Origin of the sequence: Vibrio ponticus (assembly GCF_009938225.1) — a bacterium.
In the GTDB taxonomy this organism is placed as follows: domain Bacteria; phylum Pseudomonadota; class Gammaproteobacteria; order Enterobacterales; family Vibrionaceae; genus Vibrio; species Vibrio ponticus.
This window is the reverse complement of sequence record NZ_AP019657.1, coordinates 1,614,804-1,845,489: the sequence shown is the minus strand read 5'-3', so window position 1 is coordinate 1,845,489 and position 230,686 is coordinate 1,614,804. Positions and strand designations below refer to the sequence as shown.

Annotated in this window: 190 protein-coding genes, 1 other RNA gene, 1 pseudogene, 1 riboswitch and 1 other annotated feature (2 of these 194 only partly in view); of the genes and pseudogenes, 105 read left to right on the top strand and 87 right to left on the bottom strand. The window is 45.5% G+C overall.

Annotated features, from left to right (window positions below):
• The 3 genes from fadD to GZN30_RS07985 all read left to right on the top strand — a co-directional run.
• On the top strand, window positions 1-890 hold the 3' portion of the coding sequence (gene fadD / locus GZN30_RS07995) for a long-chain-fatty-acid--CoA ligase FadD (RefSeq protein WP_075648749.1). It extends 814 nt beyond the left edge of the window; 890 of the gene's 1,704 nt are visible here — the last part of the coding sequence; its start codon lies off the left edge, out of view; it ends in the stop codon at window positions 888-890.
• A 71-nt stretch (window positions 891-961) separates the two neighbouring features.
• Window positions 962-2,080, top strand: coding sequence for a ribonuclease D (gene rnd, locus GZN30_RS07990; protein ID WP_075648748.1), 1,119 nt, complete (start codon window positions 962-964; stop codon window positions 2,078-2,080).
• A 208-nt stretch (window positions 2,081-2,288) separates the two neighbouring features.
• Entirely contained in the window at window positions 2,289-3,845 is a 1,557-nt protein-coding gene (locus tag GZN30_RS07985) for a DEAD/DEAH box helicase (protein WP_075648747.1), read from the top strand.
• Window positions 3,846-3,982: 137 nt separating this feature from the next.
• Here GZN30_RS07985 and GZN30_RS07980 read toward each other — a convergent pair whose 3' ends face one another.
• Together GZN30_RS07980 and rne are read right to left on the bottom strand one after the other, a co-directional pair.
• Window positions 3,983-5,542: a SulP family inorganic anion transporter gene (locus tag GZN30_RS07980; RefSeq protein ID WP_075648746.1), complete on the bottom strand. Its 1,560-nt coding sequence runs from the start codon at window positions 5,540-5,542 to the stop codon at window positions 3,983-3,985.
• A 294-nt stretch (window positions 5,543-5,836) separates the two neighbouring features.
• On the bottom strand, window positions 5,837-8,944 hold the full coding sequence (gene rne, locus GZN30_RS07975) for a ribonuclease E (protein WP_075648745.1): 3,108 nt from the start codon (window positions 8,942-8,944) through the stop codon (window positions 5,837-5,839).
• Between the two features lie 554 nt (window positions 8,945-9,498).
• On the opposite strand from rne, the gene rluC reads away from it, so the two are divergent.
• Window positions 9,499-10,446 (top strand): 23S rRNA pseudouridine(955/2504/2580) synthase RluC, encoded by a 948-nt coding sequence (rluC, locus tag GZN30_RS07970; protein ID WP_075648744.1) that lies wholly within the window; start codon window positions 9,499-9,501, stop codon window positions 10,444-10,446.
• Between the two features lie 167 nt (window positions 10,447-10,613).
• Here the strand turns inward: rluC and GZN30_RS07965 are convergent, their stop codons facing one another.
• Complete coding sequence (locus GZN30_RS07965; RefSeq protein ID WP_075648743.1) at window positions 10,614-11,195, bottom strand: Maf family protein; 582 nt, start codon at window positions 11,193-11,195, stop codon at window positions 10,614-10,616.
• A gap of 148 nt (window positions 11,196-11,343) precedes the next feature.
• Here GZN30_RS07965 and yceD point away from each other — a divergent pair, with 148 nt between their 5' ends.
• The 15 genes from yceD to GZN30_RS07890 all read left to right on the top strand — a co-directional run bounded on the left by yceD (window position 11,344) and on the right by GZN30_RS07890 (window position 24,484).
• A complete protein-coding gene (gene yceD / locus GZN30_RS07960; RefSeq protein ID WP_075648742.1) occupies window positions 11,344-11,868 on the top strand; it encodes a 23S rRNA accumulation protein YceD in 525 nt (174 codons plus the stop codon).
• Between the two features lie 31 nt (window positions 11,869-11,899).
• The gene (gene rpmF / locus GZN30_RS07955; RefSeq protein ID WP_004414666.1) at window positions 11,900-12,070 is read left to right on the top strand and encodes a 50S ribosomal protein L32; all 171 of its coding nucleotides are present in this window, start codon (window positions 11,900-11,902) and stop codon (window positions 12,068-12,070) included.
• A 9-nt stretch (window positions 12,071-12,079) separates the two neighbouring features.
• Entirely contained in the window at window positions 12,080-13,105 is a 1,026-nt protein-coding gene (gene plsX / locus GZN30_RS07950; RefSeq protein WP_075648741.1) for a phosphate acyltransferase PlsX, read from the top strand.
• Window positions 13,106-13,110: 5 nt separating this feature from the next.
• Window positions 13,111-14,061 carry a beta-ketoacyl-ACP synthase III gene (locus GZN30_RS07945; RefSeq protein ID WP_075648740.1) on the top strand — a complete coding sequence of 317 codons (951 nt, stop codon included), beginning with the start codon at window positions 13,111-13,113 and terminating at the stop codon, window positions 14,059-14,061.
• Between the two features lie 70 nt (window positions 14,062-14,131).
• Complete coding sequence (fabD, locus tag GZN30_RS07940; RefSeq protein WP_075648739.1) at window positions 14,132-15,055, top strand: ACP S-malonyltransferase; 924 nt, start codon at window positions 14,132-14,134, stop codon at window positions 15,053-15,055.
• Window positions 15,056-15,089: 34 nt separating this feature from the next.
• On the top strand, window positions 15,090-15,824 hold the full coding sequence (gene fabG, locus GZN30_RS07935) for a 3-oxoacyl-ACP reductase FabG (protein ID WP_075648780.1): 735 nt from the start codon (window positions 15,090-15,092) through the stop codon (window positions 15,822-15,824).
• 236 nt (window positions 15,825-16,060) lie between these two features.
• Window positions 16,061-16,294: an acyl carrier protein gene (gene acpP, locus GZN30_RS07930; RefSeq protein ID WP_004406112.1), complete on the top strand. Its 234-nt coding sequence runs from the start codon at window positions 16,061-16,063 to the stop codon at window positions 16,292-16,294.
• Between the two features lie 93 nt (window positions 16,295-16,387).
• The gene (gene fabF, locus GZN30_RS07925) at window positions 16,388-17,629 is read left to right on the top strand and encodes a beta-ketoacyl-ACP synthase II (RefSeq protein ID WP_075648738.1); all 1,242 of its coding nucleotides are present in this window, start codon (window positions 16,388-16,390) and stop codon (window positions 17,627-17,629) included.
• A 122-nt stretch (window positions 17,630-17,751) separates the two neighbouring features.
• Window positions 17,752-18,555 (top strand): aminodeoxychorismate lyase, encoded by an 804-nt coding sequence (gene pabC / locus GZN30_RS07920; protein ID WP_075648737.1) that lies wholly within the window; start codon window positions 17,752-17,754, stop codon window positions 18,553-18,555.
• Window positions 18,552-19,568 carry an endolytic transglycosylase MltG gene (mltG, locus tag GZN30_RS07915; RefSeq protein ID WP_075648736.1) on the top strand — a complete coding sequence of 339 codons (1,017 nt, stop codon included), beginning with the start codon at window positions 18,552-18,554 and terminating at the stop codon, window positions 19,566-19,568. The genes pabC and mltG overlap by 4 nt, the downstream gene beginning before the upstream one ends.
• 4 nt (window positions 19,569-19,572) lie before the next feature.
• Entirely contained in the window at window positions 19,573-20,205 is a 633-nt protein-coding gene (gene tmk, locus GZN30_RS07910; protein ID WP_075648735.1) for a dTMP kinase, read from the top strand.
• Window positions 20,205-21,167, top strand: a complete 963-nt coding sequence (holB, locus tag GZN30_RS07905; RefSeq protein ID WP_075648734.1) for a DNA polymerase III subunit delta' — start codon at window positions 20,205-20,207, stop codon at window positions 21,165-21,167. Before tmk ends, holB begins: the two co-directional genes overlap by 1 nt.
• Entirely contained in the window at window positions 21,158-21,925 is a 768-nt protein-coding gene (locus GZN30_RS07900; protein ID WP_075648733.1) for a TatD family hydrolase, read from the top strand. The genes holB and GZN30_RS07900 overlap by 10 nt, the downstream gene beginning before the upstream one ends.
• Window positions 21,926-22,368: 443 nt before the next feature.
• Window positions 22,369-23,799 carry a PTS glucose transporter subunit IIBC gene (ptsG, locus tag GZN30_RS07895; RefSeq protein ID WP_075648732.1) on the top strand — a complete coding sequence of 477 codons (1,431 nt, stop codon included), beginning with the start codon at window positions 22,369-22,371 and terminating at the stop codon, window positions 23,797-23,799.
• A gap of 262 nt (window positions 23,800-24,061) precedes the next feature.
• Window positions 24,062-24,484, top strand: coding sequence for a hypothetical protein (locus tag GZN30_RS07890; RefSeq protein WP_075648731.1), 423 nt, complete (start codon window positions 24,062-24,064; stop codon window positions 24,482-24,484).
• A 74-nt stretch (window positions 24,485-24,558) separates the two neighbouring features.
• Here the strand turns inward: GZN30_RS07890 and GZN30_RS07885 are convergent, their stop codons facing one another.
• Together GZN30_RS07885 and GZN30_RS07880 are read right to left on the bottom strand one after the other, a co-directional pair.
• Window positions 24,559-24,654 (bottom strand): MetS family NSS transporter small subunit, encoded by a 96-nt coding sequence (locus GZN30_RS07885; RefSeq protein ID WP_123783893.1) that lies wholly within the window; start codon window positions 24,652-24,654, stop codon window positions 24,559-24,561.
• Window positions 24,651-26,126 carry a sodium-dependent transporter gene (locus GZN30_RS07880; protein WP_075648730.1) on the bottom strand — a complete coding sequence of 492 codons (1,476 nt, stop codon included), beginning with the start codon at window positions 26,124-26,126 and terminating at the stop codon, window positions 24,651-24,653. Before GZN30_RS07880 ends, GZN30_RS07885 begins: the two co-directional genes overlap by 4 nt.
• A gap of 699 nt (window positions 26,127-26,825) precedes the next feature.
• On the opposite strand from GZN30_RS07880, the gene cydH reads away from it, so the two are divergent.
• From cydH to GZN30_RS07860, 4 genes are all read left to right on the top strand, one after another.
• Window positions 26,826-26,918 (top strand): cytochrome bd-I oxidase subunit CydH, encoded by a 93-nt coding sequence (gene cydH, locus GZN30_RS07875; protein ID WP_139312220.1) that lies wholly within the window; start codon window positions 26,826-26,828, stop codon window positions 26,916-26,918.
• Window positions 26,919-26,930: 12 nt separating this feature from the next.
• Entirely contained in the window at window positions 26,931-28,085 is a 1,155-nt protein-coding gene (locus GZN30_RS07870) for a patatin-like phospholipase family protein (RefSeq protein WP_075648729.1), read from the top strand.
• A 256-nt stretch (window positions 28,086-28,341) separates the two neighbouring features.
• A complete protein-coding gene (gene mlc / locus GZN30_RS07865; RefSeq protein WP_075648728.1) occupies window positions 28,342-29,559 on the top strand; it encodes a sugar metabolism global transcriptional regulator Mlc in 1,218 nt (405 codons plus the stop codon).
• Between the two features lie 100 nt (window positions 29,560-29,659).
• Window positions 29,660-30,610 (top strand): chemotaxis protein CheV, encoded by a 951-nt coding sequence (locus tag GZN30_RS07860; protein ID WP_075648727.1) that lies wholly within the window; start codon window positions 29,660-29,662, stop codon window positions 30,608-30,610.
• A gap of 61 nt (window positions 30,611-30,671) precedes the next feature.
• On the opposite strand, the gene GZN30_RS07855 is transcribed toward GZN30_RS07860, so the two are convergent.
• The 4 genes from GZN30_RS07855 to GZN30_RS07840 all read right to left on the bottom strand — a co-directional run bounded on the left by GZN30_RS07855 (window position 30,672) and on the right by GZN30_RS07840 (window position 36,724).
• Window positions 30,672-33,746: an error-prone DNA polymerase gene (locus tag GZN30_RS07855; RefSeq protein WP_075648726.1), complete on the bottom strand. Its 3,075-nt coding sequence runs from the start codon at window positions 33,744-33,746 to the stop codon at window positions 30,672-30,674.
• 14 nt (window positions 33,747-33,760) lie between these two features.
• Window positions 33,761-35,179: a Y-family DNA polymerase gene (locus tag GZN30_RS07850; protein WP_075648725.1), complete on the bottom strand. Its 1,419-nt coding sequence runs from the start codon at window positions 35,177-35,179 to the stop codon at window positions 33,761-33,763.
• Window positions 35,180-35,182: 3 nt separating this feature from the next.
• Window positions 35,183-35,860, bottom strand: coding sequence for a translesion DNA synthesis-associated protein ImuA (imuA, locus tag GZN30_RS07845; RefSeq protein WP_075648724.1), 678 nt, complete (start codon window positions 35,858-35,860; stop codon window positions 35,183-35,185).
• A gap of 120 nt (window positions 35,861-35,980) precedes the next feature.
• Window positions 35,981-36,724, bottom strand: a complete 744-nt coding sequence (locus GZN30_RS07840; protein WP_075648723.1) for a YciK family oxidoreductase — start codon at window positions 36,722-36,724, stop codon at window positions 35,981-35,983.
• 80 nt (window positions 36,725-36,804) lie between these two features.
• On the opposite strand from GZN30_RS07840, the gene sohB reads away from it, so the two are divergent.
• Window positions 36,805-37,866: a protease SohB gene (sohB, locus tag GZN30_RS07835; RefSeq protein WP_075648722.1), complete on the top strand. Its 1,062-nt coding sequence runs from the start codon at window positions 36,805-36,807 to the stop codon at window positions 37,864-37,866.
• An 86-nt stretch (window positions 37,867-37,952) separates the two neighbouring features.
• Here the strand turns inward: sohB and GZN30_RS07830 are convergent, their stop codons facing one another.
• Window positions 37,953-38,258, bottom strand: coding sequence for a DUF6482 family protein (locus GZN30_RS07830; RefSeq protein WP_075648779.1), 306 nt, complete (start codon window positions 38,256-38,258; stop codon window positions 37,953-37,955).
• A 146-nt stretch (window positions 38,259-38,404) separates the two neighbouring features.
• Between GZN30_RS07830 and GZN30_RS07825 the strand changes: the two genes are divergently transcribed.
• Both GZN30_RS07825 and GZN30_RS07820 read left to right on the top strand, forming a co-directional pair.
• On the top strand, window positions 38,405-38,905 hold the full coding sequence (locus tag GZN30_RS07825) for a fasciclin domain-containing protein (protein ID WP_161987043.1): 501 nt from the start codon (window positions 38,405-38,407) through the stop codon (window positions 38,903-38,905).
• A 54-nt stretch (window positions 38,906-38,959) separates the two neighbouring features.
• Window positions 38,960-39,646, top strand: coding sequence for a flavin reductase family protein (locus tag GZN30_RS07820; RefSeq protein WP_075648778.1), 687 nt, complete (start codon window positions 38,960-38,962; stop codon window positions 39,644-39,646).
• A 25-nt stretch (window positions 39,647-39,671) separates the two neighbouring features.
• Here the strand turns inward: GZN30_RS07820 and rrtA are convergent, their stop codons facing one another.
• Window positions 39,672-40,223, bottom strand: coding sequence for a rhombosortase (rrtA, locus tag GZN30_RS07815; protein WP_075648720.1), 552 nt, complete (start codon window positions 40,221-40,223; stop codon window positions 39,672-39,674).
• Between the two features lie 3 nt (window positions 40,224-40,226).
• Between rrtA and GZN30_RS07810 the strand changes: the two genes are divergently transcribed.
• Together GZN30_RS07810 and GZN30_RS07805 are read left to right on the top strand one after the other, a co-directional pair.
• Window positions 40,227-40,832 (top strand): tRNA-uridine aminocarboxypropyltransferase, encoded by a 606-nt coding sequence (locus GZN30_RS07810; RefSeq protein WP_075648719.1) that lies wholly within the window; start codon window positions 40,227-40,229, stop codon window positions 40,830-40,832.
• A gap of 63 nt (window positions 40,833-40,895) precedes the next feature.
• Window positions 40,896-40,995: riboswitch (purine riboswitch) on the top strand.
• Between the two features lie 83 nt (window positions 40,996-41,078).
• Entirely contained in the window at window positions 41,079-42,098 is a 1,020-nt protein-coding gene (locus GZN30_RS07805) for an adenosine deaminase (protein WP_075648718.1), read from the top strand.
• Between the two features lie 54 nt (window positions 42,099-42,152).
• On the opposite strand, the gene GZN30_RS07800 is transcribed toward GZN30_RS07805, so the two are convergent.
• The 3 genes from GZN30_RS07800 to GZN30_RS07790 all read right to left on the bottom strand — a co-directional run bounded on the left by GZN30_RS07800 (window position 42,153) and on the right by GZN30_RS07790 (window position 45,438).
• Window positions 42,153-43,469 carry an anti-phage deoxyguanosine triphosphatase gene (locus GZN30_RS07800; protein WP_075648717.1) on the bottom strand — a complete coding sequence of 439 codons (1,317 nt, stop codon included), beginning with the start codon at window positions 43,467-43,469 and terminating at the stop codon, window positions 42,153-42,155.
• A gap of 73 nt (window positions 43,470-43,542) precedes the next feature.
• Window positions 43,543-44,127: a 5'-deoxynucleotidase gene (yfbR, locus tag GZN30_RS07795; protein ID WP_075648716.1), complete on the bottom strand. Its 585-nt coding sequence runs from the start codon at window positions 44,125-44,127 to the stop codon at window positions 43,543-43,545.
• 96 nt (window positions 44,128-44,223) lie between these two features.
• On the bottom strand, window positions 44,224-45,438 hold the full coding sequence (locus GZN30_RS07790) for a pyridoxal phosphate-dependent aminotransferase (protein ID WP_075648715.1): 1,215 nt from the start codon (window positions 45,436-45,438) through the stop codon (window positions 44,224-44,226).
• Window positions 45,439-45,783: 345 nt separating this feature from the next.
• Here GZN30_RS07790 and GZN30_RS07785 point away from each other — a divergent pair, with 345 nt between their 5' ends.
• From GZN30_RS07785 to GZN30_RS21285, 7 genes are all read left to right on the top strand, one after another.
• Window positions 45,784-47,094 carry an isochorismate synthase gene (locus GZN30_RS07785; protein ID WP_075648777.1) on the top strand — a complete coding sequence of 437 codons (1,311 nt, stop codon included), beginning with the start codon at window positions 45,784-45,786 and terminating at the stop codon, window positions 47,092-47,094.
• Complete coding sequence (menD, locus tag GZN30_RS07780) at window positions 47,094-48,785, top strand: 2-succinyl-5-enolpyruvyl-6-hydroxy-3-cyclohexene-1-carboxylic-acid synthase (protein WP_075648714.1); 1,692 nt, start codon at window positions 47,094-47,096, stop codon at window positions 48,783-48,785. Before GZN30_RS07785 ends, menD begins: the two co-directional genes overlap by 1 nt.
• The gene (menH, locus tag GZN30_RS07775; RefSeq protein WP_075648713.1) at window positions 48,772-49,566 is read left to right on the top strand and encodes a 2-succinyl-6-hydroxy-2,4-cyclohexadiene-1-carboxylate synthase; all 795 of its coding nucleotides are present in this window, start codon (window positions 48,772-48,774) and stop codon (window positions 49,564-49,566) included. Before menD ends, menH begins: the two co-directional genes overlap by 14 nt.
• Window positions 49,567-49,583: 17 nt before the next feature.
• Window positions 49,584-50,450 (top strand): 1,4-dihydroxy-2-naphthoyl-CoA synthase, encoded by an 867-nt coding sequence (gene menB, locus GZN30_RS07770; RefSeq protein WP_075648712.1) that lies wholly within the window; start codon window positions 49,584-49,586, stop codon window positions 50,448-50,450.
• A 180-nt stretch (window positions 50,451-50,630) separates the two neighbouring features.
• A complete protein-coding gene (menC, locus tag GZN30_RS07765) occupies window positions 50,631-51,617 on the top strand; it encodes an o-succinylbenzoate synthase (RefSeq protein WP_075648711.1) in 987 nt (328 codons plus the stop codon).
• A gap of 25 nt (window positions 51,618-51,642) precedes the next feature.
• Window positions 51,643-53,067, top strand: coding sequence for an o-succinylbenzoate--CoA ligase (gene menE / locus GZN30_RS07760; RefSeq protein ID WP_075648710.1), 1,425 nt, complete (start codon window positions 51,643-51,645; stop codon window positions 53,065-53,067).
• Between the two features lie 79 nt (window positions 53,068-53,146).
• Entirely contained in the window at window positions 53,147-53,320 is a 174-nt protein-coding gene (locus GZN30_RS21285) for a hypothetical protein (protein WP_167521309.1), read from the top strand.
• Between the two features lie 52 nt (window positions 53,321-53,372).
• Here the strand turns inward: GZN30_RS21285 and GZN30_RS07755 are convergent, their stop codons facing one another.
• The 3 genes from GZN30_RS07755 to GZN30_RS07745 all read right to left on the bottom strand — a co-directional run bounded on the left by GZN30_RS07755 (window position 53,373) and on the right by GZN30_RS07745 (window position 56,928).
• Window positions 53,373-54,296, bottom strand: coding sequence for a YeiH family protein (locus tag GZN30_RS07755; RefSeq protein ID WP_075648709.1), 924 nt, complete (start codon window positions 54,294-54,296; stop codon window positions 53,373-53,375).
• A gap of 150 nt (window positions 54,297-54,446) precedes the next feature.
• Window positions 54,447-56,321, bottom strand: coding sequence for an MFS transporter (locus GZN30_RS07750; RefSeq protein ID WP_075648708.1), 1,875 nt, complete (start codon window positions 56,319-56,321; stop codon window positions 54,447-54,449).
• 16 nt (window positions 56,322-56,337) lie between these two features.
• Window positions 56,338-56,928: a TetR/AcrR family transcriptional regulator gene (locus GZN30_RS07745; RefSeq protein ID WP_075648707.1), complete on the bottom strand. Its 591-nt coding sequence runs from the start codon at window positions 56,926-56,928 to the stop codon at window positions 56,338-56,340.
• 209 nt (window positions 56,929-57,137) lie between these two features.
• Between GZN30_RS07745 and GZN30_RS07740 the strand changes: the two genes are divergently transcribed.
• Complete coding sequence (locus tag GZN30_RS07740) at window positions 57,138-58,013, top strand: Tim44 domain-containing protein (RefSeq protein ID WP_075648706.1); 876 nt, start codon at window positions 57,138-57,140, stop codon at window positions 58,011-58,013.
• A 125-nt stretch (window positions 58,014-58,138) separates the two neighbouring features.
• Entirely contained in the window at window positions 58,139-58,456 is a 318-nt protein-coding gene (locus GZN30_RS07735) for a DUF1244 domain-containing protein (RefSeq protein ID WP_075648705.1), read from the top strand.
• Window positions 58,457-58,512: 56 nt separating this feature from the next.
• On the opposite strand, the gene GZN30_RS07730 is transcribed toward GZN30_RS07735, so the two are convergent.
• Both GZN30_RS07730 and tesB read right to left on the bottom strand, forming a co-directional pair.
• The gene (locus GZN30_RS07730) at window positions 58,513-59,577 is read right to left on the bottom strand and encodes a PLP-dependent cysteine synthase family protein (RefSeq protein ID WP_075648704.1); all 1,065 of its coding nucleotides are present in this window, start codon (window positions 59,575-59,577) and stop codon (window positions 58,513-58,515) included.
• A 209-nt stretch (window positions 59,578-59,786) separates the two neighbouring features.
• Entirely contained in the window at window positions 59,787-60,647 is an 861-nt protein-coding gene (tesB, locus tag GZN30_RS07725; protein WP_075648703.1) for an acyl-CoA thioesterase II, read from the bottom strand.
• Between the two features lie 212 nt (window positions 60,648-60,859).
• Here tesB and GZN30_RS07720 point away from each other — a divergent pair, with 212 nt between their 5' ends.
• The gene (locus GZN30_RS07720; RefSeq protein WP_075648702.1) at window positions 60,860-61,285 is read left to right on the top strand and encodes a YbaY family lipoprotein; all 426 of its coding nucleotides are present in this window, start codon (window positions 60,860-60,862) and stop codon (window positions 61,283-61,285) included.
• Window positions 61,286-61,347: 62 nt separating this feature from the next.
• Here GZN30_RS07720 and GZN30_RS07715 read toward each other — a convergent pair whose 3' ends face one another.
• Window positions 61,348-61,650, bottom strand: coding sequence for a DNA base-flipping protein (locus GZN30_RS07715; RefSeq protein ID WP_075648701.1), 303 nt, complete (start codon window positions 61,648-61,650; stop codon window positions 61,348-61,350).
• A gap of 167 nt (window positions 61,651-61,817) precedes the next feature.
• Here GZN30_RS07715 and GZN30_RS07710 point away from each other — a divergent pair, with 167 nt between their 5' ends.
• The 3 genes from GZN30_RS07710 to ffs all read left to right on the top strand — a co-directional run bounded on the left by GZN30_RS07710 (window position 61,818) and on the right by ffs (window position 64,994).
• Window positions 61,818-62,558 (top strand): VP0952 family biofilm-associated protein, encoded by a 741-nt coding sequence (locus tag GZN30_RS07710; RefSeq protein ID WP_075648700.1) that lies wholly within the window; start codon window positions 61,818-61,820, stop codon window positions 62,556-62,558.
• Window positions 62,559-62,798: 240 nt separating this feature from the next.
• Window positions 62,799-64,718, top strand: a complete 1,920-nt coding sequence (locus GZN30_RS07705; protein ID WP_083627144.1) for a GGDEF domain-containing protein — start codon at window positions 62,799-62,801, stop codon at window positions 64,716-64,718.
• A gap of 179 nt (window positions 64,719-64,897) precedes the next feature.
• Window positions 64,898-64,994: signal recognition particle sRNA small type (ffs, locus tag GZN30_RS07700), an RNA gene on the top strand.
• Window positions 64,995-65,120: 126 nt separating this feature from the next.
• Here the strand turns inward: ffs and GZN30_RS07695 are convergent.
• Window positions 65,121-65,597 carry an Lrp/AsnC family transcriptional regulator gene (locus GZN30_RS07695; RefSeq protein ID WP_075648698.1) on the bottom strand — a complete coding sequence of 159 codons (477 nt, stop codon included), beginning with the start codon at window positions 65,595-65,597 and terminating at the stop codon, window positions 65,121-65,123.
• Window positions 65,598-65,893: 296 nt separating this feature from the next.
• Between GZN30_RS07695 and GZN30_RS07690 the strand changes: the two genes are divergently transcribed.
• The 4 genes from GZN30_RS07690 (at window position 65,894) to GZN30_RS07675 (ending at window position 70,566) form a co-directional block, all read left to right on the top strand.
• The gene (locus tag GZN30_RS07690; RefSeq protein ID WP_075648697.1) at window positions 65,894-67,192 is read left to right on the top strand and encodes an L-cysteine desulfidase family protein; all 1,299 of its coding nucleotides are present in this window, start codon (window positions 65,894-65,896) and stop codon (window positions 67,190-67,192) included.
• 880 nt (window positions 67,193-68,072) lie between these two features.
• Window positions 68,073-69,332 (top strand): SLC5/6 family protein, encoded by a 1,260-nt coding sequence (locus GZN30_RS07685; RefSeq protein WP_139312222.1) that lies wholly within the window; start codon window positions 68,073-68,075, stop codon window positions 69,330-69,332.
• Window positions 69,333-69,475: 143 nt separating this feature from the next.
• Window positions 69,476-69,928: a GNAT family N-acetyltransferase gene (locus tag GZN30_RS07680; protein ID WP_075648695.1), complete on the top strand. Its 453-nt coding sequence runs from the start codon at window positions 69,476-69,478 to the stop codon at window positions 69,926-69,928.
• Window positions 69,929-69,930: 2 nt separating this feature from the next.
• Window positions 69,931-70,566: an HD domain-containing protein gene (locus GZN30_RS07675; RefSeq protein WP_075648694.1), complete on the top strand. Its 636-nt coding sequence runs from the start codon at window positions 69,931-69,933 to the stop codon at window positions 70,564-70,566.
• Window positions 70,567-70,682: 116 nt separating this feature from the next.
• Here GZN30_RS07675 and GZN30_RS07670 read toward each other — a convergent pair whose 3' ends face one another.
• The 5 genes from GZN30_RS07670 to GZN30_RS07650 form a co-directional block, all read right to left on the bottom strand.
• Window positions 70,683-75,080, bottom strand: a complete 4,398-nt coding sequence (locus tag GZN30_RS07670) for an SslE/AcfD family lipoprotein zinc metalloprotease (protein WP_075648693.1) — start codon at window positions 75,078-75,080, stop codon at window positions 70,683-70,685.
• Window positions 75,081-75,309: 229 nt separating this feature from the next.
• Window positions 75,310-76,935 (bottom strand): response regulator, encoded by a 1,626-nt coding sequence (locus GZN30_RS07665; RefSeq protein ID WP_075648692.1) that lies wholly within the window; start codon window positions 76,933-76,935, stop codon window positions 75,310-75,312.
• Window positions 76,935-78,674 (bottom strand): EAL domain-containing protein, encoded by a 1,740-nt coding sequence (locus GZN30_RS07660; protein ID WP_075648691.1) that lies wholly within the window; start codon window positions 78,672-78,674, stop codon window positions 76,935-76,937. Before GZN30_RS07660 ends, GZN30_RS07665 begins: the two co-directional genes overlap by 1 nt.
• A complete protein-coding gene (locus GZN30_RS07655; RefSeq protein ID WP_075648690.1) occupies window positions 78,671-82,123 on the bottom strand; it encodes an ATP-binding protein in 3,453 nt (1,150 codons plus the stop codon). Before GZN30_RS07655 ends, GZN30_RS07660 begins: the two co-directional genes overlap by 4 nt.
• A gap of 297 nt (window positions 82,124-82,420) precedes the next feature.
• Window positions 82,421-83,320, bottom strand: a complete 900-nt coding sequence (locus GZN30_RS07650; RefSeq protein ID WP_075648689.1) for a LysR family transcriptional regulator — start codon at window positions 83,318-83,320, stop codon at window positions 82,421-82,423.
• A gap of 158 nt (window positions 83,321-83,478) precedes the next feature.
• Between GZN30_RS07650 and GZN30_RS07645 the strand changes: the two genes are divergently transcribed.
• The 14 genes from GZN30_RS07645 (at window position 83,479) to GZN30_RS07580 (ending at window position 102,857) form a co-directional block, all read left to right on the top strand.
• Window positions 83,479-84,198, top strand: a complete 720-nt coding sequence (locus tag GZN30_RS07645; RefSeq protein ID WP_075648688.1) for an SDR family oxidoreductase — start codon at window positions 83,479-83,481, stop codon at window positions 84,196-84,198.
• Window positions 84,199-84,731: 533 nt separating this feature from the next.
• Window positions 84,732-86,354, top strand: coding sequence for an ABC transporter substrate-binding protein (locus GZN30_RS07640; RefSeq protein ID WP_075648687.1), 1,623 nt, complete (start codon window positions 84,732-84,734; stop codon window positions 86,352-86,354).
• Window positions 86,355-86,456: 102 nt separating this feature from the next.
• A complete protein-coding gene (gene oppB / locus GZN30_RS07635) occupies window positions 86,457-87,377 on the top strand; it encodes an oligopeptide ABC transporter permease OppB (protein ID WP_075648686.1) in 921 nt (306 codons plus the stop codon).
• A gap of 15 nt (window positions 87,378-87,392) precedes the next feature.
• Window positions 87,393-88,295, top strand: a complete 903-nt coding sequence (oppC, locus tag GZN30_RS07630) for an oligopeptide ABC transporter permease OppC (RefSeq protein ID WP_075648685.1) — start codon at window positions 87,393-87,395, stop codon at window positions 88,293-88,295.
• A gap of 24 nt (window positions 88,296-88,319) precedes the next feature.
• Window positions 88,320-89,291: an ABC transporter ATP-binding protein gene (gene oppD, locus GZN30_RS07625; protein ID WP_075648684.1), complete on the top strand. Its 972-nt coding sequence runs from the start codon at window positions 88,320-88,322 to the stop codon at window positions 89,289-89,291.
• Window positions 89,288-90,280, top strand: coding sequence for a murein tripeptide/oligopeptide ABC transporter ATP binding protein OppF (gene oppF, locus GZN30_RS07620; protein WP_075648683.1), 993 nt, complete (start codon window positions 89,288-89,290; stop codon window positions 90,278-90,280). The genes oppD and oppF overlap by 4 nt, the downstream gene beginning before the upstream one ends.
• 205 nt (window positions 90,281-90,485) lie before the next feature.
• Window positions 90,486-91,514, top strand: a complete 1,029-nt coding sequence (locus tag GZN30_RS07615; RefSeq protein WP_075648682.1) for an ABC transporter substrate-binding protein — start codon at window positions 90,486-90,488, stop codon at window positions 91,512-91,514.
• Complete coding sequence (locus tag GZN30_RS07610; protein WP_075648681.1) at window positions 91,514-92,548, top strand: histone deacetylase family protein; 1,035 nt, start codon at window positions 91,514-91,516, stop codon at window positions 92,546-92,548. The genes GZN30_RS07615 and GZN30_RS07610 overlap by 1 nt, the downstream gene beginning before the upstream one ends.
• A gap of 130 nt (window positions 92,549-92,678) precedes the next feature.
• On the top strand, window positions 92,679-93,623 hold the full coding sequence (locus GZN30_RS07605; protein ID WP_075648680.1) for a glutathione S-transferase family protein: 945 nt from the start codon (window positions 92,679-92,681) through the stop codon (window positions 93,621-93,623).
• Window positions 93,624-93,854: 231 nt separating this feature from the next.
• On the top strand, window positions 93,855-94,355 hold the full coding sequence (locus GZN30_RS07600) for a pilus assembly FimT family protein (RefSeq protein ID WP_075648679.1): 501 nt from the start codon (window positions 93,855-93,857) through the stop codon (window positions 94,353-94,355).
• Window positions 94,342-94,872, top strand: coding sequence for a type IV pilus modification PilV family protein (locus GZN30_RS07595; protein ID WP_232060470.1), 531 nt, complete (start codon window positions 94,342-94,344; stop codon window positions 94,870-94,872). The genes GZN30_RS07600 and GZN30_RS07595 overlap by 14 nt, the downstream gene beginning before the upstream one ends.
• Window positions 94,872-95,666 (top strand): prepilin-type N-terminal cleavage/methylation domain-containing protein, encoded by a 795-nt coding sequence (locus GZN30_RS07590; RefSeq protein ID WP_075648677.1) that lies wholly within the window; start codon window positions 94,872-94,874, stop codon window positions 95,664-95,666. Before GZN30_RS07595 ends, GZN30_RS07590 begins: the two co-directional genes overlap by 1 nt.
• The gene (locus tag GZN30_RS07585) at window positions 95,641-96,030 is read left to right on the top strand and encodes an MSHA biogenesis protein MshP (RefSeq protein WP_075648676.1); all 390 of its coding nucleotides are present in this window, start codon (window positions 95,641-95,643) and stop codon (window positions 96,028-96,030) included. Before GZN30_RS07590 ends, GZN30_RS07585 begins: the two co-directional genes overlap by 26 nt.
• The gene (locus GZN30_RS07580) at window positions 96,027-102,857 is read left to right on the top strand and encodes a DUF6701 domain-containing protein (RefSeq protein WP_075648675.1); all 6,831 of its coding nucleotides are present in this window, start codon (window positions 96,027-96,029) and stop codon (window positions 102,855-102,857) included. The genes GZN30_RS07585 and GZN30_RS07580 overlap by 4 nt, the downstream gene beginning before the upstream one ends.
• A 75-nt stretch (window positions 102,858-102,932) precedes the next feature.
• Here the strand turns inward: GZN30_RS07580 and GZN30_RS07575 are convergent, their stop codons facing one another.
• Complete coding sequence (locus GZN30_RS07575) at window positions 102,933-103,532, bottom strand: TetR/AcrR family transcriptional regulator (protein WP_075648674.1); 600 nt, start codon at window positions 103,530-103,532, stop codon at window positions 102,933-102,935.
• A gap of 174 nt (window positions 103,533-103,706) precedes the next feature.
• On the opposite strand from GZN30_RS07575, the gene GZN30_RS07570 reads away from it, so the two are divergent.
• Window positions 103,707-104,816 carry an efflux RND transporter periplasmic adaptor subunit gene (locus GZN30_RS07570; protein ID WP_075648673.1) on the top strand — a complete coding sequence of 370 codons (1,110 nt, stop codon included), beginning with the start codon at window positions 103,707-103,709 and terminating at the stop codon, window positions 104,814-104,816.
• A complete protein-coding gene (locus tag GZN30_RS07565) occupies window positions 104,816-107,863 on the top strand; it encodes an efflux RND transporter permease subunit (protein WP_075648672.1) in 3,048 nt (1,015 codons plus the stop codon). Before GZN30_RS07570 ends, GZN30_RS07565 begins: the two co-directional genes overlap by 1 nt.
• A 105-nt stretch (window positions 107,864-107,968) precedes the next feature.
• On the opposite strand, the gene GZN30_RS07560 is transcribed toward GZN30_RS07565, so the two are convergent.
• Window positions 107,969-108,505 carry a 4Fe-4S dicluster domain-containing protein gene (locus GZN30_RS07560; RefSeq protein ID WP_075648671.1) on the bottom strand — a complete coding sequence of 179 codons (537 nt, stop codon included), beginning with the start codon at window positions 108,503-108,505 and terminating at the stop codon, window positions 107,969-107,971.
• Window positions 108,505-109,089 (bottom strand): TorD/DmsD family molecular chaperone, encoded by a 585-nt coding sequence (locus GZN30_RS07555; protein WP_075648670.1) that lies wholly within the window; start codon window positions 109,087-109,089, stop codon window positions 108,505-108,507. Before GZN30_RS07555 ends, GZN30_RS07560 begins: the two co-directional genes overlap by 1 nt.
• Before the next feature lie 308 nt (window positions 109,090-109,397).
• Here GZN30_RS07555 and GZN30_RS07550 point away from each other — a divergent pair, with 308 nt between their 5' ends.
• Genes GZN30_RS07550 through GZN30_RS07540 form a run of 3 tightly spaced genes read left to right on the top strand, consistent with a single transcriptional unit; the run spans window position 109,398 to window position 113,316 of the window.
• Window positions 109,398-111,845: a DmsA/YnfE/YnfF family dimethyl sulfoxide reductase gene (locus GZN30_RS07550; RefSeq protein WP_075648669.1), complete on the top strand. Its 2,448-nt coding sequence runs from the start codon at window positions 109,398-109,400 to the stop codon at window positions 111,843-111,845.
• 9 nt (window positions 111,846-111,854) lie between these two features.
• Window positions 111,855-112,469, top strand: a complete 615-nt coding sequence (locus tag GZN30_RS07545; protein ID WP_075648668.1) for a DMSO/selenate family reductase complex B subunit — start codon at window positions 111,855-111,857, stop codon at window positions 112,467-112,469.
• A gap of 1 nt (window position 112,470) precedes the next feature.
• A complete protein-coding gene (locus tag GZN30_RS07540; protein ID WP_075648667.1) occupies window positions 112,471-113,316 on the top strand; it encodes a DmsC/YnfH family molybdoenzyme membrane anchor subunit in 846 nt (281 codons plus the stop codon).
• Between the two features lie 91 nt (window positions 113,317-113,407).
• Here GZN30_RS07540 and GZN30_RS07535 read toward each other — a convergent pair whose 3' ends face one another.
• Window positions 113,408-113,659: a DUF3081 domain-containing protein gene (locus GZN30_RS07535; RefSeq protein WP_075648666.1), complete on the bottom strand. Its 252-nt coding sequence runs from the start codon at window positions 113,657-113,659 to the stop codon at window positions 113,408-113,410.
• A 201-nt stretch (window positions 113,660-113,860) separates the two neighbouring features.
• On the opposite strand from GZN30_RS07535, the gene GZN30_RS07530 reads away from it, so the two are divergent.
• Window positions 113,861-115,135, top strand: coding sequence for an MgtC/SapB family protein (locus GZN30_RS07530; RefSeq protein ID WP_075648665.1), 1,275 nt, complete (start codon window positions 113,861-113,863; stop codon window positions 115,133-115,135).
• 230 nt (window positions 115,136-115,365) lie between these two features.
• On the opposite strand, the gene pta is transcribed toward GZN30_RS07530, so the two are convergent.
• Together pta and GZN30_RS07520 are read right to left on the bottom strand one after the other, a co-directional pair.
• Entirely contained in the window at window positions 115,366-117,531 is a 2,166-nt protein-coding gene (pta, locus tag GZN30_RS07525; RefSeq protein WP_075648664.1) for a phosphate acetyltransferase, read from the bottom strand.
• Between the two features lie 136 nt (window positions 117,532-117,667).
• On the bottom strand, window positions 117,668-118,864 hold the full coding sequence (locus tag GZN30_RS07520) for an acetate kinase (protein ID WP_075648663.1): 1,197 nt from the start codon (window positions 118,862-118,864) through the stop codon (window positions 117,668-117,670).
• A gap of 469 nt (window positions 118,865-119,333) precedes the next feature.
• Here GZN30_RS07520 and yfbV point away from each other — a divergent pair, with 469 nt between their 5' ends.
• Window positions 119,334-119,786: a terminus macrodomain insulation protein YfbV gene (gene yfbV / locus GZN30_RS07515; protein ID WP_075648662.1), complete on the top strand. Its 453-nt coding sequence runs from the start codon at window positions 119,334-119,336 to the stop codon at window positions 119,784-119,786.
• A gap of 499 nt (window positions 119,787-120,285) precedes the next feature.
• Here the strand turns inward: yfbV and ald are convergent, their stop codons facing one another.
• Complete coding sequence (gene ald, locus GZN30_RS07510; RefSeq protein ID WP_075648660.1) at window positions 120,286-121,410, bottom strand: alanine dehydrogenase; 1,125 nt, start codon at window positions 121,408-121,410, stop codon at window positions 120,286-120,288.
• A gap of 156 nt (window positions 121,411-121,566) precedes the next feature.
• On the opposite strand from ald, the gene lrp reads away from it, so the two are divergent.
• Window positions 121,567-122,061 (top strand): leucine-responsive transcriptional regulator Lrp, encoded by a 495-nt coding sequence (gene lrp / locus GZN30_RS07505; RefSeq protein ID WP_006710825.1) that lies wholly within the window; start codon window positions 121,567-121,569, stop codon window positions 122,059-122,061.
• 246 nt (window positions 122,062-122,307) lie between these two features.
• Window positions 122,308-125,400, top strand: coding sequence for a DNA translocase FtsK (locus GZN30_RS07500; RefSeq protein WP_075648659.1), 3,093 nt, complete (start codon window positions 122,308-122,310; stop codon window positions 125,398-125,400).
• 63 nt (window positions 125,401-125,463) lie between these two features.
• Here GZN30_RS07500 and GZN30_RS07495 read toward each other — a convergent pair whose 3' ends face one another.
• On the bottom strand, window positions 125,464-126,354 hold the full coding sequence (locus GZN30_RS07495; RefSeq protein WP_075648658.1) for a LysR family transcriptional regulator: 891 nt from the start codon (window positions 126,352-126,354) through the stop codon (window positions 125,464-125,466).
• 172 nt (window positions 126,355-126,526) lie between these two features.
• Here GZN30_RS07495 and GZN30_RS07490 point away from each other — a divergent pair, with 172 nt between their 5' ends.
• Both GZN30_RS07490 and GZN30_RS07485 read left to right on the top strand, forming a co-directional pair.
• Window positions 126,527-127,054 (top strand): phosphoribosyltransferase, encoded by a 528-nt coding sequence (locus GZN30_RS07490; protein WP_075648657.1) that lies wholly within the window; start codon window positions 126,527-126,529, stop codon window positions 127,052-127,054.
• A 30-nt stretch (window positions 127,055-127,084) separates the two neighbouring features.
• The gene (locus tag GZN30_RS07485; protein WP_161987042.1) at window positions 127,085-127,675 is read left to right on the top strand and encodes a DUF1349 domain-containing protein; all 591 of its coding nucleotides are present in this window, start codon (window positions 127,085-127,087) and stop codon (window positions 127,673-127,675) included.
• A gap of 137 nt (window positions 127,676-127,812) precedes the next feature.
• On the opposite strand, the gene dsbB is transcribed toward GZN30_RS07485, so the two are convergent.
• Together dsbB and nhaB are read right to left on the bottom strand one after the other, a co-directional pair.
• Window positions 127,813-128,331 carry a disulfide bond formation protein DsbB gene (gene dsbB, locus GZN30_RS07480; RefSeq protein ID WP_075648655.1) on the bottom strand — a complete coding sequence of 173 codons (519 nt, stop codon included), beginning with the start codon at window positions 128,329-128,331 and terminating at the stop codon, window positions 127,813-127,815.
• Between the two features lie 85 nt (window positions 128,332-128,416).
• Window positions 128,417-130,003, bottom strand: coding sequence for a Na(+)/H(+) antiporter NhaB (gene nhaB, locus GZN30_RS07475; protein WP_075648654.1), 1,587 nt, complete (start codon window positions 130,001-130,003; stop codon window positions 128,417-128,419).
• 636 nt (window positions 130,004-130,639) lie between these two features.
• Between nhaB and fadR the strand changes: the two genes are divergently transcribed.
• A complete protein-coding gene (gene fadR / locus GZN30_RS07470; protein ID WP_075648653.1) occupies window positions 130,640-131,479 on the top strand; it encodes a fatty acid metabolism transcriptional regulator FadR in 840 nt (279 codons plus the stop codon).
• A gap of 64 nt (window positions 131,480-131,543) precedes the next feature.
• Here the strand turns inward: fadR and GZN30_RS07465 are convergent, their stop codons facing one another.
• The 5 genes from GZN30_RS07465 to GZN30_RS07445 all read right to left on the bottom strand — a co-directional run bounded on the left by GZN30_RS07465 (window position 131,544) and on the right by GZN30_RS07445 (window position 139,596).
• Window positions 131,544-132,626, bottom strand: a complete 1,083-nt coding sequence (locus tag GZN30_RS07465) for a hybrid-cluster NAD(P)-dependent oxidoreductase (RefSeq protein WP_075648652.1) — start codon at window positions 132,624-132,626, stop codon at window positions 131,544-131,546.
• Window positions 132,627-132,711: 85 nt separating this feature from the next.
• Window positions 132,712-134,370, bottom strand: coding sequence for a hydroxylamine reductase (hcp, locus tag GZN30_RS07460; protein WP_075648651.1), 1,659 nt, complete (start codon window positions 134,368-134,370; stop codon window positions 132,712-132,714).
• Window positions 134,371-134,604: 234 nt separating this feature from the next.
• Window positions 134,605-136,131 carry a nitric oxide reductase transcriptional regulator NorR gene (norR, locus tag GZN30_RS07455; protein ID WP_075648650.1) on the bottom strand — a complete coding sequence of 509 codons (1,527 nt, stop codon included), beginning with the start codon at window positions 136,129-136,131 and terminating at the stop codon, window positions 134,605-134,607.
• A 154-nt stretch (window positions 136,132-136,285) separates the two neighbouring features.
• Window positions 136,286-137,455 (bottom strand): DUF1887 family protein, encoded by a 1,170-nt coding sequence (locus tag GZN30_RS07450; RefSeq protein ID WP_075648649.1) that lies wholly within the window; start codon window positions 137,453-137,455, stop codon window positions 136,286-136,288.
• Window positions 137,456-137,604: 149 nt separating this feature from the next.
• A complete protein-coding gene (locus tag GZN30_RS07445) occupies window positions 137,605-139,596 on the bottom strand; it encodes a methyl-accepting chemotaxis protein (protein WP_075648648.1) in 1,992 nt (663 codons plus the stop codon).
• Window positions 139,597-139,876: 280 nt separating this feature from the next.
• On the opposite strand from GZN30_RS07445, the gene hinT reads away from it, so the two are divergent.
• The 7 genes from hinT (at window position 139,877) to GZN30_RS07410 (ending at window position 146,052) form a co-directional block, all read left to right on the top strand.
• Entirely contained in the window at window positions 139,877-140,227 is a 351-nt protein-coding gene (hinT, locus tag GZN30_RS07440) for a purine nucleoside phosphoramidase (protein ID WP_075648647.1), read from the top strand.
• 92 nt (window positions 140,228-140,319) lie between these two features.
• Complete coding sequence (locus GZN30_RS07435; protein ID WP_075648646.1) at window positions 140,320-141,711, top strand: COG3014 family protein; 1,392 nt, start codon at window positions 140,320-140,322, stop codon at window positions 141,709-141,711.
• On the top strand, window positions 141,711-142,097 hold the full coding sequence (locus tag GZN30_RS07430; protein WP_075648645.1) for a YcfL family protein: 387 nt from the start codon (window positions 141,711-141,713) through the stop codon (window positions 142,095-142,097). Before GZN30_RS07435 ends, GZN30_RS07430 begins: the two co-directional genes overlap by 1 nt.
• A 58-nt stretch (window positions 142,098-142,155) precedes the next feature.
• Window positions 142,156-142,746, top strand: a complete 591-nt coding sequence (lpoB, locus tag GZN30_RS07425) for a penicillin-binding protein activator LpoB (RefSeq protein ID WP_075648644.1) — start codon at window positions 142,156-142,158, stop codon at window positions 142,744-142,746.
• Window positions 142,747-142,772: 26 nt separating this feature from the next.
• The gene (locus tag GZN30_RS07420; RefSeq protein ID WP_075648643.1) at window positions 142,773-143,627 is read left to right on the top strand and encodes a phosphotransferase; all 855 of its coding nucleotides are present in this window, start codon (window positions 142,773-142,775) and stop codon (window positions 143,625-143,627) included.
• Between the two features lie 152 nt (window positions 143,628-143,779).
• A complete protein-coding gene (gene ycfP, locus GZN30_RS07415; protein ID WP_075648642.1) occupies window positions 143,780-144,322 on the top strand; it encodes an alpha/beta hydrolase YcfP in 543 nt (180 codons plus the stop codon).
• A gap of 440 nt (window positions 144,323-144,762) precedes the next feature.
• Complete coding sequence (locus tag GZN30_RS07410) at window positions 144,763-146,052, top strand: NAD(P)/FAD-dependent oxidoreductase (RefSeq protein WP_075648641.1); 1,290 nt, start codon at window positions 144,763-144,765, stop codon at window positions 146,050-146,052.
• 71 nt (window positions 146,053-146,123) lie between these two features.
• Here the strand turns inward: GZN30_RS07410 and GZN30_RS07405 are convergent, their stop codons facing one another.
• The 4 genes from GZN30_RS07405 to GZN30_RS07390 all read right to left on the bottom strand — a co-directional run bounded on the left by GZN30_RS07405 (window position 146,124) and on the right by GZN30_RS07390 (window position 151,626).
• Complete coding sequence (locus tag GZN30_RS07405) at window positions 146,124-146,663, bottom strand: GNAT family N-acetyltransferase (RefSeq protein ID WP_075648640.1); 540 nt, start codon at window positions 146,661-146,663, stop codon at window positions 146,124-146,126.
• Between the two features lie 108 nt (window positions 146,664-146,771).
• Window positions 146,772-147,554: a peptidoglycan binding protein CsiV gene (locus tag GZN30_RS07400; RefSeq protein ID WP_075648639.1), complete on the bottom strand. Its 783-nt coding sequence runs from the start codon at window positions 147,552-147,554 to the stop codon at window positions 146,772-146,774.
• Window positions 147,555-147,590: 36 nt separating this feature from the next.
• Complete coding sequence (gene mfd / locus GZN30_RS07395) at window positions 147,591-151,055, bottom strand: transcription-repair coupling factor (protein ID WP_075648638.1); 3,465 nt, start codon at window positions 151,053-151,055, stop codon at window positions 147,591-147,593.
• A gap of 4 nt (window positions 151,056-151,059) precedes the next feature.
• The gene (locus tag GZN30_RS07390) at window positions 151,060-151,626 is read right to left on the bottom strand and encodes a PilZ domain-containing protein (RefSeq protein ID WP_075648637.1); all 567 of its coding nucleotides are present in this window, start codon (window positions 151,624-151,626) and stop codon (window positions 151,060-151,062) included.
• 164 nt (window positions 151,627-151,790) lie between these two features.
• Here GZN30_RS07390 and lolC point away from each other — a divergent pair, with 164 nt between their 5' ends.
• From lolC to lolE, 3 genes are read left to right on the top strand one after another with little or no spacing between them, the layout of a single operon-like run.
• Window positions 151,791-152,999 carry a lipoprotein-releasing ABC transporter permease subunit LolC gene (gene lolC, locus GZN30_RS07385; protein WP_075648636.1) on the top strand — a complete coding sequence of 403 codons (1,209 nt, stop codon included), beginning with the start codon at window positions 151,791-151,793 and terminating at the stop codon, window positions 152,997-152,999.
• A complete protein-coding gene (gene lolD, locus GZN30_RS07380) occupies window positions 152,992-153,678 on the top strand; it encodes a lipoprotein-releasing ABC transporter ATP-binding protein LolD (RefSeq protein WP_075648635.1) in 687 nt (228 codons plus the stop codon). The genes lolC and lolD overlap by 8 nt, the downstream gene beginning before the upstream one ends.
• Window positions 153,678-154,922: a lipoprotein-releasing ABC transporter permease subunit LolE gene (gene lolE / locus GZN30_RS07375; protein ID WP_075648634.1), complete on the top strand. Its 1,245-nt coding sequence runs from the start codon at window positions 153,678-153,680 to the stop codon at window positions 154,920-154,922. Before lolD ends, lolE begins: the two co-directional genes overlap by 1 nt.
• Window positions 154,923-155,076: 154 nt before the next feature.
• Here the strand turns inward: lolE and GZN30_RS07370 are convergent, their stop codons facing one another.
• Complete coding sequence (locus GZN30_RS07370) at window positions 155,077-155,595, bottom strand: DUF2062 domain-containing protein (RefSeq protein ID WP_075648633.1); 519 nt, start codon at window positions 155,593-155,595, stop codon at window positions 155,077-155,079.
• Here GZN30_RS07370 and GZN30_RS07365 point away from each other — a divergent pair.
• From GZN30_RS07365 to kdsB, 5 genes are read left to right on the top strand one after another with little or no spacing between them, the layout of a single operon-like run.
• Window positions 155,579-157,876, top strand: a complete 2,298-nt coding sequence (locus GZN30_RS07365) for a DNA internalization-related competence protein ComEC/Rec2 (RefSeq protein ID WP_083627143.1) — start codon at window positions 155,579-155,581, stop codon at window positions 157,874-157,876. The two genes, GZN30_RS07370 and GZN30_RS07365, sit on opposite strands and share 17 nt — an antisense overlap.
• Window positions 157,877-157,909: 33 nt before the next feature.
• Window positions 157,910-159,661, top strand: a complete 1,752-nt coding sequence (msbA, locus tag GZN30_RS07360; RefSeq protein ID WP_075648632.1) for a lipid A ABC transporter ATP-binding protein/permease MsbA — start codon at window positions 157,910-157,912, stop codon at window positions 159,659-159,661.
• Between the two features lie 3 nt (window positions 159,662-159,664).
• Window positions 159,665-160,672 carry a tetraacyldisaccharide 4'-kinase gene (gene lpxK / locus GZN30_RS07355; protein ID WP_075648631.1) on the top strand — a complete coding sequence of 336 codons (1,008 nt, stop codon included), beginning with the start codon at window positions 159,665-159,667 and terminating at the stop codon, window positions 160,670-160,672.
• Window positions 160,653-160,832 carry a Trm112 family protein gene (locus GZN30_RS07350; RefSeq protein WP_075648630.1) on the top strand — a complete coding sequence of 60 codons (180 nt, stop codon included), beginning with the start codon at window positions 160,653-160,655 and terminating at the stop codon, window positions 160,830-160,832. The genes lpxK and GZN30_RS07350 overlap by 20 nt, the downstream gene beginning before the upstream one ends.
• The gene (gene kdsB / locus GZN30_RS07345; protein ID WP_075648629.1) at window positions 160,832-161,578 is read left to right on the top strand and encodes a 3-deoxy-manno-octulosonate cytidylyltransferase; all 747 of its coding nucleotides are present in this window, start codon (window positions 160,832-160,834) and stop codon (window positions 161,576-161,578) included. The genes GZN30_RS07350 and kdsB overlap by 1 nt, the downstream gene beginning before the upstream one ends.
• A 111-nt stretch (window positions 161,579-161,689) precedes the next feature.
• On the opposite strand, the gene GZN30_RS07340 is transcribed toward kdsB, so the two are convergent.
• The 6 genes from GZN30_RS07340 to napF form a co-directional block, all read right to left on the bottom strand.
• Window positions 161,690-161,827 (bottom strand): TIGR02808 family protein, encoded by a 138-nt coding sequence (locus tag GZN30_RS07340; protein WP_075648628.1) that lies wholly within the window; start codon window positions 161,825-161,827, stop codon window positions 161,690-161,692.
• 14 nt (window positions 161,828-161,841) lie between these two features.
• Window positions 161,842-162,420, bottom strand: coding sequence for a NapC/NirT family cytochrome c (locus GZN30_RS07335; RefSeq protein WP_075648627.1), 579 nt, complete (start codon window positions 162,418-162,420; stop codon window positions 161,842-161,844).
• Window positions 162,421-162,449: 29 nt separating this feature from the next.
• Window positions 162,450-162,905: a nitrate reductase cytochrome c-type subunit gene (locus tag GZN30_RS07330; protein WP_075648626.1), complete on the bottom strand. Its 456-nt coding sequence runs from the start codon at window positions 162,903-162,905 to the stop codon at window positions 162,450-162,452.
• A gap of 65 nt (window positions 162,906-162,970) precedes the next feature.
• Complete coding sequence (napA, locus tag GZN30_RS07325; RefSeq protein WP_075648625.1) at window positions 162,971-165,460, bottom strand: periplasmic nitrate reductase subunit alpha; 2,490 nt, start codon at window positions 165,458-165,460, stop codon at window positions 162,971-162,973.
• Window positions 165,457-165,762 carry a chaperone NapD gene (locus GZN30_RS07320; RefSeq protein ID WP_075648624.1) on the bottom strand — a complete coding sequence of 102 codons (306 nt, stop codon included), beginning with the start codon at window positions 165,760-165,762 and terminating at the stop codon, window positions 165,457-165,459. The genes napA and GZN30_RS07320 overlap by 4 nt, the downstream gene beginning before the upstream one ends.
• Before the next feature lie 24 nt (window positions 165,763-165,786).
• Entirely contained in the window at window positions 165,787-166,272 is a 486-nt protein-coding gene (gene napF, locus GZN30_RS07315) for a ferredoxin-type protein NapF (RefSeq protein ID WP_075648623.1), read from the bottom strand.
• Between the two features lie 240 nt (window positions 166,273-166,512).
• Between napF and narQ the strand changes: the two genes are divergently transcribed.
• Both narQ and GZN30_RS07305 read left to right on the top strand, forming a co-directional pair.
• The gene (narQ, locus tag GZN30_RS07310; RefSeq protein WP_075648622.1) at window positions 166,513-168,237 is read left to right on the top strand and encodes a nitrate/nitrite two-component system sensor histidine kinase NarQ; all 1,725 of its coding nucleotides are present in this window, start codon (window positions 166,513-166,515) and stop codon (window positions 168,235-168,237) included.
• Window positions 168,224-168,856, top strand: coding sequence for a response regulator (locus tag GZN30_RS07305; protein ID WP_075648621.1), 633 nt, complete (start codon window positions 168,224-168,226; stop codon window positions 168,854-168,856). Before narQ ends, GZN30_RS07305 begins: the two co-directional genes overlap by 14 nt.
• A gap of 105 nt (window positions 168,857-168,961) precedes the next feature.
• Here GZN30_RS07305 and GZN30_RS07300 read toward each other — a convergent pair whose 3' ends face one another.
• From GZN30_RS07300 to GZN30_RS07290, 3 genes are all read right to left on the bottom strand, one after another.
• Window positions 168,962-170,500, bottom strand: coding sequence for a SpoVR family protein (locus GZN30_RS07300; protein ID WP_075648620.1), 1,539 nt, complete (start codon window positions 170,498-170,500; stop codon window positions 168,962-168,964).
• Between the two features lie 9 nt (window positions 170,501-170,509).
• Window positions 170,510-171,781, bottom strand: a complete 1,272-nt coding sequence (locus GZN30_RS07295; RefSeq protein ID WP_075648619.1) for a YeaH/YhbH family protein — start codon at window positions 171,779-171,781, stop codon at window positions 170,510-170,512.
• 131 nt (window positions 171,782-171,912) lie between these two features.
• Window positions 171,913-173,847 (bottom strand): PrkA family serine protein kinase, encoded by a 1,935-nt coding sequence (locus GZN30_RS07290; protein ID WP_075648618.1) that lies wholly within the window; start codon window positions 173,845-173,847, stop codon window positions 171,913-171,915.
• Between the two features lie 359 nt (window positions 173,848-174,206).
• Here GZN30_RS07290 and GZN30_RS07285 point away from each other — a divergent pair, with 359 nt between their 5' ends.
• On the top strand, window positions 174,207-174,929 hold the full coding sequence (locus GZN30_RS07285) for a MipA/OmpV family protein (RefSeq protein ID WP_232060493.1): 723 nt from the start codon (window positions 174,207-174,209) through the stop codon (window positions 174,927-174,929).
• 63 nt (window positions 174,930-174,992) lie between these two features.
• Here GZN30_RS07285 and GZN30_RS07280 read toward each other — a convergent pair whose 3' ends face one another.
• Window positions 174,993-175,493 carry a YfbU family protein gene (locus tag GZN30_RS07280; protein WP_075648617.1) on the bottom strand — a complete coding sequence of 167 codons (501 nt, stop codon included), beginning with the start codon at window positions 175,491-175,493 and terminating at the stop codon, window positions 174,993-174,995.
• A 113-nt stretch (window positions 175,494-175,606) separates the two neighbouring features.
• Window positions 175,607-176,272 carry an energy-coupling factor ABC transporter permease gene (locus tag GZN30_RS07275; RefSeq protein ID WP_075648616.1) on the bottom strand — a complete coding sequence of 222 codons (666 nt, stop codon included), beginning with the start codon at window positions 176,270-176,272 and terminating at the stop codon, window positions 175,607-175,609.
• Window positions 176,273-176,419: 147 nt separating this feature from the next.
• Here GZN30_RS07275 and GZN30_RS07270 point away from each other — a divergent pair, with 147 nt between their 5' ends.
• The gene (locus tag GZN30_RS07270) at window positions 176,420-177,505 is read left to right on the top strand and encodes a linear amide C-N hydrolase (RefSeq protein ID WP_075648615.1); all 1,086 of its coding nucleotides are present in this window, start codon (window positions 176,420-176,422) and stop codon (window positions 177,503-177,505) included.
• Window positions 177,506-177,578: 73 nt separating this feature from the next.
• On the opposite strand, the gene pflA is transcribed toward GZN30_RS07270, so the two are convergent.
• The 4 genes from pflA to GZN30_RS07250 form a co-directional block, all read right to left on the bottom strand.
• Window positions 177,579-178,319, bottom strand: a complete 741-nt coding sequence (gene pflA, locus GZN30_RS07265; RefSeq protein WP_075648614.1) for a pyruvate formate lyase 1-activating protein — start codon at window positions 178,317-178,319, stop codon at window positions 177,579-177,581.
• 148 nt (window positions 178,320-178,467) lie between these two features.
• Window positions 178,468-179,439 carry a lipid A deacylase LpxR family protein gene (locus GZN30_RS07260; RefSeq protein ID WP_075648613.1) on the bottom strand — a complete coding sequence of 324 codons (972 nt, stop codon included), beginning with the start codon at window positions 179,437-179,439 and terminating at the stop codon, window positions 178,468-178,470.
• 176 nt (window positions 179,440-179,615) lie between these two features.
• Window positions 179,616-181,892, bottom strand: coding sequence for a formate C-acetyltransferase (gene pflB, locus GZN30_RS07255; protein WP_075648612.1), 2,277 nt, complete (start codon window positions 181,890-181,892; stop codon window positions 179,616-179,618).
• A 304-nt stretch (window positions 181,893-182,196) separates the two neighbouring features.
• Window positions 182,197-183,744: a DUF3360 family protein gene (locus GZN30_RS07250; protein WP_075648611.1), complete on the bottom strand. Its 1,548-nt coding sequence runs from the start codon at window positions 183,742-183,744 to the stop codon at window positions 182,197-182,199.
• Window positions 183,745-184,522: 778 nt separating this feature from the next.
• On the opposite strand from GZN30_RS07250, the gene GZN30_RS07245 reads away from it, so the two are divergent.
• The 4 genes from GZN30_RS07245 to GZN30_RS07230 all read left to right on the top strand — a co-directional run bounded on the left by GZN30_RS07245 (window position 184,523) and on the right by GZN30_RS07230 (window position 187,691).
• Complete coding sequence (locus tag GZN30_RS07245; RefSeq protein WP_075648610.1) at window positions 184,523-185,293, top strand: ABC transporter ATP-binding protein; 771 nt, start codon at window positions 184,523-184,525, stop codon at window positions 185,291-185,293.
• 92 nt (window positions 185,294-185,385) lie between these two features.
• On the top strand, window positions 185,386-186,153 hold the full coding sequence (locus GZN30_RS07240; RefSeq protein ID WP_075648609.1) for an ABC transporter substrate-binding protein: 768 nt from the start codon (window positions 185,386-185,388) through the stop codon (window positions 186,151-186,153).
• 116 nt (window positions 186,154-186,269) lie between these two features.
• The gene (locus tag GZN30_RS07235) at window positions 186,270-187,010 is read left to right on the top strand and encodes an ABC transporter permease (RefSeq protein WP_075648608.1); all 741 of its coding nucleotides are present in this window, start codon (window positions 186,270-186,272) and stop codon (window positions 187,008-187,010) included.
• A 3-nt stretch (window positions 187,011-187,013) separates the two neighbouring features.
• Window positions 187,014-187,691 carry an ABC transporter permease gene (locus GZN30_RS07230; RefSeq protein ID WP_075648607.1) on the top strand — a complete coding sequence of 226 codons (678 nt, stop codon included), beginning with the start codon at window positions 187,014-187,016 and terminating at the stop codon, window positions 187,689-187,691.
• A 35-nt stretch (window positions 187,692-187,726) separates the two neighbouring features.
• Here the strand turns inward: GZN30_RS07230 and GZN30_RS07225 are convergent, their stop codons facing one another.
• From GZN30_RS07225 to GZN30_RS07195, 7 genes are read right to left on the bottom strand one after another with little or no spacing between them, the layout of a single operon-like run.
• Window positions 187,727-188,494: a LytR/AlgR family response regulator transcription factor gene (locus GZN30_RS07225; RefSeq protein ID WP_075648606.1), complete on the bottom strand. Its 768-nt coding sequence runs from the start codon at window positions 188,492-188,494 to the stop codon at window positions 187,727-187,729.
• 19 nt (window positions 188,495-188,513) lie between these two features.
• Window positions 188,514-189,560 (bottom strand): sensor histidine kinase, encoded by a 1,047-nt coding sequence (locus GZN30_RS07220; protein ID WP_075648605.1) that lies wholly within the window; start codon window positions 189,558-189,560, stop codon window positions 188,514-188,516.
• Window positions 189,560-190,837 carry a hypothetical protein gene (locus GZN30_RS07215; protein WP_075648604.1) on the bottom strand — a complete coding sequence of 426 codons (1,278 nt, stop codon included), beginning with the start codon at window positions 190,835-190,837 and terminating at the stop codon, window positions 189,560-189,562. The genes GZN30_RS07220 and GZN30_RS07215 overlap by 1 nt, the downstream gene beginning before the upstream one ends.
• Before the next feature lie 2 nt (window positions 190,838-190,839).
• Entirely contained in the window at window positions 190,840-191,631 is a 792-nt protein-coding gene (locus GZN30_RS07210; RefSeq protein ID WP_075648603.1) for an outer membrane lipoprotein-sorting protein, read from the bottom strand.
• Window positions 191,624-192,889: an ABC transporter permease gene (locus GZN30_RS07205; RefSeq protein ID WP_075648602.1), complete on the bottom strand. Its 1,266-nt coding sequence runs from the start codon at window positions 192,887-192,889 to the stop codon at window positions 191,624-191,626. The genes GZN30_RS07210 and GZN30_RS07205 overlap by 8 nt, the downstream gene beginning before the upstream one ends.
• Window positions 192,877-193,575 (bottom strand): ABC transporter ATP-binding protein, encoded by a 699-nt coding sequence (locus GZN30_RS07200; protein WP_075648601.1) that lies wholly within the window; start codon window positions 193,573-193,575, stop codon window positions 192,877-192,879. Before GZN30_RS07200 ends, GZN30_RS07205 begins: the two co-directional genes overlap by 13 nt.
• A 9-nt stretch (window positions 193,576-193,584) precedes the next feature.
• Window positions 193,585-194,232 (bottom strand): hypothetical protein, encoded by a 648-nt coding sequence (locus GZN30_RS07195; RefSeq protein ID WP_075648600.1) that lies wholly within the window; start codon window positions 194,230-194,232, stop codon window positions 193,585-193,587.
• Window positions 194,233-194,598: 366 nt separating this feature from the next.
• Between GZN30_RS07195 and GZN30_RS07190 the strand changes: the two genes are divergently transcribed.
• The 5 genes and pseudogenes from GZN30_RS07190 to GZN30_RS07170 all read left to right on the top strand — a co-directional run bounded on the left by GZN30_RS07190 (window position 194,599) and on the right by GZN30_RS07170 (window position 199,520).
• The gene (locus tag GZN30_RS07190; protein WP_075648599.1) at window positions 194,599-195,693 is read left to right on the top strand and encodes a PfkB family carbohydrate kinase; all 1,095 of its coding nucleotides are present in this window, start codon (window positions 194,599-194,601) and stop codon (window positions 195,691-195,693) included.
• Window positions 195,687-196,601 (top strand): pseudouridine-5'-phosphate glycosidase, encoded by a 915-nt coding sequence (locus tag GZN30_RS07185; protein ID WP_075648598.1) that lies wholly within the window; start codon window positions 195,687-195,689, stop codon window positions 196,599-196,601. Before GZN30_RS07190 ends, GZN30_RS07185 begins: the two co-directional genes overlap by 7 nt.
• 159 nt (window positions 196,602-196,760) lie before the next feature.
• Entirely contained in the window at window positions 196,761-197,111 is a 351-nt protein-coding gene (locus GZN30_RS07180; protein ID WP_075648597.1) for a YajD family HNH nuclease, read from the top strand.
• Between the two features lie 312 nt (window positions 197,112-197,423).
• Window positions 197,424-198,386 (top strand): annotated as a pseudogene (locus GZN30_RS07175) (transposase).
• 648 nt (window positions 198,387-199,034) lie between these two features.
• Window positions 199,035-199,520, top strand: coding sequence for a VOC family protein (locus GZN30_RS07170; protein ID WP_075648596.1), 486 nt, complete (start codon window positions 199,035-199,037; stop codon window positions 199,518-199,520).
• A gap of 49 nt (window positions 199,521-199,569) precedes the next feature.
• Here GZN30_RS07170 and GZN30_RS07165 read toward each other — a convergent pair whose 3' ends face one another.
• From GZN30_RS07165 to GZN30_RS07135, 7 genes are all read right to left on the bottom strand, one after another.
• Complete coding sequence (locus GZN30_RS07165) at window positions 199,570-200,760, bottom strand: alpha/beta hydrolase (protein ID WP_075648595.1); 1,191 nt, start codon at window positions 200,758-200,760, stop codon at window positions 199,570-199,572.
• A gap of 125 nt (window positions 200,761-200,885) precedes the next feature.
• Window positions 200,886-201,572, bottom strand: coding sequence for a DNA-3-methyladenine glycosylase I (locus tag GZN30_RS07160; protein WP_075648594.1), 687 nt, complete (start codon window positions 201,570-201,572; stop codon window positions 200,886-200,888).
• Window positions 201,573-201,633: 61 nt separating this feature from the next.
• Window positions 201,634-202,233, bottom strand: a complete 600-nt coding sequence (locus GZN30_RS07155; protein WP_075648593.1) for a thiol:disulfide interchange protein DsbA/DsbL — start codon at window positions 202,231-202,233, stop codon at window positions 201,634-201,636.
• A 41-nt stretch (window positions 202,234-202,274) separates the two neighbouring features.
• The gene (locus GZN30_RS07150) at window positions 202,275-202,670 is read right to left on the bottom strand and encodes a hypothetical protein (RefSeq protein WP_075648592.1); all 396 of its coding nucleotides are present in this window, start codon (window positions 202,668-202,670) and stop codon (window positions 202,275-202,277) included.
• A 99-nt stretch (window positions 202,671-202,769) separates the two neighbouring features.
• On the bottom strand, window positions 202,770-205,583 hold the full coding sequence (locus GZN30_RS07145) for an Hsp70 family protein (RefSeq protein WP_075648591.1): 2,814 nt from the start codon (window positions 205,581-205,583) through the stop codon (window positions 202,770-202,772).
• Between the two features lie 57 nt (window positions 205,584-205,640).
• Window positions 205,641-207,587 carry an Hsp70 family protein gene (locus GZN30_RS07140; RefSeq protein WP_075648590.1) on the bottom strand — a complete coding sequence of 649 codons (1,947 nt, stop codon included), beginning with the start codon at window positions 207,585-207,587 and terminating at the stop codon, window positions 205,641-205,643.
• Complete coding sequence (locus GZN30_RS07135) at window positions 207,587-208,219, bottom strand: DUF2760 domain-containing protein (RefSeq protein WP_075648589.1); 633 nt, start codon at window positions 208,217-208,219, stop codon at window positions 207,587-207,589. Before GZN30_RS07135 ends, GZN30_RS07140 begins: the two co-directional genes overlap by 1 nt.
• A gap of 318 nt (window positions 208,220-208,537) precedes the next feature.
• Here GZN30_RS07135 and GZN30_RS07130 point away from each other — a divergent pair, with 318 nt between their 5' ends.
• Both GZN30_RS07130 and GZN30_RS07125 read left to right on the top strand, forming a co-directional pair.
• Window positions 208,538-210,073 (top strand): sensor domain-containing diguanylate cyclase, encoded by a 1,536-nt coding sequence (locus tag GZN30_RS07130; RefSeq protein ID WP_232060467.1) that lies wholly within the window; start codon window positions 208,538-208,540, stop codon window positions 210,071-210,073.
• Between the two features lie 79 nt (window positions 210,074-210,152).
• Window positions 210,153-210,683 carry a 3'-5' exonuclease gene (locus GZN30_RS07125; protein ID WP_075648587.1) on the top strand — a complete coding sequence of 177 codons (531 nt, stop codon included), beginning with the start codon at window positions 210,153-210,155 and terminating at the stop codon, window positions 210,681-210,683.
• Between the two features lie 72 nt (window positions 210,684-210,755).
• Here GZN30_RS07125 and GZN30_RS07120 read toward each other — a convergent pair whose 3' ends face one another.
• Genes GZN30_RS07120 through GZN30_RS07110 form a run of 3 tightly spaced genes read right to left on the bottom strand, consistent with a single transcriptional unit; the run spans window position 210,756 to window position 213,607 of the window.
• Window positions 210,756-211,214, bottom strand: coding sequence for a tellurite resistance TerB family protein (locus tag GZN30_RS07120; protein ID WP_075648774.1), 459 nt, complete (start codon window positions 211,212-211,214; stop codon window positions 210,756-210,758).
• Between the two features lie 58 nt (window positions 211,215-211,272).
• On the bottom strand, window positions 211,273-213,198 hold the full coding sequence (locus tag GZN30_RS07115; RefSeq protein WP_075648586.1) for an alkaline phosphatase D family protein: 1,926 nt from the start codon (window positions 213,196-213,198) through the stop codon (window positions 211,273-211,275).
• A gap of 25 nt (window positions 213,199-213,223) precedes the next feature.
• On the bottom strand, window positions 213,224-213,607 hold the full coding sequence (locus tag GZN30_RS07110; protein ID WP_075648585.1) for a VC1380 family protein: 384 nt from the start codon (window positions 213,605-213,607) through the stop codon (window positions 213,224-213,226).
• A gap of 98 nt (window positions 213,608-213,705) precedes the next feature.
• Here GZN30_RS07110 and GZN30_RS07105 point away from each other — a divergent pair, with 98 nt between their 5' ends.
• From GZN30_RS07105 to GZN30_RS07095, 3 genes are all read left to right on the top strand, one after another.
• On the top strand, window positions 213,706-215,025 hold the full coding sequence (locus GZN30_RS07105) for a MipA/OmpV family protein (RefSeq protein ID WP_075651250.1): 1,320 nt from the start codon (window positions 213,706-213,708) through the stop codon (window positions 215,023-215,025).
• Between the two features lie 107 nt (window positions 215,026-215,132).
• Window positions 215,133-219,062, top strand: coding sequence for an ATP-dependent RNA helicase HrpA (hrpA, locus tag GZN30_RS07100; RefSeq protein ID WP_075651216.1), 3,930 nt, complete (start codon window positions 215,133-215,135; stop codon window positions 219,060-219,062).
• A 167-nt stretch (window positions 219,063-219,229) separates the two neighbouring features.
• Window positions 219,230-219,709 (top strand): outer membrane beta-barrel protein, encoded by a 480-nt coding sequence (locus tag GZN30_RS07095; protein ID WP_075651218.1) that lies wholly within the window; start codon window positions 219,230-219,232, stop codon window positions 219,707-219,709.
• 95 nt (window positions 219,710-219,804) lie between these two features.
• On the opposite strand, the gene GZN30_RS07090 is transcribed toward GZN30_RS07095, so the two are convergent.
• The 9 genes from GZN30_RS07090 to GZN30_RS07050 all read right to left on the bottom strand — a co-directional run bounded on the left by GZN30_RS07090 (window position 219,805) and on the right by GZN30_RS07050 (window position 230,595).
• Window positions 219,805-221,820, bottom strand: coding sequence for a hybrid sensor histidine kinase/response regulator (locus tag GZN30_RS07090; protein ID WP_075651220.1), 2,016 nt, complete (start codon window positions 221,818-221,820; stop codon window positions 219,805-219,807).
• Between the two features lie 232 nt (window positions 221,821-222,052).
• The gene (locus tag GZN30_RS07085; protein WP_075651222.1) at window positions 222,053-223,312 is read right to left on the bottom strand and encodes a dicarboxylate/amino acid:cation symporter; all 1,260 of its coding nucleotides are present in this window, start codon (window positions 223,310-223,312) and stop codon (window positions 222,053-222,055) included.
• Between the two features lie 325 nt (window positions 223,313-223,637).
• On the bottom strand, window positions 223,638-224,444 hold the full coding sequence (gene trpA / locus GZN30_RS07080; RefSeq protein ID WP_075651224.1) for a tryptophan synthase subunit alpha: 807 nt from the start codon (window positions 224,442-224,444) through the stop codon (window positions 223,638-223,640).
• Complete coding sequence (gene trpB, locus GZN30_RS07075) at window positions 224,444-225,634, bottom strand: tryptophan synthase subunit beta (RefSeq protein ID WP_075651226.1); 1,191 nt, start codon at window positions 225,632-225,634, stop codon at window positions 224,444-224,446. Before trpB ends, trpA begins: the two co-directional genes overlap by 1 nt.
• A 12-nt stretch (window positions 225,635-225,646) precedes the next feature.
• Window positions 225,647-227,074, bottom strand: coding sequence for a bifunctional indole-3-glycerol-phosphate synthase TrpC/phosphoribosylanthranilate isomerase TrpF (gene trpCF, locus GZN30_RS07070; protein ID WP_075651228.1), 1,428 nt, complete (start codon window positions 227,072-227,074; stop codon window positions 225,647-225,649).
• 9 nt (window positions 227,075-227,083) lie between these two features.
• Complete coding sequence (gene trpD / locus GZN30_RS07065) at window positions 227,084-228,082, bottom strand: anthranilate phosphoribosyltransferase (protein ID WP_075651230.1); 999 nt, start codon at window positions 228,080-228,082, stop codon at window positions 227,084-227,086.
• A gap of 10 nt (window positions 228,083-228,092) precedes the next feature.
• Entirely contained in the window at window positions 228,093-228,683 is a 591-nt protein-coding gene (locus GZN30_RS07060; protein WP_075651232.1) for an aminodeoxychorismate/anthranilate synthase component II, read from the bottom strand.
• A gap of 9 nt (window positions 228,684-228,692) precedes the next feature.
• Entirely contained in the window at window positions 228,693-230,279 is a 1,587-nt protein-coding gene (locus GZN30_RS07055; protein WP_075651234.1) for an anthranilate synthase component 1, read from the bottom strand.
• A 129-nt stretch (window positions 230,280-230,408) separates the two neighbouring features.
• Window positions 230,409-230,523: a sequence feature (Trp leader region), on the bottom strand.
• Window positions 230,470-230,595, bottom strand: coding sequence for a Trp operon leader peptide (locus GZN30_RS07050; RefSeq protein ID WP_075651236.1), 126 nt, complete (start codon window positions 230,593-230,595; stop codon window positions 230,470-230,472). It overlaps the preceding feature by 54 nt.
• An 80-nt stretch (window positions 230,596-230,675) precedes the next feature.
• On the opposite strand from GZN30_RS07050, the gene rnm reads away from it, so the two are divergent.
• On the top strand, window positions 230,676-230,686 hold the beginning of the coding sequence (gene rnm / locus GZN30_RS07045; RefSeq protein WP_075651238.1) for an RNase RNM. The gene runs 853 nt beyond the window's last position; 11 of the gene's 864 nt are visible here — the first part of the coding sequence; the start codon lies at window positions 230,676-230,678; the stop codon falls past the right edge of the window.

Genomic DNA, 230,686 nt, shown 5'->3' with positions numbered 1-230,686 from the left:
TCATTGAGATTGGTGGTCGTAACCTGCTGATCACAAACCCACGTGATATCCCAGGCTTTATTAAAGAGCTACAAAAATACCCATTCACTGCCATGACAGGGGTTAATACTCTGTTTAATGCGCTGGTGAACAACGAAGACTTCCACGAGCTAGATTTTAGCAAGATGAAGCTTTCAGTGGGTGGTGGTATGGCTGTGCAGCGTGGTGTGGCTGAACGCTGGAAGAAGATCACCGGTGTGCATCTACTTGAAGGCTACGGTCTGACAGAGTGTGCGCCACTGGTGACTGGTAACCCATACGATTTGACGGATTACACTGGTGCGATTGGTTTGCCAGTACCATCAACAGAAGTACGTATTGTTGATGAAGAAGGTAACCCATTGCCAAATACTGAAGTGGGTGAGCTTCAAGTTCGTGGTCCTCAAGTAATGCAGGGCTACTGGCAGCGCACTGAAGCGACCAAAGAAGTCTTGACTGAAGATGGTTGGCTATCAACTGGTGACATCGTTAAGTTTGACGATGAAGGTTTGCTGTACATTGTTGACCGTAAGAAAGACATGATTCTTGTGTCAGGTTTTAACGTTTACCCGAATGAAATCGAAGATGTGGTTTCACTGCATGGTAAAGTGTTAGAAGTTGCCGCGATTGGTCAATCTCATGAAGTATCAGGTGAGATCGTTAAGCTTTACGTTGTGAAACGTGACCCAAGCCTAACCAAAGAAGAAGTGATTGCGCACTGTCGTCAGCATTTGACTGGCTACAAGATCCCTAAATTGGTTGAGTTTAAAGATGATCTACCAAAAACTAACGTTGGTAAGATCCTGCGCCGCGTTCTTCGTGAAGAGAATGATGCAATTTTAGCGCAGAAGGCAGAAGCGAACGCTGAGTAAGCCAAGCAGCCTTGAATAAATAATGATAGAATGCCGGCAGACCATGCCGGCATTTTTAATGCGAGAATTAAGTGAACTATCAGATTATTACTCAAAGTGCAGAGCTAGAAGCTGTGTGCAAAAAAGCGCGAACTGTTGAAGCGGTGATGCTCGATACCGAGTTTGTTCGTACCCGTACTTACTACCCACAACTTGGCTTAATCCAGTTGTTTGATGGTGAAACACTCTCTTTGATTGACCCACTCGAAATCGAAGACATGACCGCATTTGTTGAGCTACTGAAAGATACTTCAGTAATGAAGGTTTTACATGCTTGTGGTGAAGACCTCGAGGTATTCTTCAATAGCTTTAAGTGTTTGCCTCAGCCAATGGTTGATACACAAATCATGGCGGCATTTCTTGGCAATGGTCTATCAACAGGCTTTGCTGCACTAGTGGAAGCAAACCTTGGTGTGGCATTGGATAAGAGCGAGTCTCGTACGGACTGGATGGCTCGTCCTCTGTCGCAGAAGCAACTTGATTACGCGGCGGCAGACGTTTATTACCTAAAACCGCTTTATGAGAAGTTACTTGCTGAAGTTGAGCAAGCTGGCTGGTGGCAAGCGGCTAAACAAGAGTGTGAACTGATCGCGGCTAAACGTATTAAGACGGTTGACGCTGAAAACGCTTACCTCGATATCAAAGGTGCGTGGCAGCTTAAACCGCGCGAACTTGCGATCCTCAAGCCTTTGGCGACATGGCGCTACAAAGAGGCGTTACGTCGTGACTTAGCACTGAATTTTGTGTTTAAAGAGAACGACCTGCTGACAATTGCACGTTTGGGTTTAACTAACCGTTACCAAATGGAACAAGAGGGTATGGATCCTCGTTCAGTGCATCGTCATAGCGCTCGTATCATCTCGTTAGTCAAAGCGGCGAAAACGACTCCAGCGGAACAATACCCAGAGAAGATTGTTCGCTTAATGGATAAGCCGGGCTACAAGCAGCTATTTAAAGTGCTGAAAGATGAAGTTAAGAAAGCCTCGGATAGCAGCGGTTTAGCTAGCGAATTTTTGGCATCGAAAAAGCAGCTCAACAGTGTGATTAGCTGGGTTTGGAAACGTAACCGTGACGAGAACAAACTGCCAGATGTGATGCAAGGTTGGCGTTTAGAACTACTTGGTCAAAAGCTCGATAAACTGATCAAATAGAGAACCAATCTCGGTTAATTAAACTCTGCACATGGAAAGGCTGGGCAAACTCCCAGCCTTTTATTTTTTATGTTGTTGATTCGTATTGGCGAGTCAAAACAATAGTTGCGGCAAGCAGGCAAAAGCCTCAGAATGTCGCACTTTTCAATCCGGGCTAGATTTCACCAATTGGCTTGGTATGAACCACTTTATATTGAGAAACTAATTTATGGGTTTTACCTCACTCGCTCTTTCTACTGCAATTCTTAAAGCCATCAAAGAACAAGGCTACGATACTCCTTCGCCAATTCAAGCTAAGGCGATTCCAGCTATTCTTGAAGGCAACGACGTCATGGCAGCAGCTCAGACCGGGACAGGCAAAACCGCAGGCTTTACGCTACCAATTCTAGAGCGCCTGAATAATGGTCCACGTGTTAAAAACAATCACATTCGTGCGCTGATCTTAACCCCAACCCGTGAACTTGCGGCACAGGTGCACGAGAACGTGCATAACTACAGCCGTTACCTTGATCTTAATTCTGCAGTGGTATTTGGCGGGGTTAAAATCAACCCACAGATGTTAAAACTGACTCGTGGTGTGGATGTGCTGGTGGCAACGCCGGGTCGTCTAATGGACCTTTACAACCAAAAGGCGGTTAAATTTGACCAGCTAGAAGTGTTGGTATTGGATGAAGCTGACCGTATGCTTGATATGGGCTTTATCCGCGATATTCGTAAAATTCTCGATTTATTACCAAAAGATCGCCAAAATTTGCTATTTTCGGCGACGTTCTCAAACGAAATTCGTGAGCTGGCGAAAGGCTTAGTCAACAATCCGGTTGAGATCTCGGTCAACCCAGCTAACTCAACAGCAAAAACGATCGAGCAATTTATCTACCCAGCTGACAAGCGTAAAAAAGCGCCAATGTTGGTGAAGCTGATTAAAGATGGTGATTGGCGCCAAACTCTGGTGTTCTGCCGCACTAAACATGGGGCAAACCGACTAGCGTTCTATCTTAATGGTGAAGGTATTACCGCAGCACCAATTCATGGTAACAAGAGCCAAGGTGCGCGTACTCGAGCGTTGGCTGATTTTAAATCAGGCGAAGTGCGAGTGTTAGTCGCAACAGACATCGCTGCACGTGGTATCGATATTCCTCAGTTGCCACAAGTGGTGAACTTTGAGTTGCCAAATGTCTCTGAAGACTACGTACACCGCATTGGTCGTACGGGTCGTGCTGGTGAAGTGGGTAAGGCAATTTCGTTGGTGTGTAATGAAGAAGTCGCTGAGCTATTTGGCATTGAACGTTTGATTCAGCAAGTGTTGCCTCGTCTTGAATTAGAAGGCTACAAGGCGGTGAATGAGCTACCTGAATCAGTGCTCGATACGCGTCCAATCAAAGCGAAAAAACCGAAGAAGCCAAAGAAACCAAAGACTGATCATGCTGATGGTCAACGCTCTGGTGACAATGCTCGCGGTCATAAACCAGCCGGTAAGAATAAGCGCCATTTTGGTGATAAACCTAGCGAAGGTAAAAAGCCAAATGCGAATAGTGGCAAGCCTAAAGCAAAAGGACAAGGCAAACCTGCCAACAAGCCTGCTAACAAAACTGGTCAAGGTAATGCGCAAGGTAAAGGCAATAATAACGGGCAGGCTAACCGAGCGAAATCGTCTGATAACAATGGCGGTAACCGCTCACGCAATGGCGGCAAACCAAATGGTCAAGCAGCGCGTAAGCCAGCACAAAACCGTAAGCCGCGCCCAGCAAGCGCAAATCGCGGCTAACTATTAGCGACAAACCTTAATTGAGAAAGCCCTGTGATATCACAGGGCTTTTTGTTTTTATTTCGCTAGAGTGCATATGCAAAAAAGGCTTCCCGAGGGAAGCCTTTTAAATTTGAGCGAAGCCGTTAGCCTGCTAGTTAACCAGCTAGAACATCGGTTGCGACTTTGTAGCTTGGATCTTCTTTAACGTTGATTTCCACTAGGCTACCTGCTTTATGTAGCAGGGCACGACAATCTTGGCTCAGATGGCGCAAGTGCAGCGTTTTACCTACCGCAGCATAGCGTTCAGCTAGCGTTTCAATTGCTTCGATTGCAGAGTGGTCGGTGACGCGTGAATTAGCGAAGTCGACAATCACATCACTTGGGTCATTTTTCGCGTCAAACAGTTCAAGGAAGTTCGCCGCACTACCAAAGAAGATAGGACCATGAACTTTGTACTCTTTTGAACCGTCTTCGTTGATTTTACTTGATGCGTAAATGTGTTTTGCGTGTTCCCAAGCGAACATCAGTGCCGAAGCAATCACACCCACCGCCACTGCTACAGCAAGGTCAGTCAGTACAGTCACTACCGTTACTAGTACGATAACAAAGAAGTCTTGTTTTGGTACGCGACGCGCAAGCTTGAAGGTTGCCCATTCAAAGGTACCGATGACCACCATAAACATTACGCCAACAAGCGCTGCTAGTGGGATCATTTCAATCAGTGATGATGCAAACAGAATAAATACCAGTAGCATTACCGCAGCAACAATACCTGACAGACGACCACGACCACCCGAGTTTACGTTGATCATCGATTGACCGATCATTGCACAACCACCCATCGCACCGAATACCGAACAGGTGATGTTCGCAAGACCTTGACCCATACATTCGCGGTTCGATTGACCACGTGTATTGGTCATCTCATCTAATACGGTCAGTGTAAGCAGTGATTCAATCAAGCCAATCGCTGCCAGAATGATCGCGTATGGCAAGATAATTTGTAGCGTTTCAAGCGTTAGCGGTACTTCTGGGATAGAGAAGGTTGGTAGTGTGCCAGCCAGCGTCGCTGCCTCATCACCAGACATAGTGCGTAGGAAGTCGACCACGGTGCGTGTTTCAAGATCTAAGCCAACTACGAGCGCGGTAACAGTCACGATCGCAACCAGCGATGACGGTACAGCAGTAGTCAGTTTTGGCAAGAAGTGGATGATTGCCATGGTGAGCGCAACCAGACCCAGCATAAGCGCCATTTGGTCGCCCGGTAGCCAGGTAAGTGCGCCACTGAGATCGGGTGCTTTAAACTGACCAAGCTGAGCTAAGAAGATAACAATCGCCAAGCCGTTTACGAAACCGATCATTACTGGATGCGGCACCATACGGATAAATTTACCCAGCTTAAACAGACCAGCTGTGATTTGTAGAATACCCGCTAGTAGGATCGCGGCAAAAAGGTATTGCACACCGTGCGTTGCCACTAGGCTAACCATTACAACAGCCATCGCGCCTGTTGCACCAGAAATCATACCTGGGCGACCACCAAAGATAGAGGTAACTAAACCTACGATAAATGCCGCGTAAAGACCAACCATTGGGTCAACGCCAGCAACAAAGGCAAAGGCTACTGCTTCAGGAACTAAAGCGAGTGCAACCGTTAAGCCTGACAACACGTCGTTTTTTACAGAGTGTTTTGAAAATTGTGGAAATTCAAACATATTTGCTCAGTTAGGCTAAGTGTTAATTTATAGCTAAGTATTTCGATGCTACTTGGCTATGAGGTGAATCTATTCTTGATAAGTCACTGAAGCAAAGATGGAATATAAAAGAGCAGAGTGACTAAATCATAATTCAGTTCGAGTCGGCGCATGCTACCGAAAACTGTGATTAAGTTCAAGAATAAACCAGATGTAAACCGATAAAAATGCTAAATATTTGTTATCGATAAAGAGAATTTTTAAGTAAAAGAAAAGGCTGCTATTGCTAGCAGCCTTTCAGAGTGGGCTGTGAGATTAGAAACCTGCTGGTTTCGTCATTCCCGCACCTGCTTGTGCTTTGGCTACTTGGCTACCTGCGCCTTTTGGCTGGTAACGTTCAGTGCGCAAAGGCGCTGCATTGATAGTGATTTCTTTAAGCTCTTGTGTACCTGGCGCTTTTGCCATTGGCGCACTTGCGTGAGCTTTCACTGTTTGTGCTAGCGGCGCTTTTGCTGCTGCTTCAGCGACTGCTGGAGTTTCAACAACTTCTTCAACCACTGCTTGCGGCGCGACAGTTTCTGCCACTGGCTCAACGACTGCTTCAGTAGTCACAACTTCTTCTGCTGCTGGAGCTACTTCTGCTACTGTTTCGACAACTGGCGCTTCAACCACTGGTGCTGTTTCAACAACTTCAGCAACGATTGGCTCAACGACGGTTTCAACAACAGCTTCAACTGGCGCTTCCACAACAGGCTGCTCACGACGGATAATGACTTTACCCATTGCCATTTCAGGACACGCGAAGCCACCTAGTGTCGCTACGTTCGCAACTGCCGCTACTTCAGTTGTTGCCACTTCAGCGGCTACAACAGGCTGCTCTTTATGTTGTTGAGAGCGTGGTGCTGGTTTCGCAAGATCGTAACGTGGCATCACTTTACCCATCGCCATCTCAGGGGAGGCTACACCACCTTTACGTAGGCGGAATGGGTTAGGGCGACGATCACGACCACGACGGCGGCGCTGACCACTTGCACGTAGGTGACGTGGAGAACGACGGTTACGACGTTGTTTGCCTTCTTGTGCTTCATTGTCGTTGTCGTTTGCTTCAACAACTGGCTCAGTTTTCACTGGCGCTTGAGTTGCTTCGAAAGTAGCCGTGTCAACCACTTGCTCAACTGGCGTTTCTTCCACTTGTTCAGCCGCGGCTTGTTGGTCTTTAACGCGTACTTGCTTGTTTAGCTTACGGCGTTGGCGACGCTCTTTTACTTTCGCAGCTTTCTCTTCAACGCGAGCTTCTGGCTTATCTACTTGCGCTTCAGCTGCAAGTTTTAGACCTTCTTCAGCAACTTTGCTTGGCTTGGCATCTTCACGCTTGTTACGGCGTTCTTGCTTAGGCTTACGATTTTGCTGTTTGCGTTCAGTTTGTTTCTGCTCAGTGTTCGCTTCATCGCGTGCTGGCTTACGCTTGTTATCGCGTTTGTCTTCACGGTTGTCGCGGTTGCTGTCACGGTTAGAGTCGCGATTGCCGTCACGGTTACCATCACGGTTACCATCACGGTTGTTGCGACGACGCTGGTCACCACGATCGTTGCGGTTGTTGCGACGATTGCGGTTATTGCGATTTGGTTTTTCTTTCTCAGTGGTTTCTTCTTTCTTCGGCTCTTCTGTTTTATCAGAACCAAAAATGAAGTTACCTAGAGCTTTAAAGAAACGACCGAATAGACCTGGTTGCTCATCTTTTGCTTCTTCAGCTTTTACCGGTGCTTTTGCTGCTGGAGCTTTAGCCACTGGCGCAGGTGTCGGAGCAGATTGTGCAGGAGCAGCGAAGCCCTTAAGTGCAGGTTCTTCAATCTTCTTCGGTTTGTATTCTGTATCTGGCGTTTCTTTACCTTCCGCTTCCTTCATCGCTTCAAGCTTTTTAGGAAGTAGGTAAGAAAGTAGATCAACTTCTTCGCCTTCACGAACACGAATCACTTCAAAGTGCGGTGTTTCCATATCAGAGTTAGGAACAACCGTGATTTTCACTTCTTGGTTACGCTCGATATGGTTTACAGAGCGACGTTTTTCGTTCAGTAGGTAAGAAGCGATTGGCACAGGTACAACCGCCAAAACTTGTGACGTGTTGTCTTTTAGTGCTTCTTCTTCAATCAGACGAAGAACAGACAGTGCTAGAGATTCGTTGTCACGGATAACGCCAGTACCTGTACAGCGAGGACAGATATGGTGGCTTGCTTCTGCTAGAGAAGGGCTTAGACGTTGACGAGACATCTCAAGTAGACCAAAGCGAGAAATACGACCGATCTGTACGCGTGCACGGTCCATACGAACTGCGTCACGTAGACGGTTTTCAACTTCACGTTGGTGGCGAACTGGCGTCATATCGATAAAGTCGATAACCACTAGACCACCAAGGTCACGTAGACGTAGCTGACGAGCAATTTCATCGGCTGCTTCTAGGTTGGTGTTCAGCGCTGTCTCTTCGATATCGCCGCCTTTCGTTGCGCGAGCAGAGTTGATATCGATTGAAGTTAGTGCTTCAGTTGGGTCGATTACGATAGAACCACCAGAAGGCAGACGAACTTCGCGTTGGAACGCAGATTCGATCTGGCTTTCAATTTGGTAGTGGCTAAATAGCGGCACTTCACCATCGTATTTCTTAACACGGCTTACGAAATCTGGACGAACTAGACGAATATGGTCAAGCGCACGCTCGAACATAGTGTTGCTGTCGATTAGGATTTCACCGATGTCACGACGCAAGTAATCGCGGATCGCGCGAACGATAACGTTACTTTCTTGGTGAATTAGGAAAGGAGCTGGGTTCGAATCAGACGCTTGTTTAATCGCGCCCCAGTGGTTTAGAAGAACATTTAAGTCCCACTCTAACTCTTCTGCACTCTTGCCAACGCCAGCTGTACGAACAATAAGACCCATGCCTTGAGGCAGTTCTAGAGTGCTTAGTGCCGCTTTTAGTTGCGTGCGCTCATCACCTTCGATACGGCGAGAGATACCGCCAGCACGAGGGTTATTTGGCATTAATACAAGGTAACTACCCGCTAGAGAGATAAACGTAGTAAGTGCAGCGCCTTTGCTGCCACGTTCTTCTTTCTCTACCTGTACGATTACTTCTTGACCTTCGGTAAGCACTTCTTTAATGCTTGGACGGCCTTGGTAGGTGTAACCTTCAGGGAAGTATTCGCGAGCAATTTCTTTAAGAGGGAGGAAACCATGTCTTTCTGCGCCGTAGTCTACGAAAGCAGCTTCAAGACTAGGTTCGATTCGAGTGATACGTCCTTTGTAGATGTTTGCTTTTTTGGATTCATGACCAGGGCTTTCGATATCAAGATCGAATAGGCGTTGACCATCCACTAAAGCAACGCGCAACTCTTCTTTTTGAGTTGCGTTGATTAGCATTCTTTTCATTTAAAAATCTCGTTGTCATTTTTTATGTGCTTGTTGCTTAGCTTTCTCTTTTCACGGTGCCAGATCCCATGGTTTGAACGGTGCAGCCTCCCGGCTGGAGGGATGCTCTGGGGCACTCCAGTTCTCACAAAACTTTGCTTGTGAGCCGCGATATCGGCGGAATTTACTCAACATGAAAGGTGACGAGTAGAGCAACAAGTAAGCTAATGTTCGAAAGGTCTTACGCCGTGTGCTGCACTTTCTATTTATCAGCAATCTACTCTTTTTATCGCTTTGCTGTTTCGGATAGTACAAAAGTCAACCAAATCAAGCATTGCAGGTGTGAACTATAGCAGTACCCACCTAACACAGCAATCTGCTTTATAATAAATCGCTAAAGAATCGGGTTTTATTTTTCCTAACTGGCTGTATTTTAGTGCTTTTGGTTGGGATAACATCGGTTTTATAAATGGGTGATGGAAAAACAGTTCGTAGTTCGATTGAAAACAAGTAAACTGACGGTTTGTTGCCAAGAAAATGTGATTTTGCGCAGCGTTGAGTGATAGAATAGCCGCATGAGTGAAATAAGAACCCAAGTCCAGTTTGTCGATATTGATTCTGACATGGCAGGACAGCGTATTGATAATTTTCTACGCAATCATCTAAAAAGTATCCCTAAAAGCATGGTTTACCGTATCCTTCGCAAAGGAGAGGTTCGTGTAAACAAAAAACGTGTCAAAGCTGAATACAAACTGCAAGCGGGCGATCTTGTGCGAATCCCGCCAGTGACTGTGGAAGAAAAAGCCGAGGAAGTCGCACCGAGTACCAAACTGAATAAGGTGGCAGAACTTGAACATATGATTATCTATGAAGATGAACATATGTTGATTCTGAACAAGCCTTCAGGCACCGCAGTACATGGTGGCAGTGGTCTAAAATTTGGTGCGATTGAAGCACTGCGTGCGCTGCGTCCACAAGCTCGTTTCTTAGAGTTGGTGCACCGTATTGACCGCGACACCTCTGGTATCTTGTTGGTAGCGAAAAAGCGCTCGGCGTTACGTCATCTTCAAGCGCAGTTCCGTGAAAAGACCGTACAGAAATACTACTTTGCACTAGTAATGGGCGAGTGGAAGCCAAGCTGTAAAGTGGTCAATGCGCCGCTGCTTAAAAATGAAGTCAACAGCATTGTGCGTGTTAACCCAAATGGCAAGCCGTCGGAAACTCGCTTTAGAGTGTTAGAAAAGTTTGCAGATGCAACTCTAATCCAAGCGAGCCCAATTACCGGTCGTACACACCAAATTCGTGTGCATACACAATATACCGGCCACCCAATTGCATGGGATGATCGTTATGGTGATCGCCGTTTTGATGCCTACACTGGTAAAGTGGGTCTAAATCGCTTGTTCTTGCACGCAGCAAACATCAAGTTTGTTCACCCAGGCACTGAAGAGCAGATGGAAATCAATGCGCCAATGGGCGATAAGCTCGAGAAAGTGTTGGTTGGGCTGAGAAAGCTTGCTTGATTAGCGAACGCTCAGCGCATTTGCGCTGACTTACGGAACGTCAGCAATAATGCTGACTCACGGACAACGGAATTGATAGTCTCTTACCCGTAACGAAGTGTTCCGTAGTGAAGCGTTCCGTTTTACCGCATCCAAAAAGAAAGGTCGCATCAAGCGACCTTTCTTTTTTACAAAACCCTAAAACCTTCCGCCTCAAGCATATCAATCAAATCAATTAGTGGTAGCCCGACTAGCGTGTTGGGGTCTTTACCTTCTAAGCGCTCGAATAGGGCAATGCCTAAGCCTTCACTCTTGAAGCTGCCTGCGCAGTAAAAAGGCTCTTCTTTGTCGACATAGTTTTCGATTTGTTGTTGGCTTAGTTGGCGAAAATGGACCGTGAACGTATCCAGCTTGGAGGTGACACTCTTTGTCTTAGAGTTGTACAAAGCTAAACCGGTATAAAAAGTGATGCTTTTGCCACTTTGGCGAGTTAATTGCTCGATCGCTTTGTCTCGAGTGTGGGGTTTCCCAATAATTTCACCATCGATAACACACACTTGGTCACTGCCTATAACTAGGCTATCTTGCTCAGTGTGGCATGATTGGGCTTTACCTTCGGCAAGGCGTAGCACTAGCTCGCTTGGTTGCTCGTTAACCAGCGGTGTTTCATCACAATTTGGCGTTGCGGTGATAAAAGAGACTGCTAGTTTATTGAGCAGTTGCTGTCTAAATGGCGAAGTGGAGGCTAAAACTAGTTGGTAATTTGTCATTTTAATTTACAATTGTGGCTTGCTTGGAAAACAGCTTAATCGAAGTTATGACTGTTAGCCTAGCCTTGGTAATAGAAAGGAAAAAAAGTACAACTTTTTGCCCTTTTTCTTTGACTCTAAACGATTTGGAAGATAGAATTCGCGCCCTATGCAAAAGGTAAAAATACCGCGAACGGTTGATCCGGCTCGAGCGGCTCAGAAACGATTGGACTATGAAGGTATTATTCAGGTCAGTCTTTTTAAACGCTTGATGGAATCGGTCGAAGGCGTTCAACGCGACGCTCAAGTGTCATTGTCATTTGGGTTAGATGAGCAGCGACTCGTTGTTATCTCTGGTAAAGCTAACATCGAAGTTGATTTAGAGTGTCAACGCTGTAATGAGGTTTTCGCACATGAGTGCGAAGTTCAATTCACTTATACTCCTTACTATAACGAGAAAAGTGAAGAGGACGCACCGGAAGAGTACGATTTGGTAGATCTGAACGAGTACGGTGAAATCGACCTAATACAGTTAGTTGAGGACGAGTTCATTCTAAACTTACCCCAAGTAGCGATGCATGATGATGCGGACTGTAGCGTTGATTCAGATAACATGGTGTTTGGCGAACTTCCGGAAGAAGTTGTGGAAGATAAACCGAATCCATTCGATGTTTTGAAAAGCTTAAAGAAGTAATTCTTTAGGAACTTACATAGGAGTAGGGTCAATGGCCGTACAAAAGAGCAAGAAATCACGTTCAATGCGTGGCATGCGTCGTTCACACGATGCGCTAACTACAGCTGCACTATCTGTAGACGCAACTTCAGGTGAAACTCACCTACGTCACAACGTGACTGCCGAAGGTTACTACCGCGGCAAGAAGGTTATCAACAAGTAAGGTTGACCTTTGCAAAGTATTACCGTTGCACTTGATGCAATGGGCGGGGATTTCGGTCCTCGCGTAACAGTGCCTGCCGCCGTGCAGGCACTGTCGCATTTCCCAGAGCTAAAAGTGATCTTATTAGGTGATCGGACTTCGATCACAACTCAATTATCCTCTCTTGGTTATCAGCCAGATGCTCGCTTGAGTATTAAACACTGTGACCGGGTGATCTCCAATTCGGAAAAACCATCCCTCGCACTTCGTAACGGACAAAACAGCTCGATGGGCAAAGCGATTGATCTCGTTTCTGTCGGTCAAGCCGATGCTTGTGTTAGCGCAGGTAATACTGGCGCGTTAATGGCATTGTCACGTTTTCGTCTTAAACTGTTACCGGGTATTGAACGTCCAGCACTGATTTCAGCATTGCCAACCATTTCTGGCAATCGTACTTGGATGTTAGATTTGGGCGCGAATGTATCGAGTGATGCAGACTCGTTATTCCAGTTTGCCGTGATGGGAAGCGCGTTAGCCGAGCAGTATTTAGGTCGACCACCAAAAGTGGCTATCTTAAATATTGGAGCGGAAGAAATTAAAGGCAATGATCTTGTCAAACGCTGTGCAGAAATGTTATCACAGACTGAGTCGGTGAATTTCATTGGCTATATCGAAGGTAATCAGTTGTTTAATGATTATGCCGACGTGGTGGTGTGTGATGGCTTTGTTGGCAATATCTGCCTCAAGACCAGTGAAGGCACTGCCCAGCTTTTTATAGATAAGTTGAAAAACTACATGATGGCCTCATCTATAAAGGGTTGGATAGCAAGAAAATTGTTTTCTGGGTTAATTAATGAACTAAAAACATTGAACCCCGACCAGTATAACGGTGCAAGTTTGCTAGGATTGCGCGGCATTGTAATAAAAAGCCACGGAAGTGCAGATGTAGAGGCGGTCGTGAATGCCATCGGCGAAGCCCTACACGAGGTCAAACGACAGGTACCAAGCCGTATAAGCGATCGTTTGGAAGCGGTTTTACTCGAGAGGCATTATTAGTCTTCATGTTTAGCAAAATTTTAGGTACTGGCAGCTACTTGCCATCTCAAGTGCGTACTAACGCAGACTTAGAGAAAATGGTAGATACAACCGACGAGTGGATCGTTGCACGTACGGGCATTAAAGAGCGCCGCATCGCTGCTGAAAACGAGACCGTTGCCGACATGGGTTATCATGCTGCTGTGAACGCGATTGATATGGCGGGCATTGATAAGAACGATATCGATTTGATCATCGTTGCGACAACGAGTAGTAGCCACACTTTCCCTTCAGCGGCATGCCAGGTTCAAGCGAAGCTGGACATTAAAGGCTGCCCTGCATTTGATTTAGCAGCAGCGTGTTCAGGTTTTGTTTACGCGCTGTCAGTGGCTGATCAGCACATTAAAACCGGTATGTGTAAAAATGTACTCGTGATTGGTGCTGATGCTCTGTCAAAAACTTGTGATCCAACTGACCGTTCAACCATTATCTTGTTTGGTGATGCAGCGGGTGCAGTTGTGCTAGGTGCAAGTGAAGAACCAGGTATCATCTCTACGCATATCTATGCGGATGGTGCCTTTGGTGATCTGCTAAGCCTTCCTGTTCCTGAGCGTGGCAAAGACGCGGACAAGTGGCTGCATATGGCAGGCAACGAAGTGTTTAAAGTGGCAGTGACTCAGCTTTCTAAACTAGTGAAAGACACGCTTGAAGCAAATAACATGCACAAGTCTGAGCTAGATTGGTTGGTGCCACACCAAGCGAACTATCGCATTATTTCTGCGACAGCGAAGAAGCTTTCTATGTCGCTTGATCAAGTGGTGTTAACCCTTGATAAACACGGCAACACTTCTGCGGCGACCGTGCCTACGGCATTGGATGAAGCAGTGCGTGATGGTCGTATTAAACGTGGTCAAACTCTTCTACTAGAAGCGTTTGGTGGCGGTTTCACTTGGGGCTCAGCACTGGTTAAGTTCTAAGTACAGGATTCCAATTTAAGATGCACTTAGGTGCATCTTTCTTTCTTCTCTTTGTTTTAAGGAAAACAACATGAGCAAGTTTGCTATCGTATTTCCAGGTCAAGGTTCTCAAGCAGTAGGTATGCTTGCTGAGCTTGGCGAACAATATGACGTAGTTAAACAAACTTTTGCCGAGGCTTCTGATGCTCTAGGTTACGACCTATGGGCGCTGGTTCAAAATGGTCCAGCAGAAGATCTAAACCAAACTCACCGTACTCAACCAGCTCTACTAGCGTCTTCTGTTGCTATCTGGCGTGTATGGCAAGAGCTTGGTCTTGAGCAGCCTGTAAACCTAGCGGGTCACAGCCTAGGTGAATACTCAGCGCTAGTATGTGCGGGTGTTATCGATTTTAAACAAGCGATCAAATTGGTTGAGCTACGTGGTCAACTAATGCAAGAAGCAGTACCTGCGGGTACGGGCGCAATGTACGCAATCATCGGTTTAGATGATGAGTCAATTGCGAAAGCTTGTGAAGAAGCGGCTCAAGGTGATGTTGTTTCACCAGTAAACTTCAACTCTCCTGGTCAAGTTGTTATTGCAGGTAGCAAAGAAGCAGTAGAGCGCGCTGGTGCACTATGTAAAGAAGCGGGCGCTAAACGTGCACTACCACTTCCTGTTTCTGTTCCGTCTCACTGTGCACTAATGAAACCAGCAGCAGACAAGCTTGCGGTTGCACTAGAAGAGATCGAATTTAACACGCCTCAGCTACCAGTTATCAATAACGTTGACGTAGCAGCAGAAACTGATCCGGCTAAGATCAAACATGCACTCGTTCGTCAGCTATACAGCCCAGTTCGTTGGACTGAGAGCGTACAGCTAATGAGCGAGCAAGGCGTAGAAAAATTACTAGAAGTCGGCCCAGGTAAAGTACTGACCGGTTTAACTAAACGTATCGTTAAAACGCTAGATGCAGCGGCTGTAAACGATGTGGCTTCTCTAGAAGCGGCAAAATAATCAGCTGACGTAAGCATAAGGAACGCAAACAATGATGAATCTAGAAGGCAAGATTGCCCTAGTAACTGGTGCGAGTCGTGGTATTGGTCGTGCAATCGCTGAACTTTTGGTTGAGCGTGGCGCAACAGTAATCGGTACTGCAACGTCTGAAAGTGGCGCAGCTGCAATCAGCGAGTACCTTGGTGAGAACGGTAAAGGTCTTGCACTAAACGTAACTGACGTTGAGTCTATTGAAGCGACACTAAAAACCATCAATGATGAGTTTGGTGTGATCGATATTCTAGTGAACAACGCTGGTATCACGCGTGATAACCTACTGATGCGCATGAAAGATGATGAGTGGAATGACATTATCGATACTAACCTAACGCCAATCTTCCGTATGTCTAAAGCGGTTCTACGTGGCATGATGAAAAAACGCGCTGGTCGCATCATCAACGTAGGTTCAGTAGTGGGTACTATGGGTAACGCTGGCCAAACTAACTACGCTGCAGCAAAAGCGGGTGTGATTGGCTTTACTAAATCTATGGCACGTGAAGTGGCTTCACGTGGCGTAACTGTTAACACAGTAGCTCCTGGTTTTATTGAAACTGATATGACTAAGGCGCTAAATGATGACCAACGTGCAGCAACGTTAGCGAACGTGCCTGCAGGTCGTCTAGGTGATCCTCGTGAGATTGCATCGGCTGTTGCATTTTTAGCATCGCCAGAAGCGGCATACATCACAGGTGAAACTTTGCATGTTAACGGCGGCATGTATATGGTTTAATAGCACTGTTTCTAGATGGATGCGCGAGGAACTTGCTTGCTTCTTGCGATAAATCTGTAAAACTTGCTATTAGCTTGCACAAGATTTGTGCATGATATAAGTCAAAAATGTATTGAATTTCGGTTAAAATCGCTAAAATTGTGGTTTGACCAGCAAGGTCCCTCTTGCAACTTTCAATAGTTCTAATAAACTACGGAATCATCGCATTGAGCGAAATCTGTAAAGGAAAAGAAAAAATGAGCAACATCGAAGAACGCGTAAAGAAAATCATTGTTGAACAGCTAGGTGTAGACGAAGCAGAAGTTAAAAACGAAGCTTCATTTGTTGACGATCTAGGTGCTGATTCTCTAGACACTGTTGAACTAGTAATGGCTCTAGAAGAAGAATTCGACACTGAGATTCCAGACGAAGAAGCTGAGAAGATCACTACTGTTCAAGCTGCAATCGACTACGTGAACAGCGCTCAGTAATCTCTCCCCCCAGGCGGCCTTCTGGCCGCCTGAGTTTTTTTCTAACTCTTCTATATCTCTCATAGAATCATTTCATTTCCGGAGAATAAAATCGTGTCCAAGCGTCGTGTTGTTGTCACTGGCATGGGTATGTTGTCACCGGTAGGCAACACTGTAGAATCATCATGGAAGGCCCTGCTAGAAGGTCAAAGTGGTATCGTTAATATCGAACACTTTGATGCTACTAATTTCTCTACTCGCTTTGCAGGTCTTGTTAAAGATTTCAACTGCGAAGAGTACATGTCTAAGAAAGATGCTCGTAAAATGGATCTATTTATCCAGTACGGCATCGCAGCTGGTATCCAAGCTCTAGACGATTCAGGCTTACAAGTTAACGAAGAAAACGCAGCGCGCATCGGCGTCGCTATCGGTTCTGGCATCGGCGGTCTAGACCTAATCGAAACTGGTCACACTGCTCTAGTGAGCAAAGGTCCACGTAAAGTTAGCCCATTCTTCGTACCATCAACCATCGTAAACATGGTTGCAGGTAACCTATCTATCATGCGTGGTCTTCGTGGTCCTAACATCGCTATCTCAACAGCGTGTACAACAGGTCTACACAATATCGGTCATGCTGCGCGTATGATCGCTTACGGTGATGCTGATGCAATGGTAGCGGGTGGCTCTGAGAAAGCTTCTACGCCACTAGGTATGGCGGGTTTTGGTGCGGCTAAAGCACTGTCTACTCGCAACGATGAGCCACAAAAGGCTTCTCGTCCGTGGGATAAAGATCGTGACGGTTTCGTTCTAGGTGACGGTGCTGGCATGATGGTACTTGAAGAGTACGAACACGCGAAAGCGCGTGGCGCTAAGATTTACGCAGAGCTAGTTGGCTTTGGTATGTCTGGTGACGCTTACCACATGACTTCACCAAGTGAAGACGGTTCAGGTGGTGCGCTAGCGATGGAAGCGGCAATGCGTGACGCGGGTATCACAGGTACTCAAGTTGGTTACGTAAACGCTCACGGTACTTCGACTCCAGCAGGCGATGTAGCGGAAATCAAAGGCGTTAAACGTGCTCTTGGTGAAGAGGGTGCTAAACAGGTTAAAGTATCTTCAACTAAGTCGATGACTGGTCACCTACTAGGTGCTGCGGGTTCTGTTGAAGCGATCATTACTGTTCTGTCTCTTGTTGACCAAATCGTTCCACCAACGATCAACCTAGATAACCCAGAAGAAGGCCTAGATATCGACCTTGTTCCACATGTGGCGCAAAAAGTTGATATGGAATACGCTATCTGTAACTCTTTTGGTTTCGGTGGCACTAACGGTTCTCTTGTATTTAAGAAGATTTAAGCAAGAAACTGATCCGAATCTGTGATAAAACGGCCTGATACTTTGTTATCAGGCCTTTTTTTTGCCAATTGGGACAAGTCAGTAAAACGCATTCTATTTGGCAAGCTACTTAGGGAAAAATTGTGTATTGGCTCAACGGACAACCGACCGATTCTATCTCTCTACTCGATCGCTCTTTTCAATATGGTGATGGTTGTTTCACTACTATGCTCACTCGAGATGGTGCAGTCGAATGTTGGTCTTATCATTTACAGCGTATGCAAGCTTGTTTAGATACGTTGGCGATACCTCATCCCGATTGGCAATTAGTCGAATTGTGGCTTAAACAAGCGGCAAATCACGACTCACTCGCAGGGCTTAAACTTCATATTAGTCGCGGGGAAGGGGGGAGAGGCTATAGCGCTACTCAAGTGAGTGCTCCTAATGTTACTATTAGCGACTTTGCTTTTCCTGCTCACTATTATCAGTGGCAACAAGAAGGGATTGAGCTTGGGGTATGTCAGACGCGTTTAGGGTTGAATCCTTTGCTCGCTGGGCACAAACACAATAACCGCTTGGAGCAAGTGCTGGTGAAAGCGGAGCTTGACCAACGCCAACTGAGTGATGGTGTGGTGCTCAATTTATCGGAACATATCGTTGAAACCAGTATGGCGAATCTGTTTTGGTGGAAAGGGCAAGAACTGTATACCCCAGACTTGACTATGTCAGGTGTTGCCGGTGTCGCAAGACGAAGAGTCTTGGACATTGCGCAGCAGCAAAATATTAATCTGCATGTTGGTGAGTTTGCGTTGACGGACTTACTGGATGCGGATGAAGTTTTTATCACTAATTCGATTTTAGGTGTAGCCCCAATTAAGGGGATTGAAGGTCAGTCTTTCCAGATTGGAGAGCAGACAAGAAGTATTCAGGAGATGTTGTCCCCGTGATTAAGAAGATCACTTTGTTGTTGCTTTTGGTAGCTGCGTTAGCTGCCGGCGCTTTTTTCTATTTGACTAAGCAAGTTGAGCAGTTTGTTACTCAGCCTTTGCAGTTGACTCAAGAACAAATTTTTACTGTCAAACCGGGTACCAGCTTTCAGCGCGTTTTGGCTCAACTTAGTGAGCAGAAACTGATCACCACTAGTGAGGTGGTGAAAGTGATTCGTCATTTCCACCCTGAACTGACTCAGCTGCGAGCAGGTACTTACCTAATTACGCCGGAAATGAATTTAACCGAGGCGCTAGAGTTATTTAAAACAGGCAAAGAGCATCAGTTCTCGATTACTTTTGTTGAAGGGTCTCGTTTCAGCGAGTGGCGCACTATTTTAGAAAATGCCCCTTATCTTGAGCATAAAACCAGCGAGATGAGTGAGGCTGACATTGCTAAAGCGCTTGGTATTGAGCAGACAAAGTTGGAAGGCTTATTCCTTGCTGAGACGTTTAACTACACCTATGGGACGTCTGATTTAGATATTCTCCAACGTTCTGCGGATAAGCTGCAATCGGTATTGGATGAAGCTTGGCAGAATCGTCAAGATAAACTGCCGCTTAAGACCCCTTATGATGCTTTGATTCTCGCCTCCATTATTGAGAAAGAGACGGCGGTAGAATCTGAACGCGAACGCGTGGCATCGGTGTTTGTGAATCGTTTGAATAAGCGTATGCGCCTGCAAACTGACCCAACCGTTATCTACGGTATGGGTGATAAGTATGATGGCAATATTCGCAAGAAAGATTTGCGTACGCCAACACCATACAACACTTATGTGATTTTTGGTCTGCCGCCAACCCCAATTGCAATGGCAGGCGAAGCATCGATCAAAGCAGCACTGAACCCAGAAGACAGTGATTACTACTATTTTGTCGCCAGCGGCAAAGGCGGTCACGTATTTTCAAAGAACTTAGCCGATCATAACCGTGCGGTTCGTGCTTATTTACGTCATTTAAGAAGTAACAAATAATTTTATGAAACAAGCTAAATTTATCGTAGTAGAAGGTCTTGAAGGCGCGGGTAAAAGTACTGCCATCAACGCAGTGTTAGAAGTACTAAAGCGCTCAGGAATTGAGTCTATCAAGCATACTCGTGAGCCGGGCGGTACTGCACTTGCAGAAAAATTGCGTGAGCTAGTCAAACAAGAGCATGAAGGCGAAGTTCTGCAAGATATGACAGAACTGCTACTTATGTACGCTTCACGTGTCCAGTTGGTTGAAAACGTGATTAAACCTGCGCTAGCGAGTGGTACGTGGGTGGTGGGCGACCGTCACGACATGTCTTCACAAGCCTACCAAGGTGGTGGTCGACAAATCCCACGCCAAACCATGCAAGCACTACGTGAGACAACGCTAGGGGAGTTTAAGCCTGACTTTACCCTTTATCTTGACCTTGACCCACGAGTGGGTCTTGAACGTGCGCGTGGACGCGGTGAGCTCGACCGCATTGAGAAAATGGACATGAGTTTCTTCGACCGTACTCGTGCACGTTACCTTGAGATTGCTAATAGTGACGAGCGTATCGTGGTGATCAACGCAGAGCAGGAGATGGATAAGGTTGCTGCCGATATCCAAGCGGCGCTGCAACAATGGTTGGAAACACTGTAATGGCTCAGCTTTACCCTTGGCTAACACCTTTATGGCAACAATGGCAGGCGCATTTAGAAGCGGATCGCTTTCCCAATGCTGCCTTGTTGATCGCTAAGCCAGGTTTTGGTGAAGAGCAGCTCATTACGCAATTTAGCCGCGCAGTGATGTGCAGTAACTTTGCGTCAGAACCTTGTGGATTTTGCCACAGTTGTCAATTGATGGAGTCGAGTAGTCACCCTGATTTTCACTGGATTAAGCCAGAAAAAGAGGGCAAGGCGATTACTGTCGATCAAATTCGTCAATGTAACCGAATCGCTCAAGAGTCTTCTCAATTGGCGGGGTATCGCGTGATTGTGATTCAGCCAGCGGATGCGATGAACGAATCGGCGGCGAACGCATTGCTGAAAACTTTGGAATCGCCATCGCCAAGCTGTCTGTTTTTGCTGGTGAGTGGCTCGGCTAGTCAACTGTTGCCGACCATTACTAGCCGTTGTCAGCAGTGGCACATTACAGCGCCTGAAGCTGAACAATTGGCAGGCTGGCTCGCAACACAAACACAACAAGCGGTGCCGAGTTTTGCAGCACATATAAATGGTAATTCGCCGCTAAATACGCTTAAGTTTATTGATGGTGACGGACACAAACGTTACCTCGCAATAGAGCAGCAGTTACTCGATGTCGTTGCACAGCGTGGTGATGCGATAAAATTAGCGAAAGAACTGAGTGGCGATATCGAAACCTCATTGCTTTGGCTTTGGTATTTACTTACCGATACGCAGAAAGTGCACTTTGGATTGTCGCTTCCACAGGCGGTGCCTGGTGCAAAAGTAATGGCTGAACGTATTACGTATAACTTGCTTTACCAACAGACGCAGGCGTTGCAAGCGTTGATTGAGCAACTGACACAGCACACGGGTCTTAACCGTGAGCTATTGATTTTAGACTGGTTATTTAAATTTAATGGGGAAGCATGTTTGTAGATTCTCACTGCCATCTTGATAAGTTGGACTATCAAGATCTTCATCAAGGGATCGCAGACGTGGTTGCTAAAGCAAAAGCAGCTAACGTAAATGAACTATTGTCGGTCGGCGTCACTCTTGATGCGTTTCCGAATATGATCGAAATGATTGAGCCATTTGATAACGTATACGCGTCATGTGGTGTCCATCCGTTAGATGTAGAAAGCGATTTTAGTTTTGATTTAATGCGCCAATACGCCCTGCACCCAAAAGTGGTTGCGATCGGTGAAACTGGCTTAGATTACCACTACCAGCCGGAGACCAAGCCGCTGCAACAACAGCGCTTTGAACAGCAAGTTGCTCTAGCGGTAGAGTTGAACAAGCCTTTGATCATTCATACTCGTAATGCACGTCAAGATACGCTTGATATTCTACGTAATGGTGGAGCAGAGAAGTGTGGCGGCGTGATTCACTGCTTTACTGAAGATCTCGCTTTTGCGCAAGCGGCAATGGAACTTGGCTTTTATATTTCCATTTCCGGTATTGTCACCTTTAGACAGGCAACTGAACTGAAAGAAGTGGTAAAGGCATTACCACTGGAGCGTTTGTTGGTTGAAACGGATTCTCCTTACCTAGCGCCAGTGCCTCATCGCGGTAAACAAAACCAACCAGCATACGTGGTTGAGGTTGCGGCATATATTGCGCAGCTCAAAGGTGCAGCACTGTCAGAGGTTGGGCAAAAAACCAGCGAAAACTTCAAAAATCTTTTTTTGAGATAAAAAAGCATTCAAGTGTAAAAAAGAGGCAAAAGTCTCTTTTTTTTTGTTCAAAACATGATGTAAACGATTTTATGTTACTCGTTAAGCATTGTTGTTAACTTATCTGTTTATCAAATAAGCACTTGTAATTTTGTGACAAAAAATAACATTGACGCTTATTTTATTCGATGGCTAAAATTAATGCTTCTATAGTTTATTTCTATATATATCAATGCCTTATTATGTCTTTTTCTTTATAAAATAGAGTTTTTGCGTGTGATCTATCTATTAGTTTGCAATTAAAGTGTCTCGCGCACTAGCAAATGCGAGTGGGCTCAAGATATATTTAGAGGCAGAAAATATAACGTTACAAGTGGTTACATTTTCAATGGGTGCTAACATTTAGGCTACGGGGGTGTGCCGTTAGAGCCCAGATAACTCTAATATCTTTCAGGAGCATAAACATGTTTAAGAACCTTTTTGCAAACCTGCAGAAAGTCGGTAAAGCTCTGATGCTTCCAGTATCGGTGCTACCGGTAGCAGGTATCCTACTAGGTGTAGGTGCAGCTCACCTTAGCTTCATCCCAGAAATCGTTTCTAACCTAATGGAACAAGCGGGCGGCTCAGTATTCGGTCAAATGGCTCTGCTATTTGCTGTGGGTGTTGCGCTTGGTTTTACAAATAACGACGGTGTAGCAGGTCTAGCTGCAATCGTTGGTTACGGCATCATGGTTGCTACGCTAAGCGTTATGGCTGGCATCATGGGCGTTGAGAAGATCGACACAGGTGTACTAGGTGGTATCCTTGTGGGTGGTGTTGCTGCTTGGGCATTCAACCGTTTCTTCAAGATCCAACTTCCAGAATACCTAGGCTTCTTCGCTGGTAAGCGTGCAGTGCCAATCATCACTGGTTTTGCTGCAATCATCCTAGGTGTTGTTCTATCTATCGTATGGCCACCAATCGGCGGTGCAATCTCTGCATTCTCTGACTGGGCTGCACACCAAAACCCACAACTAGCGTTCGGTATCTACGGCGTAGTTGAGCGTTCTCTAATCCCATTCGGTCTACACCACGTGTGGAACGTACCATTCTTCTTCGAAGCTGGTACTTGTGTGAACGCAGCAGGCGAAACTCAAAACGGCGTACTAACTTGTTACCTTGTAGCAGACGAAGCTTCTCGCGCAGCGGGCAACGGTTTCGGTCAGCTAGCTGGTGGTTACATGTTCAAGATGTTTGGTCTACCAGCTGCAGCAATCGCTATTGCTCACTGTGCTAAACCAGAAAACCGCGCTAAAGTAATGGGTATCATGGCGTCAGCAGCTCTGACTTCATTCCTAACAGGTATTACTGAGCCAATCGAATTCTCATTCCTATTCGTTGCTCCAATCCTATACGGTATCCACGCTCTACTAGCTGGTTCTGCATACGTTGTTGCTAACACTCTAGGTTTTGTACACGGTACTTCATTCTCACACGGTCTAATCGACTTCCTAGTTCTATCTGGTCACTCTCAGAAGATGGGTCTAATGGTAGCGGTTGGTCTAGTGTACGCAGTGATCTACTACGTAGTATTCCGCACTGTTATCACAGCTCTTGATCTTAAGACTCCTGGTCGTGAAGACGAGTCTGATGACGCAGCAGTAGCTACTTCTGGCTCAGACATGGCTGGTGACCTAGTGGCAGCATTCGGTGGTAAAGAAAACATCACTGGTCTAGACGCATGTATCACTCGTCTACGTGTAGCAGTTGCTGATACAGCAGCGGTTGACCAAGACCAACTTAAGAAGCTAGGCGCTGCAGGTGTTGTAGTCGTAGCTGGTGGTGTTCAGGCTATCTTCGGAACTAAGTCTGACAACCTAAAAACTGATATGGATGAGTGGATTCGTAACCACTAATACATAAAAAATTATACCTTCCCCTATAGGTATACAAAGGAGGCTTCGGCCTCCTTTTTCACATTTTGCCTCCGTGTATTATGTGCTTGTATTGTCTGCGTGTAGGCCTTTCGCGTCTTGCGTCATGTTAATTGCATATCACTATTTCAAATTTTTTTATCTCCTGTCGCTATCTTAGCCCTCACTTTACTTTGCTCTGACCTACACGGTTTTTAAACCAACAAAATAGATAGCAAAGAAATGTTTGTTCACCGGAGGGGAAATGAAAACAGTAGCGAACAAGCTCGCCATTGGCAGTGTGTTACTTGCGGCAGCTTTTGCGGCGCATGCGAGTAATAATGACAAGCCAACCGATCTCGCAGTGGGGCTTGCTGTGGACCAGCAATTGAGTGTGGTGGTTGAACTTAATGAGCAGTATCGCTTTATTATTGGTAATCAAGGTGCAGCTTTTGATTACATCGCTAAAACTGGTCAGTTCAACACTGAAGAGCCAATCGAATGGTATGTTGGATTAGGCGGTTGGGGCGAGTGGGATGACGGCTTTGGTGTACGCGTACCTTTAGGCGTTAACTACCAAGTGAGTCAAGGCTGGCAGATCTATGGTCAAGTACAACCAGAACTGGATATGCACAAAGGCTGGGAACTAGGCATTGGTGCTGCGGCAGGCGCAAAGTATCACTTTTAGTTTTATACATGTTGGCGCTAAAAAGCAGTAATAAAAATGCCAGCGATTTGCTGGCATTTGTCTAACAGGACATTTTACTGTTTGTTCATTGCGCGCTTGATGCAGATTGCCGCGCCGCCCCAGGTGATCCCTAGTCCAATCACCATCATAATAATTGCACCCGTTGTCATGATTTTACCTCCTGTGGCTTGCTTGATGTGCTGTTGATAATGAAACCGAAAACGAATAGGGCGCCAATTACCACCCAACCGAGTGTTAAGTCATAGCCACCATAGCCTTCGGTAAACAGCGTTTGTAGTTTTGTCGCTAGAATGACGGCTAACATTACCGGTGTGACAAAGCGAATACATACATCAAACCATTGACCAATCGTAAAGTCTGATTTGGCATTAACGTATTCACGTACGCTTGGTACTTTATTTAATAGCCAAGCCATCAGTACCACTTCAACCAATGCACCAACCATGATACCTACGTTGTTAGCAAAGTGGTCAACAAGATCGAGAAGCAATAGACCGCCATTGGTCGCAAATGCCATTGAGACGATAACGCCAGTACCCACTACGATATTCGCCGCTTTTCTGCGGCTCCACTTTAGCTTGTCGATGATAGCGGATGTTACTGCTTCCATGATTGAGATATGTGAGCTTAGACCTGCCACAACAAGTGCAAAGAAAAACAGCGGACCCAGCACGTAAGGAGCAGGCAATAGGTTAATTGCTGCCGGCAAGGTAACAAACGCAAGACCAACACCCGCTGATACAACTTCGGTGAGTGGTTTACCTTGTTCTTGCGCCATATACCCCAGTACTGAGAAAATCATGATCCCGGCAAGAATTGAGAAGCCACAGTTGATCAATACTGTCATAAAGGCGTTGTTCGTAATGTCTGACTTTTCAGGTAAGTAGCTTGAATAAGCCAGCATGATGGCAAAGCCAATACTGAGTGTGAAGAAAATTTGACCATATGCTGCAGCCCAAACTTTCACATCCCAGATCTTGCTAAAGTCAGGCTCGAACATATAGTTCACGCCATCTAGAGCGCCTGGAAGGAAAATCATACGTCCAATGAGTAACAGTACCATTATAAATAGTATTGGCATCATGATCTTCGAAGCGCGTTCAATACCGGCTTTTACGCCACCGACGATAGCAGCATAAGTGATAGCCCATGCAATCAGCATCGCAATAGCGATTTTCCATTGAATACTACCTAGCGCCGTTGGTGAGTTGTCACCGCCTAACTGTAGGTACTCACTGAAGAAGAAAGCATTGGTGTCGCTGCCCCAACTTTGGGTAAATGACATGCCAAAGTATGAAATTGCCCAGCCGATCACGGCTACATAGTAAACCGCAATGACTGCCGCTACGCCAACTTGGAACCAGCCTAGCCACTCAAATTTTGAGTGAATCTTAGCTAGTGTTTTTGGTGCGCTGCCGCGGTATTTTTGCCCCATACTGAATTCCAAAATCATAAATGGAATACCTGCAGTGAGCATGGCAAATAGATAAGGAATGAAGAAGGCGCCACCGCCGTTCTCGTAGGCCATATATGGGAAACGCCAAATGTTACCCAACCCGATAGCAGATCCGACAGCCGCTAGAATAAATCCAGCGCGGGATCCCCATTGTTCTCGCTTCATAGTTGACTCCTGTATACAACTCCCTGAGGTATGAAGCTTTTCTTAGGCTATCTCGCCTAATTCTGGATGGGTAAGATAATGTGCTGGATATCTCACATTTTTTCTTGCGCCTTCATCCGTGAATTGGCAAAAAATTAAATTAAAATGTTGTGAGCCTGAAGAAAACTCAGAATATTGTTCTTGTATTTACGATGTGTGTTTGCGAAAACTGAAATTATCAGCTACGCGCGCAGTCACAATAGCGAGAATATTCGGTTATGGCAATAGATTATAAATGTTATCAATATGTTTTTGTTGGGTGGGTAATGTGTTGTTTTTCGAGTTTTACGGTTTGATGTGCGAAGTTTGTGCGCCAAAAGCCTGGGTAATGCGCTAATGTTTGCTTGTTTATCGAGATAATAAACTTTTTTAATCTGTAGGCGTTATGACTATATATTGAGCAAATCGATCGTTTTTATTGTCATGTGCGCTATTGTCTATCATTCTCACTTCTCACTTCTCACTTCTCACTTCTCACTTCTCACTTCTCACTTCTCACTTCTCACTTCTCACTTTTAGCGAGCAAAACATACGCATATCCTTTCATTTGAGCTAATCTAAATGTGATACTGGCGTCATATTTGGATACAAAAAAAGCGCATAAATTGAATGGTTTCTGTTCGAGTGTTATTTTTTTGTTAAGCGTATATGGAGGTGCTTATGGAACTAAATCTAAAGTATGCTTTGATTATTACCGCAACGATTTTTGCAGTACTAATCGGCTTTGGTGTCATTGCTGTCGCAACGGCTTAGGCGGTTACAGTAATGAGTAACAGCGGTGTCATCACTAACACTGCTAGTTCGGTCGACATAGATCGACTCTCTAAGTACACCAGTGGGGTTAACGCTCTGGTCGCCCAAGGAGGCGGGCAACGGGGTATCTTCACCGCTGGTGTTTTGGATGCCTTCCTTCTCTCTGATTTTGACCCTTTCCATCGTTTTTATGGCACCTCCGCTGGGGCGCTAAATCTCTCTGCATTCCTTTGTCGTCAAAAAGGCATAGGGCGCTCTTTCATACTTGATTTGACTACTTCAGCCGAGTTTTTTCACTTATTTAGCTATATTCGCCGCAAGCAATACCTTGGGCTTGATTGGGCACTAGATAAGATTTGTGACTACCCATATCGATTAGATGTGGATATGGGACGCCGCGTGCTAGGTTCACGCCAAGCATTTGCTGCAGTGACAGATTCCTCGCGTCTGATCGACCGTTATTTGCCAATGCTTGGCGAGGAATGGAAAAAAGTCTTGATCGCAACCTGTGCGATTCCCCGTCTATATGAACATGAAGTGGCATTTAGCCACGGCAATTACATCGATGGTGGTGTCTCCGCTTCGATTCCAGTGCAAGAGGCATGGCGGCAGGGTTCACGCTGCATAGTAGTGATTCGTACTGAAGAAGATGATACCCCTGTACCCGAACAACTTGTCAGTCAAGAAAGTGAAGTGGAGTGGTATCGCGACTCGCTCAATCTAGTTCAAGAGCATTGGCAGCATAAACTGGGGCAGTGGAAGCACGATTGGAATTCATTTTTTAGTGAACGAGTACAACGTTCTAAGCAAGTAAAAAAAGAGCACTTTATTGCTTCGCTAAATGGCGGGCGATGGCTGTTTGGTGCCGATGATATTTATCGTTTAAGCCATCTTTTGGGCGATAACTTTGATTCCAGCTTGATGGATATGTTGATGGTGCATTACCAAACGTATTCATTGACACGGGATTTTCTCATCTCTCCTCCCGACGATTGCTATATAGTGCAGATTGCTCCTTCTCAGCCACTATTATCCAGCTCATTGATGAGTAGCCGTGAAGAATTATTGCACGATTACCAGTTAGGTTTAGACGCCGGTCTACGTTGTGTAGAAACGTTTGATCAATGCAATCTCACCTCTCAACCTCTCTCATTTCATTGTAAATAGCGACGAGTTCTAAGCTCAATTGTTGTGATATTTGTTAGTTATATGGTAATAAAAGTGTGACCTCCATCTAATTGCTAATTTTTTTCACAACGAAAAATAATGCTATCTGCTAGCAAATTATCGCTAAATGATATGACAGGGGACACAAACAATTAGTCTTATACGTGACGTTTGTCACGGCGATCTACCAAGGCGCTTCACAATTACTTCGCAAAGTAAAAAAATTAATTAGTTGTTGATTCTCGGAGTTTCTCTTATGTACATGGCTCACCCAGGCCATATTGATCATATCAAGCAGGTCAATGCTGGCCGTGTATATAAACTCATTGATCAAAAAGGCCCGATCTCTCGCATCGACTTATCGAAAGAGAGCGAACTTGCGCCTGCAAGTATTACTAAAATTACCCGAGAGTTGATCGATGCTCACCTAGTGCATGAAACCACTGTTCAGGAAGCCACCAGTCGTGGTCGCCCTGCGGTGGGTTTGCAAGTGAACAACGAAGGCTGGCAATTCCTTTCTATGCGCCTTGGTCGTGGTTATTTGACGATTGCTCTGCATGAACTTGGCGGCGATGTGTTAATCGATAATAAAATCGATATTCATGAAATCGACCAAGAAGATGTTCTTGCACGCCTGCTGCATGAAATCGAAGAGTTCTTTCAAACTTATGCCGATCAGCTAGATCGTGTTACCAGCATCGCCATCACACTGCCGGGTTTAGTCAATTCAGAGCAGGGAATTGTATTGCAAATGCCGCATTACAATGTTGAGAATTTGGCGCTGGGTCCTGAGATCTACAAAGCGACTGGCTTACCTGTTTTTATTGCTAACGACACCCGTGCTTGGGCATTAGCTGAAAAACTGTTTGGTCATTCACAAGAGAATGAAAACTCAGTCTTGATTTCGATTCACCATGGCTTAGGCGCAGGGATCATTCTTGATGGTCGCGTACTGCAAGGGCGTCATGGCAATATTGGTGAACTGGGGCATATTCAAATTGATCCGCAAGGTAAGCTTTGCCATTGCGGCAACCGTGGTTGCCTTGAGACGGTTGCCAGCTCACAAGCGATTCGTAGTGAAGTGCAAGAGCGCATTGCACGCGGTGAGCATTCGGTGTTGGCTGAGTTTGAAGATGTATCTGTTGAGCAGATTTGTGAAGCAGCCGTTGATGGCGATCCTCTCGCAATTGACGTGATTGAGAAGCTTGGAGGGTATCTAGGCTCTGCGGCGGCGTTGGTGATCAACTTGTTCAACCCAGAAAAGATTTTGATTGGTGGTGCGATTAACCAAGCTAAAGAGATCTTATATCCAGCGGTGCAAAAGTGCATTAAAGAACAAAGCTTGCCCGTTTATCATCAAGATCTTGAATTAGTTGAGTCACGTTTCTACAAACAAGCAACAATGACTGGTGCTGCACTCGTAAAACAGGCACTATATGATGGCTTATTGCTTATGAAAGTGATAGAAGGGTAATTAATTTATCTCGTTGATCAGTCTGGATATCTAGTTTCTTGATTGGCGAGATATTAAGCCAAGCATCGCACTATCGAGACAACTGCTGTAGAGATTTGATATGACCGGAGTATTAAACACTGTAGACCAACGTACCAAACTGGTTGGTGAAAACCGTTTGGAGCTATTGCTTTTTAGCCTAAATAGCCGTCAACTGTTTGCGATTAACGTGTTTAAAGTACGTGAAGTCATCAAAGTCCCACCATTGACTAAATTGCCAGGCGCACACTACAACATCACTGGTGTTGCTTCTTTACGTGGAGTGTCTGTGCCGATTATTGATTTGCGTTCAGCAATTGGCTTTCCACCATCTCGACTAGAGAACCAAGAAGAAAACTTAATCATCACGGAATACAACCGCACGGTGCAAGGTTTCTTAGTGGGTCAAGTGCGTAATATCGTTAATACCACTTGGAGCGATATTCAGCCGCCGCCAAAAACTGCCGGTCGTTCTAACTACCTAACGGCGATCACTCGCGTTAAAGATGGTGATGATGAACAGATCATTGAGATTATCGATGTAGAGAAAGTACTTGCTGAAATTATCGATTACGATGTATCGATCTCAGAAGGTGTATTGGATGAACAACTTGCGGGTGAAATGATTGGTCGCAATGTACTGATCGTTGACGATTCATCTACCGCTCGAGCTCAAGTGAAAGGCACGTTATCTCAGTTAGGTTTGAATATCATCGAATGTCGTGACGGGCTACAAGCTCTGCGCTTACTGCAATCGTGGAGCGACGAAGGCAAGAATGTTGCTGAAGAATTATTGTTGATGATCACCGATGCAGAAATGCCGGAAATGGATGGCTATAAGCTGACCCATGAAGTGCGTTTAGATCCGCGTATGAAAGACCTGCATGTGGTACTTAATACATCATTGAGTGGCAGCTTTAACGATGCGATGGTGAAGAAAGTCGGCTGTGACCGCTTTATTTCAAAATTCCAGCCAGATCTGCTAGTGCAAGTGACACAAGACCGTTTGAAAACCGTTTTAGGTTTGGATTAACGTAACCAAGTGTTAGAAGGGAGCTGAGGCTCCCTTTTTTGATCGCCTGTTTTGTGATGAGTTAATGGAAATCGCGCGATTTGGTTTGCAAGCCATGCAGCGTATCGGTGAGATCTTCTAATCTGCCCGCGATTACATGGGTAACATCGCCTTCACGCTCTAGTATGCCTTTCACGCGTAGAACCTTAGCGGTCAAATAGGCTTTTTGCTGCGCCCGAGCAGTGGCGCGCCAAACCACGACATTAATGTTGCCAGTATCATCTTCGAGAGTAAAAAAGGTCACGCCAGCAGCGGTTCCTGGTGATTGTCTGCCAGTCACGACACCAACGACGGTCACCAGTGATTGATGTGGTTTGTCGATTAACTGCGTCATTCGAGTAAAGCGCCCTAGTACCCCGGCTTTATCTAACAGAGTAATGGGATGCTGGTTCAGTGACACTCCAGTTGCCGCATAATCTTCCAGCATGGTTTGCATATCGCTCGGCGTACTAATCGGCGCGCAATTTTGCTCGTCATTGATGTGCTGAAATAGCGGCAGATCCGAGAGCGAGTCCATCATTGCCCAGCGTGCTTGATAGCGGTTATTGGCAATGGTCTGCATTGCGTTCGCGGAGGCAAGCAGCTCGATGTCTCTGCGATTCAAACCAATGTGTTTTAGTTGGTTAGGGTGAGTAAAACCTTGCGCGCTGCGTGCACTTAGCAAACGTTCAACACTTTCGGCGCTGAGTCCTTTAATTTGTCTTAACCCCAAGCGAATCGCGAACCCATTGGTTGTGCTCACCACTTGATGATCATACTGTGAATGATTAACGCATACGGGCAGGATAGTCAGCCCATGTCGCTTAGCATCTTGAATCAACTGTGAAGCGCTGTAGAAGCCCATAGGCAGGCTATTAAGCAGTGAGGTATAGAATGCCTCAGGATAATAGAACTTAAGCCATGCAGAGCAGTAGGCGAGCACCGCAAATGAAGCCGAGTGACTTTCAGGGAAACCATATTCACCAAAGCCAAGGATTTGATCAAAGATGCGTTCAGCAAATTCAGCTTGATAGCCGCGGCTGAGCATGCCTTCAATCAACTTAGTGCGGAATTTAACTAAGTCGCCATTCTTTTTCCACGCCGCCATTGCGCGGCGCAGTTGGTCTGCTTCACCGCCGCTAAAGCCGGCTGCCACCATCGCCAGTTTGATCACTTGCTCTTGGAAGATTGGCACGCCCATGGTGCGTTCTAGCACTTGCTTGACTTCTTCTGAAGGGTAACTGATTGCCTCTTCACCGCTACGGCGCTTAAGAAAAGGGTGCACCATATCGCCCTGAATGGGACCGGGGCGAACGATAGCGATTTGAATCACCAGATCGTAATAACAAGCCGGTCTTAATCTTGGCAGCATGCTCATTTGCGCGCGAGATTCAATTTGAAACACGCCGACCGTATCGGCGCGTTGAATCATGCTGTAAACGTTCGCATCATCTTGACGGCGCGTGATCTCAGCAATCGACAGTTTCTCATCATGAAAACGCTCAACCAGCGCAAAGCATTTACGTATGGCGCTGAGCATACCCAGCGCTAGAACGTCGACCTTAAGCAGAGCGAGGCTTTCAAGATCGTCTTTGTCCCATTGGATTACGGTGCGGTCGGTCATGGAAGCATTCTCGACCGGTACCAGTTCATAAAGAGGACCAGAGGAGATAACAAAGCCGCCAACGTGCTGGGATAAATGGCGCGGAAAGCCCATGATTTCATTCACCAATTGGATAAACTGCTCGCCTTTGAGTGAGCTAGGTTCAATGCCGAGTTGGACGATTTGTGCTTGCCAGCCCTGCGCACGGTCACGACGATTAACGTTCTTAATAAAGTAATCGAGTTGGCTCTCTTCAATGCCAAGCGCTTTGCCCACATCACGCACTGCGCTCTTAAAGCGATATGAGATCACAGTCGCAGCGAGGGCGGCTCGCTCACGACCGTACTTTTGGTAAATGTATTGAATCACTTCTTCACGGCGCTGATGTTCAAAATCGACATCAATATCAGGCGGCTCATCGCGCTCTTTACTGATAAAGCGTTCAAACAATACCGAGATTTGCCTTGGATCAACCGAGGTGATTTCCAAGCAATAACAGACCACCGAGTTCGCTGCTGAGCCGCGTCCTTGGTAGAGAATGTCACTGCGTTTGGCAAACATCACGATGTCGTGAATAGTGAGAAAGTAAAACGGATAGTTGAGCTCTTCGATTAGCCCTAGCTCTTTCTCAATGGTCTGTTCAATGTCTTCGGGTACGCCATGAGGAAAACGCAATTGCTTACCGTAAGCGACCAGTTTACGCAGGTAGCTCATCGGCGTTTCACCATCAGGGATCAGTTCGCTTGGGTACTCATACTTAAGCTCACTGAGGCTGAAGGTGCAGCGTTTCGCTATCTGCACACTTTGTTGTAACCACTCTGGCTTAAACAGCTTATTGAGCTTATCGATACTGCGTAGTGAGCGCTCAGTATTAACCAGTAAGTGCCCGCATAGGTTACTCACACTGCCACCGTGCTTGATGGCAGTAAGAGTGTGTTGCAGTGGTAAGCGAGTAGCGGTGTGCATTAATACACCACCACAAGCAGTAACAGGCAGTTGTAGCTCTGCAGCGAGCTGCTGGCAATGACTGAGGTAAACATGGTCGTCACTGCTTAAGTGACGTTGTACTCCTAGCCATAAACGGCGTGAGTGATGCTGAGCGAGCCACCATCCCCATTTACGATCCGGCTCTTGATGGGTAGGGAGCCAAATCACTAAGCAGTGGCGAATCGACATCAAATCCCATTCGGAGAGTTGATATTCTCCTTTTTCACTGCGGCGGCGAGCATTGGTGATAATACGGCACAACTCCGCATAGGCTTGGCGGTTGGGGCAGAGTAATACCACTTGGCACTCGCCGTTGAGCCAAAACATACTGCCAATGATTAGCCTTACGCCAAGCTGGTGGTTTTTAATCGCGGTGTGGGCGCGTACCACGCCAGCGACGGAGCATTCATCGGTGATCGCCAGTGAGTGATAGCGTAGAAAGTCGGCTTGCAAGATCAGCTCTTCTGCATGAGATGCCCCAGTGAGAAAAGAGAAATTGGTTTGGCAAAATAACTCGGCATAAGACATGAGGTGACTCCGTGTTAACTAAATTGTCCGTGGAGAAACCACTGTTTATCTTGATTGCGAAACACCCATAACCAGCGACCGGTATTGCTACGGGCAATAAAGTAATCCCGCGTGATGTCATCACCATCCCACCAACCAGTCACAAAGCGCTCAGGACCTTGCACGATTGAGACTTTTTCTTGCAGTGGCTCAGGGGTAGGCAGCAGAAAACTTGGTCGACAGCGAGCCAGGTGTGGTTTGCTTGGGATAGGCAGCGTTGGGTCACACAGTTGAGTCGCTTTCTCTGGTCGTGGGTCATGACTAAGCGCGACTTTGCGCACATTTTCTTTGCCCAGTTTGGCTTGCAATAAGCCGATCAACTCCAGTGGGGTTTGCTGCCCTTGCGGACCATTAAACATATCGCGACTGGTTGCCTCTAACGCCCCGCCACGTAAGATCGCTAAGGTTAGACCTTGCACCGGGGCTTTGAGCTTGAGTGATTCTAAAGTCAGCTGGCACAACTTGAGCCAGTGCTTTGCCATATAATCACCACAGGCGGAGGTAAAGCGGATAGTGTCACTCTGTTTATCACGCTGATGCAGCGTCAGTTGCAACTCATAAGCGACATGATTGCGCAGGGTAAGAAATAGTTCTAAACGCTCTAACAGTTTTTTTAGTGGGCGCTCAAGCCACTGAATATTCTCAATTTCATACAAAAGCTCCAGATAGCTGTGAAACTTCTCTGGTGGATGATAAAAATCGAGCGGGTGCTTAAATTGCCCGAGTAGGCGCCCTACGTAGTTGACCAAATCGATATCAAAACGACGTGCTAATTCCGCCATCGGTAGACTCAGCAGCTCGGCTAAGTTGTTAACCCCTACGCGTTGTAGCGCAGCCACTTGCTTGCTTGCCAGTTCAGTGGCACTCAGCGGGTAAGTTTTAATGCATTCCAATAGTTGATTTTTGTCGCTAGAAATAAGCATCTTCGCTGATTTTGCGAGTAAAATCGCCGAATAGGGAGAAAATCCGGTGGAATAGCTATAACGGTAACCCAGTTGATTAAGGTGCTGAGACAAGCTTTGCCAATAGCGTTCAATGCCGCCATACAAGCAGAGCATGTCACTGACTTTGAGTAGTATGCCTTGCGGTGGCACGAGGACGATATCGGAGGTGACGAGATAGAGCCACTGGGCAATATCAACCAAGGTTTGCTGCTCTTGCTCTACTTGGTAAGGGTGGACTTGCAACTGATGGCAAAGCGCGCTGGCACTTCCCAGTCCCATGCCAATTCTAATTCCATGTTCGAGCGCCATTGGATTCGCCTGAACGATTTGAAAACGCTGCCCATCGACGATCACCATGGCTTGATCATCGACGTTCGTTGGATCGTTTTGTTCGGCAAACAGGGCATCCAGCTGCAAAGCTGGAAAATGAAGGTAAAGCCACAACTGCATGGTTTAACCTTGTTTGCGTAGCGGGAAAGGGATCACCACAGGTTCTGGTTGTGTGATTGCGAGTTGGGACCAACGCGTGCGCATATCCAGCACAAAACTGCCGTGTGACCAGTCACCTTTACGTTTCGTAATGGTGACGGTTAAGCCATGATTGTGAGGCTCTAAGCGCATACTTAAACTGACAGGTAGAGAGAAAATATCTTGCTGAGCTTGCTTAAACAGAAAGTGAAGGCAATGACCGGTTTCACTTGCTACTTGTAAACGGCGTGCTTGGTGAACTTCCAGCTCCGATTGCCACAATAGAACGTTGCTACAAGTGCCACTTTTTAAACATTGCTCGGCTGCCCACAAGGCGTGTTGCGGGGTCTCTGGGTAGATAAGTAAAATTTGGTTGAGGTCAAAGCCTTGTTCCACTAACATCTCGGCGCACAAGTAGCCGGGAGGCTGAATAAATACACTCATGCGCTCTTCGCTACTTGCCAGTAGGTGAGGCAGCAATAAGCGTAATTCACCGATACCAGAGTCGCTTTGTAGCTCAATCACACCATGCTTAGGAAAGCCGCCTTCCAGCTTGCTATCGAGCAACGCAAAACCTGTTGAATAGGTTTCTGTTGGCTGATTTTGGGCATTACCTTGCCATAACCAGTGCTTCTGTTTTAGATGTTCAATCAGTTCGGACATAGGCAGTTGTTGAATAAATGTACCTGTATATTTGTACAGTATAATTTATCTAGCAATCACTGCAATAGGGCGGAAATAAAAAACGCCTTGCTGAGTTGCAAGGCGTTGATTTTAAGTAAACTATTTCTTGGGTTGGGCGTCGATACATTGCCCATGTACTTGTTTGCCTTCTGGCGCCATCAAGTAAAGATAGAGCGGCATAATATCCGCTGGTGTCTTGAGCAAATCGGTGTCTTCGGCAGGGAACGCTTTGGCGCGCATGCCAGTACGTGTACCACCTGGGTTAATCGCGTTAACGCGGATATTAGTATCGCTTAACTCATCTGCCAGTACTTGCATCATGCCTTCGGTTGCGAATTTAGACATCGCATATGTACCCCAGAAAGCTCGACCGATATGACCAACGGTTGATGAGGTAAAGACCATGCGTGCGTCGTCTGATTTGCGCAGTAGAGGCAATAAGGCTTGTGACAGTAGGAATTGTGCTTTGACGTTTACCTGCATCACATCGTCAAAGCTGTCTTCGCCGATTTGATCAAACGGGCTGATCACGCCGAGAATACTGGCGTTGTGCAGTACACCATCTAAACGACCAAACTGACTTTCAATGGTGTCGACCATATCCAGATAGTTCTGTTTTGTCGCCCCTTTCATATCGAGTGGAATGATTGCCGGTTGAGGGTAGCCAGCACTCTCAATCTCATCATAAGTTTGCTCAAGCTTCTTTACAGTACGACCGAGTAAGATCACGGTTGCACCATGCTCGGCAAAGCTGATTGCAGCTTGTTTACCGATGCCAGCTCCAGCACCAGTAATTAGAATGACTTTATCCTTGAGAGCGTTATCAGCAACTGAATAATCCACGCTATGCTTCCTTATTGTTATGAACTGCTTTTCGTCTTCGGTTACAATACACTAATTCGCACATTGAGAGGATATTCAGCTTGGAATTTTTGTTGGACTACGGGCTATTTTTAGCCAAGATTGTGACAGTAGTAGTCGCATTAGTAGCGATTTTAATTATTGCTAAAAGTGCTGGTGGCAGAAGCGGTGCTGCAAAAGGTGAATTGGAAATCACCAACCTAACTGAGCAACACAAACACACGGTTGAGCAGTTAGAACATCATCTGCATGACTATGCTTTCCTTAAAGCTCGTGATAAGGCAGAGAAAAAGAGCGAAAAAGAGAAGAGCAAAGCGCGCGACAAAGAGATCAAAAAAGCCGCGAAAGAGGGTGAGCTTGAGAGCAAGCGTGAGCCGCACCTGTTCGTGCTGGATTTCAAAGGCAGCATTGATGCCAAAGAAGTCGCTTCTCTGCGTGAAGAAGTAACAGCGATTCTGGCTGTGGCGCGCGAAGATGACGAAGTGTTGCTACGTCTGGAGTCTGGCGGTGGTATGGTGCATGGCTACGGTTTGGCCTCATCACAACTGGATCGCCTTAAAGCTGCGGGTCTGCCTTTAACTATTTCGGTAGATAAAGTGGCAGCAAGCGGCGGTTATATGATGGCGTGTATCGCAGACAAAATTGTCTCTGCGCCGTTTGCTATTGTGGGTTCAATTGGTGTTATTGCTCAGCTGCCTAACTTTAATAAAGTACTGAAAAAGTATGATATTGAGTATGAACAGCTAACCGCAGGTGAGTACAAGCGCACTCTAACCATGTTTGGCGAAAACACCGATAAAGCGCGTGAGAAGTTCAAGCAAGAGCTTGAAGAAACCCATGTGCTATTTAAAGATTTTATCCGTGAACGTCGCCCAGATTTAGACCTTGAAAAAGTGGCGACGGGTGAGCACTGGTTTGGTTCACAAGCTCTGACACTCGGTTTAGTGGATGAGATTAAAACTTCTGACGATATCGTCGTTGCAGCATGTAAAGATAAGACAGTGCTAGCGATTCACTATGTTGAGAAGAAAAAGATCACTTCAAAGCTTGCGGCTCTAATGGGCGAAGCGGCTGACAATGTGTTGATGAAATTGATCGACCGTGGTCAACGACCAATCGTTTAATGGTTGTTTGAACTAACGCTATGTTAAACCGCACCTTAAGTGCGGTTTTTTATTACTACTAAGTCACGTATTTTGAATAAGCGTGGTCAGTAAAGTTTATTATTTCCAAGCGGTACCTCCAGCGTATTGTCTCGCTGACGAATCGGCGCGCCAACCATTTCGTCGTAGGCGCTCTGTTGCCTTAATACCCATTTGCCTGCTTTAAGATTGGCACACTGTTTTTGCAGTTCAACAATTGAGAATGCTCGCAGCATTTTACCCTGATCATCGGTAATAAAATGCACCTCTCCATCGACCTCAACCGAGACTTGATAAAGCGACATATCTAAAGAATGAACAACCAGTTTGTCGAGACAGAAGAACTGTTCGAGTATACGTAGCGACATTGCCATTTTTTGCTCCTTAGTATGCAAACTGATAACAGATACCTCAACTTTAGCTGAAACGATCAATTGATCGCTTAAAAGCTGGCTGCCGTAGAACACCTTCGATTGGATGGAAACAGCCGTTTCCAATTTCATTACAGAGGAAAGTATCTATGTTAAAACGCATCTTAGTTTCTATGACCACCTTGTTTGCTATGCTTGTTATGCTGTCGTCAGCCCAAGCTCATGATCATGGAATGAAGAAAGCAGACATTGTTGATGTTGCGGTTGAAAATGGCTCATTCACGACGTTGGTGGCAGCGGTAAAAGCGGCAGGCTTAGTTGAAACGCTGAAAGGTGACGGTCCGTTTACGGTATTTGCGCCGACTGATGACGCGTTTGCAAAATTACCGGAAGGCACAGTTGAAATGTTGCTTAAGCCAGAAAACAAAGACAAATTGGTAGCAATTTTGACTTACCATGTTGTACCAGGAAAAGTGATGGCAGCCGATGTAGTCAAGCTAGATAAAGCCACCACAGTGCAAGGGCAAGATGTGATGATCAGTGTTAATGGCGACAAAGTGATGGTTGATAATGCCAATGTGGTCGCCACTGATGTTAAAGCGAGTAATGGCGTCATTCACGTAATTGATACTGTGATCATGCCAAAATAACCAGTTAAGGATGATTCGCGACTCTTCAACGCAGAGGAGTCGCGCATATTAATGATGACACTAGCTAAACTTAATCAGCAAGATCTAAAAGGGATGGATCAAAGGGGGCGCGTTAAACTGATCAATTCAGTGGTGGGTTATAAAAGCGCTAACTTGATTGGTACGGTTGATTCAAAGGGACAGGAAAACCTCTCAATTGTCAGTTCGGTGATCCATTTAGGCTCGTCACCCGCTTTAATTGGTTTTATTTCCCGTCCTCACTCCGTGGAGCGACATACTCTAGAAAACATTATTACTGGTGGTTATTACACCATTAATGCCGTCTCTGCTGATATTGCCCAACAAGCGCACCAGACCTCGGCTCGTTATGATAAGAGGCAGTCGGAGTTTGATATGGTCGGGTTAACCGCCGAGTATGACGATGATTTCCCTGCGCCATTTGTACTGCAAAGTCCGCTAAAAATGGGGATGAAACTGGTCGAACGTATCACCATTGCCACCAATCAAACCGAGCTCGTGATTGGCGAAATTGACCGTATTTGGCTGGCGAAAAAGGCGGTCATGCCTGATGGTTATGTTGACGTTGAATCGCTGCAACTCGTCACTATTTCGGGGCTCGACAGTTACCACACTACAGAACGGCTACATCGCTTAAGTTATGCCAAACCTGACACCTTAGTCTATCCGTTGACCCTAGAAGGCGATCCATCTTCTTGGCTGGCGTTTGAGAAACAAAAATAGAAAAAAGGGAGCCTTGAGTTAATGCTCAGGGTTTCACTTTTAAAACATGGAGATGTTGCACTATAGCCAGCAAACATCCACTCACTAAGCCGATTAAATGCGCTTCAATCGCAACCCTAGCGTTAATCATTTCAGCTGTCGAAGCAGGTGAGCCGATGGTTAACTCCCAGAGTACCTTTATCACCACGCCAGCAACCAGCAACCAGCTGTTTTTTCGACCCTGTAATGCTTCTGTTAGTGCGTAAAATGCAAACAGCCCATGTAATGTGCCGGATAGCCCTACATAGCCTTGTATTGGGGTGAGTAGGATACCGAGCCCAACGGCTAAGCTAATCATGATTAACAAAATCGAGTAGCTCACAGCACTCGGTCGAAAGATGAAGGCTATCACCCATAGGGCGGAGATGTTCATCGCCAGATGAGTAAAGTTGGTATGTGTGAAGTTTCCTGATAGGATGCGCCACCACTCTCCCTGCTCGATATAATCGATGCGCCATTCAGCTAATGCGGACAGGTGCGGGATTTGTAGGGTTAAACAGATTAAACTCACCACTACTAACAGTAAGATTAACGGCACATAATGTCTCGATATTGTTCTCAATGCGGAAAGTCACTCAAAGCGTGTATTTGTCAATGGATACAAAGCCTAACATCGAATGTTGAGTTAATCATCCTACAACATCCGTCAGAAGCGAAACGTCCAATGGGTACGGCGCGCATTTTGACGCTTTCATTGCCTAACAGCCACCTCTTTGTCGGTGAAGACTTTTCTCAGCACGATCAGCTTAATCAGCTATTATCGCAGCAAGATGTCGCACATTTTGTCTTATATCCCGGCGAAACCTCACAAGAGGCGCAAGCGGATCTATTGCGTCAGCAACCAAAAATGCGAGTGATCTTACTCGATGGTACTTGGAAAAAAGCCTACAAAATGTGGCAGCTTTCGAGCAATTTGAAGCCATTGCCATTGCTACGTTTACCGACCGAACTGAAAGGCAATTATCGCATTCGCAAAGCTCCAAGTGATAATGCGTTATCAACGGTGGAAGCCGGCTTTCATATACTGACATTGTTAGAGCCTGAGCGTGACTTTACCCCGCTACTCAGTGCGTTTGATAACATGATTCAATTTCAAATTGAACAGATGCCACAAGGGGTGTTTGAGAAGAATTATCCTAGTAAGTAACTTGTCAGTTACGTCAACGCTATCTATAATTCATCGAAACCGTTTATAAATTGCCTAATTAACAGTCAATTGCGAGCGGTGCTTCGTATAATCCCGCTGATAGGGTGCGGGAGTCTCTACCTGAAGCCGAAAACTTCAGATTACGAAGAGTTAAGTGCATGGCGCTTTTCTCTTTGTATTGTCTAAAATTCTTGCGAGAAAAGTGCTTGTTAAACACCAATCTATTTTTTGAATGGGGAGACAAGCGTGAATCAAACTCAATTTATCCAGCAACTGCCAAAAGTTGAACTTCACTTACACATTGAAGGCTCACTAGAGCCGGAAATGATGTTTTCGCTCGCGCAGCGCAATAATATCCAACTGCCGTTTGCTACGCCTGAAGAAGTCAAAACCGCTTACGAGTTTACCAATCTGCAATCTTTCCTCGATATCTACTATCAAGGTGCTAACGTCCTGGTCAATGAGCAAGATTTTTACGATCTGACTTGGGCATACATGCTTCATTGCCAGCAAGACAATGTGATTCATACTGAGATCTTTTTTGATCCGCAAACTCATACTGCACGTGGCATTGAGTTCGCGACCGTGGTGAATGGCATTGATCGCGCATTGCAAGATGCCGAGCAACAGCTTGGTATCACCAGCCGTTTGATTATGTGCTTTTTGCGTCATCTTGATGAAGAGAGTGCGTTTACCACTCTTGCACAGGCACTGCCTTACAAAGACAAAATTATCGGTATTGGTTTAGATTCATCTGAACTGGGTCATCCGCCGGAGAAGTTTCTGCGTGTGTTTGCTAAAGCGCGTGAAGAAGGTTTCTTGACCGTAGCACACGCGGGTGAAGAGGGACCGGTGAGCAATATTTACGACAGCTTAGAGCTGCTCAATGTTTCACGCGTTGACCATGGGGTGCGCTGTTCTGACGATGCGGTATTGGTCTCTGAACTGGCTGAAATCTCAATGCCATTAACCGTGTGTCCGCTATCCAATACAAAGCTCAAAGTGTTCGAAAAAATGGAACAACACAACATTGTTGAGTTATTGCGCCAAGGGGTAAAAGTAACGATTAACTCAGACGATCCAGCCTACTTTGGTGGTTATATGACAGACAACTTCTTAGCGGTGGCGAATAGTCACGCGTTAACTGAAGCGGAGCTGGCACAGTTTACTCAAAATGCCATCGAAGCAAGCTTTATCTCGCAACAAGAGAAGCAGGTGCTTTCGGCGAAGTTGGCGGCATTTATGCAGCAAAAAGCAACAAGTTAAGTGGGTTAGAACAACCATAGCCAGCCGTAACGCTGGCTATGGGACGTTGAGTGATTAGTGAGATGAGAACAACTGCTGATGTAGGCGTTTAGCATGACCATCGGTCATTGATGAGATGTAGTCGGCGATAATACGCATACCTTGGCTTTCACATTCTAATGCTTGCCAGCTATGGCGAATTTCGAGTGGCAGTAAACGCTCAGGGTCTGCACTGAGTGCTTCAAAGATATCCATGATGATTTGCTGCCCTTTGTATTCCATCACTTGGACATGGGGCGCTTGAATGACGTACTGGCTGACAAACCGTTTAAGAATTTCCAGCGCGTTTGCCATATTAGGCTCAAGCACCGCATTAAAAGCTAGCAGATGAGTATGGAACGGTGCATCAATGGGCTTGATTGAGATACTGGTCAGCAGAGCGTTGACGATGCCGCCAATCGCATCTTTGCGCTTATGATGAACCTCAGAGAACAGCATTTCACTGAGCGATTTTATATGCTCTTCAAACCAAGGTGCGCCACATTCAGCCAGTTGACTGGCTGCCGCCTCATGCCATTGATGGCGAGTTACCATACCGAGCACTATCGCATCTTCTAAATCGTGTACCCCGTAGGCGATATCATCTGCCAGTTCCATGATAGAGCAGTCGAGTGATTTGAAACGCGTCTTTTGGTGCTGGTGGCTGTCGCGGTTTTCCGAGCGCATTTGAGAAAAGAGCGGTTTTTCTTCCTCGCCCAGTGGCTCCAGTACCCAGTTAAACAAATCACGGTCACAATCGTAAATCCCTTTTGCTGGCGACCAATCTTTGGCGCGCAATTTACGTTGATGAGAAACTGGCTCTGGGCGCTGTGCTGATTGAGTGGCACTAATTAGTGCCGGGTATTTCATTAGACCGAGCAAGGTTCGTCTCACCAAGTTCATGCCAAAGTGTTCGGTATAAGGTTCAAGTTGGGTCACGATACGAAATGTCTGCGCATTACCTTCAAAACCACCGTGGTCTCGCATCATATAGTTGAGCGCTACCTCACCACCATGCCCATAGGGTGGGTGACCGATATCGTGGGCAAGACAGAGTGAATCAATCAGACTATCGGAAGGCAGTAAGTCGCGAAACTCAGGTTGTTTCTTTTTGAGTTGGGCGACAATGCCGGTGCCAATCTGCGCCGCTTCGAGCGAGTGGGTAAGGCGAGTGCGGTGAAAGTCATCGGCACTGGTGCCATGAATTTGCGTCTTGGCTTGCAGGCGACGAAATGCCGCGGAGTGGAGAATACGCGCCCGGTCGCGTTGAAAAGGGCTACGGTGGTCATCGCGACGAATCTTATGTTCGTCGTCATGACGTTGTTGCCATAAGGGACTGATTTCAAACGTCATAGTCACATCTCCGATGTTTTTTCTAACCGTACACCCATCCTTAGGTCAGTGCAAATAATAATCTTTGTATGAGTTAGCTGATTTCATCGAGTGAGAGTTCAAAGCTTGGCGCAAAGGTATTAAGGAAATATTCCATCTCTGGGCTGTGGCGTTCTTTAAGCGTCACGTCTAAGCGCTTTTTCGCCAACGCATATTCATGATTACCTGCGCTTAGCTCCTCTAAACATTTCAAATAGGCGCAAATGGTGTCAGCTTGTTTGACGATGTCGGCATCTTCTTGATGGGCGGAGTGGCTGAGAAGGTAGGGGGCAAAATCTTGCTGAAACTCCTCGGGTAACATCGACAGCAAACGCTGCTCCGCCGCCGCTTCAATCTTTTTGTATTCCTTGGCAATTTCTGGATTGTAGTATTTGACGGGGGTGGGCAAATCCCCAGTTAAAACCTCACTGGTATCGTGATACATACCGAGTATGGCGATTCGTTCTGGATTAAGTTTACCGCCAAATTTTTTGTTTTTTATCAGCGCGAGCGCATGAGCGACAAAGGCAACTTGTAGGCTGTGTTCGGAGATGTTTTCACTTGAAACCGAACGCATCAGCGGCCAGCGTTGGATCAACTTCATACGGGCGAGGTGGGCGAAAAAATGGCTCTCTTGCATAGTACTTCCCTTACTACTTGAAGGCGTGAGATAGAAAAAAGGCACTCAATGAGTGCCTTTAAGAATAAGTAACTTAGCGCGGTTTGGCTACTGCCGTTATTGGCTGTAGGTAGACAAGAATCGCTCAAAGCGGCCAATCGCCGTTTCCAGATCTTCTACGTGTGGCAGTGTTACGATACGGAAGTGGTCAGGTTTAGGCCAGTTAAAGCCAGTACCTTGCACTAGCAGTACCTTTTCTTGAATCAGGAAGTCCAGCACCATTTTTTGGTCATCATGGATTTTGTACTTCTTAGTATCAATTTTCGGGAATAGGTACATGGCACCTTTTGGTTTCACACAAGATACGCCAGGTACTTGGTTGATCAGTTCCCATGCACGGTCACGCTGCTCAAGCAGACGACCACCAGGCAGGATCAGCTCATTGATACTTTGGTAGCCACCAAGCGCAGTTTGAATCGCATGTTGCATCGGTACGTTGGCACATAGACGCATAGAAGAGAGCATCTCAAGACCAGCAATGTAGCCTTGCGCGTATTGCTTAGGACCGGTTAGGAACATCCAGCCGCCACGGAAACCACATACGCGGTACGCTTTTGACAGACCGTTGAAGGTAACCACAAGTACATCTTCAGTCAGTGTGGCAACTGAGGTGTGTGTCGCGCCATCGTAAAGGACTTTATCGTAGATTTCGTCAGCAAAAATGATCAGCTTATGTTGGCGAGCGATTTCAATCACTTCCAATAGGAAATCACGGCTGTACACCGCACCTGTTGGGTTGTTCGGGTTGATTAGTACGATACCGCGCGTTTTTGGCGTGATTTTGCTTTTGATATCGTCAAGATCTGGATACCAATCTGCTTCTTCATCACACATGTAATGCACCGCTTTACCACCAGAAAGCGCCACCGACGCTGTCCATAGTGGGTAATCCGGTGACGGTACCAGCATTTCATCGCCATTGTTCAGTAGCGCTTGCATCGACATTACGATCAGCTCAGATGCGCCGTTACCGATGTAAACATCTTCTACGTCTAGTGAGCGGATACCTTTCTTCTGGTAATGCTGAACCACAGCTTTACGTGCAGAGTAGATACCTTTTGAATCACAGTAACCTTGTGAAGTTGGCAAGTTTCGGATTACATCAACTAGAATTTCATCAGGGGCGTCGAAACCAAATGGGGCCGGGTTACCAATATTTAGCTTTAGTATTTTATGCCCTTCTTCCTCCATGCGCTTAGCATGTTTGAGTACTGGTCCTCTAATGTCGTAGCAGACATTATCAAGTTTTGACGACATCCCGATATTTTGCATTGTGTAAAACCTAAAAATAATTAAAATCCTTTACTAAATTACACCAAAATAACCTTTGGTAGAATTAAAATCTGTAAAAGTCGCTTTTTTTCATTGCGCTAGGCATGTGTGTTATCACAGGATTCTGTAAAAGATTGAGTACATCCTTGATTTGGGGTCGCGGTAGAAATACATTACTCAATTAATTTGTTAGACCCAGATAGCATTACGTTGTCATTGATGGCTGTCGATAAGGTTTTTGTGCATAGGTAGACGTCTATGCAGATCTTTTCGAGAGGCGGCCAAGCACGCTACAGCTTAACGGTATCGGGTATTGATCCGAAATCTCCAGTGAACGAGGTTTATTTGTCATATTTTCAGCAAGCCATTACCGAACTGATTGAACGAGTAAAGGATGCAAAAGACGAGGTGACTCGTCTGGTTCAAGTTCTGGAGTACAAGCCTGATTTTGCTTTCATTGATTGGTTGCAAGCTCAGCCTCTTTTCCCTAAGTTTTATTGGCAATCACGCGATACGCGTGAAGAAGCCGTCGCATTAGGGCAACTGCGCACTTTTGATGATCCAGCGCCTGCTTATGCTTTCCTATCTGGCGAGCAAAAGATTTGGGGTGGACGCTCATTTGACGGTCAAAGTGCGAAAAACCCTGATTGCCCCGCATCGTTTTTCTTTTTGCCACAAATCGAGTTAGTTCGTGAAGATCAAACTTGGTCGCTAGTGGTCAACCTTGTCGAAGGTGCGAAACCGCGTGTACTTAAAAGCTTACAGCAACTGCGTTGTGAGGTGCCTAAGCTTTTGCCGCTATCGGCGCATATTAACCATATCGAACACACACCGACTGAGCCAGAATGGCATGTGTTGGTGGAAAAAGTGTTGGCGGGTATTGAAGCTGATGAGTTCAAAAAGGTGGTGTTGGCACGTCGCACAACATTAGAGCTACACACGCCGATCTGCGCTTCGCAACTGCTTAAATCCAGCTCTGAGCATAACCAACACAGTTTTCACTTTATGCTGGCACAAAACGAACGCCATAGCTTTATTGGCTCAACGCCTGAGCGTTTGTATTTCCGTCAGGGTAAAGACCTTTATACCGAAGCACTCGCTGGCACGATTGGCCGTGGTGACAACGCTAGCCATGATATGGCGCTGGCGAACTGGTTGACGCAAGACAGTAAGAACCTCAATGAGAATCAGTATGTGGTTGACGATATTATTGATCGCCTCAAACCTTACTCTGATTTGGTTGAAGTTGAGCCGGAAGCGCGCTTGGTACGCTTGCGTAAAGTGCAGCATTTAAAACGCAGTATTCACGCGCACCTCAACGAGGGCGTAAATGGGGTGCAATTGCTTGGTGCTTTGCAGCCAACTGCGGCTGTTGCGGGTCTGCCACGCCGAGAATCGATGCAATTTATTCAGCAATATGAACCTTTTGAGCGCAGCTGGTATGCAGGCTCTATGGGCTTTATTAGCCTTGAACGTGCGGAGTTCTGCGTGGCAATTCGCAGCGCTCAAGTGGTTGATGATGAGATCTCTCTTTACGCCGGTGCAGGTATTGTCCCGGGGTCAATTGCAGAGCATGAATGGCAAGAGCTGGATAAGAAGATGGCGACGCTACTATCACTGATTTCTGATCATCCGCCACTTGGAGTGGCTTCGTAATGCATAACCAAGCTGTACTTAATCGAATTTGGTGCCAAACCTTACTCGAAGAATTAACTCGCTTTGGCGTTGAACATATTTGTGTTGCGCCGGGCTCTCGTTCTACGCCACTCACTTTAGAAGCCGATGCCAATGATAAGTTGACGCTGCACACCCATTTTGATGAGCGTGGATTAGGCTTTTTGGCGCTTGGTATGGCAAAAGCCAGCCAAAAACCTGTTGCAGTGGTGGTCACATCAGGCACCGCGGTGGCGAATCTTTTACCTGCGATTGCTGAAGCGAAGTTAACCGGTGAAAAGCTGGTGGTGCTCACTGCCGATCGACCGGTTGAGCTGGTTGGTTGTGGTGCCAACCAAGCGATAGTGCAACAGGGTATCTATTCGAGCCATGTGTGTGCTGAACTTGCTTTACCAAGCCCTTCAGAGCAGGTTTCCCTGCGTTGGTTATTAACGTCCATCGATGAAGTGATGCACAAGCAAGCTCGTGAAGGCAGTGCCGTGCACATTAATTGTGCCTTCCCAGAGCCGCTTTATTCCGATCAGCCTAAATCAATCTATCAAGATTACCTAGACTCAGTGGCAAAGTGGCAATGCAGTGGCAAGCGCTATAGCCAGCAGAGTTTTGCAATGACAAGCCCAGCCTTTGAACTGTCCGAGTGGCAAGGGCGCAAAGGTTTGATCATGGTTGGTAGCGTATCCAAGTCACAAGCTGAACTGGCGAAACAGCTAGCTGAGAAGCTGGCGTGGCCGGTTTTATGCGACCCGCAGTCGGGGGCGAGCAGTGATTGGGCGTACTATGATGCTTGGCTGCAAACAGAAGCGGGCAAAGCGTTGATCAATCAAGCGGACTTAGTTGTGCAAATTGGCTCGAGAATTGTCTCTAAGCGCTTTAATCAGTGGTTAGCGCAGTCGGAAGTGGAATATCACTACGTGAGTGACAGCCTCGCGCGCAATAACCAAGACCATTTGATGCAAGTGCATCATGCTTGCAACATTACCGATTGGCTTGAACAAGCGTTATTAACGCCAATTCACTCAATAGATAATTGGGCTGCGGCAGGCAAAACATTTACTGAGTGTGTGTTGCAATCGGTCGCTAAGCAAACAGGACAAACGACGCAATTAACTGAGCTAGCGCTTGCGACTTCGCTGACGAATTTGCCTAATGATACTCACGTATTCCTTGGTAATAGTTTGTTTGTGCGCATGGTCGACATGTTTGGTCAGCTAGACAGCGAAGTCTACTCTAATCGCGGAGCTTCAGGTATTGATGGTTTGGTGGCGACTGCGGCAGGCACCGTGCGCATTAAAGATAAGCCAAGTGTGCTCTATATTGGTGACACTTCACTGCTGTATGATCTTAACTCATTGGCGTTGTTTACCCATCAAACGAGCCCTTGTGTGATTGTCGTCACCAATAATGATGGCGGCGCCATTTTTGATTTGTTGCCTGTACCGCAAGCACAAAAACAGAGCCTGTATCAAATGCCGCATGGCTACCAATTTGTTGCGGCTGCTCAACAGTTTAAACTGGAGTATTGCTTAGCCAATACACTTGTCGAGTACCAAACAGTCGTCGAGCAGCATTTGACTCAGGGTAGAGGCTGTCTACTGGTGGAGGTCCAAACGCCTCCAGAGCAAGCATCACAACATATTAAAGCGGTTATCCAAGACCTTCATGCTAGCCTATAGTTACCACCGCCCAATAAATCAGAGTGCAGAGACACCAGTCTTGGTGTTTTTGCATGGTTTGCTGGGCAGTGGTGATGATTGGCAAGCTTGCATTCAGCATCTTAATCAATTCCCAATTCTCACGCTCGATCTTCCCGGACATGGTGAAAGTCAATCCAAATCATGTGATGGTTTTGACCAGGTTTGTCAGCAAGTTAGTCAGACAATAAAAGCCATCGTGCCAGCCGGGCATCCAATTATATTAATTGGCTACTCACTGGGTGGTCGAATTGCTATGTACGGCATTGCCAAAAACCATTTCCATGAACTAAACCTAATCAAGGCGATTATTGAAGGTGGAAACTTCGGTTTGCGTACGCTTGATGAGCAAATCGCTCGTCAAAAAAATGATCAAGCTTGGGCGGAGCGCTTTGACGAGCAACCAATTGAGCGGGTTTTAGCCGATTGGTATCAACAGACCGTGTTTAGTTCATTAAATCATGAGCAAAGACAAACCTTGATCGCTAAGCGCAGTGCTAATCTAGGTCCTGCGATTGGTCGAATGCTGATGGCGACATCGCTTGCCAAGCAGCCGTGGCTCTTGCCGGAACTGAGCACAAGCGGAATCGACATACACTATATTTGCGGTGAGAAAGACAGCAAGTTTAGCCAGCTAGCTAAACTCAGTGGCTTATCTTTCAGCCAGATAGCAGAGGCGGGGCATAACGTTCATCATGAACATCCTCAAGCATTTGCTGTCGAAATAATAAATCAATTCAAACTCGCGAAGGCGAGTGATTAACAACAACAGGAATCACCATGGCTAAAACAGTAGGTATTTCAGAAGAAGAACTATACGCACCAGTAAACTGGAATGACTGCAGCGGTGAATATGAAGATATTCAATACCACAAATCAGAAGATGGTATCGCGAAGATCACGATTGCACGTCCACAAGTTCGCAATGCGTTCCGTCCACAAACAGTAAAAGAGATGATCAATGCTCTTGCTGATGCACGTTACGACGAGCAGGTGGGTGTGATTATTCTAACTGGTCTTGGCGAAGATGCATTCTGTTCTGGTGGTGACCAGAAGATTCGTGGCGATTACGGCGGTTACCGTGATGAAGGCGGTACTCACCACTTAAACGTATTGGATTTCCAACGCCAAATTCGTACTTGTCCAAAGCCAGTGATCGCATCGGTAGCAGGTTGGGCAGTCGGTGGCGGTCATGTACTTCACATGATGTGCGATCTGACTATTGCGGCTGAAAACGCACAGTTCGGTCAAACGGGTCCTAAAGTGGGTTCATTTGATGGTGGTTGGGGTGCTTCTTACATGGCTCGTATCGTCGGTCAGAAGAAAGCGCGTGAAATTTGGTTCCTATGCCGTTTCTACAATGCGCAAGAAGCATTGGATATGGGTCTAGTAAACACAGTAGTGCCACTGGAAGATCTTGAGAAAGAGACGGTTCGCTGGTGCCGTGAAACGCTACAACACAGCCCAATGGCGCTACGTTGCTTGAAAGCAGCGCTAAACGCGGATTGTGATGGTCAAGCAGGTCTACAAGAGCTAGCGGGTAATGCGACCATGATGTTCTACATGACGGAAGAAGGTCAGGAAGGTCGTAACGCATTCAATGAGAAGCGTCGTCCGGACTTTAATAAGTTTCCTCGCAACCCATAATTCAAAACAGGCTTGATCGCCATTATTGCGATAGCTGTGTCACAGGTGCTCATTTGCGTTTGCAAACTGCGCGCCTGTTCCTTGCTCTCACTGCAATGGCGTACAAGTCAGTCTCGAATTTGACGCGACAAACGCGTTAACGAATAAAACAATAATAAAGAACACAAGGGAAAGATTGGTATGAGATCTGCCAAACTGTATCGCTACGCATTACCAATGGACAGTGGCGTGATCCTGCGCGACAACCGCTTAAAAGAACGTGAAGGGTTTGTCATCGAACTGCAAGACAATGGTCGAGTAGGGCGAGGGGAAATTGCACCATTACCGGGTTTCAGCACTGAAACCATGGACGAGGCTTACACGCAAATCGTCGAACAACTTACGAGTTGGAAACAAGGCAACCAGCCTGATTATGAATTACTGGCACCTTCGGTGGCATTTGGTCTCTCGATGGCGTTACTCGAGCTAGAAGATGGGCTACCACTAGAAGGAATTTATCGCTCTGCACCATTATGTAGCGGCGACCCAGATGAACTATTGCCAAAACTGATGGCGATGGAAGGCAAAAAAGTCGCCAAAATCAAAGTTGGCTTATACGAGCCAATTCGTGACGGCATGGTCGCGAACTTGTTCCTTGAATCGATTCCAGACTTGAATCTGCGCCTTGATGCCAACCGTGCATGGACCAAAGAAAAAGCACTGAAATTTGCCAGTTACATTACGCCATCTTTCCGTCAACGTATCGAATTTATTGAAGAACCATGCGAAGTGCCGGGCGATAGTTTCTCTTTTGCTATCAGTACTGGTATTGCCATCGCGTGGGATGAAACATTGCAACATGCGGTGCGTAAGCCGGACTTCAAACTTGATGACTTCAATGGTGTTAAAACCATCATTATCAAACCGACCTTGATAGGCTCTGTACAGCTTTGTCTTGACTTAATTGCGCGCGCCAAAGCGTTGGGCATCAAAGCTGTGATCAGTTCTAGTATTGAGTCGAGCTTAGGTTTGACGCAACTCGCTCGTTTAGCGAAATGGCAATTACCTGATGAAGTACCAGGGCTTGATACGATCGGTTTGTTCGCAGAGCAACTTGAAACGCCTTGGCCTGAGTCTCCGCTGCCACTGCGTAAGCTTTCTGATCAAGCATTGATTTGGCAAGCTTAGCTGGATAAACGTAATTCCTTCGATAATGAAAGTAGCAACAAACACCATTTCTCCACTTCAACACTGGGCTCGCAAGAGCCCAGACTGTTTAGCGCTCACCACAACCGAGCGTGACTATTCTTGGCAAGCACTTGAACAAACGGTGCAAAGCTATGTTCACCTATTACAGCAACATGGTTTGGCTAAAGGTGACGTGCTTACTTGCGTAGCTAAGAATAGCCCTGAGTTGGTTTTGCTTTATCTCGCTTGTATGGAGTTAGGCGCGGTGTGTGCGATCACTATGCCGCAGCCAAGCGCTAGCCTACGGGGTAAGCTGCACACCTTATACTCTGCGCAACAATTACCACGAGTGTGGTTAGCCGATGCGCCGCCATCGCTTGAGTTGGAGGCAATCAAAACCGTCGACTTGAACCAATTCAAGCAACATCCAAACCAACATCAATCAGAGCTAGGTGATGGTGGTTACCAAGATTCGGCTTTGGCTTCGATTATCTTTACCTCTGGTTCAACAGGTACTCCAAAAGCGGTGGCGCATTGCCATCAACAACACTTCGCCTCAGCCAGTGGATTGCTCGATGTGTTTAAGTTTAACGCGCAGGATAGTTGGCTGTTGAGTTTACCTATGTACCACGTTTCCGGGCTGGCGATCATTTATCGTTGGCTTCACTCTGGTGCGTGCTTAAAGGTGGGCAGTGGCGATCTACTCAGTGATATGGATGGAGTGACCCATGCCTCTTTGGTCGCTACTCAACTTAGCCGTTTACTTGAATCCGGTCAGCCACTTTCATTAACCCACGTGTTACTCGGTGGCAGTCATGTCCCTCTTTCATTAAGTCAACAAGCGGCGCAACAAGGCATCGAAACTTGGCTGGGTTATGGTATGACGGAAGCCGCTTCTACGGTGACAGCAAAGCAGATTGATGCCGACTACAGTGCGGGCAAAACCTTAAAAGGGCGTAAAGTTGAGTTACGTGAAGGGCGAATTTTTATTGGTGGGGATACATTAGCCAGCGGTTACTACCAGCAGGGTTCACTTACGCCAATCAAAGATGAACTAGGCTGGTTTGACAGTAAAGATCTTGGTATCTGGAGTGTCAAACACGAGTTGGTCATTAAAGGACGAGCTGATAATCAATTTATCTCTGGCGGCGAGAATATTCACTGTGAGGAGATAGAGCAGGCGTTAAATGCGCATCCGGATATACAACAGGCACTGATTGTGCCGATTGAAGATGCTGAATTTGGCGCACGCCCAATTGCGTTTGTGCAATCGACACTGCCTATCGAACAGATCGACTTTAGCCAATGGTTAGCATCGCGGCTGGTGAAATTTAAGCATCCTAAGCATTATCTTACCTTACCTAACTGCTTATTCAGCGGCGGTATTAAGGTCTCTCGTAAGGATCTTAAAGATTGGGTGACAGCAAATACTGACTTTACAGTTATTTGATAGAGCAAAACTGAATTTCTCAACCTTATAACGATAATTCATAATCATCTTTGGATTATTGTTATATGGATATATAGAGATGAAGTTAGCCTTGATTGCTTTTGCATTATTGCAAATTGCCATTGCGACTCAAACTGAAGGATTGTATCGCGCACTTGCTGAGTTAGCCGGATTCATTGCCGTGATAGCACTGGTCGTGCTGTATCGCAAAGAGAAGAAAAGCAAATTAGTCATAGAACCTGAAGAGCTTTGAACGTCAGGTTCTTTGCGCTTCAGGTCTATCGCGTATCACTCCAATGAGTTGATTACGCTAGCGTCAGCCAAGCCAGAGAGCTGGTGGAAATCAATACCCACAACGTCACACCAAACAGCAATGGTTTCAGTCCAGCTGCTCTTAATTTCGTTACTGAAATCCCACAACCAATCAAGAATAAGCAGATCACCAACGCTCGTTTGGAAATATCAAAAATCACGTTATACACCGCTTCAAACTGTGGCAGTAAATCGCTGAAAGCAATGGCGGCACAGTAGAAGAAGATGAAGTAAGGAATCGTGATTTTTTTTGAGTCACTACGGAAGATAAATGCGCTGACAAACGCAACAGGAATGATCCACAACGCGCGAGCAAGTTTGAGCGTCGTTGCCGTAGTTAGTGCTTCCTCACCGTACGCAGAGGCTGCGCCGACCACTGATGATGTGTCGTGAATAGCAATCGCAGCCCAAGTACCAAAGGTTTGTTGATCGAGCCCGAGCGCGTGACCAATCACTGGGAAGATAAACAGCGCCAGTGAGTTGAGCACAAATACAGTCGCCAGTGCTAAACCAATATCTTCATCTTTTGCTTTGATTGCTGGCGATACTGCCGCAATAGCGCTACCCCCACAAATCGCAGTACCTGCCGAAATCAAGTACCCCAATTTTTGTTCAAGTCCGAGTAATTTGGTTAGCCACCAACCGATGACGAGTGTGCCTACAATCGTGGTGATAATGATGCCGATACCATTTGAAGTCACTGCGAGTGCTTGTTCGAATTGGATACCAAAACCGAGACCGACGATGGAATAGGCAAGGAGCTTTTTGGTAATTTTAGTTAGGTCGAATTGCTCGGGAACTAAACTTAATGAAGCAAGTAGAAAGCCAATTACAAGCGCGGTTGGTGAGGTAACCCAAGGAGTTAGACACACGGCAAGCGCAGCAAAAAACGGTACAGAACGTTTATTGATAGTCATTATTTTATATATTCAAAATGTGGGCGCATGCGAGACTATAGGGGCTCGCATGCATAAAGAATGGCATTCTATCTGACTAATTGCGGTCAGTAAGTTTGAATGTTTTGAACATTAGTTCAATTAAATTGAACAAGTGCCCAATAAGACCGTCTAACGCCAGTCTCCGCGTAGCTTTGCAACTTTCTTGTGCATCAGTTGGGTGTTGGCATCTTGTGGATTTACCGGTTCACCAGCTTCAATTTCAATCCTAGACCAGAAGCGTGATGGTCGACCTTGGCAAGCACTGCCTTTGTAACGGCTGAAATAGCTGCCCCATAAACCTTTGATCGCCATCGGGATCACAGGTACTGGACTGCGGCGCAATACGATATCCATACCGCGCATAAATTCGTTCATCTCGCCATCGGCGGTCAATCTACCTTCTGGGAATATACATACGATATGACCTTCACTTAGCGCTTGTTCCACTTCGTTAAAGGCTCGGCGAATGGTATTGCGACGTTCAGCAGAGATAGGGATCACTCCGGCACGTTTTAAAAAGCGGCGCAGCGGTGGCAGATTGGCGTAATCTTCTTCCATCACGAAACGGATTAAACGCGGGCAAACTGCGCTAAGCAACAAGGCATCCATATAGCTGACGTGGTTGCAGACGATAAGGGCGCCCCCTTTTTCTGGCAAGTGATGCAAGTTTTTGTGTTTAACACGATACATAGTATGGGTGATCATCCACACCAAGAAACGGACAACAAAAATTGGCACCTGAATAAATAGATAACAGGCGACAAGCAAATTGAGAGCGGCGAGCAACAAAAACAGCTGTGGAATGGATAACTCTAAAACTGAGAGGCAGACGATGCCCAATACAGCACTACCCACCATAAATAACGAGTTGTAAATATTCAACGCAGCCACCACTTGGGCGCGTTGAGAGGCTTTGGCTCGTTGTTGCATGAGCGCGTAAAGTGGCACAATAAACACCCCGCCAGAGGCGCCTAGTAGCAGTAGATAAGCAAATACGGACCACAATTCTTGATGGCTGATGAACTGAGTGAAGTTTTCAAATTGCGGCAAAGTGCTAGGAATGGAACTTGCCATTAACCAGCCAAAAATCGTAATACCAAAACTACCAATCGGTACGATACCGACTTCGATACGATGATTAGACAGCTTGTCACAGGCAAGAGAACCGACGGCGATACCAACAGAAAACAGTGCTAACAAAAATGAAACAGCACTTTCGTTGCCGTTTAGATAGATTTTAGTGAAGTTAGGAAATTGGGTTAAGTAAGCCGCGCCTAAAAACCAGAACCAACTGATTGCCATTAAAGATTGAAAGACCACACGATCCGCTTTGGCTATCGCAAGCGTTTGTTTGGTGTGTTTAATTGGTTGCCAGCGGAACTTAATTTCCGGTGCAGAGGCTGGTGCTTGCGGAATATGACGGCTTGAGGCATAGCCAAACAGCGCAAATAACACCACACAAACAGCGGCAACGTAGTTGGCATTCTCTGCTGAGGCAATGACGCCTGCGCCAAGAGTACCAATCAGAATGGCGAGAAAAGTCCCCGTTTCGACCAGAGCATTGCCTGGAACAAGCTCATTAGGTTTAAGTTGTTGTGGCAGTAGAGCGTATTTGACCGGACCGAAGAACGCCGATTGCGTGCCCATTAAAAACAACAAGAACAGCAAAATTAGGTAGCTTTGGGTGATAAAGCCAATCGCGCCTAACGTCATGATGGCGATTTCAGCCAATTTTACCTTGCGGATAAACCACGACTTTTCATATTTATCAGCCAAAATGCCAGCAGACGCTGAGAAAAGGAAAAAGGGCAGAATAAATAGACCAGCAGCTAAGTTAATAAATAAGTTACTAGAAACGGGCAGAGCGTTTGCGCCGGCGAAGGCGACAAACAACAGCAGTACGTTTTTAAAGATGTTGTCATTAAATGCCCCAAAAAATTGGGTAATAAAATAGGGCAGAAAACGTCGCTGTTTTAGCAGAGACGTTTGGCTTTGGTGGGGCATTACATTTCCTTATGTGTTACCAATTTTTCAGATAGTTAGATAACAGATTTTCGATGAGTTCTTTGCCATCAATAGGCTCAGCAGCAAAGAATTTGTCATCAACACTTAACAAGGTAATACCATGGACACCCGCCCAAAGTACACGACTGGCTTGTAATACTTCGTTTTCAGAGCGAGTAGGTGCTTGCTGTCTTAGCAATGCTTCCAGCATACCGGTCATATGATTGATGCGAGCATCTTGCCATTCAGGAAGTGGCTCACCATTCATATTGTGTTCAAAGATCAGTTGCCAACGATAAGGATGCTGCTGCGCAAAGTCATGGTAGCAGTAAGCTAACTCATAAAGTGCTTGAGATGGATCTGAGCATTTTGATACGACGGCTTTTGCCTCAGCAGCCAATTCGTCCAAAGTCTGCGCGACAACGTGCAGTAGTAGCAGGTTGTAGTTACCGAATACGTTAACCAAGGTGCTTGGTACATAGCCAATCATTTGGGCAATTTTGCGCAAGCTTAGTTCGTGGTGAGAGTTCTCATTGAGAAATTGTTTCACTGCGTTTAGCGTTAATGCGACCAATTGCTCTCGTGTATGGTCGTTTCTTCTAGCCATAATAAAAGTGGGATAATGAACGTTGTTCAATATTCTATGGAGGTGTTTTTTGAGCGTCAACTAGACAACCGACAAATTTGCAATATTCTGATACATGATTCCAGTTGCGGAATCTATCTTTCTTGTATCTATACAGCTAAGATTAAGATCCTAACTCAAAACTAATGCGAGTGGGTAAAATACTCAGTCCAGTACCCTAAAGGAAACACATGAAACGACTTTTTTCTCTAGTGGCGTTGTTGATGGTCTCTGTCGCCATCACGCCTGTAGCGGAAGCTAAAAAGTTCGGTGGTGGTAAGTCTTTTGGTAAAAGCTTCAAGACGGCGCCAGCGCCAAAGCAGCAGCAACAGAACACCAATACCATCGGTAAAGAGCAAGGCGCGAAGCCGGCATCAAGCAAAAAAGGCTTGATGGGTGGCATTTTAGGCGGTTTGCTTGCTGGTGGTCTATTAGCGGCATTCTTCGGTGGCGCGTTTGAAGGTATCCAGTTTATGGATATCTTGATCATGGGCTTGATTGCCTTTGTTATCTTCAAGCTAATGCGTGGATTACTTGCGTCTAAGCAGGGTAGCATCAACCATCAGCGTCAGCAGCATGCTTATGGTGGTTCTGCGCCTAAGTTTGAGCAACCAAACGTGCACAACTTTGAGCAACCACAAAACGTAAACCAAGGTGGCTTTGGCGGTTTTGGTGCGCAAAGCGATGTGCCACACAACTACCCACCAGGTTTTGACCAAGCGGCTTTCGTTAATGGCTCTCGTGAGCACTACCGTACAATTCAAGGCGCGTGGAACCATAACCAACTAGACACGATTGAAGAGTACGTGTCACCAAGCTTGTTTGCCGATCTAAAAGAAGAGCGTGCTAAGCTAGACGGTGATCAGCACACTGACGTAATGTACGTTGATGCAGAAATCGTACGTGCAGACTACGATGCAAGCAAAGCTCAACTAAGCTTGCAATTTAGTGGTCGCTACCGTGATGCAGTGGAAGGTATCGAAGAAGACATTACTGATATCTGGCACTTAGAGCGTGATTTAACTACGCCAAATGCACCATGGCTAATTGTTGGTATTCAAGGTTAATTGTTGACCTAGCTGGTCATCACCTTAAGTAAGATTGAACGCGCCTAAGCTGTTTGCTTGGGCGTTTTTTTATCTGTTAGTTAGCGTATACTAAGTGAAGTAAAATCAATAATAAGGAAAGTAAAGTGGCTGAATTCAAATATAAGAATCTATCTCAAGAGCAACAGGACAAACTCGATGCAGCGGTATTTCGCAAACTGTTGTCACACCTTGACGAAAACAAAGATGTTCAGAACATTGATTTAATGATTTTGGCAGGCTTTTGCCGTAACTGTTTCAGTAAGTGGTATAGAGCGGAAGCAGAAAATCAAGGTTTAGAGCTTGATATTGATGATGCACGCGAGCGCGTATATGGCATGACTTATGATGAATGGAAGCAGAATCATCAGCCAGCAGCGACACCTGAGCAGTTGGCTGCATTTGAAGCGCGCCAGAAGAAGTAATCTAGATTAGATAAAAGAAATGGGTATCAGCTGATACCCATTTTTAATTCATCGACTTACAAACGAGCTTGCGATTCAAACTCTGCCAATTTGAGGCGATATGGCTCAAGATCACCGATGTTTTCCGCCACCCAAGCTGGGTTGTAGTACGTATCTAAGTATCGTTCGCCGCTATCACACAATAGGGTCACAATAGAGCCAGTTTCTCCCTTTCGCTTCATTTCGCATGCTAATTGCAGAGCGCCAAAGACGTTCGTACCGGTAGATGCACCTACTTTACGACCGAGTTTAGTCTCTAGCCATTGTGCAGTTGCGACAGACGCCGCATCAGGTACTTTACGCATTTCATCAACCACGCCTGCAATAAAGCTGGGTTCAACGCGGGGGCGACCAATGCCTTCTATTTTACTGCCTTTGTCGGATGTAAGAGACGTATCACCCGATTGGTAGTAATCGAAGAACACTGAGTTGTCTGGATCAACAACACACAGCTTAGTGTCGTATTGCTGAAAACGGATAAAGCGACCGATGGTCGCGGATGTACCGCCAGTTCCTGGGCTCATGACGATCCACTGAGGGATAGGATGGTCTTCAAGTTTCATTTGGTTAAAGATAGAGTCAGCAATATTGTTGTTACCACGCCAGTCTGTCGCTCGCTCTGCATAGGTAAATTGGTCCATATAGTGACCATCAAGCTCTTTGGCTAATCGGCGTGATTCGTCGTAAATTTGATCCGAACGTTCAACAAAATGCGCCTTACCGCCATAGAACTCAATTTGTTCAATTTTTTTGCGGGCGGTATGTTTTGGTACTACAGCGATAAAAGGTAAGCCGAGTAAGCGCGCAAAATAGGCTTCAGAAACAGCCGTACTACCAGAAGAAGATTCAATGATGGTGGTTTTGGGACCGACCCAACCATTACTCAAAGCATAAAGAAATAGCGAGCGAGCTAAACGATGTTTAAGCGATCCCGTCGGGTGGGTACTTTCATCTTTTAGATAAATATCAATGCCATTCACGCATGGTAAGTCGAGCTTGATCAAATGGGTGTCCGCTGAGCGCTGATAATCGGCTTCGATTTTTCGTACGGCGTTATTTGTCCATTCTCTTTGGTTTAACATGAGCTTTCTCCTCGAATCTTTTTACAATAATTTAACTCTAAATGAGGAGAATGTGTTTTCCTTGTTTACTTTATTTTGCGCTCTTTGTGGAAATAATTTCTCTTCATGCGCTTCATTGTAGTGTGTTTGTTATTTTAAATGCATTTGGAGTAGAAAATGGCGTAGTTTTGACTCAATTTCCTACGCCATATTAAGGTTGAAGAGATGCGTTAATCGGTAAAACGCATCACACCTTCTTGTACTGCCGTTGCCACTAGATCACCCTGACGATTGTAGATTTCGCCGCGTACAAGACCACGAGTGTTGCTTGCGGTTGGGCTATCAATCACGTAGAGCAACCATTCATCCATCTTAAATGGGCGGTGGAACCAGATTGAGTGGTCAATTGTGGCGACTTGCAGTTTTGGTGTGAGTAGAGAAACACCGTGTGGGTGCAGTGCTGTCACTAGGAAGCCCCAATCAGATGCGTAACCCAGTAGGTATTGATGAATGAGCTGATTATCAGGCAGTTCGCCATTGGCTTTCATCCATAGGTATTGCTTAGGTTCGGTTTTTTCTGGTTTGAGTGGGTTAACCACGGTGACCGGACGCATTTCGATTGGCTTCTCACCGCAGAAGGTTTTTTGCAGCTTTTCTGGTAAGAAGTGTGCAATTTTCTCTGCTAGTTGAGACTCAGAGGCAAAATTTTCCGGACCAGGGATGTTGGGCATGGTGTTTTGATGCCCAAACCCAGGCGCTTCACCATGATAAGAGGCGGTAAGATAGAAAATCGGACGCCCATTTTGAATCGCTTTCACACGTCGAGTGCTAAAGCTGCGCCCATCACGTAAGTTTTCTACATCATAAATAATTGGCTTTTCAGGATCGCCAGGGTAGAGGAAGTAGCTGTGAAAAGAGTGAACCGTGCGATCAGAAGCCACAGTGTAACGGGCTGCAGATAACGCTTGTCCAATCACCTGACCACCGTAGACTTGAGGTAACCCGAGGTTTTCACTTTGTCCACGGAACAATCCCTCTTCTAATTTTTCCAACTGCAGCAAGCTTAGTAGCTCGTTTAGTGGTTTACTCATGATGTTGTTATCCAATCAATTTTACTAAGTATTACTCTTAACATTAGCCTATAGCGAAAGTGACGTTAGCATCAAGTTGTTTGGTCAATCGCTAGAGAAAACTGACACAGTCAAGAATTGGTTAAGAGTGTGCAAATCCTCATGACACTATGCACAATCACGACTATAATTTTCCCGTATTCCATATCAATTAAATCTCATAGTGAGGCATTATGAAAAAAGCACTGATGTTGATGTCGTCGGTTCTGTTCGGAGCAGTTTTAATGGGTTGTCAAAGTGAACCAACATCACAAGTTCAAATGCAGCAATCGGTAACAGGTACAGTGGCTTACCGTGAACGCATTATGTTGCCTGAAAATGCGGTTGTCACAGTGCGCCTACAAGATATTTCATTAGCGGATGCGCCAGCCAAACTGGTTGCTGAGCAGGTAATGGAAACCGAAGGTAAGCAAATTCCTTTCGCGTTTACGCTAAACTATGACGCAGACACGATCCAACCGGGTCATACTTACGCGGTAAGTGCACGTATTGAGGTGAATGGTAAATTGCGCTTCACTACTGACACGGTTTACCCAGTTATCACTGATGAAGCAAAGACTCAGCATCGTGATTTGATGCTAGTTGGTGTAGGTCGCTAATTTCGTCAATTATCTGAGTTGATGAGACTAAGCACCTTCTCGCTGGTGCAATCAATGGCAGCCTAGGGCTGCCATTTGTATTTTCTCAAGTTAACTTTTCCCACTTCACTGCACTCGATACCCTCAGCAAGTAACTTTGCTCGTTGCCGGTCAAGATCATGACCTTTAAGTGAAATTTTTCCTTGGCTATTTAACACCCGATGCCAAGGTAGCTTCGAGCCCTCAGGAAGGTTGCTTAGTGCTTTTCCTACATGACGTGCATACCCCGGATAGCCAGCTAATTTGGCAATTTCACCGTAACTGATGACTTTTCCTTCGGGAATTTGGTGAATTACTGCAAAGATTTGCGCTAAAAACTGATCCATACTTAATCCTGTATCCAAGTTTTTCTGATTATTGAGGTAACTTGGTACTGCACCGTGGTTTAATTAGTCGAAATAGCAAAGGGATGCTTCGACACTATTTTTGCAATGAATGCATTTTAAACTAAATCACCGATTTCGATAATTCCAGGAAGGAATAAGGAGCGGGAATGTTGTTTTCTACCCTACAGTTTTTTATTGCTGCACTACTGGCTGTGGTGTGCGCACGAGTGCTCGGCGTTAGTGAAGGAGAGATCCCTTTAGTCGCGGTATTGGTGCCAGCGTTGTGGCTAATCCAAAAGCGCAGTTTCGCTTCGGCTGTGTTTTTTGTCTCGGTGCTAGCCTATGGTCTCACCTTACCCCATCAACCGATTACTTTATCGGTTAGTGTTTGGATTCTCTTCCCTTTGTTGATGGTCATCTTTTCTAAGCGCTCTAACATGATTGCCGTAGCGATATCGGCGCTGATTGTTGTTACGTTGCAAGTAGGGATCATGTCGACTCAAACGGCGGGAAAACTCGAAGGGTCAGCGGTTATGACGGGCTTTCAGACTCTCGCTGTGATTTTGATTTGGTGGTCTGTTAGTCATTGGAAGCCGGCGAAAGAACATCGTTGGTGGGTACTAGTATTGCTGTTACCGTTATGGGTTGCGCAGTTTACTTACGGGATTTTGTTTGCGCTTTCAGCAATTGGCATTATGTCGACGCTCGAAAATCTTCTTAAAGTCAAAAGCTTTAAATGGGGCAAGCTATTATGTTGGACTTTGCCCACGGTAGGCTTTGCTGCTTTGGTGATTAGCCCACAAGTAGACGTACCAAACCCAGTATTTGTCGTTTGGTTGTGTCTACTCGGAACGGCGTGGATCACGGACTATATATTACAAAGTGTCGAGTACAACGAAGAAATATGAATGGAGTTGCTATTAACGTTTGTTGTTGATAACAATTTTATGACACAATCGACGCTTAAATATACAAAAAGATGTGGCGAGTAAGCTTTTCAACCATTTGAATTAAGTGAACGTTTGCCAGTAGAACATCTTCAATCAGTCACAATGGTCAGGTAAAGTTTGCTTCGAGCTGTATTTCTATTGATAGCATTATTCATTTCACTGCCATCCGCTTATGCTGAAAAAAGCATCAAAGTAGGGATGGAGGCGGATGATATTGTTACCCGAACATTATTTGACTCGGTGGCATCCGAGTTTGACGTTACGATTGAATATATCTACTACCCAAGTTTCAACGATATCCTGACCGCAGTTGAGATTGGGGAGAGTGATTTTGCTGCGAATGTTACCTTTACCGATCAGCGCGAAGAGCGCTTTGACTTCTCTAGTCCTACCAATATCGAATATACCTATCTTTATAGCTTAGCTGGTGCAACACTCTCTTCGATACAGCGGGTCGGAGTGCCGAAGGGTACGATATATGGTGCGTTAATCGCGAAAAACTATCCCGATATTGAGCAAGTGGAATATCAAGGTCAACTTGAAGCCAAGCGCTTGCTTGAGCAGGGATTAGTTGACGGCATCGTTGACGCGATTAATCAGTTAAAACCGATGCTATCGGCGGGTTATGATGCTGAGCTGCTTAATCACCAGATCTCAATCAAACCGGTGTCGCTCATTGCGACAAAAGGTAAACATAAGCAGCAGCTTGAGCAGTTCCAACAATTTATCCATACCGCACAAGTGCAAAAAGCCTTGAGAGAGTCGGTCGAGGGCTATCAATTTCAACTTCGTCGTGAAGCTTTACGTAATATGGTCACTCGAGCGGGTATTGACAGAAATCAACCGCTGAAAGTGAAAATAGAGCATATTGGTCAGTATGCGACTTATCACGATAATGGCAAAGTGACGGGAGTGACGCCAGAGGTACTGTTTTCTGCTTGCCATATATTGCAGCTAAATTGCCAACTTGTCAGTCATGCTGAGGAGACATGGGAATCGATGTATGGTGACTTTTTAGCGGAAAAGATTGATATGTTGTCTCCGCTTGCCATATCTGAACCTCGCAAAGAGATCGCAAACTTTAGTAAGCCTTATTACACCTCGACAGGTATCGTACTTAAGCGAGAGGGTTATAAAGATAATGTTTACAGTAATATTTCAGAGCTGATCGTTGAAAGAATAGGCGTCGTCAAAGACGATATTTACCATGAAGTCTTAGCGAAAATGCTGCCGCAGAAGAAGCTCTATACCTATCCCAATAATGCGGCTCGAGTTGCCGCGTTATTAAACCGAGAAGTCGACTACTTGGTTATGTCCCGCTCGAGTTTTAATAAGGTATTACGAGAGTCGAAGACGTTACTGCCAATTACTGAGGATAAGTTAATTGGTGAGGTTTACTATACGGACATCGCAATTGGGTTTAACAATGATGAGAAAGGGGCGGTTTTAGCTTCACTGTTTTCTCAAGCGATCACCATGTTGGATTTAGAGCGAATTATTAATAAGCACTACATTCAGCCTGATTGGAAAGCAACCTTACAGAGTGAGCAAAAACTGGCGCGTTTAAGTCTGGTTGTTTTCTTTGTCGCGTTGGCCGCGTCTTTAATTGCGAGCTTCTATCTTAACCAGCAATCTAATACGGATAATCTGACTCGTCTTAAGAATCGCAGAGCGTTAAAACGTCGATTTAGTAAAGGTGTACCCGCAGAAGTGACGTTAGTCTATTTGGATGTGAACAAATTTAAACCGATTAATGACACCTATGGGCATGAAGTGGGCGATCAAGTCTTGCAAGAGTTGTCGAGAAACATTAATCGATATTGGAAAGGGCAGAGTTATCGTATTGGTGGCGATGAATTTATTTTGATTGGCACACCAAATGGCTATGATCTAAGCCACGCGCTCTTACATTTGCAGAAGATCCGTTTTACTTCTTTGAGTAATGATATTGCGCTCGAAGTTTCGGTCGCATTTGGTGTTTCTAAGCCGCGAGGAACAAGTATGACGCTTGAAGCGGTAATGCATGAAGCTGATTTATCGATGTATTCGAATAAGCGCAAAGCGAATGTGATTGAATCACGCCGCTTACGTAATGAATTGGCTTCATCGGCTAGGTAGCTAGATAGTTGTTTAACTTATTGCAATTGTTCAATTTTGTATCGATTTCTCGCGGGTTCGGTCAAAAGCTCACCATTCAATGCAAGATCTCCAAATTAATTGGCTTATAGGCTTGCAATGACCGCAGTGATACCAGATAATCCCCTCACTCTCTGGTTATACAGAGATGAACTATGGAGGCCTGGTCCTCCCGCAACAATAGCTCGTGAACTCGGTCAGGTCCGGAAGGAAGCAGCCGCAGCGGGTGACTTGTGTGCCGGGATGTGGCTGGGTCTCCACCCAATTTAGAAAAGCCGCTTCTTGTAAGCGGCTTTTTGCTATCTGGCGCTTATCAATTGGCTGAAATATTGAAGGGGCGCAGTTCCTTAGATTAGAAGCACCCCAACCATCGTTTGTCTCAGCTTATTTTAGAGGCAATACCGTGGTGAACTTAAGCGATTCCATCGCGAACGTAGACGTTACGTTAGTAAGCCCTTCTACTTGGTTTACCAACTGCTTGTAGAAGCGGTCAAAGGCTGCCATGTCTTCCACTTGCACTCGCATCATATAATCGTATTCACCAGCCATACGGTAGAAGTCCATCACTTCTGGCATATCGAACACGGCAAGCACGAACTTCTCATACCATGCATGAGAGTGGTCACAAGTTTTTACCTGAACAAAAGCGGTAAAGTTAACGCCAATTTTCTCAGGGTCTAGTAGGGCAACACGCTTGGTAATTACGCCTTCTTCTTCAAGACGCTTCAAACGCTTCCAACAAGGTGTCGTTGTTAAGTTAACGGTTTTCGCTAACTCATTAAGAGGCATTGTTGCATCTTCTTGTAGGGCTGCCAGTAATAGGCGATCGACCTTATCCAGTTTTACTCGTTCTGCCACCATTTCCTCACATTGTCTTCAAACTTCATAAAGTAAATATTACTCTTAATTTACAATAACGGAGAATTTGATGTGATCTGTCTCACATTTCTTATTTTCGCTGTTATCGCTTAGCTATAAAGAGTATTTGGGATCAAATTATCCCTATTTTACTCACTAATGAATAGAATAATTTTCTCTTTTTGGTTGGATATCGAGAATAATTGGCAAAAAATTTCTTCAAGTATTGGATTAGAATAGAACCAAATCGAGGTCCCTCTGACCCAAAGCTATAACTATTACTTGAAGCGAGCCAATACATGAAACAACACTTATGGCCATTATTTATTGATGTTATTCATCGTGAAGTCGTCCCTGCCCTTGGTTGTACTGAACCAGTCTCAGTTGCACTCGCAACTGCAATCGCAATTGACCGCCTAGGTATCAAACCTGAAGCTAGCTCAGTGAACATTGAAGCAATCGTTTCTGCCAACCTAATGAAAAATGGTATGGGCGTAGGTATTCCAGGGACCGGTTCTGTTGGTCTTAACATGGCAGCGGCTATCGGTGCTGTTGCAGGTGACCACACTGCAAACCTTGAAGTACTTAAAAACGTAACTGCGGATGACGTTGCCGTTGCGAAACAGATGTTGGAAAACAAGCAAGTGACCGTGGGTGTTGCTGATGTGGCGAACATTCTGTATGCCAAAGTAACGGTGTTTTATCAAGACCGCAGCGTAGCTGTGACTATCGCTGATGGTCACACCAATATTATTGCGATTGAAGAAGATGGCATCACCATCTTTAAAGCTGAGCCGCAAGAGAAAAGCGAGCAAGTCGTTAGCGCGAATCCTTTTGCAGAAGCAACCGCTAAAGATGTGTATGATTTTGCAATGAATGCTGATCTAAACGATATTCGATTTATTGAACAGGCCAAAGTGCTAAACACAGAACTTTCTGAAGAAGGTCTAGCAGGTAACTACGGCTTAGAAATCGGTGCCACATTCCGTAAAAATGAGCAGCGCGGCTTATTGTCAGGTGGCCTTCTAACAGAGGTGTTAGTTCGTACTTCTGCCGCATCTGATGCGCGTATGGACGGTGCAATGAAGCCAGCCATGAGTAACTCAGGTTCAGGTAACCAAGGTATTGCGGCAACTATGCCTGTCGTTGCCAGTGCCGAGTTCTTAAAAGCAACAGAAGAGCAGACTATTCGTGCGTTAATGCTTTCACACTTAATGGCGATTTACGTTAAGAGTTACCAGAACAAGCTATCAGCGCTTTGTGGTGCGACAACGGCATCTATGGGCTCTGCAGCGGCGATTACTTATCTACTTGGTGGCGACTATGAGAAAGTGAGTGCATCGATCTGTAGTATGATTGGTGACGTTGCTGGTGTTATTTGTGATGGCGCAAAAACGTCTTGTGCAATGAAAGTGTCTTCATCAGCCAGTTCAGCGGTTAAAGCAGCATTGATGGCGATCGATGGTATTCGAGTGACAGGTAATGAAGGTATTGTGGCGAATGATGTCGACCACTCTATTATCAATCTTTCTGCGTTGGCAAATGGCTCGATGACTCAAACGGATGTACAGATCCTTGATATCATGATGCAAAAGTAATCGATTCAACACTTCATTCAAACCAAGCTTTCTATCAACTAAGATAGAAGCTTGGTTTTTCTTTTTTAGCGCAGCGACCATGACCACGTTTTGCGCTTTTGCTGATGTACTTCAGCCTTTATCTCTAAGCTTTTTTTCCCTTTCGCTATTACAGCTTCGGCTCCGCTCTTCTGTGTAGATTCTTAATACAGTGACAGCCAACCAAAGCGCGATCCCCTAGTTTTGCTTTGAACTTTCTTCTCACTAATTCTCGCTATTATGACAACATTAGAATGTGGATATGGATGGAATTTGTACGTCTGGCTTTAAGTGTTGCTTAAAATGTGATTAATGAAAGCTATGGTTCCATATTTAAAGGGTTTGTTTAAATTACTTTTCTACTTATATGGAGCAAATGATCATAATATCATTCAAATAAATTGTAAAAATGCACACTTAATTTTAATTTGAATGTGTTGTGTTTGTTTTTCTATGTTTTCTGTTTTTCAGCTTGTCGGGAAATGATGAAAGTGTGAAGCGCATCTCGTATAGTTGATATCAAATCTAGCACATAAAAAACGTAGGAAGGTGAAGTCGATCAAGCTTTTCAAACCATTTAGTTATTCGCCAATTGATCTAAATCAGCACAAAAAAAAGACCTTTTTCAGATTGTGGTTTTAAAGAATTTTTTCCTATCTTAGCCCTGTTTCGTGATATTTTTAATAAACAATTTCTATAAAAGCTCGAGTATGCTCCTACCTAAATCGAGACGGACGCTGTGAAGCGTCTGCGGATACCAATAACAAAATTAATCTAATGGAACAATATTATGAGTGAAACTGTACAAGCTGTCCCTACCAGCAGCACCAAAGACACCAGACAACCATATGAACGCGCAAATATGACCAAACAAGAATGGCAAAAAGCGATTAAGTTCGACAACGTCGATATTGGTTGGGTGGTAATGAGTATCGGTATGGCGATTGGTGCTGGTATCGTATTTTTACCAGTTCAAGTTGGTGTAATGGGTCTATGGGTATTTCTCCTTTCTTCGGTTATTGGCTACCCGGCCATGTACCTATTTCAAAAACTTTTTATTAATACCTTAGCTGAATCGAAAAAATGTACTGACTACCCAGGCGTAATTGAAGGTTATTTGGGTAAAAACTGGGGTGTAGCACTGGGTGTGCTTTACTTCTTAATGTTGGTCATTTGGGTACTTGTGTATTCATTGGCGGTAACCAATGATAGTGCTTCATACCTACACTCATTTGGTGTGACTGAAGGTCATTTAAACGACAACGTATTCTATGGTTTAGCACTTATTTGTGTGCTGGCGTTTATCGGCTCAAAAGGTGAGAAGCTTCTGTTTAAATTGTCTGGTTTTATGGCAGTGACAGTACTATCTCTTGTTGCGGTAATGGGTATTCTACTGGTTGCTCGTTGGGATATGGCAAACATTCCTGCTATTGGTGACTTTGGTCCAATGCTTAAGAATGCAATCATTACTCTACCATTTACGCTCACCTCTATTCTGTTTATTCAGTCGCTTAGCCCAATGGTGATCTCTTATCGTTCACACGAGAAATCAATTGAAGTAGCGCGTTACAAAGCAGAACGTGCAATGAAAATCGCTTTCTCTATTCTGTTTGTCATCGTGTTCTTCTTCGCAGTGTCATTTACTTTTGCGATTAGCCAAGAGCAAGCTGCAGAAGCAATGAACAAGAACATTTCAGCTCTAGCAATCATTGCACACTACTTCCCAGGTAGCTGGGCGACGGTAGCGGGTATCGTGATTAACATCTTTGCGGTAGTGACCTCTTTCTTTGGTGTGTTCCTAGCGTTCCAAGAAGCTTGTCGTGGTCTAGCGATGAACATCTTGCTACGTAGCCGTGATGAGTCTCAAATCAACAAAGAGCTAGTAAACAAACTAGTAACCGTGTTCATCATCCTACTAGCTTGGTCAGCGATTGCACTGAATGCGCCGATTCTATCGTTTACTTCAATCTGTAGCCCAATCTTCGGTATGGTAGGCTGCTTGATTCCTGCTTACCTAGTACACAAAGTACCGCACCTACACAAATACAAAGGTGCAGCAACTAACCTAATTATCGTAACGGGTATCCTATTGTGTATCTCTCCGTTACTGGCGTTCATGTAATGACGTTACCTAATTAACAGTAGAAGTAAAGCGGCTCAAATGAGCCGCTTTTTTTGTCTCGTCAATCCCTGAATCCACTGATAGAGTAAGCGATATAACGCTAAATTGCGGATTAATCAGCCGCACTCACTCTAGGAATTAACGTGGAATTTTTACAATGCGACTCAAGTCAGGTACCGCTTGAGTTACTACTAGAGGCCGACCCTAGCGAGCAGAGTATCGCCTCATATTTACATGACAGCTGGTGTTTTATCGCCAAAGAGCCAAACGAAGTATTTGCTGCTTGTGTGATGAAAGTAATACGTGACGGGGTAGTAGAGATTTTTAATGTGTCCGTCTCTCCCTGTAAGCAGCAGCAAGGTATTGGCACTCAGTTACTGCGGCATGTGATAGCACAGATGGCAGACAAAGGCATCAATAGACTGGAGTTAGGGACAGGAACATTTGGCTATCAGTTAACCTACTACCAACGCTTGGGTTTTCGTGTTGATTGCGTGCTGAAAAATTATTTCTTGGATAACTACCCAGAAGCGATCTTTGAAAATGGTATTCAACACCAAGATATGTTGCGCCTTTATTTGAATCTTGAGGAGTAGTGATGGAGATTGATTTTGCTCGCCTAGAACAACAGCTTGTGCAGTTCGTTAAGGATGAGATGGTGCAAGATTCTGCCCATGATTTAGCGCATATTCAACGTGTAGTAAAAACGGCGAAACAGCTTTGCAGCCTTGAAGGGGCAAACTTGGCGATCGTACTGCCAGCGGCTTATTTGCATGACTGCGTTGCAGTGGCGAAAAATCATCCAGATCGCGCCAAGAGCTCATTATTTGCGGCTGATAAAGCAATCGAGTTGCTCCGCAGTATTCACTATCCTGAAGTATTGTTAAACGATATTCACCATGCGATCGTCGCGCACAGTTTTAGTGCTCAAGTTGAGCCTAAAACATTAGAAGCCAAGATTGTTCAAGATGCGGATCGACTGGATGCATTAGGTGCCATTGGTGTGATTCGCTGCATTCAGGTGAGCACGAGTTTAGATGTCGACTTGTATCAAGCAGAAGATCCGTTTTGCCATCATCGTCAGCCCGATGATCGACAGTACACCGTTGATCATTTTTACACCAAATTGTTCAAACTGAAAGAGACCATGCGCACTGAGTCTGCTCGAGTAGAAGCAGAAAAGCGCACGGAGTTTATGCAGGAGTTTTTGCAGCAATTCTCTTATGAAATTTAAGTCGGTGATGGAGCCACCGACTTAAGAGCATACTGGTTTAGATCTCAGTTGTCTTGTTTTAGGAGATAGTGAGTATTCTTGACGTAAAAAAGGTCGCCCGTGGGCGACCTAGAGGTTTACAAACTTGTGTAACTCAGTGGAGATTTAGGTGCTGTTGGCAAGTCTAGTTGGTTGAGCGTAGCTAAGCCATTTGATGTAATACCACCGCTATAGTCACTTTCACCATTTGGCATATCTGCTTTCACTTCGCCTGGGTTCCACTGCAAGAAGAAATCACGCAGGTCATAGCCTGATGCGTATGACGCACAGACCATCATGGTGTCGCTCGCATTTAAGCCTGTAGCTTGTTGATTACAGTAGTTGGCATCTTCAGCAAATGTTTCGCCACGAGCCATACGGTGCATTAACTTAAATAGATTCCAACCTTGTTTCTCTGTATCAAACACTGTAGGCAATACGTCAGCGCTGTACCATTTATTGATATCAAAGTGATCTTCGGCCCAAAGTTTTAACTGACCAAACATCACCAAACGAATACCAGCATCCGCTTCACTCCAAGCATGACCGCCATGCATTGACATCCAAGTGTCCATTTTTTGAATATCAAGCTTGATACGTGTCATCTCAGGCAGATCTTCGCGTAATTCCTGCATGTAAAGTGCGAGAATATTGTTGGTCACTTCGGTTGAACCCGCAACACTGAATGGAGCAGCGGCTAGGTTATGTCCAACTTCATGCCACAGCAGCCAATCATTTACCGGATTGGTTGGAATGGTTGTTGCGTTCACATTGAATGATGAGCTCTGAACTGGGTAACCTGAGTGAGCTGCACCAATTGAGATTTGACGATCATTTACGAAGTGATGACGGTGTTCAGGTAGTACACTAGGGCTAGTGAATCGGCGGTGATCACCAACCAGTTCGTTTTGATCGCGCCCATAGAAATCGCTAGCTGCATTCGCAAAGCGGTTTATATCTACTACGAAACTTCTAACCTTCTCTGCATTTTGAACGTTTTTAACTGGAGTGGTATAGATAAAGTGACCAGTGTCAATATCCGCTAGCGGTACGTCATCATTGTAGCCATGCAACCACGCGTCATTTTTCCAGTACGATCCTTTAACTACATTATCAAACTTGTATGTAACCGTCGCTTGCTCTTGGCTAGCGGCAGGAGAAATGTAAATTAAACCACCGTAAGGTACTTTGAACGTTAACGATGAACCATTGTAAGCAAAGCTTGTTTCCACTCGAGGCGGACGGTTAAGCGCAAGTTCATGGTTGTTTCGCCCTGTCAGGTCATCAACTAAAGCTACCGTAATAGTACCAGCGGTACCGCCGGTTACTGTTACGTTTTCCAGTTGTGGAGCCCATAGACCTGTCGCTTGGCGGTTATTGGCTGCAAACGTCACAGGGTTACGGTATGTCTGGATAGTCGCATCAGCTGATGTGCCTATTTGTTTAGGGCGACCAGGGTATACGGTAGTATCGACAACAATATCGTGATCCCAGTATGAACGACCCAGCATGATACGGGTTAGTGGCTTCTCCATGTAATTGAGCGGATAGCTTGGGTTTAGCTCGCCGTTCGCATGGATTAGATTGTTATCCACTAAAGACTGTCCGAGTTCATCAGGACATGCGACATTGGCACCTTGTTGATGGGCATTGCTGGTATAGCAGTTTAGGAATTGAACTAACGTTTGGAAACCTAGTTCATCTTGCACTGAACTATCGTATTGGTAATTTTCGTTGTTCCATAACCAAATTGATAGGTTGTCATAGACCGCGTTGAGTTCTGCGCTTGGTAAGCGTTCACCTTGCTGTGACTTGGTGCGGTAGTACAACTCATGGTTGTAAAGCGCCGTGATGTTGTCGCCAAGGTTAGCGGCTTTAACCATCGCAGCCACCACTTCTTGGTTCATAGGATAACGAGTGAAGTCTGGACGCAGGTAGTTACCGCGAGTTTGAATGCCATGCCCCTCACGGTACTCAATACAGTTAACTTCGTATTCGTATGGGTCTTTACATACAGGCGCTTGAGGGAACTCTTTTTTTATCTTTGCGATAGCCGCAAGTTTTTCTTCTTCACTGTTTACTGCAAAAAACGCGTATTCACCTTTAGCCTCGTTGTTTGCATCTTTAAAGCGAGGGATTTCCAATGTTGGCATATCGACAGGACCAGGCCATACCACAGTCCCTTTGCCTTCAGCGTTCTCTTCGATAGTGATCTTGGATGTATCCGCATAGCGCTCGTATACGACTAGTCCACCGGTTAATTGTGCATGAACGTTAGGCGCGATATCGCCATGACAGTAGTAACTAGAACCACAGTAAGCTTGGCGAGTGAAAACGGTATTACTTTCACCAACCGCCATACCTGCTGAGTCAAACAGGCGAGCGATAGGCTCTGGGTTACGAGGACCAATGGCTTCCATTACCAAAATGTTACCGCCATTGCTGACGTAGCGAATTAAGTCACTAATGTCTTCTGGAGTTAGAATCGGCTTATCAATATTCGCCAAAGTCGCTTTTGTTTCATAGCCACTGGTTAATTGCTCATAACCTTGCAAAATCAGAATTGGTGTAGTCTCAGGGATTAAATCACCAAATTGACCACTTGAGTAGTATTCGTAATTGCTGAAACCAAAACTCGGGCTAACGAAAAATGGATAAGTTTTATCTGCTTTCCATGTTTCAAATGCATAGCCAAGTTCGATATTCGAAGCAATGGTTTTATTTTTGTATTCTGTGTCGAACCAATTGAACATATTGGCGAAGAAAGTCGCCATCGAACCATCATCATTGCGGCTATCAGCGGTTTGTTCTTCGAATGTTCCTTTGTAATTACAGGCTTGTTCTTCGCCGTTAATGCTTAGCTCTGCGCCTGCCCAGTAGTTGTCTGGACAAGAGATGATGCTTGGGTACATAGAGTTACCCATATAGACGATTTTACCTGAACCAATTTCGCCACTCGCAACGAACGGTAGGTTAAAAGTAACATTGTCCTTTGCTAGCTTCATCGGGCGCTCAAGCTCGATAGTTGAATTGCTATCAAGGACGGTGGCATCAACAAAGTAAGCTTTTTGATCTTTACCTGAACCACGAGTCCAAGCCGCTTCCTCGCCAAACCCAAGCCAGTGACTGTTGTCGTTACGAGCCATCATGATAGGGAAAGCACGGTTAGATAGGTTGAGTGCGCGTTGACCACGAGCCGAACCGCTCGCGCCATACCAAGAGTAGGTGTCATGGAATACGTGGAATTGATCAACTTGCTTGTATAGGGCGGTCAGGGTATCGGTTACATAACCACCAGATTGCATTGAAACTGTTTTTGATTGATCAAACATGCGGCTAAACTGGTAGCTTGAAGCTTTGTTAAGTTCAGCATCAATCAGTGCTGCCAGACCTGTGTTAAATTGCGCGCTGAATTCGTCTGGTGTTTTGAACCCAGTTGGGTTGCCTTTATCATCAAGTAAGGCAGCACCATTCGGCAGGGATAGGTTAATCACTTCGTTGATAACGTTAGGATACAAAGCAAACACTTCGTGAACCTTCGGACCAAAAGTGATCGTTTCTGCTGAAGAATCTGTATCGTAGCGTTCAGCGAGTTGTTGGATATTTTGTTGAACAACTGTATTACCAGTCACATCGGTTAGTTTGTAACTGACTTGGTTACCTTTCACTTTACCAAAATTAAACGTGTCGATACCGAAAGTGATCTCTTCACCCCATACAAACTCGAATTGACCGTTTTCGTCTGTCGTGCCACGTTTGCTACGCGTATAGAATTGAACACCTGCGATCGGTTTTTGTCCACTGATGTCGGTCAGAGTAGCTAGTGTTGGTAATGCACTTTCGGAACTCGGCTTATAAGCTAGGTTTTCTTCAACATTCGCAGAAACAAACGCACCTTCTTGACCAAACTTGTCATCATTTGTTCCGGTTGATACTTCAGGTATTACAGTGTCATCAACGTGAGACGATGGCGCTTCACCGGTATTTTCTTCAGGTTGTGGGGTTAAGAATTCTTTTACCAAGGCTTCATCATCAAGGTTTTGATAAACCTCGGCAATATCAAAACTGTTGATTTCTTCTAAGCAGATGCGATTTTCACTTGGACAGGTGCTTACTTTACGTAGAACGGCATGAGCATTACGCGAGTGATCCCCGTCAATGACCATCGACTCTGATGGTATAGTCTTTAAGTTAGATTCTTGCTTGTAGACAAATGGTGGGAAGCTAGCTAATTCAACATTGCCAAAATAGCAACGAATGTCGTCACCATAAGCCAATGTAATTTTAGCCTCTTCACCAAGGACTTCACCGTTACAAGAAACGTCACCAGAAATAATTTGCCCACCCACGCTTAATTTAGAGCTGAAATGGGTAGGAATGACTACTTCAGGGACTTCAGGCCCGGTGGGGGTTTCAGATGTAACATTGATGCTGTCATCATTACAGCCCGCGATAAGCGCAGCTGAAATGGCGCTTACAATAAATTTGATCTTCATTCAGAAATTACTTTATCTTAACCTATTAAATTTATTGGGATTTTAAAGGTCTGGGATAGGGTTAACTAATTATTAATAATTGTTGTAACCATAGGTATAATTTATTGTGATAGTGCGATTTTGTCAGGGTTATCCTACAAATTTGAGCCAATTTGTAGGGGTGATTTAAATATTGGTTCAAAAGATATTTGTCAGGCGCAAATCATATAAAAAAAGTCCCCGCAGGGACTTAAGATTGAGTTAGATTTTCAAGGATAGTTTGATGTAATTGTTCGTAATTGGCTTTCTCAAGTTCTTCTGGATCCATCAATTGACGAAGTACCAAATCACATTGGGTGACGACATGTTTAAGCAAATTGATATCTGCCTCTCGGGGGAGTCGTTTGGCGAGAATTTTAATGATACTCATGCTAACGGTTTGCAAGAATGGGCAGCGCGTGTTGATCTCAATGTAAATCTTGATCAACTCGGTTAGTGTCATTTTATTCGCTTGAATGTACTTATGCTTGCTTTCAAGCCATTGCAGTTTTTCGGTATTGGCTTGTTGTAATTGTTTGAGCATCGTCATCTGGCTGGCATAGATGTGCTCGTTTTGATTACGTTGAATACTCTCGCTGCATTTAGGGATTAGCTTATTGAATTCGGTATCAAAACTCATCTGATTGAGTAGCCAAGCAAATTGATTGAATGGATAGAAGTGAGCCAAACCAAGTTGGCGATGAACTTGATTGAGCTTGCTAATCGCCAAACGATACTGCTGTTCCTCTAGAGCAATGTGCGCCAATATAAGATCGAGCTCTGCTTTGAGTTTCTCCGCTTCTTTCATACCCGCGATATGGGTATAAAGGCTCTTGGCTTCATTTAAACGTGAAACTTTTTCTTCTGGAGCGCAGTTGTGGCATGAATAGAGAATGACACGAATCAGGTTTAGTTTGGCATAAACCGTATTTCGGTAAGTCTCTTTGTTGATCTCCATGTAAATACGATAACGCTCTAGGGCGTTTTGGTAGTCGCCGACTGCAAGACATAAATTGCATATGACTAATTCGCGATCTGAGTTGCCGCGTACCATTTTACTCGCAAGTTCAAAATGACGAATTGCGGTTGGAATTTCATTGTTGATCAGGCTAAGGTTGGCTGCTGCTGTGCGCAGCACGGTACTGTTTGGCTTAGAGGCTAACATCTTATTGATCATGTTTTGCGCGGTTTTCTTCTCTCCTAAATGCATCAGAGAGTTAGCAAGACCAATGGTTGCCCAATCATATTCTTTGCGTGCGAGGATGCTTTCATAAAGCTGCTTTGACTCGTCATGGAGTTCAAGTCGGCTTAAAAACTCACCTTTAAAACGCGAAATAGTGAAGTGATATTCTGGATAAAATGGCAGCAGTTCATCACAGAGCGCCAGCCCTTCCTCAAACTGGTGCTTTGACTGCATTTTGTAGAGTTTATACAGCGTGTGTTTGCGATTGATAGCTGAGGTGACGCGTTCTTTCAACGACATGACGTTAAATGGTTTCAGCAGATAATCGTCAGGTTTAAGTTCTACTATTGAATGTACTACCGTAGCGGAACTTTCACCAGTGATAAGAACAAACACAGATTTGTCGTGCAGCAAACCGTGGTGTTTCATTTCTTCAAACACCTGTTTACCGTTCATTCCTCGACCGAGGTTATAATCGCATAAGATCAAGTCATACTGTTCTTGTCGTGCCAGCTGCATACTGGCACGAGCGCTTGAACAGTAGCTAATGAGACGGTCGTTAAAACCAATCTTGATTAGCATGCTTTTTAGGGTGACGACAACGATAGATGCGTCATCGACGATCAAGACTTTTAAATTAGAAAATGCCTTCATTACTTACTAAATTGTGCTAACTCTACTACGGACTGTATATCCAATTTTTTGAATATACGGTTTTTGTAAGTGCTGACGGTCTTTTCACTGATCTCAAGGGTTGCTGCGATTTTTTTGTTGTTAAATCCACTCAACAATAAATTCGCGACGTTGATTTCTTGGGTCGACAGCAATTGATAAATCTTTTGAATACTCGCTTTTTCTCTGTCCATTAAGGTAGCAGCAATTGTTTTTGTATAGCGAGGGTTTTTATTAGCAACAAAGCAGTAGTAACTGCTGTTGCTCAGTTCTTCTAAAATAGGGTTATTACCTTCAAGTAAGCAAACCGAACCGACAAAGTTGGTTGAGCTGAGTTGAGTGAGCAGTTCACCGGCTGAGTGCTCAACAAAGTCCATATCAATCACGAGTAAAGTGATGCTTTGAATATTGTCATAGCAATAGAGTTGTTCCAGTGACTTGATGGTATCAATCGTGGCGAATAAGCCATCTTTCGCCATGGTTTTGCTGATCGCGTTTGAAGAGGCTGCATTCGGGCTAAGTACGATGGCTCGATGTTGACTGTGTTCCAACTCAAGCGCGTCGTGGTCGACGGTTTGACCAATATACTCCCACAGAGCCGCGATTGGCAATGGTTTACAAGCGTGGAAACCTTGATAGCAATCAACGCCAAGCGTGACTAAATACTGCAGTGTCTCTTCATCTTCAATCCCTTCTACTACACAGTTCAAACCAAGAGCGTTAGCAAGCTGAATACACATTGCGGCTAATTGCTGATTACGGTAATCGGTTGTCACGTTTTTGATAAAACTGCGGTCGATTTTTAGTTCAGTGAACGGTAGCAGAGTTAATTGGCTTAGAGAGGCGTGTCCTGTACCAAAATCATCAATCGATAAGCAGATGCCATGCATACGCAGACGAGCTAAGTTTGCCAGCGAATTACGACTGTAAGAATATGCTTCATGCTCGGTTAATTCGAGAACTAGGCGTGAAGGGGCAAAGTTGTAGCTTTTACATAACTCAAGTAAGTCATCGCACATATCTTGTTCAAAATTTGATTGGCTCAAATTAATCGACAAGTTGATGTGTGAATTAAGTAGTGAAATCGCTGAAATGGCTTTTTCTGCCACATGCCAGAAGAGTCGGTCAGACATATCTAACTGGTGGATCGTGTTCAAAAAGCTTGCCGGTGTGAGAACACCGTATCTTGGATGGATACAGCGTATTAGCGCTTCTACGCCGACAACTTGTCTGGTTTTGGCATCAAACTGCGGTTGATAGTAATTGGCAAACCAACTTTGTTCAAACGCAGTTAATACTTCTTCTTCACTCAGTACAATGTGGCGCGCATCTTCGGTCGACAGTTCGATGCCATTATTGTATTGCTCAAAGACTTCTTTTAACGAATCAATGGTGTGAGGCTTTTGTATCGTTGCGACAAATTTGAAACCAGCAGCAATACACATATTGCTGGTGAGTTCGATGACATCTTCTTTGACTGCGCTGTGAATTGCTATCCCGACATTGGTCGAGATGGCAGATAAATTCGACAATGCTTGCACACCATCCATATCGGGTAGGTTGATGTCACAAATGACAAAGTTGATCGGTTCACCTTGGCAAATGGTTAACGCTGTTTGAGCATCTCTTGCAATGGTAATTTGATGATAGCCTAAGGCAACGAGAGACAACTTCAGCTTGGTTGCTTGAATAATATCGTCTTCAATGATTAGTATGTTCATGCTTGTTGCCTTTCTTTAAGCCAAAGATAGATGCTGTTTTTGGTTTTAATCAGCTCGGCGATCACGGCTTGTTTTATCAATGCTTGATCAGCGGATGTCGACGCGTTTTCATATTGGATTGTAAGCTTAGTCAGTGTTTCCATATCCAATAGAGCGGAAGAGCCTTTAATTCGGTGAATCACGGAATCAGCATCACTGTTTTCATCGTTGAGCAACAGGATTTCTTGAGTGAAAGACTCAATGACGACTGCACCCATTTCAGACTGTTCAGACTCACTATGATCATCTAGCCAACCAATATGCTCATCGACTAGCTCATGGTTGTGTCTGCTAGGTTGATATTTTTTCACCATTTGGCGGAGGTCTTCCAAAGTGTATGGTTTATACAGTACATCATTCATACCACATTTCTGAGCTTTTTCTGCGACAACACGAGAATCTTCTGCTGTGCATCCAATAACAGGCAACAAATTCAGCGGTAGTGGTTGATTTTTTATTGCTTCTGTTAGTTCAAAACCATCCATATCGGGCATATGACAGTCGGTAATAATCATCACGACATCATTGTCTTTCTGTTGCAAATATTCATACGCTGAGCGCCCATTATCGACGATGACAAACTCAACTCCAAGCAAGGTCAACTGCTTGCGCATGAGCATTTGGTTGATCAAATCATCATCGGCAACGAGTACTTTGCCTATAGGGTTACTCATTGCAAGTGAAACCGGTGCGGTCTCTTCATCTTGGTTGATCATAGCTTGTTGCAGTAAGCGGTCGGGATACAAGTTCTCATTTGAGCAAGCGAGATCATCGCGAACAATGACGGTTGACTCTCCTCGCCATAGCGCAAGCCATTGTCGAGCCATTGCGTTGTCTACATCATGGTAAGGATCGATATCGACCTTCACTTTATGACCGACAATAGGGACCGTAATAACCACAGTAGTGCCGATGGTCAACTCACTGCTAATGTCTATTTGTCCACCCATTAGCTCGATTAAATTCTTACTAATGCTCATGCCAAGACCAGTACCGCCGTAGCGGCGAGATACTCCTTTATTGGCTTGCACAAATGGTTTAAACACATTGCCAAGTTGAGTCGGAGTCATGCCACAACCCGAATCTCTTACGGAGATGGTAAGTTGTTGGTTGTCAATAATAATATCGACTTCGATTTTACCTTTTTCGGTAAATTTGAGGGCATTGGATAGCAAATTGCCAATGACCTGGTTAATACGGAGTGAGTCAAAGTTTGCTTCTACAATGGCGCTTGGCTGCCAGTAAAAGACAAAATCCAATCCTTTCAGTTGTGCAGACGTTTCATAGCTACGCAAAGTAGGGCACAGCTCATCGAAAAGGTTGTGGCGTCGAATATCGATCTGCAATTGGCTCGCTTCGATCTTTGAAAAATCAAGAATTTCATTCACTTGGCTCTTCAAACGATGTGCAGATTGAATCGCATTTTTTAGTAATTCGGTATCTTGTGGTTCGCGCAAGTTAAGTTGTAATAGTTCCATTAACCCCAGCATCGCAGCAATAGGGGTGCGGAGCTCGTGGCTAACCACTGCCAAAAATTCACTCTGTGCTTCAACGGCTTTCATTGCACGAAGGTTAGATTGTTGCAGCAGATCTTCTTTCTGTTTGTCTGCGCTCACATCATCTATCACCGTCATGTAGTGCGTAGAACCATGCTGAGGATGCGTGATGGTTTGGTGCCTAATTTGGAAGTGGCGATTAGACAAAGAGCAATGGCAATCTGGAAATTGAAATATTGAGGCACTGTGCTGATTCATTGCCGCAGTTGCGAAATAGCACTCGTTATTGTCGTTGGATTTTTGCGGACAAACGCAGTTTTCTAACTCGGTATTGTAAGCTTGGTTGGTAAACACCACTTTACCACTTTTATCTGTAATCAAAATCATGTTCGGCATGCTATCGAGTAAAGTTGATAGCCAACTGATCTCGCTTTGAGAGAGCTTATTGATGTTTCTACTGCGTTTGAGGTGACCGGCAAGCACGTAGAATAGAACCACAGTACCACCGAACAGTAATACTGAAATGGCAATGATGCCCGCAAGATATGAGTTCACCATGGCTTTGTCGTAACCATAGTGAATGATCACTTTGTTGTGGCGGTTTTTCAGCGTCTCAATTTCTGTTGGTGTCACGATAGATACCATACGCGATAGCATATTGTGTAACAGTTCAGAGTCATTACGTACCACCATAGTCAGCGGGGTACTAAAATCCATGTAACGTGGTTTTTCGACTAAATCAAAGAACTGCTCTCTAGCATGATTCATATAGTTATCTATGATGGTTTGGTCGACCAATGCGTGGGTAATATCACCATTATTGAGTGCCTCTAAAAGCTCCTTCGTATTGGTATACGCATGAATCGGTTCATAGATACGGATATTGTCGACGAAATCACATAAAACGCTGGTCGGATCAAGCACGGCGAGTTTGCGCTCACCATGCTCTTCGCGTGTTGCAATCAAGCCATATTCAGTAGACGTATAGGGAGTGGTCGCTAACACCAAGTTTTTATCTACATGATGCATATAGTGACCTGGCAAAAGGTCGACGGTACCATCTGCCAGCATTTGTTCTACGTTGCGACCATTTGCCGGTACGTATTCAAACGTGAATAGGGTTTTTTGTTCCAATAATTTCAACAAGTCATGCACATAGCCTTTGACAGTCTGAGTGTTTGGATCGAGATAAGAGAGAGGATATGCCTTTGCTGCTATGGTATAGCGAATGGTTTTTCTCTGTTGTTGATTCTGTAAAAGCTTCCATTGTGCTTGTTCATTAAGCAGATGAATGTTAGATAGTTTGGTGGCTTTTTTGTCGAGGTCGTTTTCATCAATAGCTTGATTGATGAGAGTTTTCAGCTGTGGGCGATCCTTGGCTAACATGATACCAATGTCCACTTTGCCAATATTGTTATCTAAAATCACTTTGCCATTGGAGAGAAGCGGGTCGTTAATGTACTGCTCGACTTCCATTATCGTCGTGAGTGTGGCGTCCGCTTCTCCCTGCTGAACGAGTTTAGCCAGCAGGTTGATATTATCGGAGGACGTGATTTTTTGCGCCCCTAAATGTTTGGCTACTTCGCAGTCAAGACCGCCGCTAACACACACCCATTCCCACTCTGATAAAGGTAAGCCAGAGAGGTGTTTGTCACGTAACCAGATGATTTTTTTGAGCGAAATTAGAGGGGTCGAGAAAGCGAATTTTTTCTTTCTCGATTTGGTTTTTACAAAGCCAAACGACGCGTCAATTTGATGTTGTTCCAACGCCGTATAGGTGTCATCAAACGAGTCGTATCCGCGATAGACGAGTTTCATCTCCAAACTGTCAGCAAGATTAGAGAGTAAGGAGTGATAAAGACCGGATGGGTTGTGGACACCACCCCAGTATGGCGCCCATTTTTCAGTTGGCATTCCGACAACGAGTTGTTGAGGATGTGGTTCGGATGCAAAACTGGTCGTCGAAAGGAAAATTGTATTAATGAAAATGAGTAGGGTTAATACAAATCTAGGCACTGGGGTTCTATTATCAATAAAAATTAAGGCGGCGATTTTATCAGCATTATGTCCCGTGTCAAAAAAAATATAAAGTAATTAAAATGATTAATAAATTCAATTGCTTGGGTTGTAAGAAAATTCCTACCAACTTGCTTTTTTCTAATGATTTTTAAATGCTAAATGTGATTATATAGCGAGTGTTTTTAAGCAAACCTAAGGCAAACTTTTAAACCATTCTGAAATAAAATCGACAAATACACGTATGCGCTTAGGTTGATAACGGTCTTTATGGAAAATAGTGGAAAAAGGCACGCTATTGATACGCCATTGTGGCATTACACAGACGAGCTCTCCGCGATTGATTTCATTTTCGCAGTACACTTTTGGAACTCGAATAAGTCCATTACCCAGTTGGCAGGCTTTGATTAGCGCACGTCCATTTTTGCAAGTTAGTTTTCCTTTTACATGTATGTCGTAATGTTTATTAGACTCAAGAGCACTGACAAAACTCCACTTGGTGACCGAGCCTGTTAGTGTACGGTGGTTGGTAAGCTCGCGCGGATGCTGAGGCTCTCCGTAGCGTTGCACATAGCTAGGGCTGGCTAAAGTAACCATCTCGATGTCCATTAAGCGCTTTGCAATAAATCCCGCGTCCTCAAGTTCCCCCATGCGGAATGCAACATCAAACTGATCTTCGATTAAATCGATGCGAGGGCTAGAAAAATCGAGATCGACGATCACTTGCGGATGAAGCTGCATAAACTCGGCGATGGCTTGCGCAACTAATTCTTCTCCTAAATAACCGCCAACACAATTGACGCGAATTAAGCCTTGTACCTTTTTGGTATCGTCAACAGCCGCAACGAGTGCTTGATCGATCTGCTGTAGGGCAGTTTCACATTGATGGAAGAATCGTTGTCCAGCTTGCGTAAGGCGTAGAGTGCGGGTGGTACGCGTGAGCAAGGTTACGCCCATCTGTTTTTCCAGCGCACTGATTTGGCGAGAGACATGGGATCGTGATACTTCCAGTGCATTTGCGGCTTTGGTGAAGTTGCCCAATTGAGCGATCAGAACGAAGGAGCGGATGTCTGCAAGGTTAATGTTGTTAAGCATAGCTAAGGCTCAGAAATTTTTAGAGAGTATGGCACATTGTTGTAGCTGTGCAACAGTGTTTGAACTTAAATGCTATATATCAACTATCGTTCGCTGAGTAAGATTCTCTCATCGCCGCAAGCAGAAGTCGGCATATCAAATAATGATTGGAGAAAACCATGAAAAAACTAGTTGTGATCACAGGTGCGAGTTCAGGTATTGGTGAGGCGATTGCACGTCGCCTAAATGCAGCAGGTCATCCTCTATTATTGATTGCTCGTCGCGTAGAGCGTTTAGAAGCGCTAAATCTAGAAAACACACTATGTGAAAAAGTTGACGTACTAGATAAGGCATCTTTTGAAGCGGCGATTGCGAAAGCTGAGCAGCAGTTTGGTCCAACAGATTGCATCGTGAATAATGCGGGGGTGATGTTGCTGAGTGAGCTAGATGTGCAAGATCCAGCTGAGTGGAAGCGTATGTTTGATGTCAACGTGATTGGTCTAATGAATGGTATGCAAACAGTGCTAGCACCGATGAAAGAGCGTCGCAGCGGCACGATCATTAATATTAGTTCGGTTGCTGGTCGTAAGACATTCCCTAACCATGCCGCTTATTGTGGAACTAAATTTGCTGTACACGCGATTTCTGAAAATGTGCGTGAAGAGGTTGCAAATTTTGATGTACGTGTGACCACAATTGCACCAGGAGCCGTTGAAACTGAATTGCTTTCTCATACGTCGTCAGATGACATTAAAGCCGGTTACAACGATTGGAAAGAGGAAATGGGCGGCGTATTGGCAGCTGATGATATCGCTCGTGCAGTGGAATATGCTTATGCTCAACCTCAAGGTGTTTGCGTACGAGAAATTGTGATTGCTCCAACGCGTCAACAACCTTAATTAGTTAAAATTAACATCGTCCCGTGAGATCTCATGGGGCGATTTTTTTTGTTTTTATCATCTGCTAGTTATACAGTTGTCAAAAAGAATAATTATCTAGTAACATTTCGCTTACCGTATTGTGAACTCTTTCACAATCATACTTCATTGATCACTATTAATGCTGTGATTATTGCTCTTAGTGGTGATAATGATTGGTGATACCGCTTGCATATTATATTAATGCCTAAATGAAGTTAACTTTGCAGTTAATGATACATTAATCTGCATTATGTTTTGTATTTAATTGAAAGTTTCAATTATGGATTTATATGTAGTTTTAACTTCTATTTTGCATACATCAATTTAGAATTATTGATTTTTTTAGTGCATTCTAATGGCAAGTTACTTCAATGATTGATAATGTGTGCGCAACCTCTGTATGTTTTTAGAGTAATGTGCTGTAAATGTGAGCAGTGTCACTCTAAATCACTACCGTTCAGTAATCATGCAGAGAAGTCATGGATGCAAATAAAAAACTCGGAGTTTTACGCATGTATAAGAATAAAATCACTCAAGCCCTTCTTCTTGGTGCAGGTCTAGCAATGGCCTCTACTGCAACTCTAGCTGCTGATGTTCCTACTGGCGTTAAATTAGCTGACAAACAAGAACTCGTTCGTGGTAACGGTACTGAAGTTGCAACAATTGACCCTCATAAATCTCAAGGTGTACCAGAGTCTCACGTTATTCGTGATTTGCTAGAAGGTTTGGTGAGCCAAGACGCAGATGGTAATACAATCCCTGGTGTTGCAGAGCGTTGGGAAACCTCTGACAACCAAACTTACACTTTCTATCTACGTAAAGATGCAAAATGGTCAAACGGTGATCCTGTAACTGCAGGCGATTTCGTTTACAGCTTCCAACGTGCTGTCGATCCAAACACAGCTTCTCCTTACTCTTGGTACATGGAATACACCAAGATGAAGAATGCTAAAGCGATCATTGCAGGTGAAGCAGATAAGTCGACGCTAGGTGTTAAAGCGCTAGACGATCATACACTAGTAGTAGAACTTGATTCACCAGTTCCTTACTTTGTTATGATGATGGGTCACACGACAACGAAACCAGTGCACCAAGCTACGGTTGAGAAGTACGGCGATCAGTGGACGAAGCCAGAGCACTACGTGGGTAACGGTGCATTTGTTGTAGACAGATGGGTTGTGAACGAGCGTTTAGTTCTGAAGCGTAACGAACAGTACTGGAACAATGATAAGACTGTACTAGACAAAGTTACTTTCCTACCAATTGAAAACCAAGTATCGGAAATGAACCGTTTCCTTGCTGGTGAAATTGACTTTACTAACGAATTGCCGCTAGAGCACTACAAGCGTCTAAGCAAAGAACATCCTGAATCTGTGTCAGTTGTAGGTAACCTATGTACTTACTACTACCTATTCAATACTAAAAAAGCACCATTTGATGATGTTCGCGTACGTCAAGCAATCTCTTACACGATTGATCGTAATATCGTAGCAAACGCAATCATGGGTCAAGGTCAGAAACCAGCTTACTTCTTAACGCCTGAAATTACAGCAGGCTTTGAGCCAGAAATGCCTATGTACGGCAAAATGACTCAGAAAGAACGTAACGCAGAAGCTCAACGTTTGCTTGAAGAAGCAGGTTACGGCAAAGATAACCCGCTAAACTTCTCTCTTCTGTACAACACATCAGAAAACCACAAGAAGGTAGCGGTTGCGCTAGGTTCTATGTGGAAGAAATCACTGGGTGTGAACGTAACACTAGAGAACCAAGAGTGGAAAACTTACCTATCAACTAAAGACTCTGGCGACTTCCAAGTGGCTCGTGCAGGTTGGTGTGGCGACTACAACGAAGCGTCTTCTTTCCTAACGCTAATGAAGAGTGGTAACACGACTGGTGGTATCCACTACGATAGCAAAGCGTATGATGATCTAATGGAAAAAGCGATCACTTCTAAGTCTGAAGCAGAGCGTAAAGCGCTGTACGCAGAAGCAGAGAAGTTGATGGCGAAAGATATGCCAATCGCGCCTATCTACCAGTACGTGAAATCGCGTCTACTTTCTCCAAAGGTTGGTGGCTTCCCAGCGAATAACCCAGAAGAGAAAATCTACTCTAAAGATCTATACATTATCGAGTAATCATTCGAAACCATAGAACTATAACAATAATGACGCTGCGCGTGAGAAATCACGCGTAGGGTCTTCTTATATTTAATTGTCACAGACTGAAAGAGTGAGTTTATGCTTAAATTCATCGCTAAAAGGATATTTGAGGCGATCCCAACTATGTTGGTTTTGATCACCGTATCTTTCTTTCTCATGCGTTTCGCTCCGGGTAACCCGTTTTCGAGCGAGCGTCCTTTGCCACCTGAAGTAATGGCGAATATCGAAGCCAAATATGGTCTAGATAAGCCGGTAGCAGAGCAATACTTCACCTACTTAACCAATGTTATCCAAGGTGACTTTGGTCCGTCATTTAAATACTTAGATTACTCAGTAAATGAGCTAATCTCGGTGGCGTTGCCAGTGTCAGCTAAAGTGGGTGCAATCGCATTTATCTTTACCGTTATCTTAGGGGTTACGGTCGGGACCATCGCTGCATTAAGGCAAAATACTTGGGTAGACTATGCCGTTATGTCGACTGCGATGCTTGGGGTAGTGTTGCCTTCATTCGTATTAGCACCGGCACTTATCTATATTTTCTCTTTGAACCTTAAATGGCTGCCTGCTGGTGGTTGGCTCGACGGTTCTTGGCAGTATCTCATTCTGCCAGTGATCGCCATGTCGCTACTGTATGTGGCAACGTTCGCTCGTATTACACGTGGTTCGATGATTGAGACACTAAACAGTAACTTTATTCGTACCGCTCGCGCTAAAGGTTTAAGTTACCGCTACATCATTATTAAACACGCACTAAAACCTGCTTTGCTTCCTGTAGTGTCATACATGGGACCTGCATTCGTTGGCATCATCACAGGTTCGGTTGTAGTCGAGACCATCTTCGGTCTGCCGGGCATTGGTAAGTTGTTTGTTAACGCTGCCTTTAACCGTGACTACTCGCTAGTAATGGGTGTAACCATTTTGATTGGTTTCCTATTCATTTTATTCAACGCTATCGTTGATATCTTGCTAGCTATGATCGATCCGAAGATTCGCTACTAACAGGGATGTATGGTTATGTTAACGAAAAAAGAAAACCTTGAAGCGATCGAGAAATTCTCAGAGAACCTAGAAATCGAAGGTCGTAGTTTGTGGCAAGACGCCCGTATTCGTTTTATGCGTAATAAAGCGGCGATGGTGAGCTTGTTTATTCTAACTCTTATGACATTGGCGGTCATTTTCCTGCCAATGGTTGCGCCGTATGCATTTGATGATACAGATTGGTATGCAATGCATGTGGGTCCAAATGCTGAACACTGGTTCGGTACTGATTCACTTGGTCGCGATTTGTACGTACGTACTCTTATTGGTGGACGTATCTCACTGATGGTAGGCGTAATGGGTGCGTTGGTTGCGGTATTGATTGGTACGCTTTACGGTGCGGCTTCTGGCTTCATCGGCGGTAAAGTTGATCGCATTATGATGCGTATTCTAGAGATCCTTTACGCAGTACCATTTATGTTCCTAGTTATCGTACTAGTCACATTCTTCGGTCGTAATATTGTTCTTATCTTCGTTGCAATCGGTGCGATTGCATGGCTAGACATGGCACGTATTGTTCGTGGTCAAACACTGAGCTTGCGCAGCAAAGAGTTTATCGAAGCGGCACACGTTTCTGGTGTGAGCCAGTGGAAGATTATTACACGTCATATCGTACCAAACGTACTGGGCATCGTTGCGGTTTATTCAACGCTGCTGATCCCAAGCATGATTTTGACTGAATCATTCCTTTCATTCCTTGGTCTTGGTGTTCAAGAACCTATGACTAGTTGGGGCGCACTGCTACAAGAAGGTGCACAGACAATGGAAGTAGCAATCTGGCAGTTGGCTTTCCCAGCACTGTTCATGGTTGTGACGCTATTCTGTTTCAACTACGTAGGTGACGGTCTGCGCGATGCGCTGGATCCAAAAGACAGATAATTTATAAAGATTAAGGAAGCGACTATGAGCTTATTAGATGTCAAAGATCTGCGTGTCGAATTCACCACTCAAGATGGTATCGTAACCGCAGTAAACGATTTGAACTTCTCTCTAAACCAAGGTGAAACCTTAGGTATCGTAGGTGAGTCAGGTTCAGGTAAATCACAAACCGTATTCTCTATCATGGGTCTGCTGGCTAAAAACGGTAAGATCTCTGGTAGCGCAAAGTTTGAAGGTAAAGAGATCCTCAACCTGCCGGAAAAAGAACTCAATAAAGTTCGTGCCGAGCAGATTGCGATGATCTTCCAAGACCCAATGACTTCGTTAAACCCATACATGAAAGTTAGCGATCAGCTAATGGAAGTGTTAATGCTGCACAAAGGCATGGGTAAAGCTGAAGCATTTGAAGAGTCAGTACGTATGCTGGAAGCGGTAAAAATTCCAGAAGCGCGTAAGCGTATCACAATGTATCCGCATGAGTTTTCAGGCGGTATGCGTCAGCGTGTAATGATCGCGATGGCACTACTATGTCGCCCGAAATTGCTGATTGCAGATGAACCAACTACCGCGTTGGACGTAACCGTTCAGGCGCAGATCATGGATTTGCTCAATGAGCTAAAACGTGAGTTCAACACTGCGATCATTATGATCACTCACGATTTGGGTGTGGTTGCTGGCTCATGTGACAAAGTACTAGTGATGTATGCGGGACGTACTATGGAGTACGGCACCGTTGATGAAATATTCTACAACCCAAGCCACCCATACGCGGAAGGTCTGCTCAAAGCGATTCCACGTTTGGATACTGAAGGTGAAATTCTGCCAACTATCCCTGGCAACCCACCAAACCTATTGCGTTTGCCACCGGGTTGTCCATACCAAGAGCGTTGTCATCGTGCTCTGGACCGTTGTAAGCGTGAAGCGCCAATCTTGTTGCCATTTGGCGACGGTCGCCAACGTGCTTGTTTTTCTGAATGGGAGGCTTGGAGCAAATGAGTGTAGATAAAAAGTTACTGTTAGATGTAAAAGAGCTGAAAGTTCACTTTAGCATTGCGGCTAAATCTGCGTGGCCGTGGAGCAAACCATCAAACCTTAAAGCGGTAGATGGCGTTAACGTGCGTCTTTATGAAGGCGAAACGCTGGGCGTAGTAGGTGAGTCTGGTTGTGGTAAGTCGACCTTTGCTCGCGCGATCATCGGTCTGGTTGAAGCGACGGACGGTGAAGTGGTTTGGCTTGGACAAGATCTGACCAAAATGAAAGAAGTGCAGCGCCGTGAAACTCGTAAAGAGATTCAGATGATCTTCCAAGATCCGTTAGCCTCACTTAACCCACGTATGACGGTGGGTGACATCATTGCCGAGCCATTAGAAACCTTCTACCCAGAGCTTTCTAAGCAAGAAGTAAAAGATAGCGTTAAAGAGATGATGGCGAAGGTCGGTCTACTGCCAAACGTGATTAACCGCTATCCACATGAGTTCTCGGGTGGTCAGTGTCAGCGTATTGGTATTGCACGTGCGTTGATCTTAAAACCTAAGATGATCATCTGTGACGAACCAGTTTCAGCACTGGATGTGTCGATTCAAGCTCAGGTAGTTAACTTGCTTAAAGAACTGCAAAAAGAGTTAGGCTTATCTTTAGTCTTTATTGCTCATGACTTGTCAGTGGTTAAGCACATTTCGGATCGTGTTTTGGTGATGTACTTGGGCAACGCTGTTGAGCTAGGTGAATCGGAAGCGTTATTTGCGGATCCTAAACACCCATATACTCGTGCGTTGATGTCTGCAGTACCAATTCCAGATCCGGCGATTGAGCGCAGTAAGACGATCCAAATGTTGGAAGGGGATCTGCCATCGCCGATTAACCCGCCATCTGGTTGTGTATTCCGTACCCGCTGTCCAGAGGCAACCCAAGCATGTGCGCAAACTAAGCCGACAATCCAAGGCTCAGATATTCATGCCGTATCTTGTTTGAATGTAACGGTTTAATCTTATTCAGCCTGTGACAGGCCAGAGCGCGGTTGATTCATAAGCCGCGCTTTTTTTATTTGCTAGCTTTATAGACGAATCGCAACAAAAGTTGATTAATATCAGACAGATTAACCATCGTTTTGTTGAATTAATCGTTTGCATGCTATCTAATGCCGCTCGGCGTAATCCTGCGTCAGGACACATTGATAGTATGTTAACGTAAATGAAAAAATCACTTGTTTCAGTAGCCGCTTTTGGCCTTATCGCTTCATCTCCGGTATTTGCATCAACCACACTGAATGTATACAACTGGTCAGAATACTTACCTCAATCGATTATCGAAGACTTTACCGAGCAAACAGGTATTAAAGTCAACTACGCAACGTTTGAAAGTAACGAAACCATGTACGCTAAGCTTAAACTGCTCAACGGTAAGGGCTTTGATGTCGTAGTCCCATCGACTTACTACGTGAGTAAGCTTGCGAATGATGGCTTATTGCACAAACTTGATAAATCAAAAATCAAGCAGTTTGCTAAGTTAGATTCGACTATCTTGAACCAAAGCTTTGACCCTAATAACAACTACTCACTGCCATACATGTGGGGCAGTACTGCAATTGCTTATAATGCGGATGTCATTGATGGTAGCCACTTAAAAAGCTGGGCAGACCTTTGGAACAGCGAGTACGCAGGTCAGTTGTTGTTAACTGATGATGTTCGCGATGTGATGGGTATGGCACTGATGATTGATGGTCACAGTGTGAACTCTCAAGATGCGACGGAACTGAAACAGGCTTTCGAACGTTTACAGAAAATTAAGCCTAATGTAACCGTATTCAACTCCGATGCGCCACATGTACCGCTTGTAACCGGTGAAGTGAATGTCGGCATGCAGTGGAATGGTACGGCATATCGTGCGCAAAACGAAAACCCTTCAATTCGTTTTGTTTATCCTTCTGAAGGTGCCATCTTCTGGATGGACAATATTGTTATTCCAAAGCACGCAGAGAACAAACAAGCGGCTTACCAGTTTATTAACTTTTTGCTTGAGCCTGAAAACCAAGCCACTATCGTAAAAGAGATTGGTTATGCAGTGCCAAACCTGCAGGCGCTAGAATTCTTGCCACCGCAAATTCGTGATAGCCAAATCATTTTCCCGCCGGCAGAAGTAAAGCAAAAAGGTCAATTTTTAGGTAGTGTTGGTGAGGCGGTAAGCCAATATGAGCGCTACTGGATGGAGCTAAAGAAATAGTGAAAGTCATTTATACCGAAAAACAACGCCTACATCGCGTTAAGTATGAGTTCCTGTCAGGTGAACCAACACCGTGTTTCGAAAAGCCAGAGCGTGCAGATATGGTACTGAATGCTTTGCAAGAGCATGGTGGCTTTACGGTGTGTGAACCGAAAAGTTATGGCACGCGCCCGATGCAATGGGTACATACTGAAGATTATGTTGAGTTTTTACAGTCGGCATGGTCTGAGTGGGAAGAGCGCTTTGGTAGTGAACATGATGCGTCTCCATACTGTTTTGTAAGCCCGCGTTACCTGCGCCATCGCATTCCAAAGGATATTGAAGGCAAGCTAGGTTATTATAGCTTTGATATGACCGCTGCGATCACCAAAACCAGCTGGCAAGCGATTGAAGCCGCTTCTGATTGCGCATTAACCGGTGCTGAGCTGCTAATTAACGGCGAGCACTCTGCTTTTGCGTTGTGTCGTCCACCGGGTCACCACGCGGCTCCTGACATGATGGGTGGTTACTGCTACATCAACAATGCAGCAATTGCGGCTGAGTCTTTACGTCGCAATGGTAAAGATAAAGTGGCGATTCTAGATTTGGATTACCACCACGGCAATGGTACACAAAGCATCTTTTATGATCGCGATGATGTGCTGTTTGTTTCGATTCACGGCGACCCAGATTACGACTATCCGCACTATTTAGGTTTTGCTGATGAAGTGGGCGAGGGTAAAGGTAAAGGCTACAACCTTAACTTACCATTACCACAAGGCAAAACAGACTGGTCGCTTTATGAGCCTGCTTTGCACACGGCATTGAACAAGATCAAAGCTTTTGGTGCTCAAGCATTAGTCATTTCTTTGGGGATGGATACTTACGAGCATGACCCAATTAGCTACTTCAAGCTAAAACGTGCGGATTACCAAGCCATTGGTACCCAATTGGGGCAATTAGGTATCCCAACGCTCTTTGTGTTTGAAGGCGGCTATGCTGTTGATGACCTTGGTTATAATACGGTTGCCGTGCTTGATGGCTTTATGAGCTAATATTGAAACGCCCACTTTGTTGGGCGTTTTTTGTTTCGTTAGAAAATTTTGAATGTGTTGTGCAACTTCTTCCGCTTAACTCTCGTAATCTAAACCTTATACTAATCAAAACACATAAGGGGAGACGGTTATGGGTAAGTTAGTTGACGGTGTATGGCATGATGTTTGGTACGACACCAAAACCAGTGGTGGCAAGTTTGTCCGTGAAGATGCGGGTTTTCGTGATTGGATTGAAAATAAACCGGATACCAAGTTTCAGCCTGAAAGTGGGCGCTATCACCTCTACGTTTCCTTAGCTTGCCCGTGGGCACATCGCACTCTGATTTTTCGCTCTCTTAAGGGGCTTGAAGCGCATATCGATGTCACGGTGGTCTGCCCGGATATGCTTTCTGAAGGCTGGCAAATGGGACTGCCTGAACCACTGTTTGGTCATAAACGCTTGCATCAAATTTATACACAAGCTAAAGCTGATTACACGGGTAGAGTCACGGTGCCGGTTTTGTGGGACAAAAAGCTTAACACGATTGTTAGCAATGAATCGTCTGAAATCATTCGCATGTTCAACAGTGAGTTCAATCAGCTGACGGATAATAATCTTGATTTCTACCCTGAGCACTTGCGTTCGCTAATCGATGAGTGGAACGACTTTATCTACCCTAACATTAACAATGGAGTTTACCGCTGCGGTTTCGCAACCTCTCAAGAAGCGTATGAGGAAGCCTATGAAAACTTGTTTTCTGCATTGGATAGAGTAGAGCGTCATCTTGAGACCCATCGCTTTCTGGTTGGCAGTGAGATCACTGAAGCAGACTGGCGTTTATTTACCACCTTAGTGCGTTTTGATGCTGTGTATGTTGGGCATTTCAAATGCAATAAAAAGCGTATTGCCGATTATCCTCACTTGCAAGGTTACTTAAAAGAGCTCTATCAGTTTGAAGGCGTTCGTCATACGACAGATTTTTATCATATTAAACGTCACTATTACTTTAGTCATACCGGTATCAATCCAACTCAAGTTGTGCCGCTTGGACCAGAGTTGGATTTAGACTCGCCTCATCACAGAAACCACTTATAATTGACTAGAAAGCCTCGCCATCGCGAGGCTTTTTCCTACAGAGTAAACATTGCCTGCGAATATGCTTAACAAGCTGAAAACATTACCCAAACCACATTTCTGTTTATTTACTGAATTAAATATCAATAAATTGTGAAGTTGTTCCAAAAACAACATGTAACTGTGTTTTAATGGAGTTACAATTGAGACGAAAAAACTAATTAAAATACCAAAAGACTCAATTGCTTGCTCATGCTGCCATATAAGCGTCATGCCACTGGTTTTACGCTGGTGGAGTTAGTCGTAACGATAATTCTTCTATCAGTGATAGGGGTTGTCGCGTACACAAGATTCCCTTCCTTTTCTGGTTTTACCGTACCAGCGTATTGTGCTACCGCAAAATCAGCGATTCGTCGTGTGCAAACCCAAGCGATGAATGATGTGGCGAATAGCCAGCCTTACATTGTGCAAATTAATCCAACCAACATCGAATGGCAAAACGGCGCCATCACACTAAATCCTGCGGTTGACTGCACCGGACCTAAATGTGCGCAACTGGTCAGGCTGAGTGAAAAAGATATTCAACGTGGCATTCGCTTTTCTGGCGAGAAAATACAATTTGACTCTTTGGGTCGTAGTGTTGATTCGAGCGGAGTAACGACACGAGATGTGCAGATAACCGTGGGTAATCCTCAAGGCAGGGATAGACAAATTACTGTCTATAAAGAGGGGTATGTTGATGGCTGCGAATAACAAAGGCTTTACTCTTATCGAGAACGTTATGGCGATCACTCTCGCTGGTTTTTTGATGTTGGCTTTTTCATCCCTATTAGCACCGACCTCAAAGCAGACGGCTGATGCACTGACTCAGCAGCGAGCGTCACAAGTTGCTACTTGGTTGTTGCAAGAAATGTACTCTCGAGAGTTTGATGAAGTGAATATTCACTTCGTCGAGCGTTGCGGAAGTCAAGGAGTCGATGGGTGTTCAGCTATTTTAGGCAGCGATGCGGACGATACCAACAGCGTTAGAGATGACTTTGATGATTATGACACCGATGGTAAGGCGATCTCTATTACCGACTTTGGTTTAGACGCCACTGGTCCATTTCGTGATTTTCTTGCCACGGTAACGGTGCGTTATGCCAATGATAATTTCGAAGCCTTGCCTAAAGGAAGTGCTCCGACACCGATGAAGCAAGTGACGGTTGCGATTCAACGCGGTGAAAATGGAAAGCCTCTCGTTTTTAATGCTTTTAGGAGTAACTTCTAATGAAAGTTAAAGGTTTTACTCTGATTGAAATGATAGTGAGTATCGTCATTATCGGCATTGTTTCACTGGGTTTAATGAATTTTGGAGTGCTGAGCACCTCTGTTTATGTTGAAAATAAATATCGTTTAGAGGCATTAGAAGAGGCGCGCTTTGTTTTAGCACGCTTTGGTCGCGAACTGGCGAATACCGTGCCGCTTAGCCCAAGAATCTTGGAAGATGGGCGCTGTTTAGAGTATATCCCACTACTGTATGTTGGTGAATTTGTGCCTGAACAGATGGTTCTAGACAGTGACAGCAGTGAGACGAAATTGCCTCTAGCTCATCCTATCGTGGGTGATTTGTCTGGCTGTTTTAATGCTGAAAAATGCTTGGTTAGTATTTACCCACGCTCTGCCGCAGACCTATATTCAGGCGCGAATCCGGATCGACAAATTTATACCCTAAAGAGTTATGACAACGATTCATTAGTTGTTGACGAAGCGCTAACACGTATACCGCTGACCCCTTCCAATCGTTTATTTATCTATCAACCGCAAGCAAGACAGATGTGTGTGGAAAACAAACAAATTCGTTATTACGCGGATTATCCTTTGGCGCTCGCGGGGCTTGGCAGTGCCAATAGCCAAGCTTCAGAACCATTTGCCGAGGGGATCCAAGAAACGAGCGGTGTTTTCTCACTTGGTTTTAACGGCACTTACTCAAGTACTGTTGATTTACGTTTTTCGCTTGCGATGAATAACGGCAAAGAATCTGTGGAGTTTATGCAAAATGCGCAAGTTCTCAATGGTCAATAACCGTCAGCAAGGCAGTGCCTTGGTGGTGATTCTATTTGTGATGGTCATCGGCACCTTTTTTGCCGCGCAACTTATTAATATGAATACCCAGTCGTCGCAAGCTAACACTTATGAAACGCTTAGTACTCGTGCTTATTGGGCAGCTCGTTCACTTGCTGAGCGCTTGGTTTACGAATTGGTGCCTGTGGAAGAAGGTCGCACAGCTTCTTGTTTACCGAGTTATCAACTGGCTGCATTTCCAAGCTGTACCATTGAAGCATCCTGCGTGCCGAATGAAGAGGCAACCATAGTGACATCCACCGCTACGTGCTCTGTGGAAGCGTATCGCGTCAGCCGTCGATTTGAAGTAGAGGTAAGACCATGAAGAATAGTTGGTTAGTACTAATTTTTACACTGCTGCTGTCATCGTTTGCCTTTGCGGATGATGACGAAGGTGATGTAAGCGGCTTTGTATTTGAACACTATGACTATGGTGGAGTTTCAAGTAATTATCCGCGAGCATATGGTATGTCACCTATGCACCGTATTTCAATCAAGGTTAGATTAACGAATAAATCCAATCCACACAAAAAGTATGTCACTCACACTGGTTATGATGGCTACTTTGATTTTGATGATATTCCTAATGGTGAGTATCGATTGGACTTGCCTGGTCACGGAACGGGTTCGCAAGACTTAGATGGGGACTTGTATTCAGAGCGTGGTGATTGCACTCCGTGTTTACCTGTGCGTGTTTATCCAACTGTCAGTGAAGATTATGGGCGTGATGTGGACGTAAATGGTCGTGACGTTGATGCTAGCATAGGTTTTAGTTATAGCGTGGTGAGTAACCATCATGACTCCGGAGTTGGTTCGCTTCGTCAATTTTTAATTAATACTACGTACTTAACGTCAGGTCGTAATGGTACTAATTTAAGTAAGGAAAACTTGCGTCAGTCGGGTCGAACGCCCGGTGTGGATAATGCCATTTTCAAGAACCATATTAATGAAATTATTTTGCAATCACCTTTGCAAATGAATGGTGTTAGCCGCACCTATATTGATGCAGGTAAACCAGGTGATGAAAGCCCTTTATTTATTCGTAATGGTCGAACAAACCCAGAAAACCAAGACTATGGATTAAGAATTAAAAAGAGCCAATATATTCGCATTGCAGGCATTAATTGGCGTTACTTTGATGATGCGATCAACTTAAGTGACAGCAACCACATAGAAATAGAAGCAAACCGCTTTAATGATATGCGTGGCTCAGGGCTGAGGTTTTACAATGGCTATGACAACACAATCCATCGCAACATTTTTGATGATACGGTGAATAAAGAAGATACGCTAGATGAGGCGGCGGCTCTATATTTAAACTCTTCTTGGCGAAATGAGGTTACCAATAACGCGTTTTATAATAGTGGTGTTGACCATATTTCAGCTGGGGGGCATGAGGCGCATGTATCAGCTATTCGAGTTTACTATGGCGCTCAGAACCGATTAAGTCGCAACATTTTCCGTAATACTCGAGGGCTAGCGATAGACCTACGCTCGGTGGACCACGCCGGTATGATCACCCCCAATGATGGTCAATATATGCTGTCCGGCGGTATTAGTAACTATGGTATTGATTTTCCCGAACTAACAGAGGTTTCATCTAATGGACAGGTTAGAGGTAGTGTCTATTTAAGTAATTTAGCCTCTTATACAGCTTGTCATCAAAGCTATGAAGATTTTACTGTTGAAGTCTATAAAGCAGATGGTAACGCGAGCGACTCTACGATTGAAGGGACGGAATTTCTCGGTACATGCGGTTTAGATGGTACAGGTGAGATTAGCAATTGTAATTTGAATTCAGCTGGTTTCAGTGCCGGTGACGCTATTACCTCTATAGCAATAGATAAGTGCGGAAATACCTCGGAGATGGGGCAAACAGTTATTGTATCCGGCGGAAACTACGATTTTGGTGATGCTCCGAATCAAGATCTTGCTACCGGTTGGGAAGATACTTCATATCCGGTAACCACGAAAAGTAACGGCGCTCGTCATACGATAGTGGCGGATACTTGTTTGTTACCTAGTGATGGCACGAGCTGTTTGTTCCACGTCGATGCCGAAAGGGATGGTCTTCCATCTCGTACCGCCAGCAGTGATCAAGAAGATGACGGTGTCACGGTTAATTCCAGCAACTCTTCAACGATGAAAGTGTTGCTGACCGACTATCTCGATCAAAACGGTAATGAGCAAGTGGTCGACAATACCATTACTGTTAATGCATCGAGGCCTGGGTTCGTCTCGATTTGGTTGGATAAAAACCAAGACGGAAGTTGGGATGGTTTTGAACGCAATCAGCGTTGGGTTTCTGAAAAAATTGTTGATCGCGTTGCCGTACAAGCCGGACAAAATAGACTCTCAGACTTTCATTTATCGCCATATGATGTGCATGGTGAGACCTTTATGCGTGTGCGTTATGCCACCAAACAAGATGACGTTGAACAGCCAACTGGCATCGCGAGAGATGGTGAGGTTGAAGACTACCAGGTGTGGATAGCTGCACCTTCAATAGAAGTTGCAGGTTGTGAGGCTGGCTTACAAAATGGCTCGTTTGAGCACTTCTTTATTGAACGCGAACATAATGGCTGGGATACACCCGAAAGCTCCGTCGCGGGTTGGTCAGTGCAGCAGCTTGATCCTACCGCTGACCCACAGAACTACCCAATATCTCGTCGTAATCATATTGAGTTTAACGATTACAACCAATACGTGAGTAGTAAGGCTTCTGACAATAGCCAAAATGTGGCAGAAATGAATGCTTATCACCCTACCGTGATGTATCAAGATATTGTCACAACGCCGGGTGAAAAGATCCGTTGGTCATTTGATTACTCCAATCGTACTGTGGGTGCTCCTTCAGGTGAGCAGCAGATTGCTTTGCTTTTTGGCGCGCCTAATACCGATTTAGTCGAAAGCCAAACCTTCACCGGAACCAACCAATGGCAAAATTACACTGGGTTGTATACCGTACCTGATGGTCAATATGTCACACGCATTGCTTTTAAATCACTCAAACCAATCGGCGGTTCATCCGGCAATATCCTCGATAATGCGAAGTTTGGCTGTGAAGTGGGTAAAGATTATGGTGACTTACCTAGTCGTTATAAGAATGAACTCAAGGTTGGCTACCGAGTCGTACCAAATCTTTATATCGGCGATGAGGCTCCTGATGTTGAAAAAGAAGCGCACAGTTCAGAATATGCGTCAGGGGACGATCAAAATGGCTTTAACGATGAGTTGACCTTTAGCGCCCCAATCGTTTTAAAGCGAACGAAGAGTGTCGTCTTACCTGAATTCAACGTGCTTAACAATACCGGCAAGGTTGCACACCTCAATGCTTGGATCGACTTTGATCGTGACGGAGTAATGAGCAATAACGAGAAGTCGACTTTAGCTATTAAGTCTTTCCCTTATCCTCAAGCAGTAGAGCTAAACTGGCAAGGTAATCATAAGTGGACGAATGAGAGTTCGACATACTTGCGACTAACACTGTCTCACAATAGCAATAAGATTGAGGACGGTGAAGTTGAAGACCATCTGGTTTATCTTGTTGATGGTGATTTGATGCCTGAACCAGGACGCTGTGATGGATTTGTCCAAGTAAAAGCACCGGACAGAAATGGTGCGTATCAATACGCTAAGTGGATTGCTAGCGGTGGTGAATTGCAGATTGAACCGATTAACTCGTCACTGGCGACCGATGAAATCAAAGTCGTGGGCTTAAGTCAGGCAGATGGATTTACATACGGTGTTGGCTCTGACAGTCAATATGGTTGTACTCAGGGCAGTCGTTCAAGTTGTGAAATACACCTGTTTGTTGCTGATCAAAGCAAAAATGCGCAATTTCAACATTTAACGGCGTTGCGTGCTGCTCACGATGATGTGGTTATTCAAGATCGCAATGGAAAGACTTATACCTTTGCGAAGAATGAAATATTAGATACTAAGAAGAGCCCTGACTCAGGTAAAGGCGCGCTGTCACGAGCAAATTCAGGGGATGTCAGCCCAGATGGTCGCTATATGGTCATCGGTCGTGGCAACTGGCATTCATTGCTGCGTATAGAACTGGCTACCGGTTTGTTTGATACCATTCAGCTCAAAGATATCCAAGGCAGTACACCGTGGAGTGCTGATTTTGCCTTTAATCCAAAAGATCAAAATGGCGATTATGTTTATGGTTTATCAGGCGATCTGAAGTCACTGTATCGTATCGCGATTCGCGATGTTTCAAGTGCAGAGCCAGCCGGCAGCAACACCCAACTTCGCCTGAGGTTAGTACTCAATTCTAATTCAAGTGTTAGTAACCCAGAATGGCCACAGCGCGATAGTAACAATAAATTGGGCTCAGGTGGTTTAGCGATTAACAAAGGTGGCATCATGTTTGCCATGACTAATGGTGGTCGACATGACTTGAACCAAGATGGCAAGCTCAGTAGCTATGAGAAAAACCATCCGACCACAGCACTTTACTCGGTTGATATCGCTAAGCAGGAGATACGTTTTGAGCTAAAAGGTGTTGATGAATCAACGAGCAGTAATGATGCGGGTGGCTGTTCGATTCACGCGGACTATGGTGATGTCCCTGAATTCTTAGAGAGCAACGATCCTGCCCATCATTTGGGCAGCAATGAAGAGCTAAAACTTGGTCATAACTGGTCTGCAGATATTGGTCCTGGGCATGATCTCGAAGCGGCCTCCGACCTTTCTGATGATGGTGTGACATTAAAGGATAGAGCCTCAAATAGCAGTGTTAATTTGGTCAATGATCCTTTGATTCCTGGTCGTGCTTACAGCATTGAATTAGACAAACGGGGAAGCGGCGTTGCTTCTGCGTGGGTCAATTGGGGCATCGGTACTTCTTGGAAACGGGTGGATTTGAGCCAGGCATTAGTGGTGCCGTCATCGCCGATAGCTCACGGCAGCCGAGGCTATCTTCGCGTTCGTTATGCCGCGCAATTGGTCGATTCACCATATGGTGAGGCGGGTTCTGGTGAGATAGAGGACCATAGTTTTGTCATTGGCAACCCAGTCAAAGGCGTGCAAGTTAACGCGCCGGGCTCTCCGCTTACCTGTGAAGTGGCAGAGTATCTGGTCACGTTAGATGTCGATGGTGATCAGCTTTCGGAAGATATTAACGTCGATGTGGCGTTTGATAATCCTCCTGCCGGATGTTGGTTTAGCGCGACACCATTTAGTCGAATTAATGCCAGTTCGCAAACTCGTTGTAATGACGGTCAAACGATATCTTTTGCTAAGGGAAGTGAGTTATCGCGAACACTCTGGGTTGCAACAGATTCGGAGCTCAAAGATGTCATTCTTACTGCGACGGCTAAGGATATTGGTTCAGCAAGTGACGGCGCACGTTTTACCAAAGAAGGGTTCACCATTGAGCCAGTTAATGCGCCTCGTTATTACAAAGCTGGCGAAGAGTTTAACATTCAGTTGGTGCGTAAAGTCGCCCTAGAAGATCAAGTGCAATGCAGTGTGGATACGGATTATCAAGGTGAGAAAACCTTTACCTTTGCCTTTAACAAAGGCAAAGAAGAGTTTTTAGGTGCTCTCGCATTAAAAGGACAGACACTGCAAGCTAGTGGGGAGGATCGTCAGATTTCGTTCTCTAACGGGGTGAGCGAAGTGTTAGCTGCCAACTATTCTGAGTCAGGAATGTTGGAGCTTATGGCGCGTTATTTACCTGTGGAAGGTTTAGAGAAGTCGGCAACATTTTCGAGCACGGTTGTGCCTTACGCATTGATTGTTAGCCAGAACTACAAAGACAGTGATAAAAGTTTGGTTAGCGGCAATAGTTCGACACCTTTTGTCTCCGCAGGCACGCCATTTGTGGTTGAAGTTTCGGCGATTAATAAGCAGCAACAAGTGACCCGCAATTTTGATGGACAGCTTTCCGCTGGAAATAAAGGTTACAGCGCGCAAGTTACCGTTCCGAGCAGCAAGGTGAGCGAAATGCCTAAGTTGACCTCGGCCGAAACTGGTTTTAAGCGTGAATTTATCCAAGGCCAGTTACGGAACCGCTTTAAGTATGACAATGTCGGTTCAATAGCGACGAACTGGGCGGTCGATAGCTATCGAGATCAAACGGGTCTAAATAGCTTCCTTGATACCAGTAAGGTGAGTGATTTTGCCGATTTTGCTAACCATGTTGAAGTTGGTTATTTCTATCCAGATCACTTTGCCATGACTCGTCTCTATCAAGTGCCGATGAATCATAGCGGAGAGGCTTGGACTTACTTTGGTAAACCTGATGTCGATGTGAGTTTTGTGCTCGATGCTAAAAGTGCCAATGATTCTAGCCTCAGTTTCTATGACCGCTCCGTGCTGGCTAGTGGCGAAAAGCCGTCATTGGCAGGTATTACCTTTGATTACGGAAGTGTTGGATTACCGAGTTGCAGCCGAGCTCTATTGGTTGACGAGAACATGAATACGGATGTTTTTGCTGGTGAATGGAAAGGTGGACAATGGCAATTGGAGCAGGATCCTAACCAGTTTTATCGTGATCAAGGTTGTAAGCAAGAGCTAGCAAACATTCAGTTATTTGCTCACGTAGAGGACAACATTGAAAGCCGAGATATCCCTATCTATCAGCAAGGAGATAGCAGTGACAACTTGGCGTCCGCAGCGATTGCATTGGGTGAACCGATAGACGTACGCTACGGACGTTTGGTGATTGAAAATGCTTCTGGACCAATCAATCAGTTGTTCCCTATGGCAATCGAGACGCAATATTGGGATGGAAGCCGCTTTAAACTCAATGACTGGGATGATTGGACACAGATTGGCGCCAGCAATGAGGCGCAATTACCAGATCTTGATGATGTTGTGACCGAAGCTGCGGTGGTTGGAGAAGCGCAACCAGTACTGATGTCAGACTCATTGCAACCGACGGCGTTAAGTAATGGTAAAAGTGCCGTCAATATCGGCGCCAATGCCCCAGGGCATGCGGTAGTACCGATGACATTGAGTTCTGGCGCTGAAAAGTGGTTGGGTTACTGTTGGGAAGTTGACAGTAACAGCGCTACCACTATTCCAAGTGAGTGTAACGCACCAAGCAGCTTCTGGCAGCCACCGAAAGCACTCGCAACCTTCGGTGTATCGGGTGGCTCGAACAATGTGATTTACATTAAAGAGCGCTATAACTGATGGTGATAAAACGCTAATTAAAACAAAAGCCCCGGCAGGGGCTTTTTGCGAACAGGAACGTTTAGAATTATGTGATTAATTTTGCGGGGCAAAAGCACGTAAAACAGTAGTAACGATAGTATCCACCTTTTGGTCGAGCAGTTCGCCTTCTGGCAGAGGCAGTAAATCGAGTACTTGCGGCCAAAATAGTAACCCTTGGAATACGCTCACGTAGACGTTGGTGATGGTAGTTAAATCGGGCGCTTCGAGTTTGTTCGCCGCGATGGCTTGTTCAAACCAGTGACTGACTGCTCGAGTCCGATATAGCTTTTGAGTCATGCTTTTGGCGAGCTCAGGCTGACGGAAAAATTCCATAATAATGGTGCGAGAAAGCGCAATCCCGTAGGTTTGATACATGACATCAATTTCTTGGTAAGTGACTTTTCGCAGTTGCTCATCCAGTGGCTGACTAGGGTTAAACGGGTAGTCGCGATTGCGTACGCTATTTTCTTGGATTTCGGCAAGAACTGCTTCAAATAGCAGCTCTTTACTTTCAAAATGTCGATACAAAGTGCGCTTCGAAACTTCCGCTGCCGTACTAATGTTATTCATATTCGCGGCTAAAAATCCATTTTCTATAAACTCTTGCTTTGCCGCGTCAATAATTGCGATTCGCTTCTGCTCCGAGCGTGTCATGTTGGTACTCCTAGTATTCTATAGCACTAGTGTAACAACACTTAATTAGTAGGTAAACTTATGAGTTTACTTTTTTGAAAAGCTGAAATAGAATCCGCAAAAATAGACATAGCTTTAATTTGTCTTCTCGCTTATACATCGGGTCAATATGTCAGGTCCCAATTGGAGATTACTGTGAAAAAGGCGCACAAATCATCTGCAAGAATTGCATTGAACAAACTCGCACTAGCGATTGGTTTATCTGTTGCTAGTTTATCATTAGTTGGTTGTGGTGAAGAGGCGACTGCGCCTACAGAAACAGCCCCAGTAGTTAAACCTGCTTTGACGGAAGTTGTTGCGGCAAGCCGTAGTGACAGCCTCAGTTTTAATGGCGTTGTGCGAGCCGCAGAAAGAGCGGACTTGTCATTCCGTGTCGGTGGCTTGATCAATGAGCTACTGGTCAATGAAGGCGATCGTGTGATCAAAGGTCAAGTATTGGCACGTTTAGACTCGCGTGATGCCCAAACGGCTTTAGCATCAGCAAAGCTTGAGCTGTCTAACGTTGAAGTGGAATACCAGCGCGCTAAAGCGATTTACGAGAAGAGCAAAGCGATCTCGAAAAGCCAACTTGATGAAATTACCACTCGCTACAATCTAGCCAAAAACCGTCGTGATGAAGCTCAGCGTCAGCTAGATTACACCGAAATCAAAGCACCATTTGATGGCATTATTGGTCGCCGCTTTGTCGACAATTTCGTCCAAGTTCAAGCTAATGCACCGGTGTTTATTTTGCATGATCTTGATGATCTAGAAGTAGTTATTTACATCCCTGATAGCGTGATGTTGTCGTCTGTTGCGGGAACAGAAGCCAAAGCTGAAGTGAGCGCGATTCCTAACCATCTGTTTGATCTTAAGTTGAGAACCTACGCGACTCAGGCGGATCCTGTCAGCCAAACCTATGCAGTAGTACTTGGTTTTGAGAACCTTGACGGCTATCGAGTGTTGCCGGGTATGACAGCAAAAGTAATTCCAGCGGAAGTAGAAGATCAAGCGCTCGCGACGACCATCACGCTGCCAATTATTGCGGTTATTCCTGATAACCAAGGTAAACAATATGTATGGGTTGTCGGCGCAGGCAATAAAGTCGAGAAACGTTACGTCGATGTCGGGGCGTTAAGTCGCGATCGTGTAGTGATCAAAGACAACTTAAAAGCGGGCGAGCAGGTAGTAATTGCCGGTATGTCGAGTTTGCAAGATGGTATGGAAATCCGTCCTATGACCAATGGTAACAACGGAGCTCAATAATGAACTTAGCTCGTTATACGATTGCCAAGCGCACCAGCGTTTGGGTATTGATTGCGCTAATTTTGCTAGGTGGCTACATCAGCTACCTAAAATTGGGTCGATTTGAGGACCCTGAATTTGTTATCCGTCAGGCGGTAATCAACACGCCTTATGCGGGCGCAACGGCGCAAGAAGTGTCTGATGAAGTGACCGATGTGATTGAGGGGGCAGTGCAATCGCTGCAAGAACTCAAGGAAGTAAAGTCGGTTTCTAAGCAGGGCATGTCCGAAGTAACGGTAGAGATCAAGCTTGAATTTGCCAAGAGCTCAGCGGATCTGCAGCAGGTGTGGGATAAGCTACGCCGCAAAGTCTCCGATGCGCAGCGCCAATTGCCTCCAGGGGCGGGTCCTTCGATCGTCAATGATGACTTTGCTGATGTATACGCGCTGTTTTATGCCGTGACAGGTGAAGGTTTTACCGATAAGCAGTTACAAGATTACGTTGATACTTTACGTCGTGAATTGGTATTGGTGCCGGGGGTGGCCAAGACTGCTACTCTGGCGGAGCAGCAAGAGACAATTTTTGTCGAGATTTCGAGTGAGCGTTTGGCAAGCTTTGGTGTCTCTGCACAACAAGTGTTCCAAGTACTACAAAAGCAAAACGTAGTCACAGTTGCGGGCTCAATCGATACGCGAGATATGCGTATTCCGGTGATTCCAAGCTCGAACATTCGTTCATTTGATGACTTACGTAACCTGCAAATTGGTGTAGGACAAGACAACCAAGTCATGCGTCTTGGCGATATTGCTAACGTAACACGTGGTTACCAAGAGCCTGCGAGCATGTTGATGCGTTATAACGGTCAACGCGCGGTTGGTTTTGGTATTTCAAACGTGACTGGCGGTAACGTGGTTGAGATGGGCGACGCGGTTAAAGCACGTTTAGCCGAATTAGATGCTCAGCGTCCACTCGGTATGGATCTGCATGAAATTTCAATTCAGTCGGATTCAGTACGCGCATCGGTGGCGAACTTTATCGATAACTTGATTGCCGCAGTAGCGATCGTATTTATCGTGCTGTTGATGTTCATGGGCGTACGCTCTGGGGTGATCATCGGCTTCGTGTTGCTACTAACCGTTGCTGGCACCTTGTGCATCATGTTCATTGAAGATATTGCGATGCAGCGTATCTCGCTGGGTGCTCTGATTATTGCGCTCGGTATGCTGGTGGACAACGCCATCGTAGTGACAGATGGTATTTTGGTGCGCTTGCAGCAAAACCCAGATGAAGATAAAGAAACGATTGTTTCTGAAGTGGTAGACGCAACCAAATGGCCGCTACTGGGTGGTACGGTTGTAGGTATCTTTGCTTTCAGTGCGATTGGCCTATCCCCTTCGGATATGGGGGAATACGCCGGCTCGCTATTTTGGGTAATTCTTTACTCTATGTTCTTAAGCTGGGTGTTTGCGGTGACCGTGACGCCAATGCTCTGCTTTGACTTCCTGAAAGTGAAAGCGACCAAAGGCGAGATTAAGCCGGGTCGTATGATGACCATGTACAAAGCGTTGCTCGCTTGGGTACTGCGTAATCGCATGATTAGCTTAATGGCGATCCTTGGTTTGATGGTTGCGGCTATTTATGGTCTGCGTTACGTGCCTCCGGGCTTTATGCCAGACTCTCAGCGTCCGCAGTTTGTTGTTGATGTCTACTTGCCACAAGGTTCTGATATCAGCCGTACTGAGCGTTATATCGCGGCGATTGAGAAAGACGTAAAAGCCAAAGATGGCATCACCAACATCACCAGCTTTATTGGTGGTGGCGGTCTACGCTTTATGCTGACTTACGCACCAGAAGCGCGTAACACCAGCTACGGTCAGTTGTTGATTGATATTGATGACTACAAGAAAATCGCGCCATTACTGGTTGAACTGCAAGATGAGTTGTCAGTGAAATACCCAGAAGCGTCGATCAAAGTATGGAAATTCATGCTAGGTCGCGGTGGCGGTAAGAAGATTGAAGCCGGCTTTAAAGGTCCTGATAGCCAAGTGTTACGTCAGCTATCTGAGCAAGCCAAAGCGATTATGCATGCTGACAGCAACCTGATCGCGATTCAAGATGATTGGCGTCAACAAGTGCCAGTGTTGCGTCCGGTTTATTCAGCAGAAAAAGCGCAGCGCTTTGGTTTGACTACGCAAGAGATTAACCAAGCCATTGCACAAACGCTGTCTGGTCGTAATGTCGGTGTATACCGCGAGGGTGATGACTTGATCCCAATCGTTGTGCGAGCGCCAGAAAACGAGCGTGATCATCAGCGTGCGGTTGAAAACACCGAAGTGTATAGCGGAACCGCTGGTGGCTTCATCCCTGTGAGTCAATTGGTCGATTCCGTCGATGTGGTATGGCAAGACGCGATTTTACGTCGTATCGACCGCATGCCAACGATTTTGGTACAAGCTGACCCGGCACCTGGCGTGCTGACAGCGGATGCCTTTAATGGCGTGCGTGACAAGATTGAGGCGATTGAGTTGCCACCAGGCTATGAGCTGATTTGGTACGGTGAATACAAGGCATCTAAAGATGCCAATGAAGGTCTAGTTATTTCAGCGCCATACGGTTTTGCGGCGATGATTTTGTCGGTGATCTTTATGTTTAACGCGATTCGCCAGCCGTTAGTAATTTGGTTAACAGCACCACTAGCAGTGATTGGCGTGACCGTTGGCTTGATTGTATTCCAAACGCCATTTGAGTTTATGGCAATTTTAGGCTTCCTCAGCTTGATAGGTATGATGGTGAAAAACGCCATCGTGCTAGTGGATCAAGCCGATGTTGAGATAGCGCAAGGTAAACTGCCGTACTTTGCGATTATCGATGCGGCGACGAGCCGTGCGCGCCCAGTTTTACTGGGGGCATTGACTACCATCTTAGGTGTGGCTCCGCTACTTATTGACCCGTTCTTTAAGAGTATGGCGGTAACTATTATGTTTGGTTTGCTATTCGCAACTATCCTCACTCTGGTGGTCATTCCGTTATTTTATGCTCTCTTTTTTAGAGTCAAAGTAGAGCAATAAACCTTATCGGGACAGACGGAAAAGAGAAGCCACCGCATTTGCGGTGGCTTTTTCTTATCTGATTTTTGCTAGTTAGCCGAATCTAAGCCAAGTAAAAACGCTGACCTAGCGTTTTTCGACTAGGGTGATCGCGCCAATATAGCAACTGGCAAGACACTCGCCACAACCGTTGCAGTTATCGTGAAGTGTTGGTGTGTCGTTATCGAGCAGTGTCAGCGCTTGTTTAGGGCAATCATCGACACACTCTTGGCAGTTTCCAAATAGACGAGCATTGCAGCTTTGGCTGAATGTTGGTCGCCAACCGGTATCTGTCGTGTTTAGCATATTCAATGCTTGAGTAGGACAAACTGCAATACATTCAGTACAAAAGTTGCAGTGATTGAGGCTGAGATCCATGATTGGACCATTTGCCTGCATGCTTAGTACGCCTTGCGGGCATGCGGTAACGCAATCACCACATTGATTACATAGGCGGTTAAATAACTCTTCTTCAACCGCTCCGAGAGGGCGAGAAGCGTTAATCACCGCCTGCGGTTCTTCAATCGATTGTGTCACGCCTCGTGAGACAGCACGAAAGAAACCACGGCGACTGCTGTTCATTTCATTAAGCTCAATAGCTAGTTCGATACTGTCTGGTTTCATTACTCTGCCTCTTGCCAATAATTGCGGCGTTCTGCGCTTTGCAATTGCTGTTCTTCGCAGTAGAAATGGAGCCAAGCAAAAGTGAATGCAGCCAGTTGGCGATAAAATTCCGTGTCGGCGTGTTTCTGCATACCAGTTAGCATGATTGGTGCGAATGGCATCAAGTGCTGGCTAATCAGTTGATTCGCTTCTGCACGCTTATCTTGCTCAAGCAGCAGTGACACCAGCATGAGCATTAAGCCGATATGATCTTCTGGTTCACGCAAACCCGTATCACACTCCATACCGAGTTGGCGGGTAAATTCACGATACTCAATGGTTGAAGAACCAAATAGCGCATTCTCTTTATCTAAGTATACCGATCCCCATGGTGGGCAAGGCATATCACCGCTACCTTGCAACAAATTGAAGTAGTCGGCTTCTAGAGTGTCACTGGCAACGTCCTTCGCGAGTTTTGCAAGATTTGTTAATAACTCGTCATCTTGTGTCGCAAATGCATTTAAGATGTTTTGACCATCTTCAGAGTGAGGAGAGTAGTAAAATAGACCGCCTAATAGGCGAAAAAGCGTAATTTCGTATGGCATAAATAAAACTGCGTTAGGTTTTTGCCGAGCATACCCGCTTCAAAATCTGAAATAAATGCGTTTAGTCAAAAATTAAATGCAATAGTGTTCATTTAATAATGCGAACTATTTCGATTAAATATTTCAAATTATGTTAACTAGTTCAAAAATATGACCAAGATCTCATTTATGAAACTGGATGGGTGAGATTTTGAGTAGCACGGAAAAAATGTTGATTGAGCGCAATATTAACCTTACTACTTAAGGGGTAAAAGGGGGACTGCAAAAGACCACAGAGTCTTTTCTCACAACCAATGAGAAGTTGTCCTATGAAAAATACACTGAAAGCATTAATGACCGGTGGCTTTACGAGACGTGATTTTATCAAGTCTTCGACAGCCGTCGGTGGACTGGCTGCGACGGCCAGCGCAATTTCACTCCCTTTTAAGTCAAGCCCTGTTGCTGCTGCCACTAATGAAGCGATCGAAGAAAAAGTAGTTTGGAGTGCGTGTACCGTAAACTGCGGTAGCCGTTGTCCACTACGTATGCACGTTGTTGATGGCGAAATTAAGTGGGTGGAAACCGATAACACCGGTGACGATGTGTACGGTAACCACCAAGTGCGCGCATGTCTACGTGGCCGCTCAATGCGCCGTCGCGTTTACAACCCAGACCGTTTGAAGTACCCAATGAAGCGCGTCGGTAAGCGTGGTGAAGGTAAATTCAAACGCATCAGTTGGGAAGAAGCGTACGATGAAATCGCTAATAATATGAAGCGCATCATCAAAGAGCACGGTAACGAAGCAATCTACCTCAACTACGGTACCGGTACGCTTGGTGGCACAGTAACGAAGTCTTGGCCTCCAGGTAGCTCGCTAATCGCTCGTATGATGAACCTAAGCGGTGGTTACTTAAACCACTACGGTGATTACTCTACGGCGCAAATCACGGTAGGTCTTGATTACACTTACGGTGGCGGTTGGGCTTACGGTAACTCATTCTCAGATCTTGAGAACACTAAGCTAATTGTTCAGTTCGGTAACAACCCAGCAGAAACGCGTATGTCAGGTGGTGGTCTTATTCACCATTTGATGGAATCTAAAGAGCGCTCAAAAGCTCGTATGATCATGATTGACCCTCGTTACACGGACACGGCAGGTGGTCGTGAAGACGAGTGGATTCCAATTCGTCCAGGTACTGATGCGGCATTTATCGCGGCGATGGCTTACGTGATGATCACGGAAGACCTAGTCGATCAACCTTTCTTAGATAAATACTGTGTTGGTTACGATGAGAAAACGCTACCAGCGTCAGCACCAGCGAAAAGCGATTACAAGTCGTACATTCTAGGTCAAGGTCCTGATGGTATTGCGAAGACGCCTGAGTGGGCTGCGCAAATTACCGGTATCCCAGTGGATACCATCATCAAAACAGCGCGTGAGATTGGCTCAACCAAACCTTGTGCAGTGTTGCAAGGCTGGGGTCTACAGCGTACTGCGAACGGTGAAATCGCGGCACGTGCCATCGCTATGCTTGCACTACTTACAGGTAACGTAGGTATCAATGGTGGTGGTACTGGTGCTCGTGAATCGGATTACAACATCCCATTTGTGCGTTTCCCAACCTTAAAGAACCCAGTGAAAGCGTCGATTCCGATGTTCCTATGGACAGATGCTATTGTGCGTGGTCCTGAAATGACGGCAACACGCGATGGTATCCGTGGCGTTGAGCAGTTGAACGTACCAATCAAGATGATTTGGAACTACGCAGGTAACTGTATCATCAACCAGCATTCTGATATCAATAAGACGCATGAAATCCTGCAAGATGACAAAGCGTGTGAGTTAATTGTGGTGATTGATAACCACATGACTTCATCGGCGAAATACGCGGATATCGTACTGCCTGACTTAACTACATCAGAGCAAGCTGACTTCTGTATGGATACAAAAGCAGCGAACATGCCTTACTTTATCTTCGCTGATAAAGCGATTGAGCCGCAGTTTGAAGCGAAAGGTATCTACGAGATCTGTTCTGAGATTTCGAAACGCATGGGTGTGGGTGAGCAGTTTACCGAAGGTCGCGATCAAGAAGGTTGGCTACGTCACCTTTACGCATTGACTCGTGAGCAAGATCCTACGCTGCCTGATTTTGAAACTATGCGCAAGCTTGGTATCTACAAGCGTCGCGATCCAAACGGTCACTATGTGGCTTACAAAGCATTCCGTGAAGATCCAGAAAACAATCCATTGGGTACGCCTTCTGGCAAGATTGAGATCTACTCAGAGCGTCTAGCGAATATCGCGGCGACTTGGGAACTGCAAGAAGATGAAGTGATTCACCCGCTACCAATCTATGTGTCAACTTTTGATGGTTGGGACTCGAAGAAGCGTGATCAATTCCCACTGCAATTGACCGGTTTCCACTATAAGGCACGTTGTCACTCAACCTACGGCAACGTTGACATCATCAAGGAAGCCGCTCGCCAAGAGATGTGGATTAACCCATTGGATGCGCAGCAGCGTGGCATCGAAAATGGTGATTTGATCCGTATCTTCAACGAACGCGGTGAAGTGCATATCCCAGCGAAAGTGACGCCACGTATGATGCCAGGTGTCGTCGCGCTAGGCGAGGGTGCATGGTACGCACCAGATAAGAACAAGGTGGATAAAGGCGGCTGTATTAACGTATTGACGACTCATCGTCCAAGTCCGCTGGCTAAGGGTAACCCTCAGCATACCAACTTAGTAGAAGTTCAACTGGTGAAGAAGGCATAAGGTTAAACCATGAAACAATACGGCTTTTATATTGATTCAAGCAAGTGTACCGGTTGTAAAACGTGTCAGCTTTCTTGTAAAGACAACAAAGACCTAGATGTAGGTCGTAACTACCGTCGTGTGTATGAATACGCAGGTGGTAACTGGGTAGAAGATAACGGTACTTGGCGCCAAGATGTGTTCTCTTACTACGTGTCGGTTGCGTGTAACCACTGTAGCAACCCAGCGTGTACTAAAGTGTGCCCAAGTGGTGCCATGCACAAGCGTGAAGACGGCTTTGTCGTAGTTGACACCGACAAGTGTATCGGTTGTCAGTACTGCTCAATGGCTTGTCCTTACGGCGCTCCTCAGTACAACAAAGAAAAAGGTCACATGACTAAGTGTGATGGCTGTTACGAGCGTGTCGCTGAAGGTTTGAACCCAGTATGTGTGGATTCTTGTCCACTGCGTGCATTGGAGTTTGGTCCTATCGATGAGCTGCGTGCGAAATACGGCACCAATGCCGAAGTCGCGCCGCTACCGCCAGCGTCACTGACTCAACCAAATATCGTCATTAAACCAAACCGCCATGCACGTCCTTGTGGAGACACCACAGGCTTCTTGGCTAACCCGAAGGAGGTGTAATATGGCATGGCATGAATGGCCACTTATCGTTTTCACGGTATTGGCACAAACCTCTGTAGGTGCGTTTTTAGTATTAGCGACGATGCTTTTGACCAAGCAGCTTTCAACCGGTGCTGAAGAGCGCCTGCATAAAGCGATGTTTGGTCTTTGGGCGGTGATGGGCTTGGGTTTCCTTGCTTCTATCATGCACTTGGGTAGCCCACTGCGCGCAATGAATGCGTTAAACATGGTTGGCAGCTCTTGGCTATCGAATGAAATCGCATCAGGCAGCGTATTCTTCGCACTAGGCGGTCTGTTCTGGCTACTGTCTGTACTAGACAAAGGCAGCGAAGCGATTCGTAAAGCGCTGATGATTGGTGCAATGGTGGTTGGCATTGTGTTTATGTACGCAATGGCAATGGTGTACATGATTGATACTGTACCAACTTGGTATACATCACTCACACCTGCAGCGTTTGTTGTTACCATGCTTGTCAGCGGTACGGCTCTAGCGCAGTTGCTACTTTCTGTAGCAAACCATGATAATTCAGCGGCTGATAAAGTACTGCCTGCGATGGGCTTGATTGGTCTATTTGCCGTGGCGATCTTGGTAATGCAATTAACCGCACACCTAGGTGCGATTGAAACTAGTGTTGCTGCAGCACTATCCGTTGTGCCAGATTACAGTTCACTGCAAACCACTCGTTTAGCGCTGCTATCAGCAGGTATCGCGCTATGGTTACTGCCAGTCGTGCGCCGCACTCCGATTACTGCTGCGCCAATGGCGATTGCATTTGCATTGATCGTGGTGTCTGAACTGATTGGTCGTGGCGTGTTTTACGGCATGCACATGACAGCAGGTATGTAGATACTGGGTGTTTAGCCATTAAAGCGAACATCAAGCGAAGCCCCGTCATCATTTGCGGGGCTTTTTTTGTCTGCAATCACCACTAAGGTGGCTACTTGGCGAGCATCGCCACTTTTTTTAGAAAGCTATCGCGTAGGTGCTCTTGGTCGTACTCTAAATGATAGGTGTTGTGGAAACCTACTTTTAATTCAACGCCATTGCCGCGCAAGAAAACGTTATAGCCGTCATAGTCGGAGAAGGCTTCGACCCCCTCATATATCTTGCCAAATTCAGTTGGTGTGCCGTTGTTCATCACACACTCATACGCTTGCAATACTTTGGTCGGATCTAGCTCGTTTTCCATTTCGATCTCCTCGCTAAAACACATACTATTATTGTGGTCAATAATTGAGTGACACGCCAATCAAATCGAGCAACTGGTGTATATACGATTGGTAATCTACTGATTAATTCACAGTTAAATACGTATACCAGAGTAAAATGAATCTTGTGAGTGGTTAGATTTGTCATCAACATCAATCATTTTGCTGACGCGAGGTGAATTATGGAACTAACGAATTTCGTTGCTCAAGAGCATACCATTTGGAATCTGTTTATCGCTTTACTACTCGGTGCTATCGTTGGTACTCAGCGTGGTTGGGTGATGCGTAATAGCGTTGAGGGCAGTCGAGTCGCTGGCATCCGCACATTCTCCTTGGTTGGGCTACTCGGCGGTCTCGTGGGTATTCTCGCGGCTCATTACTCTCCGTTACTGATTGGCTTTGCTCTGATCGCTTTGGTGATACTGGCTTGCATTGCTTTTGTTATCCAACAGAAGAAAAGTGAAGATATTAGTATTACTGGTGTGGTGAGTTTAATTGTCACATTCGTCCTTGGCACATTAGCGGTGTCAGGCGAAGCCGTTTTAGCCGCCGCGGCAGCGGTGATCACGGCTGTCGTCCTAGATAACAAGAAAGAACTGCACCAAGCACTGCAAAAGCTGCAAGAGTACGAACTCGATGCCGCGTTACGTTTATTACTTATCTCAATAGTGCTGTTGCCGCTACTGCCAAATCAAACCTATGGTCCATGGAATGCCCTTAATCCCTATGAGATCTGGTGGATGGTGGTACTGATCGCCAGTATCTCTTTCGTTGGTTATTTTGCGATTAAGATTGGTGGCACTAAACGAGGCATTTTGTTTACCTCGGTGTTTGCCGGGCTTAGCTCCTCGACGGCATTGACTCTGCAGTTTTCTCACTTGTCGCGAGAACAAGCCAATATTAGCCCGCTACTCGCCAGCGGTATCTTGCTTAGTTGCGGCACCATGTTTCCACGTTTATTGATTGTTTTGTCGGTGCTGAATCCACAATTGGTCAAAATACTTTGGCCGATTGTGTTAGTGATGATGGTGGCGCTCTATTTGCCGGCGTGGTGGATCTGGCGCAGCAGTAAGATTGAAACCGTTGAACAGCCAAATCAGAAAACCAACCCGTTGGCACTTCAATCAGCGCTATTCTTTGGCGTGGTGCTGGCGGTGATCATGTTGTTAAGCCACGCATTGTCGGATTGGTTTGGTAACGCGGGTACTTTGATTTTGGCTGCGCTTTCAGGCATTACTGATGTGGATGCTATCTCACTTGCGCTAGGGCGACAAAGTACACAAACATTAAGCGTGCAGACTGCGGCTCTAGGGATTTTTATTGCCGCTTCAGTTAATACCATTGTCAAAATGGGGATGGTGGTCAGTATCGGCAACAAAGCGCTATGGTCAAAAGTTGCACCGGTAATGATTGGTTGCGTGCTTTCGGGTGGGGCGGTGTTGGTTGTGATGGCTTGAGTGAGAATAATACCAATCAGCATAAGTCTTTGAGCATTCTTGCTGATTAAAATCGCTGATAACGTTGTTGCAGATTTTGTAATTAGAATAACTAGTTAGCGGCAATCTGCGCCTAGTTCTAAGCGATTTTTCTTGCGCAATTTTCTGACCACTTACTTATCCTGATTGGTATAACCGGCAATAAAAAACCCTCGCCGAGGCGAGGGTTTGTATATCGAAAAGCGCGTTAATTAGTTAACTGCTTTTTCACGAGCTTGTTCAGCTTGATCTGCTTGGATCGCAGTTAGTGCTACTGTGTACACGATATCGTCTACTAGAGCGCCACGAGACAGGTCGTTAACTGGCTTGCGCATACCTTGCAGCATTGGACCGATAGAAACTAGGTCTGCTGAGCGTTGTACTGCTTTGTAAGTCGTGTTACCAGTGTTTAGGTCTGGGAATACGAATACAGTTGCTTTACCAGCTACTGGAGAGTTAGGAGCTTTAGAAGCTGCTACGTTTTCCATGATTGCTGCGTCGTACTGTAGAGGACCATCGATGATTAGATCAGGACGTTTCTCTTGAGCTAGCTTAGTTGCTTCACGTACTTTATCAACGTCTGCACCCTTACCAGATTCACCAGTAGAGTAAGAGATCATTGCTACGCGTGGTTCGATACCGAATGCTGCTGCAGAGTCAGCAGATTGGATAGCGATTTCAGCAAGCTGTTCAGCTGTTGGATCTGGGTTGATCGCACAGTCACCGTAAACCAGTACTTGGTCAGGTAGTAGCATGAAGAACACAGAAGATACGATTGACGCATCAGGTGCAGTCTTGATGATTTGGAACGGAGGAACGATAGTGTTCGCCGTAGTGTGAACAGCACCAGAAACTAGGCCGTCAACTTCGTCGTTCTCAAGCATCATTGTGCCTAGGAATACTGAATCTTGTAGTTTCTCACGAGCCACTACTTCAGTCATACCTTTAGAGCCACGTAGCTCAACTAGACGAGCAACGTAGTTTTCACGTACTTCATCAGAGTTGATGATAGTTACGCCAGCACCTAGCTCAACGCCTTGTTGTGCAGCAACGCGACGGATTTCGTCTGGGTTACCTAACAGCACACATTCCGCGATACCGCGCTCAGCACAGATAGCCGCAGCTTTAACTGTACGTGGCTCGTCACCTTCAGGAAGAACGATACGTTTAGCCGCTTTACGAGCGAATTCAGTTAGCTGGTAACGGAATGCTGGTGGGCTTAGACGACGAGACTTCTGAGTGCCTTCAGTCATAGACTCGATCCAGTTGCCGTCGATGTGACCTGCAACGTGATCGTTGATGAACTCGATACGCTCTTTATCGTCAGCTGGAACTTCGATGCTGAAGCTTTGCAGGTTCAGCGACGTCTGCCAAGTGTTACCTTGTGCTTTGAAGATAGGTAGGCCAGTATCGAATGCTGGTTTACATAGACCTTCAATTTCTTGAGGGATGTCGTAACCGCCAGTCAATAGGATTGCGCCGATTTCTACGCCGTTCATTGCTGCTAGTGCCGCTGCAACGATAACGTCAGGACGGTCAGCAGAAGTAACAAGTAGAGAGCCTGGTTTGAAGTGCTCAATCATGTTTGGTAGTGAACGTGCACAGAACGTGATGCTCTTGATGCGACGAGTCGCGATGTCACCAGCGTTGATGATGTCAGCATTTAGGTGTTGAGCCATGTCGATCGCGCGAGTTGCGATTAGATCGATTGACCAAGGCACGCAACCAAGTACACGAATTGGAGAAGTGTTGAAGATTTCCATCACTTTCATTTCGTTAGTTTGTGCGCTGTCTGCATCGTCAAACATTTCTGATAGATCTGGACGAGTACGACCAGCTTCGTCAACAGGAGCGTTAAGCTTGTTGATGATTACACCAGAGATGTTTTTGTTCTTAGTACCGCCGAAGTTAGAACATGCTACTTCGATACGTTCTTTAAGCTGAGCTGGGTTATCTAGACCAGGAGTCGCAACAAGTACGATCTCTGCGCCAAGAGTTGCCGCGATTTCAGCGTTCACTTGGTTTGCAAATGGGTGCTTACGAGTTGGTACTAGACCTTCGATAAGTGTTACGTCCGCATCTTTGTTGATTTGGTTGTAACGTTCAACGATAGTTTCTAGAAGCTCATCCATGTTGTCGTTACCGATTAGGCTTTCAGCAACAGACATTTGCATTGGAGTGCCGATCTGCATATCGCTGTTTGCGCCAACGATAGTAGAAGTTAGATCAGGCTGATCGCCGCCAGAACGTGGCTGTGCGATAGGCTTGTAGAAAGAAACTTTAACGCCCTTGCGCTCCATAGTGCGAAGAACACCCATGCTAACACTAGTAAGACCAACACCAGCGCTAGTAGGGATAAGCATAATAGTACGAGACATCGACTAATTACCTTACATTATTGGATTAAAAGCTCAATTACGTATTCCTTGAAGAGTTCATGGAATAGGAGTTGAGCCCCTAAATTTCTATTTTTAGAAAATACTGGCCAGCCCAAAGGCTAGCCAGTGGAGTCAATTACAGACCTGCTAGACGAGCAGTGTCTTCAGCGATAACTAGCTCTTCGTTAGTAGAGATAACCATTGCTGGGATGCGGCTGTTTGCAGTAGTGATAGTGCCTTCACCACCGAAACGCGCTTTAAGGTTTGCTTCGCTGTCTACTTCGATACCGAAGATAGCTAGACGGTTAAGAACCATCTCACGGATTGGGCCAGAGTTCTCGCCGATACCGCCAGTGAAAGTGATTGCGTCTAGACGACCTTCTAGAGAAGCTGTGTAACCTGCTACGTATTTAGCTAGACGGTGACAGAACACGTCCATTGCACGAGTTGCTTCTTCTTTTTGACCGTAGTTGTCTTCAACGAAACGACAGTCTGAAGTCACTTCAGTTAGACCTTGTAGGCCAGACTCTTTAGTTAGCATGTTGTTGATTTGCTCTACAGAGTAACCTAGTGCGTCGTGTAGGTGGAAAATGATCGCAGGATCGATGTCACCACAACGAGTACCCATTACTAGACCTTCAAGAGGAGTTAGACCCATAGAAGTATCTACAGATTGACCGTTCTTGATTGCACATACAGATGCGCCGTTGCCTAGGTGACAGTTGATGATGTTAACTTCTTCAACTGGTTTGTTTAGTAGACCTGCAACTTCACGCGTGATGAATAGGTGAGAAGTACCGTGCATGCCGTAACGACGGATGCCGTGCTCTTTGTACAGGTTGTACGGTAGAGCGTATAGGTAAGACTCTTCAGGCATAGTTTGGTGGAACGCAGTGTCAAATACAGCAACGTTTTGTAGGCCAGGGAAGTTTACTTTCGCAGCTTCGATACCGATAAGGTGCGCAGGGTTGTGAAGAGGTGCGAAAGTCGCAGCGTCTTGAATACCCTTTAGAACTTCATCAGTAATAAGTGCAGATTGAGTGAACTGCTCGCCACCGTGTACGATACGGTGACCGATAGCGCCTAGGTTAGCTTTAAGCTCAGGCTTAGAAGCAAGAATAGTTTCTACCATGAAAGATAGTGCTTCTACGTGAGCTGCGCCTTCGCCTAGTTGAGCTTCGTGCTTGCCATCAAGTTTCCATTTCATACGAGCTTCTGGTAGACCAAGACACTCAGCAAGACCGGTTAGGTGCTCAGCACCAGTTTCTGCATCAACAACAGCAAATTTAAGAGAAGAACTACCACAGTTTAAAACTAATACTAGCTTAGACATGTATGACTACCTGTTTATCGTCTGAAATATCGTGGGCAATAAAACACAAAGCGAACTCATTGGAAAAAGGCTCACAACAATAGCTGTGAACCTCATCGACGAGCTAAGCTCTGCTCTCATCACCGTAGATATCAAAATCAGTTAGGATGAAAATTTATCACAAGAATAGTCGAGCCTTTTATCAGCTGCGTACTACTTGTGACTAAAAAACTTTTAAATCCGTATATAAAAAGAGGTTGCTTTACCAAGCAATCAACTTGTGCAATCCTTGCAGATGTCTCTCAGAGTTGCCTAAATTGTAAATAAGAGCAACAATGAGATTGAGGGTCTGCAAAGGATAGCGATAATAAAGCAATATAACAAAAAAATTTTGAAAGAATATTAACTTTAGTCAAATTTTTACGCGATTAGTTGAATCTTTCAACTCTTTTTTAGTTCGAACGCCCTGAATTGGAAGTGAGAGAGTATTATGAATAATAAAGTCGGTATCGTTCACAGTTTGCGTGACGGACAAAAGTACATGGATACTTGGCCGATGCGCAAAGAACTTGCTCCACTATTCCCAGAGCAACGTATCATCAAAGCGACACGCTTTGGCATGAAAGTAATGCCAGCGGTTGCGGCCATCAGCGTGTTAACGCAAATGGCATTTACTAACTACCAAGCATTACCACAGGCAGTGATTGTGGCTCTATTCGCAATCAGTATGCCGATTCAAGGTATGTGGTGGCTAGGGAACCGTTCAAACACGCAATTGCCGCCAGCATTAGCCGGTTGGTATCGTGAACTGCACCAAAAGATCATCGAAAGTGGTTTTGCGCTTGAGCCAATGAAATCACGCCCACGCTACAAAGAGCTTGCGCAGCTGCTGAATCGTGCATTTCGCCAGTTGGATAAGACCTCTTTAGAGAGATGGTTTTAGCAGGGGGACCGTTCGGCTTCGCCTCACTGCGGGAATTGAGAATTGAGAGTCGAGAACGCAACGCTAAGCGTTGCTTCGGGAGTCGGGATGCGGGAACGCTCAGCAACAAGTGCTGAGCTACGAAACGCTGCGCTGCGAGAAAAATACGAACAAATGAAAGGGTCGGCATTGCCGACCTTTTTTAGTTTGCGATGCGGGAACGCTCAGCAGCAAGTGCCGAGCTACGGGACGCTGCGCTGTGAGAAAAACACGAATAAACGAAAGGGTTGGCGTTTGCCGACCCTTTTTAGTTTGAGATGCGGGAACGCTCAGCAACAAGTGCTGAGCTACAAAACGCTACGCTGTGAGAAAAACAAGAACAAATAAAACGGTTGGAGTAACGATTTTTTTATCCGTAGCAGCGAGTTAACTCGCTGCGTTCTCGTCTCCGTAGTAAAGCGTAATTGCGCTTTACGTTCCGTAATCCGTAGCAAAACATTCATGTTTTGCGTTTCGCTTTTTAACTATGCATAGCAATCGCGTCTTCAGGCGTTACGTAATCAAGATTAAAAGCTTCGGCTACTTCCTTGCATGTGACTTTACCGTGAATCACATTGAGTCCTTCTAAGAAGCCTTTGTCGTCGAGCAATGCTTGGCGATAACCTTTGTTTGCGAGCTTAACAATGTAAGGTAATGTTGCATTGTTTAGAGCAAAAGTAGAGGTTCGTGCTACTGCACCTGGCATGTTCGCGACACAGTAGTGCACGACATCATCGACGATATAAGTTGGGTCTGCATGAGTTGTTGCGTGTGATGTCTCAAAACAGCCACCTTGGTCAATGGCGACATCGACGACCGCAGCACCAGGTTTCATCTTAGAAATATGTGCTTTGGTGACCAGTTTAGGTGCGGCTGCGCCTGGGATCAGTACAGCGCCAATCACGAGATCAGCCTCAAGTACATGTTTTTCAATCGCATCTTCGGTTGAATAAACGACTTTGGCGCGACCTTGGAATTCTTCGTCTAATTTGCGAAGTGTATCAATATTTCTATCTAAAATTGTTACATCGGCACGTAAACCTACTGCCATACGTGCAGCATTTGCACCAACAACGCCACCACCGATCACAACAATTTTGGCTGGCTCAACGCCCGGAACCCCGCCTAGCAAAAGGCCTCGACCTCCATGAGACTTTTCTAATGTTTGCGCGCCAGCTTGTATCGACATTCGACCCGCAACTTCAGACATTGGCGCTAAAAGTGGCAGGCGACCCATATTATCTGTTACAGTCTCATAGGCTATACAGACGGCTTTGCTCTTGATTAGCTCATCAGTTTGTGGAAAATCTGGTGCTAGGTGCAGATAAGTAAATAAAATCTGTCCCTCTCGAAGCATTGAACGCTCGATAGCTTGAGGCTCTTTGACCTTAACAATCATTTCTGCTTTCGAAAAAACGTCAGCAGCAGTAGGAAGAATGGATGCGCCTACAGCGATGTAATCATCGTCAGAGAATCCAATGCCTGCCCCGGCTTGGGTTTCAACAACAACTTGGTGACCTTGAGACACTAGCTCGCGAACGCTCGCTGGGATCATGCCAACACGGTACTCATGGTTTTTGATTTCTTTAGGTACGCCAATGATCATCCTGACTCCTCATTATATTTTGGTTGTAATGACTATGTGTGGGGTAGTATTGTCGAGTTAATATCTAGTATAAAAGCAAATGTTTAACATTTGTTGCTAAATATTTAAAAGATGTAGTATATATATTTGCAAGGAAGTAATAAGGTGGAATAAAAAATGGCAGACAACAATAAGAAGCCGTCTAAGGATCTAGACCGTATTGACCGTAATATTCTTAACGAATTACAGAAAGATGGTCGTATTTCAAACGTTGAACTCTCTAAGCGCGTGGGGCTTTCACCAACGCCATGTCTTGAGCGTGTACGTCGATTAGAGCGTCAAGGTTACATCACGGGTTATACCGCACTCCTTAACCCTCAATACCTAGATGCATCACTACTGGTATTTGTTGAAATTACGTTAAATCGCGGTGCGCCAGACGTATTTGAACAGTTCAATACAGCAGTGCAAAAACTGGATGATATCCAAGAGTGTCATTTAGTATCGGGTGATTTTGACTACCTATTAAAAACTCGCGTAGCAGATATGGGTGCATACCGTAAATTGCTAGGCGATACACTACTGCGTCTACCTGGTGTTAACGACACCCGTACATACGTAGTTATGGAAGAAGTGAAACAAACCAACCAACTCGTTATCAAAACTCGCTAGTCGATTTGATTCAGGGTGAGCCGCTTTTAAACTTTGAGTTGACCGATTTGGGATTGAAAAGGTCTGTCAACTTGGTTCTTTTCTGGCACAAGCTCACTCGAATCGAATGAAATAACGTTTCAGAGTAAAATCCTTCCCATATTCTGACGTTAGACAATTGGGTTTTTGACCTTGATATGGTTAAATCTATAGTCCGAGTGGCATTGCCTCTCGGGCTATTTTTTTTCTATTAAAGATAAGTTGGTTATGTTCAAGAAGAACAGCAATAAAATCGAAACAATAATCAAGACTGGAGAAGAGGCTCTATCTTCTCGACTAACAGGACCTGAGCGTTTGAAAGAATGCAGCTTGATCATCGTATTTCTTGGATCGCTATTCCTTTCAATCGCGTTACTCTCATTTAATCCTGCCGATCCGTCTTGGTCACAAACGGCATGGGCTGGCGATATTGCAAACTTAGGCGGAGCAACAGGCGCTTGGCTTGCTGATACCCTGTTTTTTGGCTTTGGCTCTTTGGCTTACAGCTTACCGGTCATCATTACTTTTGCTGCTTGGGTATTGCTACGTAAGCGTGGTGAAGATGAACCTCTTGACTTGATGTTATGGGGAACTCGCCTGCTGGGTTTAACCATTCTTATCCTGACCAGTTGTGGTCTCGCTGATATCAACTTTGATGACATTTGGTATTTTTCATCCGGCGGCGTAATTGGGGATGTATTGACGAGTTTGGCTTTACCAACGCTGAATGTTCTTGGTACAACCTTAGTACTGCTCTTCCTTTGGGGGGCGGGTTTCACTCTATTGACGGGTATCTCTTGGTTGAGCATCGTTGATACTTTAGGTGAGCTCGCGATTAAACTCTTTACTCGCGCAGTGAACGCTATCCGTGGCGAGCGCGATGAGCTTATGGAACCAGAGCTCAAAAATGCAGAGGACTACCCACAACCACAACGTCGTGATATTTCGAATGACGAGGATGTTCCTCCCGTTTCTGCGGAGCCAAGACGTTATAACATCCATATGCCGGAGAGTGCGACAGCCATCGCTGCGACCAGTGCCGCTCACACGGTTAACGCTCAGGTGGCCAACTCTGACGTGCAAGTTCACGACGTAGTGAGTGAGCCGAGCAGTTTACACGTTGAATCTGAGCCTGTGGCAGAAGTCATGGCGACAACACCTGTTTATGTCGAACCAGTGGTAGCAGCGGCACCAGAGATTGCCCCTGAACCAAGTAATCAAATTGAACGCACTCGTCAGTTAGATGCCACTATCGAGCAGTTAGAAGAAGATGCATTTAACTCAAACGATATGGCAGAGCAGAATTTTGCTGACTGGCAAAATGAGTCTGTTGCGACTGCCGCTGTAGACGAGCAAGCGCCACCGTCACAACTTCATGAGCAACACACACCAGTTGAACATCAACCTGCGGCAGTTGATCCAATCGATGATCTGCCATGGAATAACACCGAGGAAGAGCTTCAACCACTAATCGATTCAGCAACGTTAGAGCAAATTAGTCAGCAAGTAGAGCCAGATAGCTCGCATGTTGAACCTGTCATTAGTTCATTTGATGTCGCTGAAGATGACACTCAACAGGCGTTTGTTCAACAGCCAGCGCAAGAGTTACCGCCAGTTGAAATTGATACGGTTTCAGAAGTGTCATATCAGCAAGCACCCGTTGCACCAGTCGTTGAGCAAGAGCCGTTTATCGAAGAAATTGAACAAGACAGTGATCAAGACGTTGCGGCGTTCCAGTCAATGGTTGCAGATGCACAAGCCAAAGTGGTGGCGCAGCAGAACCCATTCTTGGTTCAGCAAGAAGTTAACTTACCGAAACCAACCGAACCGTTGCCCACACTGGATCTGCTTTACCATCCGGAGAAGCGCGAGAACTTTATCGATCGTGATGCACTTGAGGCGATCGCACGTTTAGTTGAGTCAAAACTGGCAGACTATAAGATTCAAGCAACGGTAGTGGATATCTTCCCTGGTCCGGTAATCACTCGATTTGAGTTAGACCTAGCGCCAGGGGTAAAAGTAAGCCGCATTTCAAGTCTCTCTATGGACTTAGCGCGTTCGCTTTCTGCGATGGCGGTGCGTGTGGTTGAGGTTATTCCGGGTAAACCTTATGTGGGTCTTGAGTTACCGAATATGAGCCGTCAAACGGTTTACTTCTCTGATGTCGTCGGTAGTCAAACCTTTGCGGAGGCTAAGTCGCCAACAACGGTGGTATTAGGTCAAGACATCGCGGGTGAAGCTGTAATTGCTGATATCGCGAAGATGCCACACGTGCTGGTTGCGGGTACCACAGGTTCCGGTAAGTCGGTGGGTGTGAACGTGATGATCTTGAGTATGCTGTATAAGGCATCACCGGAAGATCTGCGCTTTATCATGATCGACCCGAAAATGTTGGAGCTTTCAATTTATGAAGGTATTCCACATCTACTTGCGGAAGTGGTAACCGACATGAAAGATGCGTCTAATGCACTGCGCTGGTGTGTGGGCGAGATGGAGCGTCGTTACAAACTGATGTCGGCGTTAGGTGTACGTAACATTAAAGGCTTTAATGACAAGTTGAAGATGGCAGCAGAAGCTGGACATCCGATCCACGATCCATTGTGGCAACCGGGCGACAGTATGGACCCTGAAGCGCCACTACTTGAGAAATTGCCATACATCGTTGTTGTGGTGGATGAATTTGCCGACTTGATGATGGTAGTGGGCAAGAAAGTTGAAGAGCTGATTGCACGCTTGGCGCAAAAAGCGCGTGCAGCGGGTATTCACTTAATTCTTGCTACTCAGCGTCCTTCGGTGGATGTTATTACTGGTTTGATTAAAGCCAATATCCCAACTCGTGTCGCGTTTACGGTATCAACTAAGACTGACTCGCGTACCATTCTTGACCAAGGTGGTGCGGAATCGCTACTTGGTATGGGTGACATGCTTTACCTACCTCCGGGCTCAAGTCATACCATTCGTGTGCATGGTGCGTTTGCGTCGGATGATGATGTACATGCGGTGGTAAACAACTGGAAAGCGCGTGGTAAGCCAAACTATATCGAAGAGATCATCAGTGGTGACCAAGGTCCAGAGAGCTTACTGCCGGGTGAAACCATGGAAGCAGACGAAGACGTTGATCCACTCTTTGATCAAGTAGTGGAGCACGTGGTGCAGTCACGTCGAGGTTCAGTATCCGGTGTGCAGCGCCGCTTTAAGATTGGTTACAACCGTGCTGCTCGTATCGTCGAGCAACTTGAGGCTCAAGGTATTGTCAGTGCGCCAGGGCATAACGGTAACCGTGAAGTACTGGCTCCTGCTCCTGGGCGGGATATGAACTAATCAAAACCAGTACCAGATTGTCCAATTTGGTATCAAGAAAAACGCAGGAATTTCCTGCGTTTTTTATTGCAAGACAAAACGCTTTCTATCTTCTATCGAGTTTAAAATAGTACTCTTGATGCGGTCAGCCCATCTCTTGGCGACATAAGAAGGTTGAAAGGCGAGGTAGAACTGGGTTTCGTTGAGTGGCTCATCAAAGAGATAGAGCTGCTGATGGTTGGTTTCATCGACGAAGTACTCAGGCAATATCGCGATACCGGCATTTGCTACGATGGCTTGATAAATTCCGAAGCTGTTATTGATCACCTGCATATTGCTATGCTGGTGGAAACTCTGTCCATATTGCTGAAACAGTTGCTCCCAAGTATTACTTCTTAGCGGGTTTCTGACGATTAAGCGGTGACTGTCGTTGATGTGTTCAAAGGCAGAAATCTGATTGCTGCTAGAATAGTGACGGCTGCACACCAAGATGTTTTTTAGTGAGACTAAAGGAATATATTCCAGCCCACTTTCATCGGTTTTATTGCGGATTGAGAAGTCAAAACGACTTCGCTTAAGCTCGATAACCTCATCGGTTAAATCTAAGTTCACAATCAATTGATCCGCTTCGAGTTGCGCTAGCGCAGGTGTGAGCAATTTAATGCCCAAGTCTAACGGAGCCGTCATTTCTAAATGAGTTCGCGTGTTACTTAATTGCGTGTCAGCCACCACCTGATTGAAGTTGCGCTCGAGCGCGGCATACTCTTGATACAGCGCCATGCCTTTTGCTGTCAGTTCAACCTTGCTTCCTTGTCCTCGAAGAAACAGTTTAAAGCCAAGTTTGTCTTCTAAGTTCTTGATTTGATAGCTGACGGAAGATTGGGAGATCGACAACTCGTCCGCAGCATTGGAAAAGCTTAAGTGACGCGCAACAGCAGAGAAATAGGGTAGGTGGCTAGCAAGGTGAATTAGCATCGAATAATTAGATATTTAAATACAATAAATCTATTTTATTTATATCAAGTCTCTGAGGCAATATGTCAGCGAACTAGTAGTGATGTCATGTTTGACGATATCTCAATCATAAGATGATCTTGGCGATTGCGTTTGGCTATCACTGCAACAAACGATGGTGAAAGGAACAGAGATGAGTAAGCAATATATTGGCGATTTGGTTCTGAGTCAGGAGCAAATCAAGGTGGGCGTGAGTCAAGTTGCTCAGCAGTTAAATCAACGCTTTGCTGGGCAGGATGCGGTGATCGTCAGCGTGGTACCCGGTGGAATACTGTTTACCGCCGATTTAGTGCGTGAACTGACATTTGATATCAGCATGGATTACATCTCTTGTCCGCATACACCAGGAGATAGAAATAACAGCTCTGAGATTGTCTTTCACCAAAACATCCCCTTAACTGGGCGTAATGTTATTTTGGTTGATGATGCGATTGAGTCTGGCGGCACCATGAAACGTATCGCTCACTTTTTGCAGCAAGAGTTCGATTTAAACTCTCTATCCATCGCGACACTGTTTGTCAAACCTGGTCGTGTCGACATTCCTGTGACTCAGCATCACGCCTATGTGATGGAGAATGATGACCTTTTGGTTGGCTATGGACTGCCTTGGCAAGACCAGCTGAGAAATATCCCTTACGTATCCAAGTTAGTTGTTGAGTAACCCCAACTTGGTTAGATGACAGTTAACGTTATGATTTTAGAAAACAGTATTGCCGATGATTTTAAGTGGTTAAACCCACCCAAGCACTACCAATTGGACGAAAATGGCATCACCATTCGCCCCTTTGCTCAAACCGATTTTATTCGCTCTTACAATTCAACGGTCGTTGACAATGCGAGCTTTTATTTTACCCAAGTTGAGGGTGATTTTTGCTTGCAAGCTGAAGTGCATTGCCTGCTGGTAGGAAAGTATGACGCTGGTGCATTAATGATTCGCAGCGACGAGGAACATTGGGCAAAACTCTGTATTGAGCGATGCGCAGACGATGGGATCTCAATTGTTTCTGTGGTCACCAACACTTGGTCTGATGATACCAACAACGAGTGTTTAGCGTCTGCTCATTGTCATTTAAGGGTAATAAGACAAGGCGACCTGATAGCGTTCCATTACAGCTTAGATGGCAAGGTTTGGCGATTTGTGAGGAAGTTTCCCATCAACTGGCGAGAAACACTGCAGGTTGGGGTTGCGGCACAAGCGCCGTTTGTGGATGGCGCGGAAATTGAATTTAGTCATATTCAATTGGGGTCGAATACGATTAGCAATTTTAGAGACGGCAGTTGAGCAAAAGTCTTGGCACTAAACAGTAAAGGGTTGGCAATTGCCAACCCTTTATATTGCGCACAATCAGAATCATAGGCTAGTCATATCATTTGCCTATGATTCTTGCAGCCAAGTCATTAACGTTTAGCGTGCGAGGACTATTTGTTTTTTGCAAATTGCGACACAACGATCACCGCCAATGCCACCAAGTTAGCCGCGAAAATCACCACCAACCATTGTGGCATTGAAAGCGTTAGGAATTGCCAAACGATTTTCGAGCAGTCACCGTAAGCTTCAAACATCCAAGGCGCCCATTTGTTAAGTGGCGCCCACTCAGGGAAGCGTACAAATAGATCGCAGGTTGCGAATGGTGATGGGTTAAATTGATAGTCAACGTGCTCTAGAGCGAGTTCTAGACCGCGATAGGCGCTATAACCCCATGCACCTAAGCCTACCCAGCGCACCACGCCATTTTGTGGCGCAATCAGACCAATGATTGCTGCGCCACCGATGCCCATCATCGCGACACGCTCATAAATACACATGACACAAGGTGGCAGTTCCATAACGTGTTGGAAGAATAGGGCGCAAGCTTCAAAGAAGACGATGAAGCCAAGTAAGATAGCCCATGAAAGACGGCTTTGTGAAAAGCTCTTTAACGTTGCTAGAAAGTTCAAAATTCTGTCCTTGTTCAGAAATAAAAAAAGCTCTGATTGTTCAGAGCTTTTTAGCTTGGATTAGTTTCCTAATCAAGTAGAAAAATTAGTGTCCGCCAGAAACAGCTTCAACAACACCACCAACATGTGGCTCAATCCAGCCCATATCATAGAACCAAGCAGTGGCAGGCTCTAGGAAGAACATGATGCCGGCTAAACCTACTAGTGCAAGTACAATCGTGTATGGCAGAGCCATAATCACCATGCGACCGTACGATAGACGAATCAATGGTGCGAGTGCTGAAGTCAGCAGGAATAGGAAGGCTGCTTGACCGTTTGGTGTTGCTACAGACGGTAGGTTAGTACCGGTGTTGATTGCAACGGCTAGTAGGTCAAACTGTTCACGAGTGATAACACCATCGATCAGTGCTGCTTTTACTTCGTTGATGTATACCGTGCCTACGAATACGTTGTCAGATACCATTGAAAGTAAGCCGTTTGCTACGTAGAACATCGCAAGCTGTGTGCCTTTATCTTCTACTGCAAGTACCGCATCGATCACTGGCTTAAATAGTTGCTGGTCGATAATTACCGCTACTACGGCAAAGAACACCGCCAGAAGTGCAGTAAACGGTAGCGCTTCTTCAAACGCTTTACCCATTGAGTGCTCTTCGATTACACCTGTGAATGCTGTCGCTAGGATGATTACTGAAAGACCGATGAGACCAACTGCCGCCAAGTGCATTGCCAATGCGACAATCAAAAATACCGCGATTGCACCTTGAACCCATAGCTTAGCTACGTCTTGGTTAGTACGTGTCTTGCGCTCTTCAGTATCGAAATCAACCAGGATTTGACGCACAGCATCAGGCAGTTCTGCGCCGTAGCCGAACACTTTGAATTTCTCAACCAGTGCACAAGTAATGATACCGCAGAAGAATACCGGCAGCGTTACTGGTGCCATGCGAATTAGGAACTCACCAAATAACCAACCTGCTTGATCGGCAATGATTAGGTTTTGTGGCTCACCAACCATGGTGGTTACGCCACCTAGCGCGGTACCTACACCTGCGTGCATAAGTAATGAACGTAGGAAAGCGCGGTAGCTCTCTAAATCATCACGAGTCAGTTCTGAAATGGTTTCATCGTTGTTGTGGTCATGGTCACCAATCGGGTTACCAGAAGCTACTTTGTGATAAATCGCGTAGAAGCCTACCGCAACGCTAATCACAACCGCGATTACAGTCAGAGCGTCTAGGAACGCTGAAAGGAACGCAGCTGCAAAACAGAAAGCCATTGAAAGCAGTACTTTAGAACGGATGCCTAGCAGTATCTTAGTAAAGATAAACAGCAGTAGGCTCTTCATAAAGTAGATACCTGCAACCATAAATACCAGCAGTAGTAGTACTTCAATGTTTGCCACGAGTTCGTGTTTCACTTGCCCTGGCGTTGTCATGCCAATAGCAACAGCTTCAATGGCAAGTAGACCACCCGGTTGTAGTGGGTAGCACTTCAGTGCCATAGCAAGGGTGAAAATAAACTCCGCAACTAACAACCAACCAGCGACGAACGGGTCGACGAAAAAGAAGACGATTGGGTTGATAATAAGGAAAGCGATGATTAAGACTTTGTACCAGTCTGGCGCTTTACCAAGAAAGTTCTTGATAAACGCATTTCCGAGAGACATTGGCATGATTCGACTACTCTTTTTTGTTCCAATTAAATACCGCACAGCCCCCACATCATATTTTGCGGTGGCTATGGATATTATTCGAAATTATGTTAACTCGGTAAGACAACACCCTTGAAAGGTTATGCAGCTTGCCAAGTCACTCCTTGAGAATGACAAGCACTCCAAAACTTTGTCGCAAACTCTACTACCCCTTGAAATAGAGTCAATTAATATGTTTCTTTCGAAAGTTCACTTTGCGTGTTCATTCGTAAAACGCGATCAAAGAACGCTAACCATATCATATGAGTTGTAAGAAATTGTGTTTTCTTTCTCACAAGAAGCGAAATGATTAAAAATTCGTCCAAACTTCACAAATTTTGTACAATAAGCACACAAAGATTGTGAGTTTTGAAAACTAAGATTTACCATTTGGACTAATGCTGGTGGGAACTTAGATTGCACAAAACAGAAGAAAATTATTATTTTTTGCTTTTGTCTACCCCGAGTCTGCGTGTCTCATTGAGATTAAAATTAGTGTTATTACTCTATTTTTATTTTGCGAGAACTTTACTATCAGCTTGTTTCCGATAAGTAATAACTAGTGGTATGATGAGTAATTCTGAACCCCCTAATAAATAGAATATTGGACGCAATTTAATGGTCATTAAGGCAAAGAGCCCTGCAGGATTTGCAGAAAAATACATTATTGAGAGTATTTGGAAAGGGCGCTTCCCTCCAGGTTCCATTCTTCCAGCTGAACGCGAGCTTTCAGAGCTGATTGGTGTGACACGTACAACGTTACGTGAAGTACTGCAACGTTTAGCGCGAGATGGCTGGCTGACTATTCAGCACGGAAAGCCAACTAAGGTAAACCAGTTTATGGAAACGTCAGGTTTACATATTCTAGATACCTTGATGACACTCGATGCCGACAACGCGACTTCTATCGTTGAAGATTTGCTTGCAGCACGAACTAATATCAGCCCTATCTTTATGCGTTATGCATTCAAAGCGAATAAAGAGAACTCGGAGCGCACCATCAAGAATGTGATTGATTCTTGTGAAGCATTGGTTAATGCCGAGTCGTGGGAACAATTCATGCAATCTTCGCCATATGCGGAGAAAATTAAACAGCAAATTAAAGATGATGGTGAGAAAGATCCGCTCAAGCGCGAGCAGATTTTGATTGCGAAAACCTTCAATTTATATGACTACATGCTGTTTCAGCGCCTAGCTTTCCATTCAGGCAATCAAATTTACGGTCTGATCTTCAATGGTTTAAGAAAACTGTATGATCGTGTGGGTAGCTACTACTTCTCTAACCCTGAAGCGCGCGAGCTTGCATTACAGTTCTATCGTAACCTACTAGAAGTGTGTGAGTCGGGTAACCGCGAGAGTATCCCTGTGTTAGTGCGCCACTATGGTATTGAAAGTGGACAGATCTGGCAGAAAATGAAAACGACGCTGCCAACAAACTTCACTGAAGATGATTGCTAATCGCTCAAGCAAATAAACACAAACGCTCATCATTTCGATGAGCGTTTGTGTTTAAATAGTAGGATTACAGTTCAATCGTTACGTCATCGTTGAGTGTAGACGAACAAGCCAATACGTAACCTTGCGCGATTTCCTCTTCGGTTAATGGAGAGTGGCTACTGCTCTCTACCTGACCCACTTTCACCTTACATTTGCAAGAGCCACAGATGCCACTGCGGCAAGCAATAATGATTGGCACACCACCTTGCTCTAGTGCATCGGCTAACAACGTGCCTCGGCTTGCTTGTAGGCTTTGTCCCAATGATGGAAGTTCAATATTGACATCATTGTTACCATCAACTTCATTGTTCGCGTTGTGAGCTTGATTAGATTCAGTCGCTGTCGGAGTGAAGCTTTCTTGATGGAAATGGTTCATTTCATATCCGAGTTGCTCAAGATAACTCGCCGTATCAAGCATGAACTGGTTTGGTCCGCAAAGATAAACACTGCGCTGTTTAAAGTCTGCAACCAAAGTTTCAAGCCATTCAGCCGACAGGCGCCCTTGTGGATAATCACTCTCTTGAGCCTCTTTTAACAGCAGCTGTAAATTAAAATTGGCGTGGTTTGCTGCAAGAGCTTTAAGCTTATTGAAGTAAATGGTTTGTTCGATATTGCGCGCGATATGGAGAAAAGTAATATCTGTCTCACTGCCACTATTCTCCTCTGCTAGCCACGCTTGCGCCATGGCGAATACTGGCGTAATTCCGCAGCCTGCACTGATAAGCAGTGCTTTACGCTTGCCCTCTACGCTGATAGGCGGGCAGTCAATATTGTTAAACTCTCCTGCAGGCGCTAAGCACTCAACTTGCTCGCCAACCGCGAGTTGGTCAACGATATAATTGGATACCTTGCCACCTTCGACTCGCTTTACCGTAAGTTGTAACCATGACTGTCCCGGTAAGGAGCTAATGGAATAAGCTCGGTACTCGGTCGAATCGCCAATATTGACGCCCAAAGTCACAAATTGACCGGGTTTAAAATCAAATTGGTGGTCGTCTGCACCGGCGAGTAATAGTGAAACACAATCATCAGTTTCGAACCATTTTTCAATGCAGCGTAAGGTAGCAGGATAGCGTGGTGGGTTAGCAACAAGAGTATTGGCTGGCATGGGGAATCTCAAATAACAAACAAAAGAATCTGCCATCTGCGACAATCAATGACTCGCAAGATGGCAGACGTGGCAGTGATTACAGTTAACCTAGGATGGTCTGTAGGTCATTCTCGACGGTGCTGATTGCACGCATATCGAATTTTTCTTGAATGATTGCCAATAGGTTGTCGGTCAAGAACGCAGGCGCGGTAGGACCGGTGTAAATGCCTTTAACGCCAAGAGCAAATAGCGTCAGTAGGATCACAATCGCTTTTTGTTCAAACCATGATAGAACCAGTGTTAGTGGCAGCTCATTGATGTCACAGTCAAACTCTTTAGCCAGTGCAAGCGCAAGTTGGATTGCTGAATAGGCATCATTACATTGACCAACATCGAGTAGGCGAGGGATACCGTTGATGTCACCGAATTGGTTTTTGTTGAAGCGGAACTTACCACATGCAAGAGTCAAGATAAGGGTATCTTCTGGTGCGTTGGCGGTGAAATCGGTGTAGTAACTGCGTTCTGATTTATCACCATCACAGCCGCCAACGAGGAAGAAGTGGCGAATGTTACCTTGTTTCACTTGGTCGATTACCGCCGGTGCTGCGTTCATGAGTGCGTTGCGACCAAATCCAACCGTGATCATTTGTTCGATTTCATCGTGTTGGAAGCCTGGCGCAGCCAGTGCCGCTTCAATAGCTGCTGAGAAATCATCACCTTCAATATGGCTTACACCTGGCCAACCTACGATGCTACGCGTAAATAGACGGTCAGCATATTGACCTACATTTGGGTTAAGCAAACAGTTTGACGTCATCACAATCGCACCAGGGAAGTTGGCAAATTCTTTCTGTTGGTTTTGCCAAGCGCTACCATAGTTACCCACTAGGTGAGGGTACTTGTTGAGTTCTGGGTAGCCGTGTGCTGGCAGCATTTCACCATTGGTGTAAACGTTGATGCCTTTGCCCTCGGTCTGCTGGAGGATTTTTTCGAGATCATGCAGATCATGACCTGATACTAGAATACATTTGCCTTTGACTGGTTTTACATTGACTGCTGTTGGTGCTGGGTGACCAAAAGTCGCGGTTTCGCCTAAATCAAGCATCTCCATCACTTTGTAGTTCATCAAGCCGATTTCCATCGAACACTCAAGTAGCTGATTAAGATCGGTAGGCTCAGTACCTAACCATGCCATGATTTTGTGGAACTGGGCATGAATGGCAGCGTCAGTCTGATCAAGGACACGAGCATGCTCCATGTAAGCCGCCGCACCTTTTAAGCCATAAAGGCACAATAAACGCAGACCAATGACATCTTCACTTACTTGTTCTTTACCACGGTTAACCGCAGCGTGAGGGGCAAAAGCGAGGATTTCTGCGGCGTCTGCTGGTAGTTCAAATTCGGCGACTTGAGGTGCAGCTTCAAGTTCAACATTGTTGAGAGCTGCTGCTGCAAGGGTTTGCTGCTTAAGCTCGGCCTTGTATTGCGCTGCTTGATTGGTAAATTCAAGAATACGCTCAGGGTCGAAGTTAACATTGGTTAATGTGGCAAAAAATGCGCGTGGTGCCCAAGTGTCGATTTCAGCATTAATAATGTTGAATGCGCGAGCTTGCTCAGCCCAGTAAGAAACGCCTTGTAGGGTGTAAACCAGAACGTCTTGTAGATCTGAAACTTCCGATGTTTTTCCACACATACCTTGTGTGAATGAACAGCCTTTAATGGTTGGGGTTTGAATTGTCTGTTCACATTGAATACAGAACATAGTGATACTCCAGTTTACTCGTAATAGTTATTCATTGGCTTAACCGACCACTTAAGCACGTATTGGCGCTGTATAGGTGGTTAGCGAGTTTTGATGAACGCTATAGAGCACGGAGTGTGCCAGTTTTTATCTTATTGATATTAAAGTGTTTTTGTCTTTGACTGATAATGTTTCGATGTAATAAAGACATCGTTGACGTTGTCTTTATTACATCGCTGAATCAAGGGAGAGCAGTTATTTGATACCGAGCTTTTTGCCCATACGATAGAGGTTACCGCGGTCCATTTGGAGAAAGTCCGCTGCTTGCGACCAAGTACTGTTCGATTGGTCTAAAGCATGAGCAATCAAATCTTTTTGATAAAGTTCGACCAGCGCGCGCATCGGTTGGCTGGTGGCAGGGAAGTACTGTGATGTGTTTTTTACATCAGTATCGTTTTTCACATCGTCAAAGTGGTGTAATTGAATCGTTGTTTGCTCGTTTTGGATCGCGTGTAAAGCTGCACGAGTTAAGCTATGTTCTAGTTCACGAACGTTGCCGTGCCAAGGTTGAGACTCCAGTACTTGTAACGCCTTAGGGTGCACATGTAAGTTTGGGGCATTGAATTGGCTACGCATTTTCTCGAGCAGATAACCAGACAGCACTGCAATGTCGCCATCACGTTCGCGCAGTGGCGGAACATGGATCGGAAAAACATTGAGACGATGGTACAGGTCGGCTCGAAAGCGTCCTTGTTCGACTTCTTCTTCAAGTTTGCGGTTGGTCGCGGCGATGATACGCACATTCACGGTTAGATGTTGATCGCTGCCCACCCGTTGTAACTCACCTTGTTGGATCACGCGCAGCAGTTTAGCTTGCAAAATCAAAGGTAACTCACCGATCTCATCTAAGAAAATGGTGCCACCATCGGCGAGTTCAAACTTGCCAGAACGATGACTATTGGCACCGGTAAATGCGCCTTTAACATGACCGAACAACTCACTTTCGGCGAGCCCTTCAGGCAGAGCGGCGCAGTTTACATAGATCATTGGTTTATCGGCTCGATGGGACTGTGCATGAAGATTGTGCGCCACTAACTCTTTGCCAGTGCCAGTTTCCCCCCAAACTAACACCGCAAAGTCGGACTTTGCGACGGTTGCGATGTTGCTTTTCAGTTTTTCAAACTGAGGGCTAAGACCAACCATGTCGCCTTGTTGAGTTCTCGCTTGTTGGATCAGGGTTTGAGTCACAGAGCGGTGCTTGCGGTTTTGTGATTTAAGTGCTTTGAATTGAGCAATGTTGCGCAGTGTGGCGGCAGTCAGTGCCGCAAAAGTATCGACCATTACAGGGTCAAGCTGGTCAAAGGCGCCAACGGTCAGTGCATCCATGGTGAGTACACCGACGAGCTGACCTTCTACGTAGAGGCTGCAACCGAGACAGTCATGTACATCAATTGTCTGTTCGGTGGTTAGCATCACGCCGTCAAATGGGTCAGGCAGGGCGCAGTTTGCGTCAAAACGAACCGGAGTTTTGCTCTGCATGATTTGCTGTAGGCGAGGGTGCGCGCTAGGGAAGAAGCGACGGCCTAGTATTGATTGAGAGACGCCCTTAACGGCAACCGGCGTAAGAAAGCCTTGTTGGTCAAGAATAAACAGTGCAGCGGCATCGCAAGGGAAGACCTGACTGATGCCTTCGACTAAGTGCTGATACTGCTCTTCACTGGTTAAATTGGAACTCAAGTTAAGGGCAATATTCAGGAGAGTTTGTTCAACGTTTGAAGGCATATCGAAGCTCTTATTGATAAAAGAGTCGCTATGCTAGCAAGGTGATGTCAAAAGTACATCGTGGCGAGTTTATAACTGATGTCCTTTTGACCAAGGTCAAAAACAAAATAGCCCCGCTAAGGCGAGGCTATGCGTGTTATTTGGTATGGTTAAGTTAGCAGTCAGAGCAATCCTCTGAGCCGCCAGCTTCATCAAACCATTGGGCAAGATGAGTTTTCAGATCTTTAAGCTCGTCAGGACCAATCAGTGCCAGACCAAGATCTTCTGCGCGGGTGATGTCGTTATAACGTAGCGGGCGGAAGCTGACTAACATTGCGCGAGCTTGCAGGCCACCTAATAGGTCACGCAGTGATTCTAGCTTGTAAAGCGTATCATCCCCGTCATCACGCATGCCTTTGGTTTTACATTCGATGATGTGCAGCTTGTTATTGACCACAGACGCCACGTCCAGTTCATTACGTACTTCACGTTCACCTAGCTGGCGGTAAACCTGAACATTCAGCGAGTGGTCTTGAATGGTCGGCATATCTTGTTGAATTTGACGTACGGTACTGTGGACTAAAGTTTCAAGCCACTCACCATTGGAGAAGCGACGTGCTTCCTCACTCGCAAAAGTCAAAATACCGTTCTCGTAGGTTGCGATTTGCGCTTCGACGAGATCAGAGAGAAGCATGTTGAGTTCACGATAGCCTTGCTGCTTTTCAGACAGTTCAACATCCAAACGTTGTTCTTTACGGCAGGTGGTTGCAAGGTAGTTGAGGGTAGCGAGACCAGGGCCTAACTCTAGGGCATTGCTTGCCCAACGTTCACCAAGTTCATAGAGCTTTTTATCAAGCTGAGGAGGGATATTATGCTCGGCAAACTCACCGCGAGCACCGAAGATGGTCAGATAATCGTCAATGGTGATTAAGTCTTCTACTTGCGTATCTTCACGACCTTCGGGGTAGAGCCAGCACAGGCGATCACTGTTTGGTTCCACAACAAAGATAGGCCAATGATAGCTACGGAAAACTTCGTAGACCGATAACAAACGATGACGTAAACCACAGCTTGCATTGAGTTTTATCGCACCGCCTCTGGATTTTAATTCATCAGCCAATTGAATGACGGCTTGTTTGATTCGTGACGTATTAGCGACGTTAGGTATTTCAAAAAATTCTGAGGTGATTTGGCGTTTTGCCAACACGCTGTGTAGGCGCTCATACATCTCTTTTTGCGCATCTATCCCAATGAACACAATGTGCTGACTGAGGGTTCTATTATCTAATAATGGTGTGACCAAACGAATTGGATCTTGGTCAATTATGCCAACATGAATTGCCATAGCTTTTCCTCATGGTTGGCTTGCAAAACGGGGTACTAAGGTAAAACACAGCAAGCCTTAGTAACCATATAATGTTCAGGTCTATAAAAAACAAGGGCGATTAACTAATTTAATCGCCCTTGTTCAATTATTTAGCCGGAAATTGACATTTATAGCCTAAACCGATGGACTAAATTGCCTTGTTGATTGGCTAAATTGGTGAGGTCGTTACTGGTTTCCGCGATATCTGCCATGGCTCGATAACTCGAATCAGCAATCTCATTGATTTCTTCCACACTTTGCGCAATGGCCGCGGTAGTACTGTTTTGCTCAGTACAAGCACTGGAAATATGCCCACTCATCTCAGTGATTTGAATAATCAGTGATTGAATCTCTTCCATCGCACTGTTGGCATCAGACGCCTGGTCAACCGTTAACGTCATGTCGTTCATACAGCTTTGGATGACATTGTTGGCAGAGCTAGAGCTGCTTTGTAGCGCGGCAATCATTTTCTCGATTTCAGAGGTTGATTCGGTGGTACGTTGGGCAAGTACTCGTACTTCGTCGGCTACTACCGCAAAGCCTCGTCCTTGCTCCCCAGCTCGGGCCGCTTCAATCGCAGCGTTAAGTGCGAGTAAGTTGGTTTGTTCAGCAATATTACGAATCACATCTAAGATGGTGCCGATCTGACTGCTCATGGTTTGTAGCTCTTTCACCGCGTCAACGGATTCAGTCAGGCGCATTTCAAGCTGATTGATGGTAGTGATATTGGTACTCATGATCTGGCGACCTTGCTCAGAGGCTACCTCGACCTGTTCAACCATCTGCAAAGAGCCTTGCGCGCTTTGTGCTACTTCTTCGACCGATTGACGCATCTGGTTCATCGCAGTTGCCACACTAGAGGTTTGCTGACGCTGCTGGTTTAACTGACTTTGTGCGCTCGACAAGGTCTGTTGGTTAGTGTTGGCTGTGTGAGTCAGGTTATCAGAGGCTTGGTTTAGTTTGACCAGAATATCATGCAGGTTATCGGCCAAGGTATTGATGTGTCCACTAACACGACTAAATTCGTTGTTGTAACGAATGTCGATACGCTGAGTCATATCACCATCGCTTAGCGCTTCCAGCGTCTTTAGAATACGAGTCAACGGATTACGTACGCTGTGGGCAATGTGATAGCCAATACCTGCCGCTAGGGCAACAATCACAATACACATGAAAATCGAACGAACTAGCCCAGAATCATACACACTGCCAGCTTCACTAAGTGACTGATTGAGACTTGCTTGAGCTGTTTCACTAAACGAATTAAGTAGTGAGCGTGAGGTGTCAACTTCCTTGGTTAAGTTGGCAATGTTTTCATACAACGCTTTACGTTCAGTGAGATAATTGTTGTGTTGATCGAGAACACCACCTTTCTGACCAATATCGATTGAGAATTGGGCAACAGAGGCATCAAATTCATCTTTCAATGACGGCATTTGCGTGGTTAAACCACTGTACGCGTAGTTAAGGTGAGTAACGGCTTTTTTGTTTTTCGCCACCGCTTTGGCAACCGCTTCAGTATCACTGCTGGCTAAAGCATCAGACGTAATCACCTCAGCATCTTTAAGCTTTTCAAAGTAACTGCGCGACATTACTTTGACGACAATATTGTCTTGTTTTTCAACGTACTCTTTCATTCCCGCACTCAGTTCAGAGTGCAGACGTTGGAATTGGCGTGTCGAGAGTTGAACTTGCTCTTGTGCGGCAAACATATTGCGATAGTTATCCATCGCTGAATCTGCAGCTGCAAAGTAACGCAGCTCAATTTGCTTTACTTCTTCAACGCGAGCGATCAATTCAGGGTCATTCGCACTGGCAGCTTCAAGCTCTTTCAAACTGTCATCATAGTAAGTCTTTGCCTCTTCGAATTGGGCTCGGATGGTATCCATGCGCTCAAAACTTTGAGTAGTAAGATAATCTTTAAACAGTTTATCGGCAGACAGCAAAGCCACGTTTGTACGGTTTGATAGAGACACCAACGGCAGCGACGTGTTGGTCACGCTTGCAAAATTCACGTGTATTTGTTCCATGCCGCGCAACGCCATTATCGTTGAGACAGCAAACATGAATATGATCAATGCAAAGCCAGCGTACATGCGCCTGATCACTGAGCCCTTCATAGATCTCTCCTTTATTTGTTTATTTGCAGTAAAAAATATCAGAATTCGGACAACTGTTTTCATATCGAGACACACGTTTTATGACGCACAAGACAAAAATAACTTGGTCGCATGTAGTTTTCAGAATCGTCAATCTTATGTGTCGCTGTTTTTAATTGTGATTTAGTGACGCATGACGCATACTCGTCATATACCTAAATAGCTGCAAAGAAGTGCCTAAGTTACAATTTGGCTGTTTATGTATACCATTCAGTTAGGTTAATTAATCATGGAGTTCAGCATGGCTGAAGAGACTATTTTTAGTAAAATTATTCGTAAAGAAATCCCAGCAGATGTTGTTTATCAAGATGACCTAGTCACTGCATTTCGTGATATCAACCCTCGTGCTCCAAAACATATCCTAATCATCCCAAATAAATTAATCCCGACAGTGAATGACGTCGAAGCGGATGATGAATTGGCTATGGGTCGAATGTTTACGGTGGCAAAGAAAATTGCTCAAGAAGAAGGTATCGCTGAAAATGGTTACCGTTTGATCGTGAACTGTAACGCCCACGGCGGTCAAGAAGTGTACCATATTCATATGCATTTAGTCGGCGGTGCGCCATTAGGCCCATTGCTAATGAACTAATTCAGGCTGAACACAGTCTATAGTTATAAAGCGAAAAAGCACAATCCGATGGTTGTGCTTTTTAATAACCATTAAGAATTTCGGAGTGCGGATTGAACAAAGCTATTCGACTCGTCGTGCTAACGATTAGCGCTTTACAATTAACTGCGTGTGCAAACTTTTCGGCTGGCAATTTATTTAGTCACTATAGCGCGCAGAACCAAGAAGTTTATCAAGCAGTCAAGCGCGGTGATTATTCAGCGGCAGAGCAAGCATTGCCAGACGGAATTGCTGGGGACATTCTTGATAATTTTGAACGTGGACGCGTCTATCTGCTCAATAATAACGATCAGCAGAGTTTGAGTTCGTTAGAACTGAGTGACCAAGCGGTACGTAAAGAGCAAGATAAGGCGACCGTTTCAATCACGGATACCGCGACGAGCATTGGTGCACTAGCGGTCAATGATAACTTAAATATCTATTATCCCGCCGATTATGAGCTCGGATTCCTCCATCTATACTTAGGATTAAATTACGTCAAAGAAAATAAGCTAGATGATGCGTTAGTGGAAATGCGCCGAGCTAACCAAGTGCAAGAGCAGGCAAGGGCAGAGCGAGAAAGACAACTTGAAGCAGCGCAATCTGAAATGGAATCGCAAGGCTTAACACCTAACATTGGCAGCGTATTAGCGCAATATCCTGATGCGGGAAAAAAACTGCAAGCAGTACAAAATGCCTATTTGATGTATTTATCAGCGTTGTTATATGAAGCGGATGGTGACTTGAACAGCGCGTATGTTGACTACCGACGAGCGTTGGCAGTGATGCCAGATAACCGCGCCGTTATTGACAGTACTATGCGTGCAGCCCGTCGTTTAGGAATGAGTGACGATTTGCGCATGCTGGAAAAACGTTATGGTAAGGCACAAGCGAATCAATCCGGCAAAGCACGTGTGATTATTTTGCAAGAGCAGGATACGGTCGAAGCGATGCAGGGGTGGAAGTTATCTTTACCTCTTTATGACAGTCGTGGCAATGGGGCGTTGTACTCTTTAGCGTTACCTTATTATCCATCAGCGAACTTAGCGACTTTTTCGCCGCTTAGGTTAAATCAGCAATCAGTGCCAAATGAACTACTGGCCGATGTTAATCTTATGGCACAGCAAGATTTGTCTGAACGGATGCCGAACATCATTATTCGCCAAGCTCTGCGTGTCGTGGCAAAAGATCAGGTGCGCAAAGAAGCTGCTCGTGGCGATGATGTTGGTAACTTAATTTTTAATGTCTGGAACACGCTGACAGAGCAACCAGACACACGTAGCTGGCAAACATTACCTGCCGCTGTCTATGCGAGTAGCGTAATGGTTGATGAAGGTCAGCAACGTTTGGATATTGGGGGACAGTCTTACCAGTTTAACCTTGCGGAAGGTAACACCGCTCTGGTTTGGCTATCTCGTCAAGGAAACAATGCTACAGTGTGGCATAAGCAACTAGGAAGATTGTAATGAAGAAATTCGTTTTAGTGATCTTATCAATTTTAGCGATTGCAGGGTGTTCAACCAACACGTCTGGGCTAAGAATTGATGGTGATACTCAAAAGGTACTGTTTGCTAATGACTCAATGTCACGCAGTTTGACCATTAATGATATTACAACCACATCGGTTGATGGGCATACGCAAGGTATTGTTAGCTTAAGCAGTAATATCAGCTCAGATTTAGACTTGTTGTACCGCTTCTATTGGTACGATGGTCAAGGTCTTGAAGTGACTAAGCCTGGTAACTGGCGACGTCTTATCGTTCGTGGTGAAGAGACCCTGTCTATTTCCGAGGTATCGGTCAATCCAAATGCGACTCAATTTAGAGTGCAAATTCGAAATAACAACGATTAATACAGGAACTAAGTTCTAAAGGGCTTAGTCAAATCTATTAAAAATTAAGGAACATAGAATGAATAAAAGTGTTATTGCACTGCTTGGTCTTGCTGTTGTTTTGGGTGGTTGTTCTAACCAAGTTAGCTATGGTGATGCACAAGCTGTGGAAACCACGACAATTGATTTCGGCTCTACCGATCTCCAAACAATCGCTGGTGAAATGGTTGATAGCATGTTGCAATCTGGCTCGGTAGCGGCGATTACACGTGACTCTCGTCCGATCGTTTTTGTTGAGCGAGTGAAGAACAAAACCAGTGAACATATTGATACAGAGTCGATTACTGACACGATTAGTACCAAGATGCTGAATTCTGGTAAGTTCCGTTTCGTCGATATGGGGCGTGTAGAAGCGGTGCGTGATCAACTTAACTTCCAGAACAATGACGAGTTAGTCAATCAAAGCAACGCAATTCAATTCGGTAAAATGGTCGGTGCTCAGTACATGCTGTACGGTAACCTATCAAGCATCGCGAAAAGTGCAGGTAGCGACAAAGACGTTTACTACAAAATGACGATGCGTTTGATGGATCTGGAAACGGGTCTAATTGAATGGGCTGATGAAACTGAGATTCGTAAACAAGAATCTAAGAGCTTCCTTGGCCTATAAGTAAAAACCAGTAGAAGGAACGTTATATGGCGCGAATGTCATGGCGTGAAGCATGTCAGTTAGACAATTCTTTAACCGCTTTAGAGCGTTTCTTCACTGTTCCCCCTGATTATGCTCAGACCTTAACCGGGGGGTTAACCAATCGCTGTTGGAAAGTTGTTGCTGCCAATGGCAATGCTTATGTTTGGCGTCCGACTACACCAATCACTCAAGCCTTTTCAATTTCCCGTTTTCAAGAATATCAAATTCTGTCCGCAATCCATGATTCTGGGCTAAGCCCTCAAGCCGTGTTTATCTGTGACAAAGGCTTACTGGTGGAGTGGCTTGCCGGTGATTCTCTGACCGAGACCCTCTCTTTTGAGCAATTGCTCGTAGCGTTAGTCGCCGTTCATCAGTTGTCTACTGCTCGTTTGCCTGTCGCGCCATTTAATTTTACTGCTCGAGTTGATCATTACTGGATGCAGCTTAAGCCAGAGCTCAAAACTCAAGACTATGAGATGGTTTATCGTGAGTGGCGCAATGCCCCAAGTCTGGCAGATGTGGGGCATACGTTGTGTCATTTTGATTTGGCGGGTTACAACATGGTGCAAGGGACCGATAAACTGCAAATCATCGATTGGGAATATGCCACAATCGGTGATCCTCGCTTGGATCTCTGTTTGAGTATTGATGTAGCAGGGGTGGATGAAATGGCTGCGATTCAGCGTTATTGCCAGAGCCGCAATCTAGAGGGAATTGATGATTGGTTTGAAGGGGTTCGCGCCTGGCGTCCTAGGGCGAATATGATGGCAATGCTTTGGTATCTGTTAGCATTTCAGCTTTGGGGAGACGACTACTACCTCCATCAAGCTGAACAATTAAAACAGCAGTTTTGCACGTGAGATCACTGTTTCACAGATCGATACTGAGAATGTTTCTTCTAGCCCTTTAAAACCCTAGCTTTCGTGTTAGATTTAACTGTGCTTGTTGCTATTCAGTTAGTTAAACCGAACTAGTCTTAACAACAGGCCTGCAGTTAAATCGGGGATTAAATATGATTATTTACTTACACGGATTTGATAGTACCAGCCCGGGTAACCACGAGAAGGTTCTTCAACTTCAGTTTATTGACGACGACGTTCGATTCATCAACTACAGTACGCTGCATCCCAAGCATGATATGCAGCATCTATTAAAAGAAGTTCACAAAGTTATCGAACAGTCTGACGATCCAAATCCAATCATTTGTGGCGTTGGTCTTGGTGGATATTGGTCTGAGCGTATTGGCTTCTTGTGTGGCATCAAACAGGTTATTTTTAACCCTAATTTACACCCTGAACGCAATATGCAAGGTCGAATTGATCGCCCTGAAGAGTACGAAGATATCGCAACCAAATGTGTCGCAGAGTTCCGTAACAAAAACAGCCAGCGTTGTATGGTGATTCTTTCTAAGCAAGATGAAATCCATAACAATGAAGATACGGCTAATGAGCTCAAGGCATATTATGACATTGTTTGGGACGATACACAGACGCATAAGTTTAAGAAGATCTCTCAGCATCTTCAGGCGATGAAGGCATTTAAGCAAGCTGACTAAACGATCGCGAGATTTATCAGCATGCAACAGAGTAACGGTACCTTAGGGTGCCGTTTTTTTATGCTTTAAAACTGAGAAATTAAATCTTTGATTACATAATCCCATACATTTTCTAATGAATTTACTGCATTCTCTTGTTGCGTCGCTAAATTTGCTCTATATAATGAGTCGCATAAAAATAATTTGATAAATATCAAAAAAAATTGAGAGTGAGTAAAAAACTTGCCCAAATTATGCAGGTTAGCACATGTTTTGAGTGTGTTGATGCATACTCGCTAAGCGCGAGCTTTTATCCAATCACGTAGTTTACTGAGAGAACCTCTAACGCATTCGATGCGTGTAACCCAAAAAAATTTAATCGGTCTGCTTTGTTGCAGGCTTTATCCAAGCGAGCTTGGAACCAATAATTTTTCGTTTTTTTATTTTAGAGGACAGTTGCTATGACACGAATTATCGTAGTAGGTGGCGGCGCAGGCGGTCTTGAGCTTGCAACTAAATTAGGTCGAACTCTTGGTCGTAAAGGTCGCGCAAAGGTAACTTTGGTTGATCGCAAAGCGAGTCATTTGTGGAAGCCTCTGTTGCACGAAGTCGCGACTGGTTCATTGGATGAAGGTGTGGACGCATTAAGCTATCGCGCACACGCTAAAAACCATCATTTCGATTTCCAACTTGGTAGCTTAGAAGATATCGATCGTGAGCGTAAAGCGATCAAACTAGCTGAGTTGAAAGACGAGCAAGGTGCGTTACTCATGCCAGCGCGTGAGCTAGAGTACGATGTGTTGGTACTAGCAATTGGTTCAACATCGAATGACTTTAACACTCCGGGCGTCCGTGAAAACTGTATCTTCCTCGATAGCCCTGAGCAGGCACACCGTTTCCGCACCAACATGAACAACGAGTTTTTGAAACTGCATGCGAAAAATGGCCAAGGTACGGTAGATATCGCGATCGTTGGCGCAGGCGCAACCGGTGTAGAACTGTCTGCTGAACTGCATAACGCAGTAAAAGAGCTTCGTACTTATGGCTTTGGCGATCTTGATTCAAGCAAGCTTAACGTTAACCTAATTGAAGCCGGCGAGCGTATTCTACCTGCTCTACCACCGCGTATTTCTGGCGCGGCTCATCAAGAGTTGACCAAGTTAGGTGTGAATGTTCGTACTGCGACTATGGTTACTCAGGCGGATAAAGATGGCTTGACCACGAAAGACGGCGAAAAGATCCCTGCGCAAATTATGGTGTGGGCAGCGGGTATTAAAGCGCCTGATTTTATGAAAGAAATCGGCGGTCTTGAAAGCAACCGTATCAACCAGCTAGTGGTGAAAGACACGCTGCAAACAACGCGTGATGACAGCATCTTTGTGATTGGCGACTTGGCACAATGTACCCAAGCTGACGGTTCATTCGTACCACCACGCGCTCAAGCGGCACACCAAATGGCAAGCCGCGCGTTTGGTAACATTGTGGCAATGCTGACCAATCGTGAGTTGAAGCCGTATGTATATCAAGACAAAGGCTCGCTTGTATCACTTAGCCGCTTCTCAACCGTTGGTAGCCTAATGGGTAACCTAACCAAAGGTTCGATGATGATTGAAGGGCGTATTGCGCGTGTGGTGTATATTTCGCTATACCGCATGCACCAAATGGCGCTGCACGGTGTGTTTAAGACAGCATTGATTGTATTAATGGGACGCATTAACCGCGTACTGCGACCAAATCTAAAACTGCACTAATTCCTAGTGCTAAAGCGATAAAGATAAAGAGCTCTTCAGGGAGCTCTTTTGCTATCTAGGACTCGCGGTTGTCAGTCAGGAATGATCGAATAAACTGCGCCTTGCTTGGGCTTACCATTAAACAGAAAACGGTTGGCCGCGAGCGTTTCAAATTTTGCTCCACATGCTATCGCAAGTTTCTGACTGGCATGGTTGTCGGGATCGCAAACAATCTCTAAACGCGTCAGCTTCAATATATCAAAACAAAACTCGCACAGAGCGGAGAGCGCTTTACAGCCATAACCTTGGTGTTGAAACCCATCCGCTAACCAGTAGCCAAGGCTGGCCATATTAAAGGTGTGGTAGAGTTCGTTGATGGCGACCATGCCAATCAGACACCCATCACTACGACGAAAGATACCGAAACCATAAGCATCCGCTTTGACCCAATTGAGTCGGGTTGACAGTAAAAAGCGGTCTGCTTCTTCGATACTAAACGCAGGGTGACACCACTCAATCCATTGATGAAGGCTAGGGGAGTGGGCGACTAATGCACGCAGTTCTTCATTTTCTTCTGCATCAATTAAGCGCAGCACAAATTCCGGTGTAATGATTTGATAATCAGGGCTCATACTATCTACGAACAATCACTTACAGAAAAGAAAGTATAAAGGATTAATAAAAAAACGCCCAACTAAAGAGCTGGGCGTTTGAGTCAGTATCTGTTTTGCAAGATGCGATTAATTGACGCGGCGCACTTGGATAATCATTCCCATTAACGGGTGATCTAAGAAGTGAGTTTCGCTACTGCGCATACGACGTTTTTGGTCCATACGGTAGCTCTTAAGAAACTCTTCCGTATGTACCGTTGGGGTGACTTCCGTCATTAAGCCAGCTTGCACTGTGTCTGTTGTAGCCGCACCATTTGTGCTGACTAAAGGTTGCTCATCCAGCTGCACGTCACGATCTTCTAGCACAACATCGCGAACACTTGGCTCTTTAAGATCAAGCTCAACGTCAGCGTATAGATAGTGTTCTACATAAATTTGTAGTTTTCCATCTAACTCATAAAGTGGACCAGAGATAGTTTGCTCATTAACACCATCAATCACCGACTCATTGCTTGAACCAACTGGTGAACCATCACGATTAAACTGCGCAGAATAATCTTTGCCTCCCGTGATGCGGAAGGTAGGAGCGGACAAACGCCCTTTATCGCCTTGACGCCAAGCCGTGTGCATTAATACTTGAAAGCCAGCATGATTACGTAGCTTTTGTGCTTCGTTATCCAATTGGTAGCTTGAACGAGGTAACATTTGTACGCCTTTGCGCGCACGATAGTTGCTATCGCCAAAGCTGCCGACTTTGTCCATGCTAATTTGTGGCAGAGTATCAGGCCAAGATTCGGTCACTTGCTCCGCGTCCACTGCACGTTTAAAAATGATCACTTCGATATCAAATTGTCGCGCCGCCCAACTTGGCATTGCAACAAAGAAGAGAAGCAGTGGGATCAGCTTTTTCATCACATCTCCATATACGGGGACTTTTCCCCGAAATTTCTAATTTTGTTTTGGTAATAAATTTTGCTGGAATTCTGCCAGCATGTCAGTAACAAACTGAATTCTTTGACGCCTATCGACTAATGGTAGCGTGAATTTGAACTTAGTCGGTCCTTCCATTGCAAATTTTTGAGGCTGAGACTGCAACAGTTTAACCAAGTACATCGGATTTATGTCAGCATCAGGATAGAACTCAATATATCCACCCTTATCGTGCGCCTCAATTTTCTTCACTTTAAGTTTAGCGGCTGAAAGTTTCAGTTCCGCAACAGAAAGTAAATTCTTGGTTGCATCGGGTAATAAACCAAAGCGGTCGATTAGCTCGACTTTCAAACCGTCTAATTCATCTTTGTCCGCGACGCTCGCGATTTGCTTGTACATTGACAAGCGAGTGTTTACGTCAGGGATGTAGTCATCAGGCAACAGCGCTGGAATACGCATCTCGACTTCGGTTTGCTCGCGCAGCAGATCATCGAGAGAAGGCTCTTTACCTTCTTTCAGTGCTTCGACGGCTTGCTCAAGCATCTCCATATAGAGTGTGAAACCCACCGATTGAATTTGACCGCTTTGCTCATCACCTAGTAACTCACCTGCACCACGGATTTCTAAGTCGTGGGTAGCAAGTGTAAAGCCTGCGCCCAAATCTTCAAGTGATGCAATGGCGTCTAAGCGTTTAATTGCATCTTTGGTCATCGCTTTTGGATGAGGAGTCAGTAAGTAGGCATAGGCTTGGTGATGCGAGCGTCCCACGCGACCACGTAACTGATGAAGTTGCGCAAGACCAAGGTGGTCTGCACGATCCATAATAATGGTATTCGCGGTTGGAACATCGATGCCAGTTTCAATGATGGTGGTACACACTAACAAATTGAATCGTTGGTGGTAAAAATCGTTCATCACCTTTTCGAGTTCACGTTCGCGCATTTGTCCATGCGCTACCGTTATGCGCGCCTCAGGAACCAGTTTTTCCAGATCCGCGGCGACTTTTTCAATGGTTTCAACTTGGTTGTGTAAGAAGTAAACCTGACCACCACGCATGATTTCGCGTAGAATTGCTTCGCGTACCACTGCATCTTCACGTTGGCGCACAAAGGTTTTAATCGCTAAACGACGTGCTGGTGGTGTCGCGATGATCGAGAGATCGCGCATGCCACTCATTGCCATATTGAGTGTTCTTGGAATGGGCGTTGCTGTAAGTGTTAGGATATCAACATCCGCACGCATCGCTTTCATTTTCTCTTTTTGACGTACGCCAAATCGGTGTTCTTCATCAACAATCAGCAAGCCAAGATCTTTGAACTGGATATCACTAGAAAGCAATTTATGTGTGCCAACTACTAGGTCAACTTTACCATCGGCAATATCTTGCAGAACTTGTTTTTGTTCTTTCGCGGTTTTAAAGCGTGATAACACTTCTACACGAATTGGTAGGTTGGCAAAGCGGTCGCGGAAGTTCTCGAAGTGCTGCTGGGCAAGCAGTGTTGTCGGTACTAACACTGCTACTTGCTTGCCGTTATCAGTTGCAACAAAGGCTGCACGCATCGCCACTTCAGTCTTACCAAAACCTACGTCGCCACACACGAGGCGATCCATCGCTTTGGCTTGGCACATATCGGACAATACCGCATTGATAGCCGTCGATTGGTCATCGGTTTCTTCAAACGGAAAGCCTGATTTAAAGGTCGCGTATTGCCCGCGGTCGAGTGCAAACTTGTAACCCGGTTTAAGTTCACGTTTGGCGTACACATCTAGCAATTCTGCTGCCACATCGCGTACTTTTTCTGCTGCCTTACGGCGTGCTTTCGCCCATGCCTCACCGCCGAGTTTATGCAGTGGCGCGCTCTCTTCTGCGCCACCTGAGTAGCGACTGATGAGGTTTAAAGAAGCAACGGGTACGTAAAGCTTGGCTTCATTTTGGTATTCAAGCGTGACGTATTCGGTTGTCATACCGCCGGCTTCGAGGGTTTGTAGCCCGAGGTAGCGACCGATACCATGGTCGATGTGCACCACTGGCTGCCCCGGTTTTAGTTCCGCCAGGTTACGGATAACCGCATCACTGTTGGTGGTTTTGCGATCTTTGCGGCGACGTTGAATAACGCGATCACCTAATAGATCACTTTCACAAATAAAAGCAATTTGCTCATCGCCATACAGGAAACCATGCTCCGCCGCGCCAAGCACCAGCGTGAATTTTTCTTTGTGGGCTAACGCGTCACAGAATGTTTCACACTCGATAGGACGAAGTTTGATCCGTTGAAGGAGCTCAAGGAGTGCTTCACGGCGACCTTCTGATTCTACCGAGAAGATCACCTTGCCATGGTAGGTTTCACTGAATTGACGCAATGCCGCCATTGGCTCTTTGTTCTGATGTTGAACTTTCAGTTCAGGCAGCGGCGAAATGTTTGGATTGAATCGACCTTGCTTTTCACTCACAGGCTCAATAGAGAGTGCAAGTTGCGGTAACAGCTTAAACTGGCTGAATAGTTCGTCTTTTTTAAGCCATAATTCGTCCGGTGGCAGCAATGGACGCAACGGATCTACTTTACGTTGGTCGTAGCGGTAGTCGACATCGGTTAAGAAGGTGTCAATCGCGGCTTCAATGTTACCGACCGTCAATAATTGCGTGTTATCGGCAATGTAGTCGAATAGGGTTTCAGTCTGTTCAAAGAACAGCGGTTGCCAGTATTCAATACCGGCAGGCCACGTGCCTTTGCTTACCTGCATATAGACTGATTCAGGCTCACGACGCGCTTCAAAGCGCTGGCGCCAACGAATGCGAAAATCTTCGATAGCCGCTTCACTGGTTGGGAACTCGTGAGCCGGTAGCAGGCGAATTTCACTCACATCGTCAATTGAGCGTTGGTTTTCAGGGTCGAAGGTGCGAATGGTATCAATTTCATCATCAAAGAAATCGATACGGAATGGATCGCGAGAGCCCATCGGGAAGAGATCAATGATCGAGCCACGGCTGGCGTATTCACCGGGACCAAAAACCTGATCTGCGTGACGATAGCCAGATTTTTCAAGCTGCATGCGCAGTTTATCGAGTGAATAGAGGTCGCCGGTTTTGACCATCAACGTATGCTGCATCAGGAATTCACGTGGTGATTGACGCTGCAATAGAGTGCTAATAGGGACTATCGTGATGCCTTCATTTTGTGTTGGCAACTGGTATAAGCGCGCAATTCGATCCGAGATGATTTCTTGATGCGGTGAAAAATTGTCGTATGGCAATGTTTCCCAATCAGGGAATAGGGTGACGGTTTGACTTGAGAATTGCTCAAGTTCTTGTTGCAATTTTAATGCAGTTTGAGGATCCGGTGTTGCAAGCAACGTGTGTCCTTGGTGCTGCTCAGCAAGTTCAGCAATGGCTAACGCTAATGCAGAGCCTGGTAGGTTGCCGACCTGCTTTTTGTCGCCAGCACCTTGCGGATTAACTAAATTGAGTAATGATGGTTTTGACATGTTTTTATTTATCGCGATTCAGAGAGCGCTGGCGCAGAAGTTTCTGTTGTTGATAAAGAGCTGCTTTGATGAGCAGATCTTGGTCCAAGTCGCGTAAGAGATCATATTTTACTGTAATGGTAAATTGCTCATCTTCAGCAGTACAGCTAAATACGGCGCCATAGCAGTATATTGCCGCTGCTGGGTGGTCAAGAAACAGTTTAGCACGTACCTTTGTCCCCACCTCTAGTGCTTGATTTGCATGGTAGCTAAACTGACTTGCACCAAATGTAATGGTTTGGTGGCGGTAACTTGGATCATCTTGCTGCGATAACATAAAGGTTAGCAGAAGATTGAGTTTGGCATTTTGAGTATCAAGTAGGGCAATGACATGCTTGAAATCATTTGATTTCAGCTCTGCGCGTGCGGCGTCGTTCAGTTGGTCGAGTGAGCTAAACTCACTTGCAACTAAAAAAGGAGCAGGAATTTCGTCTGCAAATTGGTCAAAAGTGGGATAAGCAAAATCGTCAGCCAAGGGTTCGACATTGACGGTCATATGGTGATGAACAGTAAAGTATTCTTGGTCGGACATGAACTTTTCCTTTTGTTGATGTTCTGATTATCGTCATACACAGCAACTAATCAAGGTATGTCATTGTTAATTACTAATTTTAACCGCGAAATAGCAATTTAGGGCTATCAGCTATCTGAATTAATCGTTACAGTATTCGCCATTATTAGGTTTTGGTTTATTTTATGTTTCATCCAGTGTCGACCTTTATCGGCTTGCGTTACCTTCGAGGGCGCTCCGGTGATAGGTTCAGCCGATTCGTCTCTTATATGTCGACTGCTGGCATCACTATTGGTGTGATGTCTCTGATCACTGTTCTCTCAGTGATGAATGGTTTCGAGGCGCAATTAAAAGGGCGCATATTAGGCGTGCTTCCTCAAGCGATAGTCTCTCAACATGATGGTAAAACACCACGTAGCGAACAAGCTCCTGAGTTTATCGAGGCGATGTCGACTGCCGCGCACCCAGAGCCGATCGTGCAAGGTGAGGCAGTGATTCAAAGCGCGAAACAGCTGAGTGCCGGTTTGCTGATTGGTATTAAACCGAGTGACCACGATCCAGTTGAAAACTATGTGATTGCAGGTCGTCTATCACAGCTAAAGTCTGGTGCTTATCAAGTCTTTGTTGGTAGCACCCTGGCTCGCTCGATGGATATCGGACCGGGTGACAAAGTGCGTTTGATGGTTACCAGTGCAAGCCAATTTACGCCGTTGGGTCGTATTCCTAGCCAGCGAATCTTTACCGTGGCAGGCATTTATAATACGGGTTCTGATGTTGATGGACAGTTAATGCTGACTCACATTGATGATGCAGCAAGATTGATGCGCTTTAATCAGCAAACCATGACTGGGTGGCGCTTATTTTTCAACGACCCATTTGTGGTCGGCGAGTTGAGTCAACAACCATTACCACAAGGGTGGAAATGGCAAGATTGGCGCGATCAACGTGGTGAGCTATTCCAAGCTGTACGTATGGAAAAGAACATGATGGGGCTCATGCTAGGTCTTATTGTGGGGGTTGCGGCGTTTAATATTATTTCAGCATTGATCATGGTGGTAATGGAGAAGCAAGCCGAAGTGGCAATCCTTAAAACACAAGGGATGACCGATCGACAAGTGATGAGCATTTTTATGGTGCAAGGTGCGAGCAGCGGCATTGTCGGTGCGCTGATCGGTGGTCTGCTTGGCGTACTTCTGGCGAACAACCTCAATAGCCTACTTGAGAGTGCGGGTATTGCATTGTTCTCGGTTGGTGGCTCATTGCCAGTGGTGATTAATCCGGTACAAATTTTAGTTGTCGTAACTTTGGCTGTGATGCTCAGCCTACTGGCAACTCTGTTTCCTTCTTATCGAGCATCGTCTGTAAAACCTGCTGAGGCGTTAAGATATGAGTGATCTTCTACAGTGTCGTGATGTGACCAAAACTTACCATGAGGGCGCGCTGGATACTCAAGTACTCAAAGGCGTCAGCTTTGAATTGAAGCGTGGTGAGCTTGCTTCGATAATTGGTACGTCAGGATCGGGAAAAAGTACGCTCTTGCATGTGCTGGGGGCACTAGATGATGCGACTTCTGGTCAAGTGACGTTTTTAGGGCAGGAGCTTTCCAAGCTGAGTTCTAATAAGCAAGCAAAATTGCGTAATCGTCACTTAGGTTTTGTTTACCAGTTTCACCATTTGCTGGCGGATTTTAGTGCACTAGAGAATGTTGCGATGCCGCTATTGATTGGCGGGATGAAGGTGAACGAAGCGAAACAGAAAGCGCAGGCACTATTAGATAAAGTGGGCTTATCACATCGTATAGATCATCGTCCTTCCGAGTTGTCCGGTGGTGAACGTCAACGTGTTGCGATAGCACGTGCCTTGGTCAACAGCCCTGATTTAGTGCTGGCAGATGAGCCAACGGGTAACCTCGACCACAAAACTGCACTGGCTATTTACGACTTGATGCGCGAGTTAAATCGAGAGTCGGGCACTGCATTTTTAGTGGTCACGCATGACGGCGAATTGGCTGCGAAAATGGATCGTCAATTGCACATGCAAGACGGGCTCTTGGTTAATGTGGAGGGAGCTTAGTGTTTTCTTCACTTTCGCTATTTATTGGCGGCAGATTTAGTCGCGCAAAACAGCGCAATAAGATGGTCTCTTTTATCTCATTATCTTCGACGATCGGTATTGCTGTCGGCGTTGCGGTGATCATTATTGGCTTGTCTGCAATGAATGGCTTTGAACGCGAGTTGAAAAACCGCGTTCTGTCGGTGATCGCACATGGTGAGTTTGAAGGCGTTCGAGGACCGATTGATACTTGGCAAGGGATGATTGAGCATGTTGAACAGCATCCGAAAATTGAAGCTGCCGCTCCGTATGTTAAATTGACCGCATTGGCTGAGCGAGGTCAGCAACTTAAAGCGATTGAAGTGAAAGGTGTTGATCCGACAAAAGAATCAGCCGTTTCAAATCTCGCTCAATTTATTGATGCTGACAGTTGGAAAAATTTCCGTGCTGGCGAAAAGCAAGTCATTTTAGGACAAGGTGTGGCTGATTTGCTTAAAGCTAAGCAAGGCGACTATATCACCTTGATGATTCCCTCGACCGGTAATACTAGCCAAGTTCAAACACCAAAACGCGTGCGTGTCCAAGTCGCAGGTTTACTGAAACTCAATGGGCAGATCGACCATAATTTAGCGCTAGTTCCTCTGCAAGATGCGCAGAGCTACGCCAAAATCGGCAATGGTGTGACTGGCGTTGCGGTCAAAGTGACCGACGTGCTCGATGCAAGAAATATCGTCAGAGAAGTGGGTAATACTCTTAACGAATATGTTTATCTGCGCAGTTGGCAACAGAAGTATGGTTTCTTATATCGAGATATCCAATTAGTTCGTACGATTATGTACCTTGTTATGGTGCTCGTTATCGGCGTTGCGAGTTTTAATATTGTTTCAACGCTAATGATGGCAGTAAAAGACCGCGCCGCAGAAATCGCGATTTTGCGCACCATGGGGGCAACGGATGGGTTAGTCAAACGCATCTTTGTCTGGCAAGGGGTATTTTCTGGAGTGCTAGGGAGTGTAGTGGGTAGCCTAATTGGCGTATTAGTTGCACTTAACTTGACCAGTTTAATCAAAGGACTAGAGACTTTAATTGATCATAAGTTTTTGTCTGGTGACATTTACTTTGTCGATTTCCTTCCCTCTCAGGTTATGTTCAGCGATGTGGCACTTGTATCCATAACCGCAATCGTCTTGAGTCTGTTAGCAACTTGGTATCCGGCTTCTCGAGCCAGTCAGCTAAACCCAGCAGCGGTACTTAGCGCTAAGTAATCTTGCCGCATAAGATGCAGAAAAACAAAAAAGGACCGGATGGTCCTTTTTTAATGCTTGTCGTTCAACGGGTTTTCTCTTTATTACGAGTGGCAGTTAAATTTAACTATCGCCATTGGCAGTTCAAAGCCTCGCCCTTTATTGTGAACGTCGTTTAGCGAGAGAAGCGACTGCGGCGTTTTTGCCAACTGCGAACAACTGAGTAGCGCCAAAGACCTTTAATACCGAAGTAGCCAAGCATGGCAGAAGTCACACCACAAATCATACAGCCTAACAAGAACGGAGGACCAATGGTGCTCATTTGGTGCAGGATAAAGTCCCAAGACAGTTCAAAGTGAAAAGGTTGGGGTGGGACATGCATTACCCAAGCGCCAATCTTATAGGCGAAGTAGAACAGCACTGGCATGGTAATAGGGTTGCTGACCCAAACAAGTGCGACAGATAGCGGCAGATTTACACCACACAGAATAGCCAGACCTGCAGACATGATCATTTGGCTTGGTAGTGGAACAAATGCCATAAACAAGCCAACTGCGAATGCCCCAGCTGCTGAACGTCGGTTCAGACACCATAGGTTTGGGTTATAAAGCACATTGCCAAAAACCTTTAGTGCCTTTTGACGCTTAATCACTTCGTGGTCAGGCATAAAGCGTTTTATGAATTTTCTTGGCATCGGGGATATGACTCTCTTTATTAATTATTGGACGTTGTCGTCGTTCGCAATACTCATCATAACCACTCCTTATTGGACGCGAATGCCAGAGTGGTTTTGGTCAGTTCCATGCCTTATTGGGCTCTTGCTTTGCTTTAAGTTTAGATGGCTTAGATGGGGATGCGGGGTGATGGCTGCGCTGTTTTTAGTTACAGTGAGCGTAAATCAACTCCACCACCAAATGAACACCCTGTTCAGTGCCGGTTCGGATTTTACCATAAATGCCGAAGTTGACAGTCTTTTTAAACCAATAAATCGTGGCTTTCAAGGGGTGGTGACGATTAAGCGTATTAATGGTAAGGAATTAGATTATTTTTCGCGCCCCAAGATCTATTTAAATGCCCCATTTGTATTGGAATTGGATGATCAAGTTACCGCTAGAATTAAACTAAAACCCATTATTGGCGTGTTGAATCAGGTTGGTTTTGATCGCGAAAAATACGCGATTAGCCAGCGAGTAATAGCAAGTGGAGTGATAAAAGCGAAAAGTGCCATTTTGGTACGCAGTTACGGTTCTATTCGCCAATCACTTTTTTCACGTGCTCTTTTGCTTACTCACTCTTATGCCAACCAAGGTCTATTGATTGCATTGGGTTTTGGTGAGCGTGCTTATCTATCGCCGCAAACGTGGCAGCAGTTGCAGCAAAGTGGGCTCAGTCATTTGGTGGCGATATCGGGTTTACATATTGGTGTCGCGTTTGGTTTTGCTTGGTGGGTGGCGTTCCAATTTTCTCGCGCAGGGGTGAATCAAGTCTGGCTACTACCTTTATGCGGCATGCTTCTCGCCGTAGGTTATGCTTGGTTAGCTGGATTTTCTATTACTACTCAGCGAGCTTTGATTCTGTTACTTATTTTACTGGTATTACGTACGCTACAAATACATACCAGCTATCGATTCAAGTGGCTGCTAATGGTTGCGGGGTTACTTCTTTATGACCCATTTGCCGTGTACTCTCACAGTTTCTATCTCTCTATTTTTGCCGTGGCCGTGGTATTTTTTATTATCTCTACCGCAAGCTCTGTTCAAGCGAAGTGGCGGCAAGTCATCATCTCACAAATTGCGCTTATTTTATTGATGAGCCCAATCATTGCCATCATGTTCAATGGTCTAAGCCTTGCCAGTATGGGGTATAACTTGCTGTTTGTGCCTTGGTTTAGTTTTTGGGTGATTCCGTTAATACTGGCAGCGGTATTGCTATTGCCATTTTCGGAGCTATTCCCTACGTTTAGCCAAGCGCTGTTTGAATTGGCGGACTTTAGTTTATTGCCAGTAATGAAGGCGGCCGAGTATAGCCATTTGGGCTGGTTGATTATATCCAGTCAAAGTGCCATTTTTTTGTTGTGCGCCGTGTGTTTGGTGTTGCTATACCGATTTTTACGCCCTCAAATGGTCGTCGTTGGGCTGATGACGCTTGTTATGATTGCGGCAATTCCTCGATATCGAGACGTTTGGCAAGTTAATATCCTCGATGTCGGGCATGGCTTGGCGGTGGTGATCAGTCGCGGTCAACGCGCGATACTTTATGATACCGGGGCAGGGTGGAAAGACGGGAGTTACGCCAAAAGTGTGGTCGTCCCTTTTCTTAATAGCCAAGGTTTACAACTCGATAGGATTGTCATCAGCCATTTTGATAGTGATCATGCTGGTGGTTTGCGCTCGCTGTTAAATCTTTATCCCGATGTAGAACTGATCACCAGTCAGCACTTTATCCATCCTCAATCCTCTTCGTCTCAATGTGTCAGCGGAAGAGTGTGGTCGTGGCAACAACTCAACTTCGAGGTGTTGTGGCCACCGCAGGTAGTCAAGCGGGCCTATAATCCCCATTCCTGTGTGGTTCGGGTCTCGGATCAAGTGAGCGGTCAGAGTTTGTTATTGACCGGAGATGTCGAGTCGATTGCTGAATGGACTTTAGTTAGGCAACCTGAATCACTGGCAAGCGATGTTGTTATTGTGCCGCACCATGGCAGTAAAAGCTCTTCACTTGCGCAGTTTGTATCAGCTGTTGATGCTGAGGTGGCTATTGCATCGACGGCCTATTTGGGGCGATGGAAGTTACCCAATAAAGAAGTCAAAACGCGCTACCAACAACATGGTAGTGAATGGTTGGATACTGGCAGTGCTGGTCAGGTCACTGTCGAATATTTAGGCGTAATCAGCGATCATGGAATCCGAGTTAGCACAATGCGCAGATTGAAAGGTCAGGCTTGGTATAGGCAGATGCTGCGTAAGCGAGTAGAATAGAAAGAATATTGTAAAAAAGAATAAAGCAATTCTATGTCTCTTAATCAAGATGAAACTACGTTGCAAACCTTTAAACGTTTGTGGGTTTACATTCGCGTATACAAATTAGGTTTGACGGCGGCAGTTATTGCGCTTGTTATTAACGCTATCGCTGACACTTACATGGTCTCTCTATTGAAGCCTCTTTTAGACGAAGGTTTTGGTAATGCAGAGTCCGATTTCCTAAAAATTCTTCCTTTCATCATCTTTGGCATGATGATTGTTCGTGGCTTGAGTGGTTTTGTCTCTACTTACTGTCTAAGTTGGGTCTCGGGTAATGTGGTAATGCAGATGCGTCGCAGTATCTTTACCCAATTCATGCACATGCCTGTGGCTTACTTCGATAAAGAGTCGACAGGCGGTTTGCTTTCTCGTATTACCTATGACTCAGAACAAGTTGCTGGCGCGACGAGTAAAGCGTTAGTCAGTATTGTTCGTGAAGGGGCGAGTATCATTGGTCTGCTAACGCTGATGTTCTGGAACAGTTGGGAACTCTCATTGGTTCTGATCGTCGTTGCTCCGATTGTCGCTTGGGCGATTGGTTTTGTTTCTAAGCGCTTTAGAAAAGTGTCAAAGAACATGCAAGATGCGATGGGGCATGTAACCTCTTCGGCAGAGCAGATGCTAAAAGGTCACAAAGTGGTATTAAGCTACGGTGGTCAAGATGTAGAACGCGTACGTTTTGAATCGGTAAGTAACCGCATGCGCCAACAGTCAATGAAGCTGGTCGCGGCTCAGGCTATTGCAAACCCAGTGATTCAACTTATTGCTTCTATTGCTCTTGTAACCGTGCTGTTCCTTGCTAGCGTAGACTCTATCCGTGACACATTGACTCCAGGTACTTTTACCGTGGTGTTCTCAGCGATGTTTGGTCTGATGCGTCCACTGAAAGCATTGACTAACGTGACTTCAGATTTTCAGCGCGGTATGGCAGCAAGCCAAACCTTGTTTGCGTTGATGGACCTAGAAACAGAGCAAGATAACGGTAAGTTTGAAACCAATAATATTCAAGGTGTTGTGGACGTAAAAGATGTTACGTTTACTTACCAAGGCAAAGAGAAACCAGCCCTGCGTAACGTCTCTTTTACCATTCCTCAAGGTAAAACTTTGGCTCTGGTTGGTCGTTCTGGTTCAGGTAAAAGTACCATTGCTAATTTGTTCAACCGCTTCTACGACGTAGATTCAGGGTCGATTAGCCTTGATGGTCACGATGTGCGTGATTACACCTTGGCAAATTTACGCAGTCATTTCGCGTTGGTATCGCAAAACGTGCATCTGTTTAACGATACGATTGCGAATAACATTGCCTACGCGGCGACTGAAAAATACAGCCGCGAGCAAATTGAGCATGCGGCTCGACTTGCTCATGCGATGGACTTCATTGATAAAATGCCAGATGGTTTAGACACTATGATTGGCGAAAATGGGGCAAGTTTGTCAGGCGGTCAACGTCAACGTATCGCGATTGCTCGTGCGCTATTGCGTGATGCGCCAGTGCTTATTCTCGATGAGGCGACTTCTGCGCTGGATACTGAATCTGAGAAAGCGATTCAAGCTGCACTAGATGAGCTGCAAAAAGACAAAACTGTGCTTGTGATTGCTCACCGCTTGTCGACGATTGAAAAAGCAGACCAAATTTTAGTGGTTGATGAAGGTGAGATTATTGAGCGTGGCACTCACCAAGAATTAATTACTATTGCAGATGGTGCTTATTCTCAATTGCATCGTATCCAATTTGGTGCTTAAGCTGTGATTGAAAAAATCTGGTTTGAGAATCATCCATTAAAATATCTGCTGTGGCCGCTATTGTGGCCACTCAGTAAGCTGTTTGGCAAAATTAGCCGTTCTCGTCGAGCAAGCTATCAGCAGGGTAAGAAAATCGCCTATCGAGCACCGGTGCCGGTGATTGTCGTGGGCAATATTACTGCTGGTGGGAATGGTAAAACACCCGTGGTGATATGGTTAGTTGAGAAGCTTCAAGAGCTCGGTTATAAGCCTGGTGTGGTCTCTCGCGGCTATGGTGCCAAAGCACCGAGCTACCCATTACTTGTTGGGGCTGAAACTTCGACAGCTCATTGTGGTGATGAACCTAAACTGATTTATAAACGCACCAATGCGCCAGTAGCCGTCGATCCAGTACGAGCGAATGCAGTACAGGCGTTGCTGCCTTTGGGTGTAGATATCATCATCACAGATGATGGTTTGCAGCATTACGCACTAGAGCGTGATATTGAGTTTGCAGTGGTCGATGGTAAACGTCGCTTTGGTAATCAGCAGCTTATCCCGCTGGGACCGCTCCGTGAAGGAGTAGAGCGCTTAGCGGAAGTCGATTTTATTGTCACTAATGGTGGTAAGGCGTTGGCGGATGAAGTTGCGATGACATTGCAACCGAGCTTGGCGGTCAACTTAAAGACCGCAGAGCAAATGCCGGTAAGTCAGTTGAAAGGCTTAGTGGCGATGGCGGGTATTGGTCATCCTCCACGATTTTTTAACACCTTGGAGCATCTAGGTGCTGATCTAGTTTACAGCCAAGGGTTTGCTGATCACCAAGATTTCGAAGTATCACAATTAACAGCGCTTGCTGCGCGTGGTACACACCTTATTATGACTGAAAAAGATGCGGTAAAATGCTCTGACTATACGCAAGAAAACTGGTGGTATTTGCCCGTATCTGCGTCATTTTCTCAGCAAGATGAACAGCGCATTTTAGAACGAATTAAACAAACAAAGGAACATTATGGATCACCGTCTGCTTGAAATCGTTGCGTGCCCAGTGTGCAAAAGCAAACTGACTTATGACAAAGATAAACAAGAGTTGATTTGTAAGGCTGATCGCCTTGCCTATCCTATCAAAGAAGGTATTCCTGTGCTGCTTGAACCAGAAGCACGCACAATGAGCATGGATGAGGGGAGATAATGTCTTTTACGGTAGTTATCCCCGCTCGTTACCAGTCAACGCGTCTACCGGGTAAACCGCTAGCGGATATCGCAGGTAAGCCGATGATTCAGTGGGTTTATGAGCAGGCTATCCAAGCGGGCGCAGATAATGTCATTATCGCAACGGATGATGAGCGTGTTGAGCAGGCGGCAAAAGCGTTTGGCGCGCAAGTTTGCATGACCTCTCCAGATCATGAATCAGGCACTGAACGCTTGGCAGAAGTTGTCAAAGTGATGGGTATCGCGGATGATCACATTATCGTTAATGTGCAAGGTGATGAGCCATTGATCCCACCGTCAATCATTGCTCAAGTGGCTGACAACTTAGCCAATAGCCAAGCTCCGATGGCAACATTGGCGGTTGAGATTAGCGATGAAGCGGAAGTGTTTAACCCGAATGCAGTGAAAGTGCTGACCGATAAAGAGGGTTATGCGATGTACTTTAGCCGCGCAACGATTCCTTGGGATCGTGACAATTTCGCCAATAACAACACCATTGCTCAACCACTGCTGCGCCACATCGGTATTTACGCTTACCGTGCAGGTTTTATTAACACTTACATTAACTGGGAGCCGAGTGCTCTAGAAAAAATTGAGTGTTTAGAGCAGCTTCGCGTACTTTGGTATGGTGAAAAAATTCACGTTGCGGTTGCTAGTGAAGCGCCAGCTGCGGGTGTCGATACGCCTGAAGACTTAGAAGCGGTTCGCGCGATTCTTGGTCATTAATCAGCACGATGAACAGCTAGAAAAAAAGCCAGCCTAATTTAGGCTGGCTTTTTAATCACTAGAGTAGATAGGCATACACCAATCGAAGTCAGTCGACAACTTCGTCAGGTGTTACTCTAGCTCTTTATCTTTCCCCATCGAGAGAATCCAGATACAGATGGCGGCAACCACAGCAAAACCTGAAAGGATAATGACAGGCATGGCGCTGTAACCAAGAATGTGCCAGATTACTGATTCAAGTGTACTCATTCCTCGCTCCTTTTTTATTGCCAGCCTTCAACACCTTCCATGTCAGGAAGATGGTGTGAAATGCCTTTGTGACAGTCGATACAGGTCTTCTCGCCATTTGCTAACGCCGTAGAGTGCTGTTTGGCACCGCGTGAGCCTTGCTCGGAAAAGTCCATGTACTCAAATTCATGACAGTTACGACACTCAAGCGAGTCATTTTTCTTCATTCGCGCCCATTCTCGTTCCGCTAAGTGACCGCGACGTTCAGCAAATTTCTCCGGTGTATCAATGGTTTTAAGCACATAATGGGCAAATAGCTCTTTAGATGCTTGCACCTTACGTACAATCTTATCTGTCCATTCATGCGGTACGTGGCAGTCAGAACAGATAGCACGCACACCTGAGCGGTTAGAGTAGTGAATCGTTGGTTTGATTTCTTCAACAATTGGTGCATGACAACCTGAGCAGAACTCTTCGGTATTGGTTGCTTCCATGCCCGTGTTGAATGCGCCCCAGAACAGGAGACCACCAGCGAAGCCCATAAATAACACTACCCCGACAGCGGCTTTACTAGGGCGAGTCAGTCGCTTCCAAAACGCTTTTAATAATTTCATAGATTAACCTCGTTAACTTAGTGTTCTGTCTACTTCAGTGATTGAACACGTTCGAAATCATTGTCTACTAACGGCGCCGCCTCAGTTTGAGGTACATGGCACTGTAAGCAGAAGTAACGTCGTGGGGACATATCCGCTAAAACTGCGTCTTCGCGGTTTACATAGTGAGTTACGCTAATCTTAGTCGCACCCATCTCTTTAGCATTTTTCCAGCTATGGCAAGCCAGACATTTATTGGCATTAAGTGATACTTCGTAGTTACGAATGGCATGTGGGATCAATGGTGGTTGATACACATAGCTACTATCGACCGAATGCTCTTTAGGATAATCTTTGAATGCGTCAGCTGGGCGTGTGTCCTCTAGTAAGGTTGCACCGCGCAGCGACTCAACTCCACCTGTGCCACCAGGGTTGTCTAATTCAGCAAACACGCTGCCGCTGATGACGGCGCCAATTGCGAATAGGGCAAGCATTAGTTTTTTCATTTTAACTTCTCCGCCGTGAGGCTAAATTCTGATAGTGGTCGCGCTAAGCGCGACCAGTTATGGCGTTAAACGATCTTAGTGATCTTGACTGGACACTTCTTAAAGTCAGTCTGCTTAGACAGCGGGTCAGTTGCATCTAAGATCAGCTTGTTGATCAGAATTCGCGCATCAAAGAACGGAACGAATACCAGTCCTTGTGGTGGTTTGTTACGACCGCGCGTTTCAACGCGAACACGAACCTCACCACGCTTGTTTGACATGAGCACTTCTTCACCGCGGCGAACATTACGCGCTTTTGCATCATCTGGGTGCATGTAACACACCGCATCTGGTACTGCTTTGTAGAGTTCTGGTACGCGGCGCGTCATAGTGCCGGTGTGCCAGTGTTCGAGAACACGACCGGTACAAAGCCACATATCGAATTCACTATCTGGCACTTCTGGTGGCGCTTCGTATGGCGCTGAAATGATCTTCGCTTTACCATCTTTGTTACCGTAGAAGTCCCAACCAGAGCCTGCTTTCGCATAAGGGTCAGAGCCTTCTTTAAAGCGCCACATGGTTTCTTTGCCATCGACGACCGGCCAACGTAGACCGCGTACAGTGTGGTAAACATCGTAAGGCGCTAAGTCGTGACCATGACCTCGACCAAAGGTCGCGTACTCTTCGAATAGACCTTTTTGCACATAGAAGCCGAAGTGGTGTGCGTCATCGTTAAGCTCACGAGCTTCTTCTACTGAGAATTTGTCTACGTTACCGTTGCGGTACAGTACGTCGAACATCGTCTTGCCGCGCAGCTCAGGTGCTTTCGCTAACAGTTCTTCCGGCCACACTTCTTCAATCTTGAAGCGTTTAGAAAACTCCATTAGCTGCCATAAGTCTGATTTCGCTTCACCAACGGTTTCAACTTGTTGGTACCAAGCTTGTGTACGACGCTCAGCGTTACCATAAGCACCTTCTTTTTCAATCCACATCGCTGTAGGTAGGATCAAATCAGCTGCTTGCGCAGTGGCGGTTGGGTATGGGTCGGATACAACGATAAAGTTGTCAGGGTTGCGGTAACCCGGTAGACGTTCTTCGTTAATGTTTGGACCGGCTTGCAGGTTGTTATTACATTGCACCCAGTAACAGTTCAGTACGCCATCATGCAGCATGCGGTCTTGCAGTACAGCGTGGAAGCCTGGTTTTGGTGGAATCGTGCCTTCTGGCAGTTTCCAGATTTTTTCTGTGATTTCACGGTGTTTTGGATTGGCTACCACCATATCCGCTGGTAGGCGGTGAGCAAAGGTGCCGACTTCACGAGCAGTACCACACGCTGATGGTTGTCCTGTCAGCGAGAATGGACTGTTGCCCGGGGTCGCAATCTTACCGGTTAGTAGGTGAATGTTATAAACCAAGTTATTCATCCATACACCACGTGTATGCTGGTTCATACCCATGGTCCAAAGCGACATCACTTTGGTGTTTGGATCGGCGTACTGCTTAGCCAGTTCAACTAATTTTTCTGGTTCGACACCAGAAAGCTCAGACGCTTTCTCCACGGTGTATGGAGCAACTGACGCTTTGTATTCTTCAAACGAAATGCTGGTTAGCTTGCCTGAGTTTGCATTCTTCGCCTTTACTTGCAGTGGATTATCATCACGTAAGCCGTAACCGATATCGACATCTGCTTGAGTGAAGTTGGTGTGCTTGTTAACAAAGTCCCAATTCACGGCATCGTTTTCGATGATGTAGTTGGCAATAAAATTGGCAATCGCAAGGTCAGATTGTGGAGTGAAAATGTAGCCGTGATCCGCCAATTCAAATGAACGATGGTAGTAGGTCGACAGTACGTTTACTTTTACATGTGGATGGCTTAAACGGCGGTCGGCAATGCGTGTCCATAAAACTGGGTGCATTTCTGCCATGTTCGAACCCCAAAGCACGAAAGCATCAGCATTTTCGAAGTCATCATAGCAGCCCATTGGTTCATCAATACCGAAGGCGCGCATGAAGCCTACTACAGCCGAAGCCATACAGTGGCGCGCGTTAGGATCAATGTTGTTGGAACGGAAACCCGCTTTCATCAATTTTGATGCCGCGTAGCCTTCCATCACGGTCCATTGACCTGAACCAAACATACCAACGCTTGTTGGACCTTTCTTCTCTAGAGAGGCTTTCCACTTTTCTGCCATCGTATCAAATGCGACATCCCAAGAGACAGGGGTGAACTCTCCGTCTTTGTGGTACTGACCATCTTTCATACGTAACAACGGCTGAGTTAGACGATCGTGCCCGTACATAATCTTCGACAGGAAGTAGCCTTTGATACAGTTTAGACCTTTGTTTACCGGAGCTTCAGGGTCACCTTGTGTCGCGACAACTTTACCGTTTTGTGTACCAACTAGAACGGAACAGCCAGTACCACAAAAGCGACAAGGCGCCTTGTCCCAAGTGATTTTTGTTTGGTCAGAGCTGGCAATCAGGTTGGTTGCTGAGGCAGGTAAGGTGATACCTGCGACCGCTGCTGCTGATGCCGCTGCGTTTGCTTTCACAAACGCACGTCTTGTCATTTTCATACTTCACCCTCTACTTGGGAATGTTGTGATCCAGTGTTTGCTTGGTCATCATCTAGGTCTCGCTCGATCTGGTGGTAGACCATGACGGTGCTGACGACATGCGTAAAGTTATTAATTTTTTCGATAACGTCGGTGATAAAACCTTCGCTTTGAGTCTCTAAGACAACGACGATCTTGCCCTCAGGGCTATCACCGTAAATCTCAGCAGTATCAAATTGCTCGATTTGCGCCTTCACGCTTTCTAGGTGCTCGGGCACCACGTGGACGATGAGACTTGATATATGAACTTCATTTCGGGGCATTCTCTGCTCTCTTATTGCTGCGCGTTAAGCGACACGATTGCTCACATTGATAGATGAAGTAGGGCAGACTGCGACACACGCGCCACACCCGTTACATAGATTCGAATCAAGGTTAGGTTGTGCAACTCGACCGACTTCTAAGCGAAATTGAATCGCCATGCTGTCACACATCTCCCCACATGAGCGACATTCGACATTTTGCTGCGCTAGGCATTGTTCATTAATCGCCGCTCGCGCTTGCCAAGGTGTCTCTTGCTGGTCAGTAAATAACGACTCAGGGCAAGCTTCTGCACATTGGTAACAAAAGGTGCACTCATCGATAGTGAAATCGACTCGAGGGAATCCACCATCACCTTTTATAATGATCTGTGTTTCACATGCTTTAAGGCATTCTCCGCACTGAGTGCATAGGTCGGTAAACTGTTCAGGCGAGCTTAACCACGGCAAGCGAACTGCATCGTCTCGCACTACGTTGCGGGTAAAGAGGCGTCTTCTCGACAGATCGACCATTCAGGGGAAATCCAAGTTAGGGTTGAATGGAATTACAAATGCCATTAACAACCTTTCATTTATCAATAATTAAATTGTAGGATTTGTCACATTTGTATAAATACCTCCAAGGGGGTATTTAGGGAGGGAGTTTGTTTTAGATCAACTAATTCGATTGGGTTTGATCACATATTGGCGTTAGCGCTAAAATTTAGTCATCAGCTGGTTAGCAATATATTGTCATATCAATTCGAGGTTCGGTTGTTAAAAAGTATTAAAAAGTCAGTAACGGGAACGATTGCGAAGGCATTATCGTTAATTGTGCTACTTTCGGTAGCAACGATTGGCTATGCGTTCGTGTTACTTGCCTCAAGTTTGAATGATGCTGAAGCGCTCAATGTCGCAGGCTCTATGCGGATGCAAAGCTATCGACTGGCTCATGATATCCAATCGCAATCCAGTGATTTTTCTTCACATATTTTCTTATTTGAACGCTCGATCTATTCGCCTTCGATGAAAGCACTGCAAAATTGGGATGTGCCTGAAGATATTACCCATGACTACTACCAACTGATTATGCGTTGGCATGAGCTCAAGGAAGTGCTCATCAGTGAACAGCGTTCTCAATACTTGATGCTAGTTCCTTCGTTTGTTTCACAAATCGACGCCTTTGTTTTTAAGCTGCAAGGTTTTTCAGAGAAAAAGTTAGTTGAGCTTGCTTGGGTTGGTGTGATTGGTTTAGGTGGGATCTTAATCACTAGCGTGTTTGTCGTCTTATTTGTCCGTCGTGAGATTGTTCATCCATTGCGTGCATTGGTGGTCGCAAGTGAACAAATTAAGTCGCGTTCTTTTGATGTCGAGCTCAACGTTGTCAGTGACAATGAAATGGGTATTCTCACTCGAACGTTTAATAATACCGCCAAAGAGTTAGGCGAACTCTATTATGGGTTAGAAAAGGCAGTCAACGAAAAAACCCATAAGCTCCAGCATGCCAATCAGTCTCTACAAGTGCTGTATAAGTCTTCAAGTGAGCTGACGGCATCCAGAATTACTCCTGATAACTTTGCTGCGATCTTGCAGCAAATTGTGAGTATTGAGGGGGTAAGTGCAGTAAAACTCGAGGTGGGCACTGGCGACGAGAAGCCGATGGTATTAGCCAAAGGTGAGTTACAAGACAAGAATCTGTCGAGCCGAACCTTGACTCTCGACGGGTTGGAATTGGGTACACTGTATTGGAACTGGTATCTACCGTGCCCGGACCAAGACTTGATTGATAACTTTGTACGGATTCTTTCCCGAGCGGTCTACTACAATCAAGCTCAACGACAATCAGAGCAGTTGTTGTTGCTCGAAGAGCGAGCAACCATCGCCCGCGAACTGCATGATTCACTTGCCCAATCTCTTTCCTATTTGAAGATTCAAGTTTCATTGCTCAAACGTATGATGAAAAAGCTTGAGCAAAGTTCGGAATTGGACAAAACAAACGGCATAGTTAGTGATTTAGATTCCGCTTTATCAGGCGCTTACACTCAACTACGCGAATTATTAACTACTTTTAGACTATCGATCAAAGAAGGCAACTTTGATACTTCTCTAAAAGAGATGCTGTCACAACTTCAAGAGCAAACTGAAGCTAAAATTGTACTGAATAACCAATTGTCATCGGCTGAACTGGATGCCCATCAGCAAGTGCATTTGCTGCAGCTTATTCGTGAGGCGACGATCAATGCGATTAAGCATGCTGATGCCACCCAAATAGATGTTTTCTGTACGGAGAGTGATGAAGAGGTCACGATTAAAGTGATTGATGACGGTGTCGGTATTGAGAGCCAAGAGAGCAAAATCAACCACTATGGTTTGTCGATCATGCATGAGCGCGCTAGCCGCCTAAATGGTCAACTGACGATTAAAACCGCGAGCCAACAAGGCTGCGAAATAGAACTAAAATATCCAAAAACTAAGGATAACGACTTTGACACAATGTAGAGTAATGCTTGTCGACGATCACCCATTAATGCGTCGAGGATTGAGCCAGTTATTAAGCTTCGAAGATGAATTTGAAGTGATCGCTGAAGCCTCCTCGGGCGCAGAAGCGGTGGCGAAGAACCACGAAGTTGAGCCAGATTTGATTCTGCTTGATTTGAATATGAAAGGTATGTCTGGGCTAGATACGCTCAACGCACTCCGAGCAGATAACTGTGATGCCAATATCGTGATCCTGACTGTCTCTGACAGCGCGGCTGATATTGACGCGTTAGTTAAAGCAGGCGCAGATGGTTATCTGCTGAAAGATACCGAGCCAGATGAGCTAATTGAAGTGCTTAAAAATAGCCTCAATGGTGACAAAGCCTACAGTAAAGAAGTGGCGCAATATTTGGCTGAGCGTGAGAATCAAGATGATATCTTTGATGCCTTGACCGATCGTGAGATGCAGATTTTGCGTCAAGTTGCGAAAGGTTTGAGAAATAAGCAAATTGCCGATAATTTGTTTATTTCCGAGTCGACAGTCAAAGTGCACATGAAGAGCCTATTGAAAAAGCTGGTGGTGCCATCACGCACTGCGGCGACGGTTCTCTACCTAGAGCGCTATGGCGACTCAAAATAAGACGATTTAAAATAACGCGTCTTAAAAAGCGATTTAAAGCCATTACATAAAAAAGGTTCATCACCTGGGGGTGGGGATGAACCTTCACTCCAATCTGGCTAGCGATTAAATGCCAGAGTCGTAATTATTGCGCTGCGGACAAGTGCCAATGATCTCACGTCTCCCAGACTCTTTGACCTCTTCTAAAATGACATCAAAACCCCACAGACGATAAAGGTGCTTGAGCACTTCGTTGTAGCCATCATGCAATGGGATGCGATCGTGTGGCACGTATTGCAGTGTCATCGAGCGGTCACCACGCACATCGACGTTAAACACTTGAATGTTTGGTTCGAGATTGCTGAGGTTATATTGCGCAGCAAGCTTTTCGCGAATCGCTCGGTAGCCCATATCATCGTGAATATGACTGACCTCGATATAGTTCTTTCTATCGTCATCGACGATCGAGAACAACTTGAAGTCACGGATTATTTTGGGTGACAGATATTGGCTGATAAAGCTTTCATCTTTGAAGTTGTGCATCGCGAAATGGACCGCTTCTAACCAGTCACTGCCAGCAAGTTCTGGGAACCATTCCTTATCTTCGTCGGTCGGTTCTTCACAAATACGGCGAATATCGCGGAACATCGCAAAGCCAAGCGCATAAGGGTTAATACCGCTAAAATACGGGCTGTTGTAGGGTGGTTGTGCCACCACACTGGTATGGCTGTGCAAGAACTCAAGAATAAAGCGCTCAGAAACCACGCCTTCATCGTAGAGATGGTTCAAAATAGTGTAGTGCCAGAATGTAGCCCAACCTTCGTTCATCACCTGGGTTTGTTTTTGCGGATAGAAGTACTGGCTCACTTTACGCACAATACGCACGATTTCTCGTTGCCATGACTCCAGCAGTGGGGCGTGTTTCTCGATGAAATAGAGAATGTTTTCTTGCGGCTCGCTTGGGAAGCGAACTTTTTCACTCTCTTCTTTATCAGCAGTTTTTGGCACAGTGCGCCATAAATCGTTAACTTGTGACTGTAAATACGCTTCCCTTTCTTCTTGACGGCTTTTTTCTTCCGCAATCGAAATTTTTTCCGGGCGCTTGTAGCGATCAACACCGTAGTTCATTAACGCGTGGCAAGAATCGAGTAACTCTTCGACTTCAGAGACACCGTATTTTTCTTCACACTCGGCAATGTATTTCTTAGCGAACAGAAGATAGTCGATAATCGAACCAGCATCGGTCCACGCTTGGAAAAGATAATTGCCTTTGAAGAACGAGTTATGCCCATAGCAGGCGTGAGCCATTACCAATGCCTGCATGGTGACGGTATTCTCTTCCATCAAGTACGCAATACAGGGGTTGGAGTTGATTACAATCTCGTAGGCAAGCCCCATTTGACCGTGTTTATAGCCTTGCTCGGTCTGGATGAATTTCTTACCAAACGACCAGTGGTTATAGTTGATCGGCATACCAATACTCGAATAAGCATCCATCATCTGTTCAGAAGTAATCACTTCAATTTGATTTGGATAGGTATCGAGTTTGTAATGCTGTGCCACACGCTTAATCTCAACGTGATAACGTTCTAGCAAACCAAACGTCCAGTCAGGACCATCAGGCAACAGCTTATCGCTTTTTTTCGTTGTTGATTTTGTTGTCATGGTACCTCCCTAAGCGTTTTCTTTTTTGAACAGTTCCCTGAATACCGGGAAGATGTCATCAACGCTACGAATATTCTTCATGGCGAAGTTGGAGAAAGCGTTTTCCAGCTTCTCGTACTCATGCCATAAGGTTTGGTGAGAACGTCGTGTGATCTCTATGTAGGAGTAATATTGACACTTAGGGAGTAGCCCTTCTTGCAGCAACTCACGACAGCGCGGTGAATCGTCAGCCCAGTTATCGCCATCGGATGCTTGTGCCGCGTAAATATTCCATTGACCAACTGGATAGCGGTCAGCAACGATCTCATTCATCAGTTTGAGTGCACTGGAAACAATGGTGCCACCAGTTTCTTGAGAATAGAAAAACTCATGCTCGTCGACTTCTTTTGCTTGAGTGTGGTGGCGAATAAACACCACTTCTACGTTTTCGTAAGTGCGTGTTAAGAACAGGTAGAGCAAAACATAAAAGCGTTTGGCGATATCTTTGGTTGCCTGATCCATCGAGCCTGATACGTCCATTAAGCAGAACATCACCGCTTGGCTAGAAGGGATTGGGCGGCGCTCATAGTTCTTAAAGCGTAGATCGAAGGTGTCGATAAATGGCACGCTATCAATTTTCTTGCGCAGTGAAGCGATCTCTTCTTTAATGCGTCGTTCTTCGATAAGTTGCGCGGGCTCTTGATTTTGAATGCGTTCAAGCTCTGCTTCGAGCTCATTCATCATGCGGCGTTTGCCCGCCGTCATTGCTGTGCGTCGAGCAAGAGATTGCTGCAATGACTTAACAATCGCGATGTTGGCTGGATTACCGGCGGTTTGATAGCCTGCGCGATGGGTTTTCCACTCAGTGATTTTGTTGATTTGAGTCTTGTCTAGGTTAGGCAGTGCAAGATCTTCAAACAGAATATCGAGATATTCGTCTTTAGAAATTTGGAAAACAAATTCGTCTTGACCTTCGCCGTCAGCACTCGCGTCACCTTCACCAGTACCGCCACCACCGCCACCACCTTTAGGGCGTTCAATTTTGTCGCCTTGGATAAACTGGTCATTACCAGGGTGTACGCGCTCTCTCACGCCCCCTTGACCTTGGTGGAAAATCGGCTCGCTAATGTCCTTGTGTGGAATTGACACATCTTCGCCGGTTTCGGTATTAGTAATTGAGCGGCGATTGACTGCGTCAGCCACCGATTCTTTGATCTTTTCTTTGTGGCGACGAATAAAGCGCTGTCTATTGACGGCACTTTTGTTCTTGCCATTCAGTCGTCTGTCGATAAATTGCGCCATGAGTCACCCCTTTTTCGCTACATACACTGTGCGTGTTTGTATTCATCGCATCCAATCTCCTACCAGAGCTAGTTGCTCTGGTAGGTACTCCATGGGCAATCCCCAGTTACCTGAGGATTTGTCTGCTGCTATTAAGATGATTTACGTACGCGTAGGTACCATTCAGATAGCAAGCGAACTTGCTTCTCGGTGTAGCCTTTCTCCATCATGCGAGCAACAAAGTCGTCGTGTTTCTTCTGATCTTCCGAAGAGGTCTTCGCATTGAAGGAAATCACAGGAAGCAGCTCTTCGGTGTTGGAGAACATTTTCTTCTCTATGACTGTGCGTAGTTTCTCATAGCTGGTCCAAACTGGGTTTTGACCATTGTTGTTGGCACGGGCACGCAGCACGAAGTTAACGATCTCATTTCGGAAATCTTTCGGATTGCTGATGCCGGCGGTTTTCTCGATCTTCTCGAGCTCATTGTTAAGCGCTGAGCGATCGAATAACTGACCAGTTTCTGGGTCACGGTACTCTTGGTCCTGAATCCAGAAGTCGGCGTAAGTGACATAACGGTCAAAGATGTTCTGCCCGTATTCAGAGTAAGACTCCAAGTATGCGGTCTGAATTTCTTTACCGATGAACTCGACGTAACGTGGTACCAAGTAGCCTTTAAGGAATTCTAGGTACTTGTCAGCGATGTCTTGCGGGAACTGCTCACGCTCAACTTGCTGCTCAATCACATAGAACAGATGCACTGGGTTAGCGGCAACTTCACTTTGATCGAAGTTGAATACGCGTGACAGGATCTTGAATGAGAAACGTGTTGATAGACCTGACATACCTTCGTCAACGCCTGCGTAATCACGATATTCTTGGTAGCTCTTGGCTTTTGGATCGGTATCTTTCAATGTTTCGCCATCGTAAACGCGCATCTTAGAGAAGATAGATGAGTTTTCTGGCTCTTTAAGACGAGAAAGAATACTAAACTGAGCTAACAGGTCGAGTGTGCTTGGCGAGCAAGGTGCTTTTGAAAGCTCTGAATGATCAAGCAGTTTCTGGTAGATTTTGACTTCTTCAGAAACGCGCAGACAGTATGGCACTTTAACAATATAAACACGGTCAAGGAATGCTTCGTTGTTTTTATTGTTGCGGAAAGTTTGCCACTCTGACTCGTTTGAGTGAGCGAGGATCATGCCGTCAAACGGTAGGGCAGACAGACCTTCGGTACCATTATAGTTGCCTTCCTGTGTCGCAGTCAGTAGCGGGTGCAACACTTTGATTGGCGCTTTAAACATCTCAACGAATTCCATCAAACCTTGGTTCGCTTTACATAACGCACCAGAGTAGCTGTAGGCATCTGGATCGTCTTGCGAGAAGTGCTCAAGCATACGAATATCCACTTTACCTACCAGTGATGAAATATCTTGGTTGTTTTCATCGCCAGGCTCGGTCTTCGCTACCGCTAACTGGTCAAGAATTGATGGACGCACTTTTACTACTTTGAACCTAGAGATATCACCGCCAAATTCATGCAGGCGTTTTGCCGCCCAAGGTGACATGATCGATCTGAGGTAGCGTTTGTCGATACCATACTCTTGTTTAAGCAGTTCGCCATCTTCATTCATGTCAAACAGACAGAATGGGTGATCGTTTACCGGACTGCGCACCCCATCAGCAGACAGCACGTAGATAGGTTGCTGTTGCATTAAGGCTTTGAGTTTTTCTGCGAGTGAGGATTTACCACCACCAACAGGACCGAGTAGATATAGAATTTGTTTACGTTCTTCAAGACCTTGTGCGGCATGTTTGAGGTAAGAAACAATCTGTTCGATCGCTTCTTCCATGCCATAAAAGTCTTTAAAGGTTTCGTAACGTGAAATAACACGGTTGGAAAATATACGGCTAAGTTGAGGGTCCTGAGCGGTGTCGATCACCTCAGGCTCTCCAATAGCCATTAATAAGCGCTCTGCTGCATTGGCATAGGCACTCTTGTCATCCTTACACAGTGCTAAGAAATCTTGTAAAGATAACTCCTCATCCTTGGACGCTTCATAGCGTGCTTGGAAATGGTCGAAAATGCTCATAATGATTTCCCCTCTGAACCTGTCAAACTGACAAATAACTCGCAAAAATTAGCGTATCCCTCATTAATTAAGACTAGTGTGGATTTCTACTTTTGCTTAAAAAATATGTGTTTATTTGCAAAATTATCGTTAGATGAGTTTGCAACAAACCACCCAGAGTCTGCTGACAACCTTTTATACGTCAGGCTTGACGAAACAGATTGAAGTCGTCAGCTTTTCAAAAACTTGCATTGTTTGCTGTTAATAAATGTGATCGACTCGCGGTTCAATATAGGGAATGATGTGCGTTATAATTTCATCAGTGATTAGTTTGGTGAATGGATAAAGGTGTGAAAATTAGTTGGGTGCCAGTGGGTACAATGATCTTGAGCAGTCTATCGTTTGGAGCGAGTGCAAGTATTAGTCAATGGTCTTTGGGGGTTGGTGCATCCTATTCGCCAGCGGTTTATAAAGATACGCCGTCAAATCGTACCATCATTCCGGTCATCGGCTACGAAGGAGAACACTTCTTCATGCGCGGTTTCAGTGCTGGCTATCGTTTGAATCCCATTGGTTCAACACATAATATTGTGTTTCGTGCTGCATACGATCCCCGTACTTTGAAACCCGGTGATTCAGATAACGCCGCGATTAAAAAGCTGGATGAACGTGATGCAACCATCTTTGGCGGTGTCAGCTATCAATTGCTAACTCGCGTGGGCATGTTTGAAGCGACGGCGGGTTCAGATATTGGCGGTACCCATAATGGCTTGTATGCAGAAGCCGCTTGGCGCTTGCCGTTTCGTGGTAGAGGTTGGGGATTTACGCCGAGTATTGGTTATTCCTACAATAGCGATAAGATCAACAACCATCTCTATGGTGTAAGTCAAGCAGAGGCGAGTCGCTCTGGATTAGCAGCGTTTGATGCTGACTGGGATGGTCAATATTTTATCGGGCTGTCTGGCTATATGCATATTACGCCTAGCCTAAGGTTGGGGGCGGGTGTGCGCTACATCAATCTTGAAGGTGAGATTGAAAAGAGCCCAATTATTGAATCGGGTATTAATACGGCATTAACGGTAACCGCGGTTTATATGTTTTAGTGCAGTACAAACGAAACAGGGCAGCGTTAATGCTGCCCCCTATTTATTTAGCCTTGGTTGCTTTTACGCGTTGAAAATCTGCTTCAACTCGTTTGCGCATAGGTGGTATTGGCGCGGGCACTTACGCCATGTTGCTAGCATACGACGGTATTTTTCTAGCATTGGCATTTGTGCGTTAAAGTTGTGGTCGCCTTTGTCGAATTGCGGGTAAAGACCTTCCGAATCCACTAAGAAGCGAACGTAATGCACCAGCTTACATTCAGTTCCGCAATCAAAACCAAGGAACTGTAGACGGCGTTGGTCTACTTCTTTGCGCTCATGCTCTTCTAACATATTGTTAGATTCTTGCATTGCATGATACATCTCCATAATGTCGATGATTTCACGACATTCGTTATCTTCAATGCAGCCAAAATCTTTGTTTAGTTCACGCATTTGTAATACGTAGCCACGCTCGACAATAGTCTGTAAGCGTTTGTATTTTTTTGCGTTTTCAGGATCCATCTGTGACATCAGGTAGTACTGGTTAGATAGGATTAAACGTTGAGCGTTTGTCATTTCCATTAGGGGCGACCTCATAAATCTAGTACATCTTTAATGTGCTTAGGTTAGCTTGTTGTTGACGCTTGAAACATGATCTCAACACATGTTTATGACTAAAAATGAAAACTTTTTACTTATTTTTTGTGATAATGATTGTAGATGTAATCTCGGTCAGAGAATGTACGTAACCACTCGGGTTTGAAGACACTGAATACCGCGATCGCCATGCCGTTAAGCAGTCCTTCAGGAAAAGCTAATAGCGCAATAAATACCAGATAATTATCAACAATTGTCGTCCAGTCATGCTGATCTGTGAGTAAATGGAATAGGCTAGTAGATAAAATATGTACTGAGCCAGTAATGGCACCATTGAAAAATCCAGCGACAAAAATAAACACAAAGATATTGCGTGGCAAATAGCGATAACTTAGTAAAAAAACACCATAACTGGTAAGAATGGGGATCAGACAAGACAAGACGAGATAGTGCCCCATATCTGTGATGCTTAGCGTACCAAAAAGGGCGAGGCTCAATATCACGGGAAAGCAGAGTAGATAGGCGACACGCCATCCGTACATCAGCGTTAAACTGGTCAGCGCGAGAAAATGAATATCGAGCCCTTGTTTAATCCCGGCTTCTGCCAACCACAGTAAGAAAAGAGCAAAACAAACCGCAAAAGTCAGATGTTGAAAATGGCTTTCTTGCTTGAGCTTGGGCAGAAAGTTATCACGTGTATCTTTTAGGCATGGACCGATAGCCACCACTGCGACTAGCCACATCCACAAATTATTCAGCTCCACTCCATTTCCTTATTGTGTTTTTCCCTTAAATAGACATTTTTTCATCGTTTGAGATTGTTAATACGCGCGTAGAGGCGTAACGTTTAGTCAGTTGCCTGCAAATTCTGATGCGGGCTTTAAACCGATAACAACAAGTATGGTTTAGTTATGAAAAAATCGATATTGGCACTGCTTTTCGCTTCTTGCTTTCACTATTCGGCGAATGCCTGTACGGGCATTTCACTCTCTACGACGAATAACGACTTTATCCAAGCGCGCACGATAGAGTGGGGACACAATGATCTCAATAGTAAATTGGTCATCTCTCCACGCAACTACACCTATACCGCTACCATGCCAGATCAAAAGCAGGGTTTAAAGTGGCAGAGCAAATACGGTTTTGCGGGTATTTCAGTGAGTGACGACAAATTTATTGCCGAGGGGGTGAATGAGAAGGGGCTGAGTGCTGGCTTATTCTATTTCCGCAACTACGGTTCACTAGCCAAATATGACCCAAGTGACACGGCGAATAACATTACCGATATGGACTTTGTTCGTTGGATGTTGAGTCAGTTTGAAACCGTTGCTCAGGTTGAAGCGGCGCTCGATAAAATCAAAATTGTCACGGTCTATTTTGACCAGCAGGGCAACCCATCACCAACCGCACACTGGCGTGTATCGGATAAAGATGGCAACAGCATCGTAATTGAGATTATGAACCATGGTGAAATCCATATTCATAAAAACACCGCTAAGGTGCTGACCAATTCACCCGATTACGCTTGGCAGGTAACAAACTTAAATAACTACATTAATTTACGTCCGGGCAGCAGTAGTGACCAACAAATTAACGGCGTCACGGCGCAGTCGTTTGGCGTAGGTTCTGCCTTTGTTGGTCTACCTGGTGATATCTCGCCACCATCGCGCTTCGTACGCGCGGCGTTTTACGTCAACACTGCCCCTGAGTTGAAAACAGGTCAGCAAGCGGTGTCGCAAGCGTTTCATATCTTGAATAATTTTGATATTCCAATTGGCACTGAGTTTAATGATAAGAGCCACATTCCCGATTTGCCAAGCGCGACGCAGTGGACTTCGGTAATCGATCAGGGAAATGGCTTATTGTTCTATAAAACCATGCATGACAGTACCATTCGCCGTGTCGATTTGAAGCAATTAGACTTTGATAGCAAGGTTGAACGTACACAGCCACTGGATAGTGGTAAGTTTCACTTTGAAGATGTCGCCGTAAAATAAACGCGATAGTTGGAAAAGTAACAGGGCACTTAAGTAAGTGCCCTGTTTGATCTGATCAGTACTAAATATTTGATTAGTACTTAACGTTTGGATGGTATTGCTCAAGAATCGACTTGATGTTTTCCATCGTCTCTTTTGGCGGTGGGTTGACACCTTCAAGCGGGTATTCAAAGCCCAGCGCTTCCCATTTATGGGCACCGAGTTTGTGGTAAGGCAGCAGCTCAACTTTCTCGATGTTGTCCATATCTTTAATGAACTCACCAAGCATGTGCGCGGCTTCATCTTCATCCGTGTAACCTGGCACCACAACGTAACGAATCCAAGTCTTTTGACCTTTTTGGTGTAGGTAACGAGCAAAATCAAGCACGCGACGGTTAGATACACCGATAAAATCTTGGTGAATTTCGTCTTTCATGTGCTTAAGGTCAAGCATAACTAGGTCAGTTACTTCTAATACTTCGTCAACCACATCGGTATGCTTACGAATGTAGCCATTGGTATCGAGACAAGTATGGATACCTTCTGCTTGAGCGGCGCGGAAAAAATCACGCACAAACTCAGGTTGAAGCATCGCTTCACCACCAGAACAAGTGATACCGCCGCCAGACGCTTTCATAAAGTGACGGTAGCTTTTCGCTTCGGTGATGATCTCTTCAACAGTCACATCTTTACCATCATGCGTGTCCCACGTATCGCGGTTATGACAATATTTACAACGCATTAAGCAGCCTTGAAGGAAGACAATAAAACGAATTCCAGGACCATCGACAGTGCCACATGATTCAAAAGAATGAATACGACCAATTGTTGACATGAGCTCATCTCTTTAGCAATTATTTGAACGTTATTTTATTACAAATCACCCCGATTAAATAGGGTTATAGCCGTTTCTAGACCAATAAATAGCAAAGAAAAACTGTGCTAGAGCAGGTTAATTAAGTTGTGGTGTAAAAGAGAATTATTTACAAGAAAAAGAATAATGAAAACGAGGCGTTAGAGTGATAATTGTCTTTTGCTTCTTGGTACTCACTGCTTCCAATTGCAGCTGTGAAACTGGCGCCAAATTGGGCGTTGTACCATGCAAATCCTGCCACCGCTGTGGCTTGCTTTTTATCCAGTGTTACTGGGTAGTTTTCCGGATCGGGTATTCCCGGTCTGTCACCTTCGAGGGTCACGTCATTAAAGCGATAGCGGGCTTTGATGCCTGAAAAAGCAAACCATCCACTGGGTTCTTTCCCTAATGCTCCGGCTCGAAATGGTAGTTCTTTATCAATGTTTGCCGCGCCTAAACTTCCCGAGAGGTTTTTTCCCCAACGTAGCATTAATCCTGTCGAGATATCGCTGCGGAAATTACCAGCATTGAGTTCAGAAATGTTGGTGATTTCAAACTGGGTAGGGGAGGCGTTGGCAGAACGATATAAGGCGAGATGATTTAGATAGCCAAGATTAACGATCAGCCCTTCATCGACTTGATAGTCCCAACCATTAGGGTAATCGGAGCCAGTAATCTCATGCACCAGACGCTGCGCTTTATCAGCCAATGAATTTTCACCCACTGTACCAAGTGTAAAGTTATAGCGACTCACCCGTTCATCCATGATCGAGATATAGTTTAGCTCACCAAATAGTACGCCAGCATAAGGGCGCTGATTAGCAATGGGAACGTCAGCTAACAAATCGTTTGGGGTATACATTTTTTGCCCAATGGCGAATTCGTATTTGTCGATAGAATCGTGAGATAAAGAAAGCCAATTTAGGCGTGAATCATCGCTGACCGGGCTGGAAGTATAAGAGGCGTAGAGCGCGTTGGTATATTCCTTATCTAAACCAAAAGGCCCATCGTTATCCGCGGTAAACACCCAAGTGGGCTCGAGAGAGGCATGGCAACTAAAAGCGAAAATAATGCTTGAACACGTAACGATGATTTTTTTCATTCATGCTCCTCAAAATGAGTATTGTCACTATGATTATAGCGATGAGAAGCAGATGTTTTAGTGAGTTTTAGGTCAATTCGAGAAAGCAGGGGAGATCCAGCTAACTAATTTAGGAAAAACTTGAGACAAAAAAAGCCCCGCTTACGCGAGGCTTTCATCAATCATTCAACTGAGAATTATAGAGACTCAGTGAAAGTACGTGCGATTACGTCAGCTTGTTGCTCTGCAGTTAGAGAGTTGAAGCGTACAGCGTAACCAGAAACGCGGATTGTTAGCTGAGGGTATTTCTCAGGGTGCTTAACTGCGTCTTCTAGAGTTTCACGGTTAAGAACGTTCACGTTTAGGTGTTGACCGCCTTCGATGCCAGCTTCGTGGTGGAAGTAACCATCCATTAGACCAGCAAGGTTAGCACGTTGGCTGTCTTCTTCTTTACCTAGTGCGTTTGGAACGATAGAGAAGGTGTAAGAGATACCATCTTTAGCGTGTGCAAACGGTAGTTTACCTACAGAAGTAAGTGAAGCTACAGCACCTTTCTCATCGCGACCGTGCATTGGGTTAGCACCTGGTGCGAATGGAGCGCCTGCGCGACGACCGTCTGGCGTGTTACCAGTCTTCTTACCGTATACCACGTTTGAAGTGATAGTTAGGATAGACTGAGTAGGGATCGCATCACGGTAAGTCTTAAGCTGACGGATCTTGTTCATGAACACTTCAACTAGTTCACAAGCGATGTCATCTACGCGAGCATCGTTGTTACCGAATTTAGGGTAGTCGCCTTCGATTTCGAAGTCGATAGCTACGCCATCTTCGTCACGAACTGGTTTAACTTTCGCGTACTTGATTGCAGATAGAGAGTCAGCTGCAACAGATAGACCTGCGATACCACAAGCCATTGTACGACGAACGTCACGATCGTGTAGAGCCATTAGTGCAGCTTCGTAGCTGTACTTGTCGTGCATGAAGTGGATGCTGTTTAGTGCAGTCACGTACTGCTTAGCTAGCCAATCCATGAAGTGATCTAGTTTGCCCCAAACGTCATCGAAGTCTAGAGTTTCGTCTAGGATCTTAGGCATCTGTGGACCAACTTGGATCTTAAGTTTCTCATCCACACCGCCGTTGATAACGTATAGAAGAGTCTTAGCTAGGTTAGCGCGAGCACCAAAGAATTGCATGTGTTTACCAATGATCATTGGTGATACACAACATGCGATTGCGTAGTCATCAGACTCGAAGTCTGGACGCATTAGGTCATCGTTCTCGTACTGGATAGATGAAGTATCGATAGATACTTTAGCACAGAAACGTTTGAAGCCGTCAGGTAGCTGCTCAGACCAAAGTACAGTGATGTTTGGCTCTGGAGAAGGACCCATTGTGTATAGAGAGTTTAGGAAACGGAAGTTTGAACGCGTTACTAGCGTACGACCGTCAAGACCCATACCACCCATTGACTCTGTAGCCCAGATTGGGTCGCCAGAGAATAGATCATCGTACTCAGGAGTACGTAGGAAACGAACCATACGTAGTTTCATTACGAAGTGGTCGATCATTTCCTGAGCTTCAACTTCAGTGATCTTACCAGCAGCGATATCACGCTCGATGTAGATGTCTAGGAACGTAGAAGTACGACCTAGAGACATTGCAGCACCGTTTTGAGACTTAACAGCAGCTAGGTAGCCGAAGTAAGTCCATTGGATAGCTTCTTGTGCAGTTGTAGCTGGACCAGAGATATCGAAACCGTACTTAGCAGCCATAGTTTTCATTTGGCCTAGAGCGCGGTGTTGCTCAGCGATTTCTTCGCGAAGCTGCATAGTCATCTGAAGATCTTCACCGTTCTCAAAACGCTCTTGTAGAGACTTGAATTGAGCCAGTTTGTCTTTCATTAGACGGTCGATACCGTATAGTGCAACACGACGGTAGTCACCGATGATACGGCCACGACCGTAAGCATCTGGAAGACCAGTTAGAACACCAGACTTACGACAAGCTAGGATATCAGGAGTGTAGATATCGAAAACGCCAGCGTTGTGAGTTTTGCGGTATTCAGTGTAGATTTTTGAGATTTGAGGATCTAGTTCGCGATCGTACGCTTTGCAAGAACCTTCAACCATGCGGATACCACCGTTAGGGATGATAGCGCGTTTTAGAGGAGCGTCAGTTTGTAGACCAACGATAGTCTCTAGATCTTTTTCGATGTAGCCTGCATCGTGAGCAGTGATGGTAGAGATAAGGTCAGTATCGAAATCAACTGGTGCGTGAGTTGAGTTCTCAATCTTGATACCTTCCATTACCTTAGCCCAAAGCTTGTTAGTTGCTTCAGTACCTTCAGAAACTAGGAAAGATTCGTCGCCTTCATACGGAGTGTAGTTCTTCTGAATGAAATCACGTACGTTTACTTCGTTTTGCCAATCACCTTGTGCAAAACCTTCCCAAGCTTTAGCAAATTGCTCTGCCATGACATACCTACCTTTTTAGTAGAAAAAACACGTACTGGTTTCGCCGCTGAGCCAGCTATCCTCGGTTAAGAGGAACAGTACACTCTTATTTAAAATAACAATATGTATAGCCTTTACTGATCGCTATTGGTATTCGATCAAAAACCTATAAAAATTGTCATTACTCTTTATATGGAATCTTACCAGTTCAAATTCAAGGTTACACTAAAATTTTTTTGAAACCTTAAACTAAATCAACAAATACTAAAAATATTTGATAAAAAGGGGCGCGATAATCGCGTCCCCTTCATTTATAGCTCAAAAATTACAGTAGTGCTGGGATACCGAATTGGTCTTCAAGCATACCAACAGCAAGCATTGCAACTAGACAGATTACTAGTACGCCTACTGGAATTACGATCTTGTCAACAAAGCCTAGGCGTGCAGCACGCTCTTTGTCACCAATTAGACCGTTGTTGTCTAGTAGCATAGTTAGTGCCCAAGCTAGTACTGGGTTAACTACCGCAGAACCAAAGATACAGATACCTGCAGCTTGTGAGTCTTTAGAGTCTTTAACCATTTGCATACCCGCTTCTAGTAGAGGTAGAGATACACCTACTAGTAGTGCTACACGCATTACTGGTGGCCATACTGCTACGTCCATTGGGAAACCAAGGATAGCCACTGCCATTACGATTAGACCAAGAAGGATCGCGCCACCTGGGATAGGACGCTTAGCGATCGCTGCTGGGATCATGTAAGTACCCCAAGATGAAGTGATGTTACCACCACCCACTGCTGTACCAACCATTTGACGGATAGAACACATAGTCATAGTGTCATCTACGTCCATAAGAACTTTTTCAGTCTTTTTAGGGTAGTTCAGTTCTTGGAAGATACGGTGACCTAGGAAGTCTGGTGACCACATCGCTACTGCAAGAATTGCAAATGGTAGAGACGCGATAAAGTGTTGCATGTTAGGTAGACCTAGCATCCAGCCTTCTTCAGTGCTGCCCCACCAGTAAACTGGGTTTAGGTTAGGTAGACCTGTTTCAGTAACGAATTTGATATCGAAACCTGCGCCAAATGCCAATGCGATAGCAAGACCTGTGAAAGCACACACAGGGATAGCTAGCCAGCGCTTGTTCACTTTCGCAAGGTATGCGTAAAGAACGATAGTTACTGCTAGTACAACTAGACCAACGTAACCCATGCTGCCCGCTGCAACTGTGTCTGATTGAAGACCTACTGCCCACTCTTGAATCGAGGTGATTTGGCTCATCGTACCGGTTAGACCTAGGAAGATCAGCAAGCCACCTGCTGTACCTTCGGAGGTAAGGTTAACCAGTTTGGAACCACCTTTTAGGAAACTCAAGATCAGACCGAAGACACCGATCAAGATTGCAAGAGCAAGAGGGTGTGCACCCGCTAGCGCGATAGTCGCGATAAGTGGGATCATCGGACCGTGGTTACCCGCAAGGTTTGCTTTCGGGTTAATAAAGCCAGATGCTAGAACACAGAATAGGAATGCAGGGATAAGCATCTCTACACGCGCAACTTCAATCGCAAACTCTTTACCAAGGTTTACGTGATCCCAAGCAGCTGTCAGACCTTCTGCCCAAGACATCATTACTGCTGAGTACATCGCGATGATGCCGATAGTACCCGCAAGAGCTGGAACTAAGTCCTCAAGCTCGAAACGGAAGTCACGACCAGGTAGGTTTAGACCAAAGCGGCGTGGCTTCATGATTTGAAGTTCGTGATCTAGGTAATCGGAACGTGAAGCAAATTCCGATGACGGACGATGCAGCTCGCGATAGCTCTTGTTTTCGATATCCGAATCAGAGTGCGGCTTATTGACTGCGTCTGACATAGATTCCTCATATTAAAGTTAGTGATTTATTTTAAGTCGCTCGTCTAATTATTTTTTAAGCGACTGCGTAAAACGTCTGTTCATATACCATTTACATTTTTCACTGGGGTAGGGGTAATCAAAGTTAATCAAATCATCAGCTTGTAAAATCAAACTATGCGATTTTCTTTGGTACCGGTCCGCAGCGCCAAGCTGTCTAGGTATAGCTTCTTACAAGAAATCCTTTTTGCCCTTTAAGCGGCACGTACTGCATGTGCTTAAGAATAGACGAAGAAGCGGACAAAAAAGCATCTATTGAGGCTTTTGTCCGTCGGGAGTTTAACGTGCTAACCCTTAAGAGTGATTGATTTAGATCACTTTATGAAAGAATGTGAAAGAAAACTACGCAACATGGTTAAGGATTGACTCACTTTGCCCCCGAATCATGAAAATCACTTTCAAAATGTAACCTTTGATAAACTTGCGCTTTACGTTTTGCTGTATAGTTGCAACATTTTTAGAGGTGGGTAAGTGAAGAAGATTTGTGTGTAATAAATGTTAAGTGAGTCAATTGTTAGTTTCGAGGCTAACTTTGTCTTATGCATGCAATAAAGTACTAATAACTATTTTGTGCTTATTTATTCATATAAAGTGTCTATATAACCAAGATGTGCAGGTTAATAATTTGTTGCATGTTTAAATGGTTAGTGCTAGTTTGATGGCAAATGGAAGGATCCATGCAATCAGGCAGTTACAAAAATAAGCTTGACGAAGATAATATTACAGGGAGTAGCAGCGCATGAAAGATGTACCAGCGCTAAATATCAATAACTTGCACAAAACCTTCGGTCAAAACGAAGTCCTTAAAGGCATTTCTTTAGAAGCCCACAAAGGTGATGTTATCTCGATAATCGGTTCTTCCGGTTCAGGTAAAAGTACCTTCTTACGTTGTATCAACCTTCTTGAAACCCCTACAGACGGTGAAATATGGGTCAATGGTGAATTGATTGAGATGAAGAACAACCGCCAAGGTGAAGCTGTTCCCGCGAATGAAAAACAAGTTCAACGAATCCGTTCTCGTTTAGCTATGGTTTTCCAAGGCTTTAACCTGTGGTCACATTTAACTGTTCTTGAAAATGTGATCGAGGCACCAGTTCACGTCTTAGGTGTGCCTAAGGCTCAAGCGATTGAAAATGCAGAATTGCTACTCAAGAAAGTGGGTTTATACGAGCGCAAGGATTATTATCCAGGTCACCTATCTGGCGGGCAACAGCAGCGCGCTGCGATCGCGCGAGCGTTGGCAGTCGATCCTGAGGTAATGCTTTTCGATGAGCCTACTTCGGCACTCGATCCTGAGTTGGTTGGTGAAGTACTTGGCGTAATGCGCGATCTTGCTGAAGAAGGACGCACCATGCTAGTGGTCACCCATGAGATGGCATTCGCTCGTGACGTTTCAAATCATGTCATGTTTCTTCATCAAGGTTTGGTTGAGGAGCAGGGCGATCCTGCCAAATTGTTTACTAATCCTGAATCTGAACGATTACAACAATTTATCTCATCTATTTATTAACTGCCTTGCTTTAGCGACAAAGCAAGGCAGAGCAACACAACATCTAGCAATACATTAATTTAATAAACACTAAAAATCACAGGAGTATGGAAATGAAAAAGTGGTTAGTAGTAGCGGCACTGGCAGCTACAACAGTGACTGGTATGGCACAAGCGAAAGATTGGAAGACAGTTCGTTTTGGTATTGAAGGTGCTTATCCTCCATTTAGCTGGACAGAAGCTGACGGTTCACTTAAAGGCTTTGATGTCGATATGGCAAACGCACTTTGTAAAGAGATGGACGTGAAATGTAAGATAGTCCCTCAAGATTGGGATGGCATCATTCCTTCACTACTTGCACGTAAGTACGACGCCATTATTGCTGCGATGTCGATTACTGAAGAACGTAAGAAAAAAGTGGATTTCACGGGTAAATATGCGCTGATTCCAAACAAATTTATTGCTAAGAAAGACGCAGGTTTAGATTTTGCCAACCTTGATGGCGTGAAGATCGGCGTGCAACGTGCGACGACTCACGATAAGTATCTAACCGATAACTACGACAAAGTTGAGATTGTTCGCTACGGTTCATTTGATGAAGCGTACCTAGATCTTGCTAACGGTCGTATCGCTGCGGTACTCGGTGATGCTTCAGCGCTTGAAGAAGGTGTTTTAAATGCTAAAGGTGGTGATGGCTATGAGTTTGTTGGTCCTTCACTCACTGACCCACAATGGTTCGGCGAAGGCTTTGGTATTGCGGTTCGTAAGCAAGATAAAGACCTGACTAAGAAACTGGATGAAGCAATCTTGTCGCTACGTGAAAAAGGTATTTACCAAGAGATCGCGGCTAAATACTTCAACTACGACGTTTACGGTCAGTAAACGCCAACCAGCCAATCAAGCTCAGTAGATAACGAGCAATTGGCACTCTGCGACCGTTGGCTTGTTCCTAGATGTAGCCAGCGGTCGAACTTAAGTTTAGGGAAAGGAACTCACCTATGCTGGATCTTCAAGGATATGAAGCCTCCATTTTAAAAGGGGCACTGGTCACAATAGAAGTGGCACTCTTGTCCCTTTTGCTCGCCGTTATACTGGGAATGCTTGGTGCATTGGCTAAGCTAGCCCCTTATCGATGGGCTCGTGCTATTGCCACCCTTTACACCACAATCATTCGTGGTATTCCCGATTTAGTCTTAATGATGCTGATCTTTTTTGGCGGACAGATCCTATTGAATAACAGCCTTTATTCGATTAATGAATGGCTGAACGAATGGTTTGCCTCGAGCAACCCAGATCACGAGTGGGTTTCTTATCTTCCTGATTATATTGACGTTAGCCCATTTATTGCGGGTGTTTTAACCATTGGCTTTATCTTCGGTGCTTACATGGCGGAGACTTTCCGTGGTGCCATTATGGCGGTCGACAAAGGCGAATTAGAAGCGGCGAAAGCCTATGGCATGAGCTCGACTTTGGCATTTCGCCGTATTTTGTTTCCGCAAATGGTTCGCCATGCGTTACCAGGTTTTGGTAATAACTGGCTGGTATTGTTGAAAACCACCGCATTGGTTTCGATTATTGGCTTAGAAGATATGGTACGCGTGAGCGCGTTGGCGGCTGGCTCAACTAAAATGCCATTTACCTTCTATATGGCAGTCGCAATCATCTTCCTATTTTTTACCAGCGTTTCGACCGGCTTGCTTAAACTGGTTGAGCGTAAATTCAGTATACATGCGAGGTAGAAAATGGACTTTTCATTGATTATTGAGAGCTTCCCTGTCTATTTAGAGGGGCTTTGGACCACTTTCTGGCTGGTTGGTTTAGCGCTGATCTTAGGCTTAATGGTTGCGATACCTTTGGCAATTACGCGAAATAGCCGTAACTATCTTTTGATGCTACCAAGCTGGGGATACATCTACTTTTTCCGAGGTACACCGCTTTTGGTCCAGCTTTACCTAATTTACTACGGTATGGATCAATTCTTTCCAGTGAAAGACACCTTATGGGAAAACGCTTGGTTCTGCGCGCTGGTCGCCTTTGTGCTTAATACTTCTGCTTACACTGCCGAAATTATTCGCGGTGCAATTAACGGTTTGCCAAAAGGCGAAGTCGAAGCAGCCAAGGCGTATGGCATGAGCACGTTTATGACTTATCGCCGTATCATCTTACCGAGCGCTTTGCGTCGTGCACTGCCAGCTTACAGTAATGAAGTGATTTTCATGCTGCATGGTAGTGCGGTGGCAGGTATTGTGACCATTCTTGACCTTACCGGTGCAGCGCGTTTGGTGAACTCTCGTTACTATGCGCCATTTGAGTCATTCCTCACTGCTGGTCTGTTCTATATGGCGTTGACGTTCATCATTCTGTGGATATTCAAAAACGCAGAGAAGCGTTTCTTAGCTTATCTCCGACCGCTGTCCTAACATAAAAACGAAGCCCCTCAATTGAGGGGCTTTTACTACATACTTCTAAATAGGCTTTGCTGTGCGCGGCTAACGGGTAGTTTGTGATTGAGCATTTTGACAAACATCCTGCCAGTAAAATCCTTACTCACTTTATCAATCGCGGCGACTCTGACTACCGTTGAGCGATGGATCTTCCAGAACTGCTCGGGATCGAGTTGGCTAAGCAGCTCTTTAAGAGGGGTGCGGATCAAATACTCACTCTCATCGGTATAAATCGATACATACTTCTCTTCAGCTTTAAAATAGAGCACATCATTGACCGCGATAAGATGAATATCGTCACCTTGGCTTGCTTTAAGCCAGCTTAGGTATTGCTCGCGTTTTGGTGTCAATTGGCTGATTTGCGCCAGTAGCTGATTAATATCAGGTGCTTGTTGATTACTATTGGTACTTAAACGCTGTTGCAACTTTTGGCAGCAGCGCTCTAGGCGCTCTTCATTAATCGGTTTGAGAAGATAGTCGACTGCGTTTTGCTCAAAGGCTTGAATCGCATACTCATCGTAAGCGGTAACAAACACCATCAAAGGTTGCTGCGCCAAGCGATTTAGCTCTTTAGCAACGGCTAAACCATCTAACTCTGGCATGCGAATATCGAGAAACACCACATCGGGTTGGTGCTGGGCAATTTTTTCCAATGCTTGCGCGCCATCCCCGCACATAGCGACAACTTCCAACTCAGACCAAAGGTCGGCGAGGCTACGATCTAAATGATGGCGCAGTAGGGGTTCGTCGTCGGCGATAATTGCGGTGATCGTCTTCATCGTTGTGGCGTTCCTTTTACTAGCTGGTAAACAATTTTGGTGTGATATCGAGAGGTATTGAGAGTGAAACGCAGAATCCGCCTTGTTCAGGCTGGGTTACGGCAACGCTACCTCGTTGGTCATAAAGACCTTTGACTCGCCGCTTGATGTTACTTAAACCCACGCCTTGCCCCTTGGTACTTGGCGTGTTGCTGAGCCCAATACCAGTGTCACGGACTCTTACAATCATATTGTCGTTTTCTGCGAAAATTTGCACCGTAATCGCGCCGCCTGCCGTTTTGGGCTCAATGCCATGCTGGATTGAGTTTTCCACTAAGGGCTGGATCAGCATTGGCGGCAAAATAGAGTGTTCTAACTCTGCATCGACTTCGATGTTAAATTGCAGTCTCTGGTCGAGACGCACTTTTTGAATCGCCAAGTAAGCTTCCAATTGATGCACTTCATCAGCGACGGTGGTTTGAGATAAACGCGAATTCGCCAGGGTGGTGCGCAAAAGCTCAGTGAGCTTATCGAGCATCATGCGCGCCTTGTCGATATCTTGTGTCATTAGCGCGCTAATGTTCGCCAAGGTATTAAACAAAAAGTGCGGTTCAATTTGGCTCTGCATCTGCATGAGCTGGCTTAAGATGAGCGCTTTCTCTTGTTCCGCCTGTTTGCGTTTGGTCTCTTCTAAAAGCTTATCGGCAATTGCCATTTGTTCTCGGTTGTAGAAATAGTAAAAACACATCCCAGAGAATACGATACCAAGCATCACCACAGGCAGCAGCTCAGACAGATTGGAGCCGAAATAGGTATTGAGCCAGAACCAAGCGTTGAGTGAGCCTAAAATAATCGACATCGTCAGCGACAAGGCTGTTTCGATCATAGAGTGCAGGCTGGGGAACACGTTATTAAGAAAAAGTGAGGATAGCAGAGCCGAGTAACCATAGCCGAAGCTGGTCATGACATGTACATAAGCCTCGCCACCCCAAACCGTATATGTGGTGACGGCGACGAATAGACAAAACAAGCTGGTAATAATGAAATTGCGCCAACGGGGGCAAATGACTAAATTCGACACGTCCACTAGAATTTTCCTTTAATCGTAAAAGTTAGTGTATGGCTTTGGTTAACCTGGGCGTAAGCAGATTCATTTTTTCCGCTCAAAAATCGTGCAGTGAATTCCAAATCTATTGATAGATCACCGTTATCAATCCATTGATATGTAATCCATTGTGTCGCAACGACGCCACCATCTTGTGGTGAGATAAGCAGATCCAGCTTCGGCGTGACATCGCCAAGCCAAGACCAAGCGCCGTCGGTTTGCCACTGTAGCCATGTCTGGCTATCCCAGCGCCAGTGCAGCATCACGTTGTGTTGGGTCAAGTTGTAATGGCTTAGCCCTTGCGCATAAGAGGTGGCGATTGCGTATGTTTGCGCTGAGTTTTTTAACCCTTGTCCTTGTTCAATGGCATTTTGCCATTCACTGTCGCTCCATGCGCGGCTGTCATACCAATATTCGCCAATAAAACTATGCCCACTTATTGCGGTATAGGTAAAACCTGCCAATGCTTGCCACGCCTCGCCAGCTTGGGCGAGCTCGACTGGTGCGAATAGTTGGATGGGCTGAGTAAATTGCATGCTCTGTTTTTGCCACAGCGCTTCAGTGTGAAACTCCCAAGCTGGTAATGGCACTGTCACCCAACTTGCGCCAATCGCGCCGCGTCTAACATCGTCGTAGTAGCCGATAAACTGATATTCATGAGCACCGTGTAATTGGTAGCGGCGCATACCAACACCTTGCTGTTGATTGGCTTGGTCAAATTGCTCAACCTTATTGTCAGTCCAGTGGGAATTGGTATAAAGCAGTGACCATTCGCCGGAGGCATCAAAGGAAGAAAGTGCGGCGACCATCGCACCTTCCTCTACACTAAGCCCAATGGGGTTTTGCCGATACGGCTTAAACATATCCAGTGGGCGGTAAGCATAGCTGACGCCATAGTCGAGGCGAATTTTTCCTAACGAGAGATCGTAGCTCTGCGTGCCGAGTTCAACGCTACCTTGCCAAGCCAGTTCGCGCACAATCAGTTGTGACTCGCTCTCTTCAAACCAAGTGTGGTTATCGGATTGGTAAATATCTTGGCTATAGAGGGTGCCGATCCCGCTCCAGTTTTGGTAAGCAAATTCAACGTCAAGCAAAGCATCTAACTGGAAGCGCTGCTCAGTGTTTGGTTCAATAAACGCACTGCTGGTGAACTGTTTCTGACTTTCCGATACCGCCCAATCCCAATTTAAATAAAGATTTTGTGCTTGCGTTAGTGCCGGGCTGGCGGCGAGTAAGACGGTCAAAAACAGGCGTTGCATGGCTACAGCTCCGTGGTGTTATTGCGTGCTAAAAAGCTTGGGTTGTAATACTTATCAGCTAATTGCCAAGGCTCGACCGATTGGTATTCAATCACGGTTTTTTTGCTGTTATGAATAGCATCAAGCAAGCTCATAGCAGTCACGGCGAGTTGGTTATTACGAACGCCGCGAATGAAAAAAGCTCGTTTAGCCAGTTTGCCTGAGCGGAGATACAAATCTGCTTTTATTGGAAAGCCGGTGTCTTGTTCTAGCCAAAGTACAATTTTTTGATAGCTCGCACTGCCGGTTTTCGCCTCTAACTTAAGTTGATGAGTAGGGTATGACAGACCATTTTCATCGGTTACTTGGGTATCTTTGACCCAAGTGCCGACGTAATCTTGGCTCCAAGTCAGTGAGCTAATGTCACCTACAGACGCTTCACCAAGTAGCTTTTGCATTGGCGTGATGCGAATAGGGCGACGGCTCTTCGGCATTTGTAGCCAAAAGTTATCTTGCAGCATCAACATTTTTTGCCCAGCTTCGACTGCGGATTTAAACACCACTAATGACTCGCGATCAGGGCGCGAGTACACATGGTAGTGGCGGGTTTTGGTGAGCTCGCCAGTCTCAAACAGAGATACAACTGAAACTACCTTGGCGGAATCTTCGCCGAGACGATAGTCGTCCGCTTTTTCCAGCAGTTGACTGACATCCGTATGCGTGAGCGCGGCAATAGCTGGCGTGGCAACAAGGGTAAGCAAGCAGCTGAGCTTGATAGCGCGAGTGAACAGTTTAGTTAGGTAATGTTTAAACATGAATCAATGCCTCAGTGATGGGTTTGTTTACGCCTTTGCGCGCTGAGATAAACGCAGCAATTAAGCAGATGGTTATCACGCCTGCCGATGCGGCAATGGCGAGTTCAGCTGAAAAATAGATCGTCAATGGGTAGCCTTGGCTCATCCCCGGAGGGGGTGGCATTTGGATATCCGCGAGCATCAAAAACAGCGTGAGCAGTGCGGCGGTGGCGGAGCCAATTAGGCTACCAATAAGAGCCATGAGCCCAGCTTCACGTGAGAAACCTGCGATGATTTCAGCAGGGTAGCTGCCTAGCGCTGACAAAGTGCCTATCTCACGCGTTCTTTCTGTGACAGACATCGTCATGGTGTTAAACAGAGAAACAAACACCACCATCGCCATAATTGCGCCAATGATGCCAAAGATACGGTCATAAAGGCTTTTTACGTTTTGGTAGTAGAATGCCCGCTCGTACCAAGGTGTCAGTTGCATGCTTTGCGTTTGGCTCTCAAGCAGTGTTGCGATTTGGCTTTGTGCTTGTTCAGTTTGCTCTAGCTGGAAAAGAAACACTGAAATGGTGCTGATCTTGTCGCTCACCAGTAGCTCTTGGGCGCTATTGATGTGAATGTAGAGTTGGCGTTTATCCATCTCAGGTACACCCGTTGAATAGGTGCCGCGCACTTTGAAATCGTAAGCGTTTAGCGCGCCTTCGCTGGTGGTTGCTAGCAATGTGACCCAATCGCCAATGGCGACATTTAAGTTACGCGCTAAGTCTCTACCCAGCATCACTTCTGGCTCTGCGGCGTCGTAACGTGGCGAGCGAATATTGGAAAGGGTTTTACCTTGTTCCATATTGAGAAACGGTCCTTTCATATCGAATTCTCGGTCATTGACACCGCGACCGATGAAAATTGCCGACTTATTTCCATTCGAAATCAAACCAGTAAAATCAATGCTTGGCTGCGCGCCGCGCACCATCTCGTTTGCCATCAATTGATTAATCAGTGGCTGTGGATTGTCTAAGCCATTGGCAAGAGGCATCTCTTCATCTTTGCTAAAGTACCCCGGTGTTGAAATAACCAAATGACCAATATCGCGCGCAGTGGCTTGTTTTAAGCTGTCATAGGTATACAGCCCAAATCCGCCAGTGCTGGTTAATGCAAATACTGTGATTGCCACAATCAAAACCGATAACGAGGTACGACGTTGATTACGTCTTAGGTTAAGCCATGCCAAACGCAGCGAGTTTGGTAGGATGGCGTGGGTTAACTTGCCCATGAAATCACCTCGTTGTTTGGTTGATAGTGATTGAGTTTGCCGTCAAGCAACTCAATGGTGCGATCGCAACGACTTGCCATGCGCGCATCATGAGTGGCAACGATAAAGGTGGTATTGGTCTCCGCGCCTAGGCGGTGCATGATATCGATGACCAGATTGGCGGTTTTGCTATCTAAGCTCGCGGTAGGCTCATCGGCGATCACTAGGGCAGGTTTGTGCACGAGTGCGCGAGCGATGGCAACGCGCTGCTGCTGACCACCGGACAGATTGTCGGGTAAATGGTGTAGATAACCGCCAAGACCAACCATTTCTAGCATTTGGCTTGCCAACACTTGCTGCTGAGTCTTGCTTACTCCGTTTAGCATCAGAGGATAAGCGACATTTTCTAGCGCGCTCATCACAGGCACCAAGTTAAAACGTTGGAAGATAAAGCCAAATTGTGAGCGACGAACTTGTGCCGCTAACTTTGCGCTTTTCGGTAGCGGGGCGCCGTTAAGCTCAATGCTGCCTTGATTGTCCATGTCTAACAGACCAAGAATGTTAAGAAGGGTGCTTTTCCCACTGCCAGACGGTCCACACAGTGCCACCATTTCCCCAGCTGCGATTTCGCCTGATACATCACTCAGCGCGGGTACGGTTTGCCCGCCGAGCTGGTAGTGACGCTGGATATGCTTGAAATTGATCATTTCGCCACCTTAGCTTTGTTGAGCAAGCATGGTTTGTGCTGCTTGGGTTTGATCGTGGTTCGCATCGAGTTCAGTCATCACTTCTAACCATGATTTTGCCTGCGCTAGATCTTCTGCACGTAGCGCCGCTTCAATTCCAGTACGGTAAACCCAAGCGCTGGCTGCGAAAGGTTGATGGGCGAAGTCCGGTTGATTAAGTAGGTTGATATATAGGTCGTAACCGCGCTCAAAATGGTTAAACAGATCAGGCAGAGAGGTATACGTGACCGCTGCCATTGCTTGTGCTAGATAGGCTTCAGGTAGACCTTGTATACGCTCTTGTTGGTTGATGTCTTGTGGCAGCGAATCAATCAAAGCCATACCTTTGGCAATGGTGGCGAGACCTTGCTCGGTATATTTCATCTTGTTCCAAGGCATAAATGCATCACGCCCTTGTAGCGTTTCTGTGCTGCCTAAGTACACAAGGCTTAGCGGTTTAGCGCCTTGCTCTTCAATTAACGCATTCAATTGACCATAGACAGTGTCCACTAATGCTTTATCGCCATCTGCGGCTTGGTTGTAAGCGGACAAAATTTCTGGTGTTGGGTTGGCGTACAAGTTGAAGCTAGTCAGTGCCGTCACGATAGCGGCGGCGAGTAGAGTTTTAACTGATTTCATTGTTCAAATTCCTTTTCCTTGCTGAATGCTTTCAGAATACGAGCATGGCGGGCGCGCTGCATGACGATGCGACGAACGGTTAATCGACGTGATAAATGGTCAAAGCATGAGATAAATGGTTGGCGATTGACGATTAATGTTTTTTGAAGGATATGATTGTGATAGCGCCTGATATTTCCCCATTCAGGTGAGAAAAAGCCCATTTTTTGTTATTGCAAACGTTTGGTTGTTTGAAATTAACACGCTGATTTTTTGTGGATATTCTCACATATTTATAAGCAAACGTTTGCCGTGTAAAAACAAATGTTTATATTGCAAACAATTGTTTGGTTGTGCAGCGGTTGCACCCAGTGGAATGAGGTCACAATGACAGAGCGAGAAAATGAAATTCTGGCGCTGATTAAGCAAGATCCGATGATTGCGCAGCAAACGCTCGCTGATAAATTAGGGTTAAGCCGCAGTGCCGTTGCGGGTCATATTATGAATCTGACTCGCAAAGGTTTTATTCAAGGAAAAGGCTATGTGATTGCGCCTGAACGTTACGCAGTAGTCATCGGTGGCGCCAACATGGATCTATGTGGTTTAGCTCGCAATGAGCTGGTGTTTGGTGATTCCAACCCAGGCGTGCTAACTAGCAGCGCTGGTGGTGTGGGACGTAATATCGCCGATAACCTTGGTCGCCTCGGCAGCAAAGTACAGTTTGTTGGTGCGCTTGGCGATGACAAGTGGGGGGAGCAACTTAAGCAAGCTTGTCATCTTGCCAATGTCGGTGTTGACCATTGCTTGACGGTTACTGGTGCAACGACCAGCAGCTACTTATCCATTCATGGACCAGATGGTGAAATGCATATTGCCCTTAATGATATGGGGCTGATTGAACAGCTGAATAGTGAAACCTTAGCTGCCCGTGATGGTGTGCTAAGCCGCTGTGGTGCATTGATTCTCGATGCCAACTTATCAGAGAGTGCACTCGATTATCTGTTTAGCGTTCATAGTGACAAACCGATATTTGTTGACCCGGTTTCTTCGGTAAAAGCACGCAAGCTGGAACCTTATCTTGACCGCATTCACACCCTAAAACCAAACAAAATTGAAGCTGAACTGCTTTCTGGAATTCAAATTGAGTCATTAGATCAGCTTCCAGATGTCGCGCAAGCTCTACACCAAAAAGGTGTTAAGCGACTGCTGATTAGCTTGGGTAGCCAAGGGGCATTCTCAAGCACCGAAACAGAGCAAAGATTTATTTCACCTTCTGCCACCCAAGTAAATAACGTCACTGGGGCAGGGGATGCATTAATGGCTGGTCTGGCTCATGGGTTTATGAGCGACTGGTCTTGGTCACAAAGTGTCGATTTTGCCCTAGCGGCAGCTTGCTTGGCACTCAAGAGTGACAAAACCATTAACACCACTATGTCTGAACACGCAGTACAACGTCAATTAGAGGAAAGCTCACAATGTTAGAGAATTATGTAGATATTCAACCAGAAGTTGCAGAGGCACTTGTAAATAATCGCCCAGTTGTGGCTTTAGAGTCGACGATCATTTCTCACGGTATGCCTTACCCACGTAACGTTGAAACTGCACTGTTGGTTGAGCAAACTATCCGTGACCAAGGCGCAGTGCCTGCGACTATCGCTATCATTGGCGGTCGCCTAAAAGTGGGTCTAGATGAAGAGCAAATTCGTCACCTAGGACAAGCTGGCACAGCAGTAACGAAAGTAAGTCGTCGCGATATTCCATTTATGGTTGCAGGCAAGAAAGATGGTGCAACAACGGTAGCCGCTACGATGATCATTGCTGAAATGGCAGGCATCAAAGTATTTGCAACGGGCGGTATCGGCGGCGTTCACCGTGGTGCGCAAGAGACATTTGATATCTCTGCTGACTTGCAAGAACTGGCTAACACTAACGTTGCTGTTGTGTGCGCGGGTGCTAAATCGATCCTTGACCTTGCGCTAACTCGTGAGTACCTAGAGACTCAAGGCGTACCAGTGATTGGTTACCAAACTGACAGCCTACCAGCGTTCTACACCCGTGAAAGTGAGCACGGTATTGATTACCGCCTAGACAGCGCTGATGAAATTGCTATTGCGCTAAAAGCAAAGTGGGAAATGGGTCTAAAAGGTGGTGTTGTTATTGCTAACCCAATTCCACACGAGTTTGCAATGTCACCGCAAGTAATCACTGAAGCGATTGAAACAGCACTTAAAGAAGCAGAAGAGCAAGGCATCTTCGGTAAAGAATCAACGCCATTCCTATTGGCTCGCGTATGTGAACTAACGGGCGGTAACAGCCTAGATTCAAACATCCAGCTAGTGCTAAACAACGCACGCCTTGGCGCAAACATTGCGAAGCAATACTACGCATAATTTGCCTAGCCAATAGTGTGCTATCAATCATGCTAAACCGAGATCATTTGATCTCGGTTTTTTTGTACCCGATCAGATCAAATAAGCGGTGATTTCGCACATAACTGCTAATTAAGCTGTGGTAGCATCGCCATAAATTAATACCGAGGTTTATAAACAATGTCGTCAGATTTTTACGGAAGCAGTGCTGCCTACAAACGCAAAGAAAGCGATTATCGTGAACGTGCTCTTAAATTATACCCTTGGGTATGTGGTAGCTGCGCACGTGAGTTTGTTTACTCTAACTTGCGCGAGCTGACCGTGCATCACAAGGACCACGACCACACCAACAACCCAGCCGACGGCAGCAACTGGGAGCTACTTTGCTTGTACTGTCACGACCATGAGCACAGCAAATATTTAGAGCATGATCGCTACGGTAGCGAAATCCAACCAGGTCAAGATGAGCATAAAGCGGCGACTCATAACCCGTTTGCAGATTTAGCGGCGATGATGAAAAAGGGCAAGTAATTAGCTCTTGCAGTAAATTGAATGAGAGACCCAGCGTGCACTGCGCTGGGTCTTTTTTTGCTTTCAAGAACAGTTGTTCTTTTGCGGGTATTCTTTTACGGGGACACACACCTCAATACCCACGCTTTAATAAACAAGTAAGCAGTAAGATCAATAACACAGAAAGCAATAAGGACAAGCAATAAGGACAGTCATCGCAAAGTAAGCAAAGTATGAATTGCTGTTAACAGTTCGATAGTTTGTGATATTTAGAGTTGATGCGATTTTTGAGTGTTTTAGCCTAGGTCTACCTACCTCAATTTGGAAATGAGTATGACTACGGCGAGAAAACATCAGGTTTCTGTGGAAGCAACGCCTTATTATCATTGTGTTTCCCGTTGCGTCAGGCGCAGCTTCCTTTGTGGGATAGATCCTGTCACTGAGCAAAACTACGAGCATAGACGTGAGTGGATTGAGCAGAAAATGTATGCTCTAGCTCAGGTGTATTGCATCGATATCTGTGCCTACGCGATCATGAGTAATCACTACCATCTCGTCTTGCATATTAACCGAGATAAAGCACTAAATTTATCTGACCGAGAGGTGGTTGAGCGCTGGCAGCAAAATCATAAACTTCCTAGCTTAATAGTACGTTGACTAGCCGGAGAGTTAACTTGTAATACTGAAAACGAAGTGTGTGCAACGCTTATAGAATCTTGGCGAGAGCGGCTATGGAATCTCAGTTGGTTTATGAAGGAATTGAACTTCGACATCGCTTGTAAAGCAAATCGTGAAGATGAATGTCGAGGGCACTTTTGGGAGAGTCGCTTTAAAAGCCAAGCATTGTTGGATGAGCAAGCATTGGCTGCGGCAATGGCATATGTAGATTTGAATCCTTTGAGAGCGGGTATTGCAGATACTCCAGAAACATCGGAATTTACTTCGATTCAAGCTAGATTAGAGGCGCTCAACAACCGACAAGAAACTGCGCCATGCTTATATCCGTTTATCGGTAATCCAACCAACGAAATGTTAGACGGTATACCATTTCGATTGATAGATTATATTGAACTGGTCGATTGGACTGCGCGCCAATACCGAGATGACAGAGCTTCTTTGAGTTCGACGATGCCACCAATTCTAGAGCGACTGAATGTTAGCCAAATAACTTGGCTAAAAGCCTGTTCTAAACTCGAAAAGTATCATAGTTCAGCCGTTGGGTGTGCAAACCATATCGAGAGAGCTAGGTACATGCTCAATAAGAAGCGAATACATTTATTTCGCTTAGATGGATAAGAAGTAACACTTATTTTCCACCAATCATCAAAGGACTTTGAACAACGAAAATCGACATTCGTTGGTCTTTTCTTATCCCCTTACCAACGAATTCTCGAGAGCAAATACAAATTGCTACGATAATTTTCCTCTGAGCTGCAGACTTTGCCAAACTACGACTAATTTTGATTAGCACAAGCTTTCGATATGTTGGCTTTCTTTAAGGTGTATGTCCTTACTATGATGGCGAGTGTTCTGACAAGATGCTCTGTTAAGGTGTCTGTCCTTGTAAAGATTTCTTGTAAAGATTTTCGGCTCTCAACTCTGAGTTTTTAAACTGCAGTTTATAGGGACATACACCTCGACCTTTCTTATCGACTTCAAAGCAAACTAAGCTATTGGCGTGTGTCTCGGCAAGGCGTCCCGGCAAGGCGCGTTTAGGTTTTGTTGTAGTGTATGTCCTTATAAGGAGAAGATCGCAGCATAGTAGTGTGTGTCTTACAAGGAGAAGAGTGAGTCATACATCGAGACTCCTTCTCAATCTTTAATTTTGATAACATCAAATTATTATTTTCATAATAAACCATAATTTCACGTAATCGATCTATCTCCCTATACTCTCCTCATCGAAACAACATCGGCAACAAATTAGACAGATTGGAGCACATTATGAAAATGAATCACGTAGGTATTATGGTCGGCGAGATGGACAAAGCGGTTGAGTTTTACACTAAAGCTCTCGGCTTGCGCATCGTAATGGGTAACACCAAAGTTATCGAAGAGCGTGAAAGTGCGATTGGTCGCATGTGTATCGCGGTATTTGGTGAAGGCTTTAAAGGATTTAACATTGCTCACCTTGTAACGACAGACGGTATCGGTGTTGAGCTGTTTGAAATGAAAGAGCGTCAAGAACGCCATGAAGTCGACTTCTCTCGCTTAGGTATTTTCCACTTCTGTCTGCAAACAGATGATTTTGAAGGCGTGATCAAACGTGTTGAAGAGTTTGGCGGTAAAGCGCGCATGGATATCATGCGTTACCATCCAGAAGATGACAGTAAACCAGCGCAAATGATCTACATGGAAGACCCGTTTGGTAACCTATTTGAGCTTTACTCCCACACTTATGAAGAGACTTACGCTTCTGATTACGAGTAATAAACCGAGAAAGACGGGCAGTGCCCGTCTTTTTGCTATTTATGCGAAGTTACCGAGCTTGAGCTGATTCGCCGAGCTTAAAGGTCGCTTTTAAGTCATCCATCATTACGCCATACCATGGGTTAAAGGTGAGCCTTGCGTGAATATGTTTGTTCGCTTTCCCATCCCACGCGCTATACCACACTTCTTCTCCGGCATTACAACGCTTGATATCGTCAGCCGTCATATCCGAACCATTGCGGCAAATTCGCTCACTGCCATTGATACCGTAGTAAGGATTAACAGGTGAGTAGAGGATCCCCATGTGCGACATATTACTGATGCGCAGCTTTCTGTTGTAACTGTTGATGTAACGAGTTTTGCCTTCAACCGCCGAGATTTGGTCACCAAACCAAATTAGTTTGTTATTCGGGTTAGTGAACTGAGAATCGAATAGCTGCTTGATTGCACGGGTATCGAGCACGCTATCGTGTTGAGTCAGCACCATAAAGACAGGCTTGTCATACGGTTGCTCTTCCAGTTTATCCGTAACCTGTTTACTGGTGTTGTAATATTGAGCGAAACCATTGGTTGGCACCATAAAGTAACGGGTGTAGTTCGTCACGTTGCCCGGTTCGACTTCAATTAGCCATGGTTTGATCCAAGAGATCCACGGAGTTGCAAACGCCAAAGGTTCGTTGGAGACAAAGCCCGGTGAGAATAGCATCAGACCAGCGATATCGTTATCTTGCGCGGCATACGAATAAGCTAAGTTCCCGCCAGTAGAAAAACCACCCAAATAAACCTCATCAACGTCTTGCTTGAGCAGTGCAACCTGCTTTTCAACTAATTGATTCCATTGCTCATAATCGACATCCAGCATATCAGCAGGTCGTGAGCCATGCCCCGGAAGTATAACCGTACGAACTAGAAAGCCTTGCTCACGTAATGACTCAGCGATATCGACAAACGAGTAGGGTGAGTCTCCCAACCCGTGTATCAGCAAGATACCTTTGTTGTTTTTGTTCGCATCACTTGGTTTTAATTCCGCGGGCAGATTCGCTTGTAATTCTGCCTGCTTGTCTTGAGTCAGAAAGTAGCGATTAGCGAGTAGCTGTTGTTTAGTTTGCTCAACGTAAGAGTCAAAGGAATCATAACTAGTGACCGGCTCTATGTTTGATGGGGTATAGAGCGGGTGAGTTTGATTGGAAGAACATGCCACAGTGACCAGTGGAAGAAGTAAAGCCAGTAATTTACGCATAATAGAGATTAACAGGTTTTGATAAGGCGATTTTAACTGGGAATAATGAATGGAATCTGAACATTCATCATGCCTTTTGCACTTCTAGTGTAAAGAAGTGCAAAGAGGCGCGATAGAGATCCGAATTACAGGCGATTATCACCGCAGCTAAATGCAATGATTTGGCTGATGTGGGTGAGACTTCGACCGCTTTGTTGCTGCCAATGAGCAAAGGCTTGATTGCACTGAGCAAGTGAGCGTTTGGTGTCTTTACCGCCTTCGATAATTTTGTAGCTGCGTAAGTAGGCTTCTACATCACCAGAGAGAATAAAGGTATCCACACCCATTTGGCGCAGCGAATAAGGACCTGTATTACCCCCCAAACGTTGACCATGCTTTTTCAGATAGAGCCACAGTCCAGTGATATCGTCACTAGACCAGTTTGCTACCGTGGTTGCGAATGAGCCATGAGCGATACCCGCTTCATAAATCATCTGCGCATTAGCGGCGATAGACATCACTTTACTGTGGTGGCGAATAATGCGTTTATCGGTCGATTTCGCTTCCCACTGTTCATCGGATAACATCAACAGTGGTCCGATTTTAAAGCCGAAAAATAGCTCTTCAAAGTTTGACCATTTATTGCGAACTACTTTCCAACTCATGCCACTTTGGAACACTTTCATTGAGAATGCAGACAACCAACGATCATCTGGAATAGCCGCCAGTGCTTCTTTGCTCAGTGGGGTGCTGAGCATCGCTTCGAGTTGCGCTTCGCCACCTTTACGCTCTGCTGCTCGTTGATAGATGGCGTCAAAGTGCTCTAAATTCATAAATCGTTTCCGTCAAAGTAAAAGCCAGAGCGATGCTCTGGCTTAGATAGTTGAGTGGTTGTTACAGAGTCAGTAGGTAATTGACTAACTGGTTGTACTCGTCAAAGCTTTTAACTTTGTTCGCCACCACAATGTATTTGTTGTTAACCACCACCGCAGGCACACCGCGTAGCGTGCTGTCTTTAAAGCGTTCGTTGTATTCTTCCAGTTTTTCTTCAACGGCATTGCTGTTGTAAGCCAGGTCAAACGCGCTAGCACTGACACCGTTTTTCGTGAACACTTCACGCAGTTGCTCTTCGTTTTGTGGTGCTTTGCGTAGGATGTGGATTTGCTCAAACATCTTTGGAACCATGCTGTCTTCGACTTGTAGCTGCACCATAGTCGCGTAAGCCTTGACCATAGGCTCAGCCATCGGACCGCCCATAAAACCAACATGCACTTTTTCAAACGTGACATCGTCAGCCAGTGCTGGCTTGAGGTTTTTAACGATTGATTCGAACTGGTAGCAGTGCGGGCAGTAGAAAGAGAAGTACTCAGTAACGGTCGGCTGGTCTGCTTTTGGTTGATCGATAACCGTATAGTAATCACCTTCAGTGAAAGTTGTTGCTTGTACTGAAAAAGCAACCGCGAGCGAGGCGAATAGGGCAAAAATTTTCTTCATGATTTAGTTCCTAATAGTTAACTTGATTTAATGCGCATGCGTTAAGCATGAAAGGAGTCGATTAGGGCTAAGTGAATCGGAGGACGAAATAGGGTTTGAACACGGCTGATCGCTTTGGCTATTTGCTCTTGTCCAATGAGCGCGATGGCACTAGGCGCGATTTGCAGCGCATGATGGCTCGGCTCAAAGGGTATTTTCATCACGCAAAATGAGGAGCAGCTTTGATGCTCTACTTTGGCATGATGAGAGGTGTGCGGTGATGAACTTTCTTGCTCAGGGCAAACTTGCGTGACTTCGGTAACGGTGGGGTTTGGCTCGCTCATCGGCTGGTGGTTGGGTAGTGTCGTGCTCGCTTGTACGGCATTGATTGCGCTTAGCCATAACAAGCAAAACGCGCTAAACAGAGCGATCAGTAACTGTCGATTTGTTTTCTGCATCAATGCACTACCTTTATCCAATCCGGGTTTATTCTAACTGATGGATAAACAAAAGCCACCTAGTTTACAAATATGTCAAACAGGTGGCTTAGGTTTTGATTAATGATTGACTAAGGTTAAGCCGCTTGGCAGGGCATCACCAAAGACACGTTTTGACTCAGTTGCAGACAGCTCTTTGACTTCAGCAACCAACTCTAGCCATGATTCCGGCACTTTGCTCTGTTTAAGCTTTGCCAATACTTGCTGGCGGTAGTCATCAGAAATATCGAACAGGCGATCGCCCGTTTTACGACAAATCATGACCGCCGCGAAGGCAATCATCGGCTCTTTCTGCCAGTTTTGCTCGAGTATCTTAGGTAGCCATTGTTCCGCTTGCTCACGGCTCACCACATTGTGTTGGCTGCCATAAAGTGGCGTACGCGACGCAAGGCGACCTAACGCCCACCAGTGCGCTTGTTGGAACTGATTGTGGTTGATGGCTTTACTTAAGAACCAACTGCTCAGCAGCACTTTATCTTCCACATCCAATTGCTCTAAGGAGGCTGATAGACGTACCATCGATTCATAACCCATATCTTGCGCCGCTTTGGCAGATTGTGGGTTTTTCATCGCACCAGGGTGCAGATATTTGGCGATATCTGCCAGGATGGTTTCTTGCTGCTCTTGATTTAAGCCGCCGGCAATGCGGCGCCAGAACACCCACCAGTCTGTCCAACCTTGATGGTTTTTAAACTGGATACCCTGTTGGTATAGGCTCCACACCTGTTCGATGCGCCAGCCATCGGTGGCATCACCAAAGCCCGGGCGAAGTGAGAAGCCAGCCAGTCGTAGCCAGTTTTTCTCATGTTGCTCAGAGCGACGACGACGTTTACGACCGGTGGCAAAAGCATCAAACAGTTGGCGTAATGTAGTGAAGTCCCATTCATCACGCTGACCAAGGCGTTTTTCCAGATCTTTAGCCAGCGTCTTGATTTCGTTGTTTTCAGCACTCTTTTTATTGGCGCTGTAGATACGGCTAATCAGCTCTTTACACTCGCTTAAACGCGGGTGCAGATCCTGCTCTTCTTCGGCAGCTTGTTGGTTACGCACTTCAAATTCCAGCGCCCAGCGTTTGCTCTCGTCCTGAGTTGAAACGCACTCCATCTTCAAGGTGCCCACTTCGGTAAGTTGACAAGCAAGTAGGACTTCAACGCGCTCTTTTTGGTTGGCGTGCAGTTCCACCCCTTCGCTGTCCAAGGTCGAAATATAAGGTGGCAGTGGCTGGAATAGGTCTGGATCGACGTTAACCATCACACCGTTTTGGATTGCGGTCTGATTGCTAAGCGTATCGTGAGTCGATGTCAGCAAATTAAAGCGTACTGGCTCGCCAAGTGTTAGCGAGAAACGGCGACCACTTAAGCGGATCTCTTGACCTTCTTCAGTGCCTTTAGCCAGTAAACAGAGCGCTTTACCAAGCTTGTTTTTCTCTTGTAGATGCAAGAAGTAAGAGCGCGCCGCGCCGCCACCGATTTTAAGCTGCGCACCACGGCGAGCTTTACCAAAGGCGACCGCACCGAGTGCTACTGACCAATCTGGGTGTGGGTTATCGAGTACAGTGATGTCACCGCCGCGCCAGTTTTCTAGTAAGGTAGTGACGCGATCGGTAATGAGTTCACTGTTGAATACACCACCGTTAAGCAACAAGCCGACTGGAATCGCGGTTTGTTTGTCATCTTCAATGCCCAGCGCTGCGCGAGACACTTGCTGATGCTGAGTTAAGAACTCCGCCACATGCTTACTGACCGCCGGATCTGCCACGTAAGGCAGACCGAACTCAACCACCGCGCTGCGGCGTTTATCTGGCAGTTCAGCAAAATCGCTGATAGGGAAGAAGCCATCCAGTGCGATTTGGTGCACTTCGGCTTTGTTCAAATCGATACTTTTAGTGCCGCCAAGCAGCTTCGAACCGCTACCAAGCATAGTGATTTTCACTTGCTCAGGTGCGTTAGCTGACAGCAGGTTTTCTTTTGCTTTGCGCGTTTGCTGAATCAGCTTGGTAAGGCTGGCTGCATTAAGCTTCTTATTTTGATTGAAGCGACTTTCCGCAAGGTGAGCCAGGGCTAGGTCGAGGTTATCACCACCAAGCATAAGGTGCTCGCCCACGCCAATACGGTTCAGTGCGAGCTCATCGCCATTGTCGGCAGCAAAACTGGCTTCAATCAAACTTAAGTCGGTGGTACCACCGCCCACGTCACACACCAAAATCAGCGGTAGTTGTTTCAGTTCATCGGCAGCGGTTTGCTGGTGGCGAGCGTACCAGTCGTAACAAACAGCCTGCGGTTCTTCAAGCAAGACGATTTTATTTAAGCCTGCCAGTGCTGCTGCTTCCAAGGTGAGTTTTCGCGCCGTCTCATCAAATGAGGCTGGCACTGTCACAACCACATCTTGGTCTTCGAGTTTGTTGCTTGGGTTACGGTAGTTCCACGCTTGGCGGATGTGATTTAAGTAGCTGGCACTGGCGACTACCGGTGAGACTTTCTCAACATCGCTAGCGCCTGCCCAAGGCAGAATATCTGAGCTGCGGTCAACCGCTTGGTGTGATAGCCAGCTTTTTGCACTGGAAACTTGGCGACCTTCGACTTTGGCGCCCAACTCTCGTGCCCATTCACCAATGATCACATGTTCAATATCACCGGCAACTGGCTGGTTTTGCCAAGGCAGGGTGAGATCGCTTGGTGAGATTTGCCCAACAGCCGGATGGTAACGAAAAGAGGGCAGGAGCGGCTTACGCACCACTTCACCAGCGCCAATCAGCTGGTCGATAGCAAATAGGGAGACTTCGGATTGTTGTAGGTCGTCAGTAATTTCACAGTAAGCCACCACAGTATTGGTGGTACCAAGGTCAATACCAACGAGAAAACGAGGAGATGCCATTACAAACCTTCGTGTATTCAAAAAACGGCACCCGATTGGATGCCGTTAGATTGTCTTTTATTGTTCTTCGTTTGCGTCGTTTTTCGCGTCTTCGCGGACGTCAAACTCAACGTGCCATTTTTGACCGTTGTCTGCGGCAATCGCTTCAAGGTATAGCGTGCCAAGCTCGGTTACACGAGAGGCTAGGGTTACTGGAACCACTTCACCTTCACGGCGACCTTCGGATACTGGCAGCGTTACTTGAATCTCAGGTAGCTCTTCAAGCTCTTCTGGCGCCCAGTAATCAAGGTGAGTACCTGCTAGATCATCACGACGTACTGTTGAACCGAAGAATTGGAAGTTAACCGGTTGACCGATAATAAGACCAAACTCTTGGCTTGGTACATCAACACTTGAGCCTTCTTCCATGCCAAATGGTGCCACACAAAGCGCTTCCATTGGTGGTGCCATGCCTGGAATCGCTGGCATCGCGCTTTCAATACCCACGTAGTAGCTTGATGCGATACCACCGCGAATACGAACACCTTGTCCACGACGTACAGAGCCGTAGTATGAAGCACCGCTTGCCACAGCAAGATCTAAATCAGTGCCGGTTAGGCGTTTTGGTAGCTCAGCTTCCGCGTCAATCAGCCACTCACCAATCGTTTCTTCTAAGCGGTTTGATAGCAACGTTGACTTAAGCACACCACCGTTGAATAGAATCGCTGTTGGTTTGATAAAGTCCGCTGATGGCGCTTCACCACCCATACCTGGCATGCCAGCAAATGGGTTGTACTCTTGCGCTGGTGCAGCGTCGCCATTTCCTGAAACAGACAATGCATTAGCTTGCTTAGATAGGAAAGCTGCAATATGACGAGTAATGCCAGCGTCTTGTGCATAAGGCAGACCCATTTGCGTCAATGCGCCGCGGTTACGTTGTACCGGGTGCTCCGTGATCGCCACTTTCGGGAAGAAGCCATCAACCAGAGTTTGTTGTACTTCTTGCTGGGTTAGCTCAGTTTTCAGCGTTGCGCCAAGCAGTTTTGAACCACGGCTTGGTACTACGATTGGCACTGATTGCAACTCTGCATCGTTAAGCAGTGCTTCTTTTGCATCGCGACACGCGTGAGTCATCGCTTGAACTTGCCATGGTTGCAGCTCTTTGCCTTCTTGCGCCAGTTTCATTTTTAGGCGGTAAGCCAGCGCGAGATCCATGTTGTCACCGCCCAGTAGGATATGTTCACCTACTGCAATACGGTTAAGCGTTAGATTGCCATCTTCTTCAGTTACTTCAACCAAAGAAAGGTCAGTGGTACCACCACCGATATCGACTACAAGTACGATATCACCGACGACAACTTGTTCGCGCCATTTGTCGCCGCTGTTGTCGATCCAGTTGTAAAGTGCCGCTTGTGGCTCTTCTAGTAAAGTAAGGTGCGCAAGACCAACATTACGCGCCGCTTCTGCGGTTAAATCGCGTGCTGCTGGGTCAAATGATGCAGGAACAGTGATAGTTACATCTTGCTCTTGCAGCGGATCATTTGGGTGGGCGTGATTCCATGCAGCAGTTAGATGCTCTAGGTACAGCTCAGTTGCACGTAGTGGCGATACTTTTTCTACTTCTTCTGGGCTGCCCGCAGGAAGGAAAGCATCACGGCGGTTGACACCACCATGGCAAAGCCATGATTTCGCACTCGCGATTAAACGAATTGGCGTTTTAGAACCGAGGTTACGAGCAATAGCACCAACCAGTGCTTTTGGCTCGGTTGACCAAGGCAGTACTCGAGATGATGCGTCCATCTCATGTTCGTGTGGTTGGTATAGGAACGAGCCAAGTTGGCTGCGAGTTTCCACAGTACCTGGCGCGGTGAGTTGAGGGATTGCCATCACTTCAACTTGCGCGTCTTCGTTGCGAGTGTCTAGGAAAGACATCACACAGTGCGTGGTACCTAAGTCAATACCAACGCTAAATGCTGGATGAGTCTGTTCAGTTGCTACAGATTCAGTTGTTTGTTGGTGTTCCATTACAGCTCTACCTCAGCTGGTGCAATTACAGAAGCGTCATAGTTTTCAGCCAATTTTGGCAGCTTCATATCAGTCGCTTTCCAGCCTTTGTGTACTAGCGTGCCGCTAAACGGAGCTTGACCAGTCACATTGCCTGTTAGGCGTACTTGCTGTGGGTTGAAACCTTCTTCAACTGTAATGCGAGTTTCTTCTTCTTCGTTACGAATGTGCTCAAGCGTTACGTAGTCAGCCAGTACTTTTTGACCGCCAGTGTGGATAACGCGAGCCGCAGCGCCAACTTCTTCATCAGAGAATGACGTCAGGTCTTCTTTTAGGAAGTCAATTAAGCGCGCTTCTTGTTGCATGATAGAAAGTAGCTGCATCGCTGAATCTGTGTTTGCTGTTGCAAGTTTTGATTCAACTTCAACAACTTTTTCAATCACTTTTTCAACTTCAACAATCTTTTCTACTTCAACGATCTTTTCGACTGGTTTTTCAACCTCAACGATTTTCTCAACCGGTTTTTCGACCACTTTCTCAATCACTTTGGATTTGCGCGACACCGCGACAAGAAGTAATAGAACACTTGATGCAGCAAGACCTGCGTGCAGCATATCGAACGTTTGAGGAATCATTTGTAAATCGAACGTCATGACAATTCTCTTTAATAGGTTAGAGTTCAAGTTCTGCTAAAAGCGTCACTTGGGCTAATAGCCAGTAATCATAAGTAAATTGGGGTGGATGGTAACACATTCAAGCGCAGAATCTCGCACAAAACGTATAAGAAACAGTATAGACAGCACTGGTTGATTTTTTTTTAGGCAAAGTAAATTCTCACTCTGCGATAAAACCTTGGTTAATTAGCAAAATTGGCTGAAATATGGCTACGAGGTGTTTTAGTACTAAAGTGGTAGGAGTTACTATAACGATAGGAAGTTAAAACGATAAATATAAATATAATGAAGATGAAAATGGATAAAAAATGGCTGTACAGTTCTCTGGTATTTTTAGTCGCGATGCTCGTTACTTTTCTCGTTGCGGTTTACTCATACCAGATGCAGCTCAGCTACGGCAAACGCATATTTGAGAGTTTAGCGGAACGACAAACCGAAATACTCAAAGAATTTATTGATAACGATTTAGATCAAATTGGCGCTGGAGCGAACTTTTTTTATTCTGTTGACCCATCTCAATGGGGGCAGTTTCAAACCTTTGCTAATGAGGTAATCGCTGACTCGAATACCCTGATTACTTTGCAATGGATGCAAAAAGTCGAAAAGAAAGATATTCCACAATTTTTAGCGCAAGCTCGTCAGGAAAACCCAGAGTTTGAGCTTTATACGGTTCCCAAAGATAAATCGTTAACTTACGGCTATATCATGCCCGCAGGTGAACCGATTTATGTTGCCCGCGATATTTACCCTGTCAATCCAGTAAACCAAAAGGTACTGGGCTTTTATGATGCCCGTATGCGTTTTCAATTGATTCTCGATAATATACGCGCACACCAAAAAGTCAGTGTTTCCGATAAAGTCCGCCTGCTACAAGATGGTCATGACAAAGCCACTAAAAAAGATGGCATCTTGGTTTACCATCCAGTGTTTGACCGTAACAATGATCAAAATTTAATTGGGGTGGTGATTGGTGTTATTCGCACTTCAAGTTATTTCGATGGTTTAATGACGCGCACTGCAGCGAAAACGCAGCTGGAAGTGCGTGTGGTTGATCTCGGCTTTGATGCGGAAGATGACCCAGTATTGTTTGAAAGTAAAAACTGGCAGCAATCCTCGGGCTATGAAATTTCGACCAAGATTGAATTACCTAATCGTGAGTGGCGTATTTGCTTTCGTTTGACTGAAGACATTACCGTGAACGATCAACTTGTTCTCTCAGCCATTACCATCGGTGGTTTTGTTATTGCTCTATTGCTTAGTTACATCATGTTTTTGCAAGTTAGAGCGCAGTCGCACCTTGAATCATTATTAGAGGATCGTACAGAAGAACTACGATTTATGGTTAATCACGATGCGCTGACCGGCATTTATAACCGACGTGCGTTTAATGACTTAATTGCTAATGCGATTGAAGAGGATCGCCCGTTTGCTCTTGCTGGCTTCGACATTGATAAGTTTAAGAGTATTAACGATAGTTACGGTCACCCTGGTGGCGATCAAGTGCTTGCGCATGTGGCAAATACCGTAAAACGTTATTTGCACCCTGATGATCATTTGGTTCGTCTTGGTGGTGATGAGTTTTGTATTATTAGCAGCCTGGTTGATGTTGAAGAATTACGTCGCTATTTGGAGGGTATTCGCCAAGCGATGTGTGACCATACCACGCAGATTGGTACACATGCCGTGACGTGCACTTTGAGCATTGGTGCAGTAATTCGTAAAGATGAAGATGCTGAGCAAATCATGCAACTTGCTGATGCGCAGCTCTATTTAAGCAAGGAAGCGGGGCGAAATTGCGTCACAATTGCCCAAGAAGTCGACGAACAGTCATGATTCTATTGTGGTTAGACTTGGGTTGGCTAACGCTTTGCGGTAAAATTTTGCCCCTTAGTTACAACCTACCGGGCGAGTTATGAATCACAACCGTATAGTTTGTTTCGATCTAGAAATGTGTTGCTGGAACGAAAATGGTGTTGGCACCACAGGCGAAATCATAGAAATTGGTTTAGCAGAGATCGATCTGGTTAAAGGTGAAATAGTTAAACGCGCCCAATATTATGTTAGACCAGAGCATGATGAAGTTTCGCTGTTTTGCGCGGAACTGACAGGCATTACTCCGCGTAAGATTGAGAAGCAAGGTCGCCCATTGGCGGAAGTGCTTAAATCGATGATCAAGAACTTCGGTGGCACCAATAAGATTTACGCCGCTTGGGGGCGTGATGATTTGGTGCTAGCCAAAGAGTGCGCAGATAAAGGGTTAGAGATGCCATTTAATGAGTACATTAACTTAGCGACTTTGTATCGTATCCAAAACCGCCTCAAAGATAAGCGTATTGGTCATAAAGCGGCGCAAGAAGCAAAGAATATAGAGTGGGAAGGGCGCCAACATTCAGGTTATGTCGATGCCTACAACCTGGCAAAACTGGCATTAACCATGTTTTGAGTGGTGCACTGAGCCTCATCGAACAAGCGAGCAACTGCTCGCTTTTTCTTTAACTATGGTTCGAGAGCCAGCTTACAATTTGTTAGAACTCTCCGTTACCGAGAGTTTGGCACGAATAAATTCGCTGTGATCAACGTAAAGAAGCTCTGCGGTTTTACGGATGACCGCGTCTTCTAACGGGTCGATCTCACCGTCTGCATGGGCAATTTCCCACATTGCTTTAATCAGCTCATAGCGGGTTTCTTGGCTGAGTTCACGCAGTTGAGAGGTGAACTCGTACAGCGAAGCCGCTTCTTTGGCTTTGTTCTGCGCGCGATTGAGCAGTGTCTCAGTTTGCGCCGCATCTAGATTGAGCAGTCGACCAATTAACTGCTGCTTAGCGATCTCTTCTTGTTGATCCTGTTGATGATCTGCGTCGGCGACTTCACATAATAAGCAAGCAATCGCAAGGTTAGGATCCGCCTTGTGTTGTTCACCTAAGTCACTGCCATCGAGTAGCTGTTTAAACAATTTAGTTATTGAGTTGAGCATTGGCATTGCCACTATGTAATTTATCTTTACTTCTATACATAGTGGCATTTGAGTTGGATCACAAGTCCTGTTCAATAGGTGGGAAGTGAACCGATTCGCCTTCGCCAGTTAAAATAGATATTTGACAGGGTTTACCGTGACTATCCAATTTGAGTTCACCAATTGCGCTGCTGTTGACCAAGCGTCGTGAACCGGGGATGTCAGGATCGCGCTTGAACACCTTTAAACGCTTACGTTTGGTCAGATAGTTAAGCGGTGAACGGGGCGAATATATCGCGCGGTCAATGCGATCGCAGATGCCTAATAATGGCTCGGGAAATTGATTCTTAAAGCCACTGCACGTGATTTGGTAGATATTCGGGCTCGATTTTCTAAATCTAAGTTTGATGTCGTAGGCGAAAGAGTAATGTACATCACCAGACAAAATGACGAAGTTGCTGGGTGTTTTGGTGTGGGTAAAAATACTTAATAACGTATTAGCACTCCCTGGATGAGCCATCCAATTCTCGGCATCAATCAGTAGCGGTTGCCCAAGCAGCGTCATACTCTTTTGTAGCGCCTCGATAAACTTGACCCCAAACATCGGCGCGGCAGACACCACGATCACTTTGTCTTGATTCAGCAACTCTTGCTGGAATTCAATCAGCGCTTCCCAGTCCATTAAGCCAGACGGTTTATTCATGCGAGATTCAGAGCGCCAGCGCCTTGTGCGGGTATCTAAAACCACCACTTTAGGTGAGCTATGAACGGTGTAGTGCCATTTTTCAAAGCTATATAAGTACTGGATCAGGTTGTCTTGGTGTTTCGCCTGCTCTGAAGAGGTGTACGGCTCAGCAAAGAATTGCTCAGATAAGTGCCACAATTCCTCAGGGAAGTTGTCTGGTTCATTGCCCCAACCTTGGCAGAGCCAATAGGCGATTAAGCCATTACCAATAATGCGTTTAGAAAACGAGTTCTCGTAGGCGGCTTTTTCCCAACCTACGGTAAGATTCCAATCATCAGTAACATCGTGATCATCGAAAATCATATAGGTTGGAATGTGCGCCATCAGGCGTGCAGCAGAGGGTAAGCCAGCGACAAATCGCTCGATGTGTTGCTTTTCCTGTTGCCAATGTTTGATGTTCGTGGCGGCAAATGGTTGTCCACCATGAGTAAATCCGTTGTGTTCAAGCCGGTCAATGTTGATACAACGCCACAATGATGGCGACCATACCAATAGATACATGGCAATAAACTCACTAAGTGTGATCAAGTGGTTCTCACACTCACGAGAACTAAATATGGGGGTGTGTTTAGGCAGTAATAAACGATTTAGCCAGTGGCTTTGGTCACTGTAGCTTGGTAACAGTTTGTCGCGTTGATAGTAACAAAATGGGTGTTGATACAGAGTTTGGCTATTGGCAAATGGGGCTTGCTCAAAGGCTTCATCTGTTAAGCCGAGCAGCTCACATACCTGATGTATCGCGTCCAGCATGGGACCGGCAACGTGATCGGCATAAATCTGGTCGCCACTCATCAGTAGCATATCCGGTCTGTCTTGCAGCGCTTGCTGGCTAACCTTATGGTCTGCCTGAACGAGCGCATCTTTAGCTGGATGATGCGGATTACGACATGAACCATGCAGTAGGTAGTCTGCTTGAGTTGAAATACGAAAGGTCGGGCGCGCCTCATCAGCATAACAAAACTCAGGTTGTAACTGAGAGAGTGGACCCTGTTGAGTGATAAATTCGTAACTTAGCGCAACATTGGCAGGAAACTCACCTTTGAATTGGGCAAGCACGACATAAGCACGTTGTCCTACCGCAATTTGCCTACACTGATCCAACGCGCCTTCGAAAATACAACTGTCGTCTGCATCGGCAAACAGTTGAAATGACCCTCGCAGCGGTTCACTGGTGACCAGCCAAAAGACCAGTTCATTTTGGGTTGTTTTACGTAGGATGGGACCGGCTAGCACTAGCGGTAACGTTGGTTTGTCACTCATTTTCAATCGACATTGCCTTCAATATTTATATCGCACTGGCGACAAGGGATTCTGGTGTTGCTTGTTCGCTCTCTTCTAAGATTTCAATCACTTCACAACTGCTTAGTTCATGTCCTAAGAGAAATAAGGCTAATATCGCGTCAGCTTTACTTGTACTATCTGAATTCTCACCGAGGATCCGCTCAAATTTATCGCGAATCATCTCGATTTCGTGTTCAACAAAACCCCGTGCCTCTTCCCCTTGAACATCTTCAGGAGCGTTATCAAACTCCATAAACAACATCTCATCAACTTGAGATACCGCGACCAGTTGTTCAGGTAACCATTCATCACCAGTCACCACATCGAGGTCGTCTGGTAGGGTGGCGAGTAAATTTTTTAGCTCAGAAACTTTCACAATTTTTTGCATTCATAGGGTGTATGTTCTTATATTAACGTCGAATCTCAGCGAAACATAACAACAAAGTCGCTGATCCTTACAAAATAGCTACTCAATTGATTATAAAAATGACAATTTTTAATACGCGCTCACTTTTTGCGCTTGCTTTGGCTTCTTCTTGCACTTTGTCGACCAGTGTAATGGCTTCTCAATCTGAACAAGATTGGGGGATTGCTGCAATGTATCGTATCGCTACCGTGCCATACTCGACACCCGTTGGCGATCAGACGGTTTCAACGTTTGTGCCGATGATGTACTTCAATAACGACTATGTGTTTGTTGATGGTGTAGAAGGGGGGCTGCATCTTGCGAACTGGCAAGACGAGAAATTTGAACTGAATGCTTTAACTCGTATTCGGTTTGTTGATTTGCCTGCATCGATTCAAAATGCCAATCAAGGAGATACCGCCGACGTTGGTTTTCAACTGCGTTATCAACTTAACGACACTTGGCATTTCGATTGGGAGTTAATGTCGGATGAGGATACTCGTTTACATACCAACTTAAGAGCCACAGCAGAATATGACTTTGGTGATTGGGAGCTGAAGCCGCACGCGACGTTACGTTATAAAGATGCGGATTTTAACAGCCGTTATTACGCGTTCGATAAGTACACTGGGGATAAAATTGGCGCAGGTATGGATGTCAATGTTGGTATTGACGCACGTTATCATGTCACGTCGAATTTATATCTGCTCGGCTCAACCAGTGTGACGAGTTTGGATAATAATGCTTATAGTGCCGCTGCGGTAACCGATCGTTTTGAAGGCGAAGTGTTTGTCGGGTTTGGTTTTTTCCCAGATAAAACCAAAGCGCGCAAAACAGAGCTGACGAATAAGCGTTATTTACGCATTGCACATGGCTGGGCGACGCCTTCCAATATCGGTGACATTTTTGCGCTTAATCGTGAAAAAGACCCGTACAACAATCAGATGACTTCGGTGTTTTATGGTCACCCGCTGACTGATGAATTGTTTGGTTTACCGGTGGATCTTTATTTCACGCCGGGTATCGCTCACCACTGGGATTCGAAAGTTCAAGGTGCGAGTACCGAGTACATTGCTGCAATCAAAGCATACGTGAATTTTGATTGGCCAACGCGTTGGCGTTTTGGTTTTGCAGAAGGTCTGTCGTACATCGATAACATTACTTACGTTGAAGCGAGCGAAATGGCAGAGAAAGGCTATACCCCAAGCCATCTGCTTAACTACCTAGATTTCTCACTGGATGTCAATGTCGGCGACTTGGTTAACGATTCAGACTGGAAAAACGTTTGGGTGGGTTATTCACTTCATCACCGCAGCGCAATCTTTGAAAAAGCGTCGCAGTTTGGTCGCATCAAAGGCGGCAGTAACTACAATACTGTCTATGTGCAGTTCAACTTTTAATCGCGGCTAAATTTATCGCTTTATCAGCCTATCTACTGCGCATGTAGATAGGCTTTTTTGTGATACAATCCGCGCAGTTTTGATAGATAAAAAGAATAGGACACGCTTTGACTTCGTCACAGCCGAAAAATAATTCGCCGAAAGAGCAGCAAGCGCAGGCAAATAGCCCAGCCGCTTTGCGCAAGGCATTGCAACAATGTATGTTGCGCGATCGCTTTCGTTTAAGTAAGCGTATTGCTGGTGCGAGTAAAATTAAAAAAGAAGCATCGCGTAATGCGGTGTTTGATGAGATCGCACTGGATATCGCCAAATCGATGATGGAAGTGGAGCAGCGCTGCGCACAGCACATTACCATCGAATACCCTGAAATCTTACCAGTTAGCCAAAAACGCGACGATATCGCTAAAGCCATTGAAGAGAACCAAGTGGTGATCGTAGCGGGTGAAACGGGCTCGGGTAAAACCACTCAGCTACCGAAAATCTGTGCTGAGCTTGGTCGTGGTAAGTTTGGTTTAATTGGTCATACGCAGCCACGTCGCCTTGCGGCACGTTCGGTAGCCAGTCGTATTGCGGAAGAGATGCAAACTCAACTTGGTGAGTTTGTTGGTTACAAAGTTCGCTTTAACGACCAAATCTCAGACAATACCCAAATCAAGTTGATGACAGACGGTATTCTACTGGCTGAGATTCAACACGACCGTTACTTAAACCAGTATGACACCATCATTATCGATGAGGCGCACGAACGTAGCCTTAACATCGATTTTATCTTGGGTTACTTAAAAGAGTTACTGCCACGTCGTCCTGATCTAAAAGTGATCATTACCTCGGCAACCATTGACCCAGAGCGTTTTTCAAATCACTTTAATAATGCGCCAATTATTGAAGTATCTGGTCGCACCTACCCAGTAGAGACGCGTTATCGCCCACTCAGTGGTGAAGGCGACGACGATCGCGATCAGCTTGAAGGTATCTTCGAAGCGGTTGATGAGCTGTGCGATGAAGGGCTAGGCGATATCCTGATCTTCATGAACGGTGAGCGTGAAATTCGTGACACGGCAGATGCGCTAGCCAAACGTAAGCTTAAGAGCACAGAGATTGTGCCGCTTTACGCCCGCCTATCGGCAGGTGAGCAGAACAAGATTTTCCAACCACATGCTGGTCGTCGCATCGTTTTGGCAACCAACGTGGCAGAAACATCACTGACTGTTCCGGGTATCAAATACGTTATTGACCCAGGTACGGCTCGTATCAGCCGTTACAGCTACCGCACTAAAGTGCAGCGCTTACCGATTGAGCCAGTGTCTCAAGCGAGCGCCAATCAGCGTAAAGGTCGTTGTGGTCGTGTTGAAGAAGGTATCTGTATTCGCCTTTACTCTGAGGAGGACTTCAACTCACGTCCTGAGTTTACCGACCCAGAGATCCTGCGTACTAACCTAGCATCGGTTATCCTCCAGATGACTGCGCTTGGTTTAGGGGATATTGAAGCCTTCCCATTTGTAGAAGCGCCAGATAAACGCAACATTCAAGATGGTGTGCGTCTGCTTGAAGAACTTGGCGCAATCAATTCTGAAGTCAAAGACAGCAAGAAACGTTTGACCGCAATTGGTCGCCAATTAGCGCGTTTGCCTATCGATCCTCGCTTAGCGCGCATGGTGTTAGAAGCACCTAAGCATGGTGCGTTGAAAGAACTAATGATTATCGCTTCTGCACTGTCAATTCAGGATCCGCGTGAACGCCCAAGTGAGAAAAAGCAATCGTCAGATGATAAACATCGACGTTTTTTCCATGAAGACTCGGATTTTCTGACCTTTGTTAATTTGTGGGATTACATTCAGAAGCAGCAAAAACAGCTATCTAGTAATCAATTCCGTAAACAGTGTAAAGAAGACTATTTAAACTATTTGCGCGTGCGTGAATGGCAAGATGTTTACTTCCAGATTCACCAGTCGATGCGTGAAATGGAGTTCAAACTCAATAGTGAGCCAGCAAACTACCAAAGTGTACACAGTGCAATTTTGGTTGGTCTGCTGTCGCATATTGGTAGTAAAGATCAAGAGAAGAACGAGTATCAAGGTGCGCGTAACGCTCGTTTCCATATCTTCCCTGCATCGGGCTTGTTTAAGAAGCAGCCTAAATGGGTGATGTCAGCTGAGCTGGTGGAAACTTCAAAACTTTGGGGTCGCATTATCGCTAAGATTCAACCGGAATGGATTGAGCCTTTAGCGAAGCACTTGATCAAACGTAGCTACAGTGAGCCACATTGGTCGAAGAAGCGTGCGGCAGTTATGGCGTACGAGAAAGTGATGCTATACGGAATCCCTATTGTTCCTAAACGCTTGGTCAACTACAGCAACATCGATGCAAACATTAGCCGCGAGATATTTATCCGCAGTGCGCTGGTGGAAGGTGAGTGGGAAACCAAACACGCATTCTTCAAGCAAAATCGTAAGCTGTTGCAAGAGGTCGAAGAGCTTGAGCACAAATCTCGTCGCCGCGATATCTTGGTTGATGATGATGAGCTGTTTGATTTTTACGATCAGCGCGTCGGTACTGAAGTGGTATCGGGTAAGCACTTTGATACATGGTGGAAGAAAGCCTCGAAAGAGAAGCCTGAACTGCTCAACTTTGAAAAAGAGATGCTGTTTAGAGGCGATGCTAGCCATGTTACCGATTTGGATTACCCGAACTTCTGGTTCCAAAATGGTATCAAGCTCAAATTAAGCTATCAGTTTGAACCGGGTGATGACAGTGATGGTGTTACCGTACATTTACCGTTACCGATCCTTAACCAAGTGGAAACTGCTGGTTTTGACTGGCAGATCCCAGGTCTACGCCACGAGTTAGTGGTGAGCCTAATTAAATCGCTGCCAAAAACCTTGCGTAAAAACTTTGTGCCAGCGCCAAACTATGCCGATGCATTCTTAGCTCGCGTGACGCCAATGGAAATGCCATTGCTTGATGCGTTAGAAAAAGAGTTGCGTCGCATGACGGGCGTAGAACTACTGCGTGAAGATTGGAAACTCGATCAGGTTCCTGAGCACTTGAAAGTGACATTCCGCGCCGTCGATCATCGTAACCGTAAGCTGAAAGAGCACAAAGATCTGCATGAGCTGAAAGAGAGCTTGAAAGATAAAGTGCAAGAAACGCTTTCAAAAGTGGCGGATGATGATATCGAACAGCAAGGTCTGCACACTTGGAGTTTCGGTGAGTTGCCAAAAGTGTATCAACAAAAACGCGGCGGTTATGATGTCAAAGCGTATCCTGCGATTGTTGATGCCAAAGACAGCGTTGAGATTAAGCTTTACGAAACCGAGCAAGAGCAGATTTCTGCGATGCGCGCCGGTCAGCGCCGCCTAGTGCTGCTAAACGTACCGTCGCCAATTAAATACTTGCACGCCAACTTGCCGAACAAGTCCAAGTTAGGTCTTTACTTCAACCCTTACGGTAAAGTGATGGACTTGATTGATGACTGTATTGCTTGTGGTGTTGATAAGCTAATCGAAGAGCAGGGCGGCTTGGTTTGGGAAGCGGATAAGTTTGAAGCGTTAAAAGAGCATGTTCGCGCTGAACTTGGCGATACTGTGGTGGATATTGCACAACAGGTAGAAACCATTCTAACCACTGCGTTCAACATCAATAAGAAGTTGAAAGGCAAGATTGATTTCACGATGGCGTTTGCGCTATCTGATATCAAAGCGCAAATCGAAGGTTTGATCTTTAAAGGCTTTGCTACTGAGTGCGGTTGGAAGCGCCTACCAGACATTCTGCGTTACATGCGCGCTATTGAGCGTCGAATGGAGAAGTTACCAATCGATCCGAATAAAGATCGTCTGCATATGCTCAAGATTGAGTCAGTAGCGAGTGATTATAAAGAGCTATTGAATAAGATCCCGAAAGGCATGGCAGTGCCGGATAACGTCAAAGAAATACGCTGGATGTTGGAAGAACTGCGCGTCAGCTTCTTTGCTCAGCAATTAGGTACCCCTTATCCAGTGTCTGACAAGCGAGTGAAAAACGCGATCGATGCTTGTTAAATAAGCTAACCTATTAACCCCACGAATGTTATTCGCTTTGTGGGGTCTTTTTTTACATAGAACTTACACAGCGGTATGTAAATTGCATTAATTTAGCCAAAATGCAGAACTGTCAGAGTATTGGCAATAGATTGCCGTACTTACAAAATTATAAGAGAAGGTTAATTATGAAAAAGACACTACTCGCTTTAGCACTGATTGGTGCATCTGCGACAGCTTCAGCTGATTCTTGGATCTACGGTGGCGCAAACGTCGGTCAATCAGAGCTTGGTGGTGAAGACGCAACATCTTACGGTGTGCATGTTGGTACTGGCATCCTACCGTTTATTGGTCTTGAAGCGGGTTACCAAAACCATGGTGAATTTGATGTTTCTGGCACTAACTTTAAAGTAGAAGCTGAATCTGTGTATTTTGCTGCAAAACCAAGTATTGATCTTGGTCCTCTGCATGTTTACGCAAAAGGTGGTCTGCATAAGTGGGATATGTCAGGCGACTTTAATAAAGATGACGTTGATATCATGTACGGTGTAGGCGCTGAATACTTCCTGTTTGGTCCAGTTTCTGTAGGCGCAAGCTACAGCGTATTCACAATGGATGATGAAGACGTTAAAACCTTGTCACTTAACGCGACATTCCACTTCCTATAAGAAGTAACCAAATTTCTCTCAAGCCCAGCTTTTCTCGCTGGGCTTTTTTGATTCTAACCATTAGCTTACTTTGCCTGAGGGACCGAGAAAGTTGCTCACAAACAATGACGGGCGAAAAGCGTTTGGAACATCTCCATTGAGCATGGTTTGAAAATCAGTTCATCCATACCAGAGAGCTTTGCTTTACTCGCGACTTCTTTCGAGTTATCGGCAGTAAAGCCAATAATGGGCAGTTGCTGGTAAATGGGAATTTGGCGTAACTGCTCCGCTAGTTGATAGCCATTGGTGTGCGGCATGTGAATATCGGTAATGATCATATCTATTTGTGAAGGCTGATCTTTGAATCGATCGCTATTGAGATAGTTAAATAACTCATTAGCAGAACTAAAAGTCTTATAGCTTACCCCCAATGAATTGAGCTGCTTACTGAGCAATAAACGGTTAATTGGGTCATCATCTATAGCAAGGATGTTGAGCTTTTTCACATGCATAGGTTCAGATTCGAGCAATTTTCCCGAGTCGTTGGTGCTTAACCCCTTATGTTGAATCAGTTGGTCTGGGTAGACGTTTGCAACGTCACTATCGCGACAAGATTCGCTACGCCATTTTTCACTTAACCAACGGTCATACCAAGCCGGGTATTGATTATCACTGAGTTCCTGACATTTACATGGGATGGATAGGCTGACACTTGTCCCGAAGTTAAGTTGACTTGAAACATGAATGTGTCCCCCCATGAGTTCAACTAAGCTTTTACTGATCGAGAGCCCTAAGCCTGTCCCCCCATAACAACGGTTGATGCTGTGCTCGCCTTGAACAAAAGGAGTATAAAGAGACTCCAGTTGTTCAGGTGACATGCCGCGACCAGAATCACTAACTTGGATATCAAGTCGACTCTCTTCTAGCTGGATACGCACAGATATCCGACCCTGAGAGGTAAACTTCAACGCATTGTTGAGTATGTTGCTACAAATTTGATGCGTTCTCATCCAGTCGAGATAGGTCAATTCGAACGGGGTTGGCTGCCAATCGAGTATGAACTCGATACTTTTCTCGTAGCACTCTGTCTCAAAGCTTCGTAAGGTAATGCTGAGCTCTTTGAGTATGTTTACCGGTTGGATATTAAGTTGGAGTTGATCGGCTTCGATTTTTGAGAAATCCAAGATGTCGTTTACGTGCAGATCAAGTCGCTGTGCCGATTGTATTGACGAGGCGAGTAGTTCTTTACCTTCTTGAGAATCGATGTGATTATCGAGAAGCTTAAGTAACCCTATCATGGCAGATAAAGGTGTTCTTAACTCATGACTAACAATAGCAAGAAACTGGTTTCGCGCATCCACGGCTTTAGTTAACGCGGTTTCTTTTTCTTTTAAGCTGCTGATGTCATCAAAGGTTAGCATTGAAAAACGCGTTTTTTCGACAGGATGATAAATATTCTGTTGTTTAATACGGTAGATGCGATTGCCCAATGTTCTGACAATTTCTCGCTCCGGATTAACGTGGCAACACTCTTGGCTCAGAGAGTAAACCAATTCGGTAAAATTGCTGGGGCAAATATCGTCATAAGCCGTGACTCGAGAGGTGAGCGTCTGAAAGTTTTTATTGGATAAAACCAACTCTTGTTGTTTGAAAATTGCAATCGGATTGGGAAGATTATCCACCAGTGAAGATAGCCAAAACGTGAGGTTATCGATGCTGGTTGTTTTAACAATCGAGTCGAGCGCATTTTGTCGATATGTAATGTCCATAATGACAACAAAGAAGCAATCAAGCTTTTTGTCATACGTGGCGATGTCATGAATCCATAAGGTTTGCCCTTGTTTATTCTGGATGCGGAATTCGTAATCGAGCGTTGAATTGTCTTGTAGTGAGCGGGAAACTTTCTGCAAGATTTGGCTAACGTCGTCAATAACCAAGCTGGCAAACCGATTATTAAACAGAGAAACCATCTCTTCTGGAGTGTAGCCAACCAATCGATAGAAGGCGCTATTTGCTTCGATAATGGTCGAGTATTGATCGTTCTTACAAAGTAGCAGTGCGCAGTTATTTTTTTCTAAGAAAGTTGTTCGGTACTTATGTTTAACAAAGTAGTGCTCTAACAAACTCGCCATCATTTGACTCCATCACTGAGAAGATTATCCGTTAATTGATAATTTTATCACTCTATAAAAGCAGCGAGTTATCAGCAATTTGTGGGTTTTTCTAATCCAGTAAGTAAATGGCTTTATAGCTGTTGGTTTATCGAGCGGTTTGAATCGAGCAATTTAAACACTTGACGACAGAAGTTGAAAAAGAGCCACTCAATGAGTGGCTCAAGATATTTTACGATTTTGGGTCGAGTGCTTATGCTTGTTGCTTTTCTAATTCCGCTTGTGCGGCTTCTTCTTCAATCAGCGCATCAACAATCACGGCGCAGGCTGCATCACCTGTGATGTTAAGGGCTGTGCGGATCATGTCAAAGATACGGTCCAATGCGAATAGCAGTGGTAGACCTTCGATTGGAATGCCTGCGGCAAGCAGTACTGCAACCACAAGGAATGATGGTCCCGGAACACCCGCTTGACCAACCGCACCTAAGGTTGAAGTAACAATAATCGCGATGTATGCACCCATACCGAGTTCAATGTTAAACAGCTGGGCGAAGAAGATTGCTACCAAACCATAGTAGATCGCGTTACCAGACATGTTGATTGTTGCGCCAAGTGGCAGAACAAATGATGCGGTTGAGTTGCGCACTTTTAGCTCGTGCTCAACAGTGTCCATAGTTACAGGCAGTGTTGCCATGGATGAGGCGGTAGAGAGAGCAACTGCCTGAGGCTTTTTCATTGCACTGATAAACTGTTTGGCTGATGTCTTAGTAAACAGATGGATCATGGCAGGGTAGACCACAAAGCCAAAGATCAGGATGGCTGCGACGTAAACAACAAAGAGTTTAAATACCACCATTAGTGCGCCAAAACCAAAGGTACCTACTGCTTCTGCCATGAGACCGAAGACACCGATAGGTGCGATAACCATAACCTTGTTGATCATCCAAACCATGCTATCAACAATGGTATTTACGCCATTGATAATCGGTGTACGGCGCTCTTTGTCTTGGCGAGAAAGTGCGATACCGAAAAATAGACAGAACACCAAGATTTGTAGAATATTCGCTTCGTTTAGGGATTGGAAAACGTTGGTTGGGATCATACCGGTAACGGTCGCCCAGAAAGTAGGAAGTTCCCCTTTAGCAGCGTATTCAGATGAGAACATGCCTTCCACGCTCGACAGGTCAATGCCGATACCTGGTTGGAAAACCACGCCCATCACGATAGCCAGTGCCACCGCCAGTGCTGAAGTTAGACCAAAGTAACCTAGCGTTACTGCGCCAACTTTACCTGCTGCATGGCTATTGCCTAAGCCTGCGGCACCAGAAATGAGTGCTACTGCGACTAGTGGAATCACTAGCATTTTGATTAGATTAATAAAAATTGCGCCAAGTGGAGCAAACATTGCAGCATCTTGACCCATCATGGCACCAACGGCAGTACCGACGATCATTGCAATGACAACTTGAACACCTATGTTGCTTAGCAAACCTTTTTTCTCTAACACTTCCATAACCTCTGTGCTAATAAATGATAAATCCCCAATATTAACCACTGCACATATTGTGGTAGGTAGCTAATAATGTCGGCTAAGTTTGTACACTTATTGTTTACATTTGGCAACAAAGAAAATTATAAATTCATCATTACTAGTGACAGTTTAATGACAAATTTGTTGGTTAAATTGAGGGGTAACGTTTGCTCTGGTGGTGTTTTATTGGATATTTCGCAAATGGATGGATTTATATAAACGTGATCAATGTAACAATGTTGCAAGTGTTAAACTAAAACGGCTCGAGAGCGTTAACTCCTGAGCCGTAAATAAGCTTATCTGAATGTTACTTTTGTGTTGCTGTTTTCATCGCGGTAACAAAGTTACCTAGCGCTTCGAGCATAAGCTCTGGTTGAGGGTGGTTATTCTCAATGATTTTAACCACAGCAGAACCTGAAATTGCGCCTGCCGCGCCAGCTTCAAGCGCTTGTTTCACTTGCTCGGGTTCTGAAATACCAAAGCCAAGTAGAGCAGGCGGCGCATCAAATTTATTCAGGCGCTCTAGCATATCACTTACTGGCATATTGGCTTTAGTTTCAGCGCCAGTTACCCCCGCACGCGACAGCAGGTAAGTGTAGCCACTGCCCAACTCCGCTACAGATTGAAGCGTTTCGTCGCTGGCGGTTGGTGGCGCAATAAAGATTGGGTGAATACCAAACTTGTTAGCGGCAGCCACAAACTCAGCGCTTTCATTGGTCGGAACATCGGCAATCAGCACCGAATCAACACCAGCTTCTGCACAGCGTTGATAAAAGTCTTCGATACCGCGTGAAAACACCAAGTTGGCATACATCAACAGACCAATCGGTAACTCTGGAAACTCAGCACGAATTTTACTGATCAGTTCAAAGCAAATTGCCGGTGTTGCGCCTGCATCCAAAGCGCGAATGTTAGCGCCTTGAATTGTTGGACCATCTGCCAGCGGGTCGGAGAATGGCATACCTAACTCAAGCGCGTCAGCACCAGATTTTGCTAACGTGCGCATGATTTCTAGTGAGTGTTCAGGGCTAGGATCGCAGATGGTAACGAACGGGACAAATGCGCCTTGGTTTTTCTCTGCAAGGCGAGCAAACATTGATTGATAACGGTCCATTACATCACTCCTTTTTCTTCTAGGAGGGCGTGGACAGTAAAGATGTCTTTGTCACCACGACCCGATAGGTTTACCACCAGTAGTTGTTCTTGTTCTGGGTTTTCACGTGCCATGCGCAATGCATGAGCCAGTGCGTGAGAGGATTCTAGCGCTGGAATGATCCCTTCGCTACGCGCAAGTTCTTGGAAGGCTTCTAGCGCTTCATCATCGGTGACGTTGTCATACTCAGCTCGTCCAATCGCATTTAAGTGAGCGTGTTGTGGTCCTACTGATGGGAAATCTAGACCAGCTGACACTGAGTAAGACTCTTCAACTTGACCGTTGGCATCTTGCATCAGTGGTGCTTTCATGCCAAAGAAAATACCAGTTTTGCCATGTTTTAGCGGTGCACCATGTTGGTCTGTATCAATGCCTTTACCTGCTGGTTCGACGCCAATTAGACGCACACTTTCTTCTTCAATAAAGTCGGCAAACATACCAATGGCGTTAGAGCCACCACCCACACAGGCAATGACTGCATCAGGCAGGCGACCTTCACGGGCTAAAATCTGGTTTTTGGTCTCTTCACCAATCATGCGCTGGAAGTCACGCACAATCGTCGGGAATGGGTGAGGACCCGCAGCTGTACCTAGCAAGTAGTGAGCGGTTTCGTAGCTGCCAGACCAGTCGCGTAGCGCTTCGTTACAGGCATCTTTTAGTGTGGCTGAACCTGAATGCACCGGGATCACTTCTGCGCCCATTAGTTTCATGCGAAATACGTTCGGGCTTTGACGCTCAACGTCTTTCGCGCCCATGTAAACGCGGCATTTTAGTCCTAGTAGTGCACAGGCTAGGGCAGTCGCTACACCGTGTTGACCCGCACCTGTTTCAGCGATGATTTCATTTTTACCCATGCGTTTTGCCAGCAATGCTTGACCAAGTACTTGGTTGGTCTTGTGTGCGCCGCCGTGCAGCAAATCTTCACGCTTTAGATACAGTTTGGTTTTGGTGCCTTTGGTCAGGTTACGAGTCAGCGTTAACGCTGTTGGGCGACCCGCATACTCTTGCAGCAGTGACATAAACTCGCTGCGAAATGCAGGATCTTCTTGTGCATCAATAAACGCTTGCTCTAGTTGCTCTAGCGCAGGCACTAGAATTTGCGGGACGTATTGACCGCCGTATTCGCCAAAATAGGCATTTAACTTCGCCATTGCTTGTCTTCCTTAATATTCTCTAATTGCAGCAAACGCTTGTTGCAACTTAACTAAATCTTTTTTACCTGGTGCGCTTTCCACACCGGAATTGAGGTCTAAACCGAGGCAGCCTAATGTGCCTGCTTGCTGGGCGTTATCTGCCGATAATCCGCCAGCCAGCATCACTTCTTTGGTGCAGCCGATTAACGACCAATCAAATACTTTGCCTGTCCCGCCACTTTGTTTGCCGACTTGAGCATCGAGTAGATGGCGGTCGATATGGCGGCTAAGACGTTGCACCTGTTTATCACTCACGCCATAGGCTTTCCAAATCTGGATCTCTTGCGGTAGTTGAATGCGCAGAACATCCACATACTCCTGAGACTCGCTACCATGTAACTGCACCGCAGCAAGGTTCAATTGGGTAGCAATTTCAGCCACAATTTCAACAGGGTGGTTTTGGAAGACGCCAACATAGTTAAGCGGCGCACCACTCATCACGAGACGAGCATTTTCTGGGCTCACATAACGCTTTGAGGCTTCAACAAAGATCAAACCGCCATAGATGGCTCCCGATTGATACGCTTTAGCAGCATCGTCTGAATGGGTCAAACCACACACTTTGTTTTGTCCGAGGGTTACTTTGCGCACTGCTTGTTCGAGGTTATCTTCCGCCATCAGCGAACTGCCAATTAAGAAACCATCGGCAAACTCAGCCAGTTCGCGTACCTGCTGGTGGGTGTAAATCCCCGATTCAGAGATAATCGTGGCGTTGGGTGCCAATTCACGGATGGTTGGAGCTAACTCTTTGGTACGGTTTAAATCGGTGCTGAGATCGCGCAGGTTGCGGTTGTTAATACCAATGACTTTAGCGCCCAGTTTAACCGCTCGGTGCAATTCGTCTTCGTTGCTCACTTCAGTTAAAACACCCATATTCAGAGAATGGGCAACGTCAGCAAGTTCTTGATACTGAGCATCATCCAATACTGACAGCATCAACAGAATCGCATCCGCGCTATAGTGGCGCGCAAGATACACTTGGTAGCTGTCGACCATAAAATCTTTACATAAGATAGGTTGGCGAGCTTGTTTGCGCACTTGCGGCAGAAACTCAAAATTACCTTGGAAGTATTTTTCATCGGTCAGCACCGAGATTGCACTTGCGTGGCGATCATAGGTTGCGGCGATGTAGTCCAAGTTAAAATCGTTCCGGATCAGCCCCTTTGACGGTGAGGCTTTTTTACATTCAAGAATGAACGCGGTTTTATCACCACTCAACGCTTGGTAGAAGTCGCGATCAGAGGGCTCAAGCTCGGTTTGAAACTCAGCGAGTGGTTGCGTTTGTTTGCGCTCCGCGACCCATTGATATTTGTCGCGGACAATCTTTGCTAATACTTCTGCCATTTGCGCTTCTTGTTTCGATACGTGCTGGGAGAGTTTTTCAGATGTCTGTGTCATACATGATCCTTAGCCGCGTGCCGCTAACTGTTCTACTAACTTAAATGCCTTGCCTGAATTCATCACGTCAATCGCTTGCTGAGTATTGGCTTTAAGGTTTTCGTGACCAAATAGACGCATCAATAGTGCCACGTTGACCGCGACTGCACCTAATTGCGCCTTAGTGCCGCTGCCGGTCAAAATGTTGGTAATGATCGCTTTGTTTTCTTCTGGATCGCCACCCTTAATTGCTTCTAATGGGAAACGTTCCACGCCAAAATCTTCCGGTGATAGGGTGTATTCATGAATTTGTCCGTCTTTGATTTCAGCTACCGTGGTTTCGCCATGAATCGCCACTTCATCTAAGCCGCTGCCATGCACCACTGCCGCGCGTTTCATGCCCATTTTCAGCATGGTTTCTGCAATTGGGCGAACCAGTTCTTCGCTGTAGACGCCCATCAGCTCGATATTAGGACGAGCTGGGTTAATCAAAGGACCTAAGATATTAAAGATGGTGCGAGTTTTCATGGTTTGACGCACTGGCATCGCGTGGCGTACACCACCGTGATATTGCGGTGCAAATAAGAAAGCCACGCCAAGGTCATCTACGGCTTCACGCGTGTCATCTGCACTCATTGCGAGGTTGATGCCGAATGAATCAAGCAGATCCGATGAACCGGATTTGCTCGAAACGCTACGGTTACCATGCTTAGCAACTTTAAGCCCACAACCTGCCGCAACAAAAGCGGCGGTGGTCGAGATATTGATAGTGTCGTGTCCGTCACCACCAGTGCCAACGATATCGGCAAAATCATAGTCTGGGCGTGGGAACGGGTTGGCGTTTTCGAGTAATGCTTTGGCTGCGCCAGCGATTTCAGCAGGTGTTTCACCTTTGATCTTCAGTGCCGTTAGGGCAGAAGCCATCAAAATCGGGTCTAATTCACCACGGATAATCAGGTCGAAAAGCTGCTGGCTTTCTTGCTCAGTCAGTGACTCTTGCTCATATAGTTTATTAATAATCTGTTCCATGATCTTTTCCTTATCCGTTGGTTCGCTCTAATGCCCATTCAATCGCATTGGCGAGAAGTGTCGCTCCATAGGTGGTCATAATTGACTCAGGATGAAATTGGAAACCACACACTTTGTCTTGTTCTTGCACCACTGACATCACCAAACCGTCAACTTCGGCGGTCACCGTTAGGCTATCTGACACCTTGGTCGCGACCAACGAGTGGTAACGCGCAATTGCAAGCGGTGAGGGCAAGCCCTGGTAGATGGCGTGGTTCTGATGTTCCATCATCGAGACCTTACCATGCACAATTTCGCCAGCGCCTGCAACCTTGCCACCGTAGGCTTCCACGATGGCTTGGTGCCCAAGACAGATACCTATCATAGGCACTTTGCCTTTTAAGCGTTGAATCAGCTCGGGCATACAGCCTGCCTCTGCGGGAGCACCAGGACCAGGAGAGAGCAACACCACTGGGTTTGGCAGTTCGAGTACCGCTTGTTCGATATTCTCTGCCGCAATGTGGTTGCGGTATATCGTGACTTCATGCCCCAGTGAACGAAATTGGTCGACTAGGTTATAAGTAAACGAGTCAAAGTTGTCGATAAATACAATATTTGCCATGTTTAACACCTATACCTTGTCTGTACTTTGGTTATGGGCTTTATGTGCCGCTTGGATGGCTGAGATCACCGCTTGGGCTTTACCGCGGGTTTCATCCGCTTCCGCTTGCGGGTCTGAGTCGAAGACCACGCCCGCACCGGCTTGCACTTGGGCGATGCCATCTTCGACATACGCCGAGCGAATCACGATGCAAGTATCCAGTGTCCCTTCGCCAGTTAGGTAACCGACCGCACCGCCGTAGCTACCGCGTCGCGCTTGTTCGACGTCGCGAATTAGCTGCATAGCACGGATCTTTGGCGCACCGGTCAGTGTGCCCATGTTCATGCAAGCTTGATAGGCGTGCAGTGCATCAAGGTCATCACGCAGTTGACCGACCACACGAGAAACTAAGTGCATGACGTGGCTGTAACGGTCGACTTTTAGAAGGTCTGCAACATGGCGAGTGCCAGCCGCAGAAATACGCGCAACGTCGTTGCGAGCTAAGTCAACCAGCATCATGTGCTCGGCGTTTTCTTTGCTATCGGCGCGCAGTTCAAGCTCAATGCGGCTATCGAGGTCAAAATCGATTTCACCGTTAGGACGTTTACCTCGGCGGCGCGTGCCTGCAATTGGGTAAATCTCAACTTGGTTGGTGTGCGTTTCGTATTTCAGTGCGCTTTCTGGCGACGCGCCAAACAGAGTAAATAGCTCATCTTGCATGTAGAACATGTAAGGGCTTGGATTGCTCTGTTTTAGCTCTTTATAGGCTGCCAATGGAGATGGGCAAGGCAGAGTGAAGCGGCGTGAAGGCACGACTTGGAACACATCACCTTTAATCACAAACTGTTTAAGGTCGCGTACGGTTTGGCAAAAGTCCCGATCCGAAACGCTTGGCACAGGCTCAACGCTCGACAATTGTTCTGCTTGAGGCAGTGATTTAAGCTCACCGCATGCTTTGGCAATCTCTACTAGGCGCTTTTCAATCGTCGCTGCGCTGCTGCTAGCATTAAAACGCGTCGCTTGAAGTTGGCAGCTTTGCGTTTGGTGATCAACCACCAAAAGCGTTTCTGCAACATAAAACACATAGTCAGGGCACTTGTTGGTCGCCTTCGCTGTGCCTAGAGGCTCAAAGTTTGCGACTAGGTCATAGGCAAATAGACCGCCAATAAAGATCGCGTGCTTATCTTGATGTTTAAGATCAAAGCTGTGTTGAATGAGACGCAGCGCATCAAAAGAGGAGGCTTCACGCAGGCGAGAGTCCTCATCTAAGGTGTTGCAAGGTTCGCTAAACTCGATGGTTAGTGTGTTACTAGCCAGCTTAAATTCAATGTTGTCATTGATGTTGTGGCTGATGTGTTCAATCAGAGCCTGACCATTATCAGTCAGAGCGGTCATGGTAACGGTGTGCTCAAGGCAAACGATGCGCACAGCGGAGTCAACGATAAGTAGGCTTTTTAAATCCTGCTTAGAGTCAATTTCTGCGGACTCGAGTAACAAACTATCGGTTTTGTTTTCGCACAGTGTATGAAACAGGCTAGTGGGATCGGCTGAATAAGGCACTTCAGTCTGTAACAGATCCACTTTTGCTAGCTTGTTGATTGTCATGGTCTTGTTCACAAGACCTCCTTCATTAACTATTTATATTCCTTTCTGTTACACAGTCTCGCATAAAGCTAACAATCCCCCAAACATCCTAGGTGTTTATTCGTTCATTCCTTAGGCAGTTGGATGTGAGATGCGCAACAAAACAAAAAGCCCGCTAACTTAGCGGGCTTTGCGATTCAGTATTTATCGATTTAGCGATAAATTAAAAGTACACGTTAGCCCACCAAGAACTTGTCCAAGTGCGCCACCAAGCTAGCTCTGACATTTCGCGCTCAGGCGAAGTCAGTGCGACTTTTGTTTTCTGCTTTTGGTTAAATTCTTGTAACATAGCGTGTCTTACGAAGTAGTTTGTAATTGCGTACTAGTTAACTAGTATTTTTGTTCACTGTCAACCCTAAAGAAAAAATTATGCGAATTGA

Excerpts from the sequence above, each read along its gene's own strand:
- GZN30_RS07110 (WP_075648585.1), bottom strand. The coding sequence starts at position 213,607 with ATGCAAAAAATTGTGAAAGTTTCTGAGCTAAAAAATTTACTCGCCACC.
- mlc (WP_075648728.1), top strand. The coding sequence starts at position 28,342 with ATGTACATGGCTCACCCAGGCCATATTGATCATATCAAGCAGGTCAAT.
- GZN30_RS07730 (WP_075648704.1), bottom strand. The coding sequence starts at position 59,577 with ATGTTAAACCAAAGAGAATGGACAAATAACGCCGTACGAAAAATCGAA.
- lrp (WP_006710825.1), top strand. The coding sequence starts at position 121,567 with ATGGCAGACAACAATAAGAAGCCGTCTAAGGATCTAGACCGTATTGAC.
- GZN30_RS07410 (WP_075648641.1), top strand. The coding sequence starts at position 144,763 with ATGACACGAATTATCGTAGTAGGTGGCGGCGCAGGCGGTCTTGAGCTT.
- GZN30_RS07370 (WP_075648633.1), bottom strand. The coding sequence starts at position 155,595 with ATGCCAAGAAAATTCATAAAACGCTTTATGCCTGACCACGAAGTGATT.
- GZN30_RS07230 (WP_075648607.1), top strand. The coding sequence starts at position 187,014 with ATGGACTTTTCATTGATTATTGAGAGCTTCCCTGTCTATTTAGAGGGG.
- mfd (WP_075648638.1), bottom strand. The coding sequence starts at position 151,055 with ATGTCAAAACCATCATTACTCAATTTAGTTAATCCGCAAGGTGCTGGC.
- GZN30_RS07580 (WP_075648675.1), top strand. The coding sequence starts at position 96,027 with ATGAAGAATAGTTGGTTAGTACTAATTTTTACACTGCTGCTGTCATCG.
- GZN30_RS07050 (WP_075651236.1), bottom strand. The coding sequence starts at position 230,595 with ATGTTACAAGAATTTAACCAAAAGCAGAAAACAAAAGTCGCACTGACT.
- holB (WP_075648734.1), top strand. The coding sequence starts at position 20,205 with ATGGCTCAGCTTTACCCTTGGCTAACACCTTTATGGCAACAATGGCAG.
- menH (WP_075648713.1), top strand. The coding sequence starts at position 48,772 with ATGCTAGCCTATAGTTACCACCGCCCAATAAATCAGAGTGCAGAGACA.
- GZN30_RS07695 (WP_075648698.1), bottom strand. The coding sequence starts at position 65,597 with ATGGTGGCAGAACGAGTAAAACTGGATAAGGTCGATCGCCTATTACTG.
- nhaB (WP_075648654.1), bottom strand. The coding sequence starts at position 130,003 with ATGCCAATGTCTCTCGGAAATGCGTTTATCAAGAACTTTCTTGGTAAA.
- GZN30_RS07705 (WP_083627144.1), top strand. The coding sequence starts at position 62,799 with ATGGAGGCGGATGATATTGTTACCCGAACATTATTTGACTCGGTGGCA.
- GZN30_RS07095 (WP_075651218.1), top strand. The coding sequence starts at position 219,230 with ATGAAAAAGACACTACTCGCTTTAGCACTGATTGGTGCATCTGCGACA.
- lolC (WP_075648636.1), top strand. The coding sequence starts at position 151,791 with ATGTTTCATCCAGTGTCGACCTTTATCGGCTTGCGTTACCTTCGAGGG.
- GZN30_RS07185 (WP_075648598.1), top strand. The coding sequence starts at position 195,687 with ATGTTAGAGAATTATGTAGATATTCAACCAGAAGTTGCAGAGGCACTT.
- GZN30_RS07365 (WP_083627143.1), top strand. The coding sequence starts at position 155,579 with ATGAATTTTCTTGGCATCGGGGATATGACTCTCTTTATTAATTATTGG.
- menB (WP_075648712.1), top strand. The coding sequence starts at position 49,584 with ATGGCTAAAACAGTAGGTATTTCAGAAGAAGAACTATACGCACCAGTA.
- norR (WP_075648650.1), bottom strand. The coding sequence starts at position 136,131 with ATGCCTTCAAACGTTGAACAAACTCTCCTGAATATTGCCCTTAACTTG.
- lpoB (WP_075648644.1), top strand. The coding sequence starts at position 142,156 with ATGAATAAAAGTGTTATTGCACTGCTTGGTCTTGCTGTTGTTTTGGGT.
- GZN30_RS07085 (WP_075651222.1), bottom strand. The coding sequence starts at position 223,312 with ATGGAAGTGTTAGAGAAAAAAGGTTTGCTAAGCAACATAGGTGTTCAA.
- GZN30_RS07645 (WP_075648688.1), top strand. The coding sequence starts at position 83,479 with ATGAAAAAACTAGTTGTGATCACAGGTGCGAGTTCAGGTATTGGTGAG.
- GZN30_RS07180 (WP_075648597.1), top strand. The coding sequence starts at position 196,761 with ATGTCGTCAGATTTTTACGGAAGCAGTGCTGCCTACAAACGCAAAGAA.
- GZN30_RS07690 (WP_075648697.1), top strand. The coding sequence starts at position 65,894 with ATGAAACAACACTTATGGCCATTATTTATTGATGTTATTCATCGTGAA.
- GZN30_RS07445 (WP_075648648.1), bottom strand. The coding sequence starts at position 139,596 with ATGAAGGGCTCAGTGATCAGGCGCATGTACGCTGGCTTTGCATTGATC.
- GZN30_RS07530 (WP_075648665.1), top strand. The coding sequence starts at position 113,861 with ATGGAACTAACGAATTTCGTTGCTCAAGAGCATACCATTTGGAATCTG.
- GZN30_RS07135 (WP_075648589.1), bottom strand. The coding sequence starts at position 208,219 with ATGACGTTCGATTTACAAATGATTCCTCAAACGTTCGATATGCTGCAC.
- GZN30_RS07855 (WP_075648726.1), bottom strand. The coding sequence starts at position 33,746 with ATGTCTTATGCCGAGTTATTTTGCCAAACCAATTTCTCTTTTCTCACT.
- GZN30_RS07485 (WP_161987042.1), top strand. The coding sequence starts at position 127,085 with ATGATTTTAGAAAACAGTATTGCCGATGATTTTAAGTGGTTAAACCCA.
- GZN30_RS07565 (WP_075648672.1), top strand. The coding sequence starts at position 104,816 with ATGAACTTAGCTCGTTATACGATTGCCAAGCGCACCAGCGTTTGGGTA.
- GZN30_RS07810 (WP_075648719.1), top strand. The coding sequence starts at position 40,227 with ATGTCTCGATATTGTTCTCAATGCGGAAAGTCACTCAAAGCGTGTATT.
- tesB (WP_075648703.1), bottom strand. The coding sequence starts at position 60,647 with ATGAGTAAACCACTAAACGAGCTACTAAGCTTGCTGCAGTTGGAAAAA.
- GZN30_RS07945 (WP_075648740.1), top strand. The coding sequence starts at position 13,111 with ATGTTTAGCAAAATTTTAGGTACTGGCAGCTACTTGCCATCTCAAGTG.
- GZN30_RS07520 (WP_075648663.1), bottom strand. The coding sequence starts at position 118,864 with ATGTCTAAGCTAGTATTAGTTTTAAACTGTGGTAGTTCTTCTCTTAAA.
- GZN30_RS07165 (WP_075648595.1), bottom strand. The coding sequence starts at position 200,760 with ATGCGTAAATTACTGGCTTTACTTCTTCCACTGGTCACTGTGGCATGT.
- GZN30_RS07650 (WP_075648689.1), bottom strand. The coding sequence starts at position 83,320 with ATGCTTAACAACATTAACCTTGCAGACATCCGCTCCTTCGTTCTGATC.
- GZN30_RS07260 (WP_075648613.1), bottom strand. The coding sequence starts at position 179,439 with ATGAAAAAAATCATCGTTACGTGTTCAAGCATTATTTTCGCTTTTAGT.
- GZN30_RS07400 (WP_075648639.1), bottom strand. The coding sequence starts at position 147,554 with ATGAAAAAGCTGATCCCACTGCTTCTCTTCTTTGTTGCAATGCCAAGT.
- GZN30_RS07540 (WP_075648667.1), top strand. The coding sequence starts at position 112,471 with ATGGCATGGCATGAATGGCCACTTATCGTTTTCACGGTATTGGCACAA.
- yfbV (WP_075648662.1), top strand. The coding sequence starts at position 119,334 with ATGAATAATAAAGTCGGTATCGTTCACAGTTTGCGTGACGGACAAAAG.
- GZN30_RS07545 (WP_075648668.1), top strand. The coding sequence starts at position 111,855 with ATGAAACAATACGGCTTTTATATTGATTCAAGCAAGTGTACCGGTTGT.
- GZN30_RS07125 (WP_075648587.1), top strand. The coding sequence starts at position 210,153 with ATGAATCACAACCGTATAGTTTGTTTCGATCTAGAAATGTGTTGCTGG.
- GZN30_RS07335 (WP_075648627.1), bottom strand. The coding sequence starts at position 162,420 with ATGAAATTATTAAAAGCGTTTTGGAAGCGACTGACTCGCCCTAGTAAA.
- GZN30_RS07985 (WP_075648747.1), top strand. The coding sequence starts at position 2,289 with ATGGGTTTTACCTCACTCGCTCTTTCTACTGCAATTCTTAAAGCCATC.
- GZN30_RS07280 (WP_075648617.1), bottom strand. The coding sequence starts at position 175,493 with ATGGAAATGACAAACGCTCAACGTTTAATCCTATCTAACCAGTACTAC.
- cydH (WP_139312220.1), top strand. The coding sequence starts at position 26,826 with ATGGAACTAAATCTAAAGTATGCTTTGATTATTACCGCAACGATTTTT.
- GZN30_RS07300 (WP_075648620.1), bottom strand. The coding sequence starts at position 170,500 with ATGACAACAAAATCAACAACGAAAAAAAGCGATAAGCTGTTGCCTGAT.
- acpP (WP_004406112.1), top strand. The coding sequence starts at position 16,061 with ATGAGCAACATCGAAGAACGCGTAAAGAAAATCATTGTTGAACAGCTA.
- GZN30_RS07430 (WP_075648645.1), top strand. The coding sequence starts at position 141,711 with ATGAAGAAATTCGTTTTAGTGATCTTATCAATTTTAGCGATTGCAGGG.
- GZN30_RS07285 (WP_232060493.1), top strand. The coding sequence starts at position 174,207 with ATGATCTTGAGCAGTCTATCGTTTGGAGCGAGTGCAAGTATTAGTCAA.
- GZN30_RS07820 (WP_075648778.1), top strand. The coding sequence starts at position 38,960 with ATGACACTAGCTAAACTTAATCAGCAAGATCTAAAAGGGATGGATCAA.
- GZN30_RS07500 (WP_075648659.1), top strand. The coding sequence starts at position 122,308 with ATGTTCAAGAAGAACAGCAATAAAATCGAAACAATAATCAAGACTGGA.
- GZN30_RS07670 (WP_075648693.1), bottom strand. The coding sequence starts at position 75,080 with ATGAAGATCAAATTTATTGTAAGCGCCATTTCAGCTGCGCTTATCGCG.
- GZN30_RS07585 (WP_075648676.1), top strand. The coding sequence starts at position 95,641 with ATGCGCAAGTTCTCAATGGTCAATAACCGTCAGCAAGGCAGTGCCTTG.
- GZN30_RS07880 (WP_075648730.1), bottom strand. The coding sequence starts at position 26,126 with ATGAAGCGAGAACAATGGGGATCCCGCGCTGGATTTATTCTAGCGGCT.
- GZN30_RS07755 (WP_075648709.1), bottom strand. The coding sequence starts at position 54,296 with ATGACTATCAATAAACGTTCTGTACCGTTTTTTGCTGCGCTTGCCGTG.
- oppC (WP_075648685.1), top strand. The coding sequence starts at position 87,393 with ATGTTAACGAAAAAAGAAAACCTTGAAGCGATCGAGAAATTCTCAGAG.
- GZN30_RS07675 (WP_075648694.1), top strand. The coding sequence starts at position 69,931 with ATGGAGATTGATTTTGCTCGCCTAGAACAACAGCTTGTGCAGTTCGTT.
- GZN30_RS07830 (WP_075648779.1), bottom strand. The coding sequence starts at position 38,258 with ATGGCAATGTCGCTACGTATACTCGAACAGTTCTTCTGTCTCGACAAA.
- GZN30_RS07190 (WP_075648599.1), top strand. The coding sequence starts at position 194,599 with ATGACAGAGCGAGAAAATGAAATTCTGGCGCTGATTAAGCAAGATCCG.
- GZN30_RS07685 (WP_139312222.1), top strand. The coding sequence starts at position 68,073 with ATGACCAAACAAGAATGGCAAAAAGCGATTAAGTTCGACAACGTCGAT.
- GZN30_RS07215 (WP_075648604.1), bottom strand. The coding sequence starts at position 190,837 with ATGCAACGCCTGTTTTTGACCGTCTTACTCGCCGCCAGCCCGGCACTA.
- GZN30_RS07145 (WP_075648591.1), bottom strand. The coding sequence starts at position 205,583 with ATGGCATCTCCTCGTTTTCTCGTTGGTATTGACCTTGGTACCACCAAT.
- GZN30_RS07290 (WP_075648618.1), bottom strand. The coding sequence starts at position 173,847 with ATGAGCATTTTCGACCATTTCCAAGCACGCTATGAAGCGTCCAAGGAT.
- GZN30_RS07825 (WP_161987043.1), top strand. The coding sequence starts at position 38,405 with ATGTTAAAACGCATCTTAGTTTCTATGACCACCTTGTTTGCTATGCTT.
- GZN30_RS21285 (WP_167521309.1), top strand. The coding sequence starts at position 53,147 with ATGAAGTTAGCCTTGATTGCTTTTGCATTATTGCAAATTGCCATTGCG.
- GZN30_RS07495 (WP_075648658.1), bottom strand. The coding sequence starts at position 126,354 with ATGCTAATTCACCTTGCTAGCCACCTACCCTATTTCTCTGCTGTTGCG.
- GZN30_RS07615 (WP_075648682.1), top strand. The coding sequence starts at position 90,486 with ATGAAAAAATCACTTGTTTCAGTAGCCGCTTTTGGCCTTATCGCTTCA.
- rne (WP_075648745.1), bottom strand. The coding sequence starts at position 8,944 with ATGAAAAGAATGCTAATCAACGCAACTCAAAAAGAAGAGTTGCGCGTT.
- ptsG (WP_075648732.1), top strand. The coding sequence starts at position 22,369 with ATGTTTAAGAACCTTTTTGCAAACCTGCAGAAAGTCGGTAAAGCTCTG.
- GZN30_RS07965 (WP_075648743.1), bottom strand. The coding sequence starts at position 11,195 with ATGACAAATTACCAACTAGTTTTAGCCTCCACTTCGCCATTTAGACAG.
- GZN30_RS07600 (WP_075648679.1), top strand. The coding sequence starts at position 93,855 with ATGCTGCCATATAAGCGTCATGCCACTGGTTTTACGCTGGTGGAGTTA.
- GZN30_RS07885 (WP_123783893.1), bottom strand. The coding sequence starts at position 24,654 with ATGACAACGGGTGCAATTATTATGATGGTGATTGGACTAGGGATCACC.
- GZN30_RS07295 (WP_075648619.1), bottom strand. The coding sequence starts at position 171,781 with ATGGCGCAATTTATCGACAGACGACTGAATGGCAAGAACAAAAGTGCC.
- GZN30_RS07900 (WP_075648733.1), top strand. The coding sequence starts at position 21,158 with ATGTTTGTAGATTCTCACTGCCATCTTGATAAGTTGGACTATCAAGAT.
- GZN30_RS07195 (WP_075648600.1), bottom strand. The coding sequence starts at position 194,232 with ATGAAATCAGTTAAAACTCTACTCGCCGCCGCTATCGTGACGGCACTG.
- GZN30_RS07750 (WP_075648708.1), bottom strand. The coding sequence starts at position 56,321 with ATGCCCCACCAAAGCCAAACGTCTCTGCTAAAACAGCGACGTTTTCTG.
- GZN30_RS07155 (WP_075648593.1), bottom strand. The coding sequence starts at position 202,233 with ATGAAGAAAATTTTTGCCCTATTCGCCTCGCTCGCGGTTGCTTTTTCA.
- GZN30_RS07240 (WP_075648609.1), top strand. The coding sequence starts at position 185,386 with ATGAAAAAGTGGTTAGTAGTAGCGGCACTGGCAGCTACAACAGTGACT.
- GZN30_RS07270 (WP_075648615.1), top strand. The coding sequence starts at position 176,420 with ATGAAAAAATCGATATTGGCACTGCTTTTCGCTTCTTGCTTTCACTAT.
- GZN30_RS07250 (WP_075648611.1), bottom strand. The coding sequence starts at position 183,744 with ATGTCAGACGCAGTCAATAAGCCGCACTCTGATTCGGATATCGAAAAC.
- GZN30_RS07550 (WP_075648669.1), top strand. The coding sequence starts at position 109,398 with ATGAAAAATACACTGAAAGCATTAATGACCGGTGGCTTTACGAGACGT.
- GZN30_RS07605 (WP_075648680.1), top strand. The coding sequence starts at position 92,679 with ATGGGTAAGTTAGTTGACGGTGTATGGCATGATGTTTGGTACGACACC.
- tmk (WP_075648735.1), top strand. The coding sequence starts at position 19,573 with ATGAAACAAGCTAAATTTATCGTAGTAGAAGGTCTTGAAGGCGCGGGT.
- GZN30_RS07850 (WP_075648725.1), bottom strand. The coding sequence starts at position 35,179 with ATGCAGTTGTGGCTTTACCTTCATTTTCCAGCTTTGCAGCTGGATGCC.
- kdsB (WP_075648629.1), top strand. The coding sequence starts at position 160,832 with ATGTCTTTTACGGTAGTTATCCCCGCTCGTTACCAGTCAACGCGTCTA.
- GZN30_RS07590 (WP_075648677.1), top strand. The coding sequence starts at position 94,872 with ATGAAAGTTAAAGGTTTTACTCTGATTGAAATGATAGTGAGTATCGTC.
- GZN30_RS07555 (WP_075648670.1), bottom strand. The coding sequence starts at position 109,089 with ATGCCATACGAAATTACGCTTTTTCGCCTATTAGGCGGTCTATTTTAC.
- fabG (WP_075648780.1), top strand. The coding sequence starts at position 15,090 with ATGAATCTAGAAGGCAAGATTGCCCTAGTAACTGGTGCGAGTCGTGGT.
- GZN30_RS07715 (WP_075648701.1), bottom strand. The coding sequence starts at position 61,650 with ATGGATCAGTTTTTAGCGCAAATCTTTGCAGTAATTCACCAAATTCCC.
- GZN30_RS07170 (WP_075648596.1), top strand. The coding sequence starts at position 199,035 with ATGAAAATGAATCACGTAGGTATTATGGTCGGCGAGATGGACAAAGCG.
- GZN30_RS07575 (WP_075648674.1), bottom strand. The coding sequence starts at position 103,532 with ATGACACGCTCGGAGCAGAAGCGAATCGCAATTATTGACGCGGCAAAG.
- rpmF (WP_004414666.1), top strand. The coding sequence starts at position 11,900 with ATGGCCGTACAAAAGAGCAAGAAATCACGTTCAATGCGTGGCATGCGT.
- fadR (WP_075648653.1), top strand. The coding sequence starts at position 130,640 with ATGGTCATTAAGGCAAAGAGCCCTGCAGGATTTGCAGAAAAATACATT.
- GZN30_RS07120 (WP_075648774.1), bottom strand. The coding sequence starts at position 211,214 with ATGCTCAACTCAATAACTAAATTGTTTAAACAGCTACTCGATGGCAGT.
- oppB (WP_075648686.1), top strand. The coding sequence starts at position 86,457 with ATGCTTAAATTCATCGCTAAAAGGATATTTGAGGCGATCCCAACTATG.
- rluC (WP_075648744.1), top strand. The coding sequence starts at position 9,499 with ATGAGTGAAATAAGAACCCAAGTCCAGTTTGTCGATATTGATTCTGAC.
- GZN30_RS07740 (WP_075648706.1), top strand. The coding sequence starts at position 57,138 with ATGAAACGACTTTTTTCTCTAGTGGCGTTGTTGATGGTCTCTGTCGCC.
- imuA (WP_075648724.1), bottom strand. The coding sequence starts at position 35,860 with ATGTCCGAACTGATTGAACATCTAAAACAGAAGCACTGGTTATGGCAA.
- GZN30_RS07800 (WP_075648717.1), bottom strand. The coding sequence starts at position 43,469 with ATGACGTTTGAAATCAGTCCCTTATGGCAACAACGTCATGACGACGAA.
- menE (WP_075648710.1), top strand. The coding sequence starts at position 51,643 with ATGAAAGTAGCAACAAACACCATTTCTCCACTTCAACACTGGGCTCGC.
- GZN30_RS07090 (WP_075651220.1), bottom strand. The coding sequence starts at position 221,820 with ATGGCGAGTTTGTTAGAGCACTACTTTGTTAAACATAAGTACCGAACA.
- msbA (WP_075648632.1), top strand. The coding sequence starts at position 157,910 with ATGTCTCTTAATCAAGATGAAACTACGTTGCAAACCTTTAAACGTTTG.
- GZN30_RS07235 (WP_075648608.1), top strand. The coding sequence starts at position 186,270 with ATGCTGGATCTTCAAGGATATGAAGCCTCCATTTTAAAAGGGGCACTG.
- GZN30_RS07655 (WP_075648690.1), bottom strand. The coding sequence starts at position 82,123 with ATGCCAACTGAAAAATGGGCGCCATACTGGGGTGGTGTCCACAACCCA.
- GZN30_RS07745 (WP_075648707.1), bottom strand. The coding sequence starts at position 56,928 with ATGGCTAGAAGAAACGACCATACACGAGAGCAATTGGTCGCATTAACG.
- GZN30_RS07870 (WP_075648729.1), top strand. The coding sequence starts at position 26,931 with ATGAGTAACAGCGGTGTCATCACTAACACTGCTAGTTCGGTCGACATA.
- GZN30_RS07490 (WP_075648657.1), top strand. The coding sequence starts at position 126,527 with ATGAGTAAGCAATATATTGGCGATTTGGTTCTGAGTCAGGAGCAAATC.
- pflB (WP_075648612.1), bottom strand. The coding sequence starts at position 181,892 with ATGGCAGAGCAATTTGCTAAAGCTTGGGAAGGTTTTGCACAAGGTGAT.
- lolD (WP_075648635.1), top strand. The coding sequence starts at position 152,992 with ATGAGTGATCTTCTACAGTGTCGTGATGTGACCAAAACTTACCATGAG.
- GZN30_RS07160 (WP_075648594.1), bottom strand. The coding sequence starts at position 201,572 with ATGAATTTAGAGCACTTTGACGCCATCTATCAACGAGCAGCAGAGCGT.
- GZN30_RS07200 (WP_075648601.1), bottom strand. The coding sequence starts at position 193,575 with ATGATCAATTTCAAGCATATCCAGCGTCACTACCAGCTCGGCGGGCAA.
- GZN30_RS07665 (WP_075648692.1), bottom strand. The coding sequence starts at position 76,935 with ATGAAGGCATTTTCTAATTTAAAAGTCTTGATCGTCGATGACGCATCT.
- GZN30_RS07060 (WP_075651232.1), bottom strand. The coding sequence starts at position 228,683 with ATGGCAAATATTGTATTTATCGACAACTTTGACTCGTTTACTTATAAC.
- GZN30_RS07245 (WP_075648610.1), top strand. The coding sequence starts at position 184,523 with ATGAAAGATGTACCAGCGCTAAATATCAATAACTTGCACAAAACCTTC.
- pta (WP_075648664.1), bottom strand. The coding sequence starts at position 117,531 with ATGTCTCGTACTATTATGCTTATCCCTACTAGCGCTGGTGTTGGTCTT.
- GZN30_RS07640 (WP_075648687.1), top strand. The coding sequence starts at position 84,732 with ATGTATAAGAATAAAATCACTCAAGCCCTTCTTCTTGGTGCAGGTCTA.
- GZN30_RS07710 (WP_075648700.1), top strand. The coding sequence starts at position 61,818 with ATGTTGTTTTCTACCCTACAGTTTTTTATTGCTGCACTACTGGCTGTG.
- GZN30_RS07560 (WP_075648671.1), bottom strand. The coding sequence starts at position 108,505 with ATGAAACCAGACAGTATCGAACTAGCTATTGAGCTTAATGAAATGAAC.
- GZN30_RS07535 (WP_075648666.1), bottom strand. The coding sequence starts at position 113,659 with ATGGAAAACGAGCTAGATCCGACCAAAGTATTGCAAGCGTATGAGTGT.
- GZN30_RS07225 (WP_075648606.1), bottom strand. The coding sequence starts at position 188,494 with ATGAAGACGATCACCGCAATTATCGCCGACGACGAACCCCTACTGCGC.
- menD (WP_075648714.1), top strand. The coding sequence starts at position 47,094 with ATGCATAACCAAGCTGTACTTAATCGAATTTGGTGCCAAACCTTACTC.
- GZN30_RS07140 (WP_075648590.1), bottom strand. The coding sequence starts at position 207,587 with ATGGAACACCAACAAACAACTGAATCTGTAGCAACTGAACAGACTCAT.
- GZN30_RS07130 (WP_232060467.1), top strand. The coding sequence starts at position 208,538 with ATGGATAAAAAATGGCTGTACAGTTCTCTGGTATTTTTAGTCGCGATG.
- GZN30_RS07105 (WP_075651250.1), top strand. The coding sequence starts at position 213,706 with ATGACAATTTTTAATACGCGCTCACTTTTTGCGCTTGCTTTGGCTTCT.
- fabD (WP_075648739.1), top strand. The coding sequence starts at position 14,132 with ATGAGCAAGTTTGCTATCGTATTTCCAGGTCAAGGTTCTCAAGCAGTA.
- yfbR (WP_075648716.1), bottom strand. The coding sequence starts at position 44,127 with ATGCAAGAGAGCCATTTTTTCGCCCACCTCGCCCGTATGAAGTTGATC.
- trpD (WP_075651230.1), bottom strand. The coding sequence starts at position 228,082 with ATGGAACAGATTATTAATAAACTATATGAGCAAGAGTCACTGACTGAG.
- GZN30_RS07450 (WP_075648649.1), bottom strand. The coding sequence starts at position 137,455 with ATGGCAATTCATGTTGGCATAATTGACCAAGATCCAATTCGTTTGGTC.
- GZN30_RS07720 (WP_075648702.1), top strand. The coding sequence starts at position 60,860 with ATGAAAAAAGCACTGATGTTGATGTCGTCGGTTCTGTTCGGAGCAGTT.
- GZN30_RS07340 (WP_075648628.1), bottom strand. The coding sequence starts at position 161,827 with ATGAGTACACTTGAATCAGTAATCTGGCACATTCTTGGTTACAGCGCC.
- GZN30_RS07350 (WP_075648630.1), top strand. The coding sequence starts at position 160,653 with ATGGATCACCGTCTGCTTGAAATCGTTGCGTGCCCAGTGTGCAAAAGC.
- hinT (WP_075648647.1), top strand. The coding sequence starts at position 139,877 with ATGGCTGAAGAGACTATTTTTAGTAAAATTATTCGTAAAGAAATCCCA.
- GZN30_RS07595 (WP_232060470.1), top strand. The coding sequence starts at position 94,342 with ATGGCTGCGAATAACAAAGGCTTTACTCTTATCGAGAACGTTATGGCG.
- GZN30_RS07860 (WP_075648727.1), top strand. The coding sequence starts at position 29,660 with ATGACCGGAGTATTAAACACTGTAGACCAACGTACCAAACTGGTTGGT.
- GZN30_RS07660 (WP_075648691.1), bottom strand. The coding sequence starts at position 78,674 with ATGAACATACTAATCATTGAAGACGATATTATTCAAGCAACCAAGCTG.
- GZN30_RS07115 (WP_075648586.1), bottom strand. The coding sequence starts at position 213,198 with ATGAGTGACAAACCAACGTTACCGCTAGTGCTAGCCGGTCCCATCCTA.
- oppF (WP_075648683.1), top strand. The coding sequence starts at position 89,288 with ATGAGTGTAGATAAAAAGTTACTGTTAGATGTAAAAGAGCTGAAAGTT.
- GZN30_RS07150 (WP_075648592.1), bottom strand. The coding sequence starts at position 202,670 with ATGCAGAAAACAAATCGACAGTTACTGATCGCTCTGTTTAGCGCGTTT.
- GZN30_RS07390 (WP_075648637.1), bottom strand. The coding sequence starts at position 151,626 with ATGTCCGACCAAGAATACTTTACTGTTCATCACCATATGACCGTCAAT.
- trpCF (WP_075651228.1), bottom strand. The coding sequence starts at position 227,074 with ATGACACAGACATCTGAAAAACTCTCCCAGCACGTATCGAAACAAGAA.
- yceD (WP_075648742.1), top strand. The coding sequence starts at position 11,344 with ATGCAAAAGGTAAAAATACCGCGAACGGTTGATCCGGCTCGAGCGGCT.
- hcp (WP_075648651.1), bottom strand. The coding sequence starts at position 134,370 with ATGTTCTGTATTCAATGTGAACAGACAATTCAAACCCCAACCATTAAA.
- napA (WP_075648625.1), bottom strand. The coding sequence starts at position 165,460 with ATGAAAATGACAAGACGTGCGTTTGTGAAAGCAAACGCAGCGGCATCA.
- GZN30_RS07210 (WP_075648603.1), bottom strand. The coding sequence starts at position 191,631 with ATGTTTAAACATTACCTAACTAAACTGTTCACTCGCGCTATCAAGCTC.
- GZN30_RS07790 (WP_075648715.1), bottom strand. The coding sequence starts at position 45,438 with ATGCAAAATATCGGGATGTCGTCAAAACTTGATAATGTCTGCTACGAC.
- trpB (WP_075651226.1), bottom strand. The coding sequence starts at position 225,634 with ATGGCGAAGTTAAATGCCTATTTTGGCGAATACGGCGGTCAATACGTC.
- napF (WP_075648623.1), bottom strand. The coding sequence starts at position 166,272 with ATGGTCGATCTGTCGAGAAGACGCCTCTTTACCCGCAACGTAGTGCGA.
- GZN30_RS07890 (WP_075648731.1), top strand. The coding sequence starts at position 24,062 with ATGAAAACAGTAGCGAACAAGCTCGCCATTGGCAGTGTGTTACTTGCG.
- GZN30_RS07205 (WP_075648602.1), bottom strand. The coding sequence starts at position 192,889 with ATGGGCAAGTTAACCCACGCCATCCTACCAAACTCGCTGCGTTTGGCA.
- GZN30_RS07465 (WP_075648652.1), bottom strand. The coding sequence starts at position 132,626 with ATGCCAGCCAATACTCTTGTTGCTAACCCACCACGCTATCCTGCTACC.
- ycfP (WP_075648642.1), top strand. The coding sequence starts at position 143,780 with ATGATTATTTACTTACACGGATTTGATAGTACCAGCCCGGGTAACCAC.
- trpA (WP_075651224.1), bottom strand. The coding sequence starts at position 224,444 with ATGGACCGTTATCAATCAATGTTTGCTCGCCTTGCAGAGAAAAACCAA.
- GZN30_RS07980 (WP_075648746.1), bottom strand. The coding sequence starts at position 5,542 with ATGTTTGAATTTCCACAATTTTCAAAACACTCTGTAAAAAACGACGTG.
- GZN30_RS07320 (WP_075648624.1), bottom strand. The coding sequence starts at position 165,762 with ATGCCCCGAAATGAAGTTCATATATCAAGTCTCATCGTCCACGTGGTG.
- pflA (WP_075648614.1), bottom strand. The coding sequence starts at position 178,319 with ATGTCAACAATTGGTCGTATTCATTCTTTTGAATCATGTGGCACTGTC.
- GZN30_RS07420 (WP_075648643.1), top strand. The coding sequence starts at position 142,773 with ATGGCGCGAATGTCATGGCGTGAAGCATGTCAGTTAGACAATTCTTTA.
- GZN30_RS07405 (WP_075648640.1), bottom strand. The coding sequence starts at position 146,663 with ATGAGCCCTGATTATCAAATCATTACACCGGAATTTGTGCTGCGCTTA.
- menC (WP_075648711.1), top strand. The coding sequence starts at position 50,631 with ATGAGATCTGCCAAACTGTATCGCTACGCATTACCAATGGACAGTGGC.
- ald (WP_075648660.1), bottom strand. The coding sequence starts at position 121,410 with ATGATCATTGGCGTACCTAAAGAAATCAAAAACCATGAGTACCGTGTT.
- oppD (WP_075648684.1), top strand. The coding sequence starts at position 88,320 with ATGAGCTTATTAGATGTCAAAGATCTGCGTGTCGAATTCACCACTCAA.
- GZN30_RS07330 (WP_075648626.1), bottom strand. The coding sequence starts at position 162,905 with ATGAAAAAACTAATGCTTGCCCTATTCGCAATTGGCGCCGTCATCAGC.